Source organism: Azospirillum sp. VT-I1 (genome assembly GCF_055698305.1).
Map to the genome: position 1 here is coordinate 392501 of NZ_CP168803.1, position 187500 is coordinate 580000.

General features: G+C 68.9%; 150 protein-coding genes, 2 tRNA genes, 2 rRNA genes, 4 pseudogenes and 1 riboswitch (2 of these 159 only partly in view). Of the genes and pseudogenes, 93 read left to right on the top strand and 65 right to left on the bottom strand.

Translation table 11 applies throughout. From position 1 onward, the window contains the following. Both AB8P05_RS20405 and rrf read left to right on the top strand, forming a co-directional pair. Positions 1–1184, top strand: a 23S ribosomal RNA gene (locus AB8P05_RS20405); it begins 1562 nt to the left of the window's first position. Positions 1185–1315: 131 nt separating this feature from the next. Continuing rightward, positions 1316–1431 (top strand): 5S ribosomal RNA (gene rrf / locus AB8P05_RS20410). A 178-nt stretch (positions 1432–1609) separates the two neighbouring features. Here rrf and AB8P05_RS20415 read toward each other — a convergent pair. From AB8P05_RS20415 to AB8P05_RS20430, 4 genes are all read right to left on the bottom strand, one after another. Next, the gene (locus tag AB8P05_RS20415) at positions 1610–5743 is read right to left on the bottom strand and encodes an Eco57I restriction-modification methylase domain-containing protein (RefSeq protein ID WP_472760648.1); all 4134 of its coding nucleotides are present in this window, start codon (positions 5741–5743) and stop codon (positions 1610–1612) included. A 562-nt stretch (positions 5744–6305) separates the two neighbouring features. Then, positions 6306–8132 carry a glutamine--fructose-6-phosphate transaminase (isomerizing) gene (glmS, locus tag AB8P05_RS20420; protein WP_472760649.1) on the bottom strand — a complete coding sequence of 609 codons (1827 nt, stop codon included), beginning with the start codon at positions 8130–8132 and terminating at the stop codon, positions 6306–6308. A 52-nt stretch (positions 8133–8184) separates the two neighbouring features. Beyond that, positions 8185–9537 (bottom strand): bifunctional UDP-N-acetylglucosamine diphosphorylase/glucosamine-1-phosphate N-acetyltransferase GlmU, encoded by a 1353-nt coding sequence (gene glmU, locus AB8P05_RS20425; RefSeq protein WP_472760650.1) that lies wholly within the window; start codon positions 9535–9537, stop codon positions 8185–8187. An 854-nt stretch (positions 9538–10391) separates the two neighbouring features. Continuing rightward, entirely contained in the window at positions 10392–12062 is a 1671-nt protein-coding gene (locus AB8P05_RS20430; RefSeq protein ID WP_472760651.1) for a methyl-accepting chemotaxis protein, read from the bottom strand. A 142-nt stretch (positions 12063–12204) separates the two neighbouring features. Between AB8P05_RS20430 and AB8P05_RS20435 the strand changes: the two genes are divergently transcribed. Both AB8P05_RS20435 and AB8P05_RS20440 read left to right on the top strand, forming a co-directional pair. Then, positions 12205–12432, top strand: coding sequence for a hypothetical protein (locus AB8P05_RS20435; RefSeq protein ID WP_472760652.1), 228 nt, complete (start codon positions 12205–12207; stop codon positions 12430–12432). 376 nt (positions 12433–12808) lie between these two features. Further along, positions 12809–13054: a hypothetical protein gene (locus AB8P05_RS20440; RefSeq protein WP_472760653.1), complete on the top strand. Its 246-nt coding sequence runs from the start codon at positions 12809–12811 to the stop codon at positions 13052–13054. Here AB8P05_RS20440 and AB8P05_RS20445 read toward each other — a convergent pair. Both AB8P05_RS20445 and AB8P05_RS20450 read right to left on the bottom strand, forming a co-directional pair. Further along, positions 12999–13631 carry a DUF3108 domain-containing protein gene (locus AB8P05_RS20445; protein WP_472760680.1) on the bottom strand — a complete coding sequence of 211 codons (633 nt, stop codon included), beginning with the start codon at positions 13629–13631 and terminating at the stop codon, positions 12999–13001. The genes AB8P05_RS20440 and AB8P05_RS20445 overlap by 56 nt on opposite strands. Beyond that, the gene (locus AB8P05_RS20450) at positions 13523–13879 is read right to left on the bottom strand and encodes a hypothetical protein (protein ID WP_472760705.1); all 357 of its coding nucleotides are present in this window, start codon (positions 13877–13879) and stop codon (positions 13523–13525) included. Before AB8P05_RS20450 ends, AB8P05_RS20445 begins: the two co-directional genes overlap by 109 nt. Positions 13880–14067: 188 nt before the next feature. On the opposite strand from AB8P05_RS20450, the gene AB8P05_RS20455 reads away from it, so the two are divergent. The 4 genes from AB8P05_RS20455 to AB8P05_RS20470 all read left to right on the top strand — a co-directional run bounded on the left by AB8P05_RS20455 (position 14068) and on the right by AB8P05_RS20470 (position 16133). Beyond that, positions 14068–14142, top strand: a tRNA-Val gene (locus tag AB8P05_RS20455). Between the two features lie 235 nt (positions 14143–14377). Continuing rightward, positions 14378–14542, top strand: a complete 165-nt coding sequence (locus AB8P05_RS20460) for a sugar tyrosine-protein kinase (RefSeq protein WP_472760654.1) — start codon at positions 14378–14380, stop codon at positions 14540–14542. A 140-nt stretch (positions 14543–14682) separates the two neighbouring features. Beyond that, the gene (panC, locus tag AB8P05_RS20465; RefSeq protein ID WP_472760655.1) at positions 14683–15564 is read left to right on the top strand and encodes a pantoate--beta-alanine ligase; all 882 of its coding nucleotides are present in this window, start codon (positions 14683–14685) and stop codon (positions 15562–15564) included. A gap of 158 nt (positions 15565–15722) precedes the next feature. Beyond that, positions 15723–16133 (top strand): flagellar basal body-associated FliL family protein, encoded by a 411-nt coding sequence (locus AB8P05_RS20470; protein WP_472760656.1) that lies wholly within the window; start codon positions 15723–15725, stop codon positions 16131–16133. A 151-nt stretch (positions 16134–16284) separates the two neighbouring features. Here AB8P05_RS20470 and AB8P05_RS20475 read toward each other — a convergent pair whose 3' ends face one another. Further along, positions 16285–17676 (bottom strand): class II 3-deoxy-7-phosphoheptulonate synthase, encoded by a 1392-nt coding sequence (locus AB8P05_RS20475; RefSeq protein ID WP_455174508.1) that lies wholly within the window; start codon positions 17674–17676, stop codon positions 16285–16287. 292 nt (positions 17677–17968) lie between these two features. Here AB8P05_RS20475 and AB8P05_RS20480 point away from each other — a divergent pair, with 292 nt between their 5' ends. After that, positions 17969–19333 (top strand): AmpG family muropeptide MFS transporter, encoded by a 1365-nt coding sequence (locus AB8P05_RS20480; RefSeq protein WP_472760657.1) that lies wholly within the window; start codon positions 17969–17971, stop codon positions 19331–19333. Positions 19334–19360: 27 nt separating this feature from the next. On the opposite strand, the gene AB8P05_RS20485 is transcribed toward AB8P05_RS20480, so the two are convergent. The 3 genes from AB8P05_RS20485 to AB8P05_RS20495 all read right to left on the bottom strand — a co-directional run bounded on the left by AB8P05_RS20485 (position 19361) and on the right by AB8P05_RS20495 (position 22553). Then, positions 19361–20263: a manganese catalase family protein gene (locus tag AB8P05_RS20485; protein WP_472760658.1), complete on the bottom strand. Its 903-nt coding sequence runs from the start codon at positions 20261–20263 to the stop codon at positions 19361–19363. 287 nt (positions 20264–20550) lie between these two features. Next, positions 20551–21918, bottom strand: a complete 1368-nt coding sequence (gene gor / locus AB8P05_RS20490; protein ID WP_472760659.1) for a glutathione-disulfide reductase — start codon at positions 21916–21918, stop codon at positions 20551–20553. A gap of 134 nt (positions 21919–22052) precedes the next feature. Beyond that, entirely contained in the window at positions 22053–22553 is a 501-nt protein-coding gene (locus AB8P05_RS20495; RefSeq protein ID WP_472760660.1) for a flagellar basal body-associated FliL family protein, read from the bottom strand. A 384-nt stretch (positions 22554–22937) separates the two neighbouring features. Between AB8P05_RS20495 and AB8P05_RS20500 the strand changes: the two genes are divergently transcribed. After that, the gene (locus tag AB8P05_RS20500; RefSeq protein ID WP_472760661.1) at positions 22938–24131 is read left to right on the top strand and encodes a nicotinate phosphoribosyltransferase; all 1194 of its coding nucleotides are present in this window, start codon (positions 22938–22940) and stop codon (positions 24129–24131) included. 253 nt (positions 24132–24384) lie between these two features. Here the strand turns inward: AB8P05_RS20500 and deoA are convergent, their stop codons facing one another. The 6 genes from deoA to AB8P05_RS20530 form a co-directional block, all read right to left on the bottom strand. Continuing rightward, positions 24385–25704 carry a thymidine phosphorylase gene (gene deoA / locus AB8P05_RS20505; protein ID WP_472760662.1) on the bottom strand — a complete coding sequence of 440 codons (1320 nt, stop codon included), beginning with the start codon at positions 25702–25704 and terminating at the stop codon, positions 24385–24387. A 3-nt stretch (positions 25705–25707) separates the two neighbouring features. Then, positions 25708–26448, bottom strand: coding sequence for a deoxyribose-phosphate aldolase (gene deoC, locus AB8P05_RS20510; RefSeq protein ID WP_472760681.1), 741 nt, complete (start codon positions 26446–26448; stop codon positions 25708–25710). A gap of 83 nt (positions 26449–26531) precedes the next feature. Next, positions 26532–27365: a purine-nucleoside phosphorylase gene (locus AB8P05_RS20515; protein ID WP_472760663.1), complete on the bottom strand. Its 834-nt coding sequence runs from the start codon at positions 27363–27365 to the stop codon at positions 26532–26534. 15 nt (positions 27366–27380) lie between these two features. Beyond that, entirely contained in the window at positions 27381–27800 is a 420-nt protein-coding gene (cdd, locus tag AB8P05_RS20520) for a cytidine deaminase (protein ID WP_472760664.1), read from the bottom strand. 4 nt (positions 27801–27804) lie between these two features. Further along, positions 27805–28779 carry an ABC transporter permease gene (locus AB8P05_RS20525; protein WP_472760665.1) on the bottom strand — a complete coding sequence of 325 codons (975 nt, stop codon included), beginning with the start codon at positions 28777–28779 and terminating at the stop codon, positions 27805–27807. Positions 28780–28782: 3 nt separating this feature from the next. Further along, positions 28783–29922, bottom strand: coding sequence for an ABC transporter permease (locus AB8P05_RS20530; RefSeq protein ID WP_472760666.1), 1140 nt, complete (start codon positions 29920–29922; stop codon positions 28783–28785). Positions 29923–30107: 185 nt separating this feature from the next. Here AB8P05_RS20530 and AB8P05_RS20535 point away from each other — a divergent pair, with 185 nt between their 5' ends. The 8 genes from AB8P05_RS20535 (at position 30108) to AB8P05_RS20570 (ending at position 39800) form a co-directional block, all read left to right on the top strand. Then, on the top strand, positions 30108–30440 hold the full coding sequence (locus AB8P05_RS20535; protein WP_472760667.1) for a (2Fe-2S) ferredoxin domain-containing protein: 333 nt from the start codon (positions 30108–30110) through the stop codon (positions 30438–30440). Between the two features lie 271 nt (positions 30441–30711). Continuing rightward, positions 30712–31626 (top strand): DMT family transporter, encoded by a 915-nt coding sequence (locus tag AB8P05_RS20540; protein WP_472760668.1) that lies wholly within the window; start codon positions 30712–30714, stop codon positions 31624–31626. A gap of 33 nt (positions 31627–31659) precedes the next feature. Then, positions 31660–31774, top strand: a riboswitch (TPP riboswitch). Between the two features lie 72 nt (positions 31775–31846). After that, the gene (locus tag AB8P05_RS20545) at positions 31847–32983 is read left to right on the top strand and encodes an ABC transporter substrate-binding protein (protein ID WP_472760669.1); all 1137 of its coding nucleotides are present in this window, start codon (positions 31847–31849) and stop codon (positions 32981–32983) included. Between the two features lie 4 nt (positions 32984–32987). Further along, positions 32988–33860, top strand: coding sequence for a branched-chain amino acid ABC transporter permease (locus tag AB8P05_RS20550; RefSeq protein WP_472760670.1), 873 nt, complete (start codon positions 32988–32990; stop codon positions 33858–33860). A 136-nt stretch (positions 33861–33996) separates the two neighbouring features. Further along, positions 33997–35700 carry a branched-chain amino acid ABC transporter ATP-binding protein/permease gene (locus AB8P05_RS20555; protein WP_472760671.1) on the top strand — a complete coding sequence of 568 codons (1704 nt, stop codon included), beginning with the start codon at positions 33997–33999 and terminating at the stop codon, positions 35698–35700. Beyond that, complete coding sequence (locus AB8P05_RS20560; protein WP_472760672.1) at positions 35697–36413, top strand: ABC transporter ATP-binding protein; 717 nt, start codon at positions 35697–35699, stop codon at positions 36411–36413. Before AB8P05_RS20555 ends, AB8P05_RS20560 begins: the two co-directional genes overlap by 4 nt. Positions 36414–36655: 242 nt before the next feature. Next, complete coding sequence (locus tag AB8P05_RS20565; RefSeq protein WP_472760673.1) at positions 36656–37897, top strand: hypothetical protein; 1242 nt, start codon at positions 36656–36658, stop codon at positions 37895–37897. Between the two features lie 61 nt (positions 37898–37958). Continuing rightward, positions 37959–39800, top strand: coding sequence for a chloride channel protein (locus AB8P05_RS20570; protein WP_472760674.1), 1842 nt, complete (start codon positions 37959–37961; stop codon positions 39798–39800). Between the two features lie 36 nt (positions 39801–39836). Here the strand turns inward: AB8P05_RS20570 and AB8P05_RS20575 are convergent, their stop codons facing one another. Next, positions 39837–40256, bottom strand: coding sequence for a hypothetical protein (locus AB8P05_RS20575; RefSeq protein WP_472760675.1), 420 nt, complete (start codon positions 40254–40256; stop codon positions 39837–39839). A 186-nt stretch (positions 40257–40442) separates the two neighbouring features. Between AB8P05_RS20575 and AB8P05_RS20580 the strand changes: the two genes are divergently transcribed. Further along, positions 40443–41282 (top strand): tellurite resistance TerB family protein, encoded by an 840-nt coding sequence (locus AB8P05_RS20580; RefSeq protein WP_472760676.1) that lies wholly within the window; start codon positions 40443–40445, stop codon positions 41280–41282. A gap of 37 nt (positions 41283–41319) precedes the next feature. Here AB8P05_RS20580 and AB8P05_RS20585 read toward each other — a convergent pair whose 3' ends face one another. Both AB8P05_RS20585 and AB8P05_RS20590 read right to left on the bottom strand, forming a co-directional pair. Next, positions 41320–41775 (bottom strand): DUF1810 domain-containing protein, encoded by a 456-nt coding sequence (locus tag AB8P05_RS20585; RefSeq protein WP_472760677.1) that lies wholly within the window; start codon positions 41773–41775, stop codon positions 41320–41322. A 34-nt stretch (positions 41776–41809) separates the two neighbouring features. Next, positions 41810–42880: a serine hydrolase domain-containing protein gene (locus AB8P05_RS20590; RefSeq protein WP_472760678.1), complete on the bottom strand. Its 1071-nt coding sequence runs from the start codon at positions 42878–42880 to the stop codon at positions 41810–41812. A 343-nt stretch (positions 42881–43223) separates the two neighbouring features. On the opposite strand from AB8P05_RS20590, the gene AB8P05_RS20595 reads away from it, so the two are divergent. From AB8P05_RS20595 to AB8P05_RS20610, 4 genes and pseudogenes are all read left to right on the top strand, one after another. Further along, positions 43224–44825 carry a PfaD family polyunsaturated fatty acid/polyketide biosynthesis protein gene (locus AB8P05_RS20595; protein ID WP_472760682.1) on the top strand — a complete coding sequence of 534 codons (1602 nt, stop codon included), beginning with the start codon at positions 43224–43226 and terminating at the stop codon, positions 44823–44825. A gap of 54 nt (positions 44826–44879) precedes the next feature. After that, positions 44880–50249 carry an SDR family NAD(P)-dependent oxidoreductase gene (locus AB8P05_RS20600; RefSeq protein ID WP_472760679.1) on the top strand — a complete coding sequence of 1790 codons (5370 nt, stop codon included), beginning with the start codon at positions 44880–44882 and terminating at the stop codon, positions 50247–50249. Then, the gene (locus AB8P05_RS20605; protein WP_472760147.1) at positions 50246–54169 is read left to right on the top strand and encodes a beta-ketoacyl synthase N-terminal-like domain-containing protein; all 3924 of its coding nucleotides are present in this window, start codon (positions 50246–50248) and stop codon (positions 54167–54169) included. The genes AB8P05_RS20600 and AB8P05_RS20605 overlap by 4 nt, the downstream gene beginning before the upstream one ends. 267 nt (positions 54170–54436) lie before the next feature. Continuing rightward, positions 54437–58180: pseudogene (locus AB8P05_RS20610) on the top strand (beta-ketoacyl synthase); the annotation flags it as partial. A 454-nt stretch (positions 58181–58634) separates the two neighbouring features. On the opposite strand, the gene AB8P05_RS20615 reads toward AB8P05_RS20610, so the two are convergent. The 4 genes from AB8P05_RS20615 to AB8P05_RS20630 all read right to left on the bottom strand — a co-directional run bounded on the left by AB8P05_RS20615 (position 58635) and on the right by AB8P05_RS20630 (position 62482). Beyond that, positions 58635–59822: a cyclic nucleotide-binding domain-containing protein gene (locus AB8P05_RS20615; protein ID WP_472760148.1), complete on the bottom strand. Its 1188-nt coding sequence runs from the start codon at positions 59820–59822 to the stop codon at positions 58635–58637. 88 nt (positions 59823–59910) lie between these two features. After that, a complete protein-coding gene (locus tag AB8P05_RS20620; RefSeq protein WP_472760149.1) occupies positions 59911–60945 on the bottom strand; it encodes a LysR family transcriptional regulator in 1035 nt (344 codons plus the stop codon). 144 nt (positions 60946–61089) lie between these two features. After that, positions 61090–61443 (bottom strand): TIGR02588 family protein, encoded by a 354-nt coding sequence (locus AB8P05_RS20625; protein ID WP_472760150.1) that lies wholly within the window; start codon positions 61441–61443, stop codon positions 61090–61092. Positions 61444–61600: 157 nt separating this feature from the next. After that, positions 61601–62482 carry a TIGR02587 family membrane protein gene (locus AB8P05_RS20630; RefSeq protein WP_472760151.1) on the bottom strand — a complete coding sequence of 294 codons (882 nt, stop codon included), beginning with the start codon at positions 62480–62482 and terminating at the stop codon, positions 61601–61603. 209 nt (positions 62483–62691) lie between these two features. Between AB8P05_RS20630 and coxB the strand changes: the two genes are divergently transcribed. From coxB to AB8P05_RS20645, 3 genes and pseudogenes are all read left to right on the top strand, one after another. Beyond that, positions 62692–63696 carry a cytochrome c oxidase subunit II gene (gene coxB, locus AB8P05_RS20635; protein WP_472760152.1) on the top strand — a complete coding sequence of 335 codons (1005 nt, stop codon included), beginning with the start codon at positions 62692–62694 and terminating at the stop codon, positions 63694–63696. A gap of 85 nt (positions 63697–63781) precedes the next feature. Further along, positions 63782–66246: pseudogene (gene ctaD / locus AB8P05_RS20640) on the top strand (cytochrome c oxidase subunit I). An 11-nt stretch (positions 66247–66257) separates the two neighbouring features. Beyond that, positions 66258–66620: a hypothetical protein gene (locus AB8P05_RS20645; protein ID WP_472760153.1), complete on the top strand. Its 363-nt coding sequence runs from the start codon at positions 66258–66260 to the stop codon at positions 66618–66620. Positions 66621–66735: 115 nt separating this feature from the next. Here the strand turns inward: AB8P05_RS20645 and AB8P05_RS20650 are convergent, their stop codons facing one another. Continuing rightward, the gene (locus tag AB8P05_RS20650; protein ID WP_472760154.1) at positions 66736–67386 is read right to left on the bottom strand and encodes a peptidoglycan-binding domain-containing protein; all 651 of its coding nucleotides are present in this window, start codon (positions 67384–67386) and stop codon (positions 66736–66738) included. On the opposite strand from AB8P05_RS20650, the gene AB8P05_RS20655 reads away from it, so the two are divergent. Beyond that, entirely contained in the window at positions 67385–67522 is a 138-nt protein-coding gene (locus tag AB8P05_RS20655; protein ID WP_462620105.1) for a hypothetical protein, read from the top strand. The two genes, AB8P05_RS20650 and AB8P05_RS20655, sit on opposite strands and share 2 nt — an antisense overlap. Before the next feature lie 41 nt (positions 67523–67563). On the opposite strand, the gene AB8P05_RS20660 is transcribed toward AB8P05_RS20655, so the two are convergent. From AB8P05_RS20660 to AB8P05_RS20670, 3 genes are read right to left on the bottom strand one after another with little or no spacing between them, the layout of a single operon-like run. After that, complete coding sequence (locus AB8P05_RS20660; protein ID WP_472760155.1) at positions 67564–67677, bottom strand: c-type cytochrome; 114 nt, start codon at positions 67675–67677, stop codon at positions 67564–67566. After that, positions 67653–68729, bottom strand: coding sequence for a c-type cytochrome (locus tag AB8P05_RS20665; protein WP_472760156.1), 1077 nt, complete (start codon positions 68727–68729; stop codon positions 67653–67655). Before AB8P05_RS20665 ends, AB8P05_RS20660 begins: the two co-directional genes overlap by 25 nt. Before the next feature lie 4 nt (positions 68730–68733). After that, entirely contained in the window at positions 68734–69573 is an 840-nt protein-coding gene (locus AB8P05_RS20670; RefSeq protein ID WP_472760157.1) for a cytochrome c oxidase assembly protein, read from the bottom strand. 177 nt (positions 69574–69750) lie between these two features. Between AB8P05_RS20670 and AB8P05_RS20675 the strand changes: the two genes are divergently transcribed. From AB8P05_RS20675 to AB8P05_RS20685, 3 genes are all read left to right on the top strand, one after another. Further along, positions 69751–71022: an efflux RND transporter periplasmic adaptor subunit gene (locus AB8P05_RS20675; RefSeq protein WP_472760158.1), complete on the top strand. Its 1272-nt coding sequence runs from the start codon at positions 69751–69753 to the stop codon at positions 71020–71022. A gap of 4 nt (positions 71023–71026) precedes the next feature. After that, a complete protein-coding gene (locus tag AB8P05_RS20680; protein ID WP_472760159.1) occupies positions 71027–74179 on the top strand; it encodes an efflux RND transporter permease subunit in 3153 nt (1050 codons plus the stop codon). A 224-nt stretch (positions 74180–74403) separates the two neighbouring features. Further along, positions 74404–75357, top strand: coding sequence for an RNA polymerase factor sigma-32 (locus tag AB8P05_RS20685; protein ID WP_472760160.1), 954 nt, complete (start codon positions 74404–74406; stop codon positions 75355–75357). Here AB8P05_RS20685 and AB8P05_RS20690 read toward each other — a convergent pair. Beyond that, the gene (locus AB8P05_RS20690) at positions 75317–76540 is read right to left on the bottom strand and encodes a DUF2243 domain-containing protein (protein ID WP_472760161.1); all 1224 of its coding nucleotides are present in this window, start codon (positions 76538–76540) and stop codon (positions 75317–75319) included. The genes AB8P05_RS20685 and AB8P05_RS20690 overlap by 41 nt on opposite strands. Between AB8P05_RS20690 and AB8P05_RS20695 the strand changes: the two genes are divergently transcribed. Continuing rightward, a complete protein-coding gene (locus AB8P05_RS20695) occupies positions 76539–77711 on the top strand; it encodes an OpgC family protein (protein ID WP_472760162.1) in 1173 nt (390 codons plus the stop codon). The two genes, AB8P05_RS20690 and AB8P05_RS20695, sit on opposite strands and share 2 nt — an antisense overlap. 134 nt (positions 77712–77845) lie before the next feature. Further along, complete coding sequence (locus AB8P05_RS20700; protein WP_455174466.1) at positions 77846–78070, top strand: hypothetical protein; 225 nt, start codon at positions 77846–77848, stop codon at positions 78068–78070. A gap of 187 nt (positions 78071–78257) precedes the next feature. On the opposite strand, the gene AB8P05_RS20705 is transcribed toward AB8P05_RS20700, so the two are convergent. Further along, complete coding sequence (locus AB8P05_RS20705; protein WP_174471814.1) at positions 78258–78884, bottom strand: ATP-dependent Clp protease proteolytic subunit; 627 nt, start codon at positions 78882–78884, stop codon at positions 78258–78260. Positions 78885–79122: 238 nt separating this feature from the next. On the opposite strand from AB8P05_RS20705, the pseudogene AB8P05_RS20710 reads away from it, so the two are divergent. The 6 genes and pseudogenes from AB8P05_RS20710 to AB8P05_RS20735 form a co-directional block, all read left to right on the top strand. After that, positions 79123–79218: pseudogene (locus AB8P05_RS20710) on the top strand (hypothetical protein); the annotation flags it as partial. Positions 79219–79232: 14 nt separating this feature from the next. Then, positions 79233–80018, top strand: a complete 786-nt coding sequence (locus AB8P05_RS20715; protein ID WP_472760163.1) for a glycosyltransferase — start codon at positions 79233–79235, stop codon at positions 80016–80018. Positions 80019–80135: 117 nt separating this feature from the next. Beyond that, positions 80136–80483 (top strand): hypothetical protein, encoded by a 348-nt coding sequence (locus AB8P05_RS20720; protein ID WP_472760164.1) that lies wholly within the window; start codon positions 80136–80138, stop codon positions 80481–80483. 103 nt (positions 80484–80586) lie between these two features. After that, entirely contained in the window at positions 80587–81744 is a 1158-nt protein-coding gene (locus AB8P05_RS20725; protein ID WP_472760165.1) for an efflux RND transporter periplasmic adaptor subunit, read from the top strand. Positions 81745–81748: 4 nt separating this feature from the next. Then, positions 81749–84877 carry an efflux RND transporter permease subunit gene (locus tag AB8P05_RS20730; RefSeq protein ID WP_472760166.1) on the top strand — a complete coding sequence of 1043 codons (3129 nt, stop codon included), beginning with the start codon at positions 81749–81751 and terminating at the stop codon, positions 84875–84877. Between the two features lie 13 nt (positions 84878–84890). Continuing rightward, entirely contained in the window at positions 84891–85283 is a 393-nt protein-coding gene (locus AB8P05_RS20735; protein ID WP_455174461.1) for a response regulator, read from the top strand. 273 nt (positions 85284–85556) lie between these two features. Here the strand turns inward: AB8P05_RS20735 and AB8P05_RS20740 are convergent, their stop codons facing one another. The 3 genes from AB8P05_RS20740 to folK form a co-directional block, all read right to left on the bottom strand. After that, the gene (locus AB8P05_RS20740; protein WP_455174460.1) at positions 85557–85715 is read right to left on the bottom strand and encodes a hypothetical protein; all 159 of its coding nucleotides are present in this window, start codon (positions 85713–85715) and stop codon (positions 85557–85559) included. A 308-nt stretch (positions 85716–86023) separates the two neighbouring features. Continuing rightward, on the bottom strand, positions 86024–86431 hold the full coding sequence (locus AB8P05_RS20745) for a dihydroneopterin aldolase (RefSeq protein WP_472760167.1): 408 nt from the start codon (positions 86429–86431) through the stop codon (positions 86024–86026). Between the two features lie 118 nt (positions 86432–86549). Next, the gene (gene folK, locus AB8P05_RS20750) at positions 86550–87071 is read right to left on the bottom strand and encodes a 2-amino-4-hydroxy-6-hydroxymethyldihydropteridine diphosphokinase (protein WP_472760168.1); all 522 of its coding nucleotides are present in this window, start codon (positions 87069–87071) and stop codon (positions 86550–86552) included. Positions 87072–87292: 221 nt separating this feature from the next. Between folK and AB8P05_RS20755 the strand changes: the two genes are divergently transcribed. From AB8P05_RS20755 to AB8P05_RS20765, 3 genes are all read left to right on the top strand, one after another. Then, positions 87293–87751 carry a hypothetical protein gene (locus tag AB8P05_RS20755; protein ID WP_455174457.1) on the top strand — a complete coding sequence of 153 codons (459 nt, stop codon included), beginning with the start codon at positions 87293–87295 and terminating at the stop codon, positions 87749–87751. Between the two features lie 186 nt (positions 87752–87937). After that, complete coding sequence (locus tag AB8P05_RS20760; RefSeq protein ID WP_472760169.1) at positions 87938–88693, top strand: SRPBCC family protein; 756 nt, start codon at positions 87938–87940, stop codon at positions 88691–88693. A gap of 129 nt (positions 88694–88822) precedes the next feature. Beyond that, entirely contained in the window at positions 88823–89203 is a 381-nt protein-coding gene (locus tag AB8P05_RS20765; RefSeq protein ID WP_455174455.1) for a c-type cytochrome, read from the top strand. Positions 89204–89308: 105 nt separating this feature from the next. Here AB8P05_RS20765 and pepN read toward each other — a convergent pair whose 3' ends face one another. The 3 genes from pepN to AB8P05_RS20780 form a co-directional block, all read right to left on the bottom strand. After that, entirely contained in the window at positions 89309–91966 is a 2658-nt protein-coding gene (gene pepN / locus AB8P05_RS20770) for an aminopeptidase N (RefSeq protein WP_472760170.1), read from the bottom strand. 139 nt (positions 91967–92105) lie between these two features. Then, positions 92106–92723, bottom strand: a complete 618-nt coding sequence (locus AB8P05_RS20775; protein ID WP_472760171.1) for a hypothetical protein — start codon at positions 92721–92723, stop codon at positions 92106–92108. Between the two features lie 23 nt (positions 92724–92746). After that, the gene (locus AB8P05_RS20780) at positions 92747–93187 is read right to left on the bottom strand and encodes a hypothetical protein (protein ID WP_472760172.1); all 441 of its coding nucleotides are present in this window, start codon (positions 93185–93187) and stop codon (positions 92747–92749) included. An 807-nt stretch (positions 93188–93994) separates the two neighbouring features. On the opposite strand from AB8P05_RS20780, the gene AB8P05_RS20785 reads away from it, so the two are divergent. From AB8P05_RS20785 to AB8P05_RS20805, 5 genes are all read left to right on the top strand, one after another. After that, positions 93995–94708, top strand: a complete 714-nt coding sequence (locus AB8P05_RS20785; RefSeq protein ID WP_472760173.1) for a hypothetical protein — start codon at positions 93995–93997, stop codon at positions 94706–94708. A 28-nt stretch (positions 94709–94736) separates the two neighbouring features. Further along, a complete protein-coding gene (locus tag AB8P05_RS20790) occupies positions 94737–95582 on the top strand; it encodes a response regulator transcription factor (RefSeq protein ID WP_472760174.1) in 846 nt (281 codons plus the stop codon). Further along, positions 95563–97170: a sensor histidine kinase gene (locus AB8P05_RS20795; RefSeq protein WP_472760175.1), complete on the top strand. Its 1608-nt coding sequence runs from the start codon at positions 95563–95565 to the stop codon at positions 97168–97170. Before AB8P05_RS20790 ends, AB8P05_RS20795 begins: the two co-directional genes overlap by 20 nt. A gap of 139 nt (positions 97171–97309) precedes the next feature. Then, positions 97310–97804, top strand: coding sequence for a winged helix-turn-helix transcriptional regulator (locus tag AB8P05_RS20800; protein ID WP_472760176.1), 495 nt, complete (start codon positions 97310–97312; stop codon positions 97802–97804). A gap of 275 nt (positions 97805–98079) precedes the next feature. Then, positions 98080–101046, top strand: coding sequence for a methyl-accepting chemotaxis protein (locus tag AB8P05_RS20805; protein WP_472760177.1), 2967 nt, complete (start codon positions 98080–98082; stop codon positions 101044–101046). A gap of 6 nt (positions 101047–101052) precedes the next feature. Here the strand turns inward: AB8P05_RS20805 and AB8P05_RS20810 are convergent, their stop codons facing one another. The 3 genes from AB8P05_RS20810 to AB8P05_RS20820 all read right to left on the bottom strand — a co-directional run bounded on the left by AB8P05_RS20810 (position 101053) and on the right by AB8P05_RS20820 (position 104188). Next, the gene (locus AB8P05_RS20810) at positions 101053–101559 is read right to left on the bottom strand and encodes a hypothetical protein (RefSeq protein ID WP_472760178.1); all 507 of its coding nucleotides are present in this window, start codon (positions 101557–101559) and stop codon (positions 101053–101055) included. Positions 101560–101800: 241 nt separating this feature from the next. Further along, positions 101801–102370, bottom strand: a complete 570-nt coding sequence (locus AB8P05_RS20815; protein ID WP_472760179.1) for a TetR/AcrR family transcriptional regulator — start codon at positions 102368–102370, stop codon at positions 101801–101803. Positions 102371–102442: 72 nt separating this feature from the next. Next, positions 102443–104188: an AMP-binding protein gene (locus AB8P05_RS20820; protein ID WP_472760180.1), complete on the bottom strand. Its 1746-nt coding sequence runs from the start codon at positions 104186–104188 to the stop codon at positions 102443–102445. Between the two features lie 200 nt (positions 104189–104388). On the opposite strand from AB8P05_RS20820, the gene AB8P05_RS20825 reads away from it, so the two are divergent. From AB8P05_RS20825 to AB8P05_RS20860, 8 genes and pseudogenes are all read left to right on the top strand, one after another. Next, a complete protein-coding gene (locus AB8P05_RS20825) occupies positions 104389–105282 on the top strand; it encodes an ABC transporter ATP-binding protein (RefSeq protein WP_472760181.1) in 894 nt (297 codons plus the stop codon). After that, complete coding sequence (locus AB8P05_RS20830; protein WP_472760182.1) at positions 105282–107225, top strand: AMP-binding protein; 1944 nt, start codon at positions 105282–105284, stop codon at positions 107223–107225. Before AB8P05_RS20825 ends, AB8P05_RS20830 begins: the two co-directional genes overlap by 1 nt. 186 nt (positions 107226–107411) lie before the next feature. Continuing rightward, the gene (locus tag AB8P05_RS20835; RefSeq protein ID WP_455174441.1) at positions 107412–108299 is read left to right on the top strand and encodes a branched-chain amino acid ABC transporter permease; all 888 of its coding nucleotides are present in this window, start codon (positions 107412–107414) and stop codon (positions 108297–108299) included. A gap of 7 nt (positions 108300–108306) precedes the next feature. After that, positions 108307–109380 (top strand): branched-chain amino acid ABC transporter permease, encoded by a 1074-nt coding sequence (locus tag AB8P05_RS20840; protein WP_455174440.1) that lies wholly within the window; start codon positions 108307–108309, stop codon positions 109378–109380. 53 nt (positions 109381–109433) lie between these two features. Beyond that, on the top strand, positions 109434–110726 hold the full coding sequence (locus AB8P05_RS20845; protein ID WP_472760183.1) for an ABC transporter substrate-binding protein: 1293 nt from the start codon (positions 109434–109436) through the stop codon (positions 110724–110726). A gap of 72 nt (positions 110727–110798) precedes the next feature. Beyond that, positions 110799–111653: an ABC transporter ATP-binding protein gene (locus tag AB8P05_RS20850; RefSeq protein WP_455174438.1), complete on the top strand. Its 855-nt coding sequence runs from the start codon at positions 110799–110801 to the stop codon at positions 111651–111653. Between the two features lie 214 nt (positions 111654–111867). After that, complete coding sequence (locus AB8P05_RS20855; RefSeq protein ID WP_472760184.1) at positions 111868–113097, top strand: phenylacetate--CoA ligase family protein; 1230 nt, start codon at positions 111868–111870, stop codon at positions 113095–113097. Between the two features lie 110 nt (positions 113098–113207). Beyond that, positions 113208–113536: pseudogene (locus AB8P05_RS20860) on the top strand (helicase-related protein); the annotation flags it as partial. Here the strand turns inward: AB8P05_RS20860 and AB8P05_RS20865 are convergent. Together AB8P05_RS20865 and AB8P05_RS20870 are read right to left on the bottom strand one after the other, a co-directional pair. Then, positions 113455–115329, bottom strand: a complete 1875-nt coding sequence (locus tag AB8P05_RS20865) for an acyl-CoA dehydrogenase C-terminal domain-containing protein (RefSeq protein WP_472760185.1) — start codon at positions 115327–115329, stop codon at positions 113455–113457. The pseudogene AB8P05_RS20860 and the gene AB8P05_RS20865 overlap by 82 nt on opposite strands. Before the next feature lie 46 nt (positions 115330–115375). Beyond that, positions 115376–116920, bottom strand: coding sequence for a fatty acyl-CoA synthetase (locus AB8P05_RS20870; RefSeq protein ID WP_472760186.1), 1545 nt, complete (start codon positions 116918–116920; stop codon positions 115376–115378). Between the two features lie 237 nt (positions 116921–117157). On the opposite strand from AB8P05_RS20870, the gene AB8P05_RS20875 reads away from it, so the two are divergent. The 3 genes from AB8P05_RS20875 to AB8P05_RS20885 are packed head-to-tail and all read left to right on the top strand — an operon-like array spanning position 117158 to position 120062. Then, entirely contained in the window at positions 117158–117814 is a 657-nt protein-coding gene (locus AB8P05_RS20875) for a TetR/AcrR family transcriptional regulator (protein ID WP_472760187.1), read from the top strand. Between the two features lie 59 nt (positions 117815–117873). Next, the gene (gene kce / locus AB8P05_RS20880; protein WP_472760188.1) at positions 117874–118806 is read left to right on the top strand and encodes a 3,5-dioxohexanoate:acetyl-CoA acetone transferase; all 933 of its coding nucleotides are present in this window, start codon (positions 117874–117876) and stop codon (positions 118804–118806) included. Between the two features lie 38 nt (positions 118807–118844). Then, positions 118845–120062, top strand: a complete 1218-nt coding sequence (locus AB8P05_RS20885) for an ABC transporter substrate-binding protein (RefSeq protein ID WP_472760189.1) — start codon at positions 118845–118847, stop codon at positions 120060–120062. A 38-nt stretch (positions 120063–120100) separates the two neighbouring features. Here the strand turns inward: AB8P05_RS20885 and AB8P05_RS20890 are convergent, their stop codons facing one another. Beyond that, a complete protein-coding gene (locus AB8P05_RS20890) occupies positions 120101–120811 on the bottom strand; it encodes a TetR/AcrR family transcriptional regulator (RefSeq protein WP_472760190.1) in 711 nt (236 codons plus the stop codon). Between the two features lie 150 nt (positions 120812–120961). Here AB8P05_RS20890 and AB8P05_RS20895 point away from each other — a divergent pair, with 150 nt between their 5' ends. From AB8P05_RS20895 to AB8P05_RS20925, 7 genes are all read left to right on the top strand, one after another. Beyond that, positions 120962–121735, top strand: coding sequence for a glucose 1-dehydrogenase (locus AB8P05_RS20895; protein WP_472760191.1), 774 nt, complete (start codon positions 120962–120964; stop codon positions 121733–121735). Positions 121736–121760: 25 nt separating this feature from the next. Further along, the gene (locus tag AB8P05_RS20900; RefSeq protein WP_472760192.1) at positions 121761–122957 is read left to right on the top strand and encodes an acyl-CoA dehydrogenase family protein; all 1197 of its coding nucleotides are present in this window, start codon (positions 121761–121763) and stop codon (positions 122955–122957) included. Beyond that, the gene (locus AB8P05_RS20905; RefSeq protein ID WP_472760193.1) at positions 122954–124000 is read left to right on the top strand and encodes a phosphotransferase family protein; all 1047 of its coding nucleotides are present in this window, start codon (positions 122954–122956) and stop codon (positions 123998–124000) included. The genes AB8P05_RS20900 and AB8P05_RS20905 overlap by 4 nt, the downstream gene beginning before the upstream one ends. Then, complete coding sequence (locus AB8P05_RS20910) at positions 123997–124395, top strand: DUF6285 domain-containing protein (protein WP_455174427.1); 399 nt, start codon at positions 123997–123999, stop codon at positions 124393–124395. The genes AB8P05_RS20905 and AB8P05_RS20910 overlap by 4 nt, the downstream gene beginning before the upstream one ends. Next, positions 124392–125105 (top strand): histidine phosphatase family protein, encoded by a 714-nt coding sequence (locus AB8P05_RS20915; protein WP_472760194.1) that lies wholly within the window; start codon positions 124392–124394, stop codon positions 125103–125105. The genes AB8P05_RS20910 and AB8P05_RS20915 overlap by 4 nt, the downstream gene beginning before the upstream one ends. Positions 125106–125364: 259 nt before the next feature. Beyond that, entirely contained in the window at positions 125365–126954 is a 1590-nt protein-coding gene (locus AB8P05_RS20920; RefSeq protein ID WP_472760195.1) for a tetratricopeptide repeat-containing sulfotransferase family protein, read from the top strand. 8 nt (positions 126955–126962) lie between these two features. Then, complete coding sequence (locus AB8P05_RS20925) at positions 126963–128201, top strand: glycosyltransferase family 9 protein (protein ID WP_472760196.1); 1239 nt, start codon at positions 126963–126965, stop codon at positions 128199–128201. Here the strand turns inward: AB8P05_RS20925 and AB8P05_RS20930 are convergent. Together AB8P05_RS20930 and AB8P05_RS20935 are read right to left on the bottom strand one after the other, a co-directional pair. Then, entirely contained in the window at positions 128170–128700 is a 531-nt protein-coding gene (locus AB8P05_RS20930) for an invasion associated locus B family protein (RefSeq protein WP_472760197.1), read from the bottom strand. The two genes, AB8P05_RS20925 and AB8P05_RS20930, sit on opposite strands and share 32 nt — an antisense overlap. Continuing rightward, on the bottom strand, positions 128697–132560 hold the full coding sequence (locus tag AB8P05_RS20935) for an autotransporter domain-containing protein (protein WP_472760198.1): 3864 nt from the start codon (positions 132558–132560) through the stop codon (positions 128697–128699). The genes AB8P05_RS20930 and AB8P05_RS20935 overlap by 4 nt, the downstream gene beginning before the upstream one ends. A gap of 1315 nt (positions 132561–133875) precedes the next feature. Here AB8P05_RS20935 and AB8P05_RS20940 point away from each other — a divergent pair. Next, positions 133876–134997, top strand: coding sequence for a lipase family protein (locus AB8P05_RS20940; RefSeq protein WP_472760199.1), 1122 nt, complete (start codon positions 133876–133878; stop codon positions 134995–134997). Beyond that, positions 134994–135215, top strand: coding sequence for a hypothetical protein (locus tag AB8P05_RS20945; protein ID WP_472760200.1), 222 nt, complete (start codon positions 134994–134996; stop codon positions 135213–135215). The genes AB8P05_RS20940 and AB8P05_RS20945 overlap by 4 nt, the downstream gene beginning before the upstream one ends. Before the next feature lie 518 nt (positions 135216–135733). Here AB8P05_RS20945 and AB8P05_RS20950 read toward each other — a convergent pair. The 4 genes from AB8P05_RS20950 to erpA form a co-directional block, all read right to left on the bottom strand. Beyond that, positions 135734–135823: transfer RNA gene (locus AB8P05_RS20950), tRNA-Ser, on the bottom strand. A 71-nt stretch (positions 135824–135894) separates the two neighbouring features. Continuing rightward, positions 135895–136467 carry a hypothetical protein gene (locus AB8P05_RS20955; RefSeq protein WP_472760201.1) on the bottom strand — a complete coding sequence of 191 codons (573 nt, stop codon included), beginning with the start codon at positions 136465–136467 and terminating at the stop codon, positions 135895–135897. A 114-nt stretch (positions 136468–136581) separates the two neighbouring features. Beyond that, positions 136582–137355 carry an exodeoxyribonuclease III gene (locus AB8P05_RS20960; RefSeq protein ID WP_472760202.1) on the bottom strand — a complete coding sequence of 258 codons (774 nt, stop codon included), beginning with the start codon at positions 137353–137355 and terminating at the stop codon, positions 136582–136584. 65 nt (positions 137356–137420) lie between these two features. Further along, positions 137421–137777, bottom strand: a complete 357-nt coding sequence (gene erpA, locus AB8P05_RS20965; protein WP_455174419.1) for an iron-sulfur cluster insertion protein ErpA — start codon at positions 137775–137777, stop codon at positions 137421–137423. 192 nt (positions 137778–137969) lie between these two features. Between erpA and AB8P05_RS20970 the strand changes: the two genes are divergently transcribed. From AB8P05_RS20970 to AB8P05_RS21025, 12 genes are all read left to right on the top strand, one after another. Further along, positions 137970–139169 carry a deoxyguanosinetriphosphate triphosphohydrolase gene (locus AB8P05_RS20970; protein WP_472760203.1) on the top strand — a complete coding sequence of 400 codons (1200 nt, stop codon included), beginning with the start codon at positions 137970–137972 and terminating at the stop codon, positions 139167–139169. Positions 139170–139227: 58 nt separating this feature from the next. Further along, the gene (gene argS, locus AB8P05_RS20975; RefSeq protein ID WP_472760204.1) at positions 139228–140988 is read left to right on the top strand and encodes an arginine--tRNA ligase; all 1761 of its coding nucleotides are present in this window, start codon (positions 139228–139230) and stop codon (positions 140986–140988) included. After that, entirely contained in the window at positions 140985–142055 is a 1071-nt protein-coding gene (locus AB8P05_RS20980; RefSeq protein ID WP_472760205.1) for an SPOR domain-containing protein, read from the top strand. Before argS ends, AB8P05_RS20980 begins: the two co-directional genes overlap by 4 nt. A 34-nt stretch (positions 142056–142089) precedes the next feature. Next, entirely contained in the window at positions 142090–143154 is a 1065-nt protein-coding gene (nagZ, locus tag AB8P05_RS20985) for a beta-N-acetylhexosaminidase (RefSeq protein WP_472760206.1), read from the top strand. A gap of 16 nt (positions 143155–143170) precedes the next feature. Further along, entirely contained in the window at positions 143171–143848 is a 678-nt protein-coding gene (locus tag AB8P05_RS20990; protein WP_472760207.1) for a site-2 protease family protein, read from the top strand. Between the two features lie 10 nt (positions 143849–143858). Beyond that, complete coding sequence (locus AB8P05_RS20995; protein WP_472760208.1) at positions 143859–144674, top strand: segregation and condensation protein A; 816 nt, start codon at positions 143859–143861, stop codon at positions 144672–144674. Positions 144675–144679: 5 nt separating this feature from the next. After that, positions 144680–145312 (top strand): SMC-Scp complex subunit ScpB, encoded by a 633-nt coding sequence (scpB, locus tag AB8P05_RS21000; protein WP_472760209.1) that lies wholly within the window; start codon positions 144680–144682, stop codon positions 145310–145312. A gap of 153 nt (positions 145313–145465) precedes the next feature. Next, positions 145466–145717 carry a twin-arginine translocase TatA/TatE family subunit gene (locus tag AB8P05_RS21005; protein WP_455174411.1) on the top strand — a complete coding sequence of 84 codons (252 nt, stop codon included), beginning with the start codon at positions 145466–145468 and terminating at the stop codon, positions 145715–145717. A 78-nt stretch (positions 145718–145795) separates the two neighbouring features. After that, complete coding sequence (gene tatB, locus AB8P05_RS21010) at positions 145796–146323, top strand: Sec-independent protein translocase protein TatB (RefSeq protein WP_472760210.1); 528 nt, start codon at positions 145796–145798, stop codon at positions 146321–146323. 15 nt (positions 146324–146338) lie between these two features. Further along, positions 146339–147130, top strand: a complete 792-nt coding sequence (gene tatC / locus AB8P05_RS21015) for a twin-arginine translocase subunit TatC (protein WP_472760211.1) — start codon at positions 146339–146341, stop codon at positions 147128–147130. Positions 147131–147266: 136 nt separating this feature from the next. Further along, on the top strand, positions 147267–149936 hold the full coding sequence (gene alaS / locus AB8P05_RS21020; RefSeq protein ID WP_472760212.1) for an alanine--tRNA ligase: 2670 nt from the start codon (positions 147267–147269) through the stop codon (positions 149934–149936). Positions 149937–150011: 75 nt separating this feature from the next. After that, on the top strand, positions 150012–150344 hold the full coding sequence (locus AB8P05_RS21025; RefSeq protein WP_014188425.1) for a DHCW motif cupin fold protein: 333 nt from the start codon (positions 150012–150014) through the stop codon (positions 150342–150344). A gap of 15 nt (positions 150345–150359) precedes the next feature. On the opposite strand, the gene AB8P05_RS21030 is transcribed toward AB8P05_RS21025, so the two are convergent. Further along, a complete protein-coding gene (locus AB8P05_RS21030; protein WP_472760213.1) occupies positions 150360–151778 on the bottom strand; it encodes a methyl-accepting chemotaxis protein in 1419 nt (472 codons plus the stop codon). Between the two features lie 46 nt (positions 151779–151824). Here AB8P05_RS21030 and AB8P05_RS21035 point away from each other — a divergent pair, with 46 nt between their 5' ends. Beyond that, a complete protein-coding gene (locus AB8P05_RS21035; protein WP_472760214.1) occupies positions 151825–152091 on the top strand; it encodes a hypothetical protein in 267 nt (88 codons plus the stop codon). Positions 152092–152100: 9 nt separating this feature from the next. Beyond that, positions 152101–152943, top strand: coding sequence for an AAA family ATPase (locus AB8P05_RS21040; protein WP_472760215.1), 843 nt, complete (start codon positions 152101–152103; stop codon positions 152941–152943). A 32-nt stretch (positions 152944–152975) separates the two neighbouring features. Here AB8P05_RS21040 and AB8P05_RS21045 read toward each other — a convergent pair whose 3' ends face one another. Together AB8P05_RS21045 and AB8P05_RS21050 are read right to left on the bottom strand one after the other, a co-directional pair. Next, entirely contained in the window at positions 152976–153455 is a 480-nt protein-coding gene (locus tag AB8P05_RS21045; protein WP_472760216.1) for a GNAT family N-acetyltransferase, read from the bottom strand. A 33-nt stretch (positions 153456–153488) separates the two neighbouring features. Continuing rightward, positions 153489–154628, bottom strand: coding sequence for a PQQ-dependent sugar dehydrogenase (locus AB8P05_RS21050; protein WP_472760217.1), 1140 nt, complete (start codon positions 154626–154628; stop codon positions 153489–153491). A 198-nt stretch (positions 154629–154826) separates the two neighbouring features. Between AB8P05_RS21050 and AB8P05_RS21055 the strand changes: the two genes are divergently transcribed. Further along, positions 154827–155876, top strand: coding sequence for a sensor histidine kinase (locus tag AB8P05_RS21055; protein WP_472760218.1), 1050 nt, complete (start codon positions 154827–154829; stop codon positions 155874–155876). 108 nt (positions 155877–155984) lie between these two features. On the opposite strand, the gene groL is transcribed toward AB8P05_RS21055, so the two are convergent. Next, complete coding sequence (groL, locus tag AB8P05_RS21060; protein ID WP_472760219.1) at positions 155985–157610, bottom strand: chaperonin GroEL; 1626 nt, start codon at positions 157608–157610, stop codon at positions 155985–155987. Between the two features lie 19 nt (positions 157611–157629). Next, positions 157630–157947 carry a co-chaperone GroES gene (gene groES / locus AB8P05_RS21065; RefSeq protein WP_014188118.1) on the bottom strand — a complete coding sequence of 106 codons (318 nt, stop codon included), beginning with the start codon at positions 157945–157947 and terminating at the stop codon, positions 157630–157632. Positions 157948–158567: 620 nt separating this feature from the next. Here groES and AB8P05_RS21070 point away from each other — a divergent pair. Then, on the top strand, positions 158568–159641 hold the full coding sequence (locus AB8P05_RS21070) for an NAD(P)-dependent alcohol dehydrogenase (RefSeq protein ID WP_472760220.1): 1074 nt from the start codon (positions 158568–158570) through the stop codon (positions 159639–159641). Positions 159642–159743: 102 nt separating this feature from the next. On the opposite strand, the gene AB8P05_RS21075 is transcribed toward AB8P05_RS21070, so the two are convergent. Further along, the gene (locus AB8P05_RS21075; RefSeq protein ID WP_472760221.1) at positions 159744–161012 is read right to left on the bottom strand and encodes an ABC transporter substrate-binding protein; all 1269 of its coding nucleotides are present in this window, start codon (positions 161010–161012) and stop codon (positions 159744–159746) included. A 272-nt stretch (positions 161013–161284) separates the two neighbouring features. Between AB8P05_RS21075 and AB8P05_RS21080 the strand changes: the two genes are divergently transcribed. Next, positions 161285–162046: a response regulator gene (locus AB8P05_RS21080; RefSeq protein ID WP_455174401.1), complete on the top strand. Its 762-nt coding sequence runs from the start codon at positions 161285–161287 to the stop codon at positions 162044–162046. Then, positions 162036–163496: an ATP-binding protein gene (locus AB8P05_RS21085; RefSeq protein ID WP_472760222.1), complete on the top strand. Its 1461-nt coding sequence runs from the start codon at positions 162036–162038 to the stop codon at positions 163494–163496. Before AB8P05_RS21080 ends, AB8P05_RS21085 begins: the two co-directional genes overlap by 11 nt. Positions 163497–163557: 61 nt before the next feature. Here AB8P05_RS21085 and AB8P05_RS21090 read toward each other — a convergent pair whose 3' ends face one another. The 3 genes from AB8P05_RS21090 to metX all read right to left on the bottom strand — a co-directional run bounded on the left by AB8P05_RS21090 (position 163558) and on the right by metX (position 165672). Beyond that, positions 163558–163812 (bottom strand): DUF3072 domain-containing protein, encoded by a 255-nt coding sequence (locus AB8P05_RS21090; protein WP_455174399.1) that lies wholly within the window; start codon positions 163810–163812, stop codon positions 163558–163560. Between the two features lie 76 nt (positions 163813–163888). Continuing rightward, on the bottom strand, positions 163889–164500 hold the full coding sequence (metW, locus tag AB8P05_RS21095) for a methionine biosynthesis protein MetW (RefSeq protein WP_455174398.1): 612 nt from the start codon (positions 164498–164500) through the stop codon (positions 163889–163891). A gap of 20 nt (positions 164501–164520) precedes the next feature. Continuing rightward, complete coding sequence (metX, locus tag AB8P05_RS21100) at positions 164521–165672, bottom strand: homoserine O-acetyltransferase MetX (protein ID WP_472760223.1); 1152 nt, start codon at positions 165670–165672, stop codon at positions 164521–164523. A 274-nt stretch (positions 165673–165946) separates the two neighbouring features. On the opposite strand from metX, the gene AB8P05_RS21105 reads away from it, so the two are divergent. Then, entirely contained in the window at positions 165947–166843 is an 897-nt protein-coding gene (locus AB8P05_RS21105) for a chorismate mutase (RefSeq protein ID WP_455174396.1), read from the top strand. Positions 166844–166990: 147 nt separating this feature from the next. Then, on the top strand, positions 166991–168082 hold the full coding sequence (hisC, locus tag AB8P05_RS21110; RefSeq protein ID WP_472760224.1) for a histidinol-phosphate transaminase: 1092 nt from the start codon (positions 166991–166993) through the stop codon (positions 168080–168082). A gap of 63 nt (positions 168083–168145) precedes the next feature. Here the strand turns inward: hisC and AB8P05_RS21115 are convergent, their stop codons facing one another. From AB8P05_RS21115 to AB8P05_RS21145, 7 genes are all read right to left on the bottom strand, one after another. Continuing rightward, the gene (locus AB8P05_RS21115; protein WP_472760225.1) at positions 168146–169426 is read right to left on the bottom strand and encodes an amidohydrolase family protein; all 1281 of its coding nucleotides are present in this window, start codon (positions 169424–169426) and stop codon (positions 168146–168148) included. Continuing rightward, positions 169426–170349, bottom strand: a complete 924-nt coding sequence (locus AB8P05_RS21120; RefSeq protein ID WP_149200084.1) for an ABC transporter permease — start codon at positions 170347–170349, stop codon at positions 169426–169428. The genes AB8P05_RS21115 and AB8P05_RS21120 overlap by 1 nt, the downstream gene beginning before the upstream one ends. 6 nt (positions 170350–170355) lie before the next feature. Then, positions 170356–171405 carry an ABC transporter permease gene (locus AB8P05_RS21125; protein WP_472760226.1) on the bottom strand — a complete coding sequence of 350 codons (1050 nt, stop codon included), beginning with the start codon at positions 171403–171405 and terminating at the stop codon, positions 170356–170358. Further along, a complete protein-coding gene (locus tag AB8P05_RS21130; protein ID WP_472760227.1) occupies positions 171395–172963 on the bottom strand; it encodes an ABC transporter ATP-binding protein in 1569 nt (522 codons plus the stop codon). Before AB8P05_RS21130 ends, AB8P05_RS21125 begins: the two co-directional genes overlap by 11 nt. 17 nt (positions 172964–172980) lie before the next feature. Then, complete coding sequence (locus AB8P05_RS21135) at positions 172981–173976, bottom strand: BMP family protein (RefSeq protein WP_472760683.1); 996 nt, start codon at positions 173974–173976, stop codon at positions 172981–172983. A gap of 331 nt (positions 173977–174307) precedes the next feature. After that, positions 174308–174478 (bottom strand): DUF2256 domain-containing protein, encoded by a 171-nt coding sequence (locus AB8P05_RS21140; protein WP_472760228.1) that lies wholly within the window; start codon positions 174476–174478, stop codon positions 174308–174310. Positions 174479–174495: 17 nt separating this feature from the next. Continuing rightward, complete coding sequence (locus AB8P05_RS21145) at positions 174496–175353, bottom strand: IclR family transcriptional regulator (RefSeq protein WP_472760229.1); 858 nt, start codon at positions 175351–175353, stop codon at positions 174496–174498. 188 nt (positions 175354–175541) lie between these two features. Between AB8P05_RS21145 and AB8P05_RS21150 the strand changes: the two genes are divergently transcribed. The 7 genes from AB8P05_RS21150 to AB8P05_RS21180 all read left to right on the top strand — a co-directional run bounded on the left by AB8P05_RS21150 (position 175542) and on the right by AB8P05_RS21180 (position 182493). Further along, positions 175542–176633: an ABC transporter ATP-binding protein gene (locus AB8P05_RS21150; RefSeq protein ID WP_472760230.1), complete on the top strand. Its 1092-nt coding sequence runs from the start codon at positions 175542–175544 to the stop codon at positions 176631–176633. Continuing rightward, positions 176633–177547: an ABC transporter permease gene (locus tag AB8P05_RS21155; protein WP_472760231.1), complete on the top strand. Its 915-nt coding sequence runs from the start codon at positions 176633–176635 to the stop codon at positions 177545–177547. The genes AB8P05_RS21150 and AB8P05_RS21155 overlap by 1 nt, the downstream gene beginning before the upstream one ends. Positions 177548–177554: 7 nt before the next feature. After that, positions 177555–178349 carry an ABC transporter permease gene (locus AB8P05_RS21160; protein WP_149224577.1) on the top strand — a complete coding sequence of 265 codons (795 nt, stop codon included), beginning with the start codon at positions 177555–177557 and terminating at the stop codon, positions 178347–178349. A 42-nt stretch (positions 178350–178391) separates the two neighbouring features. Continuing rightward, positions 178392–178682 carry a (2Fe-2S)-binding protein gene (locus AB8P05_RS21165; protein ID WP_014188111.1) on the top strand — a complete coding sequence of 97 codons (291 nt, stop codon included), beginning with the start codon at positions 178392–178394 and terminating at the stop codon, positions 178680–178682. Continuing rightward, complete coding sequence (locus tag AB8P05_RS21170) at positions 178679–180097, top strand: FAD/NAD(P)-dependent oxidoreductase (protein ID WP_472760232.1); 1419 nt, start codon at positions 178679–178681, stop codon at positions 180095–180097. Before AB8P05_RS21165 ends, AB8P05_RS21170 begins: the two co-directional genes overlap by 4 nt. 184 nt (positions 180098–180281) lie before the next feature. Next, complete coding sequence (locus AB8P05_RS21175; protein ID WP_472760233.1) at positions 180282–181400, top strand: NAD(P)/FAD-dependent oxidoreductase; 1119 nt, start codon at positions 180282–180284, stop codon at positions 181398–181400. A 31-nt stretch (positions 181401–181431) separates the two neighbouring features. Continuing rightward, complete coding sequence (locus AB8P05_RS21180; protein ID WP_472760234.1) at positions 181432–182493, top strand: ABC transporter substrate-binding protein; 1062 nt, start codon at positions 181432–181434, stop codon at positions 182491–182493. A gap of 111 nt (positions 182494–182604) precedes the next feature. Here AB8P05_RS21180 and AB8P05_RS21185 read toward each other — a convergent pair whose 3' ends face one another. Together AB8P05_RS21185 and AB8P05_RS21190 are read right to left on the bottom strand one after the other, a co-directional pair. Further along, positions 182605–186366 carry an AAA family ATPase gene (locus tag AB8P05_RS21185; protein ID WP_472760235.1) on the bottom strand — a complete coding sequence of 1254 codons (3762 nt, stop codon included), beginning with the start codon at positions 186364–186366 and terminating at the stop codon, positions 182605–182607. After that, positions 186366–187500, bottom strand: the 3' portion of a protein-coding gene (locus AB8P05_RS21190; RefSeq protein WP_472760236.1) for an exonuclease SbcCD subunit D C-terminal domain-containing protein. 110 nt of this gene lie beyond the right edge of the window; only the last 1135 of its 1245 coding nucleotides appear in the window; its start codon lies off the right edge, out of view — the gene reads right to left on this strand; the stop codon is at positions 186366–186368. Before AB8P05_RS21190 ends, AB8P05_RS21185 begins: the two co-directional genes overlap by 1 nt.

Consider the following 187500-nt stretch of genomic DNA (forward strand, 5'->3'; position numbering starts at 1 on the left):
TGCCCTCGTAACTTCGGAAGAAGAGGGCCCCGTTGTGGCGCAAGCCATGGCGGGGGGCACAGACCAGGGGGTAGCGACTGTTTACTAAAAACACAGGGCTCTGCGAAGCCACACAAGGCGACGTATAGGGTCTGACGCCTGCCCGGTGCCGGAAGGTTAAGAGGAGAGGTGCAAGCCTTGAATTGAAGCCCCGGTAAACGGCGGCCGTAACTATAACGGTCCTAAGGTAGCGAAATTCCTTGTCGGGTAAGTTCCGACCTGCACGAATGGCGTAACGACTTCCCCGCTGTCTCCAACACCAACTCAGCGAAATTGAACTCTCCGTGAAGATGCGGAGTTCCCGCGGTCAGACGGAAAGACCCCGTGCACCTTTACTACAGCTTTGCAGTGGTGCTAGGGACTTCATGTGTAGGATAGGTGGGAGGCTTGGAAGCATGGGCGCCAGCTCGTGTGGAGCCATCCTTGAAATACCACCCTTGAAGTCTCTGGCATCTAACCGTGGCCCGTGATCCGGGTCCGGGACCCTGCATGGCGGGTAGTTTGACTGGGGCGGTCGCCTCCCAAAGTGTAACGGAGGCGCGCGATGGTGGGCTCAGAGCGGTCGGAAATCGCTCGTCGAGTGCAATGGCATAAGCCCGCCTGACTGCAAGACTGACAAGTCGAGCAGAGACGAAAGTCGGCCATAGTGATCCGGTGGCTCCACGTGGACGGGCCATCGCTCAACGGATAAAAGGTACGCCGGGGATAACAGGCTGATGACTCCCAAGAGTCCATATCGACGGAGTCGTTTGGCACCTCGATGTCGGCTCATCACATCCTGGGGCTGGAGCAGGTCCCAAGGGTTCGGCTGTTCGCCGATTAAAGTGGTACGTGAGCTGGGTTTAGAACGTCGTGAGACAGTTCGGTCCCTATCTGCCGTGGGTGTCGGAGTTTTGCGAGGATCTGTCCCTAGTACGAGAGGACCGGGATGGACATACCTCTGGTGCACCGGTTGTCACGCCAGTGGCATGGCCGGGTAGCTAAGTATGGACGGGATAACCGCTGAAAGCATCTAAGCGGGAAACCCACCTCTAAACCAGAGCTCCCTTGAGAGCCGTGACAGACCATCACGTCGATAGGAGGCATGTGGACGGGCAGCAATGTCTGAAGCTAAGCCTTACTAATCGCTCGATCGGCTTGATCTCGACCCCACACAACCGCGCCATGCGCAGCAGCAAGCCTGCTTGACGCACACACCGCAGTTCGATACATCCTCGACCTCACTTGCACTGAACAGCGATACGCTTCGGATAGCGTCGGTCTTGAGCCTTGGTGACCTGGTGGTCATGGCGAGGTGTCAAACACCCGATCCCATCCCGAACTCGGCCGTGAAAAGCCTCCGCGCCAATGGTACTGCGTCTTAAGACGTGGGAGAGTAGGTCGCCGCCAGGTCACTCAGGCTCAAGAGACGCTAAACTCGAAGCATAAACGCTGGCATCTTCCCACACATCAGAAACGCCCCGGTTCACATGAGCCGGGGCGTTTCACTTTCGGGTCCAGGAGGCAGATGTCGCCAATCTGTTTGCCGACATCCCCGTCGGCACAACCATCTTGGTGAAGCGCAGGACACCTACGCCAGAACCTCGTCCCGCGCGCGGATCCGGCGCAGTTCCGCCTGCGGGTCGAGGGGCATGCGGGGCGGAGCGCTTTCCCAGAGGAGGCGGATGTCGGCAGGAGTCAGGCCGTAAGCCGCGTTGACGGTGTCGGACAGGCGGCGTTCCAGGCGCAGCAACTCCGTCGCCGCATGGATGGCCGCGGTCAGTGTATCGGTGTGTTCGCGCTTCAGCCGGGCGATCTCGGCCGCCGACAGGGCGCGGCGTTTCGGCAGGGCGGCGCGCACTGCGGCGACGAAGCCCTCGCCGTCCAGCCTGTGCGGGAACTCCAGCGCGCGGCTCGGCTTGGTCAGGCCGAATTCGATACGCAGCCAGTCGGTGATCTGCTTGGTCGTTTCCTCGATCACGCGCCGCGCCGATGCGCATCCCTCAGCGATCTCCGCGCTTAAGCGCAAGGCGTCTTCGCTCGCACTGGGGATCGGGAAGTTGACCATCTTGACGGCGTCGTTGGACAGCGCTTCGTCTTTCATATGCAGCAGATGCCGCCACGAGAACCACCAGCTGACCGGCGCGTTCAGCACGCCCAGAAGCCACGGTGATTCACCGGGCAGTACATAGCATTTGTTGTTGATGAGGTTTGCAGATCGGTCCATGGCGTAGTTCGGGTAGAACTGGATAGCCTGCCAGACGATCTTCGGCCGCTCGAACACATCGTAGTAGGCGCAGGACCGCAGTTCCCACCAGAAGCGTCCGTGATCCTCGCGGTGGCGCAGCCCCTTGGGCCTGCCGTTCTCCGGGGGCATGGTCTCGAATTGCTTCATGTGGGCGTGCAGGCTGGGGTAGGTGCGGCGGAACAGCGCCTCGGCCTCCGTCTCCGTGGCTGCAGTCGCCCAGGGCCAGGGGTGATCGCCGCTGGATTTCAGCAGGATCATGTGCAGACCGCTGTCCGGCGCCCGCCAGCGTTCGACATCCTGGCCGCGCAGATAGGGCTTGATCAGCGCGGCACAGGGGGGATCGTCGCGGATCAGGGAATCACGGGTCGGGGTGTCGATCAGGAAGGCCTCGTTCAGGCCGGTCAGGATGCCCCGGTAGGGTTTCGCCCCGGCATAATCGGCCAGCGGCGCGCCGTTGCGGCGGATCCGGTCGAGCAGGGCCATCACCGCTGGCGGCTCCAGCGTCCAGCTTTCACGGGTGAAGACGGCGCGGGGCAGCGGATAGACGTTGCGTTCCACCGCCTCCGCCAGCCCCTTCGCCGGAACCTCCTCGCGTGGGATGACGCAGACGGCGGCGGTCTCGGGCGGGGCGGAGCCGTCCGGGCGGCGGACGACGAGGACGGAGGGAAAGACATCGGCGTCGGGAAAGAAATGCTTGGCATGGCCGAAATCGGCGACGAACTCGACCCAGGCGGCGTCGGCGAACAGGCCGCGCAGAGCCTCGCCATAGCCGGCCTTCAGCCATTTGTTGGTGACGACATAGCCCATCCGCCCGCCCGGCCGCAGCAACCGCAATCCCTGCTCGTAGAAATAGACGTAAAGATCGGCCATGCCGTCGAAGGCGGCGTAACCGGCCTGCGCCGCCAGGGTCGGCGGTCCGGCGTCCTTGTCGCGTGGCTTCAGAGCCGGCTTGATCGCGCTCAGCAGTTCCTGTCGCACATAGGGCGGATTGCCGATGACCGCGTCAAAACCGCCGACCGGCGCGTCCGCGGTCAGGTCGGTCCAGATGTTGGGAAAGGCGATTTCCCAATGCAGGAAGCGGTGATGGTCGGCCAAGCGGCGGGCCTCGTCCACCAGCTCGTCGGCCAGACGGCGCCGCCGGGCATCCGCGCGGTCGGTGCCGGGCGCGCCGTCGGGCGGCGCCACCCGCTCCTCCCCCAGTGCGATGCGCATCGGGTCGCCGAAGGTGCCGTCCAGCATCAGCCGCCACGCGGCGGCGCGTTCGAACGCGGCATGATCGGCCTCGGCCTTGGCGATCTGCTTGGCGGATTTGCCGGCTTTGCGCAGCACCGAGACCGAAGGCGGCGCCTTTTTCGGCGCATGGTCGAGCACGCCCAGGATGCGCTCCGCCGTCAGCAGCGAGAAGAATGCGGCGACCGGGGCGGTGTCGTCCTCCACCGTGCCGAAGGCGACCTCGGACCGCTTCACCGCGGCCAGATCGCTGTCGTTGGATTGCTCGACCTGCGCCATGCCGGCGGCGGCCTGCTCGACCCGGCGGATTGCCGCGCCGTTGAACAGGGCGCCGCGCCGCCGCACGTCGTCCAGCGTCGGGCGCACCCAGGCGCCGACCACGCTGTCGCCCCAGCGCAGATGATGGTTCAGGAAGGACAGCGGCGCCCCCACCGTGAAGCTGTGCAGCCATAGCGCCACCTTGGCCAGTTCCACCGCCATGCGGTTCTTGTCCACGCCGTGGATGACGCGTTTCAGGATCATGCGGCGGACGATGTGGCGGTCGTCGAGTTGCCCGTCGCGCACCGGCCAGCCGTGGGTTCGGGCATTGTCCTCGATCTCCTCGCGGATCTCGGCGATCTGTGCGGCAAGCGGCGAGACGTAACCGGCCCAATCGGCCAGCACCGATGCGTCCGCCATCGCCGTCAGCACGCGGTCGGCTAGCCAGTCGACCAGATTCACCAGGAAATGCCCGGACCCCATCGCCGGATCGCAGATCTTGAGATCGAGCAGCCGGCAAGCGGGATCCAGCGCCTGCAAGGCTTGCAAGCGCTCTTTCGTTGGACGTGGATCGCTGATGAGACTGTCGGCCGCGTCATGGAACGCTTTCAACCGGTCGGCGGCCAGTGGGCCGACGCTGCGGTCGATGATCAGCATGACGAGTTCGTCGGGTGTGTAATAGGAGCCGGAATCCTTGCGGGCCGACTCATCCTGCGCAACCTCGATCGTCCCGTCGGCGGATGGGCGCAAGCCGTGCTCCAGAATCCGTTCGTAGACACCGCCGAGATGCCTTACCGACAGGTCGCGGTAGTTGATGTAGGCGGGATCGCGCCCGGACTGCCGGCCCTCCTGGTGGGACAAGCGGAAGATGACGTCGGCCATGACCGCGTTGGATAGCTGCACGCGTTCCAGGATCGGTGCGGCTTCGGTCGCGAAGAGGCCGCCATTGTAGGGCGGGATGCCCAACTCGTCGTCCCCCTTGGCGATGGCGCCGAAGATACCCTTGAAGCGTGACCAGATGGTGGCCATGGCCGAGGATTGCGGATGGCCGGCGGCGCGCTTGGCGGCGATCTCGACGCGCAACGGCTTCAGGGCGAAATCCGCGTAAGGCGGGGTGTTGGCGGGCAGCAGATCGCGGTCCTCGGCATAGAGCACGAACAGCAACCGGTAGAGCAGCACGAGCACACCATGCTTCACCGTGTCGAGATAGACCGGGCCGAGGTCCGGATCGCGCTGGGGATCGGCCTTGACCAGGGCATCGGCCAATGTGGGAAAGACGTGATCGAACACGATGTTCGACAGGTCGCCGGTGACCTGCCGCACCCAATATTGCCCCTGGGCCAAGGCCAGTTGGTGAAAGCTGTGGCCGGCCACGTCGGCCAGGAAGGCGGAGCGGCCGAAGAACAGAACGAACAGCTTCAGCGCATGGGCGCGGGCGGCGGCATCATCGTCGGCGTCGAACGTCAACCGGTCGATGAAGTCCATCGGCTGCTCGCCCAGTGCCTTGGCGAGGTCGACCTCGAAGAAGCCTTCGGCAACCGACGCGGCACCTTGCCAATAAAGCCGCCACAGCCGGCCGTTGGTGAGAATGCCCCATCGCAGGGCGCCGCCGGCCAGATCCTCCACCCGGCGCAGATAGCGCAGCATCTGGGTCGACGGAACGCCGCCGTCCGTCCGGCTCCCCTTTTCCTCGCGGTCGAGCGGCCGTTCCCAGCGTTTGGATTCCACCACGCAGAGGCCCTGGCGGTAGCGCTGGTGATGGTGCAGCCGTGCAGCCGCCTCCAGGCTTGCCCTGTCGCGGAACAGCAGCATGTCGGGCACGTCGCTGCGGCCCTTGGCCGACAGGTTCTGCTGAAGCAGCGTGTCCTCCCAGCCCAGGATGCCCAGGACCGGCCGGATCACCTCAGCTTCGGTTTCCGCCTCCGTCGGTCTGCGGAATTTGGGGATGGCGGCGAGGACTTCGCACAGCCGTGCATGAAGTTCGGCCAAACGGTCTGTCGATAGGGAAACCCATGCTTCGGTTCCGATAATTCCTTCAATAAGGAAGCGCTTGGTTACCAGACCACCACGAATCATGACCGAACGCCTTTGGATTTTGCGGCGAGATCTTATGCGTGACTCTGCAAGCTAGATGCAAGTGAGAATCTTGACTCTAAGTGACTCAGGAATGCATGGATTTATTGAATCCAATGGTGTGTATTTTCTTATCAGGACTTTTGATTTTTTTGGGAAGAGGCATAGCTATGAGATGGGGCGCCTGGAAAGCACCCCGCTCAGGGCAATGGCGGCTGTCTTGCTCAAGCGCTTCCGATGACGCCTAGCGCGTCCGGATGAACCGCCTCAGCGGTTGAGGCGTGCAGTCTTCCTCAGGATGCCGGAAAAAGGCGGTCGTTCTCGCGGTCCGAATTCCAGGCGAAATCCCTGGTCTGACCGTTCACGGGGTCAGCCATCTTGATGCTCTGCGGAGCATGGCGTCGTGATTTGATAGATTGGTCTTGCAGATGTCCGATGGTGCGCTTCACGTCGTGAGACGCACCATCAGTACCGACATTTACTCCACAGTCACGCTCTTCGCCAGGTTCCGCGGCTGGTCCACGTCGGTGCCCTTCAGCACCGCCGTGTGATAGGCCAGCAGCTGCACCGGGATGGCATACAGCAGCGGGGCGACCAGCGGGTCGCAGGCCGGGAGTTCGACCGACCAGCGGACCTTGTCCTTCAGCTTGTCGATGCCCTTCCGGTCGGCCAGCAGCAGCACCTTGCCGGAGCGGGCGCAGACCTCCTGCACGTTCGACACCACCTTTTCGAACAGGGCGTCGGACGGCACCAGCACGATTACCGGCACATTGTCGTCGATCAGCGCGATAGGGCCGTGCTTCAGCTCGCCGGCGGCATAGCCCTCGGCGTGGATGTAGCTGATCTCCTTCAGCTTCAGCGCGCCTTCCAGGGCCAGCGGGTACATGGCGCCGCGGCCGAGATACAGCACGTCGCGGGCCTCCGACACCTCTTGCGCCAGTTCCTTCAGCCGCTCGTCATGAGCCAGCACGTCGGCGGCGCGGGCGGGGACCTCGCGCAGGGCATGGGCGATCTGCTGCATCCGCTCCTGGTCGATGGCGCCGCGGGCGCGGCCGACGGTGACGGCAAGGCAGGCCAGCGTCGTCAGCTGGGTGGTGAAGGCCTTGGTGGAGGCGACGCCGATCTCCGGACCGGCCATGGTGTAGAGCACCGCGTCGGATTCCCGCGCGATGGTGCTTTCCGGCGCGTTCACGATCGACAGGATCTTCTGGCCCTGGCGCTTGCAGTAGCGCAGTGCTTCCAGCGTATCCAGCGTCTCGCCCGACTGGGAGATGAACAGGGCGATACCGCCCGGCGGCAGCGGCGCCTCGCGGTAACGGAACTCCGACGCGATGTCGACCTCGACCGGGATGCGGGCCAGAGTCTCGAACCAGTATTTGGCGACGAAGCCGGCGTAATAGGCGGTGCCGCAGGCGACGATGGTCAGCTTGGAGGCGCCGGCCAGATCGAAGGGGAAGTCCGGCAGGGCGAAGGCGCCGGTTTCCGGGTTGATGTAGGCGTTCAGCGTGTCGCCGATGACCTGCGGCTGCTCGTAGATTTCCTTGAGCATGTAATGGCGGTAGCCGTCCTTGCCGATCAGGGCGCCGGACACCGCCGTGGTCTTCACCGGACGCTCCACCACCGCATCGGAGGCGTCGTGGACGATGGCGGCGGTGCGGCTGACCTCGACCCAGTCGCCGTCCTCCAGATAGCAGATGCGATTGGTCAGCGGCGCCAGCGCGAAGGCGTCGGAGGCCAGATACATCTCGCCGTCGCCATAGCCGACGGCCAGCGGCGTGCCGTGGCGGGCGCCGATCATCAGCTCATGCTCGCCGGCGAAGATCAGCACCAGGGCGAAGGCGCCGGTGAAGCGCTTGAAGGCGGCGGCCGACGCCTGGACCGGCGTCATGCCGTGCTGGTCCAGGTAATAGGTGACGAGGTGGACGATCACCTCGGTGTCGGTGGCGCTTTCGAAGACATAGCCGTGGCCGGTCAGCTCGTCCTTCAGCTCCTGGTAATTCTCGATGATGCCGTTGTGGACGACGGCGACGCGCTTGGTGGCGTGCGGGTGGGCGTTGTTCTCCGTCGGACCGCCATGGGTGGCCCAGCGGGTGTGGCCGATGCCAACGGTGCCGGACAGTGGCTGGTCGCGCAGCTTCATGTCCAGGTTGCTCAGCTTGCCCTCGGCGCGGCGGCGCTCGATATGGCCGTTCACCAGGGTGGCGACGCCCGCGCTGTCATAGCCGCGGTATTCGAGCCGGCGCAGGCCCTCCACCAGCCGGGGGGATGCGTCGTGAATGCCGTTGATGCCGATGATGCCGCACATGGACCTGATGCTCCTGAATAGATGCCGACCGGAGAGAAGACCCGAACCGACCTTACGCCTTTTTTGCTTTCTCGTTTCGCTTCCGTTCGCGGAAACGCTGTGCCCAGCCGGCGTAAGCCTTCTGGCTGCCGCGGGCGACCACCAGGGCGTCGGCCTCCACCGCCATCGTCACCACGCTGCCGGCGCCGACGATGGCGCCGTCGCCGATGACCACCGGGGCGACCAGCGCGCTGTTGGAGCCGATGAAGGCCCCGGCGCCGATCTCCGTCCGGCTCTTGCTGAAGCCGTCATAGTTGCAGGTGATGGTGCCGGCGCCGATGTTGGCCTTGGCCCCGACGCGGGCGTCGCCGATGTAGGTCAGGTGGTTGGCCTTGGCCCCGGCCTCGATCACCGCGTTCTTCACCTCGACGAAATTGCCGATGTGGGCGTCCGGGCCGATCTCCGCCCCCGGACGCAGCCGGGCATAGGGGCCGATGACGGCACCGCTGTCGATGCGCACGCCTTCCAGATGGCAGTAGGGCTTGATCTCCACCCGATCACCCACCGTCACGCCAGCGCCGAAGAAGCAGCCGGGACCGACCACCACGTCGCGGCCCAGCCGGGTGTCGACGCTGAGGAAGGTGCTGTCGGGGTCGATCAGGGTGGCGCCGTTGTCCATCGCGGCCTTGCGCAGGCGGCGCTGCAGCAGCTTCTCCACCTCCGCCAGTTCGGCGCGGGAGTTGACGCCGACCACCTCGGCCGGGGCGGCCTCCACCACGGCGCAGGCCATGCCGGCGCGGCGCGCGATCTGGACCACGTCGGTCAGGTAATATTCGGACTTGGCGTTGTCGTTGCCGACGCTGCCGATCAGGTCGAACATGCGGGCACCGTCGAACGCCATCAGGCCGGCGTTGCACAGGGTGACCGCGCGCTCCTCCTCGCTGGCGTCGAGATACTCGACGATCTTCTCCAGCCCGCCGCGGGCGTTCAGGATCAGGCGGCCATAGGCGCCGGGATCGTCGGGGCGCATGCCCAGCACCACCACCGCCGGGTCGGCGGCCTGCCGGCGCGCCTGCACCAGCGCGCGCAGCGTGTCCGACGTCACCAGCGGCGTGTCGCCGTACAGAACGATGACGTCGCCGGTGAAGCCCTCCAGCAGGCCGAAGGCGGCGCGCACGGCGTCGGCGGTGCCGCGCTGCTCATGCTGGACCGCGGTGGGGTAGGGGGCTACGGCGGCTGCCACGCTGTCCATGCCGGTGCCGACCACCACCACGACATGGTCCGGGTCGAGCGTCTTCACCGCGGCCAGCACATGCCCGACCATCGGCCGGCCGGCAACCCGGTGCAGCACCTTGGGCAGATCGGATTTCATGCGCGTGCCCTTGCCGGCGGCGAGGATCACGCAGGCGAGCGGACGATGGGCCATGGTGGTGTTCCTGGTCGGACCTTAGGTGTGGACGGGAGGGGGCGGAAGGAAACCGATCGAAGAAAGCGCCGTACTTGAACGGGGAAAGGTTAAGACATCACTGATCCTGTGGGCGACACATCTTCCGGAGTGCGCACCGCAGCATCGGGAAATCCGAGAGTGGTGTGCCACAGCACGCGGCGGAAGCCCAAGTCAACTTTTGTTTCAATCTGCAATAAACAAATCTTTCCAAAGGGTTGCCTGCCCAATTCTCCGACATTAGCCGTTGGTGGTTCTCCAGCGTCGCGATGGTGGCGTTCGCCCTTCGTCGGCGGTCCGCCTGCCATGTGTGGATTTCGAGATTTTTCAGTGACGTGCGGCGCCTATTGCCGCGATCTCCCATACCGGACAGCCTGCTTCCGCCAGCAGCGAGGCAGAGGCTTTCCGTCAGCCATTGAGTATGGAACCTTTCAGTTCAGGATGAACTTTGATTGCAAAACCTAGGGCGTTGGAAAATCCTATTCTGTCTCAAGGTCGTTCAGGAGCGGGGTTGACCAGTATTATCACGGAGGTAGCGTTTCTTTTCCTCTCCGTCAACTCTGCCTTTAGGTCCGTGCGGCACAGCACCCACAGCGAGGCACGGGTCCTTTTCTGGGTAACCTGGAGCGCGGAGCCGTCATAGTCATCCCGCCCTGTCCTGATGTGGTCCGATGACTTCCGGCCGGTGTAGAGCACCGCAACCAGGGTCCGGCGCATAGCCTCCTTGATATGGGTGAGGACGGGATCGGCCGCCCGGTCCGGCATATGGTGGAGTTGCAAAACGCGGCGATCAGGGGCTGATCGTGACGAGCTTCAAACCAAATCGCCGCATATCGCTAAGCCACACGCATGGCCCCGAGGAAGCGCTCGATATCACCGCGCAGAGTGGTGGTCCGCTGGTTGAGCTCATTCGCAGACGTCTGCACGGCGGTCGCGGCCGTCCCGGTTTCGTCCGCTGCCGTGTTCACCTGGGCGATGTTCGCGGAAACGGCGTTGGTGCCGCCGGCTGCCAGCTGCACGTTGTTGGCGATCTCGCGGGTCGCCGCCGCCTGCTCTTCCACCGCCGAGGCGATGTTGGTGGCGATCTCGTTCATCTGGCCGATGGTGGTGCCGATGTGCTTGATCGCGTCCACGGTCCGGCCGGTGGCACCCTGCATCGCAGCGATATGGCCGGAAATCTCCTCGGTCGCCCTGGCGGTCTGGTTGGCGAGGCTCTTGACCTCGGTGGCGACGACGGCAAAACCCTTGCCCGCCTCGCCGGCTCGTGCCGCCTCAATGGTGGCGTTCAGCGCCAGCAGGTTGGTTTGGGCGGCGATCGAGTTGATGAGGGTGACGACCTCGCTGACCCGCTGGGCAGAGTCGGCGAGCCCCTGCACGATCCTGTCGGTCGCCGAAGCCTCCTCCACGGCTTCGCCGGCAACGGACGTGGAGCGAGAAACCTGACGGCTGATCTCGTTGATCGAGGCGGACAACTCCTCGGTGGCGCTCGCCACCGCCTGGACGTTCGTAGTCGCCTCTTCGGCGGCGGACGCAACGATGTTGGCCTGACGGCTGGCATGGTCAGCGGTGTTCGACATGGCGTCAGCCGTTCCCGTCAGTCGCTGTGCCTCGCGTGTCAGCATCCCGAGCGCATCCTGCATCTGACCGTCGAACTGCGCGATCTGCCGATCGATCGTGATCCGCCGCTCCTTCTCCCGCTGATGCTCGGCCCGCTGCTCTTCCGTCATGCGGCGGTTCTCGATCGCGGACTGCTTGAACACCAGCAGCGAGCGAGCAAGCCGACCAACCTCGTCGGTACGCTGATCGCCCGTCACCTCGATGTCGAGATGCCCATCGGCCAATCGCTGCATCAGTACGGCGATACCGTTGATCGGCTGAATCACCTGCCGCAGCACCACGAACAGAGCGAAACCGATCGCCAGCAAGCCGACCGAAATCGCCACCAGCATGGCCACGCGGGATCGCGTGATGCCGGCATCGGTCTCGCGATAGGTTTTCTCGGCTTCGGCGATCTGAAGATCAACCAGCTTGGACACCGCCTCGGTGAACGGGTCGATAGCCGGATACATCTTTTCCTCGACGAAGCTGACCAGCGCCGCCTTGTCCTTGCCGCGCATCAGCGTGGCCAGTTGGCGCGAGGCTTCACTGGCCGCCTTGCGGCTCCGGTCGGCCAAATCCGCCAGCCGTTTCTCTTCGGCCTCCATGTAGGTCGCCATAAATGCTGCCCAGCGCCGGTCGCTCTCCGTAACTCCGCGCTCGACCGCTGCTGCGGCCTGATCGAGACCTATGCTGCCGGCGCGGGCTTTGTGGGCGGTGTCTACGATGGTGACCGCATAGAGGTCCGAGACCGCCTTCAAGTCACGCAGAGGAACCACGCGGTCGCTGTAGACTGTCTGCATACCGTCATTTGCCGCTCCCAGAGACAGCCATCCAATGGCCGCCAAAGCGAATACGACAAGGCTGGGAGACGCCAATGCAATTTGCAGGCGTGCCCGTATTGTCTTCATTGACCGCTCCCCTCTCACATGAAATGCGCTGCTCGGATTATGAAACTTTTGTTGCGCTCATTTTTAAGAGATGAGGCAGCAATCTGCGTGCCAGAAAATCCACTTCATCGTTGCCTTTTGTTCTTTCAAGCATACAGCGCTGATGCGCATTTTTTTCGTCGTGAGGCGACAAAGCGCAAAACGGCAAATTGCTCTCAAAGTGCAGTGCTCGCTGCAAAATGCGAATTTGGTGGGGGTGTTCTACGAGATCGGGATCGAGGACTGGAACGTTGGCATCCAGTCCGGACTGGTCGACGGCGTGGACGCGCTGCTGCGTCGCCATGGAACCGCTGACCGGGTGGACGGCGGTAGGCCGGTGCGCGGCCCATGAGTTTCCGGGTGACCGTACCGATCCGCGGCAACCGCTGGGGAAACGGAACGATGCATACGCTGATACTATCCTTTTGGACAGCTGCGGTATCCCTCAGGATCCGTCCGCCGGCGCGCAAAAGCCCCTACAGTAATGGGGTCGATCCGGGAGGGCGCGCCATGTTGCAGGACGATGCCGTGACGGCCGGTTCTCTGGCCATCTCCGCCATGCTCCTGCTCCTGACGCTGGCCGCATCCGGCAGGCAATACAAGCAATCAAGAACCTGCCGGGTGCGGACCGGGCGGCGGCGCGTCGTTCCGCCGCCAATCCCGCTCCGCGGCGATTCCCAACGAGAAGGAACTCCACCATGGTCTCTCGCATGGCTCGGATCGTCCATATGGGAAAACTGGGGGGCTATGCGGCGCTTCTTGACGGCGCGCTGCTGGAATTGGACGGCCGTCTTCTCTGGCCTTCGGCGGGGGCGCTGAGCGAAGCGGTGCGGCGCACAGGCGTCGAGCCGTCGGACCTGATCGTCGACACCCGCTCCCCCGCTGTCGGCAAGCCCGTTTCCGCAGGCGCATCCGCCGTCAGCGCAGCGGCGGTGGGGCAGTCCCGGTCCGGCGGTCTGCCGCTGGCGGCGTGACGCCGGTCAGGTGGACGACCACGCTGCCGAAATCGCTGTCCGTCTCCAGCCGCACCGGCAGGGGCGGATAGCCGGCGGCGAGCGGGGCCAGCCACAGATCCACCGGCGGCCTGTCCGCCGGGTTGCTCCGCTGCCAGAAGCGGCCGGTGGGGCCCGACTTGCCGTATCCCGCCACCGGGCGGTAGCTGACCCGGCATTGCTGGGCGACGCCGGAGAAGACCGAATAGCGCGACGGATCGACGATCCGCCGCCCGACCTCGGTGAACATCATGTCATAGCGGCGGCGCCCGTCGAACACCGGCAGCGACCGGTCGCAGCGCTCGCTCGCGCCCACGGCGATCAGCAGGTCCAGCACGGCGGACAGCGGGTCCAGCGTGCCGCGCTGCAGGGCGGGTGGCACCGGTTCGCGGTCGTCGGTTTCCGGCGGGGGCGTGACGGTGGCCGAAACGTCGCCCTGCGGCCCGTAGGTCAGGGTGACGTTGCGCGGCTCCCCCGGAACTGGCTGGACTGCCGGTGGCTCGCCGGCCTCAGGTCGTCGCCCTGGCGGCGGCCGTCGCTCTGCGATTCCGTCTTCCAGGTGAACAGGCGGCCGATGGTGCCGCCGGTTACCGCCGACACCGCGATGCGGTAGCGATCGCCGGTCACCTCCAGCGTCGCGTCCACGTCCAACGCGGTGACGCCGCCGACGAAGACGCGGTAGGTCGCCTTCAGCGGCTCCGCCTTCGCCGCTGGCGCGGCGAGCGGAAGCAGGGGGAGCGACAGGCCGGCGGCCAGCAGGGCCGTTCCGAAACGGTTGGGGAGGCGGAGAGGGCTGCGGTGGGGCACGGTCCGGGGCTCCTGCTGGCGGCGACATCTTTTTTAAGATGGTGATGAATCTGGTGCTTGACACCCGGCAGGGAAGGCCGTAGAAACCCGCCCACCGCAGCGGCGGGGCCGACGACAGACGGTCGCGACGCTCCCGGGAACGCCAGCCGGATCGGCCGGCGGAAACGGGGCAAAGAGTTTCAGGGTTCGGGCGCGTAGCTCAGCGGGAGAGCATTCGCTTCACACGCGAAGGGTCACAGGTTCAATCCCTGTCGCGCCCACCATCATAAAAAATGGCTTCGGACGAAAGTCCGGAGCCTTTTTTCATTTCCAGGCTTTTCGCTGGGAGCATGCCGTCGCAGGCGCGTGAGGCGCGGCGGAGCCACGCCGGAACCGTGCATCATATTGTTCTTATATGATCGGCGAGTCCGCGGTCGATTGACGCAGATCAGCCCCGTTTGCGTTGCAATACGGTAGATAGGGTCATTCCCTGTCACCCGTTTCGGAAAGCCTCACCTCATGGACGATACCCGCATCGCTCTGCTCTCTCTCGGCCTGCTCGTCGTGGTCCTCGCCATCATCATCGGCTCGGTGATCATCGTCCCGTCCTTTACCGCCCTGCTCGCCACGCTGCTGGCCTGGGCGAACCTGGCCTATCTGGTCGGCATCACCATCAAGCGCTGATTTTCCGGCATCGACGCGGCGGGAGAGGGGCTGCCTTCTCCGCCGTTTCGGCAACAGTCTGTCTTACGGAAAGCTCTTCTGGACAGGAACGGTCCGACGCGTTATCCAGCGCGCGAATTCGACGCGCAAGGACCGCCGCCATGACGCTGACCGCCGCCCAGACCTCCAGCGACCTGCCGATCCTGAGGACGGTCGGGGATTTGCGAGCGCAGGTCGCGGCCTGGCGCGGGGAGGGGCTGACCGTCGCCCTGGTGCCGACCATGGGGGCGCTGCATGACGGGCATCTGGGGCTCGTGCGGCGTGGGCGGGAGTTGGCCGACCGGGTGGTCGCCAGCGTCTTCGTCAACCCGACCCAGTTCGCCCCGCACGAGGATTTCGACCGCTATCCGCGCGACGAGGCCGGTGACGCCGCCAAGCTCGCCTCGGCGGGCTGCCATGCCCTGTACGCCCCCACCGTACGCGCCATGTATCCGGAAGGCTTCGCCACCGCCATTTCGGTCGGCGGCCCGGCGGAGGGGCTGTGCGGCGCCTTCCGCCCGCAGATGTTCGGCGGCGTCGCGCTGGTGGTGACCAAACTGTTCCTGCAGGCCCTGCCCGACGTGGCGGTGTTCGGCGAGAAGGACTACCAGCAGCTGATGGTGATCCGCCGTTTCACCCGCGACCTCGACATCCCCGTCCGCGTCGAAGGGCTGCCGACGGTGCGCGAGGCCGACGGGCTCGCCATGTCCTCCCGCAACGCCTATCTCAGCGCCGACGAGCGCGCCCGCGCCCCGGAACTGAACCGGGCGCTGACCGCGGCGGCCGAGGCGCTGGCCCGCGGGGGCGAGGCCGACGGCGCCCTGACCGCCATCCGCAGCCGCATCGCCGAGGCCGGGTTCGGCACCATCGACTATGTCGAGCTGCGCGACGCCGAAACGCTGGAGCCGGTGACCGCCGTCACCCGTCCCGCCCGTCTGCTGGCCGCTGCCTGGATGGGGAAGGCCCGGCTGATCGACAATGTGCCGGTGATCCCGGCCGGCTGATCCGGTGAATTGTTTGTTGCGCGGATCGATCGGTATTTGACCGGTCTTTGTTGCGCGCATAGCATCGGGGCGATGGGACGTGTGACCCCCGTGACGGGGGCGGAAAGGCGATCTTGCGGCTCGTCCGTCGCAACCGGCATGGGGAAACGGTATCCCTGATGCCGCTGGTTCTGACCGGCCTGCTGTTGCTGCTGGCGGTGCTCGGCGCCACCGGCGCCGTGGTGGCCAGCAAGAACCGTGCGCCCGCTTCCCAGGCTCAGCAGGGGCCGGACAAGAAGTACGCTTCCCTGCCGATGATGACCTTCAGCCTGGGCGGCGGCGATGCGCGGATGGTCGACGTCAAGGTTCTGCTGGAGATCGACCCGTCGGTGGACGGCAAGGTCGCCGATCCCTACGTTCCCCGCATCTCCGACCGCCTGTCCGACCGCATGCGCCAGATCGACCCGCAACAGCTGACTGGGGCGGACGGGGCGATGCTGATGAAAAGCACCATCGCCGGCGTGCTGGACCGCGAACTGCGCGGCGTGCGGGTGAGGGAGATCCTGCTGGACCGGATGGTGGTGCGGTAGGCTAGGGCGTCCGCACCTCCCACGTCTGCAAAGAGGCCAGGAAGTAGCCTTTTTCCCCTCACCCCAACCCGCGGGATCGGCAAAACGCCGTTGGCGTTTGGCCGATCCCGCCCCACAGGGGGAGAGGGGCTTTGCTCGACAAGAGCCCCCGTCACTCCGCCGCGACGGCGGCGCGGCGCTGGGCGTCGCGGGACTGGCGGCCTTCCTTCAGCTTTTCGGCCAGCAGGAACGCCAGTTCCAGCGACTGGCTGGCGTTCAGGCGCGGATCGCAGGCGGTGTGGTAGCGCAGAGCCAGATTGTGGTCGGTGATCGCCTGGGCGCCGCCGGTGCACTCCGTCACGTCCTGGCCGGTCAGCTCGAAATGCACGCCGCCGGCATGGGTGCCTTCTGCCTGATGCACCTCGAAGAAGCCTCTGGCCTCGGCCAGCACGCGCTCCACCGGACGGGTCTTGTAGCCGGTGGTGGACTTCACCGTGTTGCCGTGCATCGGGTCGCAGGACCACACCACCGTGCGGCCTTCGCGCTGGACCTTGCGCAGCAGCGGCGGGAACTTCTCAGCCACCTTGTCGGAGCCCATGCGCACGATCAGCGTCAGGCGCCCGGCCTCGTTGGTCGGGTTCAGGATGTCGATCAGGCGGATCAACTCGTCCGGATCGGTGGTCGGGCCGCATTTCAGGCCGATGGGGTTCTTCACCCCGCGCAGGAACTCGACATGGGCGCCATCGGGCTGGCGGGTGCGGTCGCCGATCCACAGCATGTGGGCCGACACGTCGTACCAGTCGCCGGTGGTGCTGTCGACGCGGGTCAGCGCCTGCTCGAACGGCAGCAGCAGAGCCTCGTGGCTGGTGAAGAAGTCGGTCTCGCGGATCTGCGGCGTCGTCTCCGCGGTGATGCCGCAGGCGGCCATGAAGGCCAGCGTCTCGTCCAGGCGGGTGGCCAGCTCCTGGAAATGCTCGCCGGCCGGCGACTTCTCGACGAAGCTCAGCGTCCACTGATGGACCTTGTGCAGGTCGGCGTAACCGCCCTGGGCGAAGGCGCGCAGCAGGTTCAGCGTCGCGGCGGCCTGGGTGTAGGCCTGCATCATGCGCTCCGGATCGGGAACGCGGGCGTCGCTGGTGAAGTCGAAGCCGTTGATGATGTCGCCGCGGTAGGACGGCAGCTCCACCCCGTCGATGGCCTCCATGTCGGCCGAGCGCGGCTTGGCGAACTGGCCGGCCATGCGGCCCACCTTAATGACCGGGATCGAGGCGCCGAAGGTCAGCACCACGGCCATCTGCAGCAGGACGCGGAAGGTGTCGCGGATGTTGTTGGGATGGAATTCGGCGAAGCTCTCGGCGCAGTCGCCGCCCTGCAGCAGGAAGGCCTGGCCGGCGGCGGCCTCGGCCAGCTTGGCCTTCAGCCGGCGGGCCTCGCCGGCGAAGACGAGCGGCGGATAGGAGGACAGGCGCTGTTCGACCGCCTCGACCTTGGACTGGTCGGGATAAGTCGGCAACTGCTTCGCCGGTTTCGTCCTCCAACTGGCGGGTGTCCAACGCTCGACCATGACGCGCCTGCTCTTCCTTGACGATTGCGGAACGGGGGCCGGGCGGGCGGCGAACGACCGGCGGCGAACCCCGTGGGGGGTACTCTATAGCGCGACTCGCGGTAACTTTTCCACAGTTTCGGCCTGCCTCCCGGCAATGCTGTGCCGCGGCACCCCGCACACTGCCACCGGGGGTGATTTCAGATGAAAGGAAGTTCGTGTCCACGCCGCTGGCGGCGGGACCCCGCGCCCTTTATACATCGGGGCAACCGACCGACCGCCCCCATCCATTGCCCGAGAGGAGCCCTTTTCGGTGAACGCGACATCCTGGCGGGCCAAACGCCTGTCCTCCTGGGGGCAGGCCCTGGCGGTCTACCGCGACCCGCGCGTGCTGGCGATCCTGTTCCTGGGCTTTGCCGAAGGGCTGCCGCTGGCGCTGACCGGCGCCACGCTGAATGTCTGGCTGACCGAGGAGGGCGTCAGCCGGACCAACATCGGCCTGTTCGCGCTGGTCACCATGCCCTATGCGCTGAAGTTCCTGTGGGCGCCGCTGATCGACCGTATGAGGCTGCCGGTGATGACGCGGCTGTTCGGGCGGCGGCGCGGCTGGGCGCTGACGGCGCAGGCGGCGCTGATCGCGGCCTTGCTGGGGCTGGGCACCACCGATCCCGGACAGGATCTGTGGTGGACGGCGCTGTGCGCTGTGCTGGTCGCCTTCTGTTCGGCCAGCCAGGATATCGTCGTCGACGCCTACCGCGTCGAGGTGTTGGAGGAGCATCAGCAGGCCGCCGGTGCCGCGGTGCTGGTTCTGGGCTATCGCTTCGGCCTGATGGCGGCGGGGGCGGGCGCCCTCTACATCGCCGAGTTCTATGGCTGGCGCACGGCCTACGAGGCGATGGCGGCGCTGGTGCTGGTGGGGATGGCGACCATCCTGCTGTGCCGCGAACCGAAGGAGCCGCCGCCCAGCGCCCGCGAAAAGCTGATCGCCGAATGGCTGGCGCGCCGGCCGCACCTGTCGGGCCGCAGCGCGGTGGCGCTCGCCTGGCTCTATGGCGCGGTGGTGGCGCCCTTCCTGCAGTTCATGGAGCGGCGGGCCTGGGTGGTGATCCTGGCCTTCATCGCCAGCTACAAGCTGGGGGAGGTGCTGGCCGGCCAGATGTCGTCCACCTTCTATATCAGCCTGGGCTTCACGAAGTCGGAGATCGCCACGGTCAGCAAGCTGTTCGGCCTGTGGGCGACCATCGCCGGCGGGCTGGTCGGCGGGCTTCTTGTCGGCAAGGTCGGGGTGCTGCGCGGCCTGATGATCGGCGGCATCCTGCAGATGGTCTCGAACCTGGGCTACGTCCTGCTGGCCTGGACCGGCCATGACGTGTCGATCCTGGCGGTGACGGTGGTGGTCGACAATGTCTGCGGCGGCATCGCCACCGCGGCCTTCGTCGCCTATCTGTCGGGCTTGTGCAACATCGCCTACACCGCGACCCAGTATGCGCTGCTGTCGAGCTTCTACAAGCTGGGCGGCGACCTGTTCGGCGCCTCGTCGGGCTGGCTGGCGGAACGGATGGACTGGATCAGCTTCTTCCTGCTGTCGATGGCCGGCGCCATTCCGGCGCTGTGCCTGCTGGTCTGGCTGATGGGGCTCCACCGCCGGGAACGGGAGAGCGCCGTCCCCGCGCAGTGACGGGGACGGCTTCGCCGGAGAGAGCTGTCAGCCCCCGGTGGTGGTCTTGGTCTTGCCGGCGCCCGGTCCGGCGCCCAGGTCGGCGCCGGTGGTCGGATCGGCGTCCGGCTTGGACATGGTGCGGGCGGCAACCGCGTTGACCGCCGCCATCTCCGACGCCGCCAGCTTGACCGTCGGGTTGCCGTCGCCGCCGTTGACCGGGCCGTCGCCCATCTTGACGTCGACGAACTCCCACTGGGCGCCCTGGTTCCAGGGGCCGCGCATGTCGCCTTCGCCCTGGCTCATGTTGTAGTACTTGTCGGTGTATTCCGGCTTGCCCGGCAGCTTGCCCGGCGGGAAGTTGTTGTCGATGGCGTACAGCGCCTTCTCGAAGCTCTTCTGGTGGGCGACCTCGCGGGTCATCAGGAAGCCCAGCGCATCCTTCACGCCCGGATCGTCGGTGACGTTGATGAGGCGCTCGTAGATGATCTTCGCACGGGATTCGGCGGCGATGTTGGAGCGCAGGTCGGCCGTCGGCTCGCCGATGCTGTCGATGTAGCCGCCGGTCCACAGCTGCCCGGCGGAGTTCACCAGGGCCGGGCCGCCGCCATACAGCAGCGACAGGGTGTGGCTGCCGTTGCCCTGGGTGATGTTGGCGTAGAGGTCGGCAGTCTCGTCCGCACCCTCGGCCAGCTTGCCCTTGGCGCCCTTGGTCAGCATGGCGACGATGGAACCGATCACCTCCAGGTGGCTCAGCTCCTCGGTCGCGATGTCGATCAGCATGTCCTTGCGGCCCGGATCCTCGTCGGCCAGACCCTGGGTGAAGTAGCGCATGGCCGCGGCGAGTTCACCCTGAGGGCCGCCGAACTGCTCCAGCATCAGGCTGGCGAGCACCGGGTTGGGCTCCGACACGCGGACCGTGTACATGAGCTTTTTGTTGTGCATGAACATGCGAGGGACTCCTCCTGCGTCTGGTGGCCCGCCTTGCAGGGGCCGAGGATCGGAGAAATCCGGACCGGCCCATCGCCGGGGATGCAGGGGAGACCAGCAGGACGTGCCGTTCCGGATCGCTCACCCGTCCTCAACCCACAATCTTTAGAAGCGTTCCAGGAAAAGTGCCCTGTGCTGGCGTGCTATGACTCCCGGTGCATGTCCCGGGGCCGGGTTCCACGAAAAATGGCGGCGCGAAGGGGTGTGTCCTCCGCGCCGCCATTCCGGTGGTGCCGCTTTTCAGGCCGTCAGATCTTCTTCTCCGGCTCCGCCTTCTCGCGCATCAGCACGAATTCCTCGGCGGTGGAGGGATGGAGCGCGATGGTGCGGTCGAAGTCGCGCTTGGTGGCGCCGCAGTTCAGCGCGATGGCCAGCGGCTGCATCATCTCCGGTGCGTCCATGCCCATCATGTGGCAGCCGAGCACGCGCTGGCTCTCGCCGTCGACCACCAACTTCATCAGCACCCGCTCGTCCCGGCCGGTCAGGGTGTGCTTCATCGGGCGGAAGCCGGCCTTGTAGATATCGACCTGCGGGTATCTGGCGCGGGCCTGCATCTCCGTCAGCCCGACGGTGCCGAGCGGCGGCAGCGAGAACACCGCGGTCGGGACATTGTCGTAGCCGATGTGCATGGGGTTGTCGTTGAACAGCGTCTCGGCCAGGGCGCGGCCCTCGGCGATGGCGATGGGGGTCAGCGCCATGCGGTCGGTGACGTCGCCGATGGCGTAGATGTTGTCCACGCCGGTGCGCGACCATTCGTCGACCGGGATCGCCCCGGCCTCGTTCAGGGTGATGCCGACCTCCTCCAGGCCGAGATTCTTCGTATTCGGGCGCCGGCCGGTGGCGGCCATCACCAACCCCGCCGAATGCTCGCGGCCCATATGGTCGGTCAGGGTGTAGCCGCCGGCGCCCTTTTCCAGCTTCACCGGCTTGCAGCGCGAGATGATGTTGATGCCGCGCTTGCGCATCTCCTGCGCCAGGGCGACGCGGATGTCGTCGTCGAAGCCGTTCAGCAGGTCGTCGCCGCGGATCATCAGCGTCACTTCCGCGCCCAGCCCGCGGAAGATGCTGGCGAATTCCACGGCGATGTAGCCGCCGCCGATGATAAGGACGGAATGGGGCAGCTTTTCGAGGTGGAGCGCCTCGTTGGAGGTCGCGGCATGCTCGATCCCCTCGATCGGCGGCAGCGACGGCCAGCCGCCGGTGGCGATCAGGATGTTGCGGGCGGTGTAGCGCTTGCCGTCGACCTCCACCGTGTGGCGGTCGACGATCCGGCCGAATCCCTCGTACAGGGTCACGCCGGAGTTCTTCAGCATGTTGATGTAGATGCCGTTCAGCCGGTCGATCTCGCGGTCCTTGTTCGCGATCAGCGTTTCCCAGTCGAAGGCCGGCGTGCTGGACTTCCAGCCATAGCCGCAGGAATCCTCGAAGCCGTCGCGGAACTGGGCGGCATAGACCAGCAGCTTCTTCGGCACGCAGCCGCGGATCACGCAGGTGCCGCCGACGCGGCTGCCCTCGCAGATCGCGACCTTGGCGCCGTAGGACGCGGCGCGCCGGCTAGCGGCGACGCCGCCGGACCCGGCCCCGATGGTGAACAGGTCGAAATCGAACTCGGCCACGGCCGTCTCCTTCCGCAACTGGACCCTTGCCATATGCACGAACCCCGCGACCGGCCGCGGGCGGGCCGGATATGGCTGGGCCGGATATGGTCGGGCAGGATATGGGGAGGCGAGGGGCCTTGGGAAGCGCGCCGTCAGCGCAGCAGCATATCCTGGATCAGCACTTGTCGAAGCTTCAGCGGCCGCATGGTCTTGTTGGCGACGTGGCGCAGCGCGTCCTTGACATAGGCCGACCCGTCGGCCCCGCGCAGTTCGGCCGGATCGGCTTCCAGCAGGCGCCGGCTGATGGCGTCGGCGATGCGCGGCAGATGGGGGGTGACCGTCTCCAGCGGTGTCGCCGGATCGAATTCCAGAACCGCGCGCAGCCGCAACTCCTGCAGGCGGCGGCCGTCGTTGAGGGTTAGGGTCAGGGTGGGCAGGGCGGCGTAGACCGCGGGGGCGGGTGCGGCGTCGATCCGGGGCGCGGCGAAGGCGCCCTGGGCGGGGGCCGGGCGCAGCAGCAGCGCCCCGCCGACCCCGGCGCCGGCGAAGGCGAGCATCAGGCCGATCAGCGCAAAGACGATCCGGTTCCCGGTTCCCTCGAAGGAGGGCAGGGGAGGCGGAGCCGTGTCGGCAGTCGCGGTCGTCTTCACCATTCCGTTCAGCCGCCTTGTTGCGATCATGCCTGCAGGACGACTTTAAAAGCGCGGAAGTGGTAGGTCAAATAACGGTATTTGATCTGGTTTTTCTCCGAATGCGGCAAGTCACGACTGCAATGACCGGGCGGTCATTTCACGAGCATTTGATCTGTTTGCCGGGATTCGGGGCCGGGAAATCCCACCGGAAAACGCAACGCAGCCATCCGTTCCCGGTTGGCAAGGTGGGAAGCCTCTTCCCCGCCCGCCCGGGGCGTATAATGCTGGGATTCCAACACAACCGGCCGGCTGCCCTGTCCGGCGGCCGGGCCATCCAGAACGAAGCATCGCGAAGCAATGCGCAGACACAGGCGCGGACAGGGGCGGAAGGCGAGGGTTACCGGTATGAGCAGCACCGACAACCGATCAGTTGGCAGCCGCGCAGCGGGAATCGGGACGGCCGGCCACGGGCCGACGGCCCTTCACCCGTCCTCCGCCGCGGTGCCCGACTGGACGGACACCTATTTCCGCCGCACCAAGGAAGCGGTGGGCAAGTTCGGCGATAAGACCGTCACCTACGCCATCTTCATGCGGCGCCCGGTGGTCTGCGCCCCGCGCCTTGCGGTGGACTGGCTGGAGGCGGTGGCGCGCGAGCGCAACACCAGCTTCCAGATCGAGCTGAACTACCCCGAGGGCAAATGGGTCGGCGCCGGCGAGCCGATCATGTATGTCACCGGCTCCTTCTATCATCTGGTCGATTGCGAGACGATCATCCTGCAGAAGCTGGGTCCGGCCAGCGTCGCCGCCTACAACGCCTTCACCATGTGCGCCGACCTGCCGAAGGTCGCCTTCCTCGCCATGGACGCCCGCCACTGCGCCGGGACGGAGATGGCGGAGATGATGGCCTATGCCGCCTCCGTCGGGTCCGACCGGGCCAAGCGCAAGGTCGGGGCCAAGGGCTTCATCGGCAACGCTACCGATGCCACCGCCTCCTATTTCGGGCAGGAGAAGGGCATGGGCACCATGCCGCACGCCCTGATCGGCTATGCCGGATCGACCGTGCGCGCGGCGGAGATGTTCCACGAGACCTTCCCCGACCTGTCCCTGACCGTGCTGGTCGATTATTTCGGCCGTGAGATCACCGACGGGCTGGAGGTCTGCCGCCGTTTCCCGCAATTGGCCGCCCAGGGCAAGCTGGCGCTGCGGCTCGACACCTCCGGCGGGCGCTTCGTCGAGGGGCTGGACCCGCCCGGCTCCTACGCCGTCCTGGAGCGTCATGCGCCGCACGCCATCCGTGGCTATCGCGACGAGACGCAGCTGCGCTACCTGATCGGCACCGGCGTGTCGGCGGCGGCGATCCATTACGTGCGCGAACGGCTGGACGATGCCGGCTTCCCGGCGGTGAAGATCGTCGCCAGCAGCGGCTTTGGCCCGGCCAAGTGCCGGCTGATGGCGGAGGCGAACGCCCCGGTGGACGTGATTGGCACCGGCAGCTACCTGCCCGAACGCTGGACCGAGACCTACGCCACCGCCGACATCATCGAGTATGATGGCGAACGCCGCGTGAAGGTCGGCCGCGAGTTCCTGTTCCGGCGGTAGGGTGCGGACAATCCTCCCTCTCCCGCCCCGGGAGAGGGCATGGAGCCGACGGCCGCAGGCCGGACGACCGCAACGCGGTCGTAGGTGGAATGCGGTCGCGAGACTTGCGAGCGACCTCGGGGCCCAAGCGGAGCTTGGGAAGGGTGAGGGTGATCCAAGGATCAAGGGATCCATGTCCGGATAGCCCCTCACCCTCCCAACGCCTTCGGCGCGGGTCCCCTCCCTCTCCCGGGGCGGGAGAGGGCGTTATCCATTACCCCAAACGCTTCGCAATCAACGGCCCCCGCGCGGGCGCCGTGTCCGTCACCGTGACCGACGCGCGCAGGCGGCGTTCCGCCTCGTCGGCCTGGGCCTCCGTGCGGGCGTGCAGGATCGCCAGCGGGCGGTCGCCCGGCCCCACCGCGTCGCCCAGCCCGGCCACCTCGTCGAAGCCGACGGCGAAGTCGATGGCGTCGGTCGTCTTGGTCCGGCCGCCGCCCAGCGCCACCACCGCCATGCCGACCCCACGGGTGTCTATGGCGCCGACAAAGCCCGCCCGCTCGGCGAAGATCGGGCGCACGATGGGCGCGCTTTCCAGATGGCGGTCCGGCTGCTCCAGCAGGTCGGCCGGCCCGCCCAGCGCCGCCACCATGCGTGCGAAGCGTTCCGCCGCGGCACCGCTGGCGATGGAGCGGTCGGCCATGGCGCGTCCCGCCGCGGCGTCCGGGGCCAGCCCGGCGAGCGCCAGCAGTTCCGCCGCCAGCGCCGCGGTGACTTCATAGAGCCGCGGTTCGGCCGGTTCGCCGCGCAGGATGGCGAGGCATTCGCGCATCTCCAGCGCGTTGCCGGCGCTGCGGCCCAGCACCTCGTTCATGTCGGTCAGCAGGGCGACCGCCGGCAGGCCGGCGCCCTTGGACACGGTGACGATGCTTTCCGCCAGCGCCTCCGCATCCGAGAGGCGCTGCATGAAGGCGCCGGTGCCGAACTTCACGTCCATCACCAGCGCGTCGAGCCCGGCGGCGAGCTTCTTCGACAGGATCGACGCGGTGATGAGGTCGAGCGATTCGACCGTCGCCGTCACGTCGCGGATGGCATAGAGCCGCTTGTCGGCCGGCGCGATGTCGTCGGTGGCGCCGATCACCGCACAGCCGACCTCCTTCACCACCCGGCGCAGCAACTCGTTGTCGGGCTTGGCACGGTAGCCGGGAATGCTCTCGAACTTGTCGAGCGTGCCGCCGGTGTGGCCGAGGCCCCGCCCCGACACCATCGGCACGAAACCGCCGCAGGCGGCCAGCATCGGCGCCAGGATCAGGCTGACCTTGTCGCCGACGCCGCCGGTGGAATGCTTGTCGATCACCGGGCCGGGCAGGTCCAGCGACCTCCATTCCATCACCGTGCCCGAATCGCGCATGGCCCGGGTCAGCGCCACCCGCTCGTCCAGGCTCATGCCGCGGAAGAAGACGGCCATGGCGAAGGCCGCGGCCTGGGACTCCGAGACGCGGCCGTCGGTGATGCCGCGGACGAAGTCCTGGATGGTGGCGGCGTCCAACGGCTGGCCGTCGCGCTTGGCGCGGACGATCTCCTGCGGAAGCATGTCTCAGTACCCTCCCGCCGGGGCCGCTTCGCGTTCGCCTTCCCGTTCGCCGTGGCCGGCAGCGGCCAGCAGCGCGTCGAGCAGGCTGGAGGCGCCGAAGCGGAAGGTCTGCGGCGTCGCCCAGCCTTCGCCCAGGATATGGTCGGCCAGCGCCAGATAGCGCGCCGCCTCCGCCGCGTCGCGGATGCCGCCGGATGCCTTGAAGCCGACCGTCTTCCCCGATTCATAGATGCTGTCGAGCATCACCGCCGCCGCCGGCAGGGTGGCGGCCGGCTGGGTCTTGCCGGTGGAGGTCTTGAGGAAATCGGCGCCGGCGGCGATGGCGTCGCGCGCCGCCCAGGCCAGCAGGTCGGCGTCGGGGAAGGCGCCCGATTCCAGGATCACCTTCATCAGGGCCTTGTCGGCGCAAGCCTCGCGGCAGGCCTTCAGCACATTGATCGGCTGGGTGCGGGCGCCGTCGATGAAGGCCTTGTAAGGCAGCACCACGTCGATCTCGTCGGCCCCATCGGCGATGGCGCGCCGGGTCTCCGCCGCCACCGATGATGCGTCGGCTTCGCCGGTGGGGAAGTTGACCACGGTGGCGACCTTCACCGTCGTGCCGTCCAGCGCCTTGCGGGCGGTGGGCACGAAGCGCGCCCAGACGCAGACCGCGGCGACCGGCCCGACGGGCGTGACGGCGCGGGCGCAGAGCGCCTCCACCACCCGGTCGCTGTCGTCGCCGTTCAGGCTGGTGAGGTCGAGCATGCCCACGGCACGGCGCGCCAGATCGGCGTCGGACGGGGCGTTGGCGCTGGCGTCGAGCGCGCTTTGCAGGTCGGCAGACAGTTTCATGACCGGGACCCGTCCTTTTCATGCAGGCGTTCGAGGAAACCGACCAGCAGGCGCTCCAGGTCGGCGGCTGCCGCCGATGCGGCGGTCAGGGTCTGGTGATGGTCGACCGGCCCGTCGCCGAGCCCGACGCCCAGGTTGGTGACGACGGCACAGCCGACGACCCGCAGGCCGCAATGGCGCGCGACGATGCATTCCGGCACCGTGGACATGCCGACCGCGTCGGCGCCCAGCAGCTTCATCATCCGCACCTCGGCCGGCGTCTCGAAGGACGGGCCGGGATAGGCGGCATAGACGCCCTCGGCCAGATCGATGGACAGGCCGGCCGCCACGTCCTTCATAAGGCCGCGCAGCTCCGGATCCCAGGCGTCGGTCATGCTGGGGAAGCGCTCGCCGAAGGCCTCGTCGTTCGGGCCGGTCAGCGGGTTGGCGCCCAGCAGGTTCAGATGGTCGCTGATCGCCATCAGCCGGCCGGGCCCGACCTCCAGCCGCAGCGATCCGACGGCGGCGGTCAGCACCAGCGTGTCGCAGCCGGCCAGCTTCAGCGCACGGATTGCGGTCTTCAGCGCGTCGAAGCCGTTGCCCTCATAGGCGTGGACGCGGCCCTGCATGCAGGCGACCTCCACCCCGCCGAGCTGGCCCACCACCAGCCGCCCGGCATGGCCGGACACGCTGGGAATGGGGAAGCCGGCAATGTCGGTGTAGGGGATGGCGACCCCATCGGCGATGCGGTCGGCGATGCCGCCCAGGCCGGAGCCCAGCACGATGCCGACCCGCGGCCGGTGGCCGGAGGCACGGTGAAGGATGTCCGCGGCGGCGCGGGCTGCGGTCATGTCGGGGAACTCCGCTCAGAAGGCTAAATTGGTGGGGCCGAAGGATTCCGGCAACAGGGTCTCCAGCGTAAAGGTCCGCCGCAGGCCGGCCGGGTCGCAGATGTGGATCGGCGTTTCCGGCGCCGCGAACTCGCGGATGCGCTGGCGGCAGCCGCCGCAGGGGGTGCAGATTTCCTCCGCCCCCGCCTCGCCGCCCATCACGACGATGGCGCGGATGCGGCGGTCGCCGGCGGTCACCATGGCGCCGATGGCGCTCGTTTCCGCGCATTGGCCCTGCGGATAGGCGGCGTTCTCCACATTGCAGCCGGCGAAGATGCGGCCCGAATCGCCGAGGATGGCCGCACCGACCTTGAACCTGGAATAGGGGGCGTGGGCGTTCTCGCGGGCGGCGCGCGCCGCTTCGATCAGGCGGTCAAGCTCGGGCGTGTCGGTCATGGCCTCAGCGCTCCTTGACATAGGGGATGCCGCTCGCCTTCGGGGCGATGGCCTTGCCGACGAAGCCGGCCAGCAGCAGCACGGTCAGCACATAGGGAAGCATCTGGATGAACTGCACCGGAATGACGCCGATGCCCGGCAGGACGACGCCCTGCAGGCGCACCTGCACCGCGTCGGTGAAGGCGAACAGCAGGCAGGCGAACAGGGTCGGCCCCGGCCGCCATTTGCCGAAGATCAGCGCCGCCAGCGCCAGATAGCCCTTGCCGGCGGTCATGTCGCGGACGAAGCCGGCGCCATGGGCGGTGGACAGATAGGCCCCTGCCATGCCGGTCAGCACGCCGGTGACGATCAGCGCCTGATAGCGCAGCGCCGCCACCGACAGGCCGGCGGTGTCGACCGCCGCCGGATTCTCGCCCACCGCCCGCAGCCGCAGCCCGAAGCGGGAGCGGTAGAGCACCCAGTGGGTGGCGATCACCAGGACCAGCGTCACCCAGATCAGGATGTTGTTGCCGTTGAACAGCTCGCGGTAGACCGGCCCCAGCACGGGGACGCCGGCCAGCGCCTCCACCCCCGGCAGCTCCACCGCGGGGATGCGCGCCTGGTTGGGCAGAAGCGGCGTCTGCCCGCCCTGCTGGAACCAGGCATAGGCCAGAGTCGGGGCCAGCCCGGCGACCAGGATGTTGATCGCCATGCCCGACACCACCTGATTGCCGTTGTGGGTGATGCAGGCGAAGCCATGGACCATCGCCAGCGCCACGCCCGCGGCAATGCCGGCCAGCAGCCCGAGCCACGGGTTCAGCGTGGCCGAGGCGACGGCGGCGGCGAAGAAGGCGCCGGCCAGCATCTTGCCTTCCAGCCCGATGTCGACCACGCCGGCCCGCTCGCAATACATGCCGGCGAAGGCGGCCAGCACCAGCGGCGTCGCCACGCGGACGGTGGCGCCAAGCAGCTGCAGCGCCAGAAGAAGCGCGTCCTCCATCGCTCAGCTCCTCCCCGTCTCGACGGCGGCGGCACCGCGGCGGCGGAACAGAGCCTCCACCTGCGGCTTGAACAGGTTTTCCATCGCACCGGCGAACAGGATGACCAGACCCTGGATGACCATCACCAGCTCGCGGTTGATCGTGGGGTATTCGAAGGACAGCTGACCGCCGCCCTGCGCCAGAACCCCGAACAGCAAGGCCGCCAGAATGATCCCGACCGGGTGGTTGCGCCCCATCAGCGCCACGGCGATGCCGACGAAGCCGACTCCGCCGGTGAAGTTCAGGATCACCCGGTGCTGCACGCCCAGGATCTCGTTCACGCCCACGAAGCCGGCCAGGGCGCCGGAGATCAGCATCGCGATGATGATGTTGCGGGCCGGCGAGATGCCGGCATAGACCGCCGCCCGCTCGTTCCGGCCCACCGTGCGCAGCTCGTAGCCCCAGCGGGTCCGGCGCAGGAACAGGTGGAACAGGACGCAGCAGGCCAGCGCCCACAGGAAGGACAGGTTCAGCGGCGAGGCCGGAATCGTGATGCCGAGCCAGCCCAGCGCCCGGTCCATCGACGGCAGCCAGACGCCGGGATCGAACTCGCGGGTTTCCGGCGACTGGCTGCCGGGGCGGATCAGCACGTCCACCAGCAGCCATGTCATGATCGACGCGGCGATGAAGTTGAACATGATCGTCGTGATGACGATGTGGCTGCCGCGCTTGGCCTGCAGCCAGGCCGGGATGAAGGCCCAGGCGGCGCCGAACAGGGCCGAGGCCAGGATCGCCAGCAGCGCCACCACCGGCCAGGGCCAGCCGGTCAGCGCCAGCGCCACCAGCCCGGCGCCGAGCCCGCCCAGATAGGCCTGCCCCTCACCGCCGATGTTGAACAGCCCGCAATGGAAGGCGATGGCCACCGCCAGCCCGGTGAAGATGTAGCTGGTGGTGTAGTAGAGGGTGTAGCCGATGGCCTCCGGATATCCCAGAGCCTCCGTCACCAGCAGCGACAGCACGTCCACCGGATTCTCGCCGATCACCAGGATCACCAGCCCCGACAGCACGAAGGCCGCGACGAGGTTGAGAACCGGCAGCAGCGCATACCCGACCCAGCCCGGCACGGCGCCCGGCTGACCCTTCCCCGACCCGCTCAGCAGCACCGGCGTCTCCTGGATTGCCCCTGCCGGGGATTCTTAACCGGCAACCCCGCCGCTGACCAAGCATTTCCTGAGGTGGGAAAGCCAGCGGGTGCCTGGACTTGGAAGCGTCATAAAAGTCTTGCCGCAGCGCAGCATTCTGGCATGCTTCTTATCCATATGAAAATTATGGTTATGGAGCATGCCCGATGCCGCTCGACCTGCCGCCGACCTTCCGCCACCACGTCTTCTGCTGCGCCCAGCAGCGCCCGCCCGGCCACCCGCGCGGCAGCTGCGCCGCCAAGGGCGCCCATCCGCTGTGGCAGCGGCTGGACCAGAAAATCCAGGGCAAGGGCCTGACGGATGTCGGGATGGCGCTGACGGGCTGCCTCGGCTTCTGTTCCGCCGGGCCGCTGATGGTGGTGTATCCGGAGGGCATCTGGTACCGGCCGGAAACGCCGGAGGACATCGACGAGATCGTGGAGTCGCATCTGGTCGGGGACACGCCGGTGGAGCGGCTGGTGATGGTGCTGACGCGGTGAGGGGTGGGGGAGTGCTGACGGCGATGCCCCCTCCCTAACCCTCCCCGCTGACGCGGGAGAGGGGACTGCCGCTGCTTCGGCATTGAAACCGCTCTAGACAAGCGTCCTGCCCCCTCTCCCGCGGAACGCGGGGAGGGATGGGGAGGGGGCATCCATCGCCTGAACCCCGCCAAACCCCACGCCTACCAGACCTGCGGTTGCGGCATTGGGACGCGGGCGGATTTGCCCATATTGTGGGCAACCTCCGCCATTGCCCGTCCGAACCGATCCCATGACCGACGCCGAGACCGCCGACCTGCTGCCTGCCGAGGCCGATTCGGTCCCCTATGCCGTGGGCTGCTTCCTGGGCGCGATCCTGCTGTTCGCGGCGATGGACACGCTCATCAAGTTCCTGACCGCCGACTACCCGGTGCCGCAGCTGATGTTCGTGCGCTCGCTGGTCGCCCTCCTGCTGGTGGGCGGCTACACCCTGTGGCGGGGCGGCGGGATCGCGGCGATGCGGACGCGACGGCCCTGGGGGCATGTCTGGCGGGCCTTCGCCGGGCTGATCTCCATGGGATGCTTCTTCTATGCGTTCCGCGAGTTGCCGTTGGCCGACGTCTATGTGCTGAGCTTCGCCGGGCCGCTGTTCATCACCGCGCTGTCCGCCCCGCTGCTGGGGGAACCCGTCGGCTGGCGCCGCTGGGTGGCGGTGGTGGTCGGCTTCGGCGGCGTGGTGGTGATGGCGCAGCCGTCCACCGGTGCGCCGCTGGTGCCGGTTCTGGTCGGGCTGTGCGCCGCCCTGTTCTATGCGCTGGCCGCCTTGGCCGTGCGCGGTCTGTCGCGGACGGAGACCAGCGCATCCATCGTGCTCTATCTGCTGTTGACGACGACGGTGGTCAGCGGGGCGCTGACGATCCCCGTCTGGACGGCGCCGACCGCCTATGCGCTGGGACTGATGGCGCTGGTCGGCGCGATCGGCGCCGGGGCGCAGGTGCTGCTGACCCAGGCCTTCCGCCGCGCGCCGCCGGCGGTGGTGGCACCCTTCGAATATACCAGCATGGTCTGGGCCAGCCTGTTCGGCTGGATGGTGTTCGGCGACCTGCCGACCGCACCGGTGCTGCTTGGCGCCATGGTCATCATCGGCAGCGGGCTCTACATCCTGCATCGTGAAACCGTGGTGGCGCGCCGCCGGCTGGGTTCTTGACAGGACGGGCCCGGCGGCGACACTCTCGCCGCCTGTTCACGGCTGGGGTGCCCGTGCGGATGCCGGATCGGCGGATGCGCGGGCTGAGACAACACCCATCGAACCTGATCCGGGTCATGCCGGCGAAGGGAGCCGACCGGAACCCGACGGATCGCCTGCAAAACGCCCCGTCTCCTCCGCGTCGCCCCGGTTGCCGGCGCGTGTTGAGGAGTTTTCGGTCATGCGGCGCGCGCTTCCCCTCCTGATCGGCCTGCTGGCCGCATCCTCCTGCCTGTCGTCCGCCGTCCGCGCCGACGACACGCTGTCCTTCCCGGTGCTGGTGCCGCTGACCGGCTTCCTGTCGCTGGAGGGCACCAGCCAGCGGAACGGTGCCGTCCTGGCGCTGAAGCAGACGCCGGCCGGCGTCGCCATCGCGTCGGAGGTCGTCGATACCGGCACCTCGCCCGAGGCGGCGGTGACGGCGCTGGAGCGCGCGGCCGGCCGCGGCACGGTCGGCGCGGTCGCCGCCAGCATGCTCGGCACCCAGATGCTGGCGATGCTGCCCTTGGCGCAGGAACTGAAGCTGCCGCTGGTCACCGTGTCGGGCACCGCGTCGATCACCGAGCAGGGCAACCCCTGGGTCTTCCGCTTCTTCCCCGGCGACGCCGTGACCAAGGCCGCCCACGCCCGCTATGTGGTGGAGGAGTTGGGCAAGCGTCAGCCCGCCGTCATCTACCAGACCACCGCCTATGGGCAGAGCGGCAAGACGCATCTCGACGCCGCCTTCAAGGCGCTGGGCGTCACGCCCGTCTTCGAGGAGGGGGTGGATCCCGCAGCCAAGGATCTGCTGCCGGTGCTGACCAAGGCGCTGGCCGCCAAGCCCGACGTGCTGGTGCTGCACCTGCATTCCGGCCCGACGGCGCTGCTGCTGCGGCAGGCGGCCTCCAGCGGGGTGGCGGTGCCCATCGTCGCCGGTTCCGCCATGCATCAGCCGAGCACTGCGGCCCTGCTGGAGCCGGCGGAGCTGAAGGGCGTCTGTGCCGAGACCGCGGCCTCGCCCATTTCCGGCGACACGCCGGAGGTGAAGGCCTTCACCGACGCCTACCGCGCCGCCTTCGGCAAGGAGCCGGACGCCTTCGCGCTCGGCCAGTATGACGGCATGACCATGGTGCTGGAAGCGGTGAAGGCCGGCGCCCGGACACCGGACGCCATCGCCAAGGCGCTGTCGGCGGAGAGCTTCAAGGGCCTCGCCATGACCTACAAGTCCGACGGCAAGGGCAACATGGCCCATTCCGCCGTCATCGTCTGCTATGACGGGACCAGCCGCGTGCCGGTGCTGGCGAAGCGGTACGACGACCCCGCGCTTGCGGCGAAGTGAGCGGATGGCGGCGCTTCAACTGCTGGTCAACGGGGTGGCGCTGGGCGCGGCCTATGCCTTGGTGGCGCTGGGCTTCGTGCTGGTGCTGAACGCCACCTCGGCGGTGAATTTCGCCCAGGGCGATCTGGTGATGGCCGGCGGGCTGCTGGCGGTGGCGCTGGCGCCGCTGATCCCGTTGCCGGGCATCGCCCTGCTGCCGGTGGTTCTGGCGCTGATGGCGGGGCTTGGGCTGCTGCTGGCGCTGGCGGCCTATCTTCCCTTGCGGCGGCGGCCGCCGGTGTCGGTCTTCATCAGCACCATCGCCATCGGCATCATCCTGCAGAACGGTGCGGCCATCCTGTTCGGGCCGGAACCGCGCGCCGCACCGCCGCTGTTCGGCGACGCCATTCTCTACATCGGCGGGCTGGCGGTTCCGGAGCAGTCGCTCGCCATCGTCGGGGTGGCGGCGCTGCTGATCGGGGCGCAGCAATGGGTGTTCGCCCGTACCCAGTTGGGCCGGCGGCTGCGCGCCACCGCGCAGGATCCGGAGATGGCGCGGGCCTGCGGCGTGCCGGTCACCGCGATGATCCTGGTGACCTTCGCCATCGGCGCCGCCTGCGCCGGGGCGGCGGGGCTGCTGCTGGCCAACCGCTATTTCGTGACGCCGACCGCGGGCGGGGATCTGATTTTGAAGGCCTACATCGCGGTGACCATCGGGGGCTGGGGCTCCGTGCCGGGGGCGGTGGTGGGAGCGCTGCTGATCGCGCTGTTCGAGGTGGGGGTGTCGTCGGTGCTGTCCTACCCGGTGGCATTGGGCGCGCTGTACCTGACGCTGCTGGCGATCCTGGTGCTGCGGCCGCAGGGGCTGTTCGGCGAAGCGGTGCGGCGCCGTGGTTGACCCGCTTTCCCCGGTGAAGATTCCCTCTCCCCCCGGGGAGAGGGTCAGGGTGAGGGGACGCGCGGCGACGGGCGTTCGGCCGGCGGAACCCCCTCACCCCAACCCTCTCCCCGGGGGGAGAGGGGGCTATGTCGGGGTGGAGAATGTCGCGCTGTTTGCCGGCGCCCTCGCTCTATTCGTCTACGCGCTCGTCTTCGCCTCTCCCTACGGCCTGCGCGTCCTGACCGTCGCCGGTGTCTATGCGCTGGCGACATTCGGGTTCCAGATCGTCTTCGGGCTCGGCGGCGCCTTGTCGCTCGCGCAGGGCGCCTTCTTCGGCGTCGGCGCCTATGTGACGGGCATCCTCGGCAGCCGTTATGGCCTCGGATTCGAAGCAACCTTCCCGCTGTCGATGCTGGTGCCGCTCCTGCTGGCGCTGCCGGTCGGGCTGGCGGTGCTGCGGCTGGAATCGCATTATTTCGCGCTGGCGACGCTGGGCATCGCGCAGGTCCTCCATCTGCTGGCGGTCAACCTGCCGGAGCTGACCGGCGGGTCCAACGGGCTGGGAGGGGTGCCGGGGGTGGTGCTGTTCGGCTGGGCGGTGCCGCGCGGCTTGCCGATGGCGGGGCTGGTCTGGGGGCTGGTGGCGCTGGGCGGTCTGGTCGGGTGGTGGCTGGCGCGCGGGCGGCTCGGGCGGTCGCTGACCATGCTCCGCGACGATCCGCTGGCGGCGGGGACGCTGGGGCTCGACGTCGGCCGGCTGCGGCTGGCCGCTTTCGGCATCAGCGCCCTGTTCGCCGGAGCGGCCGGGGCGCTGGCCGTCCACACCCAGCGCGTCGTCTCGCCGGAGGTGCTGGAGTTCCCGGTCATGGTCTCCATCCTCACCATTGCCATCGTCGGCGGGCGGGGGCGGATGGCCGGCGCGGTGCTGGGTGCCGTGCTGCTGCTGCATCTGCCGGAATGGTTCCGCTTCCTGGAGCGCGGCTATCTGGTCGTCTATGGCGCGGCGTTGCTGCTGACCGTGCTGCTGGCGCCCGACGGGCTGACCGGCCTGCTCGGCCGCGCCGCCGGCCGCCTGTTCGGCCGTCCCGCCCGTGCCCTGCCGGAAGCGCGCGAGCCGCCGCCGTCCGTTTCCGTGGACGGGCTGACGGTGGAGGGGCTGGCCAAGTCCTTCGGCGGCGTGCGGGCGGTGGACGGCGTGTCGCTGGAACTGCGGCCGGGGAGCATCACCGGGCTGATCGGCCCCAACGGGTCGGGCAAGACCACGGTCATCAACCTGCTGTCCGGGCTGGAGCGGCCGGATGCTGGGCGGGTGCGGCTGGGCGGGTGCGACGTCACCGCCGCCCGCGCCGACCGGCTGGCCCGTGCCGGGCTGGCCCGCAGCTTCCAGGCGGCGATCCTGCCGGAGGGTTCCGGCGTGCTGGAGGCGGTGGCCGCCGCCCGCCTCGCCGTCGATCCCGACGCCATGACGGCGGAGGCGCATGCCCGCTGGGCGCTCGACCGGCTGGGCGTCGGCGGCCTTGCCGGGCAGGGCTGCGACGGGTTGCCGGCGGCGCTGCGGCGGCGGGTGGAACTGGCGCGCGCCCTGGTCCGCCGGCCCGCGGTCCTGCTGCTGGACGAGCCCGCCGCCGGGCTGACCGACGGCGAGAAGGCGGAGCTGGCCGCCCTGCTGCGCGAACTGGCGGGGGAGGGGATGGCGGTCCTGCTGGTGGAGCATGACATGGGCTTCCTGCTGCCGCTGGCCGGGCGGGTGCTGTGCCTCGACCGCGGGCGGGTGATCTATGACGGGCCGGCCGACGGGGTGCGCCGGGATTCGGCGGTGGCGGCGGCCTATCTCGGCCGGGCGGGGGATGCCCAATGAGTGAAGTTCACTCAAGTGCGCTGCTGTCCGTCCGCGGCCTGACCGCCGGCTATGGCGGGGCGACGGCGCTCGACGGCGTGTCGCTGAGCGTCGCGGCGGGCGAGACGGTGGCGCTGCTCGGCGCCAACGGGGCGGGGAAGTCGACGCTGCTGAAGGCGCTGCTCGGCCTCGTGCCGGCGCGGGGGGAATTGCGTTTCGACGGCGGCGACCTCGGCCCGCTGGCGACGGAGGCGCGGGTCCGGCGCGGCATCGGCTATGTGCCGGAGGGGCGGCGGGTCTTTCCCGGCATGAGCGTGCGCGACAATCTGGAGGTCGCCGGCCTGGCCGCCGCCCGCGACCGCGCACAGGATGTCGAGCGCGTCTTCGCCCTGTTCCCCGATCTGGCGGCCAAGAGCCGGGACAGCGCCTGGCGCCTGTCCGGTGGCCAGCAGCAGATGCTGAGCCTCGGCCGTGCGCTGATGGGGCGGCCGCGCCTGCTGCTGCTGGACGAGCCATCGCTCGGCCTGTCGCCGAAGCTGGCCGACGAGGTCTTCGCCGCGGTCGGCCGCATCGCCGCCGCCGGCACCGCCGTACTGCTGGCTGAACAGAGTGCCGCGCGCGCCCTGAGCGTCGCCCCGCGCGCCGTCCTGCTGCGGCTGGGCCGGGTGGTGGGCGACGGGCCGGTGGCATCGCTGTCGGACGAGGCGCTGCGCGCGGCCTTCTTCGGCGGATAGCCGCATCCTCCCGTATTCCCTGCGTGTCCTGTGCAACAGGTGTCAGCCTCCTGCAACAGGATGGGCGGTTGGGCTTGCGGATGGGGGCGGGCGCGGATAGCTTCGCCGCCACAACCATCTATGGATTACCTCGTCATGACCGCCCGCCTCGCCGCTTCGCTGTCCGCGCTTCTCCTGCTGGGGGTGGCGTCGGCTCCGGCGGTGGCCGAGCTGGTGCCGGTCGAGCCGAGCGTCCCCCCGCCGTGTATTACGGCCTGCCGGTGCCGGAGGCCGAGATCGTGGTCCCCGGCGCGCCGGCGCAGGATGCCAGGCCCGGTGACAAGCCGGCCGAAAAGCAGGGCGACCGACAGGGCGCGGCCGCCCCGGCGAAGCCCGAGGGGCCGGGCGAGCTGATCGAAAGCTGGGACGGCGGTGCTGCCAAGAAGAAGGACGGCAGCTTCGCCTATTGCGTGGCGGAGGGGGAATTCACCTCCGGCCATGTGCTGATGTTCGCCCGCAGCCCCAAGGGGGAGATGAACATCGGCATCGGCATCCCCGGCGCCGACCTGCCCAAGGGCGGCGAATGGCCGGTCACCATCGAGGTGGACAAGAAGCTGAAGCGCGAACGGGTCGCCATCGCCTCGCAGCCGGACATGCTGGTGGTCTCCAACGGCAAGGACGAGGAACTGGTCAACGCCCTGATGGCCGGAAGTGAGCTGGTGGTGTTGTCGGCCACCGACCGCATCGCCTTCAAGCTGGCTGGCACCAAGAAGGTGCTGGGCGACCTGAAGACCTGCGTCGACAAGGGCGGCAACGTCCCGCCGATCAAGGTTGCGGCCGGCCGCCCGGCGGAGAAGAAGAACCGCCTGCCGGAAGGGCTGGACAGCCTGCTGACCGCGGCCGGCGTTCATGACGCCGAACTGGTGCCGATGGACAAGATCCCGCAGGAACGCCGCCCGGCCGACGTCGCCTGGCGCTTCGGCCCCATCGTCGGCGGCATCCGCGAGCGCGCGGTGGGCGAGGACGCGAAGATCGACGAGCTGTCGGGCGGTTTCGCCGACGCGATGAAGCAGCGGTGCGAAGGCACCCCGACGGTCAGCCTGAACCCGTCCGAGCAGGCCGGTTCGGTCTGGCTGCGCACGGGATCGGTCGAATGCGCCATGCCCCAGGGCAAGCTGTATGTCACGCTGAACTTCCTGCTGTCGCAGCGCCGCCTGTTCACCGTGATCTTCCACGAGGCGGCCGAACCCGACGTGGCGCTGGCCGACAAGGTGCGCGACAACCTCATCCATGTCCTGCGCCGCGCGGGCACCGCTCCGGCCCCGGCCGCTGCCCCGGCCCCGGCCCCGGCGGATGCGGCGCCCGCCGCCCCGCCTTCCGCACCTCCGGCTGCTCCTCCCGCGGCCCCTCAGGCGGTTGAGACGGCACCCCCCGCCGCCCCGCAGGCGGGATCGGCTCCGCCGACGGTGAAACCGCAGGCGAAACCGCAGCCCGGCAAATCCTGACGGAACACACGCCCGTCCGGCCCATTGTCCAAGGACGGACGGGCCATAAGTCAGCGTGATCATGCCGGACAATTCCGCCTCCATCGACGGCGTGGGCGAAAACGCCCGCGCCGGCAGCGACCCTTACGCGGCGCTCGACGCCTCCGCCGCGACCGCGATGTCCGACCGTTGGAGCGTGCGCGACAGCGCGCTGGCCGTCGTGGTGCTGGCCGGGCTGGTCGGCGGGGCGGTCGGGCTGGCGGTCGGGTCGCTGCACGAACTGGTCCTGCTTCTGCAGGCGCTGGCCTTCGACCTACCGGAGGGGGAGAAGCTGGGTCAGGGGGTGCCCGACCTGCTGCGGACGCTGGGCGTGCCGGTGGCGGGCGGGCTGCTGCTGGGCATCCTGTCCATGCTGGTGCGGCGCTGGCGGCCCAACGACATCGTCGATGCGGTGGAGGCGAACGCGCTGTATGGCGGCAAGATGTCGCTGATCGACAGCCTGCGCCTGACGGTGACGACCGCGCTGTCCAACGCGTCCGGCGCGTCGGTGGGCATGGAGGCGGCCTATACCCAGGCGGGCGCCGGCCTTGCCTCTTCCCTCGGGCAGCGGCTTCGGCTGCGCCGGGCCGATCTGCGCATGATGGTCGGCTGCGGGGCGGCGGCGGCCATCGCCGCGGCTTACCACGCGCCGCTGGCCGGCGCCTTCTATGCCTTCGAACTGGTGCTGGGCGGCTACACGCTGGCGGCGCTGGCCCCGGTGGGGGCGGCGGCGGCGTTGGGGGTGGCGGCATCGGCCCTGCTGACCGGCGGCGAGGCGCCGCTGGCGCTCGGCCGCCCGGTGGAGATCGCCGGCTGGGATTACGCCGCCTGCGGCGTCGTCGGCTTCCTGGCCGGCTGGCTCAGCATCCTCGCCATGCAGGCGGTGACGGTGGCGGAGCGCGGGTTCAAGCGCCTGCCGGTCCCGCGCTGGATGCGCCCGGCGGTCGGCGGGCTGGTGGTGGGCGGGCTGGCGCTGGCGGTGCCGGCGGTGATGGGCAGCGGCCCCGGCGCCGTGCCGCCGGAACTGGCGGGCGGCGCGCTGGCCCTGGCCCTGACACTGGTGGCGAAGATCCTGGCCTCGGCCGTGTCGCTGGGATCGGGCTTCCGCGGCGGCCTGTTCAGCGCCTCGCTCTTCATCGGCGGCCTGTTCGGCGGCCTGCTGAGCATCGCCACGGCCAGCTTCCTGCCGGGGCTGGGCATCGACGGCGGGCTTCTGCTGCTGGTGGGGATGGGGTCGGTCGCCGCCGGCGTCGTCGGCGCGCCGGTCACCATGGTGCTGCTGGTGCTGGAGACGACGCAGGATCTGTGGGCGGCGTCGGGCGTGCTGATCGGGGTGGTGCTGTCCACCACCGTGGTGCGGCAGGCCTTCGGCTATTCCTTCGCGACATGGCGTTTCCACCTGCGCGGCGTGCCGATCCGCGGTGCCTACGACATCGGCTGGCTGTCGGAGTTGACCGCCTTCCGGCTGATGCGGCGCGACGCCAAGACGGTGCCCGCCACCCTGACGGTGGAGGCGCTGCGCCGCCTCTATCCGCTGGGCTCGACCAAGACGGTGTTCGCCATCGACGAGTCCGGCAGATATGCCGGTCTCATCGACATGTCGCAGATCCACGATCCGGACCAGGACGCGGAGGCCACGGAGACCTGCGTCGGCACGCTCGCCAGCAAGGCGGATGCCGTGCTGATGCCCGGCGACGACGCCCGCACCGTGTTGAACCGCTTCGGCACCGCGGAGGTGGAGGCGCTGCCGGTCCTGTCCTCTCCCACCGACCGGCGGATCATCGGCTATGTGACGGAGTCCTTCGCGCTACGCCGCTATTCCCAGGCGCTGGAGCGCCAGCGTGTCGACGATCTGGGTGAACGCAGCTTGTGGGGCCGCGATTAGCGGCCCCGGTGCCGATCGGAGAATTCTGCCGGCCGCTCAGCCGCCGTGAAAGCCTTTCAGCCGCTCTTCCCCGCGGCCGATGTCGGGCTTGAAGTGTCCCTGCTTGGCGGCAGTCACGACATCGTCGATGAAGCTCCGGTATTCGTCGGCGGCCTCGCCCGGAGCGTTCGCCGTCGGCGCCGCCGAGCCGGCATAGGTGTTGCCGTCGGCGGCGGTGGAATCGTGAAGGCTGAAGGCGGGGACGAAGATGGTGTCCCCCTCCGGGTTCCCTTCCGCCACATGGTGGGAGGCACGGGAGATCTCGACCTGTCCGTCGGCATCGGGGGCGGAGAGGATTTTCACGCCATGGACGACCGTGGCCTTGCTGCGCGCATTCGACGCCGCGTCCTGTTCGAAGGTATGGCGGTCGTAGATGCGTTCGAAACTCGACCGGTCGTTGATGTTGGCCTTGGCCATGTCTGTCTCCCTGTTGTCGGACTGGGTAACGGGCCATCGTCGCATCCGCCCCCTTGCAACGCAGCATGGTAAAGCGAAAAGTTCGGAGTACGGAAATTTCGGTCTCCCAATCGCGGCCCGGCACCCGAACGGAAAGCGGTCCGTGCTGTTGACGGATCATCGACGGAATTGGAGTGGGAGAGCGAAATGGCCGATCTGCAACGTATCCTCGGCACCATGCTGGCGACCGGAATGGGAGGGCGCAGCCATGGCGGTATGAACGCCATGGGATCCGTGCTCGGCAACGGCGGGTTGGGGGGCGGCGTACCGGGCGGCGCCTTCGGTTCCGCGTCCGGCAGCCGCGGCATGGGCGTCGGGTCGATGGCCGGTCTGGGGGCGTTGGGGTATCTCGCCTTCAAGGCGTTCCAGGAGCGCCAACGCAATCAGGGCGCAGTGGGCCAGGGTGCGGCGGGCCAGGGCACGCAACCGGCCGGCAGGCCGGGAGGCAGCCCGTGGGGCGATCAGGCCGGCGGCATCCTGGGCAGCCTGTTCGGCGGCAGCGGCTCCACCGGCTCTGCCGGCACCGGCCAGGGAGGCGGCCAGAGAAGCGAGTCGCTGTCGGACCGCCTGTCGCAGGTCTTCCAGTCCCGCAGCGCCCCGCAGGCGGAAGAGCCCGACGACGGTGCCTACCCGGCCGTCGCCATGGAGGACCAGCAGGCGCTTCTGCTGATCCGCGCCATGATCGCCGCCGCCAATGCCGACGGGGAGATCACGCCGGACGAGCGCAGTCATATCCTGGGCACCCTGGACGAGGCCGGTGCCGGGCCGGAGGAACGCCGCATCGTCGAGCAGGAACTCGACCGGCCGCAGCCGCTGGACTCGCTGCTCCAGTCCGTGAAGGACCAGCAGACGGCCGAGCAGGTCTATCTGGCGTCGCGGATGGCGGTGAACGAACAGTCGGAAGCGGAACGCTCCTACCTGCAATATCTCGCCTCGCGGCTGAAGCTCGACCCGCAGCGCGTCCGGCAGATGAATCAGGCTGCCTGAAGCGACGCGGCTTGAGGCGCGGTTGCCGCCCCTTCCCTCATGCCTGTGGGGGAGGGGGCGGTTCCCCGATCAGCGCCAGGGTCGCCTCGTCCATCCGGCCGTCGCACCGGCTGGCCAGCGCCTCCCGGTAGGGCGAGTCCCCCTGTCCGGCGGCGAGCGCGAAGAGGGTCATGGAGGATCGGAACTTCATGTCGTCGGGCGAGCCGAAGATCTCGTGCAGGGTCCGACCCCGGACCGCCAGCACCGCGCGCGTCGCCTGTTCCAGCCGGCTCCCGAGCGTGGGGTGCGCCAGATATGCCCGCGCCTCGTCGAGGGAGGCGAGGCCGTAGAATTCGGCGGTGGGGGAGCGGCCGAGCCCGCGCAGCTGCGGGAAGACGAACCACATCCAATGGCTGCGCTTGCGCCCGTTCCGCAATTCCTCCAGCGCGGTCGCGAAGACCGGCTCCTGCGCGTCGAGGAAGCGTTGGAGGTCGAACGGGTCGTCGGTCCGCATGTCGCCGTTCCTTCTTCCCAGAGGCCGGTGCCGGTCAGGCCTGCTCCGCCGCCGGCATGATGTGGCCGGTCAGCAGGGCGCCCAGTTCGCCGACATAGCCGTCCGACCGCGCCGGCCGGCCGGGGTCGGAGGTGACGACGACGGTCAGCCCCAGCGACGGCACCAGATACAGCATCTGTCCGCCATAGCCGCGGGCATAGGCGATGCGATGGCCGTTCGATTCCGCCAGGAACCAGCCATAGCCGTACTCGTCGCCGGAATAGGGCGAGCGGGTCCGCGGCACCCAGGATTCCTGCGCCCAGGCGGCACTGACCACGGGACGCCCGTCCCAGACGCCGCCGCGGCTCCACATCTCGCCGAAGCGGAACAGGTCCAGCGGCGACAGCACCATGTTGTTGCCGCCCAGATAGAAGCCCTGCGGATCGCGCGTCCAGCCCGCGAATTCGATGCCGAGCGGGCGGCCCAGCCATTCCCGCGCCAGGGCCAGCAGGCTGCGCCCGGAAACGCGGGCCAGCACCGCCCCCAGAACGTGATAGCTGCCGGTCGAATAGATCATCCGCCCGCCCGGTTCGGCGACGAAGGGGCGGCCGAGCGCGTCGGCGACCCAGTTGCGGCTTTCGATCCAGCGGCCATAGCCTGGGCCGGAGGTCGGCTCCAGCCCGGCCTGCATGGTGAGAAGCTGCGCGACGGTGAGCCTGCCCACCCGCGGGTCGGCGCCCTTGGGGATCAGTTCCGGCGCCACCTCGCCCAACGGCGCATCGACGCCGCGCAACAGCCCGCGGTCGAGCGCGATGCCGGCCAGCGAGGCGACGATGGTCTTGGACACCGATTTGACGTTCACCGCGCGCCCGACCGGCGGCCCCCGGAAAGCCTCCGCGGCCAGCACGGCGCCGTGCCGCCCGATCACCAGCGCATGGAGCTGGTCCAGCCCCGCCGCCCGGTCGAGCGCGCGGCTCAGCAGCGCCTGGTTCAGCGACTTGCCGGCCGCCGGCATCCCGGCAGCCGCGGCGAGGACGGGGCGCGGCAGCAGAAAGCCGGCGGAGGCGGCAGCCGCGGCGGCGAGGATGCTGCGCCGGTCCGGCGCGGGTCGGGGTGTCGGCTGCATGCCCAGCCATATGGTTGTGGTGGTCCGCAATCCAAGCCTGTGCGGATCGGCTTTCCAAATACGCGCATAGCTTTGCCCGCCGTCCGGTCACCGCTGCGCGTCGATGGAATCGTTTAAAGCGGGTAAAGATATTTCCAGGGTGAAACAAACATTATCCCGCATGAAACCGAATTCATGCTTGCCACACCTCAAGAGTGGTAAGTAATAAAACTTCCGAAGGGGAGTTTTTTGATTAGGGCGCCCTAATGCCGTTCCGGGTGTGGGGATGGCGGCCGGGGGGCTGATGTTCGGATCTCCCGCCCTGGGGGATGGGTGAAGGCAATATTCGGGTGTCGATGTGGACATGAATTACCGGGAGACGGCGGTGCCGCCGCTGACATCGGCGACGGCAGGCTTCGATCCGTCCCTGATTCTGGAAATGGCCCAGAAATGCCGGGAGCCGCTTTACATCGTCAGGAACCGTGAAGGCCGTCTTGGGGCTTCGACACGTCCTCCGGATTTCATCGCGGAAGGGCTGGAGCCCGTCGCCACCCTGCCGCCGCTCTATCCGGAATGGCTGGGTGACCGCGGCTTTCAGGAAACCCACGGTTGCCGCTTCGCCTATGTGGCGGGGGAGATGGCGCGGGGCATCGCCACCCCGGCGATGGCGGTCGCCGCCGCCCGCGCCGGGCTGCTCGGCTTTTACGGCAGCGCCGGCCTGTCGCCGCAGCGGGTGGAGGAGGGCATCGAAGAGATCCGCGCGGCGCTCGGGCCGCAGGCGTCGGGCTGGGGCGCCAACCTGATCCACAGCCCCAACGACCCTGCGCTGGAAACGGCGGTTTGCCGGCTGTTCCTGCAGCAGGGGGTGCGGCGTGTCTCCGCCTCCGCCTTCATGGCGCTGACGCCGTCGGTGGTGGAGCTGGCCGCCAAGGGGTTGAGCCGCGATCCGGCCACCGGCGCGGTCCGCCGCCTGACCCACATCTTCGCCAAGGTCTCGCGCGCCGAGGTCGCCCACCAGTTCATGGCGCCGGCCCCGCAACGCATGCTGGCCGATCTGGTGACGCAGGGCGTGCTGACGGCCGAGGAGGCCGAACTTGCCGCCGCCATCCCGGTGGCCGAGGACATCACGGTGGAGGCCGATTCCGGCGGCCACACCGACAACCGCCCGCTCACCGTCCTGTTTCCGATCATCCAGCGCCTGCGCGACGAGATGGTCGCCGCCCATGGCTATGACCGCAACATCCGCGTCGGCGCCGCCGGCGGGCTGGGCACGCCCGCGGCGCTGGCCGGCGCCTTCGCCATGGGGGCGGCCTATGTCGTCATCGGGTCGGTGAACCAGTCGGCGGCGGAGTCCGGGCAGCCGCTGTCGGTCCGCCGCATGCTGGCCGACCTTGCCTGCACCGACGTCACCATGGCGCCCGCCGCCGACATGTTCGAGATGGGCGTGAAGGTCCAGGTGATGAAGCGGGGCACCATGTTCCCCTTCCGCGCCCAGCGCCTGTACGAGTTGTACTGCCGCCATTCCGGCATCGACGATTTGCCCGCCGCCGAGCGCGCGACGCTGGAACGGGACGTCTTCCAGGCCCCGCTGGAGGAAATCTGGCGCCAGACCCGCGGGCATTTCGCCGTGCGCGACCCGGCGGAGCTGGCCCGCGCCGAGGCCGATCCGCGCCACCGCATGGCGCTGGTCTTCCGCTGGTATCTGTTCAACGCCGCCCGCTGGCCGATGCTGGACGATGCCACCCGGCGCCATGACTTCCAGGTCTGGTGCGGCCCGGCGATGGGCGCCTTCAACGACTGGGTGAAGGGCAGCTTCCTGGAAGCGGCGGACAAGCGCACGGTCGAACAGATCGCCCGCAACCTGCTGGAGGGGGCCGCCGTGGTGACCCGCGCCCAGCAGATGCGCAGCGCGGGCTTGGCCGTACCGGCCGCCGCCTTCACCTGGGTGCCGCGCCGGCTCGCCTGATCCGGCCCGAGCGCGCTTCCGCCCCGATCCACCCCCCGAACATCCGAGACCGCCTTGAAGAACCGCCACCCCATCGCGATCGTCGGCATCGGCGCCATGTTTCCGGGTTCCGGCACCACGCACGGCTTCTGGCGCGACATCCTCGCCGGCCGGGACTGCATCGGCGACGTGCCCGCCACCCATTGGCTGGTGGAGGATTTCTACGATCCCGACCCGACGGCGCGGGACAAGACCTATTGCCGCCGCGGCGCCTTCCTGCCGCCGGCCACGCTGGACCCGCTGGAGTTCGGCATCCCGCCGCAGGCGCTGAGCGCCACCGACACCGCGCAGCTGCTGGCGCTGATCGTCGCCAAGGAAACGCTGGACGAGGCCTGCCGCACGCAGTTCCGCGACATCGACCGCAGCCGGACCAGCATCGTGCTGGGCGTGGCGTCCGCCACCGAACTGGTGGGCACCATGGGGGCGCGGCTGCAGCGGCCGGTCTGGGTCAAGGCCCTGCGCGAGGCCGGCCTGCCGGAGGAGGAGGTGACGGCCATCTGCGACCGCATCTCCTCCCAATATGTGGAATGGCAGGAGAGCAGCTTCCCCGGCGTACTCGGCAATGTGGTGGCGGGGCGGATCGCCAACCGGCTCGACCTCGGCGGGACCAACTGCGTGGTGGATGCCGCCTGCGCCAGTTCTCTGTCGGCACTGCTGATGGCGATGAACGAGCTGGAGCTTGGCCATTCCGACATGGTCATCAGCGGCGGCGTCGACGCCCTGAACGACATCTTCATGTACATGTGCTTCAGCAAGACGCCGGCCCTGTCGAAGAGCGGCGATTGCCGTCCCTTCTCCGACGCGTCGGACGGCACCATCGTCGGCGAGGGGCTGGGCCTGTTCGCCCTGCGTCGGCTGGAGGATGCCGAGCGCGACGGCAACCGCATCTATGCCGTCATCCGTGGGATCGGCTCCTCGTCGGACGGCCGCGCCACCAGCGTCTATGCGCCGCGGCCGGAGGGGCAGGCGGTGGCCCTGCGCCGTGCCTACGCCGATGCCGGATACGGGCCGCGCAGCGTCGAACTGGTCGAGGCCCATGGCACCGGCACCCGCGCCGGCGACCTCGCCGAATTCACCGCGCTGACCCAGGTGTTCCGGGAAGCCGACGCGGAAGCCGGCGCGTGGTGCGCCATCGGCTCGATCAAGTCGCAGATCGGCCACACCAAGGCCGCCGCCGGTTCCGCCGGGCTGCTGAAGGCGGCGCTGTCCCTGCATCAGAAGGTGCTGCCGCCCACCATCAAGGTCGAGCGGCCGGACAGCCGCCTGAAGCTGGAGAGCAGCCCCTTCTACCTGAACACCCGTGCCCGGCCCTGGGTGAAGGCGGACGGTCCCCGCCGCGCCTCCGTCAGCTCCTTCGGCTTCGGCGGCAGCAACTATCACGTCGCGCTGGAGGAATATGCCGGACCGCAAGCCGCGTCCCGCCTGTGGGCGGGCGGGGCGCTGCTGCTGGCGGCGGGCGCCGATGCGCGGTCCCTCGCCGACGCGGCGCGCGCCCTCGGCGCCCGCGTGGAAACGGAGGGGCTGGAGGCGGTCGCCCGCGACAGCCAGATCGCCTTCGATCCCGCATCCCGTTACCGCCTCGCCATCGTCGCCGCCGATGCCCGGCAGTTCGAGGAGCGTCTGGCGGTTGCGCTGAAGCAGACGGGAGCCTTCAGCGCGCCCGGCATCCATCTGGCGGTGGGTGGGGGTGGGGGCGGCAAGGTCGCTTTCCTGTTCCCCGGCCAGGGCAGCCAGTATGTGGCGATGGGCGCCGATCTGGCCGTAGCCTTCGACGAGGCCCGCGCCGTCTGGGACGGGCAGGCCGCCCTGCCGGCCGTGCCGGACCGGCCGCCGCTGCATCGCGTGGTCTTCCCGCCGCCCGCCTTCACCCGCGAGGAGGCGGAGGCGCAGGAGGCGTCCCTCACCCGCATGATCCACGCCCAGCCCGCCATCGGAACGGCGAGCCTCGCCCTGCTGGCCGTGCTGGAGCGTGCAGGAATCCGCGCCGATGCCGTGGCCGGCCATTCTTTCGGCGAGATCACCGCGCTGTGCGCCGCCGGCGCCATCGACCGTGACACCGCCCTGACCCTGGCGGCCGAGCGCGCCCGCTGCATGGAGGCTGCCGCGACCGGCAGCGACGGCGCCATGATCGCGGTGGCCGCCGGACGCGAGCGGGTAGAGCCGCTGCTGCAGGGCCTGGGCTTGGTGCTGGCCAACGACAACGGGCCGGAGCAGGTGGTCCTGTCCGGTGCCCGCGCGGCGGTCGAGAATGCCGCGGTGCGGCTGGAGGCCGAGGGGCTGCGGGTCGTCCGGCTGAAGGTCGCCAGCGCCTTCCACTCGCCGGTGGTCGCGCAGGCCGCCCAGACCTTCCGCAGCGTCCTCGACGGCATGGCGTTCGGGGCCTTCGCGGTCCCAGTCTATGCCAACCTCACCGCCGCGCCCTATGACGCCGCCGATGTCCGCGGCCTGCTGGCCGGGCAGATCGCCGGCACGGTGCGCTTCCGCGAAACGGTCGAGGCGCTTTATGCCGACGGCGTCCGCAGCTTCGTGGAGGTCGGGCCGGGTGCGGTGCTGACCGGGCTGGTGGCGCAATGCCTGGGCGACCGCCCGCATCTGGCGGTGGCGCTGGACCGGCGCGGCTCCAACGGCGTCGCCTGCCTGCTGGACGGCCTGGGCGCGCTGGCGGTGCATGGCGTGCGCGTGGATTTCGCGGCGCTGTGGACCGGCTTCGCCGAAGAACGCAAGCCGAAGCCGGCCTCGCCCGCCGCCGTCCGGATCAGCGGCGCCAATTTCGGCAAGATCTATCCGCCGCCGGACGGGGCCGCGGCATTGCCGAAGCCCAACCCGCCGCGCCCGGCCATTGCACCGCCGGTGCCGCCCGCGCCGGTTGCCTCCACTCCGGCTCCATCCATTCCGGTCCGTCCGGCGCCGGTCCGCCCCCATTCCATCGAAGAAGCTCCGATCATGGTCACGAACTCTCCCGCTCCGCAGCCGGCGCCCACCCCCGTCGCGACCGCGTCGGTTGAGACGATCTATCACCATGTCGCCGACGCCCATGCCGCTTTCCAGCGGGCCATCGCCGAGAGCCATCAAGCCTTCCTTGCGGTCGCCGGCCAAGCGATCCAGAGCCTCAGCGGCGTGCCGGCGCAACCGGTGGCGATGCCGGCGCCGGCCGCCCCGATGATGCCGGCCGCGCCCGCCATCGCCGCTCCGGTGATGCAGCCGGCCGCGCCGGTCATGCCGGTGCAAAGGCCGGCACCCGCCCCGGCGGCTCCGCAGCCAGCCGCCGCGGCCCGGCCCCAGCCGGCGGCGGTGCCCGCCGCGCCCAAGCCTGTTCCGGTTGCTGCACCCGCTCCCGTTGCCGCCGCACCAGCGGTCAATGCCCGGGACATCGTGCTGGCGGTGATCGCCGACAAGACCGGCTACCCGGTGGAGATGCTGACGGCGGAGATGGAGCTTGAGGCCGGACTGGGCATCGATTCCATCAAGCAGGTGGAGATCTTCTCGACCCTCCAGGAGCGCATCCCGGCGCTGGGCGGTGCCGACATGCGCGAACTGAACGCGCTGAAGACCATCGGCCAGATCCTCGCCATGGCCGACAGCCGCAGCGGCGCCACCCCCGCACCGGCCCCCGTGGCAGCCCCTATGGCGGACCCCATTCCGGCGGCCAAGCCGGTGACACCGTCCGTCGATGTCGGCGCGCTGTTCATGGGGCTGGTCGCCGAGAAGACCGGCTATCCCGTCGAGATGCTGAGCCCGGAGATGGAGCTTGAGGCCGGCCTCGGCATCGATTCCATCAAACAGGTGGAGATTTTCTCGGCTCTGGTCGAACGCCTGCCCGAACTGGCCTCGGTCGAGATGCGCGAGTTGACCGCGCTGAAGACCGTCGGCGCGGTGATCGCCCGCATCGAGGGCGACGCCCCGGCCGCCCAGCAGGCGCCGGCGCCGCAGACCCAGGCACTGCCCGCGTTATCGGCAGGCACCATCCGCACCTGTTCCGTCCTGGAGGAGCGGCAGGCGGGCGGTGCCGACATGCTGCGCGGCCTGACCAGCGTCGCCATCGTCCCGGATTCGTCCGGCGTCGCCGCCGAACTGGCGACTCTGCTGTCGGCCAAGGGCATCGCCGCCCGGATCGCCGAGCTGCCGGGCGGGCAGGACGACGCGGTTCTGTTCCTGGCCGGGCTGGACGGGGCCGATGCGGCTTCGGCCGCCGACCTGCACTGGCGCGCGCTTGCCGCGGCCAAGGCCGCCGATGCCCGCCTCGGCAAGACAGGCGGGGCCTTCGTCACCGTCGAGAAGGGTGGCGAGGCTTGGCTGGGGCTGGGCGGCCTCGTCCTGACGGCGGGGCACGAGTGGCCGGCGGCGCGGGTCAAGGCCATCGAGCTGGAGCCGGGAAGCCGCTCTGCCGCCGAACTCGCCCGCGCTCTCGCCGCCGAGATCGCCACCGGCGACGGCGATGCGGAGGTCCGGCTCGTCGCCGACGGCAAGCGTCTGGTGCGGACCCTGCGCCGGCATGAGGCGGCCGACGGTCCGCTGCCGCTGGAGCAGGGCGCGGTCATCGTCGTCTCCGGCGGTGCGCGCGGCGTGACCGCCGTGGCGCTGGAGCAGCTGTCCCGCCGCATCCGTCCCACCCTGGTCATCCTGGGCCGCAGCGACCCGAACGCCGCCCCGGTCCTGCCCGGCATTCCCGAGGATGCCGATGAGGCCAGTGTCCGCCGGGCGGTGATCGTCGGCCCCGGCGCCGGCCGGCAGCCGCGCGAGATCGAGGCGATGGTCAAGGCCATCCTGTCCGCCAACGAGGCCCGCGCCACCATCCGCCGGCTGGAGGCAGCGGGCGCCCGCGTCCGCTACCGCCGCGCCGACGTGCGCGATGCAGCGTCGGTCGCGCAAGCGCTGGCGGCGGTCCGTGCCGAGGCCGGGCCGATCTCCGGCATCGTCCATGGCGCCGGCGTGCTGGCCGACAAGCGCATCGCCGACAAGACGCGCGACCAGTTCGACGCCGTCTTCGGCACCAAGGTGGACGGCATCGCCAATCTGCTGGCCGCCACCCGCGAGGATCCGCTGCGCGTCATCTGCCTGTTCTCCTCCGTCGCGTCGCTGCACGGCAATGCCGGGCAATGCGACTACGCCATGGCCAACGGCGTGCTGAACGCCGTGGCGCGGGCCGAGGCGGCGCGCCGGCCGGACTGCACGGTCAAGGCCATCGCCTGGGGTCCGTGGGACGGCGGCATGGTCGGACCGGCGCTGAAGCAGCATTTCCGCCGCATGTCGGTCGAGCTGATCGCGCCGGCGGACGGCGCCGACTTCATGCTGCGCGAACTGGCGCAGCCGCCGGCCGGCGATGCCGTCGTCTCCTGCATCGGGCGTTCGGCCGCCGCGGGTGCTGCCGTCGGACGGGCGGCATGACCCGGTTCCCGCCCATCGCCATCGTCGGTCATGGCTGCGTGCTGCCCGGCGCCCTCGGCCCGGCGGAGCTTTGGCGGGCCGTCGTCGAGGGGCGGGATTTGCTGCGCCCGGTGCCGCCGGGCGTCTGGCGCGTCGATACCGCGAAGGCGTTGTCGCCCGAGGCGCCCGAGCGCTCCGCGACCGACCGCGGCGGCTATGTGCAGGGCTTCGACGCCGTGTTCGACCCCGGCGGCTTCGCCTGCCCGGCGGAGGAGTTGGCCGGGCTCGACCCGCTGGTGCTCTGGCTGGTCCACAGCGGGCGCGAGGCGCTGCGCGAGGCCGGGCTGGACGTCACACCGCGCGGGCGCTGCGGCCTGATCGCCGGCAATCTGTCCTATCCCACCGCCAGCCTCAGCGCCTTCGCCGAGGCGGTCTGGCTGGACCGGGATGGGCCGAAGCCCGCCAACCGCTTCTCGTCGGGCCTGCCGGCACAGCTGGCCGCCCGCGCGCTGGGGCTGAGTGGGCCGGCCTTCTGCCTGGATGCCGCCTGCGCCTCCTCGCTCTATGCCGTCAAGCTGGCCTGCGACCAGCTGCATGACGGAAGCGCCGACCTGATGATCGCGGCGGGCGTCAACCGCGGCGACGACCTGTTCCTGCATATGGGCTTCACCGCGCTGAACGCGCTCAGCCCCACCGGCCGCAGCCGGCCGTTCCACCGCGAGGCTGACGGGCTGATCCCCGCCGAAGGGGCGGCCTGCGTGGTGCTGAAGCGGCTGGACGACGCCGTGCGCGACGGCGACCGCATCCTTGGCGTCATCCGCGGTATCGGCCTGTCCAACGATGGGCGCAGCCGCGGCTTCCTGGTTCCCGATGCCGGGGGACAGGAGCGCGCCATGGCCGGTGCCTATGCCCAGGCGGGTTTCGGGCCGGGGGCGGTGTCGCTGCTGGAATGCCACGCCACCGGGACGGCGCTTGGCGACGCCACCGAGATCGCCAGCATGGGCCGCGTCTTCGCCGGCTTGCAGGATGTGCCGATCGGGTCGCTGAAGTCCAACCTGGGCCACCTGATCGCCGCCGCCGGTCTGGCCGGCATGGTCAAGGTGATCCAGGCGATGGCGGCCGGCATCCGCCCGCCGACCCTGCATGCCGATGCCGCACCGCTGGACGGCATCGGCGCCTCGCCCTTCCGCCTGCTCCACCAAGCGGAGCCGTGGGAGGGAGCGGGACCGCGCCGCGCCGGTATCAGCGCCTTCGGCTTCGGCGGCAACAACGCGCATCTGCTGCTGGAGGAGTGGCGGCCCGCCGCCGTCTCCGTCCCGGTCGCCGTTGCCCCGCCGCCCTTGCGCGTGGCCGTCGTCGGCCTTTCCGTCGTCACCGCCGCCGATGACTTCGCAGCGGCGCTCGCCGCACCGCCGCCGTTGGGAGACGCACCGCGCGCGCTGGACCGCATCACGCTGGACCTCGCCGCCACCCGCTTCCCGCCCGCCGACCTGCAGCATGCCCTGCCGCAGCAACTGCTGGCGATGAAGGCGGTGGCGCGGGCGGTCGCGGAGGCGCCGGTTCTGCCCGCCGCGGCCACCGGCGTGCTGATGGGCATGGGCTGCGACGCCGAGGTGGCGCGGCGCGGCCTGGGCGTGCGGCTTGCCGACCTGTGCGGCCCCGACGCCAGTGTCGATCTCGGCCCGCCGCTGAACGCGGCCGGGGTCATCGGCACCATGCCCAACATCGTCGCCAACCGCTTCAACGCCCAGTTCGACTGGCGCGGCCCCAGCTATTCGGTGTCGGCGGAGGAGCTGTCGGGCATCGCCTCGCTGCGCATCGCCGCCCGCGCCCTGGTGACGGGCGAGCTGGACGCGGCGGTCGTCGGCGCGGTCGACCTGTCCTGCGAGCCGGTGCATCGCAGCGCGCTGGCCGCCCTGCGCCCCGACCTCGACATGCCCGGCGACGCCGCCGTCGTCCTGGTGCTGCGCCGGGTGGAGTGCGCCGAGGCCGCCGGCGAGCCGATCCACGCCATCCTCGACCTGTCCTCTGCACCCGACGCCGGCACCGAAGCCGGGTTCACCATCGCCGGACCGCAAGGTGCGAGCCCCGTCACCCGCCGCTTCGGCCATGCCCATGCGGCATCCGGCCTGCTGCATGTGGCCGCCGCCATCGTCGCCTGCCGCGGGCGGATGAAGCCCGGAGAGGGCGCTGCCCACCCCTGGCTGGATGGCGTCCGCCTGCGCGCCCGCGTGAGCGTGGAGGCTTTGGGCGGCGCGACCGACGGGCTGTTGGTCGAGGGCGGAAGCATCGTCGAGCCGGCGGTGCCGCCGCCGGCCACGCGCCTGCGCTGGTTCGCCGCCGCGGACCGGGCCGGGCTGTGTGCGCGCATCCGGCGCGGCGAGGATGGCGGGCAGGGGCCGGTGCGTCTCGCCTTCGCCTGTCCGGCCGGCAAGGAGGCCGACGCCCTGGCCCGCGCGCTGGCCATTGCCGAGGGGCGCGAGGCTGCCGCCGACGGCATCCATTTCCGCGAGCGTCCGCTCGGCGGCGGGCTGGCCCTGGTCTTCACCGGGGCCGCGGCGGCTTATGAGGGGATGGGGCGCGAGCTTTTCCTGTCGATGCCCGATGTCGGCCGGGCCGTGACCGCGCGCTTCCCCATCCTCGCCCATGCGGCGGAGCGGCTGTACGGATCGGCCGGGCCGCTCGACGCCATGGCGCAGCTGCAGACCTGCGCGCTGATCTGCCAGACCCATGCGGAGGTGAGCCGGGGCGTGCTCGGCCTGCGGCCCGAGGCGGTGATGGGGCTGTCCTCCGGCGAGACCAACGCGCTGTTCGCCGCGGGGGTGTGGTCGGACATGGGCGCCATGTTCGCGGAGATCGACGCGTCGGGCATCTATGGCCGCCACCTGACCGGCGACTGCCTTGCGGCCTCGCAATCCTGGGGGCAGGCGCATGCCGCCGACTGGCGCAACTGGCGCCTGCTGGCCCCCGTCGGGGAGGTGGAGGCGGCGCTGGAGGGCCTGCCCCGCGTCTCCATCACCATCGTCAACGCGCCGCAGGACTGCGTGATCGGCGGCGATGCCGAATCCTGCCGTCAGGCGATCGCGCGCATCGGGGGAAGCCGTGCCCTGCCGCTCGGCCAGGACATGGTGGTGCATTGCGCCGAGATGGAGCCCTGCGCCCCGGTCTGGCGCCGCATCCACAGCCGCGCGACCACGTCGCCCGAGCGCATTGCCGTCTATGCCAACGCCTTCGGCGAAGCCTACCGGCCGTCGGTGGAGCTGTGTGCCGAGGCGCTGACCCGTCAGGCGATGGAACGGGTGGACTTCCCCCGCACCATCCGCCGCGCCCATGACGACGGGCTGCGGATCTTCGTCGAGCATGGCCCGCGCAACGCCCTGACCCGCTCCATCGCCGCCACGCTGGCCGGCCGCGAGCATCTGGCGGTCAGCCTGGACCATCCCGGCCGCGCGCCGCTGGAGCAGCTGGCCCATGTGGCGGCCGAGCTGTTCGCCGCCGGGCAGGACCCCGCCATGGCCGAGGTCGCCCGCCGCCTGGACCGCCGGACCGCCGCGCCGCCGGCCCAGCCCCTGACCTTCGCCGCCCATGCCGCACCCGTCGTGGTCATTCTCGGACAGCCGATGCCCCCCGCGCCACCCCTGCCGCCGGTCGCCGCCCTGCCGCCGCCCGATCTCGCCGCCCGCCGTCCCCTGGACGAGGTGGCGGAGCCGGTGGTGGTGATCGCCGACCTGCCGCCTCCTGCGATGCCCAGCACGCCTGCGCCAGCGCCGATCCCGGTGGCCGACAGCCCAATCGCCCGCATCCTCGCCCGCACGGCAGAGCTTCACACCGGCTACCTGAAGACCGCGTCGGAGTTGCACCGGAGCTACCTGCAAGGCTTCGGCGTGCCGACGCTGTCCGCTCTCCCTCTTCCCCCACTCCTCCTCTCCCCGTCGGGGTGAGGGGGGTGCATGGGGTGGATTCTCGGGATACGGCCGCCGCGCTTCCCCCTCACCCTAACCCTCTCCCCGGGGGGAGAGGGGATCGTCACCCCGGACCGTCCGCTCTGGGACCGCGCCCAGCTGGAAATCCTGGCATCCGGCAAGGTGTCCGACATCTTCGGCCCGCTGTTCGCGCAGCAGGACGGCTACGCGCGGCAGGTCCGCATGCCGGAGCCGCCGCTGCTGCTGGTGGACCGCGTCATGTCCATCACCGGCGAGCCGGGCGGCATGGGGCTGGGCTCCATCGTCACCGAGACGGACGTCACGCCCGACAGCTGGTATCTGCACAACGACCGCATGCCCATTGGGCTCGCCATCGAATCCGGGCAGGCCGATTTGCTGCTGATCTCCTGGCTGGGCGCCGATTTCCGCAACAGGGGCGAGCGCGTCTATCGCCTGCTGGGCTGCGAGATGACCTACCACGAGGGCGGCCTGCCGAAAGTCGGCGACACGCTGCGCTACGACATCCACATCGACGGCCATGCCCGCATGGGCGAGGTCGGGCTGTTCTTCTTCCATTACGACTGCCGCATCGGCGACCGGCTGGTGCTGTCGGTCCGCAACGGGCAGGCCGGCTTCTTCACCGACCATGAGCTTGCCAACTCCGGCGGCGTGCTGTGGAGCGCCGAGGAGGACCGGCCGAAGGAGGGCGCGCGCCTGGATCCGCTGCCCTGTCCGTCGCGCCACCGGTCCTTCACCGCCGAGCAGCTTGACCTCTGGACCGCCGGCCGGGCCTTTGCCTGTTTCGGCGAGGGGTTCGAGCTGGCCGGCAGCCACCAGCGCACGCCGGCGATCCCGCAGGGGCGCATGCGCCTGATCGACAGCGTGAGCGTCTTCGAACCGCAGGGCGGCCCATGGGGCCGGGGCCATCTGCGGGCGGAAAGCCATGTCCCGGCCGACGCCTGGTTCTATGCCGGCCACTTCAAGAACGATCCCTGCATGCCCGGCACGCTGATGGCCGAGGGTGCGGTGCAGGCGGTGGCGACCTTCATGGCGGCCGGCGGCTTCACCATCGGGCGCGATTCCTGGCGGTTCGAGCCGGTGCCGGACGAGCCCGCCCGCTTCGTCTGCCGCGGGCAGGTGATCCCCGACGCCGCCCATCATCTGGTCTACGAGGTCTTCGTCGAGGAGATCGAGGACGGGCCGACGCCCATCGTCCGCGCCGCCCTGCTGTGCAGCGCCGACGGCTTCAAGGTCTTCCACTGCCGCGCCTTCGCCGTGCGGATGGTGCCGGACTGGCCGCTCGGCCAAGGGCGCCACGCCCTGCCGGCGCTGGCGGAGGCGCCGCGCATCGTCGGCACCCGCGGCGACGTGCGCGGCGATTACGAGGCGCTGCTGGCCTGCGCCTGGGGGGCGCCGTCCCTGGCCTTCGGCAGCATGTATGCCCGCTTCGACGCCGGGCGGGTGCCGCGGCTGCCGGGGCTGCCCTATCACTTCATGACCAGCGTGGTCTCGGTGGATTGCCCGGCCGGGGAGCCGACCGTCGGCGGCACGCTTCTCGTCGATTACGCGGTGGAACCGGAGGCGTGGTACTTCGCCCGCAACGCGGCGCCGGTCATGCCCTTCTGCGTGCTGATGGAGGTGCTGCTGCAGCCCTGCGGCTGGCTGGCCTCCTACATGGGCTTCGCGCTCGCCTCCACCGAGGATCTGGCGATCCGCAACCTGGACGGCGACGCCGCCCGGGTGATGGCCGAGGTGACGCCGGCCGACGCCCGGGTCCGCACCGAGGCGACGCTGACCCGCTTCTCCCGCGCCGGCGGCATCACCCTGATCGCCTTCAAGGTCCGGGCCTGGGTCGACGACCGGCCGCTGATGGAGCTGGAGACCTCCTTCGGCTTCTTCGCGTCCGCCGCACTGGCGAAGCAGAACGGCCTGCCGCCGCTGCCGGCCGACGAGGCGCGGGGGATCCCTCCCGCCACGCCCGTGGTGGAGCCGCGCGGTGCCAAGCTGGCGGACGGCATGCTGCGCATGGTGGACGAGGTCACCGGCTGGTGGCCGCAGGGCGGGGCCGGCGGGCTGGGGTTGATTCGCGGCCGGCAGACGGTCGATCCTGAGTCCTGGTACTTCAAGGCCCACTTCTTCCAGGACCCGGTCCAGCCCGGCTCGCTGGGGGTCGAGGCGCTGCTGCAGTTGCTGGAGCGCGCCATGGTTCTGGCGGGGCTGGACGCCGAGCTGCCATCGCCGCGCTTCGAAGGGGCCGCCCTGGACGTGGCGCTGCGCTGGAAGTATCGCGGTCAGGTCGTCCCCACCAACCGGACCGTCACCACCGAAATCGAGATCTTGCGGATCGAGCGCGACGAGCGCGGCATCCTGGCCGTCGCCCGCGGCAGCCTGTGGGCCGACGATCTGCGCATCTACGAGGTGGACGGGCTGGCGGCGCGCCTGGTGCCCGGCGATGGCGGCGGCAACGGCGGCATCCGCCTGGATTTGGACAATGCCCCCTGGCTGGGCGACCATCGCCCCACCCATACCGCGGCCGCGGTCCCGCTGACCTGCCTCGCCGACATCATGGCGGCGGCTCATAGGGGATGCGTCACCGCCCTGGAGGATGTCAGGGTGCAGCGCTGGGCGACGGTGCCGGTGACGCTGGTTCCGGCGGTGGAGCCCGGCGGGCGCGTCACCCTGCGGGATGAGGGCGGCATCCTGGCGACCGGCCGGGTGATCCGGGCCGACGCATGGCCGGCTCCGCCGCAGCCCTTCGAGCCGCTGGAGGACGCCCGGCCCTCGCCATGCCCCTATGCCGCGGCGGAATTGTTCCACGGCCCGGCCTTCCAGATTCTGAGCGGGCTGCAGGTCGGCTCCCGCGGCGCGTCGGCCGATCTGGATGCGGCGAAGGCGGCGCGGGTGCCGGGGATGCTCGGTCCGGCGCTGCTGGATGCCGGTCTCCACGCCACGCCGCGGCATGCCCCCGAACTCTGGTGGGGGGACGGGGCGGCGGGGATGCTCGCCTATCCCAGCGCCATCGAGCGGCTGCGCTTCTTCGGTTCGACGCCGCGCGACGGCATGGTCCGCATCGAGGTGCGCGCCCTTCCCCTGGACGGGCAGGGGCGTGCCCGGTCGCGCCTGCAATGGATCGCCGGCGGCCGGGTCTGGGCCGAGATGGAGCTGGCCGACGTGCTGTTCCCCAAGGGCGCGCTCGGCAACGCGCCCGCCCTGGCGCGGCAGGCCTTCCTGCGCGACCGCAAGGCGGCGCCCGGCGTGCGCCTGTCGCGGGCGGAGAACGGCGCCAGTCGGCTCAGCGCCCGCGAGGTGGCGGCGAGCAACTGGCTGCCGGGAACGCTGGAGAGCCTCTATGGCGTGTCGGGCAACCCGTCCGACATGGCCCGCGCCATCGCGGGGAAGGAGCATGCGGCGGCACAGCTCGGCGTCCATCCTGGGGTGGTGACGGTCGAGGGCGATGTCGCCCGCTGCGCAGCCGCGCCGCTCAACCCGCTTCCGCTGTCGGCCGCGCGCGACGGGGCCGACTGGGTGGTGACGGGAGAGATGCCGGCCGCACCGGACATCACGCCGCTGAAGACCTTCTGGCGTGCCCATCTCGGGACCGGCGACTGGCCGGTGGAGGATCTGTTCGCGGCCCTGGCCGGCGAGTTCGTCGGTCAGGTGCGCGTGGCGGAGCCGGACGGGCTCGCCCGCATCCGCGACTGCGGCGCGCTGTTCCTCGGCAACCATCAGGTGGCGGTGGAATCGCTGACCTTCACGCTGGTGGCCGCCGCCCTGACCGGCCGGCCGATCCTGACCGTCGCCAAGGCGGAACATCGCAACACGTGGCTGGGCAGCCTGCTGGCCTTGTCCGGGAGCGCTCCGGATTTGCACCTGCCTCAGATGATGCTGCTGTTCGACCGCGAGGACCCGGCGGCCATGCTGGGGCTGATGGAGCAGGCGCAGGACGCGGTGAAGCAGCACGGCATGTCGATCATGGTCCATGCGGAGGGCACGCGGTCGCTGTCCTGCCGGACGCCGGTGTCCCGCCTGTCCGGGGTGTTCCTGGATCTGGCGGCGAGGCTGGATGTTCCCATCCTGCCGGTCCGCTTCGCCGGCGCGCTTCCGGTGGAACCCGCGCCGGAACGGCTGGAGTTCCCGCTGGGCTTCGCCCGCCAGGACATCCATATCGGCCACCCGCTGTGGCCGGAGGACTTGGCAAGCCTGCCGTTGGCGGAGCGCAAGAGGGCCGTCCTGGACGCCATCAACGGCACCGGCCCCGCCCCGGACGGCGAACATCCCAACGAACCGCGTCCGGAATTTGAAGCGGCGGCCGGGACGATGGCCGCCACGCAAGGGCTCGGCCTGCCCCGCGCGGCGACCCTGCAGGCGGTGTTGAACGCGATCCCGGCGGATCGTCCGCTCGCCCGTCTCGCCCGCCGCATCGCGGCGGGGAGGGGGAGGAGGCCGACCCGTGGCTGTCCGCCCTGGCCGGCTGGTTCCGGGCTCAGTAGATGGGGATGCCGACGACCATCAGCCCGAAGACGCCCAGGATGGCATGGGACACGCTGCTGCCGACCAGCGATCCCTGCCGGGCGAAGATCCAGCCCCAATAGAGGCCGATGGGGAACACCGCCAGCGCCAGCGCGATGGACACATGCAGGTGGGTAGCGCTGAACAGCATGTTCGACAGGACGATGGCCTCCACCGTCTTGTATTTGCTGGTCAGGAACAGCTGGAAGGATGCCTGGGTGCCGCGGGCGATGGTTTCCTGGATCGGCGTGAAGGCGCAGTAGGCGCTGCCGTACAGCAGGATCTCGCCCAGCGACAGGCCGGTGGAGCGGGCGAGGTCGAACACCGGCTGCCCTTGCAGCGACGGGATCATCGTCACGCCGATCCATTTCAGTGTGACGATCAGCAGCGCGATGGGGATGGACAGCACCACGCCTTCCAACGCATTGCGCCGCCAGTTCTTCAGGGTGAAGCCATAGGCGCTGGGCGGCCAGGGGCTGGTCTTGACGGTGCGGTACACGCCGAAGGCGAAGGCGGTCAGGATCGGCAGGCTGATGAGGGAGGTGTCGGGAACCACCTTGCTGAGCGCCGTGGTGACGCCCAAGGCGAACATGTAGAAGCAGAGGCCGACCAGCAGGCGGAAGATGAACTTGCTCATCTCCACGCGGTTTTCCGCCTCGTTCAGCTGGCGGCGCAGGGTCTGGACCGTCACCTCGTTGGTGCGGCGCAGGCGCGCGGCCAGTTGATAAGCCATATTGATCTTGAGACGGCTGTCCACGCCGAGTTGGCGGTCGGGATGTTCGCGCAGGCGGGCGAGCGGGACGGCGATGACCTCGCTGTCCTCGGCGGCGCGGACGGCGCCGGAGCGCGGGCCGCTGTCGAGCAGCGACACCTCGCCGATGGACTGGCCCGCCGTCAGCAGGGCGAGGCGGTGGCGGACGTCGCTGCCCTCCTCGCGCTTCAGCACCTCGAAGCTGCCGGAGAGGATGAAGAAGAGGGCGTCGCCGGGATCGCCCTCCTCGAACAGAAGCTGGCCCTGGGGGATCTTGCGCGGGCCGTCCATGATGGCGGCCAGTTGCCGGATGTTCTCGTCGGAGAAGCCTTCCAGAAGAGGCGCGCTCCTCAGACGCTCGTCGATTTCCAGATGCCGCGCATCCGACGGCGCGCCACCAACAACGTCCATCTCCATCCCCCTCGCCCGATAAGCGCGGGCACCTTAACGCATGGGGAAAGGGGTTTGAAGTGACATGAGAAATCGGGACGGGCCCGGCTCAGACGACGCAGAGGCAGGCGCCCTCCTGGTCCATGGCGACGGAATCGACGGCGACCGGCAGCTTCTGCGCCTTCTCCGGCATCTTGGGCCGGTGGGCCTCGCCGCGGCAGGCGTCGATCGGCAGATCCTCCCCCTGCATCAGCGGGCAGCGCTCGAAAATCTCCGCCACCCAGTCGACGAAGACCCGCACCTTGGGCGACAAATGGCGGTTCTGCGGATAGAGGGCGGAGATCGGCATCAGCGCCGGGCGCCAGTCCGGCAAGATCTCCACCAGGGCACCGCTACGCAGGTGGGGCAGGGCCATGAAGCGGGCAGGCTGGATGATGCCGAGCCCCTCCACCCCGCAGGTGACGTAGGCGTCGGCATCGTTGACCGAGACGGTGCCGGCCATCTTCACCTCGCGCTCAACCCCGTCGCGCTCGAAGCTCGGTTCATGGACCTTGCCGGTCCGGGTGAAATACTTGACGGCGACATGGCTCTGCAGCTCGTCCAGCGTCTTCGGCATGCCGTGGGCGGCGAGATAGGCAGGGCTGGCGCAGGTCACCGAACGGAAGGCGCCGACCCGCCGGGCGATGAGGCTGGAATCCTGAAGCTCGCCGACGCGCAGCACGCAGTCCACCCCCTCCTGGATCAGGTCGATGGGCCGGTCGCTGAGACCCAGCATCAGTTCGATGTCGGGATAAGCGCTGTGGAATTCATGAATCGCCGGGATGATGACCAGCCGGCCGATGGAGCCCGGCATGTCCACCCGCAGCCGGCCGCGCGGCGTCTTGCGCGCGCTGGTGAAGGAGGATTCGACCTCCTCCAGCTCCTGCAGGATGCGGGTGGCGCCCTCCAGATAGGCGGCGCCGTCCAGCGTCAGGCTCAGCTTGCGGGTCGTCCGCTGGAGAAGCCGGACGCCCAGCGATGCCTCCAGGTTCTGGATGGTGGTGGTGACCGAGGCGCGCGGCAGCCCCAGCGTGTCGGCCGCCTTGGTGAAGCTGTTGACCTCCACAACCCGAACGAAGACGCGCATCGCGTGAAGCTTGTCCATGGCCGTCCTGCCCCGCCCTGCGTCGGCACCGCGCCCGGTATGGGCGGCGCCGCTGGTTGAATAGGCGCTATTTAACCATGACGGGCGGCGCTGTCGATCATTCGGACGGACATGGCTGGGTCGATGCTGCCGATCCGGGGGTCGCTACGGCTCGCTGTAGCCGGTCGGGGCGATGCGCAGGTCGAAGCGGGCGGGGTCCTGCTGGAAGACCAGGCCGCCGAAGCGTTCGGAGTAGGGCGGGAGATAGTCGAACTCGGCCTCCGCCGCCTCGACCACGCGGTCGCCGGACCGCAGCTCCCCGCGCACGCGCAGGGTGGCCGCGGTGGCGGTTGTGCGGTTGACGATCTTGAAGCGCACCGTGTGGCCATGGCCGCTGACCTGGGTCTCCACCACGGCGATGTCGATCCTGCCGGGCACCTCGCCGTGCTCCCGAAGGCCGTACTGCACCATGTAGACGATCATGGCGGCGATCAGCAGGGCGCCGATGCCCGCCGCCACCCATTCCAGGGGGAGGTCGGCGGCGCCCGTTCGGCATCCGTCCTGGCCCTTTCCCGGTCGGCGGGCCGGGGCGTAGGCCGGGTGCGCTCCGTCGCCGCGTCGGTCCGCCGGGGTGCCGGGCCGCCTTTCGTGGTCATCGGGGTGTCCTCCCTTCCGGTCACAGGATCAGGCGGGCGGCCGCCGCGCCGATGGCGCAGGGAAAGCCCAGGACGACGGTGGCGCTGATGATCTCCGCCAGCCCGGTGCCGTCGGTCCGGCCGAAGGTCCACAGCAGGTAAAGGCAGATCGCCAGCACGATGACGTAGCCGACGACGGTGAAGCGCAGGAACAGGCTCCAGAACCCGACGCCGCCGGGCGGCTTCGACCCGCCGGGCAGCTCCACCGCATAGACGAAGGCGTGCATCAGCATCAGCGACAGCAGCATGAGCGCGATCTCCCGCCACGGGTCCATCATGTAGGACAGCAGGACCATCTCCTCCGTCGGGGCGACGTTGAGGCCGAGGAAGAGCGCGCCGACCCCCATCAGGAACAGCTCCTGCCCGTAGGTCATGGAGTCCTGGCGCTGCATGCTCTCTGCCGTCTTCTCGCCCAGCTGGTCGCGGGCCAGCATGGCGCCGATGGCGGCGGGGAAGCTCTGCAGCGCGATCTTGCCGATCAACTCGCGTGCGGGCATGTCGAAGGACAGCACCTTGAAGATGCCGAGGATGACGGCCGACATCACCACCGCCACCGCGATGGCGACGAAGGCGTCGGCGATGTCGTCGCGCAGGCTGGCGTTGGACTTGAAGCCGCTGACCACCGACAGCCCGATCAGCAGCGGGATCAGCAGGACCAGCAGCAGCACCAGCCGCCAGGGCGACATGGTGAAGCCGATCCACCACATCTCCATCGTCATCAGCATCGGCAGCGAGAAGATCAGCGCCCCGGCGAAGGCGCGCGCCAGCCCGACCAGGAAGGACCGGTTGTCCTCATAGACGGGCCTGTCCGGTTTGGCGGCATCCGGTCTGGCGGCTTCGTACGGGCCGGTATCGGCGGTCATCCATCGTCTCCCCAACCCGGCCGCAGGGTCGTCGCGGCCCGCATTCCAGTGTGAACGCTCACGGCCACGCACAGGTTTCCGCGCCGTGCGAAGGAAGATGAGGGTACCGAGGAAACCGCCGAGCCTCTGCTGTGTTGACCCTGGTGGGACCATGGGTGGGGAAATGGGGCGCGGGGCGATGAGCCTCCCCGTTGACGGGAGGAGGGGGCATGGACTGGCCGGGCCGGCGAACGGCGAGACATTCTCTGCGGCCGCCCCTGCCGGCAGCGGTCCTGGCGCTTGCCGGGTGCGAGGGACGGCAGTCGGCGCTGGACGCGGCCGGCGTCAGCGCACAGGAAATCCTGGTCACCAGCTGGATTCTGTTCATCGGCGGGGCCGTAATCTTCGTGGTCGTGATGGCGCTGGCGCTCTACGCCGCCTTCGTCCGGCCGGAACGCTTTCCCGGCCGCCGCGCCTGGGTGATCGGCGGCGGCATCCTGTTCCCGGTCGTCACGCTGACCGCGCTTCAGATTCATGAATTCGCGCTGGCACGCCGTCTGGCGACGCTGGCGCCGGAACCGGCCTTCGTGGTGGAGGTCACCGGGCTGATGTGGTGGTGGGACGTCCGCTACCTCGTGCCGGGGCAGGAGCCGCTGCGCGCCGCCAACGAGATCGTGCTGCCGGCTGGCCGGCCGGTGGAGCTGCGGGTCGCCAGCGCCGACGTCATCCACAGCTTCTGGGTTCCCAGCCTCGCCGGCAAGATCGACATGATCCCCGGCCATGTGAACCGCCTGCCGCTGGTGGCGCAGCGGCCGGGGCTCTACCGCGGCCAATGCGCCGAATATTGCGGGGCGCAGCACGCCCTGATGGCCTTCGACGTCCGGGTGTTGCCGGCCGACGAGTTCGACGCCTGGATGGCGGCGCAGCGCCGTCCGGTGCCGGAGCCGGCGACGCCCGAACTGGCGCGCGGGCGGGACGCCTTCTTCGCGCTCGGCTGCCAGTCCTGCCACGCGGTGCGCGGCACCGAGGCGGCCGGGCTGGCCGGGCCGGACCTCAGCCGCATCGGCGCGCGCGCCTCGCTCGCCGCCGGGACGCTGCCGGTGCGGGTGGAGAGCATCGCCGCCTGGATCGCCGGCGCCCAGCACATCAAGCCCGAGAACCGCATGCCGTCCTTCGACGTGACCGACGGCGAGACCCTGCACGCCATGGCCGCCTGGCTGGAGAGCCTGAAATGACCCTGCGCACCGACGAGCCCCGCGACGAGTTCCCCGGCGGCGGGCCGACTCCCAGCCCGACCCCCGGCCGGCGGGGGAGGAGGAGGTGCTGCGCCGCGTCTGGCGGCTGCCGGCCGGGATCGCGCGCCTGACGGCGGTGAACAACACCAAGGTCGGCGTCTGGTACATCGGCACCGCGCTGCTGTTCTTCCTGATCGCCGGGGTGCTGGCGCTGGTGATGCGGCTGCAACTGGCCGTTCCCGGAAACGACCTGCTCGACCACGGCACCTACAACCAGTTCTTCACCGTCCACGGCACCGGGATGATGTTCCTGTTCGCCGTGCCCATCGTCGAGGCCATCGGCGTCTTCCTGCTTCCCTCCATGCTGGCGGCGCGCGACCTGCCCTTTCCGCGGCTGTCGGCCTTCGCCTTCTGGGCCTATTTCTTCGGCGGAATCTCCTTCTTCTGCTCGCTGATCTTCGACGCCGCACCCGACGGCGGCTGGTTCATGTACCCGCCGCTGACCAGCTACGAGCATTCACCCGGCATCAATGCCGATTTCTGGCTGCTCGGCATCGGCTTCATCGAGATCTCGGCCATCGCCGGCGCCATTGAGATCGTCGTCGGCATCCTGCGCACCCGCCCGCCCGGCATGACGCTGGACAAGCTGCCGATCTATGCCTGGTCGATGCTCGTCATGGCTGGGATGATCATCTTCGCCTTTCCCGCCGTCATCGTCGCCACCGCCCTGCTGGAGATCGAGCGCGCCTTCCACTGGCCCTTCTTCATCGCCGAGAGGGGCGGCGACCCGCTGCTGTGGCAGCATCTGTTCTGGTTCTTCGGCCATCCGGAGGTCTACATCATCTTCCTGCCGGCGGCCGGTCTGGTGTCGATGATGGTGCCGGCGCTGGCCCGCCGGCCGCTGGTGGGGCATGACTGGGTGGTTCTGGCGCTGGTCGGCACCGGATTCTTCAGCTTCGGGCTGTGGGTCCACCACATGTTCGCCACCGGCATCCCGTCGCTGTCGCTCAGCTTCTTTTCCGCCGCCAGCATGGCGGTGGCGGTGCCCAGCGGCATCCAGGTGTTCGCCTGGATCGCCACGCTGGGGGCGGGGAGGTGCAATGGACCGTCGCCACCCATTTCCTGTTCGGCTTCCTGTTCATCTTCGTGCTGGGCGGGCTGACCGGCGTGATGGTGGCGGTCGTGCCCTTCGACTGGCAGGCCCATGACAGCTACTTCATCGTCGCGCACCTGCATTACGTGCTGATCGGCGGCATGGTGTTCCCCGTCTTCGCCGGGCTGTACCACTGGTGGCCGACGCTGAACGGCCGCCTGTTGTCGGAGCGGCTGGGGCGCTGGGCCTTCTGGATGATGTTCATCGGCTTCAACGTCGCCTTCTTCCCCATGCACATCAGCGGTCTGCTGGGCATGCCGCGCCGGGTCTACACCTATCCCGGCGACCTCGGCTGGAACCTGCTGAACATGATCTCGACGGTCGGTGCCTTCGTGCTGGCCTTCGGCGTGCTGCTGGTGCTGATCGACATGGCGCGCAGCGCCTTCGGCGGCGGGCGGAAGGCGTCCGACAACCCGTGGAACGCCGGCACGCTGGAATGGCTGCCGAACGAGCTTTACGCCACCCGCAGCATCCCGCACGTCACCAGCCTCTATCCCCTGTGGGACAAGCCGGACCTGCCGCGCGAGGTGCGCGAGGGCGCGCATTTTCTGCCCGGCGCCCCGACCGGCCGGCGCGAGACCATCGTCACCAGCCCGATCGAGGCCAAGCCGCAATACCTGATGCCGCTGCCGGGGCCGCATTGGGGGCCGTTCCTGGCCGGGCTGTTCACCGCGGCGCATTTCCTGTGCCTGACCGTGCAGTGGTATTATCCGTCGCTGGTCCCGGCGGTGCTGGCCATCGCCATGGTGATCTGGTGGCTGTGGGGCCTCGACACCGGTGCCGACCATCCGCCGCAGGATGTCGGCGGCGGCTGGCGCGTGCCGGTCTACATCCAGGGGCCGAAGAACCATTCCTGGTGGGGCATGGTGGTCCTGCTGCTGGTGGACGGCACCGCCTTCGCCTGCCTGATCTTCACCTACCTGTTCCTGTGGACGGTCAGCCCCGATGTCTGGCCCACGGGCGGAGACCGGCTGCCGGGTCTGCCCTGGCTGGCCGGCGGGCTGGCGCTGTGGGGGCTGTCGGCGCTCGCCATCGGCTGGGCGCGCAAGTCCGTCGACCATAACCGCCATGGCCGCGTCCGCATCGGCCTGATCGTCGCCTGGGCGGCGATGGTCGGCGGCATCCTGCTGGACGCCAACGCCCAGATCGGCACCGGCCTCGTCGGTGCGGCCAGCGCCTATGGCGCCATCACCTACATGCTGGTGGCGTGGCAGGGCTTCCATGTGGCGGTGATGACGCTGATGCTGGGCTACACGCTGGCCCGCTCGGCCGCCGGCCTCCTGCATGCGGAGCGGCGGGTGACCTTCGACAACACCATGCTGATGGGCTGGTACAGCGCGGCGCAGGGGGCGACCGCCCTTCTGCTGCTGCACCTGTTCCCCCGTCTGGCGATCTGAGAGGGGGCGTCATGTCGGGCCGCAGCTTTCCCGTCACCTTCGGCGCCATGCTGGCGCCCTTCCTGATCTGGGCCGGGCATTTCGGTCTGGTCTATGCCATCAACGGCGCGGTCTGCGCGCGGGCGCCGGAGGGGGCGATGCTGTTCGGCTATCCGATGTCGGCGGCGCTGGTCGCCGTCGCGACGGTGCTCGCGATGGGCTGGGTCGCGGTCCTGCTGGCGCTGGCGCTGCGTGGGGCCGGGCCGGCCGGCCATGTCGCCTCCGCCGATCCGCGCCGTTTCGCCCGCTGGTTCGTGGTTGCCGGGGCGGGCTCGGCCCTGGTCGCCATCCTGTGGGTCGGCCTGCCGGCGCTGCTGGTGCCGGCCTGCGGGTGACGCTACCCCCTAAAGCACTTCGCCGGTTCCGAGGCACCGGCGGCGGCCGGAGTGGCCGCCGCGGATGACCCGAAACCGGCGATGCGGTTTCCGGAGAGCCGGATTACTGCCCAGATTACTGCTGGGTGCCGGTCTGGCCCATCGAGCCCTGCGGGGTGCTCTGGTTTTGCGGGGTGTCGCTCGGCACGGTGCCGGTGGTGCCCGTCGTGCCGGTGCCCGTATTGCCGGTCGTGCCCGTGCTGCCGGCGGTGCCGGTGTTGTTGGTGGTGCCGGAGGTGCCGCTCAGGTTCAGCGCGGCCATGGTCTGCTCGTCGGCGCGGCCGGTGGCGCGCAGGCCGTTCTCGCGCTGGAACTGCATCAGGGCGCGGCGGGTGTTGGCGCCCCAGACGCCGTCCACGGCGACGTCGCGGCCGTCGGTGCGGTCGTTCAGCGCCTGCTGGATTTCGCGCACCTGCTCGCTGCTGAGGTTGCTGGAGGTCATGTTGCCGGAGCGGCGGGCCGAGTTGCGGTTGGAGCCGCTGCCCGACGTCTCTTCCCGGACCTCCGCGGTCGCGCGGTCGGTCACGCGGTCGGTCTTCTTGCTCAGGCTTTCGTCCATGCTGTTGCCGGCCACGGCGCCGCCGACGCCGCCGACCACCGCACCGACCGGGCCGCCGACGACGGCACCGGCCACGGCACCGCTGCCGGCACCGGTGGCCGTCCGCGAGGTCTCCGTGCTGCCGCAGGCGCTGAGCGCGAACAGGGCGCCGGCGGCCGTGGCGGTCATGACGATCTTCGAAATCCTCTTCGAATTCCCAAGCATGGTTGCCATCCTTCTCGATTACGCTTCGATGTTGGCGACCCGCCGCCCGGTGCGGCCTGTACTGTCCTGCCGCACGGCAAGCGACAGCTGGGTCATGTGATGAACAATCAGCAGCGGGCCTTCTTGTTCCCTGGCGTCGTCTCAGGATTTTCCGTCATCGCCCTTCACCATGGCGTCACCGTGGGCGCGGCGGGAGTAATACTCGGCGACGGCGTCGATCTGTTCGTCGGTCAGTCGGCGGACCGCCGCCTCCATGATGCGGGACAGCGCCGTGTTGCCGCGCGCCTCGTCGCGCCACAGCCGCAGCTGGCCGGCGATGTAGGAGGCATGCAGGCCGTCCAGCGTGGGATAGCGCGGGTCGCGGGCATGGCGGCTGTCGTCCCCCTTTCATGGCAGCCCGCACAGGCGGCGACGCCGCGCCCGGGATCGCCGGCCTCCGCGATGCGCCGGCCCAGCTCCAGCAGCTCAGGGGCGGGCTCCGCGGCTGCGAAGCTTGGCATTGCAGGCTTCTGGGCGGCGTAATGGTCGGCCAGGGCGCGAATGGCCTCGTCGTCCAGGCCGGCGGCGACCGGCTGCATGATGCCGCTGAAGCGGTTGCCCTCGGCATAGGCGCGCAAGGTCTCGTACAGGTAATCCGCCGACTGCCCGGCCAGCCGCGGGAAGGCGCCGTCGGCGCCGCCGTTGCCGTCCCGGCCGTGACAGCGGGCGCAGTCCTGCAGGGTCTCGCCCAGCCGGCCGGTTTCCGGGCCGCTGACGGGGCCGGTCAGGTCGGCCACGCGGGGACGCCCTTCCGGCTGGGTCCCGCCGAAAGCGAGGCTGCGGTATTCTTCCGCGCTCATCCCTTTGAGCCGCAGGAGAAAGGCGGTAACCGCCCAGGGTTCGTCCTTGCGCTGCTGCGCCGGCCAGGCCGGCATGCCGGCGTACTTGATGCCGTTCAGGGTGATCCAATACAGCTCCCGCGGCTTCCAGTCCGCCAGCTGGTTCGGCAGATAGGGCGGCTCCGGCATCATGTGGCGGGAGATCGGGTTGCGCGGCGCGTCGGGCGCGCCGTGGCAGGGGGCGCAGCCGTCCTCGTAATGGCCGGCGCCGCGGCGGATCAGCGCCGGGTCGTCCAGGTCGGGCGGTTCCTCGACGAAGGCGGCGTGCGTCTCGACCGAGCTGCGCATCGCCATCTCGAAGAACATCTCGACGGGCGTCCAATGCTCCTTGGTCGCCGCGACGCTGTAGAGGCCGGACCAGGCGAACAGCAGCCCGCCGATGCCGGCCGCCACCGCCGCCAGGGCGAGGGTCGTCAGGGTGCGCCGCATGCCCTCACCCGGCCTTTCCGCCGGAGAACCGGCCGTCATCGATGCGGTCGTCAGCACTCTGCCGCAGCCAGCGCGCCGCACCGGCCAGCACCAGCGCCACATAGGCCAGCGATCCAACCACCCCCATGATGAGCCCGCCGAGCTGCTGGTCGGCCAGCGGCGACAGGCCCCAGGCGGCGGTGGTGGTCAGGTGGTAGGGGAACAGCGGCGTCCCGGCGAAGATCAGCAGGCCGGCCAGCATCGCCAGATGGACCGAGGTGCCGAAGGCCGCCAGCAGCCCGCGCAGGCGCATGGCGTTGTCGGCGGGCGCCAGCACGCTCCGCCACGCCGCCACCGCCCCGGCGAGCAGCGTGCCGTGCATCGACCACAGCACCGCGTCGTTCGCCAGCGCCGCCATGTAGGGACCCGGCAGGTGCCAGACCCACAGCGTGATGCCGAACAGGCCCCAGGCCAGCTCCGGCCGTTCCAGCGGCCTCACCGCCGTCCGGAGCCAGCCCGGCCAGTTCACCGCCCCGGCCGGCCCGCCGAGCACGAACAGCGGGGCCGCGACCTGCACGGTCAGCAGATGCTGGGCGACGCGGGCGGAGAACAGGGCGGAGGTCAGATTGCACAGCGGGGAGACGAAGGCGATGCCCAGGACCAGCCAGCCGGCTGCGAGGCACCAGGGCCGGTGGCCGGAAGCGCCGCCCGAAAGCCGTGCCCGGCGGGTCGCCGCCGCCAGCCCGGCCGCCGCCAGGACGAAGGCGGCGAGCAGCCATGGGTCGCTGTTCCAGGCCGTTTCCAGCCTCCCCGGCACCGGCGGCGCGCCGCAGTAGGGGACGAAGGGAAAGGCGTCTGTCGGCATGGCGTGGCCTCGCGGGATCCGGGGTCTTTCCGTTCAGTCCAATGACCGGGGCGCCGGGATGTTCCCGGCAAAGCGACGTTTCAGCCGGATGTGCAGGGAGCAGAACGCCCGCCGGGGTGTTGTTCGCGCATGGCCGGATCGGATACGGGCCAATCGGAAACGTCGCCGGAGACCGTCATGCCCGCCGCCCATCCCTGCTGCGCCCGCGCCCTTCCCGTCCTCTGCGCGGCGATGCTCGCAGGGCTGTTCGCCGCCGGACCCGCGAGGGGGCAGGGGCAGCCGGGTGCCGGCGGGAACGCGCCGCCGCCCGCGGTGACCACCGCGCCGGTGCAGAACCGCGACGTGGCCCCGGCAACGGAGTTCATCGGCCGGATCGAGGCGATCCGCTCCTTCGACGCGCGACCGCGGATCGAAGGCACCGTGGAGCAGGTCGCCTTCCAGGAGGGGCAGGACGTCCATGAGGGCGACCTGCTCTATGTGATCGAGCCGGCGCCCTATCAGGCGGCGCTGGACAGCGCCAAGGCGCAGCTCGCCAGCGCTGAGGCCAAGCTGCGCGAGGCGGAGCGCGCCTATGCCCGCGCCGACGAGCTGCGGCAGCGCGGCAACGTCTCGCAGGCGCAGCTGGATCAGGCGCTGGCCGACCGCGACGCCGCCCAGGCGGATGTGATGATGAACCAGGCGCAGGTCCGCACCGCGGAGATCAATCTCGGCTACACCCGCATCGCCAGCCCGGTGGACGGCCGCATCGGCGCCACGGCGGTGACCCAGGGCAACCTCGTCAACCCCTCCACCGGCGTGCTGGCGACGGTGGTGCAGCTCGACCCCATCCGTGTCGTCTTCTCGGTCGCCGACCGCGACATGCTGGCCTTCCAGCGCCGGTTCGAGGTCCGCCAGCCGGCCCAGGCGGCGGAGAAATACGTGCCGACGCTGGTCCTCCCCGACGGCAGCGACTATGCCGAACAGGGCCAGATCGAGTTCGCCAACAACCGCGTCGATCCGCAGACCGGCACCGTCAGCATCCGCGCCACCTTCGCCAACCCGCAGCGCCTTCTGCTGCCCGGCCAGTATGTGACGGTGCAGATCCGCCGCGACCAGCCGGAACAGCGCCCGGTGGTGCCCGTCGCCTCGGTCCAGCAGGACCAGCAGGGCAGCTACGTGCTGGTGCTCGACGACCAGAACCGGGTGCAGCGCCGCCCGGTGGAAACCGGGGCGCAGGTCGATCAGTCGCTGGTGGTGGAGAAGGGCCTGACCGCCGGCGAGACCGTGGTGGTCGGCGGCGTGCAGAAGGTGCGGCCGGGCATGGTGGTGCAGCCCACCCCGGCGGAACGGATGGCCGACCGCACGCAGGCGGGCGCCGCGCCGTCTTCCACGCCGTCTGCCGCGGGGACGGCCGGCAGCGGCGCCGCCGCCCCGGCGAGCGGTGCCGGCTCCGGCACGGCGAAGGAGTGAGGCGATGTTCTCCGCGCTCTTCATCCGCCGCCCGAACCTCGCCATCGTCATCGCGGTCGTCACGGTGATCGCCGGCTTCCTGGCGCTGACCGCCATCCCGGTGGCCCAGTATCCGTCGATCACCCCGCCGACCGTCCAGGTCTCTGCCACATATCCCGGCGCCAACGCCCAGGTGGTGGCCGACAGCGTCGCCGCGCCCATCGAATCGCAGGTGAACGGCGTGGAAGGCATGCTCTACATGTCCTCCACCAGCACCGACACCGGCAGCTATTCGCTGACCATCACCTTCGCCCCCGGCACCGATCCCGACATCGCCGCGGTGAACGTGCAGAACCGCATGTCGCTCGCCACCGCAAGCCTGCCGTCGGAGGTGACGCGCCAGGGCGTCACCGTGCGCCGGCAGTCGCCCAACATGCTGATGGCGGTGAACGTCTATTCGCCCGGCGGCACCTTCGACCCGATCTTCATCTCCAATTACGCCAGCCTGAACCTGCGCGATTCCATTGCCCGCGTTCCCGGCGTCGGCGAGGCGCAGGTGCTGGGCGCGCTCGACTACAGCATGCGCATCTGGATGAACCCGGACCGCATGACGGCGCTGGGCATCACCGCGACGGACGTGGTCGGCGCCATCCAGCGGCAGAATGTCCAGGCCCCCGCCGGCCAGATCGGCGCCCCGCCCATCGGCGGCGACCAGCAGCAACAGCTGACCATCATCGCCCGCGGCCGGCTGAGCGACCCGCAGGAATTCGCCAACATCATCATCCGCAGCAACGAGAATGGCGGCATCGTCCGCGTCGGCGACGTGGCGCGGGTGGAGTTGGGGGCACAGTCCTACACCTCCTCCTCCAAGCTGAACGGCGCGCCGGCGGCGACGCTGGTCGTCTACCAGTCGCCGGGCGCCAACGCGCTGGACGTCGCCAATTCGGTCCAGGCGGAGCTGCAGCGCCTGTCGCAGCGCTTCCCCGAAGGGCTGGAATACGCGGTCGTCTTCAACACCACCAACTTCGTCACCGCCACCATCGAGGAGATCGTGCTGACGCTGGGCATCACCTTCCTGCTGGTGGTGGCCGTCATCTACGTCTTCCTGCAGGACTGGCGGGCGACGCTGATCCCGACCCTGGCGATCCCGGTGTCGATCGTCGGCGTCTTCGCCGTGCTGCTGGTCCTGGGCTACAGCGCCAACACCATCACGCTGTTCGCGCTGATCCTCGCCATCGGTCTCGTCGTCGACGACGCCATCGTGGTGGTGGAGAATGTCCGCCGCGTGATGGAGGAGCATCCCGAACTGTCCGCCAAGGAGGCGTCGGCCAAAGCGATGGGGCAGGTCACCGGCGCCATCGTCGCCTCCACCCTGGTGCTGGCGGCGGTGTTCGTGCCGGTGGCCTTCCTGCCGGGCATCACCGGTCAGCTCTACCGCCAGTTCGCCGTCACCATCGCTGCGTCCTTCATCATCTCCGGCATCAATTCGCTGACGCTCAGCCCGGCGCTGTGCGGCCTGCTGCTGCGTCCGCCGACGGCCCCCTGGCGTCTGCTGGCGGCCTTCAACCGCGGGCTGGACCGGGTGCGCGATGGCTATGGCCGGCTGGTGCATGGGCTGGGGCGGCGGCTGGTGGTCGGGCTCGTGCTGTTCGTGGCGATCACCGCCGGCGCCTTCGCCCTGCTGCGCGCCCTGCCCACCGGCTTCCTGCCGGCAGAGGACCAGGGTTACTTCTTCGTCAACGTCCAGCTGCCCAGCGCCGCGTCGGTCACCCGCACCCAGACCGTGATGGACGACATCAGCGAGACCATCAGGCAGGAACCGGGTGTGGCCGACGTCATCGCCATCTCCGGCTTCAGCATCCTCAGCGGCCAGGGCTCCAACGTCGGGCTGGTCATCGTGGCGCTGAAGCCCTGGGCGGAGCGGGGGAGCGACCAGACCGTCGACGCCATCCTGGGCAGCCTGCGCCCGCGCTTCGGCGCGATGCCGCAGGCGACGGTGACCGCCTTCAACCCGCCCTCCATCCCCGGGCTGGGCGCCACCGGCGGTTTCGACCTGCGCGTGCTCGCCACCGGCGGCCAGACCCCGCAGGAGTTGGGCGCGGTGCTGCGCGGCCTGCTGGTCGCCGCCAACCAGGACCCGAACCTGCAGGCGGTGTTCAGCACCTACAGCGCGGAGGTGCCGCACCTGTATCTGGACGTTGACCGCACCCGCGCCTCCCTGCTGGGGGTGTCGCCGGCCGACATCTTCACCACGCTGCAGGCGCATCTCGGCGCCAGCTACGTCAACGACTTCAACCTGTACGGCCGCGTCTTCCAGGTGAAGGTGCAGGATGCCGCCGTCTATCGCGACCAGGTGAAGCAGATCGACCAGCTCTATGTCCGCAGCCAGACCGGCGACATGGTGCCGCTGCGCAGCCTGGTGTCGGTGCGCACCACGCTCGCCCCCGACAGCATCACCCGCTACAACCAGTTCATGTCCGCCTCGGTCAACGGCCAGCCGGCCGCCGGGATCAGCACCGGACAGGCGCTGACCGGGATGCAGGCGGTGGCGCAGAACACCCTGCCGCAGGGTTACGCCACCGAATGGACCGGCCTGTCCTATCAGGAGAGCCAGGTGGGCAACCAGAGCCTGATCGTGTTCGGGCTGGCCCTGCTGTTCGGCTACCTGTTCCTGGTGGCGCAGTACGAGGACTGGCTGGTGCCGCTGGCCGTGCTGCTGTCGGTGGCGGTGGCTGTGCTGGGGGCCGGCGTCGGGCTGTGGGTTGCCGGGATCCCGAACGACATCTATGCGCAGATCGGTCTGGTCCTGCTGGTCGGTCTGGCGGCGAAGAACGCCATCCTGATCGTGGAGTTCGCGCGGGAACAGCGGGCCGACGGCCGGTCCATCGTCGATGCCGCGGTGGCCGGCGCCCGCCAGCGCTTCCGCGCCGTGCTGATGACGGCGCTGGCCTTCATCCTTGGCACGGTTCCGCTGCTGGTCGCCACCGGCGCCGGTGGGGCCAGCCGGCGGTCGATCGGCACCACCGTGTTCGGCGGCATGGTGGCGGCGACGGTGATCGGCATCATCTTCGTGCCCGTGCTGTTCGTCGCCTTCCAGCGCCTGACCGAACGGCTGCGCCGCCGCCCGGCCGAGGCCCGCGCCCGCCCGGCAACGGAGGGGAGCATGGGCGACGATTGACCCGCGGGGACCTTGATTCGCATGCATAAGATCCCACATCAGCGTGGTCCCCGACATCCTTGAATTTGGCGTCCTCGATGCGACGCTTCCCCGCGCATTCGGCGCGACGGCGGCCGGCTCCGGGCCAGACGCCGACCGACCCGAACCCTGTCCGGTCTGCGGCTGACCGGAAGGGCGGGCGGCGGCCTTGCAGAGCGATGGGCGGTCGGGGCAGGGAGTCTTCCATGCCGAACAGGAACCAACCGCAACCCGAAACCCGGTCGGCCGAACCGCTGACCCTTTTCCTGAAGGATATGCGCCGTTACGAGATCCTCTCCGCCGAGGAGGAGCGGGAACTTGCCCGCCGTTGGCGCGACCATGACGATGCCGGGGCGCTGGACCGGCTGATCGGCGGACATCTGCGTCTGGTGGTCGGCGTCGCCAAGCGTTTCCGGCGCTTTGGCCTGCCGCTGGCCGATCTGGTGGCGGAGGGCAACATCGGGCTGATGCGCGCCGCGCGGAAGTTCGATCCCGACAAGGGCTTCCGCTTCTCAACCTACGCCCACTGGTGGATTCGCGCGGCGATCCAGGACCATGTCCTGCAGAACTGGTCGCTGGTGAAGATCGGCTCCACCACCGCCCACCGCACCCTGTTCTTCGGCCTGCGCCACCTGAAGGCCAAGCTGAAGGAGCTGGAGAGCGGCGACCTGTCGCCGGAAGCGGCGGCGGCCATCGCCACCGAGCTGGACATGCCGGAACGCGAGGTGGTGGAGATGAACCGCCGGCTCGTCACCGACCGCTCGCTGAACGCCACGGTGGGCGAGGAGGGCGAGATGGAGTGGCAGGACCTGCTGGCCGACGACCGCGCCGACCAGGAGACCGCGTTGGCGGAGACCGAGGAGCGCATCCAGCACAAGCGCCTGATCGCGCTGGGGCTGGAGAAGCTGACCGAGCGCGACCGTCAGATCCTGATCGCGCGCCGCCTGCTGGACGAACCGGTGACCGCCGACGAACTCAGCCGGCGCTTCAACCTGTCGCGCCAGCGCATCGGCCAGATCGAGGCGGCGGCGATGCAGACCGTCCGCAAGGCGGTGCTGGCCGGACGGGCCGCGCAGGCGACGCAGCGGCCTGCCAAGCGGCCCGCTCCCCGCAAACCGGTCAGAGCGCGGCCGAGCCGGACTGGCGGGATGCCGGCCTGAACCAGTCCAGGCACCCGGCGGGAACCACCCCGTTGCTGACCAGCAGCGCGCCTTGGCGATAGAGGCCGAGCGCGCTGCCGCCCTCCGGCAGGTCGATGGCCCAGAGCCGCCCGCTGGGATCGCTCCATACGGTGCGGCCGTCCACGGCGGCCAGGGCGGTCAGCGCGTCCGCCGGGGCGGTGCCGGGGCGGAACAGCACCAGCGTGGCGGTGCCCCCCGGCGGCGGCAGGGCGGCGACCACCCCGGCGATGCCGGCCGCCAGCGCCAGCAGCAGCGGTGCCGCCGCGCGCCGCATGCCTCCGCCGCCGGCATGTCCGGCACGGCCCCGTGTCAGCCACAGGCCGGCGGCCACCGCGGCGACGCCGAAGGCGAAGAACCACAGCAGGTCCCAGAACAGCATGTTGTCCACGTCCATGCGGACGCGGTGCAGGCCCAGCAGCCAGTGCGACATCAACCCGTCGACGATGTGCCAGACCCCGAAGCCGACCAGCGCCCATCCCATCAGCCGGCGCCCGCCTACCTCGGCAAGGCCGCGGCGCCCGCGCCACAGCAGCCACAGCCCCGCCGCGGCGATCACGTACATCAGGGCGTGGAACAGCCCGTCCGCCAGGATCTGGACCCCGATGTCGGCATAGGCCGGGTCGGCGAGGCCGGAGAGCAGATGGTGCCACTGCAGGATCTGGTGCAGCAGGATCCCGTCGAAGAATCCCCCAGCGCGAAACCCAGGCCGAAGCCGCCCATCAGCAGGGTCCGGCCGGGGCCGCGCCGAAGGTCCGACATCGGCATCGGGTGGGGCAGCGGATCGCTCGGATCGCTCGGTTCGGCAGTCATGCTTGGTCCTCGCTCGGGCCGGAACGGCCCTGCAGTCCCAACAAGGCCGTCCGCAGCGGGTTCCGGTCCGCAGGAGCCGCCCGATTCCGGGTTGGTTTCCACAGCCGTCATGAGAAGGGCGTAACGCTTTTCCCCTTCCGTGCCGCGATGGAAGGATCCCCCCATCGCGTTGGACACCCGGCCGGGGAAAATGGCCATGGTGAGCTACGTCCCCCGCGGCGATTGCGGACCGGTGGTGGTTCCGCATCGCCGACATTCGTGCGCCCTTGCCGAAAGTGGTGAGCGGCCAGACCCGCCCGGCCCGTTCCGCCCGGCGGGAAGCCCCGCGACAGCAGGAGAGGCACCGCCGCATGCAGCAACGTCAGGCTCGTGACGTCCGGCTCGATCTGTTCAAGGGCATCGCCCTTCTCATCATCTTCATCAACCATGTGGGCGGAAACCCGCTGGCGAAGGTGACGCCCGGACGGTTCGGTCCATCGGATTCGGCGGAGATCTTCGTCTTCATCTCCGGTTACGCCATAGCCCTGGCCTATGGCCCGGTGCTGGCGGAGCGCGGGTTCGCCGCCTGCCAGCGCAAGGCGCTCGGCCGCTGCCGGCAGCTGTGGGCGGCCAACATCGCCACCATGCTGGTCAGCGCCCTGGTGGTGGCGCTGGCGGTTTATGTCGGCGACCTGCCGATGGAGGCGTCGAACCGGCTGGAGAGCTTCGCGCCGCTGTTCGACAGCCCGGCCGTGGCGATGGCCTGGCATCTGGTGCTGATGTACCTGCCCTTCGCGCTCGACATCCTGGCGCTCTACATCCTGCTGGTGGCGGCGGCACCGCTGTTCCTGTGGTCCTACGCCCGCTTCGGCATGGCGGCGGTGGGGGCGTCGCTGGCGCTCTATCTGCTCGCCCAGGCGGCGCCGTGGCTGATGCCGCCCAACCTGTGGGACGGAAGCTGGAACTTCAGCCCGCTGGCGTGGCAGTGCGTCTTCTTCCTCGGCACCAGCCTGGCGCTGGTGGTGCGCAGCGGCAAAGTGACGCTGCCGCGCTCGCCCTGGCTGCTGGCGGCGGCGCTGGCGGTGGTGGTTGGGATGGCGCTGTGGAAGGGCGCGGCCTCCGACCTCGGCCGGGCGCTGGTTCCCGCTGGGCTGCATGGCTGGCTGCCGGAACAGACGATCCCCTGGGCGGACAAGGACACGCTGGGCCCGATGCGGCTGCTGCATTTCCTGGCGCTCGCCTGTGCGGCGGCACTGCTGGTGCCGCGGGATGCGGCATGGCTGCGCTCGGCGCCCGCAAGGCTGCTGACCGCCTGCGGACGGCATTCGCTGCCGGTCTTCTGCGTCGGCGTGGTGCTGTCCATCACCGGGACGGCGATGCTGATGGCGGGCAAGGGCGCGGCGATGGTGCTGGCGGTCAATCTGGGCGGCGTCGCCCTGCTTCTCCTGCTGGCGCTGGTGCTGGAGCGGCGGCGGACCCGGCGGCTGCCGGCGAAGGAGACGGCGGTTCCGCCATCGGCGACTGTCGTGACCGATATGCCCTGACGCCGGGGGAAGCTGCGGCTGGGCTTCTTGAATCCTATGCCGGGTGAGCGCATATTTCTTATATGCAAATCAACCCGGCCATACCGTCTTACCAGACGCAGAAGCCAACACCGCAGCTGACGCCCGCGATGCAAATGGCGATGTCTCCGGCGGTGCAGGCGGCGCAGCAGACGGCCCCGGCGGTTCGCACGCAGACCGTCGTCGCTCCGCAGGCGACCGGTAAGGCCGACCAGACGCGCGAGACGCGCACCGCCACCCAGGGCAACCAGTCGGTGGACACCATCGCCAACGCGCTGACCGCCCAGGTGAACGGGCAGGGCTACCGCAAGCGCGGATCGCTGCTGGACGTTTCCGTGTGAAGGCGCTTTCAGACGCGAGATTCTGCTTCTGATGCCCCCACCCTAACCCTCCCCCGCTTTCGGCCGGCCGAAGGCCGGTCCGATCGCGGGGGAGGGAATCAAGTGTCGATTGTGCGCATAGCTGAAGAAAAAGGGGCTTTCCTCCCGCCGGAGAAAAGCCCCTTTTCAGTATCTGCCGAACCGGCCGTTACTTCAGCTCGTCCATCGTATCGATGACGTGGCTGACGATGCCGTATTCCTTGGCCTCGTCGGCGAGCATCCAGTAATTGCGGTCAGTGTCCTTGGCGACCTTTTCGAAGGGCTGCCCGGTCTCACGCGCGATGATCTTGTTCAGACGCTCGCGCATGCGGATGATTTCCTTCGCCTCGATGGCGATGTCCGTCGCCCGGCCGCCCGTTCCGCCCAGCGGCTGGTGGATCAGGAAGCGGGTGTTCGGCAGGCAGAACCGGTCTTCCTTCTTCGCCGCCAGATAGATGTGGCAGCCGGCGCTGGCAACCCAGCCCGTGCCCAGCATCTTCACCCGCGGCTTGATGAAGCGGATCATGTCGTGGATGGTGTCGCCCGCCTCGACGTGGCCGCCCGGCGAGTTGACCACGACGGTGATGTCGTCGTCGCTCTCATGGGCGAGCGCCAGCAGCTGGGCCGAGACGACCTGCGCCAGCTTCATGTCGATCTGACCGAAGATCAGGACCGTGCGCGCCTTGAACAGGCTCTGCTGCACGGCGGCGAACTGCGGCTGGGCGCTTTCCTTCGACTTCTCGTCCGGTTCCTTTTCGGGTTCGTCGTCGAACCGGGTGTATCCGACCTGCGCCATTGATGTTCTTCTCCCTGGTATCGGAAGCGGGGTATCGGGACCGGGATGCGCTGCCGGAGGGGTGCCCCGACTGCTGTCCCGCTGCCGCATGCGCCTTGCCTGTTCACCACATAGCCCGTCCGGGCTTCATGTTCAACGTCCGGCGGGCCAAAATCGATGGTGCCGGTTGCGCGCCGGGGACGGGACGGCCACACTTCAACCGCGCAAGGCGGCGCCGGCGGACGGGGAGTGCGGCGGAATGTCTGAAAGCGGTGCGGACCGGGGCGTTTCGGTGATCATCGCGGCCTTTCGCGCCCACGACACCATCGTGCGCGCGGTGCAAAGCCTGCTGGATCAGGACTGGACGGAATGGGAGGCGGTGATCGTCAGCGACGACGGCACCGATTACCGCCCGACCCTGCAGGCCGCCGGGATCGACGATCCGCGGCTGGTCTTCACCGGCACCGGGCGATCGGCGCCGGCGCCCCGGCGGCGCGCAACGCCGGGCTGGCGGCGGCCCGACTGGCGCTGGTGGCGCCGCTGGATGCCGACGACCGCTTCCGTGCCGGGCGCCTCTCCGCCCTGGCGCCGCTGGCGCTTGCCCATGGTGCCGCCTTCGACAATGTGGCGGTGGTGCGGGACGAGGACGATTCGCCCCTGCTGCGCCTGTATGGGGAGGGGAGGGCGCCGGCCCTGTTGGACGGCGGCGCCTTCCTGGCGACCTCGGTGCCGATGTTCCCGGTGGCGCGGCGCGATCTGGTTCCGGGCTGGGACGAGGACGTGAATTTCTGCGACGACGTTGTGTTCAATGTCCGGCTGCTTGATGCCGCCGGCCCGGTGCCGCTGGTGGCGACGCCCTTCTACGAATACCGCCAGCGCGCCGGCTCCATCACCTTCTCCGCCGACAGCGGGGAGCGGGCGGAGCGCTGCTACCGCCATGTGCTGGACCGGCTGGCCGGCGACGGCTTCGGCATCCGCCACGCCGGCCTGCGCCGCAGCTTCACGCAGGCCATCGCCGCCAAGCGCGCCCGCAACGCCGCATTCCAGGCCGCCTTCAAGGCCGGGCGCTGCGCCAATTTCCAGGAATTCCTGGCGATGGAGGAGGAGTCCCGGCATAGGCGATCTGCCGGAAATTTGAGGACTTCGCGGGAATGACGGCCGGGAAAATTCAGTTTCGGGATCGGAACGGCCACGCTCCCGCTGGTTTTGCTTTACCATTTTGTGTCAGCCTTGCTGCGTCGCACACCGCCGGACCGGACACGGGTAAATCCCATGAGCGCCCCGACCTGCTGCCTCGCCCGCATTCCCGCCAATGGCAAGTTCTGGCTGAAGTCCGCGCGGGTCCAAGACGGCCTCCGCGATATCCGGATCGAGAATGGCCGCGTCCGCGCCCTGGTGCCGGCCGGCGAGTCGCCCTGCTGCGCGCCTGGACTCGACCTCGACGGCGGGGAGGTGCGCCGGATGGAGGATGGCGGCCCGGTCACGCCCGGCGATCCGGCGGACCTGTGGGTGACCCTGTGCGGCGGGCGGACGGTCGCGATGCGGGCCGGCAGGCTTGAGACCGCCGGGGGCCAGCAGGCGGCGGCCACAAACGGCCCGACGGACGGTTCGGATCGTTGAACCTTCTCGACATCGGATGTGAACTGAACGATATAGTTCAGTTTGCCCGGCGCGCTTTCCGGTTGCGCTGCAGCAAGGTGAAACCCGTCCGGATCCCGGTCCCATGCGCCATACGCTTCGCATCGCTGCTCTCCTCGTCCTGGCGGCTCTCGCCGGTGGGGCCTACTGGTATTTCGTGAAGCAGGGCGGGACCGTCGCCGGGCTGACCGCGATGGTGAACGGCGCGGTGTCCGGCGCTGCGCCGGCCCCCGGCGGTGCATCGGGTGGAGGCAAGCCGCCGGGCGGCGCCCCGCCGATGCCGGTGGAGGCGGTTTCCGTCCGCATCGGCACGGTGGAGCGGACCGTCACCGCGGTCGGGTCGCTGCTGTCCAACGAATCCGTGGTGATCCGGCCGGAGGTCGCCGGTCGCATCAGCGAGATCGCCTTCAAGGAGGGGCAGCGCGTCGCCAAGGGCAGCGTGCTGGTCCGGCTGGACGACGCCATCGCCCGCGCCACCTTGGCCCAGGCCCAGGCGAGCATCGCCTTCTCCCGCGCCGAACTGTCGCGCGCCGACCAGCTGGTCCGCCAGAACACCGGCCCCTTGCGCAACCGCGAACAGGCCTCGGCCAAGCTGCTGGCCGACGAGGCGGCGGTGCAGCTGGCCAAGGCGCAGCTGGAGAAGCAGGTCATCACAGCACCCTTCGACGGGGTGCTGGGCCTGCGCAAGGTGTCGGTCGGCGACTTCGTCCAGGCCGGCAAGGACATCGTGAACCTGGAGGACATCGACACGCTGAAGCTGGACTTCCGCGTGCCGGAGATGTTCCTGCCGGCGGTGAAGGTCGGCCAGACGGTGAAGGTCGCGGTGGATGCCTTCGGCGGGCGCGGCTTCGACGGCACGGTCTACGCCATCGACCCGCTGGTGGACGTGAACGGCCGCGCGCTGGCGATCCGCGCCCGCGTGCCGAACCCCGACGGCTCGCTGCGCCCCGGCCTGTTTGCCCGCGTGTCGCTGACGCTGACCACCGTGCCGGACGCGGTGCTGATCCCCGAGCAGGCCATCGTCGCCTTCGGCAAGGACCAGTTCGTCTTCAAGGTGGTGGACGGCAAGGCGGCGCAGACAAGGGTCGTCCTGGGCGAGCGTCGCAATGCGGAGGTGGAGATTTCCAAGGGGCTCGCCCCCGGCGACATGGTGGTGACCGCCGGCCAGCTGAAGATCCGCGACGGCGCGCCGGTCGCCGTGCTGCCGGCCAAGCCGGCCGCCAACAAGTCGACGGGGAGCTGAGGCGATGGTCCTCTCCGACATCTCGATCCGCCGCCCGGTGCTGGCGACGGTGATGAGCCTCGCCCTGATGCTGATCGGCATCGTGTCGTACCAGCGCCTGTCGGTGCGCGAATATCCCAAGATCGACGAGCCGGTCGTCACGGTGGAGACGACCTACAAGGGCGCCTCGGCCCAGATCATCGAAAGCCAGGTGACCCAGACGCTGGAGGACAGCCTCGCCGGCATCGAGGGCATCGACGTGATGTCCTCGATCAGCCGGGCGGAGAAGTCGCAGATCACCCTGCGCTTCCGGCTGGACCGCAATGTCGACGTCGCCGCCAGCGACGTGCGTGACCGGGTGGGCCGTGTCCGCGCCGCGTTGCCGTCGGAAATCGACGAGCCGGTGATCGCCAAGGTGGAGGCCGACGCCCAGCCGATCATCTATCTGGCCTTTTCCTCCGACCGGCATTCGCCGCTGGAGGTGACGGACTTCGCCGACCGCTACGTCAAGGACCGGCTGCAGAACCTGCCCGGCGTCGCACAGGTCCGCATCTTCGGCGAGCGCCGCTTCGCCATGCGCCTGTGGCTCGACCCGCAGCGGATGGCCGCCTACCGGGTGACTCCGCAGGATGTCGAGAACGCGCTGCGTCGGCAGAATGTGGAGATCCCGGCCGGGCGCGTCGAAAGCGTGGCCCGCGAGTTCACCGTGGTGTCGGAAACCGACCTGCGCAGCCCGGCCGAGTTCGAGAACATCATCCTGCGCGACGATTCCGGCTATCTGGTCCGCCTGCGCGATGTCGGCCGGGCGGAGCTGGGAGCGCTGGACGAGCGGGTCAGCGCGCGCTTCAACGGCCGCGGCGCCGTCGCCATCGGCGTGGTGAAGCAGTCCACCGCCAACCCGCTGGACGTGTCGAAGGCGGTCAACGACGCGCTGCCGAAGATCCGCGCGGCGCTGCCCGACGGCATGGGGGTGGATGTCGGCTACGACAGTTCCGTCTTCATCGCCAAGTCGATCGACGCGGTGTTCCACACCATCTTCGAAGCGATCATCCTGGTCGTTCTGGTCATCTTCTTCTTCCTGCGCTCGCTGCGGGCGACGCTGGTGCCGCTGGTGACCATCCCGGTGTCGCTGATCGGCGGCTTCGCCCTGATGTACGCCTTCGGCTTCTCCATCAACACGCTGACGCTGCTGTCGATGGTGCTGGCCATCGGCCTCGTGGTCGACGACGCCATCGTCATGCTGGAGAACATCTTCCGCTATGTGGAGGAGGGGATGCACCCCTTCCAGGCGGCGCTGAAGGGATCGCGCGAGATCGGCTTTGCCGTCATCGCCATGACCATCACGCTGGCGGCGGTCTATGCCCCCATCGGCTTCATGACCGGGCGCACCGGGCGGCTGTTCACCGAATTCGCGCTGACGCTGGCCGGTGCGGTCATCGTGTCGGGTTTCGTCGCGCTGACGCTGTCGCCGATGATGTGCTCCAAGCTTTTGAAGCACGAGACCAAGCACGGCATCCTTTACCGCGCCATCGAACGTTTTCTGGAGGGGATGACCAACGGCTATCGCAGTTTGCTGCGCCTGTCGCTGCGGGCGCGGCCGCTGGTGCTGCTGATCGGCTTCACCGTCGCCGCCGCGAGCTATGTGCTGTTCAACGGCCTGAAGTCGGAACTGGCGCCGGTGGAGGACCGCGGCACCATCGTCGGCATCGCCATCGCGCCGGAAGGTTCCACGCTGGACTACACCATGGGCTATGCCCAGCAGATGGAGGCTCTGTTCCGCCAGATCCCGGTGCTGGAGAAGTTCTTCGTCGTCGTCGGTTTCCCGGTGGTCAACCAGGGCATCGCCTTCGTCCGCCTGATCGACTGGGACCTGCGCGAGGTGAAGCAGCAGGCGGTCACCGCCCAGCTGTTTCCGAAGATGTTCGGCATCCCCGGCATCCTGGGTTTCGTCACCAACCCGCCGTCGCTGGGCCAGAGCCCGACCGAGAAGCCGGTGAACTTCGTCATCCAGACCTCGCTGCCGTTCGAGGAGCTGCAGGCGATGGTCAACGCCATGATGGCGGAGGCCCGCAACTTCCCCGGCCTGGTCAATCTCGACACCGACCTGAAGCTGAACAAGCCGGAACTGAAGGTGTCGCTGGACCGCGACAAGGCGGCCGACCTGGGGGTGGACGTCGACACCGTCGGCCGGACGCTGGAAACCCTGCTGGGCGGCCGGCAGGTGACGCGCTTCAAGAAGGACGGCAAGCAGTATGACGTGATCGTCCAGGTCGCCAACATCGACCGCCGCAACCCGGACGATATCGCCAGCATCTATGTGCGCGGCGGCACCAGCGCGACCGGTGGAGCGGGTCAGATGATCTCGCTCGCCAATCTGGTGAAGGTCGAGGAGCGGGTGGCGCCGAAGGAGCTGAACCACTTCAACAAGCTGCGCTCCGCCACCATCACCGCGACGCTGGCGCCGGGCACCTCGCTGGGCGAGGCGCTGGCGGTCATGCAGGCGGCGGCGAACAAGGTGCTGCCGGCCACCGCCCAGACCGACTATGCCGGGCAGAGCCGCGAGTTCCGCGAATCCGCCACCGGGCTTTATTTCGTCTTCGTGCTGGCGCTGGCCTTCATCTATCTGGTGCTGGCCGCGCAGTTCGAAAGCTTCATCGACCCCTTCGTCATCATGCTGACGGTGCCGCTGTCGATGACCGGCGCGCTGGCGGCATTGCAGTTCAGCGGCGGGACGATGAACGTCTACAGCCAGATCGGCCTCGTCACCCTGGTCGGCCTCATCACCAAGCACGGCATCCTGATCGTGGAGTTCGCCAACCAGCTCCAGCGCGCCGGGACCGACATCCGCAAGGCGGTGGAAGAGGCGGCCGTGCTGCGCCTGCGCCCGATCCTGATGACCACCGGCGCCATGGTGCTGGGCGCGGTGCCGCTGGCCTACGCCCAGGGCGCCGGTGCGGAAAGCCGGCAGGCCATCGGTGCCGTTATCGTCGGCGGCATGACGCTGGGCACGCTGCTGACGCTGTTCGTGGTGCCGACGGTCTACAGCTATCTTGCCCGCAAGAGGCCGATGCAGGATGAATCGGAAGGGACGGGCGCGGCGCATGGTGCCGCCCATCCGCCCGCCCATCCTGCCCCCGCCCATCCTGCCGAGTGAGGAGCCTTGCGCCATGGCGAGCGTGCTGATCATCGATGACGACGACGTGGCGCGGGCGGTGCTTCTGCGCACGCTGACGATGGCCGGCCACGAGGCGATCGGTGCCCGCGACGGGTTGGAGGGGATGGCGCGGTTCCGCGACCATTGCTCCGGCAGTTCCCCCGACCGGCCTATAGACCTCGTCATCACCGACATCTTCATGCCGAACCAGGAAGGGCTGGCGACGATCATGGAGCTTCGCCGCGAGTCACCGTCGCTGAAGATCGTCGCGATCTCCGGCGGCGGCGCCCGCGCCTCGCTGGACGTGCTGCCGGTGGCGGAGGCGCTGGGCGCGCACCGCACCCTGCGCAAGCCCTTCACCCCCGCCGAGGTGATGGAGACCGTACGCGCCGTTCTGGAAGGCTGAGGGGGCCGATCGACATCCCATAACGCAGAAGCGCGAAGCGCCGCCGGACCGGAGTTCATGCCGGTTCGGCGGCGCTTCGCGTTTCGGGTGACCCCTGCCGGGGAAGGACCTGTCGGATGGCCGTACTTGTTGGGAAAGGGAAACCAGCCGACATGTTCCGGCCGGGCGGCCAGTGATCGCTTCCATCCGACGGGCGGGAAGGCTGCCTTGCCCGTTACCTGCTTGCCTTGGGCCTGCGGGATCGTCAGGCGGTCGGGTCAGGGGGCGGCAGGGTCAGGCGGCGAGCCGCTGTTCCTGTACTCGCCGGCTCCGGCGAAGGCGCTCGAACAGCTGCTGGATGCTGTCGGGGCTGATCCCGTCGCGCGTCATGACGGCGATCACGATCGGATCCGCAAGCAATTCGGAAAGGGTCGGCGTCGTGTTCCGGTCCATGCGTCCCTCCCTTCTGGTCCGGCTTCCGTAAACCGTGCCGTCCCGGAAGGGGGATCGGCGGACGGTCGAAGCCGGCAATGGCGATTGGCCTAATCCCTGCTGCGCGCTCGTCTCGGCTTTCGGCATCCGGATGGCCGCCGGGGATATAGCCCCTTTGATCCGGATTGTGCGTTGAAAATACAATATGGTGACCATAGCGCAGCCGGAGTGGTATTGTCACCCGTCCTTTTGTCAATAAGCGCTATATCTTTCCGTGATCCAGTAATGGTCAGGGCCGACACCGGTCGGCGGCCCCACCGCGTTACTGGTCACCCTTGTCCCGGACGGGTGCGCGTCAGGCTCGCCCCGGCGGAGGGGCCGCCGGAGTCGGCTGCGGGAATCGTAACGTCCGCCTGGACCCGGCGCACTTTTTCGTGGGACAGGCAGAGGTCCGCGGCGCGGTCGGCCAGATAGTCGGGACCGGGTACATCGGATTCGGCACAAAGACGACGCAAGTCTTCGACGATGTCCTCATAGGACATGACGGCGGCGATGTCGTCGGGGAATCCCGGGCCGGGATGGGTGACGGTCAGCGTCAGGTCGAATGTTACCCGCGGCCGGTCGGCGCGGCCGGCGATGGCGACCGGGGCGGCGAAGCCCCGCACCAGGATGGTGTAGGTGAGCGGCGCACCGCCCGGCTGGACCATGACGGCCCGTTTCGCGCTATCGTCCGACAACACAGTCTCCCGGCCGGCGGCCCGCCACCGGCATTGCATTCAGCCCGGCACTATAGGCGGTGCCGCCGCCGCATGCCACCGCACTCGCTCGGCGGCGGACGGTCGGATTTCCCCAGGGTCAGAGCGCTTCAGCGATCCGCATCACGGTCTCGCGGCCCGGAACCTCGTCGGCCAGCGCGCCGATGCGGCGGTTCAGCACCGGATGCTGCAGGTCGGCGGCGATGTCCGCCAGCGGGCAGAGGACGAAGGCGCGCTCCGCCATGCGGGGGTGGGGGATCTCCAGGTCCGGTTCGGCCAGCACCCGGTCGGCATAGAGCAGGATGTCGATGTCGATGGGACGCGGACCGAAGCGCAGCCCGCCCAGATCGCGGCCCAGCGTCGATTCGATCCCCTTGATGAAGCGCAGCAGCGCCTGCGGGTCCAGGCGGGTGGTGCCGCGCACCGCCATGTTGAGGAAGGCCGGCTGGTCCGTCACATACATCGGCGCCGTCTCGTAGAGCGCCGACTGCGCGTCGATCTCCACCGCCTCGCCCAGCCGGCGGATCGCCTCGGCCAGATTGGCGGCGCGGTCGCCCATGTTGCCGCCCAGCGCCAGATGGACGGTGACGAGAGAGGAGGGGGTAGGCGTAAGCTCTGCCATGGCGTCGGCGGTCCTGATGTGCTGGGATGGACGGATGGCGGAACTCCTAGCAAATCTCCGCCCGCCCGTCATGTCGCCCGTCGTGCCGCCATCATGCCGCGGCCATGCCGGGACCGGTCCGCCCCTTCGGGGAACGGACGGGCGGCGGCGGGGTTTCAGCACTATATCAACCGGTTGAGATGAACCCGGAAATGACACGATATCCTGGTGGAGGACGAGACATGGGCCGCGTACGGAGCCTGCGCGCTGCGGTGATCCTTCTCGGCGGCACGGCCGCCCTTCTTGCGGGCTGCGCCACCGGCCCCGATCCCGAGGTGGCCCGGCGCGCCCAGACCGCCATGGTGGGCATGCCCAAGGCCGACCTGCTGGCCTGCGCCGGCGTGCCGGACCGGCAGGCGATGGCGTCGGGGCGGGAGTATTACACCTACGTGGCGCGCCCGACGGCCGCCTACAGCCCCGGCAGCAGCATCGGCATCGGCGCCGGCAGCTTCGGCGGCAGCGGCGGGGTGGGCCTCGGCCTCGGCTTCGGCGTGCCGGTCGGTGGCGGCACCACGGCCGGGTGCGAGGCGACGGTGGTGGTCGGCCCGCGCGGGACGGTGGAACAGGTCACCTACCCGGCGGGCGCCTCGCTGTCGGCCTGCACGCCGATCGTCAGCAACTGCATGGCGCCGCGCGGCTGAGGACGCCCGCCGACGGGGGCCGCGCCCATAAGACTTAGAGATGAGGCGGTCGGGGCTGTCGCGGCGCCGGTCGATCCCGTATTCTCGGAGTTGAACCCCGGCCCCGGACCTCCGGCCATGGCCGGGGCACCGACGCCCGCAAAGGGCCGCATCAGGGTTGGCATAGGGTTGGAGGAAACACGAACCATGGACATGAGCGGAAGCCACCGGATCGAGGCCAGCCGCGAGGCGGTGTGGGCGGCGCTGAACGATCCGGACATCCTGCGCCAATGCATCCCCGGCTGCGAGGAGGTGGTCCGGCAGTCCGACACCGAGATGACGGCCAAGGTCGTCGCCAAGGTCGGCCCGGTCAGCGCCAAATTCGCCGGCAAGGTCACGCTGTCGGACCTCGACCCGCCCAACGGCTACACCATCACCGGCGAGGGTTCCGGCGGGGCCGCCGGCTTCGGCAAGGGCGGTGCCACCGTGACGCTGGCCGACGACGGTGGCGCCACCCTGCTGACCTACACCGCCAAGGCGCAGGTCGGCGGCAAGCTGGCGCAGATCGGATCGCGGCTGGTTGACGCCACCGCCCGCAAGATGGCGGAGGAGTTCTTCGCCCGCTTCACCCAGATCGTCGGCCCGGCACCCGCCGAGGCGGCGCCCGAACAGGTTGCGGCGGGGACGACCGCCGTTGCGGACGAACCGGCCGGTGCCAGACCGGCTGTCCGGCCCGCCGTCTATTCCGACACCACGACGGCCCCGGCCGCTGCCTCCGCCCCTGCGCCCAAGCCCGCGACGCGCATGGCGGAGCCGCCGCCGGAGATTCCGCTGCCGCTGCCGGTCGGCCGCGCCGGCGGGATCGGGGGCATGATCGGAGGTGGAAGCGGCGGTTTCTATGTTCCCTGGGCTGCGCTTCTCCTGGTTGTGGTGCTGCTCGCGTCGCTTGCTTTGATTCACTAGCGTGACAGATTGTTCATTGGTCGTACGGCCATATCAAAGGGGTTTGACGCACCCCCGGAATGTGTATGCTGCCGCGCGATTCCGGTCGGCGCCGTCGGCCGGTCGATCCATCGGAAGGGAAGCCGAAGTATGAAGAAGCTGTTGATGGGCGTTGCCACCCTGGCCGCGATCGTGACGGGTGCCGGTGCCGCGCAGGCCGCCGATGCCGCCGCCGGCAAGGATGTCTTCAAGGTTTGCATGGCCTGCCACACCACCGAGCAGGGCAAGAACAAGGTCGGTCCGTCGCTGCACGGCGTCGTCGGCCGCCAGGCCGCCGCGGTCGATGGCTTCAAGTATTCGGGCCCGATGAAGGAAAAGGCCGCCGGCGGCCTGACCTGGACCCCGGAGAACCTGGACGCCTACATCAAGGCTCCGAAGGAAATCGTCCCGGGCGGCACCATGGCCTTCGCCGGCCTGAAGGACGACGCCAAGCGCGCCGACCTGATCGCCTTCCTGGCCGAGCAGAAGTAAGACCGCGCAAGGCCCCGGCCCGGTCGGGGAGCGCGGACGGCGAAAAGGGCCGGAGGCGATGCCTCCGGCCCTTTGCATATGCACCCGGTCCTTTGGTGCCGAGTCTCAGCCGGCGGCCGCCAGACTCTTGCTCGCAACCTCGTAGACGTCCGGAGACAGGCCCGGAGTGGCGACGATCCGCTCCAATTCGGCCTTCATCAGGCCCTGACGAGCCGCGTCATAGCGCCGCAGGCGAGAGAAGGGGCCCATCAGGCGGGCCGCAACCTGCGGATTCATCGGGTCGAGGCGGAGCACCTGATCGGCGAGGAAGCGGTATCCGGCTCCACTCCGGTCGTGGAAGCGGACCGGGTTGCCGTTGGCGAAACCGCCGATCAGCGCATAGACCTTATTGGGGTTCCGGATCTCGAAGGCGGGGTGGCCGAGCAGGGCGGTCACCCGGTCCAGCGTGTCGGCGCGGTGCGACATCGCCTGAACGCTGAACCACTTGTCGACCACCAGAGCCTCGCCCTTCCAGCGCTCGTAGAAGTCGGCCAGCGCCTTGTCGCCTTCCGGCGAGGCGGCGTTGGACAGGAACTGCAGCGCCGCGATCTCGTCGGTCATGCCCTTGGCGCCGCGGTACTGGGTCAGGCACAGCTCCAGCGCCTCATCGTCCTCCAGCGCCATCAGGTAGGCGAGGCAGAGGTTCTTCAGCGCCCGCTTGCCAATGGCGTCGGCATCGACGGAGAAGGGCTCCTGGCTGCTGTTGCGGCGGTAGAGGTCGAGGAACTGCGCAAGCAGGCGCCCGGCCAGCGTCTTGCGCGCGAACTCCCGCGCCGCATGGATGGCGTCGGGATCGACCACCGCCATCTGGGTGCCGAGATAGGCTTCCGTCGGCAGCACCAGCGCCTGGGCGGCGAAGGCCGGGTCGCGGTCGGCATCTGCCAGGATGCGGGCGAAGGCGTCGGCATAGCCGTCGGGCAGCACCAGATCGCGGCCGGCCTGCTGGTCGGCGACGAGGGCCAGCAGGATGCGCGTACCCAGGATCTGCCCGGCCTCCCACCGGTTGAAGGCGTCGCTGTCATGCGCCATCAGGAAGGTCAGGTCGTCGTCGGTCAGGTCGGCCTTCAGCTTCACCGGGGCGGAGAAGCCGCGCAGCAGCGACGGCACCGGACGGGCCGGGATGTCGCGGAAGGTGAAGCTCTGGCTTTCCGCCGTGACGTGCAGGATGCGGCTGGTGCCGTCGGCCTTCTCCTCGCCGTCCAGGCGCAGCGGCAGGTCCTGCCCGTCGGGGCCGAGCAGGCCGACCACCAGCGGGATGTGCATCGGCTGCTTGGTCGGCTGGCCCGGGGTCGGCGGCACCGTCTGCTTCACCGTCAGGGTGAAGGTCTTCGCCGCCGCGTCATGGCTGCCGGTGACCTCCAGCTCCGGCGTGCCGGCCTGGCGATACCACAGCTGGAACTGGGTCAGGTCGACGCCGCTGGCGTCCGCCATGGCGGCGACGAAGTCGTCGCAGGTCACCGCCTGCCCGTCATGGCGCTTGAAATAGAGGTCGGTGCCCTTGCGGTAGTTTTCCGGCCCCAGCAGGGTGTGGATCATGCGGATGACTTCCGCACCCTTGTTGTAGACGGTGGGGGTGTAGAAGTTGTTGATCTCGACATAGCTGTCCGGGCGCACCGGATGGGCCATGGCGCCGGCATCCTCCTGGAACTGCACGGTGCGCAGCCCCTGGACGTCGGCGATGCGCTTCACCGCGCGGGAATGCATGTCGGACGAGAATTCCTGGTCGCGGAAGACGGTCAGCCCTTCCTTCAGCGACAGCTGGAACCAGTCGCGGCAGGTGACGCGGTTGCCGGTCCAGTTGTGGAAATACTCGTGCGCGACCACCGCCTCGATGTTGAGGAAATCGGTGTCGGTCGCGGTCTCCGGCTTCGCCAGGATGTATTTGGTGTTGAAGACGTTGAGCGACTTGTTTTCCATCGCCCCCATGTTGAAGTCGCCGACCGCGACGATGTTGAAGATGTCCAGGTCGTATTCCAGCCCGTAGACCTCTTCATCCCAGCGCATCGACTTGATGAGCGAGCGCATGGCGTGGTCGATCTTGTCCTCGTTCCCCGGCTCCACATAGATGCGCAGCGTCACGTCGCGGCCCGACGCGGTGCGGAAGCGGTCCTCGCCATGGACGAGGCTGCCGGCGACCAGCGCGAACAGGTAGCAGGGCTTGGGGAAGGGGTCCTCCCAGCGCGCCCAGTGGCGCCCGCCCTCCAGATCTCCCGAGGCGGCGAGGTTGCCGTTCGACAGCAGCACCGGGTAGCGCGCCTTGTCGGCGGTGATGGTGGTGCTGTAGCGCGCCATCACGTCCGGCCGGTCGATGAAGTAGGTGATCTTGCGGAATCCCTCCGCCTCGCACTGGGTGCAGAAGTTGCCGGAGGACTTGTAGAGCCCCTCCAGCGCCGTGTTCTCCTGCGGTTTGATGCGGACGACGGTCTCCAGCGTATAGCTGTCCGGCACCTCCAGCACGATCAGGTGATCGGGGGTGACGGTGTATTCGTCCGGCCCCAGCGTCCGGCCGTCCAGCGCCACCGACACCAGCTCCAGCCTCTGGCCGTCGAGCGACAGCGGCTCCGTCGCCGCCTCCGGACGGTCGGGATTGCGGCGGATCGCCAGCACCGTGCGGACGGTGGTGACATCCTCGCCCAGGTCGACGAACAGGTCGACCGTGTCGATCAGATGCGCCGGCGGGCGATAGTCCTGAAGCCGGATGGCCTTCGGCGTGCCTTTGTCCATGTGCCTTGTCTCTGGTCTGTGTCTGTCTTGCGGATCAAGCCGTTCGGGACAGGTCCGAGGAACAGGGACTGTAGCAAGGCGGAACCGGGCTGTCTTGAGTGGGAATGGGGGTGGGCGGGGGGATGGAGCGGCGCGGCCGCTATCTGGTGACCTGCGCCACCTTCAGCAGGGTGAAGGCGCCCATCTGGTCGATGTATTGCTGATAGAAGAAGCGCCATTTCTTGCCGTTGCGCACGCCGACCAGCGTGACCTTCACCGCGTCGGTGCCCGGCACGTTCATGTATTGCGACTTGTGCAGGGTGGTGGCGTGCATGCGCATGCCCTGCCGCAGCCCGGCCTCGTCGATCCGCCCCTGCGCGGTCTGGAGATTGCCGTGCGAGGCGGAGTAGGTGCCGCCGCCATGGTCGCTGAAGCCGAACGAGCAGCCGTCCATCGTCGGCGTGAACATCACGTCGGCCTCGTCCTCCAGCACGACCAGATGCTTGAAATCCTGGTCGTAGGGCAGCCAATAGGCTTTCCAGCCGTCCGGATGGTTGCCCTGATCGCAGCGCACCGACCAGACTGCGGCATTCTTGGTCTTGAACTGCGAGATGATGCCGGTGCCCTTGCGGGTGCAGGTCATGCCGTCATTGTCGAGGCTGAAATTCTTCACTCCGCCCACGCGGTAGTTGGGCTGGTAGGACTGGTACTGGATATAGATCAGGTTGTTCTTGAGGAAGCTTTCCGGGTTCGCGACCAGATCGGCGATGTTCGGCATGCGGCGTTCTCCTGCGCGGGGGATCAGACGATGCCGAAGACGGGCCGCTTGAACCCGGCCTCCGTCTCGTTGCCGGCCAGGAACCAGTAGGGCTTCATCACCGCGAACTGCTGGTTGTCGTCGCGCAGCAGCACATAGGCGCAATAGACGGTCCCGTCGTCCGGCCGCAGGAAAGCCGCGATCCACGGATTTTGCCGCGTGCCGATATGGCGGGCGTGCCCCAGCTTGCGCGTGATGTCGTTGCGGTAGCCGACCAGCGTCGCCGCATGTCCCTGACGGAAGGGAAGGGCGGCAAGCTCCTGATAATTCTGAAGAATGCGCGGGTTGCCGTCGCCTTCCTCGGCGTACCACTGCGCCACTTCCATATAGTCGTTGGCGCGCGCGTTGGCGCGGTCATAGCGCGCCTGCTTCTGGCGGTCGGTATGGCCGGCGGCGGTCTTCTTCAGAAAGCTGATCAGTCCCATCGTTCGCTTCTCCCGCTGTCCCGGACGGGACGCTAGCAGAGCAATCGGTGAGGCGCAAAAGGGTGGGGGTCATATGATGGTATGCGGTTTGGCTGCCGTTCTCATTGGTCTCCGCGCCGACCAGATAGCGGCTCTACCAAATTGTACGTGATACGAACTTGACCATGCCGCCCGTTCGGCGCATCATGGTCGCCGTGATGGATGGTGCCGAAAATGCATTGTTCCCACGACGCCGACCGGCCTGACGGCCGGCCGGAACCACGGCTGGAGTTCCAGAGGCAACGCCTTGCGGCCGCTTCCCGCGCGCCGCTACCTCATTGTTGCCCGTCCGGCTGAGCGGCGGCGGAGCCATACCCGGGTGGCTCCGCCGCCGATTGTTTTTTGGGCGCCGGTTGATTTTTGGGCATTGTCCCTCGACGGCCTCATTCCCGTCCGATCCCGGCCATCCTTCTGCCTCATTCCTGTCACGTCCTGTCGCCCTTCGGCAACGAGCGGTCGACGTGCAGTGGATTTACCCGAAATACGTACCACTTTCGAGAAAACCGCCCGAGCGGTCCCGCCGGATTCCCTCGAAAATCAAACGAAACATCGCAAAATATTGGTAGGTTTTCGCAAAATGGGGGTATCTGCTGTGGCTTTAACGCGCCATTAACCAGGATGGATTGAGTTTAGGGGCATCAGACGCGGCCAACTCCAACTCAGACGCGAAGTAGTCTTTGCCGATAGATGGAATTGTCCGGTCCCCTGTTTATCCCGCTACAGCCGACCTTCCCGTTCGTCCCTCCAGTGTTTGAAAGGCTCGCCCCCATGACCGTGCCGGCAGTCCTCCGCGATGTGGCGCAGTTCGGCGCCTACGCCGCCGGCCGGGGCCGACATGCGGGCCTGCTGGTCGCGGTCCTGCTGCTGGCCGGCTGCCCGGCCAACACCACCGGACCGGGATGGGGCGGACCCGACGTGACGGCCGCCAACCCGAACGGACGCCCGGCCTCCCCGCCGGTGCCCAGGCAGAAGCCGGTCCGCAAGGTTCCCGACGCCGCTGCGCTGGCGCCGACCCTGCCGATGCCGCAGCCCGGCCCGCCGGTGACCAACAGCGACGTGGCCGCGGCCGGCACGGCTTCCAACACGGCCACCACCCAGTTGGCGGCCATCGATCCCCGGACGGCGAACGCTTCGGCCATGCAGGCCGTGGGGCCGGCCATGGGAATGACGCCCACCCCTCCCGCAACCGCCAACGCCGACCCCGACAGCCTTGTCGGGCTGGACGAAGTCCAGACTCTCAACCTCCTGGGGTCCCCTGTTGCAAGGGAAGAGGCGCCGCCCGCCAAGATCTGGCGGTATTCCAAGGGTGACTGCACCCTCAAGGTCTTCTTCTTCATGGATATGACCTCGTCCCAGGACTTCCGCGCCCTCTCCTACGATATGAAGAGCAGCCAAAATGTCCCTGACGCCGACCACCGATGCTTCGCCCAACTCCTCGCTCACGCTGACTCAGGGCGCCCTGTCCGCCCCGGGGTTCAGTAAGGCGGAGTCGAACAAGGGAATGTCCGCAATGACCGAACCGACCATTGCCCGCATCGCTCTGGTGGACGACGACGATCTGTTCCGTGAGTCGCTCAGCCTCAACCTCGGCGACGAGGGGTACGAGGTCATCACCTTCGACCGCGGCGAGCCGGCGCTCGATTTCTTCGCCGGCGGCGGGTCGGTCGACATCGTCCTGCTGGACTGGCGCATGCCCAAGCTGGACGGCATCGACGTCCTGCGCCAGATGCGCGCCCGCGGCATCGCCACCCCAGTGATCTTCCTGACCGTGCTGTCCGACCAGATCTATGAAGAGGCGGCGCTGGCCGGCGGTGCCCTGGACTTCGTGGAGAAGTCGCGCAGCCTGTCGATCCTGCTGAAGCGCATGCGCCTGATCCTGGACGGCACCAAGGGTGCGACGGAGGAGGCGGAGGCCGGCGGCAACAGCACCATGCACCGTCTGGGCGAGCTGGAGCTGCGCCTGGACAACAGCCGCGCCTTCTGGAAGGGCAAGCGCATCGACCTGACGCTGACCGAGTTCAACATCGTCAAGCTGATGTCGACCCGCCCGGAAGAGGACGTGTCCTACCGCGAGATCTACGACCTCGTCCATGGCAAAGGCTTCGTCGCCGGCTACGGCCCGTCGGGCTACCGCGCCAACGTCCGCGCCTTCATCAAGCGCATCCGCCAGAAGTTCCGTTCGGTCGACGCCAACTTCGCCTGCATCGAGAATTATCCGGGCTTCGGCTACCGCTGGGGCAAGGGTGAGAACCCGGCCCAGGGTGGCGACGAGGACGGCCTGGACAACGACCAGCGCGGCGGCCAGCGCAATGGTATGAGCGAGGACATGCTGATCAATGGCGCTGCTGCCGAGTGAACTCGCGATGCGGGCGCCCAGACAAGCGTCCGCCCGCCTGCTTTGGCTGTGGCGGTCGATGGCGAGCCGCCTCGTGCTGCTCACCGTCGTCTTCGTCGCCGTGCCGGTCCTGCTCTATGACCAGTTCCAGCGCGCCGACGAGGCTTCGCAGCAGCTCCTGCTGAAAAGCGCCCAGCGCCAGGGCGAGCTGATCGCCCGCGCGCTGGAACCGGAACTTCTGGGCGTGGACCGCACCGCCCTTCCCAGCCTCAGCAACGCGCTCGCCCGCTACGGCGACGACCGCACGCGGCTGAAGCTGCTGGTGCGGCCGCGGGTGGCGGCCGGCGGGGCGGCGACGGTCAGGACCGGGCCCGAACCCTTCTTCTACGTCGCGGCGGCGCCCAGCCTGTCGACCGCCGACATCGACGCCGAGCGGCGCCTGCTGCTCGAACAGGGCGTGCTGGACCGGCTGGGGTCGAGCTGCGCCGGCAACTCCACGCTGGCGATGCGCGTTCCCCACGCCGAAGGCGGGGAGGAGGTGCTGTCCTCCATCACCCCGATCAAGACCAGCTTCGGCTGCTGGGCGCTGGTGACCAGCCACGCGACCGAAGCCTACATCTCCTCCTCCATCGGCCGTCCCTACTGGAGCACGCCGGCGGTCCAGGCCGCCGCGGCGATCTATCTGGCGATGGCGGCCCTGGTGCTGGCCGTGCTCGCCGGCATCTGGCGCAACCTGAACCGCTTCGGCGACCTTGCCCGCCGCATCGTCGGCGGCGAGGACATCCCCGACCAGCATGGCCGCAGCGCCTCCTTCGCCGCGCGCAACACCGTGCCGGAACTGGGCGGGGTGGCGGAGGATTTCGACCGGCTTGTCGCCACCCTGCGCGACAGCGCCCAGTCGCTGCGCCGCGCAGCGGAGGACAACGCCCACGCCTTCAAGACGCCGATCGCCGTCATCCGCCAGTCGGTGGAGCCGCTGCGCCGCGCCCTGCCGGCGGAGAACGCCCGCAGCCAGCGCGCGCTGACGATGATCGAGAAGTCGCTGGACAAGCTGGACGGGCTCGTTTCCTTCGCCCGCCGCATGGACGAGGCGGCGGCCGACCTGCTGGCGCCTGCGCGCCGCCGGGTCGACCTGTCGGCGCTGGTGGAGCGGATGGCCGGCGGATACACCGGCCTGCTGGCCGAACGGCGCCTGCACATGCGCTCGCGCATCGACGCCGGGCTGGTGGTGCGCGCCAGCGAGGAGACGCTGGAGACCATCGTCGAGAATCTGGTGGAGAACGCCGTCAGCTTCTCGCCGCCCGATTCCGCCGTCAGCGTCCGTCTGACCCGCAACGGCCGCTGGGCCGAGCTGCTGGTGGACGACGAGGGGCCGGGCGTCGATCCCGCCAACCTGGAACGCATCTTCGAGCGTTATTTCTCGCACCGCGAACCCGGCCGCGGCATGCCGGAGGACGAGGCGGCCGCCCATCAGGCCGGAGCCGCGCATTTCGGGATCGGGCTGTGGATCGTCCGCCGCAACATCGAGGCCTTCGGTGGCCGCGTCAGCGCCGAGAACCGCCCGACCGGCGGGTTGCGGATGACGGTGATGCTGCCGCTGGCCGGCTGACGAACCACAGGCCGCGTCGCCGGCAAACAGGCTTCGGAGTGGCGCGGCCGTCGCCGTTCCTGCTATGGTCGGTTCCCGGCCGCCCCCGTTCTTTGCCCGAAGAAGGAGGCGGCCGGCCGAACAGCATTCCGAGCCGCCGATGGACCGCAGCCTCGATTCCACCGACATCAAGATCCTGCGCGAACTGCAGGAGGACGGGCGCCTCAGCAATGTGGAGCTGGCCCGGCGCATCAATCTCAGCCCGGCCGCCTGCCTGGAGCGGGTGAAGCGGCTGCAGGCGGACGGCATCATCCAGCGCTATGTCGCGCTGCTCGATCCGCACCGTCTTGAAGCGGGGATGCTGGTCTTCGTCGAGGTGGTTCTGGACCGCACCACGCCCGACAATTTCGACGACTTCAAGGCCACCGTGCTGCGCATGCCGCAGATCATGGAATGCCACATGGTCGCCGGCGGCTTCGACTATCTGGTCAAGGCGCGGGTGCGCGACATGAACGAATACCGCCTGTTCCTGGGCGAACTGCTGTCCACCGCGCGGGGCGTGCGGGAGACCCATACCTATGCGGTGATGGAAGAGGTCAAGAGCGTCACCGCCATCCCGCTGGACGGACTGTCCACGGGCTCGTTGCGCAGCTAAACAGTTAGACTGTATATCTTTTTTCAGTTTGCATTGTACGTTGCGCCCGCCATTCTTTCCCGGACGCATTTTGCGACGGATTCCGCGGGTGGATATCCCGGCGGCGTTATGTTTCGCCATGCAGGTTGTTCGATTGCAAACAAAATCGCGCGGCATGCCGCTTGCAGCGTAACGTCCGGTCCGGGGGTGCGACCGATGAGATCGTCCGGCGCTGCCGAGCGCGCCTGCACGCCCGACCGTTTCCTGCAAGACTTTGGCGAGAGCGGAACCGCGTCATGCGCGTCAACACCCCGATCACCGACCGCGAGGTCCATCTGACCGAAGGCGTCCCCCTGGTGTCGCGCACCGACACCGGCGGCCGGATCACCTTCGCGAACCAGGCTTTCGTCGAGATCAGCGGTTTCGACGAACATGAGCTGATCGGCGCTCCGCACAACCTCGTCCGCCATCCCCACATGCCCAAGGAGGCGTTCGCCGACCTGTGGGCGACCGTGAAGACGGGGCGGCCCTGGGAGGGGCTGGTGAAGAACCGGACCAAGTCCGGCGATTTCTATTGGGTGCGCGCCAACGTCACCCCGGTGATCGAGAACGGCGCCGTCACCGGCTACATCTCCATCCGCTCCAAGCCGTCGCGCGACGAGATCGCGGCGGCCGAAACGCTGTATGCGGCCATGCGCGACGGACGGGCCGCGGTGGCGCTGGAGCAGGGGGCGCTCGTCCGCCGCAGCCGCGCGGGCCGGGCCGCCGCCACGGCCTGGTCCAGCCTGTCCGGGCGTCTGGCCGGCGTGATGGTGCTGCTGATCCTGGCGATGCTGCTGGCCGGCTGGCTCGGGCTGGACGGCATGGATGCCTCCAACCGCTCGCTCCGCACCGTGTATGAGGACCGGACGGTCCCCGCCTATCAGATCGGCGAGATCGAGAACCTTGCCCGCGACAGCCGGCAGCACCTGACTGATTTCGCCGCCGATCTTCATGAGAACAAGGACGCCGGCGACCTCGCCGCCCTCGAGACCGCCGTCGCCGACAACAGCGCCGCCATGCGGCGGCTGCTGACCGCCTATCTCGCCACCTACCTGACGCCGGAGGAGGCGGTCCTCGCCGGGCGGTTCGAGCCGCTGGTCGTCTCCTACCTGCAATCCGGCGTCGACCCGGCCCTGGCGCTGGCGCGGGAGAGGAAGGGCGCAGCACTGGACTCCCATCTGCGCGGCACCGTCCGTCCCGCCTTCGCCGAGCTGCGCCGCGTGTCGGACTCGTTGCTGGAACTCCAGATCCGGGTCGCGCGCGAGGAGTTCGACAGGGCCGAAGCCGACCATGGGCGGCGCATCGCGGTGGTCTCCGCGGCGGTCCTGCTGAGCTGCCTGCTCGCCGCCCTGTTCGGCTGGCTGATCCTGCGCACGGTGCGCCGGCCAATGGCGGTCCTGGAACAGACGTTCGAACGCATCGCCCGCGGCGCCTTCACCGATCCGATGACGCCCATCGCCGTGCCGGAATTCGCCCGCGTCGCGTCCGAAGTGAACGCGATGAAGGCGAAGCTGGCCTATGCCGCCCATGAGAAGCACGAGACCGAACTGCGCCAGAAGGCGCTGACCCGCCAAGCCCTGCTGGAGACCTGCAAGTCGATCGAAGGCGACCTGGACTCCACCTGGATAGGGGTGGAACTGACCAGCAAGCGCGCCGGCGACGGCATCCAGGATCTGATGCAGGCGCTCGGCGTGGTGCGCGAGAACACGATGGTGGTGTCGGCGGCCTCGGAACAGGCCAGCGCCAACGCCCAGTCGGTCGCCGCCGCGACGGAGGAGCTGAACAGCGCCGGGCACGAGATCGCCCGGCAGGCGGCGCGGTCCAGCGAGGTGGCCCGGCGCGCGGTGGACAGTGCCCGCGGCTCCGCCTCCGCCATCGGCCAGATGGAGGTGGCGACGGAGGAGATCGCCAAGGTCGCCAACCTGATCAACGACATCGCCGGCCAGACCAACCTGCTGGCGCTGAACGCCACCATCGAGGCCGCCCGCGCGGGCGAGGCCGGCAAGGGCTTCGCCGTCGTGGCAAGCGAGGTGAAGCAGCTGGCCAACCAGACGGCGCGGGCGACGGAAGACATCGCCCGCCAGATCGACCAGCTGAAGCAGGCGGTCGGCGGCAGCGTCACCGCGATCCAGACCGTCATTTCCGTGATCGAGGAGATCGACGAGGCCGCCGCCGCCACCGCCGCCGCGGTGGAGGAACAATCCGCCGCCAATGCGGAGATCGGGCGCAGCGCCACCAACTCGGCCGGCGGCGCCTCCCAGGTGTCGGTCAGCGTCCTGCGCATCCGCGACCAGGCGGACGGCATCACCGGCATCGCCACCGACGTGACGCGCCGGATGGCCGACACCCAGACCGCGGTCGCCGACCTGAAGCGCCGTCTGGTCATCGCCCTGCGCCAGTCGGTGGCCGGCGACCGCCGCATGTCCGACCGCATCCCCTGCGAGGAGCCCGTCACGCTGCTCCTGGCCGGCGACCGCCGCAACGCCACCATGCTGGACCTGTCCCTGGAAGGGATGCTGGTGGAGGCCAAGGATCTTCCCCGGCTCGCCGAACAGATGCGGCTGACGGTGTCGCTGCGCGACGTCGGCGAGCTGCCGGCCGTCGTGGCGGGGATCAGCGACCTCGGCCTGCATCTGGCCTTCGACGACCTGTCGGACGGTCAGGCCGACCGGCTGGGCCGTGCCTATCGCGCCATGGTGGAGGCGGATTCCGACGTCATCCGCACCGCGCAGGACACCGCCGCGGCCCTGTCCAAGGCGCTGGAGACCGCTCTTTCCAACGGCAGCATCGGCGAGGAGGCGCTGTTCTCCACCGATCTCGCCCCCATCGCCGGCAGCGAGCCCGAACAGGCGCTGGCACCCTTCACCGAACTGGCCGACCGCCTGTTCCCCGCGATCCAGGAGCCGGTCCTGGCCTCCAACCCCCGCTTCCAGTTCTGCGTGGCGGCCAACAGCGTCGGTTACGTCCCGACCCACAACAGCCGCTATTCGGAGCCGCAGCGGCCGGGCGACGTCGTCTGGAACACCGCCCATTGCCGCAACCGGCGCGTTTTCGCCGACCGCTCCGGCCTTGCCGCGGCGCGCAACACCCGGCCCTTCCTGCTGCAGGCCTATCGCCGCGACATGGGCGGCGGCCGGATGGTGCGGCTGAAGGAGGTCGACGCGCCGATCACCGTGCGCGGCCGCCACTGGGGCAATGTGCGGCTGGCCTACACCGCCTGACGGGCCTCACCCGTTCCGGGTCAGCAGGGCTTCGTAACGCCGGACGGTCTCGCGCATCTCCTCCAGCAGTAGACGCTGCTCGTCGGCCGCCGCGCGCGCCCGTTCGGCATCGATCCGCGCCTGCTCGGCATAGGATCGGGCCTCCTCGGCGGACAGGCGGGCTTGCTCCTGGAGCCGCCGTGCCCGCTCTTCGGCCTGGCGGCTCTCTTCCGCCGCGCATCTTGCCTCTTCCCTGGATCGGCGATGCTCCTCGTCGTCGATCCGCCAGTCTTCGGCTTCGCGCCGTTGCGCCTCGCCCGTGATCCGTCCTTCCTCGGCCATCAGGCGGGCATCTTCGGCCTCCATATGGCGTTCGAATGCCGCGTTTCTTTCCCCTTCGGCCTTCTCGCGCCGCCGTTCCGCATCGTTGCGGGCCTGTTCGGCCATGTCGCGGCGTGTCTCGCCATGCCGCCAATCCTCGGCATCGCTGTTCCGGTCATGGGTGCTGTCGGTGGGGTGGGGTATCTGGGGCATGGCGCTTCCCCTTCATCGGGCAGTGAAGAGCGTTCAAGGACCGGCCGGAAGGTCGCAGGCGCAGGTCCATCCGGCTCGGAAGGCGCCGCCTCCGTTCCGGCCTGTTGCGGATCATCGCCTGCAACGCCCCGGGTGCGATCCAGCATTCCATTCCACCGTCAACAGGCCGTTCTGGCAATCTGCCATATCAGCATAGTTGCGGTGCGAGCTTCGGCCAACCGGCGCCGCAGCCGGGCGCGCGTCAGGCGTGCGTCTGCGCGTCCGGCACCAGCACGTCGGCGCAGATTGCCCGCACCACCTCGGCCCGGTCGGCGGCGGCGCCGGGGGCGAGCAGGCCCTGGCCGAAGGCAAAGGCATAGAACAGGTAGGCGCGGGCGAAGGCCTGGTCGGGGGGCAGGCCCAGCGCCACGAACAGCCCGGCAACGCTGTGCAGGCGCTCTCGGTCGACCTCGGCGATGACGCTTTCCGCCTCGGGATCGCGTCGGGCCCAGTCGCGCACCGCCAGCTCGATCGCCATGCCGCGCGGCTTGCTGCCGCCATAGAGCGCCAGCAGGTCGCGCAGCTGCTGCGCCGGCTCGCGCCCGTCCAGCCGGGTCTGCTCCTTGATGGCGGCGATGCGGCCCAGCTTCCAGCTGTCGAGCAGGGCGTTCATCAGGTCGGTGCGGTCGCGGAAATGCCAATAGAAGCTGCCCTTGGTGACCTTCAGGGCCTTCGCCAGCACCTCCACCCGCACCTTGTCGGCGCCGCCTTCGGCCAGCGCCGCGAAGGCGGCGGCCAGCCAGGATTCGCGGTTCTTCGTCTTGGATTCCATACCCGTCCTTCGCGCATTATCCGGCTGCCGCATCTCCGGAGGCGATCTATACCCGAAAAGGGCGGTCCATGACTATTCGCCCTGCTGCATCTGGATCGCGTCGGATGCCCGGCCGCGATAGTGGATGTTGCCGTCGCGGTCCATGAAGGCGCGGTCGCCGGTCAGGTAATAGCGCCGGCCGTGCCGGAAGCGCTGGGCGGTGCGTTCCGGGTTGTTGGCGTAGGATTCGAACCAGAACAGCGGCGAGTGGTCGACGTCGATGGCGATCTCGCCGGCGCCGCCCACCGGCGCCTCCCGCCCGTCGGGGTCGAGGATAACGACGCGGAAGCCCGGCATCGGCCGGCCGAGCGATCCGCTGGGCGGCTGCGCGGCCTCGCCTCCGTCGCCCGCTTCGGAGTCGGAACGGCCGATCCCGTCGGGGTCGTAGCGGTTCACGATGAAGATGCCGGTCTCGCGCTGGCCATACTGGTCGAGCAGGGGGACCTTCACCGTCCGGTTGGCCCAGGCGATCAGGTCGGGGGGCAGCGGTTCGCCCACCACCGACAGGATGCGCAGCGCGAACTGGTGCGACACGCCGGGATCGGCGCCGTGCCACGCCCGGATCTGCGATGGGGCGGCGGTCAGGTTGGTGACGCCGAACTTGGTCAGCATGCGGTAGCCCTGCCGCACGTCGTAGGGGCCGTCGCAGAAGATCGTCGTCCGTCCCAGCAGCAGCGGCCCGACCAGCCCGTAATAGGCGCCATAGGCCCAGCCGGGATCGGCCATGTTCCAGTAGATGTCGTCGTCGCGCAGGTCCAGGCCGATGCGCATGTACTGTTCGATCCCCGACAGCGCCTTGACCGGCAGCGAGACGCCCAGCGGCGTCGGTTCGGATTCCGAGGTGTAGATCAGGGCGAAGGCGTCGCCTTCGCGGTAGCGCGCCACCTCCGCCAGCGGGGCGGCCTCGTGCAGCGACGACCAGAACGGCACCGCATCGGGGCCGAAGGCCTCGTCGCCCTCCACCGTCACCACCGGCCGAGTGTTGTCGCGCGGCACCTTGCGGCGCAGGAAACCGTTGGTGACGATGGCGCGCGCGTCGCTGTCGGCCAGCCGGTAGGCCACGGACGATGCGGTGTAGGTGGTGAAGAGCGGCATGTAGACGCCGCCCAGCCGCCAGATCGCCAGCGCGGTGATGAGCAGCTCCGGTCCCTTGGGCAGCAGCACCGCGACCCGGTCGCCCTGGCCCACCCCCATGCCGGCCAGCACCGCGGCGAAGCGCGCCGAATCGCGGGCCAGCCGGGCGAAGCTCAGCTCCGTCGTCTGCCCCGCCACGCTTTCATGCAGCAGCGCCGCCCGCGCGCCGTCGGCGGCGCGGACATGGCGGTCGCACAGCAACGTCGCCAGCGCGATGGACTCGCCGCGATATTCCGGCCGCAGGAAGGCCGACGGCCGAACCATCAGGGCCGGCGGCATCCCGATGACGGGCGGCGCCGCCGCCTCATGCGGATGGGGCAGGGCAGGGGCGGCGGCGGGGGCGGCGGGAGCCGGCCGGTGCCGCAGCGCCGCCAGATCGCCCAGCGCCACCAGATCCGGCCCCAGGTGATAGCGCTTGCTGCGCCCGTCCTGTTCCACCAGCCCTTCGCGGGCCAGCGCCATCAGCAGCCGGTGGGCGGTCGCCTTCGACAGCCCGACCCCCGCCATCAGGTCGGCCAGCCGCGCGCCCTCGGTGCCGGCGTCGGCGACCGCGCGCAGCAGGGCGATGGCGCGCTCCAGGCTCTGGGTGCCGCCCGCCCCGCTCGGAGCGGCAGGAGGAGCGGCGATGTCGGCGTGACTGCTCATGAGGTCCATCATATGGACCACACGGCGACTTGTCGCGTCAAAAAACATGCACAGGCGGAATGTCAGTGTTGAAAACAGACGGGAACCCGGTATATAGTGCGGAAGTTGCTCATGAAACGGTCCACAATATGGACCTCGCCGGCCACCAAAGAGCCGGGTCGTGACCCCGAGAAGCGGTACCAACAGCAACGGAGGAGGAAATGTCCGGCGCGCCCGTCGCACCACACCCCGGCCCTGGCCAAAATTCCCTTGGCCAGAATTCGCCCACCACCCAGGCGGAGACCATCTTCGAGGCTCGGGGCGTCAATCTGCGCTTCGGGGGCGTCCATGCGCTGACCGACGTCAGTTTCGGCATCCGTAAGGGCGAGTTGTTCTCGATCATCGGCCCGAACGGGGCCGGCAAGACCTCGATGGTCAACTGCATCTCCGGCCGCTACCGGCCGACCGACGGCAAGGTCTATTTCAAGGGCCGCGACGTGACGGGGATGACCCCGAACCATCGCGCCTCGCTCGGCATCGGCCGCACCTTCCAGAATCTGGCGCTGTTCGGTCACATGACCGTGCTCGACAACATCATGGTCGGCCGCCACCACCTGCTGAAGAACAACTTCCTGACCGGGTCGCTCTACTGGCTGACCGGCGCCAGGAAGGAGGAGCTGTCCCACCGCCGCGAGGTGGAGGAGATCATCGACTTCCTCGAAATCCAGCATGTGCGCAAGGCGACCGCCGGCACCCTGTCCTACGGCCTGCGCAAGCGGGTGGAGCTGGCCCGCGCCATGGCGCTGAAGCCGGACCTGATCCTGCTGGACGAGCCGATGGCCGGCATGAACCTGGAAGAGAAGGAGGACATGGCCCGCTACATCGTCGACCTGAACGAGGAGTTCGGCATGACCGTGGTCATGATCGAGCACGACATGGGCGTGGTCATGGACATCTCGCACCGGGTGATGGTGCTGGAATTCGGCAAGAAGATCGCCGAAGGCAGGCCGGAGGAGGTCCTGGCCGATCCCCGCGTGCGCCGCGCCTATCTGGGTGAGGACGACGAGGAAGAGGCGCCCGCCGCCGTTCCGCCCGTCCGGAAGGAGGTCGCGTGATGTCGAACCTCAATCTTCCCGATCTGGCCGTCCACGACACCCTGCCGAAGCTGGTTGCCCTGCATGCCCGCGAGCATGGCGGCGACATCGCCATGCGCGAGAAGGATTTCGGCATCTGGCGGACCTTCACTTGGGGGCAGGTGCATGCCCGTGTGCGTGCCTTCGCGCTGGGTATGACCAAGCTCGGCGTCGTGCCGGGCGAGGTCGTCGGGCTTCTCGGCGACAACCGTCCCGACTGGGTGATGGGCGAGGTCGCGACCCATGCGGTCCGCGGCTACAGCCTGGGCATCTATCGCGACGCGCTGGACGAGGAGGTCGCCTACCTCATCACCTATGCCGACGTGAAGGTGGTGTTCGCGGAGGACGAGGAGCAGGTCGACAAGCTGCTGAACCTCGCCGACCGGCTGCCGACGCTGCAGCACATCATCTATTCCGACCCGCGCGGCATGCGCAAATACCACGATCCCCGCCTGATGCCGGTCACCGATCTGGTGGCCATGGGCGAGGAACTGCTGGCGCAGCAGCCGGACCTCTACGACCGCATGGTGGCGCAGACCAAGGGCGAGGACGTCGCCATCCTCTGCACCACCTCGGGCACCACCTCGAACCCGAAGATGGCGATGCTGCCGGCCGGGCGCCTGATCCGCCATGTCGCCAGCTACCTGTCCGCCGATCCCAAGGGGCCGGAGGATGAATATGTCTCCGTCCTGCCGCTGTCCTGGATCATGGAGCAGGTCTATGCCGTCGGCATGGGCATGGTGTCGCGGATGCGCGTGAACTTCGTCGAGGAAGCCGAGACGATGATGCACGACTTCCGCGAGATCGGGCCGACCTTCGTCCTGTTCGCGCCGCGCCTGTGGGAGGCCATCGCCGCCGACGTGCGCGCCCGGATGATGGACGCCTCGCCCTTCAAGCAGAAGATGTACGATCTCGGCATGAAGCTGGGGCTGGAGGCGCTGGCGAAGGGGCAGCGGTCGGCGATGGCCGACGCGATCCTGTTCAAGGCGCTGCGCGACCGGCTGGGCTTCACCAACCTGAAATCGGCGGCGACCGGCGGTGCCGCGCTCGGCCCCGACACCTTCAAGTTCTTCCAGGCGCTGGGCGTGCCGCTGCGCCAGATCTACGGCCAGACCGAGACGATGGGCGCCTACACCGTCCATCGCGGCAACGACGTGGATTTCGACACGGTCGGCGTGCCCTTCGACGACGGCATCGAAGTGAAGGTGATCGACGCCGACCACAACGGCGTCGGCGAGATCGTCACCCGCCACCCCAACATGTTCGCCGGCTATTACCGGAACGAGAAGGCGACCGTCGCCGACATGCGCGACGGCTGGATGCACACCGGCGATGCCGGCTTCTTCGACAAGAAGGGGCATCTGGTCATCATCGACCGCATCAAGGACATTGCCACCACCGCCAAGGGCGACCGCTTCAGCCCGCAATACATCGAGAACAAGCTGAAATTCTCGCCCTATGTGGCCGAGGCGGTGATCCTGGGCGACAAGCGCGACTATCTGTCGGCCATCGTCTGCATCCGCTTCTCCATCGTATCGAAGTGGGCGGAGAAGAACCGCATCGCCTTCACCACATACTCCGACCTGTCGTCGAAGCAGGAGGTCTACGACCTGCTGCGGGCGGAGGTGGAGCGGGTGAACCAGACGCTTCCCGAATACCAGCGCATCTCCAAGTTCCTGCTGCTCTACAAGGAGCTGGACGCCGACGACGGCGAACTGACCCGCACCCGCAAGGTGCGCCGCGGCGTCGTCGCCGAGAAGTACGGCACCATCATCGACAGCATCTATGCCGGCCAGCCGAAGATCGACGTCGACACGACCATCGCCTTCCAGGACGGCACCAAGCAGCGCATCCGCACGACCCTGACCGTCATCGACCTGGCTCCGGCCGCTGAGGTGAAGAAGCCGCAGCCGGTTGCGGCGTGAGGAGACTGCGATGCACACCGCCAATCACACCCTCTCCCGCCCCGGGAGAGGGAAGGGGCCCATGCGCAGCATGGGAAGGGTGAGGGGGCCGGCAAGAAACGCGCGCCCTGATCCTTGCAGCACCCTCACCCGGCCCTTCGGGCCACCCTCTCCCGGGGCGGGAGAGGGACAGAACGAGGCCACGCCATGACCCTTCTGTTTCAGCTTCTCGTCAACGGCCTGATCGTCGGCGCGCTGTATGGCGTGGTCGCCATGTCCTTCGTGCTGATCTACAAGGCCAGCCGCATCGTCAACTTCGCCCAGGGCGAATTCCTGCTGATCGGCGCCTGGACCTGCTGGTGGCTTCTGACCAGCTGGCAGCTGCCCTTCTGGATCGGCTTCCCGATCACGCTGGCCTTCATGCTGGCATTCGGCGTCATCCTGCAGATCGTCGTGCTACGGCCGATGATCGGCGAGCCGATCATCTCCGTCATCATGGTGACGATCGGCCTGTCCATCGTCTTCCAGGCGGCGATGAAGTGGATGTTCGGCGTCTTCGCCAAGCCCTTCCCGCCGATCTTCGCCAGCCCCACCGTCAACCTGTTCGGGCTGGAGGTGCAGACCGTCTACGTGATGTCGCTGCTGATCTCGATCCTGATCATGGCGGGCTTCGGCTGGTTCTTCAAATATTCGCGGACCGGTCTCGCCATGCGGGCCACCGCCTTCGACCAGCAGGTGGCGCAGTCGCTCGGCATCTCCGTCCGCCACATGTTCGCGATGAGCTGGGCGATCTCCGCCATGGTGTCGGCGGTGGCCGGCGTCACGGTGGGCGTGGTCAACGGCGTGTCGTCGGCCTTGTCCTTCTTCGGCATCAAGGTGTTCCCGGCGGTGATCCTCGGCGGTCTCGACAGCGTCATCGGTGCTGTGGTCGGCGGCCTGATCGTCGGCGTGCTGGAGAATGTGGCGCACTACCTGGACAGCCAGTGGCTGAACTGGGGCAACATGTACGAGATCGCGCCCTTCTACGTCCTGATCGCCATCCTGATGATCAAGCCCTACGGCCTGTTCGGCACCAAAGACATCGAGCGCGTGTGAGGCCCAAATGGCGAACGTCAGCATCATTCCGAGTGGTGATTTCAAGACGTCCTACGGGACCGACACCACCATCTTCCCGACCAAAACCAGCCGCAACTTCGCGATCCTGGGCGTGGTCCTCCTGCTGGCCTGCCCGGCCTTCATGGACCGCTACTGGCTCAGCCTGTTGATCCAGATCGGCTATCTCGGCATCGCAGCGCTCGGCCTGAACATCCTGGTCGGCTTCACCGGCCAGATCTCCATCGGCCATTCCGCCTTCTTCGGTTTCGGCGCCTTCGCCTCGGCCTGGCTGAACAACAGCCTGGGAGTTCCGGTGGCGCTGGCCATCCCGCTGGCCGGCCTCGTCACCACCATGGTCGGGCTGCTGTTCGGCATGCCGGCGGCACGGCTGAAGGGCCTGTACCTCGCCATCGCCACGCTGGCGGCGCAGTACATCCTGCAGGACTTCTTCGCCCGCGCCGACTGGTTCACCGGCGGCACCGCCGGCACCATCGCCGAGCCGCTGACCCTGTTCGGCTTCGCCTTCGACACCGACGAGAGCTACTTCTACGTCGTGCTGGTGGCGATGGTCGTGATGTACATCCTGGCCACCAACCTGATGCGGACCCGCGACGGCCGCGCCCTGGTGGCGGTGCGCGACCATTACCTGTCCGCCGAGATCATGGGCATCAACCTGACGAAGTACCGGACGATGTCCTTCGGCATCTCCGCCTTCTATGCAGGCATCGGCGGCGCCCTCTACGCCCACTACCTGCAGTTCGTGTCGGTCGAGGGCTTCACCATCCTCTTCTCGATCCAGTTCCTGGGCATGATCATCATCGGCGGGCTGGGCTCGATTATGGGCACGCTGATGGGAACCGCCTTCATGGTCTTCCTGCCGGAGGCGATGCAGGCGCTCACCAAGCTGGTCAGCGGCACCGCCATCGACGCCGCGCTGAACCTGAAGGACAACATCGCCTTCCTGCGCGAGATGTCGATCGGCCTCGTCATCATCCTGTTCCTGGTGTTCGAGCCCGACGGGCTGGCCCACCGCTGGAAGCAGATCAAGGCCTACTGGAAGCTCTATCCCTTCTCGCACTGAGTTTCGACGCTTTGCCGGTCAACAAACAGAACAGAATGGGGAGTCAACGCACCATGTCGATCAAGACCGCGCTTTTCGCCACCACTGCCGTTACTGGCGCGCTCCTGCTGGCGACCACCGCCACCGCTTACGCCGACATCCCGGTCGGCCATCTGGCGGACCAGTCCGGCGCCACCTCCGACGTCGGCGTGCCCTATGCGCAGGGCGTGGCGGACGCGCTCGCCTACATCAACTCCAAGGGCGGCATCAACGGCACCAAGCTGGCCGTGGACACCGTCGACTACGGCTACCAGGCGCCGCGCGCCATCAGCCAGTACAAGAAGTGGTCGTCGGGCAGCGACAAGATCGCGGCCCTGCAGGGCTGGGGCACCGCCGATACCGAGGCGCTGACCGGCTTCGTCGGCAAGGACGAGATCCCGGCCTATTCGGGCTCCTACTCCGGCCACCTGACCGATCCGACCGGCAAGGGCCCGCACGGCTCCAAGCCGGCCCCCTACAACTTCTTCTACGGTCCGTCCTATTCCGACGCGCTGCGCGGCATGCTGATGTGGGCGGCCGAGGACTGGAAGAAGCAGGGCGGCCAGGGCAAGCCGAAATACGTCCACATGGGCGCCAACCACCCCTATCCCAACGCGCCCAAGGATGCCGGCGAGCAGCTGGCCAAGGAGCTGGGCTTCGACGTCCTGCCGGCCGTGCAGTTCGCACTGACCCCCGGCGACTACACCGCCCAGTGCCTGACCCTGAAGCAGGCCGGCGCCAACTACGCCTATCTCGGCAACACCGCCGGCTCCAACATCTCGGTGCTGAAGGCCTGCCAGACGGTCGGCGCCAAGGTGCAGTTCATGGGCAATGTCTGGGGCATGGACGAGAACGCCGCCAAGGCCGCCGGTGCCGCCGCCGACGGCGTGGTGTTCCCGATGCGCACCGCGGTGACCTGGAACGCCGAGGTGCCGGGCATGAAGACGCTGAAGGACATTTCCAAGATGTCCGACGCGTCCGGCAATGCCTACCGTCCGGTGCACTACATGGCCGGCGTCTGCACCGCCTTCATCATGAAGGAGGCGATGGACTGGGCGTCGAAGAACGGCGGCGTCACCGGCCCGAACATCCGCAAGGCCATGTACCAGAAGAAGGACTGGGTCCCGGCCGGGCTTGAGGGCGTCTGCGTCCCCTCGACCTGGACCGAGAACGACCACCGCGGCATGACGGCGGTCAACATCTACCGCGCCAAGGTCGGCGGCGACACCGGCGCCGGCGTGGACGAGCTGGTCAAGGCCGGCACGATCAAGCTGGAGAAGCTGACCACCGTCGACGTCCCGCGCAAGCCGGAATGGCTGGGCTGGTAAGTCGATAAGCACGCGGCGCCTCCGCTTCTCCAGGCGGGGGCGCCCCCTTCTTCCGAACAGTTCAGGTGCCGCATGCAGACCACCGCCACGGCCGCTTCGACCAACGCTCCAGTTGTGCCGCCCGTCACGGCTGCGAAGCGGATGATGCTGTCCGTCAACAACATCGAGGTCGTCTACAACGACGTGATCCTCGTGCTCCGCGGCCTCAGCCTGGAGGTGCCGGAGGGCGAGATCGTCGCCCTGCTGGGCGCCAACGGCGCCGGCAAGTCGACGACGCTGAAGGCGATCTCCGGCCTGCTGAAGACCGAGGACGGCGAGGTCACCCGCGGCGACATCACCTTCGCCGGCGAGCGCATCAACGGCATCGACCCCGACCAGATCGTCCGCAAGGGCATCTTCCAGGTGATGGAGGGCCGGCGCATCATCGCCGACATGACCTGCCTGGAGAACCTGCGCCTGGGCGCCTACACCCGCCGCGACAATGGGGTTAAGGACGACCTGGACATGGTCTTCAGCTATTTCCCCCGGCTGAAGGAGCGCACCGGCCTTGCCGGCTATCTCTCCGGCGGCGAGCAGCAGATGCTGGCGATCGGCCGCGCGATGATGGCCCGGCCGAAGCTGATCCTGATGGACGAGCCCAGCATGGGCCTGTCGCCGCTGATGGTGAAGGAGGTGTTCAGCATCGTCCAGCAGATCAACAAGGACCTCGGCGTCACCATCCTCCTGGTGGAGCAGAACGCCCGCATGGCGCTGCAGGCGGCAACCCGCGGCTACATCATGGAGAACGGCAAGGTCGTGCTGGACGGCACCGCCGAGGAGCTGCGCAACAACGAGGACGTGAAGGAATTCTACCTCGGCGGCGGCAACGAAGAGCGCAAGAGCTTCAAGAACCTCAAGAGCTTCAAGCGGCGCAAGCGCTGGATTTGAGTGGGGAGGCGGGGTGCCGGCTTCGATGCCCCCTCCCTAACCCTCCCCGCTCTCGGCCGGCCGAAGGCCGGTCCGATCGCGGGAGAGGGAACTGCCGCCGCTCCTTTGCAAAACTCCCGCAAAGCTCCTGCCCCCTCTCCCGCGGAGCGGGGAGGGATGGGGAGGGGGCAATCCCCCACGTCACCTCGGCCGACCCCTGAACGGACGAACGACCATGACCGACTTCTACGACGACCTCGAAACCCGTTCCTCCGACCGGCGCGAGGCCGAGCAGTTCGCGGCGCTGCCTGCCCATCTGCACCACGCCAAGGATGCCGCCCCCTATTTCCGCCGGCTGCTGGCCGATGTGGACCCGGCGTCGATCCACGACCGGGCGTCGCTCGCCACCCTGCCGGTGACGCGCAAGGCCGAACTGATCGCGCTGCAGCAGGAAAACCCGCCCTTCGGCGGTCTGGCAGCGGTGGAGATCGGCCGGTTGGCCCGCGTCTTCGCTTCGCCCGGCCCGATCCACGATCCGGAGCCGCATGGCACCGATCCCTGGCGCAGCGCCCGCGCGCTGTTCGCCGCCGGCTTCCGCGCCGGCGACCTCGCCCACAACTGCTTCGCCTATCACCTGACCCCGGCGGGTTCGATGTTCGAGACGGGCGCGCACGCCATCGGCTGCGCCGTCATCCCCGCCGGTACCGGCAATACCGAGATGCAGGCGCAGGTCGTCGCCAGCCTGAAGCCGCGCGGCTATATCGGCACGCCCGACTTCCTGAAGATCATCCTGGAGAAGGGCGACGCGCTGGGGCTCGACGTCTCGTCGATCCGCATCGCCGCCGTGTCGGGCGGGCCCTATCTGCCCGACGCCCGCGCCTTCTACGAGGCGCGCGGGCTGGAGGTCTACCAGAGCTACGGCACCGCCGACCTCGGCATCGTCGCCTACGAGACCGCCGCCCGCTCGGGTCTGGTGGTGAACGAAGGCTGCATCGTCGAGATCGTCCGGCCCGGCACCGGCGACCCGGTTCCCGACGGCGAGGTGGGCGAGGTGGTGGTGACCATCTTCAACCCGGCCTATCCGCTGATCCGCTTCGCCACCGGCGACCTGTCCGCAGTCCTGCCGGGCACCAGCCCCTGCGGCCGGACCAACATGCGGCTGAAGGGCTGGATGGGGCGCGCCGACCAGACCACCAAGGTCAAGGGTATGTTCGTTCATCCCGGTCAGGTTGCCGAGGTGCTGCGCCGCCATCCCCAGCTTTCCCGCGGCCGCCTCGTCGTCGGCCGTCAGGACGCCAGCGACACCATGACGCTGCGCTGCGAAGCGGAGGAGACCGGCGAAGCCCTGGCCGCCGCCATCCGTGAGACGCTGGCGTCGGTGACCAAGCTGAAAGGGTCGGTGGAGTTCGTCGCGCCGGGCAGCCTGCCCAACGACGGCAAGGTGATCGACGACACCCGGGGCTGAGCCATCGCCTGTTCCGCACGCCCATCGAAAAGCATGGCGACGCCGAGCGGCAGCGGGTGCTGGCCCGCCGCGTCCGTCCCTTCCTGCTGCGCCGGACCAAGGAGGAGGTGGCGGCGGAGCTGCCGCTATTCCTCATCAGCCTGAAGGCCGGCGGCACCGGGCTGAACCAGACCGCCGCCGACACGGTGATCCATTACGACCCCTGTGGAATCCGGCCGTCGAGGACCAGGCGACCGACCGCGCCCACCGAATCGGTCAGGACAAGCCGGTCTTCGTCTACAAGCTGGTCACCACCGGCACGGTGGAGGAACGCATGGTCCAGCTGCAGGAGCGCAAGCGCCGGCTGGGCGAGGCGGTCTACGACCCGGACCGGACGGCGGAGGATCTGCTGACCGCCGACGATCTCGACTTCCTGCTGGCGCCCATCGACGGGGAGTGATCCCCGTCACCCCCGATGGCGTCCAGCTCGGCCGGCAGGCCGGGGTCGTACAGGCTGTCGTGGCCGTTGCGGATGCGCTGGTCCAGCGCCGCGGCCTCGGGCAGGAGACGCTGCGCGAAGATGCGGGCGAGGGCGATCCGTCCGTCCAGATAGGCCCGGTCGTACCCCTGCGGCCGGCGCGCCGCCGCGGCCGCCGTCAGCCCCCACATCCAGCCATAGGTCACCAGCGCCATCAGCCGCAGCGTGTCGGTCGCCGCCGCCGCCGGGGCGAGCGGACTCTGCGCACCCGCCTCCGCCAGCCAGGACACCACCCCGCGCAGCCGCTCCGCCGCGTCGCGCAGCGGGCCGGCGATGTCGCGGGTGAGCGGTTCGGCCTCCAGGTCGCTGGCCGCCGCGTCGATGGCCGCGAACAGGCGGGCGACCGGCCGGCCGCCATGCAGGGTCAGCTTGCGCTGCACGAGGTCGAGCGCCTGGACCCCGTTCGTCCCCTCATAGATCTGCGTAGCCCGCACGTCGCGGACCAGCTGCTCCACCCCGTTGTCGCGGATATAGCCGTGGCCGCCCATGACCTGCTGCGCCAGCACCGCCGCCTCGAAGCCGAAATCGGTGCCGGCCGCCTTGATGACGGGGGTCAGCAGGGCCGCCCAGTCCTCCGCCTCTTCCCTCACGGCGGGATCGATGGAGCGGTCGGCACGGTCCATCCACAGGGCGGTCCAGGCGGCCAGGGTCCGGCCGGCATCGGTCAGCGCGCGGGCGGTCAGCACCATCCGCCGCACATCCGGCAGGTGGATGATCGCATCGGCCGGCCGGCCGGGATTGCGCGGCCCGTCGGGCGCCCGGCCCTGCTCGCGCTCGCGCGCATAGGCCAGGGCGGATTGCGCGGCGCATTCGCCGACGCCGATGCCCTGGATGCCGACGAACAGCCGCTCGTGGTTCATCATGGTGAACATGGCCGGCAGGCCGCGGTGCGGCTGCCCCACCATCCAACCCACCGCCCCCTCGTAGGACACCACGCAGGTGGGCGAGGCGTGCAGGCCCATCTTCTGTTCCGACGACAGCACCGACCAGCCGTTGCGGGACCCGTCCGGCAGCCGCTTCGGCACCAGGAACAGGCTGATTCCCCGCGTGCCCGGCGGCGCGTCGGGCAGGCGCGCCAGCACCAGATGCACGAGGTTGTCGGTCAAATCGTGGTCGGCCGAGGAGATGAACATCTTCTGGCCGGTGATACGATGGCTGCCGTCCGCCGTCGGTTCCGCCCGCGTGCGCAGCAGGCCGAGGTCGGTGCCGGCATGCGGCTCGGTCAGAGCCATGGCGCCGGTCCAGTCGCCGGAGATCATCCGCGGCAGATAGGCGTCCTTCAGCGCGTCGTCGGCATGGGCGGCGATGGCGCGGATGGCGCCCTGGGTCAGGCCGGGCACGATGCTGAAGGCGAGGTTGGCGCCGCACACCATCTCCGTCACCAGCGTGTCGAGCAGCGCCGGCATGCCCTGCCCGCCATAGGCGGGGTCGCCGGCCAGCCCGTTCCAGCCGCCCTCCCGCCACGCGCGATAGGCGTCGGCGAAACCGGCGGGCATGCGCACGCCGTCGGCCTCGACCCGCACCCCCTCCTCGTCGCCGGAGCGGTTCAGGGGGAGCAGCACCTCCGCGGCGATGCGGCCGGCCTGGGCCAGCACGTCGTCAAACAGGTCGGCCGACATATCCTCCCACCCCGCCTCCGCCAGCACGGCGGGCGCATGGAGCACCTCATGGACCAGGAAGCGCATGGACTGGAGCGGCGGCTGATACACGGACATGGTTGTGCTCCTCAGTTCCGCAGCCTTGAGTACGGCCAAAAACCGCTCAGGCGCTGTTGGACTTGCGCAGTTCGCGTTTCAGCAGCTTGCCGGCGGTGTTGCGGGGCAGGGCGTCGAGGAACTCGATCCGCTTGGGCACCTTGAAATGGGCCAGATGCTGGCGGACATGGGCGACCAGCTCCTCCTCCGTCGCGGTCTGGCCGTCGCGCAGCACGACGAAGGCGCTGATCGCCTCGATCCATTTCGGGTCGGGCAGGGCGACCACTGCCACCTCCGCCACCGCGGGATGGGTGTAGATCGCTTCCTCCACCTCGCGGCTGGCGACCAGGACGCCGCCGGTGTTGATGACGTCCTTGATGCGGTCGACGATGTAGAGATAGCCCTCCTCGTCGAAATAGCCGACATCGCCGGAATGGAACCAGCCGCCGGCGAACGCCTCCGCCGTTTCCTGCTCCTTGCCCCAATAGCCGACCATCAGCTGGGGGGAACGGTGGACGATCTCGCCATGGGTGCCCGGCGGCACATCCTTCATGTCGGGATCGACCACCCGCGTCTCGACATTCAGCACCGGACGCCCCGCCGACGCGGGGCGCGCCTCATGCTCCTCCGGCCGCAGGACGGTGGCGAGCGGTCCGATCTCGCTCTGGCCATAGCAGTTGAAGGCCTGGGCGTTGGGCAGGCGCTGGCGCAGCTCCTGCAGAACCGGCACCGGCATGATCGAAGCGCCGTAATAGAGCTTGCGCAGCGACGTCAGGTCGTGCGCGTCGAAATCGGCATGGCGCAGCAGCCCGACCCACACCGTCGGCGGCGCGAAGAAGGAGGTGATGCCGTGGCGCTCGATCAGCTCCAGGCAGCGTTTCAGCGCCGGGGCCTGGATCAGTCGCGTCGTCGCCCCGATCAGCAGCTGCGGCATGACGAACACATGCATCTGCGCCGAATGGTAGAGCGGCAGGGCGGCCAGGGAGCGGTCGTCCTGGTCCAGGCGGCAGCTGTAGATGCAGCTCTGATACTCCGCCAGCAGCGCGCCGTGCGTCATCATCGCCCCCTTCGGCGCCGCCGTGGTGCCGGAGGTGTAGAGAAGCTGCGCCACGTCGTCGGCACGCACCGCCGCATCGACCTCCGCCGGGGCCGTCTCGTCGAGCGCCACCGCCAGGATGTCCAGGCCGCCGGCATCACCGCCCGTCAGCGTGCCGAACCGCTCCACCCGGCCGGCGGCGCGCACGCCCTCCAGGTTGGCGGCGAGGTCGGGGTCGTGCAGCACCATGCGGGCGCCCGACTGCTCGACGATGTAGGACAGCTCCTCTCCGGTCAGGGCGTAGTTGATCGGCACATGGATGAAGCCGCCGACCGCGCAGCCGAGCCACGCGATGACATAGGCGTCGGAATTGCGGCCATAGGCCGCCACCCGGTCGCCGGGGCGCATGCCGAGATCGCCCAGCCGCCGCGCCACCCGCAGTGCCGCCCGGTGCAGGCCGGAAAAGCTCCAGTCCCGCTCCTCGTAGGTCAGGGCGGTCCGCGTCGCGTTGCGCCGGGCGCTGCGGGCGAGTGCCGCGCCGATGCTGTCGGTCCGGGCGATGGCGATGCTGTCCATGCGTTCCTCCTCCCCACTGTTTGTGCCATCAACATACTTGTTGGAAGGCATGTTACTTGAGAGTAGGATGAGGCAGATCGATGCGGTGGTCAACAGTATGTGTGGCGATCAATCGGCCATTACCGCCGCGGCCGCCGCTGCGGCCTTCGGGGCGATGGACAGAAGCGGAGGGGAATGCAAAGGCTGGAGGATGACCGCGTGCCGGAACGGAGTGATGACGCGATGCAGGAAGCCCCGATGCAGGAAACTTTGGACAGCGGTTCGCCGTGGAAGGCGTCGGCCGACCGGCAGTCGGAACGGGAGGCGAAGCGCGTCGCCGTTCTGCGGACGGCGGCGCGGGCCTTCAACGAGATGGGCTACCACAACACCTCGCTGGACGACATCGCGCGGCGCCTGAACGTCACCAAGCCGACCATCTACTATTACGTCAGGAACAAGGAGGAGATCCTCTTTGAATGCGTGCGCATCGGGCTGGAGATGCTCGACGAGGCTTCCAACGACGTGATCGGCCATGACGGCAGCGCCTATGAGGAGCTGATCGCGGTGATGCGCAAATATGCGGAGATCGTCACCATGGACTTCGGCATGTGCGTGATCCGCGTCGGCGAGGAACCGCTGACGGAGGAAAGCCGCCGCACCCTACGGTCCCTGAAGCGCAACATCGACCGCAAGTTCCGCCGCCTGATCGAACGCGGCATCGAGGAGGGCAGCATCGCCCCCTGCGATCCCAAGATCGCCGCCTTCACCGTGGCGGGGGCGCTGAGCTGGATTGCCCGCTGGTACCGGCCGAACGGCGGCCTCAGCCCGAACGACATCGCCGCCCAATGCATCGACCTGCTGATGAACGGTCTGGGCAAGGGCGGAGCGTCCGGGGCCGTGCGCCCGCCGCCCTGACGCGGCCGACCTGATGCCGGCTGGCCCCGACATCACCAAAAAAGAGGGAGGAGACACCCATGAAACGTGCCGACAAGGTCATCATCACCTGCGCGGTGACCGGTTCCATCCACACGCCGACCATGTCGCCCCATCTGCCGGTCACGCCGGACGAGATCGCCCGCGACGCCGTGGCGGCGGCGGAGGCCGGGGCGGCGATGCTCCACCTGCACGCCCGCGATCCGGACACCGGCAAGCCCTCGCCCTCGCCGGACCTGTTCATGGAGTTCCTGCCGCGCATCAAGCAGCAGACCGCCGCCATCCTGAACATCACCACCGGCGGCGGGCTGGGCATGACGCTGGACGAGCGGCTGGCCGCGGCGAAGCGGGCGCAGCCGGAAGTGGCGTCGATGAACATGGGGTCGATGAACTTCAACATCTCCGGCGCCGCGTCGAAGTTCGGCAGCTTCAAGCACGACTGGGAGAAGCCCTATCTGGAGTCGACCACCGACTTCATCCTGTCCAACACCTTCGCCCAGATCGAGCGCGGCATGCGTGAACTGGGCGACGTCGGCACCCGGTTCGAGTTCGAGTGCTACGACGTCGGCCATCTCTACACCCTCGCGCATTTCGCCGACCGCGGCATCGTCAAGCCGCCCTTCTTCACGCAATGCATCTTCGGCATCCTCGGCGGCATCGGTCCGGATCCGGAAAACCTGATGCACATGAAGGCCACGGCCGACCGGCTGTTCGGCAACGACTATTACCTGTCGGTGCTGGCCGCCGGGCGCCACCAGATGTCCTTCGTCACGCTGAGCGCCATCCTCGGCGGCAACGTCCGCGTCGGGCTGGAGGACAGCCTCTATGCCGGCAGGGGCAAGCTGGCGACCTCCAACGCCGAGCAGGTCGCCAAGATCCGCCGCATCCTGGAGGAGTTGAGCCTGGAGATCGCCACGCCGGAGGAAGCGCGCGCGATGCTGCAGACCAAGGGCGGCGACAACGTCGCCTTCTGACCGTCCGAAAAAACAAACCAACAGGGAGGAAACACTCAATGAAACGCTGGATTCTGGCCGCCGGTGTCTGCTCGGCCGCGCTGATCGCCGGGGCGGCTCAAGCCTCCGCCCAAGCCCAAATCTCCGATGGCAAGGTCAAGATCGCCGTCCTCAACGACATGACCGGCGTCTATGCCGACCCGACCGGCATGGGCTCGGTCGAGGCGGTGCGGATGGCGGTGGAGGAGATGGGCGGCAAGGTCGCCGGCAAGCCGGTCGAGGTGGTCTTCGCCGACCACCAGAACAAGCCGGACATCGGCGCGTCGCTGGTGAACAAGTGGATCGACACCGAGCAGGTCGACGTCATCGTCGATGTCCCGACCTCCTCGGTCGCGCTGGCGGTGCAGGACATCACCAAGCGCAAGAACCGCGTCTTCCTGATCTCCGGCGGCGGTGCCGCCCAGCTGACCGGGGAGGCCTGTTCGCCGACCACCGCGCACTGGACCTACGACACTTACGCGCTGGCCCAGGGCATGGGCAAGGCGGGTGCGAAGATCCTGGGCGACAGCTGGCACTTCCTGACCGTCGACTACGCCTTCGGCCATGCGCTGGAGCAGTCGTTGACCGAGGTGCTGAAGGCCAACGGCGCCAAGGTCACCGGCTCCGTCCGCCACCCGCTGAACACCGCCGACTTCTCCTCCTACCTGCTGCAGGCGCAGGGGTCGGGGGCGAAGGTCATCGCGCTCGCCAATGCCGGCGGCGACACCGCCAACTCGATCAAGCAGGCGCAGGAGTTCGGCCTGCCGCAGGGCGGCCAGACCCTGGCGAGCCTGCTGATGTTCCCGACCGACGTGCATTCCCTCGGGCTGCAGGCGGCGCAGGGGCTGGTGCTGATGGATGGCTGGAACGCCGATCGCGATGACGATGCCCGCGCCTTCGCCAAGGCCTATATGGCGAAGACCGGCAAGATGCCCAGCATGATCCAGACCGGCAGCTATTCGGCCGTGCGCCATTACCTGAAGGCCATCGAGGCCGCCGGCACCGACGAGGCCAAGGCGGTGATGGCGAAGATGCGCGAGACGCCGGTGAACGACGCCTTCGCCAAGGGCGGCACGCTGCGTGCCGACGGCCGCATGGTCCACGACATGTACCTGATGCAGGTGAAGAGCCCGGCCGAATCCAAGGGGCCGTGGGACTATTACAAGGTGCTGACCACCATCCCCGGCAACGAGGCCTACCGCCCGATGGACAAGGGCGGCTGTCCACTGGTGAAGTAACCCGGCAGTCCGGACGGCAAGGCGCTTTCCCCTGCGGATCAGCGCCTCGCCGCCTGGACCATCCTCAGTCCCACCGCCGCCTCGACGAAGGCGATCAGCTGCTCGGCATAGAGGTCGGGGGTGACGTCGCGGCGGCGGTGCTTGGCGCGCTTCACGTACCAGTCCTGCAGCATCGGCTTGATGAGAACCGCGGCCATCGTCACGTCCGGCACCGCGAACAGCCCGCGCGCGACGCCGTCGGCCAGCGCGTCGGCGATCATCGATTCCGTCATCATCTCGCTGCTGACTGCCAGCTCGCGCCCTTCCTTCGAAAAGGCTTTCGCCTCCATGTAGGCGAAGACGAACCAGGGGTGCATCGCCTCGGTCAGATACAGGTGCGTCTCCAGAAGCCAGCGCAGCCGGCCGGCGGGATCCTTTGCAAGCGCCTCCGGCGGCCGGCCCAGCACCTCCTCCACCACGCCGACGACCTGGCCCAGGATCATCATCAGCAGCGTGTCCTTGCTGTCGAAATAGGCGTAGAGCGCGCCCATGCTCAGCCCCGACTGTTCGGTCAGGTCGCGCAGGCTCATGGAATGGAAGCCCTTGCGGTTCGCCAGCGTCAGCGTCGTTTCCACGATGCGCGCGAGGTTGGCGATGGCGACCGCCGGCTTCTTCACCCGGATGGTCGCGGCATGGCGTTCCAGGATGCGGGCGCACAGCGCCTCCATCGACAGATCGTGCCGGGCCTGGAACTCCTGAAAGCTGCTCATGCGGTCGGGTCCTATCGTTCGTGACGCCAATCGTTCTTGCACAACACGGCCGTCAGGGATATAAAGCGAGCGCTCGCTCGTTTTTTTCAAGAGCGCTGTTCGGAGCGCCCGCGGCACCGCCCACCAAAAATCCCAACCAGGGGAGGAAGCATGAGCTTCACCATCGACCTGACCGGCAGGACGGCGCTGGTCACCGGCGCGTCGAGCGGCCTGGGCCGCCATTTCGCCGGGGTCCTGGCAAAGGCGGGCGCCCGCGTGGCGCTGGCCGCCCGGCGCACCGACGCACTTGCCGAGACGAAGGCCGCCATCGAGGCCGCCGGCGGCACCGCCCTGGTCGTCGCGATGGACGTCACCGATCCCGCCTCCGTCGCCGCGGCGGTGGCGCAGGCCTGGGACGGGCTCGGCCGCATCGACATCCTGGTCAACAATGCCGGCGTGACCGCCACGAGCCCCTTCCTCGACATGAGCGAGGAGGAGTGGGATCGGGTGATCGACACCAACCTGACCGGCTGCGCCCGGGTCGCCCGCGAGGTGGCGCGGCGCATGCGCGATGAGGGAGACGGGCAGGGCGGTTCCATCGTCAACATCGCCTCCATCCTCGGCATGCGGGTGGCCGGCCATGTGTCGTCCTACATCGCCGCCAAGGGCGGTCTGGTGCATCTGACCAAGGCGATGGCGCTGGAACTGGCCCGCCACGGCATCCGCGTCAACGCGCTCTGCCCCGGCTATGTCGAGACCGAGCTGAACGCCGATTTCTTCGCCAGCGACGCCGGCAAGGCGCTGGTCAAGCGCATCCCGCAGCGCCGGCTGGGCCGGCTGGCCGATCTGGACGGGCCGCTGCTGCTGCTGGCGTCGGATGCCGGCGCCTACATGACCGGATCGATCCTCGCCGCCGACGGTGGCCATCTGGTGTCCTCCCTATAAAGCCTGTAAAGAACGGAGCCGTTCCATGGACTTCACCCTTCCCGCGGGGCTGGAAGACACCCGCCGCCGCGTGCGCGCTTTCGTCGAGGAGGAGATTCTTCCGGTCGAGGCCGACCGCGCCAATTGGGACGAGCACGAAAACATCGCCGAAGCCCCGCTTGCGACCTTGCGCGCCAAGGCGAAGGCCGCCGGCCTGTGGACGCTTCAGCTGCCGAAGGAGGTCGGCGGGCAGGGCCTGCCGATGGTCGGCGTCGCCGCCTGCTACGAGGAGATGAACCGGTCGATCTTCGGCCCCGTCTGCTTCAACGCCGCCGCCCCCGACGACGGCAACATGCGGCTCTTGAGCATGGTCGGCACCCCGGCCCAGAAGGAGCGCTGGCTCGCCCCCATCGTCGAGGGCCGGGTGCGCAGCGCCTTCGCCATGACCGAACCGCATCCCGGCGGCGGCTCCGACCCGTCGATGATGAAGACCAGGGCGGAGCGCAAGGGCGACCGCTGGGTCGTCACGGGCCGCAAATGGTTCATCACCGGGGCCGACGCGGCGCAGCATTTCATCCTGATGGCACGCACCTCCGACGATCCGCGCAAGGGGCTGACCGCCTTCCTGTTCGACAAGGACCAGCCCGGCTGGCGCATCGAACGCCGCATCCCGATCATGGGTCCGGAGGAGCATGGCGGCCATTGCGAACTGATCTTCGACGGTCTGGAGATCCCGGACGAGAATGTGCTGATGAAGGTCGGCGACGGGCTGAAGGCGACGCAGATCCGGCTGGGTCCGGCGCGCCTGACCCACTGCATGCGCTGGACCGGCCTTGCCAAGCGCTGCCTGGAGATCGCCGCCGCTTACGTGAAGGAGCGCGAGAGCTTCGGCATGCCGCTGGCCGAGCATGAGGGCGTGCAGTGGATGCTGGGCGAGACGGCGATGCAGATCGAAATCGGCCGGCTGCTGACCATGAAGGCCGCCCACGCGCTGGACAGCGGCAGCTATGCCCGCAAGGAGGTGTCGATGGCCAAGGTCCAGGTCGCCGACACGCTGTTCAAGGCGGCGGACACGGCGATCCAGCTCTGCGGCGCGCGCGGCTATTCCAAGGACACGGTGCTGGAATGGATCTACCGCTACGCCCGGCAGGCCAAGCTGGTCGACGGCGCGTCGGAGGTCCACAAGATGGTGCTGAGCCGCAGCTATCTCGCCGAGGGCGACGATTTCTGGGGCTGGCGATGAGCGGCGGCGACACCCATCTGACCGCCGACCGCAAGGCCGTGCTGGAATCCTGGCTGGTCGGGCAGGCCGGCGCCAAGTCCGTGACGGTGATGGAGGAGGGGCGGCTCAGCGGCGGCGCCATCTCCCTCAATCTGGCGGTGACGTTGGAGATCGACGGCGGGCCGCTGTCCGGCCGCCACCCTTGCGTGCTGCGCACCGGATCGGCGTCCGGCGTCTCGGCCAGCCTGGGCAAGGCGGAGGAGGCCGCGGTCCTGCGCGCCGTCTTCGCCGCCGGCGCCACGGTGCCTGAGCCGCTGTTCGTCGGATCGGACCCGGCGATGCTGGGCGCGCCCTTCTACATCATGCGGCGGGCGGCGGGCGTCGCTGCCGGCTTCCGCATCGTCAGGAACGACGCGCCGCAGCGCGAACTGGCGCGCGAACTCGGCCGGCAGCTCGGCCTGATCCACCGCGTGCGGCCGGGAACGGCGGGGCTGGAGTTCCTGGCCCGTCCCGAACCGACGGCGGCGCTGCAGGCCGTGGCCGACTTCCGCCGCTGGGCCGGGCGCTATGCCGGGACCGATCCGGTGCTGGCCTATGGCCTGCGCTGGCTGGAGCGGAACGCGCCTCCCGCGGGCGACCTCGTGCTGTGCCACCGCGATTACCGCACCGGCAACTACATGGTCGAGGGCGGGCGACTGTCCGCCATCATCGATTGGGAGTTCGCGGGCTGGTCCGACCCGATGGAGGATCTGGGCTGGTTCTGTGCCGCCTGCTGGCGCTTCGGCCGCAACGACCGCGAGGCCGGCGGCATCGCCGACCGCGCCGACTTCTATGCCGGCTACGAGGAAACCGCCGGCCGCAGCGTGGACCCGCAGGCCGTCGCCTATTGGGAGGCGGCGGCCTGCATGCGCTGGGCGGTCATCGCGATCCAGCAGGCCGACCGCCACATCTCCGGCACCGAACCGTCGCTGGAGCTGGCGCTGACCGGGCGGATGCTGCCGGAGATCGAAATGGACCTGCTGCTGCACCTGGACGCCGTTGCGGCGCGCGGAGGATTCCAATGATCAACGACGATCCCAAGGCCGGCGACCTCGTCGCCATCGCGCTGCGCAGCTTCCGCGAGACGATCCTGCCGGTGATCCCCGCCGACCAACGCTTCACCGCCCTGATGATCGCCAACGCGCTCGGCATGGCGGAACGGGAACTGGCGGCCGGCAACAAGGCCGAAGCGGCGCTTGCCGACGCGGTCGGCGGTCTTCTGGACGCCAAGGGCGATCTGCCGGCGCTGCTGCCCCGGCTGTGCACCGACATCGACACCGGCCGCTTCGACTTCCCCGAACGACAGGCTGCCCTGCGGGCGGTGCTGAAGGACATCACGCGGGCGAGGCTGGCGGTGAGCAACCCGAAGCGGTTGGCGGCGGAAGCGCCGAAACCCGAAACGTCGGGATCGGTGAGATGAGCCTGTTCGCCCCGCTGGCCGGCACCGTTGCGCGGCGTCGCCTGTACCTGCTCCGCCACGGGCATGTCGCGTACTACGACGCCGACGGCAAGCCGCTGAACCCGAAGCTGGCCGCCCTGACCGACCGTGGCCGCGAGGAAGCGGGTGCGGCCGGCCGCCTGCTCTCCGCCGTGCCGCTCGACCGCGTGCTCTGTTCCGGCCTCGCCCGGACGCGGCAGACGGCGGAGCTGGTCGCCGAACCGCATGGCTTGGCGGTTGAGGATCACCCGGCCTTCCTGGAAATCCGCGCCGGGCGGCTGGCCGGCGTGCCAAAGGAGAAGCGCGAGGCCGCCTATGTCTACGGCTTCGACGCCGCCACCGAGGATGGCAGCTTCGCCGGCGGCGACGGCTTCGCGGCGGTCCGCGACCGGGTGGTGTCGGCCATCGAGGCGCTGGTGCGCGAACCCGGCTGGACCCATCTGGCGCTGGCCGCCCATGACGGGGTGAACCGCATGCTGCTGTCCTGGGCCTGCGGGGCGGGGCTGTCCGCCCTGTCGGCGTTCGAGCAGGATTACGGCTGCATCAACATCATCGATGTCGATGTGGCGGACGGCCGTGTGCTGCGCCGCCTGATCCGCGCCGTGAACCTGACCCCCGGAAACCCGGCAAAGCTCGGCCTGCACCGCACCAGTTTGGAGGAGGCCTTCGGCCCGCTGCTGAATCTGGACTGAAGGTGTCGGGCCGAACCGCCCCGAAGGATTCGGACGTTACACTGCTTCGCCAGGAGGCATGTCGCCTCGCTGCCGAGATACAGGCCCGGCCGGTCGCTGGCGCTGCTGGACGAGATCGCCCGGAGCGCGCCAGGAGTCCAGCCGATGACCCATCTTGAGATAGTTGATCGGCCAAGGATTGCCGTCGTTCAGGCTCTTCACTATCCTCCGCAGAACCAAGCCCCATGCGGGCGTCCAACCCTCCTGGCGCCCGCCCCTCATGCCGACAATACCCATCGACCGTCCGAGCGCCACCCCCGACGCCGCGGTGCTGGAGCGGCGGTTGCGGGCCGCACCGGACGACGTTGCGGCGACGCAGGAGCTTGCAGGACTTCTGTTCCGAACGGGCCGGGCAACGGAGGCCGAGCCTCACGCCCGAAATGCGGTTCGGCTGGCCCCGGAGAGCGCGCGCTCCCATCTGCTGATGGCGTTGGTGCTGTCCGATACCCGCCGGCCGCAGGCCGCCGAGTTTCATTACCGCCGTGCGCTGGCCCTGGCGCCGCCGGACGCCGCGACCCTGGCGAATCTCGCCTGGAGCCTGACGCAGCAGGGCCGACCGGATGAAGCCCGGCGGACCTATCGGCTGGCCGTGGCGCTGCACCCGTCCATCGCCCTGACATGGCACGGCTGGGCACAGACCGAGGACGCGGCCCGCGATCTTCCCGCCGCGCTACGCTTCGTCGAGCGCGCCCGACGTCTCGATCCCGGCCATCGTGGCGCCGACACCTTCGCGGCGGCCCTGCTGGCCCGGCGCGGCGACCCGGAGCAGGCGCTGGCGGTGCTCGACACCGCGGCGGCACGGCACGGCGCCGACCCCGACGCGCTGCTGGAGAAGGGACGCGTTCTTGACCGGATTGGCCGCCACGACGAGGCGTTCGCCGCTTTCGCCGCCGGCAAGGCTCTGCTCCGGCAGGCCGGGCGTCGTTACGGCGAGGAACCGGCGGTGGACCTGATCGCGCGCCTCGCCACCTTCTTCGTCGCGCCGCGCCTGCGCCTGATGCCGCGACCGGACACGCCCACAGGCGGGGTCGCCACCGGGACGCAGCCGGTTTTCATCGTGGGCGCCCCGCGCTCCGGCACCACGCTGGTCGAGCAAATCCTGTCCTGCCATCCCGCCGTCGCCGCAGGGGACGAACTGCCGTCCCTCGGGGCGGTGGTCCAGGCACTGCCGCAGATTCTGGGCAGCCCGCTGGCTTATCCCGAAGCGTTGTCGGAGCTGTGGATGGGCGACCAGCGCGACGGGCTGGAGCAACTGCGCGACGCCTATCTGCGCCATGCCCGCAAGCTGGTCCCGGTCAAGCCCGGCCACACGCTGTTCACCGACAAGATGCCCTTCAACGAAACGCATCTCGGCCTGATCGCGCTGATGTTTCCCGCCGCCCCGGTCGTTCATGTGCTACGCCATCCGCTGGACGTGGTGCTGTCGATGATGGGGACCAACCTGACCCACGGCTTCCATTGCGCCAACGATCCGGAGACGGCGGCCCGCCACGTCCTGCGGGTGTTCGATCTGGTGGAGCATTACCGGCGCGAGATGCCAATGCGCTACCTGCCGCTGCGCTATGAGGATCTGGTACGCGAGCCGGAACCGGCGGTGCGGCGGTTGCTGGGCTTCCTCGGGCTGGGCTTCGACCGACGCTGCCTGCGCTTCGAGGAGAACCGGCGCTATGCCCGCACGCCCAGCCACGCCCAGGTCGCGGAGAAGCTCCACAACCGATCCATCGATCGTCACCGCGCCTATATGACCCATCTGAAGCCGGTGATCCCGATCCTGGAGCCGGTCATTCATGGGCTGGGCTACAGCCTGTAGCCGCCGCCATGCCGTTCGCGCCATCCCACAGCAACCTGTGCGAAATCCACCGCCGCGAGGGCCGGCTGGACGAGGCCGCCGCCCATGGCCGCCGTGCCGTGGCACTCGATCCCGGCGACGCGGCAGGCTGGTACAATCTGGGCGTCGCGCTCTATGACCGGCTGGAGATCGAGGCGTCGATCACCTGCGAGCGGCGGGCCGTCCGGCTTCGCCCGGATTGGCCGGAACCGCATTTCGAACTGGCCGAGGGGCTCCTGATCTCCGGACGGCTGGAGGAGGGCTGGCGGGAGTATGAATGGCGCTGGCGCCTTCCCGGCGTGCCTCCGCCGGTTCCGTCCGCGATCCAAATGCGATACCGGCACGCCGCGAAGCCCTGGGACGGGCGCCCCATGCCCGGCGGCACCCTGCTGCTGGTTGCCGATCAGGGCTTCGGCGACAGCATACAGTTCGCTCGCTACCTGCCGATGGCGGCGGCGCTCTGTTCAGGTCTGGCGGTCGCCTGCAGCCCGGACATGCTGCCGGTGATCCGCTCCCTTCCCGGCGGGCAGCGGGCCTTCACCGCCTGGGAAGAGGCGCCGCCGTTCGACGCCTGGGCGGCGCTGTCCAGCCTGCCGGGGCTGTTCGGCACGGTGCTGGGGACGATCCCGGCCGCGGTTCCGTATCTGCGGGCCGAGCCGGAGCGGGTGGAGCGCTGGAAGGTGCGTCTGGACGGGTTGCTGCCCCGCGGCTACCGCCGCGTCGGGCTGGTCTGGGCCGGGCGCCAGACCCACGGGAACGACCGCAACCGCTCGATGCCGCTGGCGCGGCTGTCGCCGCTCCTGGCACTGGAGAGGACGGTTCTGGTGTCGCTACAGAAGGGGCCGGCGCAGGCCGAGTCCGCACGCGTCTATGGCACGGCGCCGCTGGTCAATCTGGGGCCGGAGTTGGAGAGCTTCGCGGACACCATGGCGGTGCTGGCGCAGCTCGACCATGTGGTCTGCGTGGATACGGCCATCGCCCATCTGGCCGGGGCGATGGGGTGTCCGACCGCGGTCCTGCTGCCCTACGCACCGGACTGGCGCTGGCTGCTGGGGCGCGGCGGCACGCCCTGGTACCCCACCGTCACCCTGCACCGGCAGCCGGCGCCCGGGTGCTGGGAGGAGGCCGTCCGCAGCGCCGTAGCCGCGGTGACCGGCAGCCCGCCCAGTGGGGTTTCTGGGCACAGCGCTTCAGGGATTAGGGCTTCAGGGCGGCCAGCCCGTCGGTGACCCCCTTGGTCGAGATCGGAAAAGCAACGCTCTGCGCGCCGCCATAGGGACGGACCGTGATCTGGGCTCCCTTGGACCGGCGCAGCGCGGTCAAGGCTGTCTCGTCCATCGGGGCGTTGGCGAGGCAGCCGTCCTGAAGGCACTGCTGGTAGGTGAGGGGCAGCGGCTTGCCGTCGTCGATGGACAGCGCCGCCCCGGCGCGCAGATCGACGCCCAGCGGCAGGATGACGACCGTCACGCCCTTGCCGTCCGGTGCGAAATAGCCGACCGACACCTTGAGGATGCGGGTCGCCTGCTTCGACTCCTTGTTCTCCACCACGCGGGTCTGCGACAGGAAGCAACGCGGTTTCCCGTCGGCAGGCGTCTCGCATTCGGTCTGCCAGTCGCCGAAGGACCTGCCCGGCTCCACAGCCCAGGCGGGCGCTACGCCCGCGAGGAGCGGAAGCGCGCCCAGCATGCCCATGAAGACGATTCCGCGCACCGCCGTCAGATCCTTCATAGCTTCCATTTCAGGCTGGCGGTGGCCGACAGGCTGTTCTCACGGGCGCGGATCGCGTCCTGGACGTCGATGGTGGCGCTCATCCGGTCGGTCAGGGCCACACCCAGACCGGCGCCGACCACAAGGGCGTCGCGACCCGGCTTGCTAGCGTCGGCGGCGAAGGCCGCACCGCCCAGCCGGTTGGTGGTGGTGGCCGTCGCGTCCGCGAAGTCATGCTGCCACGCCAGGGCGGCGTTCGGCGACAGGCGCCAGCCGCCGATCGTGATGCCGGTGCCGGCACGCACGCCAACCGCACTGCGAAGGCTGCTCCAGCCCGCCGCCTCGACGTCCAGCGCCACGCCGCCGCCCGATTCGCGGAACGCCTCGCGGGTGATGCGGTCGAACCGCAGGCTGGCCCGCGGCTCGATCCAGACGCTGTCCGACCCGGCGAAACCCATGCGGTGTCCGGCGGCGATCTCGACGGAAAAATCATGGCCGTCCGCCGTTGCGCCGGCGCCCTGCGCCAGACCGCCGAAGGCGATGGCGCGCGACGCGTCATAGCGGGCGTAACCGTAGCCGATGGCGCCCTCCACAAAGGGGCTGTCCGCCGAACCGCGCAGGTTCCAGGAGCCGTAGAGCGTCGCCTGATAGCTGTCCACATCCGCCTTGCCCAGCCCGTCGCGGGAGGTGACGCGGTTGCGCAGGTAGCCGAGCGCCACGCCGCCGGTCATGCCGTTCTCGTAGCTGCGGTCCAGGCCCAGCAGGAAGCCGCCGATCCGCTCGGTGGTGCCGGCGGCGTTGCCGTCCGAACCGGTCCGGCCGTAGGCCGCCAGCGGCTGACCCCAGACGCCGCCGGAACCCTCTGTCCCGCCGGTCTCGCCGACGGCGACCGTGCCGTTGCTGCCACCGGCCAGCCGGACGGACGCCGTCGCCTCCCCGCTGCGCAGCGCCGACAGGCGGCTCTCCACCGCGCTGCCGAACAGGCGGCGGCTGGTTCGGTCGGCGGCCAACGTGTCTGCGTGCAGCTTGCCGGAGAGTTGGTCGAGCGCCCCGGCGATGCCGCTGCCCGACAGGCCATAGAGGCCGCCGAACAGCGGGGCGGCGACACCATCCAGGGCGCCGTCCAGCCGAGCCCCGGCGGCGGGGCGCAGCGCGTCGACCGCCGCACCGGCGGCCCGCTGGTTGGACGTGCCGCCGCGGACCGCGTAGCTGGTCGGGGTGACCACCAGCCGGACGGCGGTGGCGTCGTACAGCGTGTCGAAGCGGGTGCCGGCTTCCAGCCCCGCCGCCGGCTGCGTCACAGCGGCGAAACTGCCGGACACGCCGCCATCCGCCTGGACGATGGTGAAGCTCTGCCCCAGCGTCGCGGTGTAGCTGTTGGTGGCGTCGCCGCTGATGCCGCGCAGCACGGGGGTCAGCGTGCCGGCTGCGGTGAAGGACGCCCCCTGTACCCGGATCTGGTCGTGCCGACCGGCGCCGAAGCCGGCGGTCGGTCCGTCGATTTCGGCGCGCAGCATGCTGGTGCGGGTCAGCGTCACCGCCGACTGGAAGGTCAGCACACCGGGCGAGTTGCCTGGAGACAGGGTGCCGGACAGCGTCGCCGGGCCACGGACCGTGCCGCCGCCGCTGAAAGTCGAACCGGCGCTGGTGGTAAGGGAGCCGGCAACCACGCCGTTGACGGAGACCGCCCCGCCGTCCCCCACGGTGACCGCGCCGGTGCTGCCGGTGGCGGCCACGGTGACGGTGCCCTCGCCGACAGTGACCGGGGCCATGACGGCACCGGCCAGGGTGGCGCTGCCGCCGGAGGTCACGGTAACCGCACCGTTGACCGCGCCGTAGGGGGCGACGGTCAGGGTTCCGCCCTCGACCGTCAGCGTGCCGCCGACGCCGCCGCCCTCGGCCACGGTGACGCTGCCGCTACGGGCGACCGTCACCGGCACCGCGACGATGCCGCCGACCGTGGCGCTGCCGCCGTTGTTCACCGCGAGCGTGCCGCCGGCGACCACGCCGTTCTGCGCGACGGTCAGGGCCGCGCCGTTGCTGACGGACAGGCCGCCCGCGTTGGCGAGCTGGCCGGAGACGACCAGAGCGCCGGGACCGGACGCGGCCAGCGCACCGCTGCCGCCCACGGCGCCCGCGAGCGTGACGGTGCTGCCGTTGGGCGTGATGGTGCCACCCTGATCGGTCACGGTGACCGACTGGCCGACCGTCAGCGGCGAGGTCGGGCGCAGCGTGCCGCCGTCGAAGGTGACCGTGCTGCCCCGGACCGCGCTGTCGCTGTCGGTGAAGCTGGGGCGGCTGGTGTCGATCACGCCGGTTGTCGGTGGCGTGGGGGGCGGAGGAGGGGGCGGCGGCGGAGATGTCGGACTGGGATCGGGGGTAGGCGTGGGTGTGGGTGTGGGAGCCGGATCAGGGGTGGGAGGAGGGGGAGGAGGGGGAGGAGGCGGCGGAGGCGGCGGTGGTGGAGGGGGAGGCGGCGGGGATGTCACCTTGGTCAGGGTGAGCTTGATCTCCTTGTTCGCCGTGTCGAAGGTGGCCGTCGGGGTCAGCGTCGCGTCGCTGTTGGTGACGGAGGTGAAGGCGCCGGACAGAGCACCCGTCGTGGTCAGGATGGTATAGGTCGTGCTGGAACCGTACCCGCTGCCGGTGGAGGTCACGGACAGCGCGCCGCCCATGGTGGCGGTGCCGGTGACGGCCAGCTTGCTGGCGGTGGACGAGGTCGTCCGGATCGCCAGCGTGCTGCCGCTGTCCTGCGTATAGTTGCCGGTGACCGTCAGCGTGCCGGGCGTGCTGGAGCCGCCGGGCGACAGGGTGGTTCCGGACGGGGTGGTCAGGTTTCCGACGACGGTTCCAGTGCCGGCGAGCATCGTGCCGCTGCTGAGCTGCAGCCCGGTGGTGAGCGAGCCGTTGACGCGCAGCGTTCCGGCCTGGAGGTTCGTGGTGGTGGCCGAACTCGCACCGCCGAGCGTCCAGTCGGTGCCGTTCATGGTCAGGGTGGTCAGGCCGGCCACCGGTCCGGACAGGGTGCCGCTGCCTTCGAGCTGAAGAACCTGATTGGCGCCCCCGGCCTGGATGCCGCCGACCACGACGCTGCCGTCTTTCAGGGTGATGAGGCTGCCGGCCCCGCTCCCGAACGTCTTGATCGCGCTGTAGCCGTTCCCCGAGGCGATCGTCCCATAATTGACGATGGTCGAGACGCCGGTGACGGAAAGCGCGTCGGTGGTGCCGATGATCGTGCCGTAGTTGGTGACGGAGGAGGGCGTGGTCAGCCCGGCGACCATGACCGCGGCGTAATCCGTCTGCATGAAAGCCGTCGCCGACCGGACGTTCCTGATCACCGCCGCTCCGTTGGACGCCGACCCGTTGGTGAGGCTGAGCGCGTGGGCGGATTCGATGCCGGCCCAATTGCCGATGATCGTCCCGGTGTTCTCGACGACCGACCTCAGCGACGGCGACGAATTGGCGAACAGGATGCCATCGTAGGTCTTCTGAACGTCGATCAGTCCGGAATTGATGACGGTGCCGTAGGTCTGACCGTAGATGCCGTCGGCCTGATAGAAGTTCGTGTCGACCGAAATCTTGATCGTGCCCTGGTTGGTCAGGGTCCAGCCACCGGACGACTTGACCCACACGCCGGTGGGCAAATCAGTGTTCTGGTTGCCGGTGCCACTATCGACCACGCCGCCGGTGCTGGTGATCAGGATGCTGCTTCCAGTCGGGTAGAAGGTCTGGTTCTGGACCGTCGACAGCGTTTCGGCTGACGCGGCGCTGCCGGCCAACGACACGCCGAGTGCGATGGGTGCCGCGACCACGGCCGGAAGGCGGCCGCCCGACATCAAGCTCTGGCGGATCGACTCCAGGGGGGACGGCGACGGCGGCATGGGCGTTTCACCTTGCAATCGGGGCGTGAGCGTTACGACCAATGGGTCACACCGCCCAATCATAGAATCCGTTCCGCTTTGTGGCTAAGACAAAACACGGAAAAAAAATCAACGAAATGGTGCAATTGCGGTTAGGCAGCCAATTAAATCAATGTATAATCACTGAACGAATCAGCATATTTTCGTTTTTATAAAGGGGATAAAGCTCTATTTTTGGAACTAAATGTGATAATATCAGTGTTGACTTAGTGTATAATCGAGATCTTGCGCCATTTTTGATGAGAAACTGTTTCGTCATACTCTATGGGTGCTTTGCGGCCAAACCTGAGTGATTTGTATAGCGTCGAATAGACCGAGAGTTGGGGCGCGATGGAAAACTAAGCTAAGAAAATTATGATATTACGCTCTTATTTGCCAATAATTTTGCGGTTCTGCTGCTTAAATTAAAATGATTCGGCCAGTTTTTTCGATTGAACCTCGAAAAGAACGTAATAAACGATGATCTTTTCGCTCTATATTTTTCACTTAGAAAAACCATCAAGCTATTCCGACATATATTCCTCTTGTTAATCAATTCCGCCCTCTGGCATGCCTAACTGAATTTCTGGGGCGACCTTCTGGCCGCTGCGTTCGGCTTGAAAGCTCGGTGCCCCTCAGCACCGACCGGCAAGGTCCTTGGCCACCTCCTGCAGCCACATTCCCGCGTGGACCGGACCATGGTTAACGTCCGAGTCGGTGGCTAGGTCATACAGCTTGTCCTCCGCGAAGTTCCATTCATCAATGTAGCGGGCGGGGTAGATCGCCAGTGCCTTGGGCCTGTACGGTGCGACATCGGACACAATAGCCGGGCGCTTCCCGCCAGCGCGTTCTGTGATGTCGTCTAGCGTCCGACTCCTGCCGGATCATCGCGACAGGTTTGCGTTATTGCGCCTACATCCCCGATCACGCCGAAACGCACCGTCGGCGCACCCTGAGGGCGGCCTTGCACCGCCGCTGTAGGGCGCTTCGGGGCGCGCTGCCGATGCGTGGTTGGGGTGCGGTGGATCCGCTGCGCCCCTGTGGCGGTTTCGCGGTGGCGGTGCGTGGTCTTGTCATCCCTTCAATACATACGGCGCGGGTCGCGCTTTGCACTTTTTCCGTCTGCATGGCGAGGTGATACAACTAATAAGATTAAATAGAGCTAGTTTTCAATTTCATAACGAGCGAAACATCGTCGCGAAACAATCAACGCCTATAAGGGAGCCGCGGCGATCACCCACGGGTGCGCGAGACGTCTTCGACCCCGAAACGGATTTGCGGAAGGAACGACACGGCCATGACCACCATCCCGACGATCCCCAACGTCAACGCCGGCGGCAGCCTCGACATCATCCAGACCACCTTCAAGCTGTCGGCGATCTCCAATGCCGCCACCTGGAACAACGGCAACGCGACGCAGCTCCAGTCCGACCTGCTGGCGCTGGTCGAGGAAAATCTCGGTGCGAACTCGCCGCTGAAGTCCTACATCGGTTCCTGGGATCTCGTCTGGGGCCCCTGCGTCTTCCAGAACGTCGGCTCTACGGACGCCGATAACGCCATGTACGTCGCCTACAACGCCGACATCGACTATTACGTTGTCGCCATCGCCGCCACCAACATCCAGTCGCTGTACGATTGGGAGACCGAGGACTTCAACGTCGGGCTGGCCAACCGCGTCGCGTTCCCGAACGGCATCTCGGCGCCGAACTGCGTCAATCCCAGCAGCGCGACCAACGTCGGACTCGTGTCGCTGGGCACCGCCACCGGCGTGACCCATCTGCTGAGCATGAGCCCGCCGAGCGAGAACGTCCCCGGCTACGGCCAGAATCTCCAGCAGTTTCTGAAGAGCAAGGAGTCCACCAGCGCCACTCTGGTCTTCACCGGCCACAGCCTAGGCGGCGCGCTGTCCCCCACCCTGGCCTTCTGGCTCTACCCGCAGGGCAGCAACAACGGGCAGCCCTGGGCCAACGTGTTCGTTCTGCCGACCGCCGGAGCGACGCCGGGTGACCTCGACTTCGCCACCGCCTTCAACACGGCCTTCCCGCAGACCGCCGTCACCGGCACCAACGCGACCACCTACGACTACGCGTATTGGAACACGGTGATCTGGAACCAGTACGACACCGTGCCCCACGCCTGGTGCAACCTGAGCTGGGCCTCGCCGGGCCAGGCGCCGGGGAACGTGATTTGGGATCTGGTGCTCGGGACTACGATCCTAAACACGACCTACGTTAAGAGCTGTACCTGCCTGTACGGCCCGCTGTCCGGGCTGGCGCTCCAGGAAATCCCGTTCCTGATCGGCAAGGCGAACCAGGCCGCCGGCAACGTCATCACCAACGACTTGGTGAGCAGTTCCTACGCCCATCTGCAGAACCAGATGCTCCCGGCCCCCAGCCCTCCCCACCTCCCGGCGGAGTGAGCACGATCCAACAGTTCCTCAACTATCTGGGCCAGCAGCACATGACCGAATACGCCACGCTGTTCGACGTGCCGCCGGACCCGTTCAACGCCAACGTCAATTGGGGCGAGGCGCTGTGGAACGTGCTGGGCACGCTGATCGAGGATCTGCTGAAGGACCTGACGGTCGCCATCGATACGGTGCCCGCCGCCGGGGCTCCGGCCCCGACCGACGTCTGACACCAATCCCGGAAAGTTCCGACCTTTGGTCGGACTTTCCGGGTCTTCATACCGCATCCGGAAACATTATGACTCGTGTGTCCTTGAAGGGGAGCTAGGGCGCAGCTGCGGTGTGATTCGCCGATGTCGTCAGATGAAGAAGGGTTGGCGATGCCAGCGATAGCGATAGCGATGCGGCAGGCCGGCTGGGTGCGGTCGAGGTGCGGCGGTGCCACTGCGGTTTGGCGGCGGGCATACAGCGAACGAAGCCCACCATGGCACCCCTGCGGGTCGCCGGCGCGTCTCCAGGGGTATCCTGACGTTCTGGCGTCTGCGGCAGGAGTACCGCGATGATCGCTTTGAAGTGGCCGCCGAGCGCCTGTGATGCCGTTGGTTTGCAGGGGGCGCTTGGCTCTGCCAGAAACCCGCATCAGCCGTGATGGTTCGCTGGGGATCGTAGCCAGCCGAAACTGAATGTGGGGATAGCGAAAGGGACAAGGCCGATTTCGCATTCAAATGAACGCGCCAGCCCAACAGGGTGGCGGATGGGGTGGGATTCGAACCCACGGTAGGCTTGCACCTACGCCAGTTTTCAAGACTGGAGCCTTAAACCACTCGGCCACCCATCCTTCGGCCCACGGGAGTAGCGAATGGATCGCGGTGGGTCAAGCGTTGCGCGTGGAGGACCGCATTTTGCCCGTCAGTTGCGGATCGGGCGGCCAAGCGTGCGCAGGCGGCGGGTCGGTTTGGGTGGGCTGGGGCTGTCGGAGAAGTCGGGCAGGCTGGGGGCGCGGGCGATGGTTTTGCGGATCAGCTCCGCCGTGGCGTCCAGATCGTCCAGAACCTCCGGCGCTACGCGGTCGGCATAGCGGGGGCTCAGCAGGCGGGTGCGGGTCTGGTCGATGCTGCGCAGCTCCGGCTCGAACAGCTCGCGGGCGCCGATGGGGAGAACCTGATCCTGGCGCATGCCGGAGAAATAGTTGCGCATTGCCCGCACCAGCATGCGGGTCAGCAGAAGGTCCATCCGTTCGAACTCGGCGCGGAGGTCGCTCAGCCGCGACTCGTCGACGCCCTGCAGGCGCTCTTCGGTCAAGGCGAAGAGGGCGCGGATCTCCTCCACCTTGCGCCGGAAATCGAGGAAGGAGGCGAAGCGGTCGTCGCCCATGTCGCGCTGGGCCCGGTCGGCAAGCCGCGACGCCTCGGTCGCCTGACGTTCAAGCGCCGCCAGCAGCCGCTTTACCTCTTCCCGGCCGTTGTCGCGCCCCCACGCCATGCCGCCCTTCGCTCCCCGTCACCGTGGTGGCCGGTTGTCGGTCCGGCCCCGCAGTCATCCTAGAAGCGAAAGTTTTAACAAAATGCTTTTGTTACGCCGATTCCACGGCGCCGCTCACGCGTCGCGCAACTCCAGCACCACCGGGGTGTGGTCGGACGCCTTTTCCAAACCGCGGGGCCCGCGGTCGATGGTGCAGCCGGCCAGACGGTCGGCGGCCTGCGGCGACAGCAGGAAATGGTCGATGCGCAGGCCGTTGTCGCGCGGCCAGCTGCCCGCCTGATAATCCCAGAAGGTGTAGGCGCGGTCGTCGTCATGCAGGGCGCGGTAGGCCTCGGTCAGGCCGAGATTCAGCAGGGCGCGGAACTTGGCCCGCGATTCCGGGCGGAACAGCGCGTCGCCGGCGAAGGCCTGCGGCGAGAAGACATCGCGCGCCTCGGGAATGATGTTGTAGTCGCCGCCCAGCACCACCGGGATTTCCTGCGCCAGCAGGGTCCGGGCATGGTCGTACAGCCGGTCCATCCAGCGCAGCTTATAGGCGAACTTCTCGCCCGGCACCGGATTGCCGTTGGGCAGGTAGAGCGAGGCGATGCGCACGCCCGACACGGTGGCCTCGACATAGCGGGCCTGCTCGTCCTCCGGCTCGCCGGGCAGGCGGGTCAGCACATCCTCCGCCGGGGACTTCGACAGCAATGCCACGCCGTTGTACGCCTTCTGCCCGACGGCGTTGACGTGGTAGCCGAGTTCCTCGAACGCCGCGGCGGGGAAGGCGGCGGTCTCGCATTTGATTTCCTGGAAGAGCACGACGTCCGGGGACGCCGCGCGCAGCCAGTCGGTGATCAGCGGAAGGCGGGCCTTCGCCGAGTTGACGTTCCAGGTGGCGATCTTCACGAAAAAGGCCTGCCTTCTTTTCTTGGTCTTGTGAGGTCAGATTCTTATGAGGTCAGGGGGCGGCCTCAGACCGCGAATGAGTTGCCGCAGCCGCAGGACGCGGTGGCGTTCGGGTTCTTGATCTGGAAGGCGGCGCCCATCAGATCCTCGACATAATCGAGCGTGGCGCCGGCCAGCAGGTCGAGCGAGGCGTCGTCGGTGACCACCTTCGTGCCGTCCTTCTCGAAGACATGGTCCTCGTCGGTCGCGGTCTCGTCGAAGGTGAAGCCGTACTGGAAGCCGGAGCAGCCGCCGCCGGACACGGTCAGGCGCAGCATCAGGTTGGGATTGCCCTCCTGCTCGATCAGGAAGGCGACGCGCTTGGCCGCACTCTCGCTGACGGCGAGGACGCGGGCTTCGGTGGGGAGTGCGGTATCGGGCATGGGGTGGCCCCTTTGGTGCGATGCGGGAGTTGCCACAAATGTAAGGGGGAACGCAGCCTTCGTCAAAGTATGGGCACCGATGCGCCGAACCGTTGCGCTTCTGGCACGCTCGTTTGGGCGCTGGCCCCGGGGCCGGGGCATAGCACGCCTTCGCCGTTGCACCCGCGTCCCCCCGCCGGTAGTGTCCGCCCCATGACGGCGGACTGTTTTCACGATCGGCTGGCTCCCTATGCCTGCAACCCGGCGGACACGCGCGGGCGGCTGGTGGCGGAGCCGGAAAGCCCGACGCGCTCGTGCTTCCAGCGCGACCGCGACCGCATCGTGCATTCCGGGGCCTTCCGCCGGCTGAAGCACAAGACGCAGGTCTTCGTCTATCACGAGGGCGACTATTACCGCACCCGGCTGACCCACAGCCTGGAGGTGGCGCAGATCGCCCGGTCGATCAGCCGCACGCTGTCCCTGAACGAGGATCTGGCGGAGGCGGTGGCCCTGGCCCACGACCTTGGCCACACCCCCTTCGGCCATGCCGGCGAGGACGCGCTGAACGCCTGCATGGAGCCGTTCGGCGGCTTCGCCCACAATGACCAGACCCTGCGCATCCTGACGCGGCTGGAACGGCGCTATGCCGAGTTCGACGGGCTGAACCTGACCTGGGAAGCGCTGGAAGGGGTGGTCAAGCACAACGGCCCGCTGCTGCCGCTGCTGCCCGGTCACCGCCTGCCGACCACCATCGCCGCCTTCCAGGGCGACTGGGATCTGGAACTGCACACCAATCCCGGCGCCGAGGCGCAGGTGGCGGCGCTGGCCGACGACATCGCCTACAACAACCACGACATCGACGACGGCCTGCGCGCCGGCCTGTTCACGGTCGAGGAGGTGGCGGAACTGCCGCTGGTCGGCCCGATCATCCGCGAGGTCTGCGACCGCTATCCGGGGCTGGAGCGCTCCCGCCTGATCCACGAGACGGTGCGGCGGATGATCAACGCCATGGTGGTCGATCTGGTGACGGAGACGCGGCGGCGGCTGGCGGAGCACAGGCCGGGCAGTGCTGCCGAGTTGCGCGCCCTGCCGGTGGCGATGGTCAGCTTCTCCGACGCGATGCTGGAAGCGCAGCGGCCCTTGCGCGCCTTCCTGCGCCAGCGCATGTACCGGCACTATCGCGTGAACCGCGAGATGAGCAAGTGCAAGCGCGTGGTGCGCGCCCTGTTCCAGCTGTTCATGGACGAGCCCAACACCCTGCCGACCGAATGGCAGCGCGACATTGCCAAGGCCGGCGGCGACGCCGATCTTGCGGTGCGCGCCCGCCATGTGGCCGATTACATCGCCGGCATGACCGACCGCTATGCGTTGGCCGAACATGACCGGCTGTTCGACCTGCATGTTAAGACCTGACGCGTGAAGACCTGAGCCGCGAGGCTCCTGTGACCTCCTGAAAAGACGACCTGAGACGATGAATATTTTCAAGGCCTTCGAGACCGATATTCGCAAGCTGCTGGAAGAACTGGCCGCCGAGGGTGCGATCCCCGCCGGGCTGGACGGCAGCCGTCTGACGGTCGAGCCGCCGCGCGAGGCCTCGCATGGCGACCTGTCCACCAACGCCGCGATGATCCTGGCGAAGCCGGCGAAGATGGCGCCGCGCGCCCTGGCGGAACTGCTGGTGGCCAAGCTGAAGGGCCGCGCCGACGTGGCGTCGGTGGAGATCGCAGGTCCGGGCTTCGTCAACCTGCGCCTGACCCCGGATGTCTGGCGCGACCGCATCCGCGACGTGCTGAACGCCGGCACCGCCTATGGCGACAGCGAGCTCGGCGGCCGGACGCCGGTCAATGTGGAGTATGTGTCGGCCAACCCGACCGGCCCGCTGCATGCCGCCCATGGCCGCGGCGCCGTGTTCGGCGACGCGCTGGCCTCCCTGCTGGAGAAGGCCGGCTACGCCGTCACCCGCGAGTACTACATCAACGATGCCGGCGCCCAGGTCGACGTGCTGGGGCGGTCCACCTTCATCCGCTACCGCGAGGCGCTGGGCGAGGAGGTGGGTGAGATCCCGGCCGGCCTCTATCCCGGCGAGTATCTGAAGGAGGTCGGTCAGGCCCTGGCCGAGCGTGACGGCAACCGCTGGGTCGGCACCGACGAGTCCGAATGGCTGCCGGCCTGCCGCGACTTCGCGATTTCCATGATCATGGGCTGGATCAAGGAGGATCTGGGCGTCCTCGGCGTCACCATGGACGTCTACAGCAGCGAGCGCGCGCTGGTCACCGCCGGTGCGGTCGACAAGGCGCTGGCGGCGCTGGAGGAGCGCGGCCTGATCTACACCGGCGTGCTGGAGCCGCCGAAGGGCAAGAAGCCCGACGATTGGGAGCCGCGCCCGCAGACCTTGTTCAAGTCCACCGATTTCGGCGACGACGTCGACCGGCCGCTGAAGAAGTCGGACGGGTCCTTCACCTATTTCTCGAACGACATCGCCTATCACTTCGACAAGTACAAGCGCGGCTTCGGCAGCCTGATCGACGTGTGGGGCGCCGACCATGGCGGCTACGTCAAGCGCATGCAGTCGGCGACCACCGCGGTGACCGAGGGCAAGGCGTCGCTGGACGTGAAGCTCTGCCAGCTGGTCCACCTGATGCAGAACGGCCAGCCGGTGAAGATGTCCAAGCGCGCCGGCACCTTCGTGACGCTGCGCGACGTGATCGACCAGGTCGGCCGGGACGTGGTCCGCTTCATCATGCTGACCCGCCGCAACGACCAGACGCTGGACTTCGACTTCGCCAAGGTGACGGAGCAGTCGAAGGACAACCCGGTCTTCTACGTGCAGTACGCCCACGCCCGCTGCCGCTCGGTCCTGCGCCATGCCGCGACGGCGCTGCCGCAGCTGGACCAGTCGCCGGCCTCGCTCGCCGCGGCGGCCAACCTCGCCCGCCTGGACAGCGAGGAGGAGATGGCGCTGGCCAAGCGTATGGCGACCTGGCCGCGCGTGGTCGAGGCGGCGGCGGAAGCGCATGAGCCGCATCGCATCGCCTTCTTCCTCTACGATCTCGCCAGCGATTTCCACGCGCTGTGGAACCGGGGCCGCGACGACGCCTCGCTGCGCTTCCTGATCGAGGGCGATGCGGAACTGACGACGGCCCGTCTGGCGCTGATCGCCGCGGTGGCGACGGTCATCGCCTCGGGCCTCAAGGTGATGGGTGTCGAACCGGTGGAGGAACTGCGTTCATGAGGTACGACGGCGACGTCAACTACGCGGCCAATCCCTATGGGATGCCGCCCCGTCAGTCCGCGAACAAGCGCGGGCTGCTGGCGCTGGGCTTTGCCGTGGTCGGCGTCGTCGCGTTCGCCGGTGCGGCGGTCGTCGGCCTGCGCGGGCCGTCGCGGCTGGCGGGCGACGGTCCGCCGCTGCTGACCGCCGATCCCGGTCCGGTCAAGGCGCGCCCTGACCAGCCCGGCGGGCTGGAGGTGCCGCATCAGGACATCCTGGCCTATGAGCGGCTGCGCGACCATGACGCGGGACGCGGTCAGGCGGTCGAGCGGCTGCTGCCGCCGCCGGAGGTGCCGCTGCCGCGTCCGGTGGTGACGCCGCAGATGCCGGCCGTGGTGCCCTTGCCGTCGGTGCCGTCGGTGGCCCAGCTTCCGCCGGGTGCCACCGCCACCGTGCCGCGCGACAGCGTTGCCGCTGCGGTGGCTGCCGTCGCCCCGCTGGCGGCGCCCGAGCCGGTGCCGGGCCTGCCCGCCCTGCCGGCCGGCACTCCGCAGGCGCAGGTGCCCGCCACCCAGATGCCGCCCGCCGCGGTCGCCGCCAAGCCGCAGCAGCCCGCCGCCACTCCGGCCAAGCCCGCGGCCGCTCCGCAGCAGCAGGTCGCCGCGGTCAAGCTGCCGGCCGCTCCGCCGCCCCAGCAACAGCAGCAGCAGGCGCAGCAGAACGCGGCCCCCTCGATGGGCCAGCTGATCGCCAAGCTGGAGGCAGCGTCGCTGCCCGCCGCCGCCCCGGCCAAGGCGGCGCCCCAGCCGGCGAAGGCCGCCCCCGCCGTCACGGGCGGCAGCGGTGCCTGGCGCATCCAGCTCGCCTCCGTGCGCAGCGAGGGCGAGGCCGCCGCCGAATGGCGCCGCATCGCCGGTCGCTACCCGGATGCCTTGGGCGGCATGTCGATGCAGGTTGCCAAGGTCGATCTGGGCGACAAGGGCGTGTTCTACCGGGTGCAGGGCACCGGCGCCGACGAGGCGCGGGCCAAGTCGGTCTGCGCCCAGCTGCGCGCACAGAATGTGGGGTGTGTGGTTGTCCGTCCCTGATTTTTCCGGCCCTGAATCCGTGGGCCGTGGTTCGATGAGTTCCACCCCGGTTGCCCACCCGCGCGCGGTCGTCTTCGGCTGCGCCGGGCTGGAGGTGACGCCCGACGAGGCCGCCTTCTTCCGCGATGCCGATCCGCTCGGCTTCATCCTGTTCCGCCGCAACTGCGAAAGCCGCGACCAGATGCGCCGGCTGGTGGATGATCTGCGCGCCAGCGTCGGCCGGCCGGACGCCCCGGTCCTGATCGACCAGGAAGGCGGCCGGGTCGCGCGCATGCGCCCGCCGCACTGGCCCGCCCACCCGCCGATGGGCGTGTTCGGCGCGCTGGCCGGGCGCGCTGCCGGCGCCGGGCGAGAGGCCGCCCGAGAGGCCGCCCGAGAGGCTGCTTGGATCAACGGCCGGCTGCTCGCCCATATGCTGACGGAGGTCGGCATCACGGTGGACTGTGCACCCGTCTGCGACGTGCCGGTGGAGGGTGCGCACGACATCATCGGCGACCGCGCCTTCTCGCGCGATCCCGCCCTGGTCATTGCGCTGGCCCGCGCCACCGCCGAGGGGCTGCTGGCCGGCGGGGTGCTGCCGGTGGTCAAGCACATCCCCGGCCATGGCCGCGCCTTCGCCGACAGCCATGCCGAGCTTCCGGTGGTGGAGGCCGACCGCGCGACGCTGGAGGCGACCGACTTCGCCCCCTTCCGCGCGCTGGCCGACCTGCCGCTGGCAATGGTGGCGCATGTGGTGCTGAAGGCCATCGACCCGACCGCACCGGCCAGTACGTCGGCCATCGTGGTGCGCGAGGTGGTGCGGGGGCCGTCCATCGGCTTCGGTGGCTTGCTGTTCAGCGACGACCTGTCGATGAACGCGCTGCAGGGCAATCCCCGCGAGCGGGCCGAAGCGGTGCTGGCGGCGGGCATGGATGTCGTGCTCCACTGCAACGGCGATCTGGATGAGATGCGGTCCGTGCTGGGCGCCGTCCCGCTGCTGAGCGGTGCTGCGGCGGAGCGCTGGGCGCGGGCGGAGGCGATGCGCCATGCGCCGGACCCCGCGGACATCGCGGCATTGACCAACCGGCTGGCCGAGCTGCTCGGCCCGGCCCAGGCCTGACGGACGGGAGCGGACGATGGAGGAATGGATCTTCCAGGTGACGGCCGTGGCCCTGCCGGCCATCATCGCCATCACCCTGCACGAGGCGGCGCATGGCTTCGTCGCCTGGAGGCTGGGCGACGACACCGCCTACCGGCTGGGGCGGGTCACCTTCAACCCGATCCGCCACATCGACCCGTTCGGGACGGTGCTGCTGCCGGCACTGATGTATTTCACCACCGGCTTCGTCTTCGGCTGGGCCAAGCCGGTGCCGGTGAACTTCGCCCGGCTGGATCATCCGCGCCGCGACATGGTGTGGGTGGCGCTCGCCGGCCCGGGGACCAATTTCCTGCTGGCGGTGGCGTCGGCGGTGATCTGGCGGCTGGTCAATCCGGAGAACAGCCTGGTCGAGCTGTGGATCCGCTCCGCCGCCGAGGTCTCGGTTCTGGTCAACGTCATCCTGATGGTCTTCAACCTGATCCCGCTGCCGCCGCTGGACGGCGGGCGGGTGGCGGTCGGCGTTCTGCCCGACGTGCTGGCCGTGCCGCTGGCCCGGCTGGAGCGGTTCGGCCTGCTGATCCTGATGGCGGCCTTCTTCCTGCTGCCGATGCTGGGGCGCCAGATCGGCATGGACCTCAGCGTCATGCATTGGGTCCTGGGGCCGCCGGTGGATGCGGTGATCGACTTCATCCGCATCCTGACCGGCAACGACTGAAGGTCTTCGAATGGCCGATGTGCTGGCCGAGCTTACGGCCGATACCGCCGCGTCCGCGGAGGCGTCGCCGTCCGAACAGCTGCTGCTGGTTCTGGACGGGTTCGAGGGACCGCTCGACATGCTGCTGGCGCTGGGGCGCGACCAGAAGGTCGACCTGACGCGCATCTCCATCCTGGAACTGGCCGACCAGTACCTCGCCTTCGTGGCGGAGGCGCGCAAGGTGCGGCTGGAGCTGGCGGCCGACTATCTGGTGATGGCGGCGTGGCTGGCCTACCTGAAGTCGCGCCTGCTGCTGCCCGAACCGGAGGGGGAGGAGCCGTCCGGCGAGGACATGGCCGCGGCGCTGGCCTTCCAGCTCCAGCGGCTGGAGGCGATGAAGGGCGTCGCGGCCAAGCTGTTTGCCCGCCCCCGGCTGGGCATCGACGTCCACCCCCGCGGTGCGCCGGAGGATTTGGACCTGCGCCGCAAGTCGGTCTATGAGGTCACGCTGTTCGACCTGCTGCGCGCCTATGGCCAGCAGCGTGCCCGCAAGGAGGCCGGCGTCCTGCACATCGCCCCGGTCCGCCTCTATTCCATGGAGGAGGCGGTGCAGCGCCTGTCCTCCCTGCTGGGCCGCATGCCGGACTGGACCACGCTGGCCAGCTTCCTGCCGGGCGGGGAGGGCGGCGGGCTGCTGACCCGCTCGGCACTCGCCGCCCATTTCGCGGCGACGCTGGAACTGGCGAAGGCCGGCCGGGTGGAACTGCGCCAGGAGGGCGCCTTCGCCCCGCTCTATGTCCGCGGACGCCAAGCCGGCGACGCCCCCGCGGACCCATCGGATTCTTGAGGACCATGATCAAGGAAGTCACCGACGCCCAGGAGGCGGAGGCCCGCATCGGCCGGCTGCGCCTGCTGGAGGCGCTGCTGTTCGCCTCCGCCGAACCGCTGGACGAGGAGACGCTGGCCGGCCGCGTCGGGCCGGAGGTCGGGCTGCTGCTGGAGGAACTGCGCGCCCATTACGCCCCGCGCGGCGTCAATCTGGTGCGCACCGGCGGCGGCTGGGCCTTCCGCACCGCGGTCGACCTGGCGCCGGAACTGCGCCGGGAGGAGGAGGTGTCGCGCAAGCTGTCGCGCGCGGCCATCGAAACCCTGGCGATCATCGCCTATCACCAGCCGGTGACCAGGGGAGAGATCGAATCCACCCGCGGCGTGGCGACCAGCAAGGGCACGCTGGACCTGCTGATGGAACATGGCTGGGTCCGGCCGGGCAAGCGGCGGGAGACGCCGGGCCGGCCGCTGACCTGGATAACCACCGATCATTTCCTGGATCATTTCGGGCTGGAAAGCCTGCGCGACCTGCCAAGCGTCGACGACCTGCGCGCGGCCGGGCTGCTGGACAGCCGCCCGGTGCTCCTGGGGCTCGGGACGCCGGGGGACGACGGCGGCTTGGCCGTGCCCGGCGAGGATGGCGACGGGGAGCCGTGAAACGGGCGGCGAAATTCGGGCGGGTCCGCGCGAATTCCCGTGAAACCTCAATGACAACCGGTTAAGGATGGTGGGGCGAACGTTGCGGCCCAATGGCCTTTCTGCCATAGTGCCGGCCCGCCGCAAAGGCCGTTCAAACGTGATAGGCGCGCCATGGGTTCTTTCAGCATCTGGCACTGGATCATCGTTCTACTGATCGTTCTTCTCCTGTTCGGCGCTGGAAAGTTGCCGAAGGTGATGGGTGATCTCGCGAAGGGTGTGAAGTCCTTCAAGGCGGGCCTGCAGGACGACAGCGACGACGCCCAGGGCGGCAACGCCGCCGGCGCCAATGCCAAGGTCATCCCGAACCAGCCGGCCAACACGGCCGAAACCGCGGCCAAGAAGGACGAGGCGGCGCGCAGCTGACCGGCAGGCGGGCGGGGGCCTTCCGTGGAACCCGTTCGCGCGCCGTCCTGCCCACCGCATTCGTGAAGCCGGAAGAACATGTTCGACATCGCTTGGTCCGAACTGATGGTGATCGCCGTCATCGCCCTTGTGGTCATCGGGCCCAAGGACCTGCCCAAGGCGATCTACACGCTCGGCAAATGGGTGCGTAAGGCCAGGGGCGTCGCGCGCGAATTCCAGACCCACATCGACGACATGATGCGGGAGACCGAGTTGGACGAGCTTCGCAAGGAAGCCCTGAAGACCCGCGACCTGAACATCAAGAAGATGATGGAGGACACCATCGACCCGAAGGGGGAGATGGGGAAGGCTTTCGACCCCAAGGGCTTCGATGTGGGGCTGAACGGCCATGCCGGCAGCACCCCGGAACCGGAGCTGCCCCAGGCGCCGGTGCCGGCGGCCCCGGCGGCCCCTCCGGCCCCGACGGCCCCTCCGGCTGTCGCCGACAGCGTGGCGCCGTCCGCCGCGCCGTCGCCGATCACCACGCAGCCGCCGCAACCGGCGCCGCAACCGGCGCCGCAGACAGCCGAAGCGGCTTCCGCCCAGTCCACCGACAAGCAGACCTAAGGCCGAAGACCGACCATGACCGGCGACACGCATCAGGACGAACTTGAAGACAGCAAGATGCCGCTGATCGATCACCTGATCGAGCTGCGGAACCGGCTGATGTGGTCGGTCGGCGCCATCCTGATCGCCTTTCTGCTGTGCTATGCCGTGTCGGACCGGATCTACAATTTCCTGGTCCAGCCGCTGGCCGACCTGCTGGCGGGGCAGGGGCGGCGGATGATCTACACCGGCCTGACGGAAGCCTTCTTCACCTATGTGAAGGTTGCCTTCTGGGCCGGCTGCTTCGTCTCCTTCCCGATCATCGCCAGCCAGATCTGGATGTTCGTGGCGCCCGGCCTGTACAAGCACGAGCGCAAGGCGTTCCTGCCCTTCCTGGTCGCGACTCCGGTGATGTTCCTGACCGGTGCTGCCATCGTCTATTACTTCATCTTCCCGATGGCCTGGCGCTTCTTCCTGGGCTTCGAGTTCCATCCCGGCGGCGACGCCAACGCCCTGCCCATCGAGTTCGAGGCGCGCGTCGGCGAATACCTGCATCTGGTGATGTCGCTGATCTTCGCCTTCGGCATCGCCTTCCAGCTGCCGGTGCTGCTGACGCTGCTGGTCCGCGTCGGCATCATCAGCACCGACGCACTGGCCTCCAAGCGGCGCTATGCCATCGTCGGCGCCTTCGTCGCCGCGGCGATCCTGACCCCGCCGGACGTCATCAGCCAGGTCAGCCTCGCTGTTCCGCTGATCGGGCTGTACGAGGTCGCGATCATCATCGGCCGCCGGATCGAGAAGGCGCGCGCCGCGGCAGAGGCCGAGTAAGCCGGCTCCGCAGGCCGCCCGCAGGGCAAATGCCGCAGGGTAATAATCCGTCCGTCGTGGACACGTCGCCATTCTCGCGCTAAAAGCACGGTTCGGCCAATGGAAGGCCGCGCCGCGCACCCGGAGCCTTGACCGTATGCAGACCGCCAACGACATCCGTCGCACGTTCCTGGATTTCTTCGCCAAGCAGGGCCATCAGATCGTCGATTCGTCGCCGCTCGTGCCGCGCAACGACCCGACGCTGATGTTCACCAACGCCGGCATGGTCCAATTCAAGAACGTCTTCACCGGTGCCGAGACGCGGCCTTACAAGCGCGCCGTCACTTCGCAGAAGTGCGTACGCGCCGGCGGCAAGCACAACGACCTCGACAATGTCGGCTACACCGCGCGGCACCACACCTTCTTCGAGATGCTGGGGAACTTCTCCTTCGGCGATTACTTCAAGGACGACGCCATCGCGTTCGCCTGGAACCTGATCACCAAGGAATACGGTCTGCCGGCCGACAAGCTGCTGGTGACGGTCCACACCTCCGACGAGGACGCGGCGGGCATCTGGCGCAAGGTCGCCGGCCTGTCGGACGACCGCATCATCCGCATCCCGACCGACGACAATTTCTGGCGCATGGGCGACACCGGCCCCTGCGGCCCCTGCTCCGAGATCTTCTTCGACCACGGCCCGTCCATCGCCGGCGGCCCGCCGGGCAGCGCCGACCAGGACGGCGACCGCTTCATCGAGATCTGGAACCTCGTGTTCATGCAGTATGAACAGCTGGGTCCGGACAATCTGGTGCCGCTGCCCAAGCCGTCGATCGACACCGGCATGGGGCTGGAGCGTCTGGCCGCCGTCCTGCAGGGCAAGCACGACAACTACGACATCGACCTGATGCGGGCGCTGATCATGGCGTCGGCCGAGGCGACCAAGACCTCGCCGGACGGCGCGCATGCCGTGTCGCACCGCGTCATCGCCGACCATCTGCGCTCCACCTCCTTCCTGATCGCCGACGGCGTGCTGCCCTCGAACGAGGGCCGCGGCTATGTGCTGCGCCGCATCATGCGCCGCGCCATGCGCCACGCCCACATGATCGGCGCGCGCGAGCCGCTGATGCACCGTCTGGTCCCGGCGCTGATCCAGCAGATGGGCGACGCCTATCCGGAGCTGAACCGCGCCCGCGCCCTGATCGTCGAGACGCTGAAGCTGGAGGAGACCCGCTTCAAGCAGACGCTGGAGCGCGGCCTGCGCCTGCTGGAGGACGAGGTCGGCCATCTGGGCGAAGGCCAGCCGCTGGCCGGCGACGTCGCCTTCAAGCTGTACGACACCTACGGCTTCCCGCTCGACCTGACGCAGGACGTGCTGCGCGGCCAGGGCCGCGGCGTCGACGAGGCCGGTTTCAAGGCGGCGATGGACGAGCAGCGCCGCAAGGCCCGCGAATCCTGGGCCGGCTCGGGCGAGGTCGGCACCGAGAAGCTGTGGTACGAGATCAAGGACGAGCTGGGCGCCACCGAGTTCTTCGGCTACGACACCGAAGTGGCCGAGGGCAAGGTGACCGCCATCGTCAAGGGCGACGCCCGCGTCGATGCGGCCAACATCGGCGATCAGGTGCTGGTCGTCGTCAACCAGACGCCCTTCTACGGCGAATCGGGCGGTCAGGTCGGCGATGCCGGCGTGATCTTCTCCGCCGGCGGGGCCGAGGTCGCGGTTTCCGACACGCTGAAGAAGCTGGGTGCGGTGTGGGCCCATGTCGGCACCGTCACCAAGGGCACGCTCAAGGTCGGCGACGTGGTCGAGCTGCGCGTGGACAGCGAGCGCCGCTCCGCCATCCGCGCCAACCATTCCGCCACCCACCTGCTGCACGAGGCGCTGCGCCATCGCCTGGGCGACCATGTCACCCAGAAGGGCTCGCTGGTGGCGCCGGAGCGTCTGCGCTTCGACATCAGCCAGCCGACCGGCCTGACCGCCGCCGACATCGCCGCCGTCGAGGACGAGGTGAACCGCCGCGTGCTGGGCAACAGCGAGGTCATCACCCGCCTGATGTCCCCGGACGAGGCCCGCGCCCAGGGCGCCATGGCGCTGTTCGGCGAGAAGTACGGCGACGAGGTCCGCGTGGTCTCCATGGGCGGCCCGCATGGCGAGCTGGACCGCGACTATTCCATCGAGCTGTGCGGCGGCACCCATGTCCGCCGCACCGGCGACATCGGCGTCTTCAAGATCGTCTCCGAGGGTGCCGTCGCAGCCGGCGTCCGCCGCATCGAGGCGCTGACCGGCACCGGCGCCAAGGCGTGGCTGTCCGAGCGCGACCATCTGCTGACCGAGGCGGCCGGTGTCCTGAAGGTGAAGCCCGACGAGGTCCCGGCCCGCGTCGCCGCCCTGGTCGAGGAGCGCCGCAAGATGGAACGCGAGCTGGCCGACCTGCGCCGGCAGGTCGCCATGGGTGGTGGCGCCAAGGCCGACGGCGGCAACGAGGCCAAGGACGTCGCCGGCGTCAAGGTGGCGTCCCGCGTGGTCGATGGCCTGCCGGCCAAGGACCTGAAGCCGATGGCCGACGAGCTGAAGAAGCAGGTCGGCTCCGGCGTCGTGGTGCTGATCGCGTCGAATGAGGGCAAGGCGTCCATCGTCATCGGCGTGACCGACGACCTGACCGGCACCTTGAGCGCCGTTGATCTGGTCCGCGTCGGTGCCGAGGCGCTGGGCGGCAAGGGTGGCGGCGGCCGGCCGGACATGGCCCAGGCCGGCGGTCCCGACGCCTCGCTGGCCCCTGCGGCGATCGAGGCCATCGAAAAGGCCATCGCGGCCAAGAAGGCTTCCTGATCCCATCGACACCCGGCCCCCGGTTCACTCCGGGGGCCGTTTTCCTGTTCGTGCCCTTTCCTCCAAGGTCCGGCGATGGAACTCCCGACTCTTCCCTTCACCGTGACCGACTGGGCCGCCGTTCCCGTCACCGAACATCCGGGCGAAACCGGCAAGGCGCTCTGGCGCACCTTCCGCGCCGGGGAATTGCGGGTGCGGATGGTCGAATACACGCCGGGCTATCTGGCCGACCATTGGTGCGACCGCGGCCATGTGCTGTTCGTGGTCAGCGGCGAACTGATCACCGAACTGAAGGACGGCCGGCGTTTCGTCCTGACCGCCGGCATGAGCTATCAGGTGTCCGATTTCGGCGATCATCCGCATCGCTCATCGACCGAAATCGGCGCCACCCTGTTCATCGTCGATTGATCGTCCGGGGAAGCTTCAGGTCGATTTCAGGAACTCCTTCAGGTCGCCCTGCAGGGAGTCCGCAAGCTCCGCCACCGACGATGCAATGTCGCGGACCGAGCGTGCCGCGATGTCGGTGCTGCGCGTCGCATCGGTGACGCCGGACACGCTGCCGGCGACCTCGTCGGTGGCCTCCTGCTGTCGTCTCATCGAATGCCCCACCTCCTGGGCGATGCCGTGGACATCGCGGATCGCCGACCCGATCCGGTCGAAGGCGGTGATCGTGTCGGCGGTCGATTGCTGGATTTCCGCGACGCGTGCGGCGATTTCATCGGTGGCCTTCGCGGTCTGGCCGGCCAGCGTCTTGACCTCGTTCGCGACCACGGCGAACCCTCTGCCGGCCTCTCCGGCACGTGCGGCCTCGATGGTGGCGTTCAGGGCCAGCAGATTGGTCTGTCCGGCGATCGACGCGATGATCTGAACGATCTGGCCGATGGCGCGGGCGCTTTGCGACAGGCTGGCGGCCAGCTTGTCCGACTGCTCGGCCTCCTTCACCGCGGCGATGGCGGTCTCCGAGACGGTCGTCATCTGGCGCATGATATCGCCGACGGCGGTGCGGATTTCCTTGATCGCGCCGGAGGCGTCGGCGGCCAGCGTGCTGGCGTCCCCGCCGGCGGCGACGAGTTGTTCCGCCGCCTCGCTCATCCGGGCGGCGGATTCGACCAGCGAACCCACCGCTTTCGACACATTGTCGGCCATGCGGTGATTGTTGGTGACCACCGACCAGGACAGCATCGCCGCCTGATAGCGCCCTTCCCGGTCGTGCAGGGCGGTGACCCGCAGATTCAGCACCTCCGGCCCGACGCGGATGTTGGCGTTGAAGGGAAGGCGGGCGGGATCGCCGATGATCCGGCGCTGGTGGGCCGGATTCTTGTGAAAGATGTCCACCGACTGGCCGACGATCTTGTCGATCGTCGTCGGCAGATAGGGTTCGAGCGGCTTCAATGTCCTGCGGCTGGTCTCGTTGATGTAGGTGATCCGGAAATCGTCGTTGGGATCGCACATCATGACGGCGGTCGGCATCTCGTCCAGCATGCGCAGCAGCCGGTTCACTTCGGCGTCGGCGCGGACCTTTTCGGTGATCACGTTCCAGGTCAGCAGGGCGGCGACATAGCGCCCGCGGTCATAGACCGGCGTCACATGCAGGTTCAGCGTTTCGTCGCCAAGCCGGATCTGGGTCTCGAAAGGCAGATTCTTGGGATCGGACAGGAGCTTGCGCTGATGTTCGGGGTGGCGGTGGAAGATATCGATGCTCGAACCCACCACCTTGTCCGGGGCGATCTTCAGCAAATGGCCGATGCGGCGCAGGAGTTCCAGCGACTTCGGGTTGGCATAGACAATCTGAAAACTGGGAATTTGGCAGAGCATCACGGCGGTCGGAATCTGGTCGATCAAAGCGCTCGCCTCAATCCCGAGCAATTCGCTTGGATAAGGGCTTCGGATGAACGCGGCCAGCATTGGCGAACTCCGGCTGAAGGAAAATGAGAAAGTACAAACCGCTATGGCAATGATTATGCCAATTCCAAACTGTCGGTGTGCCTACGTAATCGGCCAAAAGACCAAGCAGTTTGGTTGGATTTGTGACCGGACCGGTGGCTTCGCCTCTCAGAATGAGAGGCAATCCGGAGGGGCTTTGCAGCTTGCGCAGCCCTGGGGGCTTGCCAGCATCGGCGGGAATGGCAACACTGTCGCCGGACCGACGGGATGAAGGATCGCCATGCGTTTCACCGGAACCGACCGCTATGTCGCCACCGACGACCTGATGGTGGCGGTCAATGCCGCCATCACGCTGGAGCGGCCGCTCCTGGTGAAGGGGGAACCCGGAACCGGGAAGACCGTGCTGGCGGTGGAGATCGCCCGCGCGCTGAACAAGCCGCTGCTGTCCTGGCATGTGAAGTCCACCACCAAGGCGCAGCAGGGCCTGTATGAGTATGATGCGGTCAGCCGCCTGCGCGACAGCCAGCTGGGCGAGGCGAAGGTCCACGACATCGCCAACTACATCGTCCGCGGCAAGCTGTGGGAGGCATTCGAGGCGCCGGTGCCGCCGGTCCTGCTGATCGACGAGATCGACAAGGCCGACATCGAGTTCCCCAACGACCTGCTGCTGGAACTCGACCGCATGGAATTCCATGTGTATGAAACCCGCCAGACGATCAAGGCGGCCAAGCGCCCCATCGTCATCATCACCTCCAACAACGAGAAGGAGCTGCCGGACGCCTTCCTGCGCCGCTGCTTCTTCCACTACATCCGCTTCCCCGAGCGCGAGACGATGGAACGCATCGTCGAGGTCCATTACCCCGGCCTGAAGGCCGCCTTGCTGCGCGAGGCGCTGAACCTGTTCTATGACCTGCGCGAGGTTCCCGGCCTGAAGAAGAAGCCCTCCACCTCCGAACTGCTGGACTGGATCAAGCTGCTGATGGTGGAGGACGTCGATCCGGAGACCCTGCGCGCCAAGGACGCCCGCACCCTGATCCCGCCGCTGTGCGGGGCGCTCCTGAAGAACGAGCAGGACGTGCACACGCTGGAACGGCTGGCCTTCCTGGCCAAGCGGGGGCGGTGATCGGGGGCCGACGGGGCGCCCGGCTCAGCCCGTCAGCCGTCCTTCTTCAGCCACTTCTCCATCGCATAGTTGTGGATCGGCACGTCGCCGATCCGGAGATCTCGCCGCGCCAGAAGCGTGAAGCCGCGGCGCAGCAGGAAGGGGCGGGCGGCCTCGCTCGCCTCCACATGCAGGCGGGGGTAGCCCAGCGCCGCCGCGCGTTCCTCCAGCAGGTCGACCAGCGCCGACATGGTGCCGCGGCCTGCCGCCTCCGGGGCGCAGTAGAGGAAGTTGATGTGGCCGTCCGGCTCCACGTCGCTGAAGGCGACCGGCCGGTCGTCGTCGTCCACCGCGACCAGGGCGACGCGGCCGTCGCCATAGGCCTCCCGCACCCGTTCCACCGTGGGCGCCTTAGCCGCCCAGGCCTCCACCTGCTCAGGATTGTAGAAGCGCGGGCCGATGCCACGGACGGAGCGGGCGTAGATCTGCGTCAGCACCGGGGCGTCTGACGGTCGGTAATCGCGGATCCTCATCGGCCCCTGTCCTTCGTTCCCCGTCGCCGGGGGCTATTTCGCCGGTGCCAACCGCAAGACCGCGCCGTCGGCGGCATCGGTGATGACATAGAGGGCGTCGTCCGGACCCTGTGCCACATCGCGGATGCGCGCGTCGAGCGGAATGCGCTCCGCCTCCTTCGCGCCGGTGCCGTCGATGGCGACCCGGACCAGCGCCCTGGCGCTGAGGCCGCCGATCAGGGCGCTGCCCTGCCAGCCCGGGAACAGGCCGCCCTGGTAGAAGGCCATGCCGGACGGCGAGATCACCGGCGTCCAGTGGATTACCGCGTCGGTGAATTCCTTGCGGGTCGGCGGGTCGGGGATGTCGCGGCCGTCGTAATGATTGCCCCAGCTGACCAGCGGCCAGCCGTAATTCTTGCCGGCCTCCGGCCGGTTCAGCTCGTCGCCGCCCGCCGGTCCCATCTCCGCGATCCAGAGCGCGCCGGTGCGCGGGTCGATGGCGGCCGCTTCGATGTTGCGGTGGCCGTAGGACCAGACGGTGGCCGCCACCTTGCCTTCGGCGGCGAAAGGGTTGTCCTTGGGCGGCGAGCCGTCGCGGTTCAGCCGCACCACCTTGCCCAGCGTGGCGTTGCGGTCCTGCGCCGGGGTCATTTTGTTGCGTTCGCCCAGCGTCAGGAAGATATGGCCGTCCGGCGAGAAGACGATGCGGGTGCCGTAATGGTGGCCGCCATCCATCTTGGGCGACTGCCGGAAGATCACCTGGAAACTCTCGATGCCGCGGTCGGTCAGCGTGCCGCGCCCCAGCGCCGTCCCGGACAGGCCGTTGTCGCCGGCCTCGGCATAGGCGAGATAGATGGTCCGGTTCTGCGCGAATTGCGGATCGACCGCCACGTCCATCATGCCGCCCTGGCCCTGGACCAGGACCTTCGGCGTGCCGCCGAGCGGGGCGGAAAGGGTGCCGTCGCGCGCCACGATGCGCAGCCGCCCCGGCTTCTCCGTCACCAGCGCCCGTCCGTCCGGCAGGAAATCGATGCCCCAGGGCCGCTCCAGCCCATCGGCGAACCGCGTCACCGCCACCGGCCCGGCGCTGGTCTGGACGGTCTTGACCACCTGTCCGGTGCCCGACTGGGCCAGGGCGGGGGTGGCGGCGAGGGCGCCAAGAAGGGCGGCCGACAGGGTCAGGGTGCTGCGCATCAAGATCCTCCGGTGAGCGGTCTTGCCTCTCAGATGGGAGTATCGGCGGGGCGGCCAAGATCCGTTCGCCGAAAGAATCCCTCCGGCGGAGTGCCCGGCTCATCATTCAGGGTGTCACCCCAATCCGTGCGTGGACGCAAGCCGTATGAAGAGTTCGGCTGTTATGGGTTCGACCCCGCTCTACGGAGACCTGTCGTCGTGATTCATGCGCGCGGTATGGAAAAGGTTTTGCACCGGCTGTCCTCCAGCTTGCCGCACTCATCCTGGGCACGCTACGGGATTACATTTGTGCTGGTCGGGCTGACGGCGCTGGTGCGCTACATGCTCGATCCGCTCCTCTTCAAGTATCCGTTTCTCGTCTTTATCCCCACGATCTTCCTTGTTTCAATTCTGTTCGACCGCGGTTCGGGGTTCGTGGCCACGATCCTGTCAGGGGTGTGTTCGGCCTGGTTCTTCATGAAACCGGAAGGCTTGTTGTGGATCGCGGATTCGGGCGACCGGCTGGCCTTCCTGATCTACATGGCGTTGGGATTCGGCATCGCGGCGGTCGCGGATGCCCTGCATCGGGCGAACGACCAGCTCCGCCGGTCCTGGGACCAGCTGTCCGCGGTCAACGAGGAAAAGGAACTGATGCTGCACGAGATCCACCATCGGATCCGCAACGATCTGCAGCAGATCAGTGCCCAGCTGATGCTGGCGGCCCACCGGTCGGAGAAGCCGCAGGACATCGTCGCCGGCACCATCGAGCGCATCGGCGTGCTGGCGCGGGTTTATGTCCGCCTGCGCCGGGTGGAGGGCGTCACCGTCGTGAATTCCAAGGAGTTCCTGGAAAGCCTGGTGGAAGACCTCCAGCTCGGCGTGGTCGGGGTGCATCCGGTGGCGGTCAATGCCGAGGTGGAGGACGTCGTCCTGGACATGGGCGTCGCCATCGCGGTCGGCACCATCGCCAACGAGCTGGTCACCAACGCGCTGAAATACGCCTTTCCCGACGGCCGATCCGGCCGCATCGACCTCAGCTTCCGCAGGGAGGGGGCGGATTGCGTGCTGCGCGTCTGCGACGACGGGGTCGGCATTCTGTCGAACCATCCGCAGGGGACCGGGCTGGGCGGCAAGATCATGCAGCAGCTCGCTCAACAGCTGCGCGGCAGCCTGAGCATAGAGCGGCAGCCGGACGATGGGGTCAGGGCGTGCCTGCGCTTTCCCCTGCCGGAACTGGGCCGGCCGGCCGGCCATCGAGGGGTGGAATGAAAAAAGGGGCCGCGCCGGTGCGGCGCGACCCCGTCCAGGGAACATCCAGGCCGAAAGCGTTAAGCCGGCCCAATCGGTTCAGGAATTGCCGGCTCGGAAGTTGCCGGCTCAGAAGTCCATATCGGCGCCGGGGGCCGGCACGGCGGGCTTCTTTTCCGGCAGCTGGGCGACCATCGCTTCGGTGGTGATCAGCAGGCCGGCGACGGAGGCCGCGTCCTGCAGCGCGGTGCGCACCACCTTGGCCGGGTCGATGATGCCGGCCTTGACCAGATCGCACCACTCGCCCTTGGCCGCGTCATAGCCGACGCTGTACTCCTTGCTGTCGTTCAGCTTGCCGACGATGATCGAGCCGTCGACGCCGGCGTTGGTGGCGATCTGGCGCACCGGGGCGGTCAGCGCCCGGCGCACGATCTCCACGCCGACGCGCTGGTCGTCGTTGGCCGGCTTGACGTTCTCCAGAACCGAAACCGCACGGGCCAGCGCCACGCCGCCGCCGGGCAGGATGCCTTCCTCCACCGCGGCACGGGTGGCGTGCATGGCGTCGTCGACGCGGTCCTTGCGCTCCTTCACCTCGACCTCGGTGGCGCCGCCGACGCGGATCACCGCGACGCCGCCGGCCAGCTTGGCCAGCCGTTCCTGCAGCTTCTCGCGGTCGTAGTCGGAGGTCGTCTCCTCGATCTGCTGGCGGATCTGGCCGCAGCGGGCCTTGATGTCGTCCTTCGACCCGACGCCGTTGACGATGGTGGTGTTGTCCTTGGTGATGACCACCTTGCCGGCGCGGCCCAGCATGTCGATGGTGACGCCGTCCAGCTTGATGCCCAGCTCCTCGCTGATGACCTGGCCGCCGGTGAGGATGGCGATGTCCTCCAGCATGGCCTTGCGGCGGTCGCCGAAGCCGGGAGCCTTCACCGCAGCGACCTTCAGGCCGCCGCGCAGGCGGTTGACCACCAGGGTCGCCAGCGCCTCGCCCTCCACGTCCTCGGCGATGATCAGCAGCGGCTTGCCCGACTGGACGACCTTCTCCAGCACCGGGATGATCGCCTGGATGCCGGACAGTTTCTTGTCGTGGATCAGGATGTACGGGTCATCCAGCTCCACCTGCATCTTCTCGGCGTTGGTGACGAAGTAGGGCGAGGTGTAGCCGCGGTCGAACTGCATGCCCTCCACGACATCCAGCTCGGTCTCCAGGCTCTTGGCCTCCTCGACGGTGATGACGCCCTCGTTGCCGACCTTCTCCATCGCGCGGGCCAGCATGTCGCCGATCTCGCGGTCGCCGTTGGCGGAGATGGTGCCGACCTGGGCGATCTCCTCGTTGGTGGTCACCTTCTTGGAGCGGGCCTTCAGCTCCGTCACCACGGTGTCGACCGCCATGTCGATGCCGCGCTTCAGGTCCATCGGGTTGATGCCGGCGGCAACCGACTTCGCACCCTCGCGCACGATGGCCTGGGCCAGCACGGTGGCGGTGGTGGTGCCGTCGCCGGCCAGATCGGCGGTCTTCGACGCCACCTCGCGCAGCATCTGCGCGCCCATGTTCTCGAACTTGTCGGCCAGCTCGATTTCCTTGGCGACCGACACGCCGTCCTTGGTGATGCGCGGGGCGCCGAACGACTTCTCGATCACCACGTTGCGGCCCTTCGGGCCCAGCGTGACCTTCACGGCATCGGCCAGGATGTCCACGCCGCGCAGCATCTTGTCGCGGGCGGTGGAGCCGAACTTCACGTCCTTCGCAGCCATGGTCCTGTTCCTCCCCTGCTTAAGCGGCCTTCTTGGCGGGTTCGGCGGCAGCCTCGATCACGCCGAGGATGTCGCTCTCCTTCATGATGAGGAGATCCTCGCCGTCGATCTTCACCTCGGTGCCGGACCATTTGCCGAACAGCACGCGGTCGCCGGGCTTCACGTCGAGGGCCACCAGCTTGCCGGCCTCGTCCCGCGCGCCCGGGCCGACGGCGATCACCTCGCCTTCCTGCGGCTTTTCCTTGGCGGTGTCGGGGATGATGATGCCGCCCTTCGTCTTGGTGTCGGATTCGACGCGGCGGACCAGAACGCGGTCGTGAAGCGGTTTGAACTTCATGGTGTGACACTCCTTGAGTCTAAGCGAATGTCTTGGGTTCTCAAGCACTCCCGAATGGGCCGTGCTTTCGGTCGGGAAATTTACTCAGGCTGTTTTTGTCGTCAAGAGTATTTTTTAACAAGAAAGGAGGAGTTTTGTTTATGAATCACGTCAGCGCAAAATGCCCGTGGCCGCCATCGCAGACACAGGCAGAGGTTTGTTCTTGGGATTTATCGAAGTCGCGTGTGCCGGAGCTTGTCGGTTATCTCAGGCGTTCGCAGGATCCGGTCCGGCCGGGTGGGGCGCGCAAGGGTCTGGTCGTCGGCATCGCACACATCCTCCGCAGAGCAACATGCATGACACGGTCTTCGCACATACCGGGGTCCTGCAGTTCGAGGCACCCCGGCACGTGCGAAATCTAATCAAGCGCGAGCGGGCGTCAAGATGGGCGGCGACGCTCGGAAATCGCCCTCTCCCGGGGCGGGAGAGAGCGATTTCCGTGACCGATTAATTTGCATCAACGCGTCCTTCTCCCCGCCGTGCCAGACTGGCGGCGTTAAGCACAGCGCCGGCCGCGGGCCGTTTGCGATGTTTGCGCGACGCAGCCCCTCGACCGGCAGCCACCATCACGGGAGGACGCCATGGTCATGATGAAAGCGGCGGTGTTCGTCGAGCCGGGCCGCATCGTGCTGGACGACAAGCCGATCCCCGACGTCGGACCGCTCGACGCGCTGATCCGCATCACCACGACGACGATCTGCGGCACCGACATCCACATCCTGAAGGGCGAGTACCCGGTCGCCCGCGGACTGACCATCGGGCACGAGCCGGTCGGCATCATCGAGAAGCTGGGCTCCGCCGTCACCGGCTACCGCGAGGGGCAACGCGTGATCGCCGGGGCCATCACCCCCAGCGGCCACAGCAACGCCTGCCTGTGCGGCTGCCATTCCCAGGACGGCGCCGGCACCGCCCATGGCTGGAAGCCGCTGGGCGGCTGGCGCTTCGGCAACAGCATCGACGGCTCCCAGGCCGAATACCTGCTGGTGCCCGACGCGATGACCAACCTCGCCCCCGTCCCCGACGAGCTGACGGACGAGGAGGTGCTGATGTGCCCCGACATCATGTCCACCGGCTTCGCCGGGGCGGAGCGCGGCAACATCGGCATCGGCGACACGGTGGCGGTGTTCGCGCAAGGCCCGATCGGCCTCTGCGCCACCGCCGGCGCCAAGTTGAAGGGCGCCACCACCATCATCGGCGTCGACACCGTGCCGGAACGGCTGGAGATGGCGCGGCGGATGGGCGCCGACCATGTGGTCGATTTCCGCCGGACCGATCCGGTCGAGGAGATCATGCGGCTGACCGGCGGCCGCGGCGTCGACGTCGCCATCGAGGCGCTGGGCACCCAGGCGACCTTCGAGGCGGCGCTGCGCGTGCTGCGGCCGGGCGGGACGCTGTCCAGCCTGGGCGTCTATTCCGGCGACCTGCACCTGCCGCTCGGCCCCTTCGCCGCCGGGCTGGGCGACCACACCATCGTCACCTCGCTCTGCCCCGGCGGCAAGGAGCGGATGCGCCGGCTGATGGCGGTCGTCGCCTCCCGCCGGGTGGACCTGAAGCCGCTGGTCACCCACCGCTTCCCGCTGGAGCGGATCGAGGAGGCTTACGAGCTGTTCGGCCACCAACGCGACGGCGTGCTGAAGGTGGCGATCACGCCGTGAAGCCCGAATGAAAGGAAGCCCCTCTCCCGGAAGGAAGAGGGGCTTTTCAAGGTCACGCGCAACACCAGGGAAGGAGCGACGGCACGCGGGCGACGCGGAGGCTTACTTCGCCAGATCCACAGCCTCGGCCAGACGCTTCACCGCCTCCTGCGAGGTCATGGTAGAGTTGAAGTGGGCGGTGACGACGTCCAGGAAGGCGCCGCGGACGGCGCCGGGAACCGCCATCTCGTGGGCCATGGACGGCACGGCGCTGTTGGTGTCGATGGCGGTCTTCAGGTCGTCCATCGACTTCACGGCGCATTCGTCGAAGCTGTCGCGCGCCATGTCCTGGCGGGCGGGGATGGAGCCCTTCACCACGTTGAAGGTCTCCTGGAACTTCTTGCCCAGGATCAGCTTGGCCAGCAGCTTCTGCCCGGCGGCGCGGTCGGCGTCGGCCGAGGTGAACATGACGAAGCTGTCGGAATTGACGATGTAGCCGAACTGTCCCGGCACATGGGCGCAGACGAAATCCTTGCCCGGCACCTTGCCGGCGGCGGTCAGCTCGCCCTTCGCCCAGTCGCCCATGATCTGCATGGCGGCCTGACCGTTCATCATCATGCCGGCGGCGAGGTTCCATTCGCGGCCGGGGAAGCCGTCGTCGACATAGCCGCGCAGCTTGCGCATCTGGTCGAACACCTTGACCATGGTGTCGCCGGTCAGCGCCTTTGCGTCCAGCTCCACCAGCGCCTTGCGGTAGAAGTCGGGACCGCCGAGGCCGAGGACGACATCCTCGAACAGCGCACCCTCCTGCCAGGGCTGGCCGCCATGGGCGAGCGGGATGATGCCGGCGGCCTTCAGCTTGTCGGCGGCGGCGTTGAACTCGTCCCAGGTCTTCGGGATGGCGACGCCGGCCTTCTGCATGGCCTGCGGGTTCACCCACATCCAGTTGACGCGGTGGATGTTCACCGGAACGGCGTAATAGTGGCCCTTGTGGGTCACCACGTCGCGGATCTGCGGCGGCAGGATGGCGTCCCAGTTCTCGGCCTTGGCGACGTCGTCCAGCGGGGCGAGCTTGCCCTGCGCCGCCCACTCCTTGATGTTCGGTCCCTTCAGCTGCACGGCGTTCGGCGGGTCGCCGGCCAGCACGCGGGAGCGCAGGACGGTGCTGGCCGCGTCGCCGCCGCCGCCCGCGACGGGCGCGTCGATCCACTTGCCGCCGGCCGCCTCGAAGTCCTGGCGCAGCGCGCCCGCGGCCTTCGATTCGCCGCCGGAGGTCCAGTAATGCAGAACCTCCACCGCCGGCCCGGCCTGCGCCGGAGCGGCCATGAGGGCGCCGACCATCACGGTCGCGATGGCGGTCATGCCGAGGATGGATGTGCGCAGAGACGCCATGTTGGACATTTCCCCCTGTTCCCTTCTTCGTTCGGTCTGCCTGTCGGGCCCGGTTGCCGGCGGTTCGGCGCTGGGGGAACTCTATCCCGCACGCAATCCGGCGCCCGGATTATTTGGTAACAACGCCTTTTCACGGCCGCGCCGCTGTTACGCAACCGTTACAAACCGGCCCCGGCGGCGGGCTGTACCCGGACCGGCCGGGGAGGCTACACTCGCGTCCAACAAAGAAGAAGGCCCCGGCGGGCATAGGAATGGAACAGGGAAGGGAAGCCATGGAGCGCGCGCGCCATCTCCTGGTCGTGGACGACGATCCCGAGATCCGGGACATGCTGCATGATTTCCTGGTGAAGAGCGGCTTCCGCGTCTCCACCGCCGGCGACGGGCGCGAGATGGCGCGGGTGCTGGCGCAATGGCCGGTCGATCTCATCGTCCTCGACGTCATGCTGCCGGGGGAGGACGGGACCAGCCTGTGCCGCTCGCTGCGCGCCAAGTCGGAGACGCCCGTCATCATGCTGACCGCCATGGGCAGCGAGGTGGACCGCATCGTCGGGCTGGAGGTCGGGGCCGACGATTATCTGGTGAAGCCCTTCAGCGCGCGCGAGCTGCTGGCCCGCATCCGCGCCATCCTGCGCCGTTGCGGCGGGCCGGAGCCGGTGCGCGAACGGCCGCGGGTGCTGGGCTTCGCCGGCTGGTCGCTCGACCAGGGCCGGCGGGAGCTGCGCACGCCGGACCGGGTGGTGGTTCATCTCAGCCAGGGCGAGTACGCGCTGCTCGGCACGCTGCTGGAACGCGCGCCGCAGGTGGTGGAGCGGACCGAACTGCTGGAGAAGCACCGCGGCGACACCTCCATCCCCTTCGACCGCAGCATCGACATCCAGATCAGCCGTCTGCGCCGCAAGCTGGAGGAGGGGCCGGGCGGCTCGGCGCTGATCAAGACGGTGCGCGGCATCGGCTATCAGTTCACCGCGACGGTGGTGGACCAGGGCGACTCCGTCTCCTCCGGGACAGGCTCCGGGACTGGCCGTGGCGCTTGAACGCCTGTTGCCAGCCCGGCTGCGCGCCGCCCGGCTGCGCCACCGCATCCTGGCGGCGATGGTGCTGCTGCTGGCCCTGACCCATGGCGGCGCGCTGGTCGGCATGCAGCTGGTGGACGACCGCGCGCGGGAGCTGCTGAGTGCCCACCGGCTGGGACCGGCGATGGCCGCGGCGGTGGAGGCGGCGGACCGCGCGCTGCTGGACGGCGTCGCGGCCGGGCCGGCGCTGGCGCTCGGCGGGCTGCCCGACCTGTCGGTGTCCTGGCAGGCGCCCGGCACGCCCGCCGTTCCCGCAGGCTGGCTGCTGGACGGCGTCGCCGACGCGCCGCGCCCGGTGTTCGTCGCCGCCCCGCGCGCGCTGTCGTCGCTCCAGTCCGCCCGCGCCCGGACGCTCGCCGAATCGCTGTCCCTGGTGGCGGAGCACACGGCGGCCCAGCTGCGCGAGGCCCGCGTCTATGTCCAGCTCGCCGACGGCGGCTGGCTGGAGTTCGCCAGCCCGCGCTTCTGGCGGCCGCGGACCACGCCGTTCGAGATGGTGCTGGCCGGGGTGGCGGCCTTCGGGCTGGCGCTGGCGCTGCTGCTCTGGCTGCCCGGCCGGCTGGTCCGTCCGCTGGAATCCCTGGCGGAGCAGGCGACCCGCCCCCACGACCGCCTCCACCCCCGCCCGCTGCCGGAGGATGGGCCGGAGGAGGTCGCCTCGCTCGCCCGCGCCTTCAACCAGGCGCGCAACGCCCTGCGGGACCTGATGGAGGGGCGCACCCATCTGCTGGCGGCGATCAGCCACGATCTGCGCACCCCGGCGACGCGGCTGCGGCTGCGCGCCGAATATGTCGAAGACGACGCGCTGCGCGCCAAGATGATGGCCGACATCGACGAGATGGCGGCGATGGTCAGCGCGACACTGGAGTTCCTCGGCGACGACGTGCTGCGCGAGGAGGTGGAGGTGGTCGCCTTCGCCAGCCTGCTGCAGAGCCTGTGCGACGACTATGCCGACACCGGCGCCCCGGTGACCTATCACGAGCCGCCGCCGCTTCAGTTCGCCGCCGTCCGCACCATCTTCGGCGGCGGGGGCGAGCGCAGCGACCGCTTCGACCAGCCGCGCCAGCTCCGCCTCGCCGGCCGCCCGTCCAGCCTGCGCCGTGCCTTCGCCAACCTGATCGACAACGCCATCAAGTACGGCGAGCGCGCCACCGTCTCCGTCGATGCCGACGCCGCCGAGATCGTGGTGGATGTCTGCGACGAGGGGCCGGGCATCCCGGAGGCGGAGATCGCCAACGTCTTCAAGCCCTTCGTCCGGCTGGAGGGCTCCCGCAACCGCAAGACCGGCGGCAGCGGGCTGGGCCTGTCCATCGTGAAGTCGATCGTCGAGGCCCACCAGGGCCGGATCGAGCTGGGCAACCGCGCCGGCGGCGGGCTGCGGGTGCGGGTGACGCTGCCGCGGATGCTGTGAGGGGGCTTCGGCGGGCGGCGGAAATCCCCTCTCCCGCGGAGCGAAGCCTCCGGCTCCGGCGCTATTTCCCGCGCCCGGTCTTGTCCTGCAGCGCGTCGATCCGCTTGGACGCCTCCGCCTTGGTCAGGCCGTCGTCGAAGGACTCGCCGGCCTCCTCGCTCAGCGTCTTCAGATAGGAGGCCTGGGCGCCGGTCATCGGTTCGTCGCCGGTGGTCCAGTCGTCGGGGTTCTTGTCCCGGTTGGACGTGTCGGCGCCGGTCTTCGGATTCTCGTTGTGGGACTGGTCGTGCCGGTCGGCGGTGTGCTTGGCGGTCATGGTCCGTACCTCTCCAAAAAGGAACGTATCATGAACAGCTGCGCAGGCGGGAGGTTCCCGCCCGCCGGCCGGAAATTTACCCGCCGTTGCGTTTCAGCAGGAAGACACCCTGTTCGCCCAGCAGGTTGGCGAGGCCGGAATGGGCGTGGCTGGTGACCCGGCCGGCATGGTCGAGAATGCGGGTCTGTTCGATGGTGATGCCCATCTCCTCCGTCAGCACGACGAAGTCGCGGAGCGTGCAGAAATGGATGTTGGGCGTTTCCCACCACTGGTAGCCCAGCTTCTCCGTCACCGGCATGCGGCCGGTCAGCAAAAGCTGCAGCCGCACCCGCCAATAGCCGAAATTGGGAACCGACACGATGGCGCGGCGGCCGATGCGGCACATCATCTGCAGCACGTCGCGCGGCTGGCGCATCGCCTGCAGCGTCTGGCCCAGGATGACATAGTCGAAGGCGTCGGCCGGATAGTCCTTCAGGTCGGTCTCGGCATCGCCCTGGATCACCGACAGGCCGTGCGCCACGCATTGCCGCACGCCGTCCATGCTGAGTTCGATGCCGCGCCCGTCGACGTTCTTGGCGTGGGACAGGTAATCCAGCAGGGCGCCGTCGCCGCAGCCGACGTCCAGCACGCGGCTGTTCGGCTCCACCATCTCGGCGATCAGCTTCAGGTCGTCGCGAATGTCCACCATGGTCGGTCGTCTTGCCCCAGTCAGCGCGCGCGGCGGCGGACGGACAGGCCGCGATGCTCGGCGCAGCCCTCCAGGAAGCCGTGGATGACCTGATGGAACTCCGGCTCGTCCAGCAGGAAGGCGTCGTGGCCCTTGTCGGTCTCGATCTCAACGAAGCTGACATTCGCGGCGACGGCGTTCAGCGCATGCACGATGGCCCGCGATTCCGAGGTCGGGAACAGCCAGTCGCTGGAGAAGCTGGCAAGGCAGAAGCGCACCGGCGTGGTCTTGCCCCCCGGACGGAAGGCGTTCGCCAGCGTGCCCCCGGCATCGGCGGCGAGGTCGAAGTAGTCCATCGCCCGCGTGATGTAGAGGTAGGAGTTGGCGTCGAACCGCTCGACGAAGGCCGCGCCCTGGTAGCGCAGGTAGCTCTCCACCTGGAAGTCGGCGTCGAAGCCGTAGGTGACCGCCTTGCGGTCCTGCAGGTTGCGGCCAAACTTGCGGTGAAGGGCGGCTTCCGACAGGTAGGTGATGTGGGCGGCCATGCGGGCGACGGCCAGGCCGGCTTCCGGCTTGGTGCCTTCCAGCAGGTAGTTGCCGCCGCGCCAGTTCGGGTCGGCCATGATCGCCTGGCGCCCGACCTCGTGGAAGGCGATGTTCTGCGCCGAATGGCGGGCGGCGGTGGCGATGGGAACCGCGGCGAACACCGATTCGGGATAGGCGACCGCCCATTGCAGCACCTGCATGCCGCCCATGGAGCCGCCGATGACGCAGAACAGCTTCTCGATGCCGAGATGCTCGACCAGCAGCTTCTGCGCCCGCACCATGTCGCCGATGGTGACGACCGGGAAGGACAGGCCATAGGGCTGGCCGGTGGCGGGATCGATGTCCTTCGGCCCGGTGCTGCCCAGGCAGCCGCCCAGCACGTTGGAGCAGATGACGAAATAGCGGTCGGTGTCCACCGGCTTGCCGGGGCCGACCAGCATCTCCCACCAGCCGGGCTTGCCGGTGACGGGGTGCTTCTCCACCACGAAATGGTCGCCGGTCAGGGCGTGGCAGATGAAGATCGCGTTGGATTTGTCGGCGTTCAGCGTGCCGTAGGTCTGGTAGGCGATCTGGAAGCCGCCGATCTCCACCCCGCTGTCCAGCCGCATCGGCCGGTCCACCGCCAGACGCACGCGCTTGCCCGGCATGACTTGGTCATTGGAGGCCGGGCCGTCGGCGACCGCGGGGGTGACCAGGGGGGCTGCGGCGCGGTGGGGGGCGCGGACATGTCGCTTCGTGCCTTGAGAAGCGGTTCCGGCATTCGGAAGCCTTGGGGCGCCTTGGCGGGAACCGTCGGTGAGCTGTGGCGGAACGGGAGGGTATAGCTACGAAGCCGGGCTTAAGAGTGTCAATGTTTTCTTTGATTTCGGGACGCATGCGGACTACTACTAACCGGCTTTGCATTCGATGGTTTCGTGACCCATGGCCCCCGCCCGGACCCCGCTCGACGATTTGCGCCGCGAGATCGACCAGATCGACGACGCGATCCATGACCTGCTGATGCGCCGCGCCGCCGTGGTGGAACGCATCGGGGCGGCGAAGGGCAATGGCGCGGCGGAAAACGGCACGCAGCCGATCATCCTGCGCCCGGCGCGGGAGGCGACGATCCTGCGGCGCCTGATGGCCCGCCATGCCGGCACCTTCCCGGCCCAGGTGGTCGTCCGCATCTGGCGGGAGATGATCACCGCCTTCACCCGCATGCAGGGCCCCTTCGCCGTCGCCGTCTACGCGCCGGAGGACCGCCGCGGCTTCTGGGACGTCGCCCGCGACCATTTCGGCGGATTCGTGCCGATGACCGCCGTCAACACCCCGGCCGCCGCGCTCCGCGCCGTGTCGGAGGGGACGGCGACCGTCGCCGTGGTGCCCTATCCGGCCGACGACGATTCGGATCCCTGGTGGCGCTTCCTGGTGTCGGCGGACGCCGGCCGTCCGCAGGTGGTGGCGCGTCTGCCCTTCGGCGGGCGCGGCAATGCCCGCGGCGAGAACCGCGACGCGCTGGCCATCGCCGCCGTGCCGCACGAGCCGACCGGCGACGACCGCACGCTGCTGAGCATCGAGATCGGCGGCGACCTCAGCCGCGGCCGGCTGAAGGACATGCTGGAGGCCTGCGGCCTGCCGCCGGTCAGCTTCTGCACCTGGCATCCGGCCGGCCACGCCATCGGGATGAGCGGCGGCGGACCGTCGGTCCATCTGGTCGAGGTGTCGGACTTCGTCGGTCAGGCCGATCCCCGCCTTGCCATGCTGCTGGAACGGTCGGGCGACATCCCGGTGCGGGTCAACGTCGTCGGCGGCTATGCCGTGCCGCTCGCTCTGGGCTGATGCGCGCGAAAGGGGCGAGCCGCCGGGGCGGCTCCTGCCTTATCCTGCAACCGCAGTCCTGGAACTGAACAGTGGCGCCGGGACTGTTCCATAGCGTTCCAAACGTTCCACAAACACCCATCCCACTTGTCGGAAGGTAAGCAGACCATGACCCAGCCGAACGGCCCGCAGCCGCGTCCGGGGATTCTCGACATCGCCGCCTATGTCGGCGGCGAGCATCAGGGTCATATCCGCCTCGCCTCCAACGAAGGGGCGCTGGGGCCGAGCCCGAAGGCGATGGACGCCTATGCTGCGGCGGCTGGGACCCTGCACCGTTATCCGGACGGCGGCTCGGCGGCGCTGCGCGGCGCCATCGCCAAGCGCTTCAACCTGGATGCCGACCGCATCGTCTGCGGCGCCGGCTCGGACGAGATCATCAGCCTGCTGATCCGCTCCTATGCTGGGCCGGGCGACGAGGTGCTGTATTCGCAGTACGGCTTCCTGATGTACCCGATCGGCGCCAAGTCGGTCGGCGCCACCCCGGTGACCGCGCCGGAGGACGGGCTGACCGCCAGCGTCGACAACCTGCTGGCCCGCGTCACCCCGCGCACCCGCCTGGTCTTCCTCGCCAACCCGAACAACCCGACCGGCACCTACCTGCCGGCGTCGGAGGTGGCGCGGCTGCATGCCGGCCTGCCGCCCGACGTCATCCTGGTCATCGACGCGGCCTATGCCGAATACATGAACAAGGACGACTACACCGCCGGCGAGGAGCTGGTGGAGAAGTTCCCCAACGTGGTGATGACCCGCACCTTCTCGAAGATCTTCGCGCTGGGCTCGCTGCGCATCGGCTGGTGCTATGGCCCGGCCGGGATCGTCGACGTGCTGAACCGGGTGCGCGGTCCCTTCAACGTGTCGAATGCCGCCCATGTCGCCGGCATCGCCGCGGTGGAGGACGCCGAGTTCCTCGACCGTTCCCGCCGCCACAACGAGCAGTGGCGTGAGTGGTTCTCCGCCACCGTGCGGGAGCTAGGCCTGACCGTCCACCCCAGCGTGACCAACTTCGTGCTGGTCGATTTCAAGGGCCAGCCCGCCGGCAAGGACGACGCCGAGGCAGCCCGCCAGTTCCTGAAGGCCCGCGGCATCCTGGTCCGCCAGATGCCGTCCTACGGCCTGCCGAGCTGCCTGCGCGTCACCATCGGCACCGAGCAGGAAATGCGCGCGGTGGCCGACGCACTGCGGGACTTTTTGAAGGGGTAACGGCTTTCCGACACAGAAAAGCCCGCCGGAACGGCCGTTCCGGCGGGCTTTTTCATGTTTGCCTTACCCCCGGTTCAGCAGGAAATCGACGGTCTCCGGCCGGCCCGGCAGGTCGAGCCTGGCCTGCACCGGTTCGCAGCGGCTGACGATCCGGCCGCGGCGCAGAACGAACAGGCGGGCGGCGCGGGTGCGGATCGCCTCCACCGGGCTGCCGGCCTGGAGCACCACCAGATCGGCGTTGCAGCCGGGCTCCAGCCCGTAGCCGTCCAGATGCAGCAGCTTGGCCGGGTTGACCGTCACCGCGTCGAAGGCGGCCTTCATGCCGTCCTGGCCGGTCATCTGGCCGACATGCAGGCCCATATGCGCCACCTCCAGCATGTCGCCGGACCCCAGCGGATACCAGGGGTCCATCACGCAGTCATGGCCGAAGGCGACGGTCAGCCCGGCGGCCATCAGCTCCGGCACGCGGGTCATGCCGCGGCGCTTGGGGTAGGTGTCGTGGCGGCCCTGGAGGACGATGTTGATCAGCGGGTTGGCGATCACCCCCAGCCGCGCCTCCGCCATCAGCGGGATCAGCTTGGAGACGTAGTAGTTGTCCATGGAATGCATGGAGGTCAGGTGCGATCCCGTCACCCGGCCGTGCAGCCCCAGTCGCTGCGTCTCGTAGGCCAGCGTCTCGACATGGCGGGACAGCGGGTCGTCGGTCTCGTCGCAATGCATGTCGACCAGCAGCCCGCGCTCCGCCGCGATCTCGCAGAGCAGGCGGACCGACGCGGCCCCGTCGGCCATGGTGCGCTCGAAATGCGGGATGCCGCCGACCACATCGACACCCATGTCCAACGCGCGCCGCAGCAGCTCCTCGGTTCCCGGCGAGCGAAGAACGCCGTCCTGCGGGAAGGCGACCAACTGCAGGTCGAGATAGGGAGCAACGCGCTTCTTGACGTCCAGCAGCGCTTCCACCGCCAGCAGGCGCGGATCGCAGACGTCGACATGGCTGCGCACCGCCAGCAGGCCGCGACCGACCGCCCAGTCGCAGTAGGCGAGCGCCCGCTCGACGATGGCGTCCTGCACCAGCTGCGGCTTCAACTCGCCCCACAGCGCGATGCCTTCCAGCAGCGTGCCGCTCTGGTTGACGCGCGGCAGGCCGTAGCTCAGCGTGCTGTCCATGTGGAAATGGGCATCAACGAAGGGCGGCGTGACCAGCCGGCCGGTGGCGTCGATCTCCGACGCGGCCTCGCCGGCCAGATTGGCTTCGACCGCGGCGATGCGGCCGTCACGGATGCCGATGTCGATGCCGGTGCGGCCATCCGGCAGGGTGGCGCGGCGCAGGATCAGGTCGAACATCAGCGTTCTCCTTTGCGGTACGGGATCATCAGGGCGCGCGGGTAGGAGGCCCGGCGGGCCACCAGCACCAGCGCCAGGATGCTCAACAGATAGGGCATCATCAGGAACAGCTGGTAGGGCAGGACGCCGCCGCTGGCCTGCTGCAGCCGCAGCTGCAGCGCGTCGAACACCGCGAACAGTAGGGCGCCCAGCATCGCCTTGCCCGGCCGCCAGGAGGCGAAGACCACCAGCGCGATGCAGATCCAGCCGCGGCCGTTGACCATGTTGAAGAAGAAGGCGTTGAAGGCCGACAGGGTCAGGAAGGCGCCGGCCAGCGCCATCAGTGCGCTGCCCGCCATCACCGCGCCGATGCGGATGGCGGTGACGTTCAGCCCCTGGGCCTCGGCGGCGGCCGGGTTCTCGCCGACCATCCGCACCGCCAGCCCGACCGGGGTGCGGTACAGCACATAGGCGACCACCGCGACCAGCAGGAAGGCGAGGTAGGTCAGCGGCGTCTGGGCCAGGGCGCCCGGGAGGGCCAGCGGCTGGAACGGCTCGATGGTCGGCGGGGTGCTGGCCTGCGGCAGGACGAGGCGGTAGACGAAATAGGACAGGCTGGTGCCCAGCAGCGTCACGCCGATGCCGGTCACATGCTGCGACAGGCCGAGCGGCACGGTCAGCGCGGCATGCAGCAGGCCGAGCAGCGCGCCGCAGGATGCCGCCACCAGCACGCCGGTCCACAGGTCGGCCCCCTGATAGACCGCCATCCAGCCGGCCATGGCGCCAAGCGTCATGATGCCCTCGATGCCCAGGTTCAGCACGCCGGCCCGCTCGCACAGCAACTCGCCCAAAGTGCCCAGCACATAGGGGGTAGCGATGCGCAACACCGCGGTCCAGAAGGCGGCCGACAGCAGGATGTCGAGGATGATCGACAGGAAATCCATGACCCCTTACCCCCGCCGCAGCCGGTAGCGCGCCAGCAGTCCGGCGACCAGCATGCACAGCAGGCTGGCGGCGACCAGGACGTCGGCGATGTAGTTGGGAACCGGCATGGCGCGGCTCATGGCGTCGGCACCGACGAAGATGCCGGCGATGAACAGCGCCGCGCCCACCACGCCGATGGGATGCAACTGCGCCAGCATGGCGACGACGATGCCGCTGTAGCCGAAGCCTGGCGACAGGTCGAGCGTCAGGTAGCCCTTCAAGCCGCAGACCTCCGCCGCCCCGGCCAGCCCGGCGAGCCCGCCCGACAGCAGGGCGGTGCGCAGCATGATCCGCGTCACCGGCATTCCGGCGAAGGCGGCGGCGCGCGGGTTGGCGCCGACCGCCCGGTTCTCGTAGCCCCAGATGGTGCGGGTATCGACCAGCCACAGCAGCACCGACAGGCCGAGCGCGATGGCCAGCCCGGCATGCAGGCGGGTGCGCTCCACCAGCTTGGGCAGTTCCGCCGCCTCGGCAACGGGGGCCGACTGCGGCCAGCCCATGCCCATCGGGTCCTTCAAGGCGCCTTCCAGCAGCATCGACACCAGCAGCAGAACGACGAAGTTCAGCAGCAGGGTCGTCACCACCTCGTCGACGCCGAAGCGGACCTTCAGCACGGCGGGACCGAGCAGGGTGACGCCGCCCGCCACCATGCCGGCGATCATCACCACCGGGATCAGCGCCCAGGTCGGCAGGTCGAGCATGCCGCCGCCGACCACCACGGCGGCCAGCGCGCCCATGTAGAGCTGACCCTCAGCCCCGATGTTCCACAGCTTGGCGCGGAAGGCGACGGCGGCGGCGAGGCCGGTGAGGATCAGCGGGGTGGCGCGGGTCAGCGTCTCCGTCAATGCGAAGCGGGAGCCGACGGCACCCTCGAACAGCAGGCCGTAGGCGCGCAGCACCGGGGCGCCGGTCCAGGCGACCAGCAGGGCGCAGAGCGCCAGCGCCGCAACCACGGCGCCCACCGGCGCCAGAAGCCGCAGGGCGAGCGGGGTATCGGTGCGCGGTTCAAGCCGCATCGACTGTCTCCGGCAGGATGTCGCGCAGGATGTCCCAATGCCCGGCCATCAGCAGGCCGAGCTGGCTGACCGACACCCGGTCATGCGGCAGAAGCGGGGTGAGGCGCCCGTGATAGGCGACGGTGACGCAATCGGCCAGCGCCAGGATCTCGTCCAGATCCTCGGAGATCAGCAGGACGCCGGCCCCGGCGGCACGGGCGTCGAGCAGGCGGCTGTGCACATAGGACACCGCGCCGATGTCGAGCCCGCGCGTCGGCTGGCTCGCCAGGATCAGGTCCGGGCCATGGGCCAGCGTGCGGCCCAGGATCAGCTTCTGCATGTTGCCGCCCGACAGCAGCTGCGTGCGGGCGTCGGGACCGGGGCAGCGGACGTCGAACTCCTCGATCACCTTCCGGGCATAGCTCCGCGCCGCACCCCGTCGCAGCACGCCGAAGCGGGAGAAGGCGGAGTCGTGGTAGCGCTCGGCGATCAGGTTCTCCCACACCGCCATGGCGCCGACCAGACCGGCGCTGTGGCGGTCCTCCGGGATGCGGGCGACGCCGCGCCGGACCATGTCGGCCGGGTCGCCATGTTCCACCACGCTGCCCTTCAGCGACAGACGGCCGGAGTCGGGGCGGATCAGGCCGCTGACCAGTTCGGCCAGCGCGGTCTGGCCGTTGCCGGACACGCCGGCGATGCCGACCACCTGATGGCGCCGCACCGTCAGATCGACGCCGTCCAGCAGCGGACGGCCATGGTCCGAGGCGATGGTGACGCCCGCCAGTTCCAGCACCGGTTCGCCGGGGCTGAGCGGGGCGGGGGCCGGCGGCTTGACGCTGCGACCGACCATCAGCTCAGCCAGCTTGGCCCGGTCGGTGGAGGCGGTGGCGTGGGTGGCGACCAGCTTGCCGGCGCGCAGAACGGCGACGGTGTCGCTGGCGGCGAAGACCTCGTTCATCTTGTGGCTGATGAAGACGACGGCCAGCCCGTCGGCGGTCAGCTTGCGCAGAGTCTCGAACAGCCCGGCCGATTCCTGCGGCGTCAGCACCGCGGTCGGCTCGTCCAGGATCAGGATGCGGGCGTCGCGGTAGAGTGCCTTCAGGATCTCCACCCGCTGGCGCTCGCCGACCGACAGGTCGCCGACCAGCGCGTCCGGCCGCACCTCCAGCCCGAAGCGCTGCGACAGGTCGAGCAGCCGGCGGCGGGCGGCGCTCCGGTCGGAGCGCCAGCGCCACAGCGATTCGGTCCCCACCGCGATGTTGTCCAGCACCGACAGGTTGTCCGCCAGGGTGAAATGCTGGTGGACCATGCCGATGCCGGCCTCCAGCGCCGCGCGGGGCGACCCCGGCGGCAGGGGGCGGCCGAACGCCTCGATGGTGCCCTCGTCGGCGACGTAATGGCCGAAGAGGATGTTCATCAGGGTGGTCTTGCCGGCGCCGTTCTCGCCAAGCAGAGCCAGCACCTCGCCGGCGCGCAGCGTCAGCGAGATGTCGTCGTTGGCGAGCAGCGGACCGAACCGCTTGGAAATGCCGGCGAGCCGGAGGACGACCTCCGGCCCGCCTTTCACGGGTGATGACATTGCAGATACGCCGGTCGTCACATCGTCGACTTCGGCTCGGCGTCGTTGACCTTCACGGTGAACTTGCCGTCGCGGATCTGCTGCTCGCGCTCCTTCACCTTCGCCTTGATGGCGTCGGGAACCTTCGACTCGAAGGTGCCGAGCGGCGCCAGGCTGGAGCCCTTGTGCGCCATCATGCTGTAGGGGCCGTAATCCTCGGCCTTGTAGCTGCCGGCCTTCACCGCGGCGATGGCGCGCTCCACCGACGGCTCCATGTGCCACAGGGCGCTGGCGACGACGGTGTCCGGATATTGCGGCTGGGTGTCGATGACGTTGCCGATGGCGAGCACCTTGCGCTCCTTGGCCGCGTCGGAGACGCCGAAGCGCTCGGCGTACATCACGTCGGCACCGCGGTCGATCATGGCGAAGGCGGCTTCCTTGGCCTTCGGCGGGTCGAACCAGGAGCCGATGAAGCTGACCGAGAACTTGACCTGCGGGTTGACCTCCTTGGCGCCCTCCATGAAGGCGTTCATCAGGCGGTTCACCTCGGGGATCGGATAGCCGCCGACCATGCCGATGACGTTCGACTTGGTCATTCCGCCGGCGACCATGCCGGACAGATAGGCCGGCTCCTGGATGTAGTTGTCGAAGACCGAGAAGTTCGGCTCCTGCGGCTTGAAGCTGGAGCCCATGACGAAGGCGGTCTTCGGATAGTCCTTGGCGACGGCGCGCGCTGCGCGCTCCACCCCGAACACCTCGCCGAACACCAGCTGCTGGCCGGCCTCGGCATACTGGCGCATCACGCGCTCATAGTCGGTGTTGGCGACCGACTCGGCCCAGACATACTCGATGTCGCCGCGGTCGGCGGCGGCCTTCAGCGCGACATGGATGCGGCTGACCCACTGCTGCTCGATCGGAACGGTGTAGATGCCGGCGACCTTCAGCTTGCCTTGCGCGAACGCCGGCAGGGAGCCGCCGGCTGCCGCCGCGAAGGCGACCGCGGCGACGCCGCACAGCACCGCGCGGCGCGTCATTCCGAATACACCCATGCCCAGATTCCCCATCCCCCGAACCGACATCGTGAATCCCCTTCGTCGCAGAGTCTCGTTGGCCGCGTATCGTCGGCAGCCCATGCTTGGCAGCAGGGCGGCAGGCTCGCCGACCCCCATGATTACCCGGGAATGTTACCCCGATCCATGGGAGCGTGCGTGCCGGACATGCAAATGCAACGGAAATGCCATCGGCGCAACTGTGGCCAATCAGGTGATCTCGGTCATCTGACCGGCCGGAATGCGGGCATGTGGCTAAAACAAGGGCACCCGTTCCTGGCGCTTTGGTCAAGATTCCGGCGGGCGGTCCGGGGTGTCACGGCGTACCGTCCGATGGCTCCGCACGCTTTCCTGCATTTCCCCGGCAGCGGTCGGAGCAGTATTTCACCTGCTCCCACACCCGCTCCCATTTTTTCCGCCAGGTGAAAGGGCGGTTGCAGACCGGACAGGTCTTGGTGGGAAGGTCGGCCTTCTTGACGCCCTTCATCGCGCACCCCTCCGCCGCTATGCCGACCCGCTGCCCAGCACCGCCGCCGGACGGCGCAGCACCGGGTCGAAGGGGTTCAGCTGGCGGCTGATCGCTGCGGATTCGCGCTTCAGGATGTCGACCACCACCGGCAGCCGTTCCTCGTTCAGCCGCTCACTGATGGTGCCGACGCTGAGCGCCGCCACCGCGTGCCCGTCGCGGTCCAGCACCGGAACGGCCACGCCGGACATGCCCGGCAGCAGGCCGGTGGAGCGGCTGGCATAGCCCAGATCGCGCACGCGTGCGATTTCCGTGCGCAGATAGACCTCGTCGATGATGCCAACCCCCTGCATGCGCGGCAGGTTGAAGCGGATCACCTCCTCCCGCTCCTCCGCATGCAGGTAGGCGAGGATGGCGAGGCTGCCCTGGCCGACGCCCAAGGTCACTCGCCCGCCGATGTCGCCGGTGAAGGAGCGGATGGGGAAGGGCCCCTCGCTGCGGTCCAGGCACACCGCGTCGAACCCGCTGCGCACCAGCAGGAAGATGGTATCGCGCAGGGTCGCCGACAGGCGCAGCAGGATCGGCCGGCAGATGTCGCGCAGGTTGTTGGGGTTGCCGGCCTGCGCCGCCAGACCGAACAGGTCGATGCCCAGGCGGTAGCGCTTGGTCGCCCGGTCCGGCTCCACCATCCCTTCCTCCGCCAGGATCTTCAGCAGGCGGTGCACGGTCGGCGGCGTGAGGTCCAGCGCGCGGGCGATGTCGGTCAGCCGCGCCCCCGTCTCGTTCGACGAGGCCAGCAGGCGCAGGATCGCCAGCCCGCGCTGCAGGCTGGATTTCGCGCCCGTCTCGTCGCTGCCAGCACTCTCGTTCGCCTTGCCGCGGGTGTCGGCGCTCATGCTCCGGCTCCGTGTGAAAATCGGTGATGTTCGCTGCACCATCTATTCCGTATATCGGAAGCTTTTGCAAAATCTTTTCTGCTGACGGAAAAAGCGGATTGACGCAAACGGTCGTCAGGCTGAACCATCGGGGCATACAGGTGAGGCCCGAAAGACAGAGGCCGGTCAGCAAGAGGGAGAATTCCCCCGTGTCGTTCCTCGAATTGAAAAACATCACCAAGCGTTACGGCCCGCTGACCGCGGTCGGCGACGTGTCGCTGTCGGTGGAAAAGGGGGAGTTCGTCTCTCTGCTCGGCCCCTCGGGCTGCGGCAAGACCACGACCCTGCAGATGATCGCCGGTTTCGTCGAACCGTCGGCCGGCACCATCCGGCTTGACGGACGCGACATCACGCGGGCCAAGGCGAACAGCCGCGGGCTGGGCATCGTGTTCCAGAGCTACGCGCTGTTCCCGCACATGACCGTCTTCGACAATGTCAGCTTCGGCCTGGAGATGCAGCGCGTGCCCAAGGGCGAGCGCAAGCCCCGGGTGGAGGAGGCGCTGTCGCTGGTCCACCTTTCCCCCTACGCCAAGCGCTACCCGCGCGAACTGTCGGGCGGCCAGCGGCAGCGCGTGGCGCTGGCGCGCGCCCTGGTGATCCGCCCGCCGGTGCTGCTGCTGGACGAGCCGCTGTCCAACCTGGACGCCAAGCTGCGCGAGGCGATGCAGTACGAACTGCGCGAGATCCAGCGCAAGGTCGGCACCACCACCGTCATGGTCACCCATGACCAGGCGGAAGCCTTCTCCATCAGCGACCGCGTCGTGGTGATGGAGGCCGGGCGCATCACCCAGATCGACCAGCCCTATCGCATCTACGAGCATCCGGAGACGGAGTTCATCTCCCGCTTCGTCGGCAAGACCAACCTGCTGCCGGGCAAGGTCGCCAGTGCGACCGGCGCCGGCGCCACGGTCTCGCTGGCCGGCATCGCCGTGCCGGTCGAAATGCCGGGCCTGTCGGTGGGCGAGACGGTGACGCTGTGCATCCGGCCGGAGAAGATGCGGCTGACCGCGCCGTCGAACGGGCTGCTGACCGGCCGGGTCGCCGACCGCTTCTTCCTGGGCAGCCAGTGGCTCTATCACATCGACGGGCCGCTCGGCACGGTGATGGTGGTGACGCCGAACGACGGCTCCGCCCCGGCCGAGCAGGGGGCGCCGGTGGGGCTGGAATGGACGCCGTCCGTGGTGCGCGTCCATCGCGGCGCCATGGCGGAGGCGCCCGACGTCGCGCTCGAGGTGACCTGATGAGCGCCGCCGCTCCCGATACCGCGCCGGCCGCCCCCGCAGCCGGCGGCGACGAGGCGCCGGCACGCCGCGTCCGCTCCGCTCCCCTGATCCTGTCCGCGCCGGCCGCCCTGCTGTTCGCAGCACTGGTGCTGACGCCGCTGTTCCTGACGGCGCTGCTGTCCTTCAACGAGTTCGACTATGCGACCGGGCGCACCGGCGGCTTCACGCTGGAGCATTACCTGTCGGTCCTGACCGACGAGTATTACCTGGAGATCTTCTTCCGCACCTTCCGGATCTCGGCGCTGGCGACCGCCATCTGCGTGCTGATCGGCGTGCCGGAGGCCTACATCCTCAGCCGCATGGGCAATCCCTGGCGCTCGGTCTTCCTGCTGGTGATCCTGGCGCCGCTGCTGGTCTCCGTCGTCGTGCGCGCCTTTGGCTGGAGCATGCTGCTGGGGCCGGAGGGGCCGGTGAACGCGGCGCTGATCGCGCTCGGCATCGGCAGGATGAAGCTGCTCTACACCGAAGGCACGGTCGTCGTGGCGCTGGTCCACGTCATGCTGCCCTTCATGGTCATCCCGGTCTGGACCTCGCTGCAGAAGCTGGATCCGGCGGTGGAGCAGGCGGCGCTGTCCTTCGGCGCCTCGCGCGGGACGGCCATCGTCCGGGTGGTGGCGCCGCAGATCCTGCCCGGCATCCTGTCGGGAAGCCTGATCGTCTTCGGCCTCAGCGCCAGCGCCTTCGCCATCCCCGGCCTGCTCGGCGGGCGGCGGCTGAAGATGGTCGCGACCATCGTCTACGACCAGTATCTGAGCGACCTGAACTGGCCCATGGGCGCCGCCGTCGCCGTGATCCTGCTGGCCGCCAACCTGATCATCATGCTGACCTACCACCGCGTGGTGGAAGGCCATTACCGCCGCCGGCTGGGGTGAGGACGCCATGACCCGCAACGGACCCGTCGCCCTGATCTTCCACGCCCTGGTCGTCATCTTCATGCTGGCGCCGCTGGTGATCGTCTGCCTCGTCGCCTTCACGCCGGAGAACACGCTGTCTCTGCCGACCCGCGGCCTTTCGCTGCGCTGGTTCGAGGCGGTGTTCCACCACCCCGACTTCGTGCAGTCCTTCTGGAACAGCCTGTGGCTGGCCTTCCTGGCGGCGACGCTGGCGGTGGCGCTGGCGGTGCCGGCTTCGCTCGCCATCACGCGCTGGGAGTTCCCCGGCCGCGGCTTCCTCAACGCGCTGTTCCTGTCGCCGCTGATCATCCCGCATCTGGTGCTGGGTGTGGCCATGCTGCGGCTCTTCGCCGTCATCGGCGCCACGGGCAGCTTCGGCTGGCTGGTCGCCGCCCACATCGTGATCGTCACGCCCTATGTGATGCGCCTGCTGATCGCCGCCATCTCCGGCTTCGACCGCAGCGTGGAGCAGGCCGCCTTCTCCCTGGGCGCCAGCGAGGCGACGGTGTTCCGCCGCGTCACCCTGCCGATGATCCTGCCCGGCGTCACCGGCGGCTGGCTGATCGCCTTCATCAACAGCTTCGACGAGCTGACCATGTCCATCTTCATCACCTCGCCGTCCACGGTGACGCTGCCGGTGCGGATGTACATGTACGCCACCGAATCCATCGACCCGATGATGGCGGCGGTGTCGGCTCTCATCATCGGCATCACCGCGGTCGCCGTGCTTCTGCTCGACCGCGTCTATGGGTTGGACCGCATCCTGGTCGGCCAGCACTGAGCATCCGCTCCGGCCGACCTCTCTCCTCGGAGACCAGTCATCATGGCTTTGCTGCAGCGTGTGGCCGAACAGGGCCGGCGCGTGGTCCGCTTCACCCTCGACGGGCGCCCGGTTGAAGCGCTGGAGGGCGACACCGTCATGACCGCCATGCTCACCAACGGGGAGCGGCTGCGCCGGACGGAGTTCGCCGATGCCCCACGCGCCGGCTTCTGCATGATGGGCGCCTGCCAGGATTGCTGGGTGCGGACGGAGGAGGGCGAGCGCCTGCGCGCCTGCGGCACCTTCATCGCCGACGGCATGCGCCTGCTGAGCAACGGGGAGTGGACGTCGTGACGGCCTCCCATTCTTCGGCGGTTCTCCCTCCCGTCATCGTCGGCGCCGGTCCGGCCGGCATCCGCGCGGCGGAGCGGCTGGTCGCCGCCGGCCTGCGACCGGTGGTGGTGGACGAGGCGGCGCGCTGGGGTGGGCAGATCTACCGCCAGCCTCCAGATGGTGGCTTCACCCGGCCGAAGAGGGCGCTGTACGGCTTCGAGGCGGGCAAGGCCGACGCGGTCCACCGCGCCATGGCGGCGATCCGCGACCGCGTGGACTACCGGCCGCGCACGCTGGTGTGGAACTGCAGATCCGGGGCGCTCGACCTGCTGTGCGACGGGGCGAGCGAGACCTTGCCCTTCAGCCATCTAATTCTGGCGACGGGCGCCACCGACCGCGTGCTGCCCTTCCCCGGCTGGACGCTGCCCGGCGTCTTCTCGCTGGGGGGGTCGCAGGTGGCGCTGAAGTTCCAGGGCTGCGCCGTCGGCCGGCGGGTTGCCTTCCTCGGCACCGGGCCGCTGCTCTATCTGGTGGCCTACCAGTATCTCAAGGCCGGGGTCGAGGTGGCGGGCGTGTTCGACACCACGCCCTTCGCCGCCCAGGCCCGTGCCACCGCCGGCATGCTGCGGGATCCCGCGACGCTGGCGAAGGGACTGCTGTTCGTCGGCTGGCTGCGCGCCCATGGCGTGCCGATCCACAACTGCGTCCGCCCCGTGCGAGCCGAGGGGGCGGAGCGGGTCGGCGCGCTGGTCTGGCGCGATGCCCGCGGGCGCGAGTGGCGCACCTCCTGCGACGCCGTTGCCTTCGGTCTCGGCCTGCGGTCGGAGACCCAACTCGCCGACCTCGCCGGCTGCCGCTTCCGCTTCGACGAGGCCGACCGGGCATGGCTGCCCGAGCGGGACGGGGCAGGGCGCAGCTCGGTCCCCGGCGTCTATCTGGCCGGCGACGGCAGCGGCATTGCCGGTGCCGATGCGGCGGAACTGGCGGGGGAGCGCGCGGCGCTGGCCCTGCTGGAGGATCGCGGGCTGCCGGTGGACGGCGCGCGGGTGCGGGAGCTGGACGGCCGGCTCGCCCGCATCGCCGCCTTCCGCCGGGTGCTGAACGCCGCTTTCCCGTTCCCGGCGGATTGGGCCGATTCCATCGCCGACGACACGATGATCTGCCGCTGCGAGGGCGTGACGGCCGGCGCCCTGCGCGAGGTCGCCCGCAGCGGACAGGCCCGCGAGATGAACCGCGCCAAGGCGCTGACCCGTGCAGGTATGGGCCGCTGCCAGGGGCGCATGTGCAGTGCCACCACGGCGGAACTGCTGTCCCGCACGCTCGGCACCGGCCCCGACGGGGTGGGGCGTTTGCGGGCACAGCCCCCGATCAAGCCGTTGCCCATCGCGACGATCATCCCCTCTCCCCCGCTCACGCGCAAACGAAGTTTGCGCTGACGCGACAGGCGGACCAGAGGTCCGCCGAAAGCGGGGAGAGGGTCAGGGTGAGGGGAAGCATTGCGAGGATCCAGCCGGGTATCCGCGACGCTCCATCCCGCCACAAGCGCTCCGCCACGCATCCCCCTCACCCAACCCTCTCCCCGGGGGGAGAGGGCACTGACACCGGGCGGGAGGTGGCGTGATGCGGGAACGGATCGAGTGCGACGTCGCCGTCGTCGGCGGCGGGATCGTCGGCGGATCGGCGGCGCTGTTCCTGCGGCAGGCCGGCCTGTCGGTGACGCTGCTGGAGCGCGACTGGTGCGGCGCCAAGGCGAGCGGCGTCAATTTCGGCGGCGTGCGCCGGCAGGGCCGCCCGCTGGAGCAGCTGCCGCTGTCCCAGCGCGCCCACGCCATCTGGGGCCGGCTGCCGGAACTGCTGGGCACCGACGCCGAATACCTGCGCTCCGGCCATCTGAAGCTGGCGCGCAGCGAGCCGGACCTTGCCTCCCTGATCGACTACCGCGAGCGCAGCCAGGGCTTCGGCCTGGGGCTGGAGATCATCACGGGCGAGGAGTTCCGCCGCCGTTGGCCGGCGCTGGGCGACCGGGCCATCGGCGGGTCGCTCTGCCCGGAGGACGGCCACGCCAACCCGCGCCTCGTCTCCCCCGCCTTCGCCCGAGCCGCCGCCGGGCTGGGCGCTGTGGTGCGTGAACAGACGCCGGTCGACCGGGTCGAGAAGGACGGCGACCGCTTCGTCCTGTTGAGCGGCGACAGCCTCGAGGTCCGCGCCCGCTTCCTGCTGAACACCGCCGGCGCCTGGTCCTGGCGGGTGGCGGAAGCCTTCGGCGAGCCGGTGCCGCTGGAATCGCTCCACCCCAACATGGCGGTGACGGAGCCGCTGCCCCGCTTCCTCGACGTCAACATCGGGGTGGAGGGTGGCGGGGTCTATGGCCGGCAGGTGCCGCGCGGCAACATGGTGGTGGGCGGCGGGCGCGGCTTCGCGCTGGACGCCGACCGCGCCCGGCCGCAGCGGGACGCCGTGCTGACGCTGATGCGCGACGCGGCCGAGCTGTTCCCGCAGCTGCGCCACGCCCACGTCATCCGCTGCTGGACCGGGGTGGAGGGCTACACGCCCGACCGCAACCCGATCATCGGCCCCAGCCGCACCACCCCAGGCCTGTTCCACGCCTTCGGCTTTTCCGGCGCCGGATTCCAGATCGGCCCCGGCGTCGGCGAGACGCTGGCCGAACTTGTCACGACCGGCGAGACCGCGATGCCGCTGGACCCTTTCCGCATCGACCGTTTTCAACCGACCGCTTAAGACCTCACCCCTTGGCCCATTGGAGGACTGCATGCCCAGCTTGCGTACCCTGTCGCTCACCGGTCTCGCCACGGTTGCCCTCACGGCGGCCGCAGCCCTCTCTACCCCGGCAGCCGCCCAGACCAAGACGGTCTATATCGGCATGAACGGCGGCACGATGGAGAAGACCTACACCGAGCATGTCTTCCCCGCCTTCGAGAAGGCGACCGGCATCAAGGTGGTCGTCGTCCCCGGCACCTCGTCGGACATCCTGGCCAAGCTGCAGGCGCAGAAGGACAATCCGCAGATGCATGTCGTCTTCCTGGACGACGGGCTGATGTACCGCGCCATCGGCATGGGCCTGTGCCAGAAGATGGAACCGTCGCCGGTGCTGGATCAGGTCTATCCGTCGGCCCGCCTGAAGGGCGACATGGCGGTCGGCGTGAACATGGGCATGACGGGCCTCGCCTATAACAAGGCGATGTTCGAGGAGAAGGGCTGGGCGCCGCCGACCAGCTGGATGGATCTGGCCGACGCCAAGTACAAGGGCAAGATCGTCGTCCAGTCGGCCGCCAGCAGCTCCTTCGGCCTGCATGCCTTCCTGATGTACAACCGCATCAAGGGCGGCAGCGAGACCAACGTCGATCCGGGCTTCACCACCTGGCGCAAGACCATCGGCCCGAACGTGCTGGAATACATCCCCAGCTCCGCCAAGATCGCGGAGATGGTGCAGACCGGCGAGGCGGCCATCTTCCCGCTGACCCCGACCGGCGTCGGCACGCTGAAGGCCAAGGGCATCCCGGTGGAGTATGTCCAGCCCAAGGAAGGCTCGGTCGTCCTGATGGTCGGCGAATGCGTCGTCGCCAAGAACCCCGACAACGAGGCCGCCCAGAAGCTCGCCGCCTATCTGCTGAGCCCCGAGGCGCAGCTGGCCGCCCTGCAGTACGGCGCGCAGATCCCGTCGAACACCACGGTCAAGGCCCCGGCCGACGTCGCCGACGACATGACCAAGTTCCAGGGCTACATGAAGACCGCCGTCACGGTGGACTGGGACGTCATCAACGAGAAGCGCCCGGACTGGAACCAGCGCTGGAACAAGGAAATCGAACGGTAAGGGGATGCCTTCGGGGGTGAGGCCGCCACGGCCTCACCCCCATCCCGGCTCCGCAGGGACAACGGAAGTCCTCATCATGGGACACCGGCTCCCGGATGCGAGTGCCACGCCTCAAACCCCCTCCACCTCCTCCATCGCCACCCCCAGCGCCGTTCCGGCCACCGACTGCACCGTCACCCGGCTGCGCCCGCCGCCCAGCGGCATCACGCGGATCTGCGTGCCGATCCGCTCGACCATCGCCGGTACATGGCTGATGACGCCGACCTGACGCCCGCCGGCCTGCAGCGCCTCCAGGCATGACAGCGCCACATCCAGGCTGTCGGGATCAAGCGTGCCGAAGCCCTCGTCGATGAACAGCGTGCCGATCCCGCCGGAGGTCCCGGCCGCCATCGCCGACAGCCCGAGCGCCAGGGCCAGCGACACCAGGAACAATTCGCCGCCCGACAGGCTGTGCACGCCGCGCCGCTCGTCGCCCATCTCGCGGTCGACCACCTGGATCTCCAGATCGGCCCCAGCCACCCGCTCCAGCCGATAGCGGCGGGCAAGGTCTTCCAGATGCCGGTTGGCGTGGGTCAGCAGCAGGTCCAGGCTCAGGCTCTGGGCGAAGTTGCGCATCTTCTGCCCGTTCGCCGAGCCGATCAGCTGCGCCATCTTGCCCCACAACGCACAGCGCGCCTGCTGCGCCTCGATCGCCGCGGTCAGCCCGGCCAGCCGTTGCCGGTTGGCATCGTCGGCCTCCAGCCGCCCGCGCGCCGAGCCAAGCCGGTCGCGATCCCGTTCCAACGCCTCCCGGGTGCTCGCCGCCGCCGCCGTCGCCTCCTCGACGCCGAGTGCCGGGCGACCCGCGTCATGATGGTCGGCGCGCTGCCGCCGCCGTTCGGCCACCACCAGCGCCGCATCGCCACGCGCCCGTTCCAGCACCGCCAGCGCCAGCTCTTCCGCCTCAAGGTCGCTTTCGGGGGCCGCCAGCAGCCGGCGGACCTCGGCAAGCCCGACGCCGCGTTCGGCCACCGCCCGCTCCAGCCGTTCGGCCGCCGCCCTGGCCTTGTCGGCGCAGAGTCGCGCGGCCTCGCCGCGGGTCTCGCGTTCCCGTTCCGCCGCCGACAGGCGGGCGACGGCATCCTGCCGTGCGAAGGTGGCCTTCTCCAGCAGGGCTTCGGCCTCGTGCCGCTCCCCGGCCAGCGCCTTGCGCACCTCCGAGACCGTACGCCCGCCCAGCAGCGCACCGCGCGCCGTACGCGCTTCCGCCAGCCGTCCGGCCAGACCGTCCGCCCGCGTGCGTGCCTCCTCCTCCGCCCGCAGCGCCGCCTCCAGCTCGGCGGTCTGCACCGCCCGCTCGCTGGTCGCGCGTTCCACCTCACGGGCGGCGCGGGCCAGCGCGTCGCTCTTCTCCCGGTACTCCGACACCCGTGCCGCCAGTCCGGCGCGGAAGGACTCCGCCTCCCCGTCCAGCCGCGACCGCCACCCGGCCTCTCCCGCAAGCCCTTCGGCAAGCTCCGCCAGAGCGGCATCCCGGTCGGCCACCGCCCGCTCCAGCGCCGCCGCCGCCAGCGCCAGGGCCTGCCGCCCCTCCGCCAACCTCTGCCGGGTCGCTTCGCACTCGGTCGCCAGGGCGCTCGCCGCGGCTTCCAGGCGCCGATGCTCCTGCTGGGCTGCATCCACCCGCCGCCGGTGGTCGAGTGCCCGTTCCTCGTCGGCGGCGATTGCCGTCAGCCGCCGCTCCACCGCGCCGATGTCCTGCCGGATGTCGGCCAGCGTTCCTCCTTCGACATTCCGGCCGACCGCCGCCGCCTGCTCCACCCAACGGAGCTGGAGGGCGTCGTCCTCCCGCGCCAGAGCCGCTAGCCGCGCCGTCAGCCCTTCGGCCTCCTTGCGCGCCGCCCGCTCCGCCGCTTCCAGCGCCGCGTGGCGGGCGACCGTCCCGGCCAGAGCCTCGCGCAATCCGGCAAGGTGCGTTTCCTGATCCCGCGTCACCCGGCCGAGCGGCGTCGCCCCGGCGCCCGCCCAGGGGTGGTCGGCCGACCCGCAGACCGGACAGGGTTCCCCCTCCGCCAGACGCCCGCGCAGGCTTTCCACATCCTCCCTCTGCGCCAGCAGCAGTCGTTGCAGGGTCCGCTCCGCCTCATCGACCGCCGCGCGCTGTCCGGCACGGCTTTCGGCAAGCTCCCGCGCCGCCGTGCCGTCGCGTTCGGCCTCGCCCAGCCGCCGCAGCCGCTCCGCCTCCGCCGCCTCGCGCTCCGTCGCCAGCCGCTGGCGCGCCTCACCGGTGGCGAGCAGAGCCAGCAGCCCGTCCCGGCGCCGTCCGGCCTCGCCCCGCGCCTGCCGCGCCTCGTCGAGCGACGGCACCGCTTCGCTTCGCAAAGCCTCCAGCGCCTGTTCGGCCTTGCGGCAGTGCTCGCGGGCCTCGGTCAACCGGCATTCCACCGCTTCGGCCGCGGCTTCCGTCGACGCAAGCTCCCGCTCCAGCCGCCCGCGCTCCCGGGCGGCGGTCTCCCGGGTCCGTCCGTCGGCGATGGCGCGTCCCAGCAGCCGGTCCCAGCGTTCCCACTGCGTCGCCACCGCGGCGAAGCCCGCCTGTTCGCGCAGCCACAGCTCCAGCCGTGCCGACTCGTTGCGGGCCGCCGACAGGATGGTGTCGATGTCCTGCACCGCTTTGCGTGCCGCGCCGCTGCGCTGCGCCGCCGCCTTTGCGGCCGTCTCGGCGGTTCCGCGCTCGCCGGTCAGCGTCGCGATCCGCCCGTCCAGGTCGGCCGCGCGTTCAAGGTCGGGCTCCGCCCCGGCCTGTGCCGCACATGCGGCCTCGAAGCGCCGCCGGGCCTCGCCGTGGCGGACGGTCGCCTCATTCACCGCCAGCCGTGCCGCGGCCAAAGCCGCCTCCACCCGCTCCACCGCCGCGGCAGCCTCTACCGCCTCGCCGTCCGCCCGGTCGGCATCGGCCAGCACCGGCCGCAACGGCTGCAGCCCCCGCAGCCGGATGGCCGCACCGCGCCGTTCCTCTGCCCCGACCCAGTCGCGCTCCGCCGCTTCGGCGGCTTCGACCGCCTTGCCCTCCGCCGCCGCCAGTTGCCCGTCGCGCTCATGCCAAGCCAGCGCGGCCTGGGCGAGCGCCAGCGCCTGCTCGCCACGCCGCACCGCCTCCGCCGCCTCACCGGCCTCGGTCTGCACGGCCGCGCGGTCGTCGTCGTTCAGCACCCCGATGCCGCCGCCCTGCGCCACCAGCGTGTCGAGAGTCTGCTTCTCCGCCGCCGCCCGCTCATGCGCCGCGATGGACAGCCGGGAATAGATCTCCGTTCCCGTCAGCAATTCCAGCAGGGCGGAACGCTCGCGTGGCGGTGCCTTCAGGAAGGTGGCGAAATCGCCCTGGGCCAGCAGGACCGCCCGCCGGAACTGCTCGAACGTCAGGCCGAGCCGCCGCTCGATCTCCTCCAGCACGCTCTTCTTGCCGTCGCCGAAGCGCCGCTCGCCGTCCAGGCTGCTCAGCGACATGCTTTGCTGCTGCAAGGCGCCCTGCGCCTTCTGCCGTGCCCGCCGCAGCTCCCAGCGCGCCCGATAGGCGTCGCCGTCGATCCCGACGAAATCCACCTCCGCCCAGCCGAAGCCGGCGCCCCGTCGCAGCACCGTGCGCACGTCGTTGGTGCGGATGCTGTTGGGGTCGCCCTCCGGCCCCAGCATCTCGCCGCGCCCGGCGGGCAGCCGCGGCATGCTGTCGAACAGAGCGAGGCACAGGGCATCGAGGATCGTGCTCTTCCCGGCGCCGGTCGGGCCGGTGATGGCGAACAGCCCGGCCCGCCGCAGCGGCTCCCGGTCGAAATCGATGGCGAAGGGTCCGTCCAGGCTGGTCAGGTTGGCGCCGCGCACCGCGAGAATCCGCATCACATCGTCTCCTGCACGCCGGTCAGCAACTCGTGGAAGGCGGCCATCAGGCCGGGGTCGGGATCGCCCTCGTGGCTGCGGCGGTAGAGCCGCCTGAACACCTCCTCCGGCTCCAGCGAGGCCAGATCGACCGGCGGCGCGCTGTCGGCCAGAGTCTGCCCGCTGCCGGTCAGCCGCACCCCCAGCTTCAGCAGCCGCACCGGCCGGCCGGCCAGCACCGCCTCGACCTCGTCGCGCAGGGCAGGGCGCGGTTCCGGCAGCGCGACCGTCACCTCCAGGAAGGGCCAGGCATCGCGGGGCAGGGCGCCGTCCAGTTCCAGCCGCTTCAACTGTTCCAGCGCCGCTTCCGGGCTCGCCGCGGCGACGCGGTGGATCGCCACATGGCGCGGCACCCGCAAGGGCTGATGCCCGACCAGCCGGCCGGCCGCGAACTCGACCAGCACCACCTGATGGGGATAGGGCTCCTCGTCGAGGGCGAGGGGTATGGGGGATCCGCTGTAGCGTACCTCCCCGCGCCCGCCCACCGCCTGCGCCCGATGCAGATGACCCAGCGCCACGTAGGCGGCGTCCTCCGGGAAGATATCGACCGGCAGGGCATGCAGGTTGCCGCCCAGGATCTTGCGCTCGCTCAACTCCGACAGCGCGCCTCCGCGCATATAGCAGTGACCGGTGAGGATCAGCGCCTCGTCCGGGCGGCACCGGTCGCGGCCGCCGGTCCAGGCCTGCATATAGAGTCGCCGAACGCCTTCGATCAGCGGATCGACGTCTTCCGCCTCCTCGACCGCGGGCAGGTCGGCCGGCCGCAGATAGGGCATGGCGACGCAACGGGCCGCGACCGCTCCATCGGCATCGCGCAACGGCACGATCAATGGCGACGGGTCGAACATCCCTTCGGCGGAGGAGGGCAGGGTGCCGACCACGCGCACGCCCATTTCCGTCATCAGCGGCGACGGGGCCTCCAGCCGGCTGGCGCTGTCGTGGTTGCCGGCGACCACCACGATGTCCAGCCGCGGATGCAGCGCCTTCGCCCGCGCGACGAAGCGATAGAACAGCGCGAGCGCCGGGATCGGCGGGTTCTGCCCATCGAACACATCACCGGCGATCACCAGTGCGTCCACCCGATGCTCACCGATG

Bases quoted from the DNA above. Each gene is read 5' to 3' on its own strand.
- glmS (WP_472760649.1), bottom strand. From the start codon at position 8,132: ATGTGCGGCATCATCGGCATCAACGGCATTCACGACGCATCCCCCCGG.
- glmU (WP_472760650.1), bottom strand. From the start codon at position 9,537: ATGGCCCATCGTCCGCTCGCCTGCGTGATCCTCGCCGCCGGCAAGGGC.
- AB8P05_RS20430 (WP_472760651.1), bottom strand. From the start codon at position 12,062: ATGAAGACAATACGGGCACGCCTGCAAATTGCATTGGCGTCTCCCAGC.
- AB8P05_RS20435 (WP_472760652.1), top strand. From the start codon at position 12,205: ATGCGCATTTTTTTCGTCGTGAGGCGACAAAGCGCAAAACGGCAAATT.
- AB8P05_RS20440 (WP_472760653.1), top strand. From the start codon at position 12,809: ATGGGAAAACTGGGGGGCTATGCGGCGCTTCTTGACGGCGCGCTGCTG.
- AB8P05_RS20460 (WP_472760654.1), top strand. From the start codon at position 14,378: ATGGACGATACCCGCATCGCTCTGCTCTCTCTCGGCCTGCTCGTCGTG.
- panC (WP_472760655.1), top strand. From the start codon at position 14,683: ATGACGCTGACCGCCGCCCAGACCTCCAGCGACCTGCCGATCCTGAGG.
- AB8P05_RS20470 (WP_472760656.1), top strand. From the start codon at position 15,723: ATGCCGCTGGTTCTGACCGGCCTGCTGTTGCTGCTGGCGGTGCTCGGC.
- AB8P05_RS20475 (WP_455174508.1), bottom strand. From the start codon at position 17,676: ATGGTCGAGCGTTGGACACCCGCCAGTTGGAGGACGAAACCGGCGAAG.
- AB8P05_RS20485 (WP_472760658.1), bottom strand. From the start codon at position 20,263: ATGTTCATGCACAACAAAAAGCTCATGTACACGGTCCGCGTGTCGGAG.
- AB8P05_RS20495 (WP_472760660.1), bottom strand. From the start codon at position 22,553: ATGGTGAAGACGACCGCGACTGCCGACACGGCTCCGCCTCCCCTGCCC.
- AB8P05_RS20500 (WP_472760661.1), top strand. From the start codon at position 22,938: ATGAGCAGCACCGACAACCGATCAGTTGGCAGCCGCGCAGCGGGAATC.
- deoA (WP_472760662.1), bottom strand. From the start codon at position 25,704: ATGCTTCCGCAGGAGATCGTCCGCGCCAAGCGCGACGGCCAGCCGTTG.
- deoC (WP_472760681.1), bottom strand. From the start codon at position 26,448: ATGCTCGACCTCACCAGCCTGAACGGCGACGACAGCGACCGGGTGGTG.
- AB8P05_RS20515 (WP_472760663.1), bottom strand. From the start codon at position 27,365: ATGACCGCAGCCCGCGCCGCCGCGGACATCCTTCACCGTGCCTCCGGC.
- cdd (WP_472760664.1), bottom strand. From the start codon at position 27,800: ATGACCGACACGCCCGAGCTTGACCGCCTGATCGAAGCGGCGCGCGCC.
- AB8P05_RS20525 (WP_472760665.1), bottom strand. From the start codon at position 28,779: ATGGAGGACGCGCTTCTTCTGGCGCTGCAGCTGCTTGGCGCCACCGTC.
- AB8P05_RS20535 (WP_472760667.1), top strand. From the start codon at position 30,108: ATGCCGCTCGACCTGCCGCCGACCTTCCGCCACCACGTCTTCTGCTGC.
- AB8P05_RS20540 (WP_472760668.1), top strand. From the start codon at position 30,712: ATGACCGACGCCGAGACCGCCGACCTGCTGCCTGCCGAGGCCGATTCG.
- AB8P05_RS20545 (WP_472760669.1), top strand. From the start codon at position 31,847: ATGCGGCGCGCGCTTCCCCTCCTGATCGGCCTGCTGGCCGCATCCTCC.
- AB8P05_RS20550 (WP_472760670.1), top strand. From the start codon at position 32,988: ATGGCGGCGCTTCAACTGCTGGTCAACGGGGTGGCGCTGGGCGCGGCC.
- AB8P05_RS20560 (WP_472760672.1), top strand. From the start codon at position 35,697: ATGAGTGAAGTTCACTCAAGTGCGCTGCTGTCCGTCCGCGGCCTGACC.
- AB8P05_RS20570 (WP_472760674.1), top strand. From the start codon at position 37,959: ATGCCGGACAATTCCGCCTCCATCGACGGCGTGGGCGAAAACGCCCGC.
- AB8P05_RS20575 (WP_472760675.1), bottom strand. From the start codon at position 40,256: ATGGCCAAGGCCAACATCAACGACCGGTCGAGTTTCGAACGCATCTAC.
- AB8P05_RS20580 (WP_472760676.1), top strand. From the start codon at position 40,443: ATGGCCGATCTGCAACGTATCCTCGGCACCATGCTGGCGACCGGAATG.
- AB8P05_RS20585 (WP_472760677.1), bottom strand. From the start codon at position 41,775: ATGCGGACCGACGACCCGTTCGACCTCCAACGCTTCCTCGACGCGCAG.
- AB8P05_RS20590 (WP_472760678.1), bottom strand. From the start codon at position 42,880: ATGCAGCCGACACCCCGACCCGCGCCGGACCGGCGCAGCATCCTCGCC.
- AB8P05_RS20595 (WP_472760682.1), top strand. From the start codon at position 43,224: ATGAATTACCGGGAGACGGCGGTGCCGCCGCTGACATCGGCGACGGCA.
- AB8P05_RS20605 (WP_472760147.1), top strand. From the start codon at position 50,246: ATGACCCGGTTCCCGCCCATCGCCATCGTCGGTCATGGCTGCGTGCTG.
- AB8P05_RS20615 (WP_472760148.1), bottom strand. From the start codon at position 59,822: ATGGACGTTGTTGGTGGCGCGCCGTCGGATGCGCGGCATCTGGAAATC.
- AB8P05_RS20620 (WP_472760149.1), bottom strand. From the start codon at position 60,945: ATGGACAAGCTTCACGCGATGCGCGTCTTCGTTCGGGTTGTGGAGGTC.
- AB8P05_RS20630 (WP_472760151.1), bottom strand. From the start codon at position 62,482: ATGACCGCCGATACCGGCCCGTACGAAGCCGCCAGACCGGATGCCGCC.
- coxB (WP_472760152.1), top strand. From the start codon at position 62,692: ATGGACTGGCCGGGCCGGCGAACGGCGAGACATTCTCTGCGGCCGCCC.
- AB8P05_RS20645 (WP_472760153.1), top strand. From the start codon at position 66,258: ATGTCGGGCCGCAGCTTTCCCGTCACCTTCGGCGCCATGCTGGCGCCC.
- AB8P05_RS20655 (WP_462620105.1), top strand. From the start codon at position 67,385: ATGACGATCTTCGAAATCCTCTTCGAATTCCCAAGCATGGTTGCCATC.
- AB8P05_RS20650 (WP_472760154.1), bottom strand. From the start codon at position 67,386: ATGACCGCCACGGCCGCCGGCGCCCTGTTCGCGCTCAGCGCCTGCGGC.
- AB8P05_RS20660 (WP_472760155.1), bottom strand. From the start codon at position 67,677: ATGGAGGCGGCGGTCCGCCGACTGACCGACGAACAGATCGACGCCGTC.
- AB8P05_RS20665 (WP_472760156.1), bottom strand. From the start codon at position 68,729: ATGCGGCGCACCCTGACGACCCTCGCCCTGGCGGCGGTGGCGGCCGGC.
- AB8P05_RS20670 (WP_472760157.1), bottom strand. From the start codon at position 69,573: ATGCCGACAGACGCCTTTCCCTTCGTCCCCTACTGCGGCGCGCCGCCG.
- AB8P05_RS20675 (WP_472760158.1), top strand. From the start codon at position 69,751: ATGCCCGCCGCCCATCCCTGCTGCGCCCGCGCCCTTCCCGTCCTCTGC.
- AB8P05_RS20680 (WP_472760159.1), top strand. From the start codon at position 71,027: ATGTTCTCCGCGCTCTTCATCCGCCGCCCGAACCTCGCCATCGTCATC.
- AB8P05_RS20685 (WP_472760160.1), top strand. From the start codon at position 74,404: ATGCCGAACAGGAACCAACCGCAACCCGAAACCCGGTCGGCCGAACCG.
- AB8P05_RS20695 (WP_472760162.1), top strand. From the start codon at position 76,539: ATGCAGCAACGTCAGGCTCGTGACGTCCGGCTCGATCTGTTCAAGGGC.
- AB8P05_RS20690 (WP_472760161.1), bottom strand. From the start codon at position 76,540: ATGCGGCGGTGCCTCTCCTGCTGTCGCGGGGCTTCCCGCCGGGCGGAA.
- AB8P05_RS20700 (WP_455174466.1), top strand. From the start codon at position 77,846: ATGGCGATGTCTCCGGCGGTGCAGGCGGCGCAGCAGACGGCCCCGGCG.
- AB8P05_RS20705 (WP_174471814.1), bottom strand. From the start codon at position 78,884: ATGGCGCAGGTCGGATACACCCGGTTCGACGACGAACCCGAAAAGGAA.
- AB8P05_RS20715 (WP_472760163.1), top strand. From the start codon at position 79,233: ATGGGAGGCGGTGATCGTCAGCGACGACGGCACCGATTACCGCCCGAC.
- AB8P05_RS20720 (WP_472760164.1), top strand. From the start codon at position 80,136: ATGAGCGCCCCGACCTGCTGCCTCGCCCGCATTCCCGCCAATGGCAAG.
- AB8P05_RS20725 (WP_472760165.1), top strand. From the start codon at position 80,587: ATGCGCCATACGCTTCGCATCGCTGCTCTCCTCGTCCTGGCGGCTCTC.
- AB8P05_RS20730 (WP_472760166.1), top strand. From the start codon at position 81,749: ATGGTCCTCTCCGACATCTCGATCCGCCGCCCGGTGCTGGCGACGGTG.
- AB8P05_RS20735 (WP_455174461.1), top strand. From the start codon at position 84,891: ATGGCGAGCGTGCTGATCATCGATGACGACGACGTGGCGCGGGCGGTG.
- AB8P05_RS20740 (WP_455174460.1), bottom strand. From the start codon at position 85,715: ATGGACCGGAACACGACGCCGACCCTTTCCGAATTGCTTGCGGATCCG.
- folK (WP_472760168.1), bottom strand. From the start codon at position 87,071: ATGGCAGAGCTTACGCCTACCCCCTCCTCTCTCGTCACCGTCCATCTG.
- AB8P05_RS20755 (WP_455174457.1), top strand. From the start codon at position 87,293: ATGGGCCGCGTACGGAGCCTGCGCGCTGCGGTGATCCTTCTCGGCGGC.
- AB8P05_RS20760 (WP_472760169.1), top strand. From the start codon at position 87,938: ATGGACATGAGCGGAAGCCACCGGATCGAGGCCAGCCGCGAGGCGGTG.
- AB8P05_RS20765 (WP_455174455.1), top strand. From the start codon at position 88,823: ATGAAGAAGCTGTTGATGGGCGTTGCCACCCTGGCCGCGATCGTGACG.
- pepN (WP_472760170.1), bottom strand. From the start codon at position 91,966: ATGGACAAAGGCACGCCGAAGGCCATCCGGCTTCAGGACTATCGCCCG.
- AB8P05_RS20775 (WP_472760171.1), bottom strand. From the start codon at position 92,723: ATGCCGAACATCGCCGATCTGGTCGCGAACCCGGAAAGCTTCCTCAAG.
- AB8P05_RS20780 (WP_472760172.1), bottom strand. From the start codon at position 93,187: ATGGGACTGATCAGCTTTCTGAAGAAGACCGCCGCCGGCCATACCGAC.
- AB8P05_RS20785 (WP_472760173.1), top strand. From the start codon at position 93,995: ATGACCGTGCCGGCAGTCCTCCGCGATGTGGCGCAGTTCGGCGCCTAC.
- AB8P05_RS20790 (WP_472760174.1), top strand. From the start codon at position 94,737: ATGACCGAACCGACCATTGCCCGCATCGCTCTGGTGGACGACGACGAT.
- AB8P05_RS20795 (WP_472760175.1), top strand. From the start codon at position 95,563: ATGGCGCTGCTGCCGAGTGAACTCGCGATGCGGGCGCCCAGACAAGCG.
- AB8P05_RS20800 (WP_472760176.1), top strand. From the start codon at position 97,310: ATGGACCGCAGCCTCGATTCCACCGACATCAAGATCCTGCGCGAACTG.
- AB8P05_RS20805 (WP_472760177.1), top strand. From the start codon at position 98,080: ATGCGCGTCAACACCCCGATCACCGACCGCGAGGTCCATCTGACCGAA.
- AB8P05_RS20810 (WP_472760178.1), bottom strand. From the start codon at position 101,559: ATGCCCCAGATACCCCACCCCACCGACAGCACCCATGACCGGAACAGC.
- AB8P05_RS20815 (WP_472760179.1), bottom strand. From the start codon at position 102,370: ATGGAATCCAAGACGAAGAACCGCGAATCCTGGCTGGCCGCCGCCTTC.
- AB8P05_RS20820 (WP_472760180.1), bottom strand. From the start codon at position 104,188: ATGAGCAGTCACGCCGACATCGCCGCTCCTCCTGCCGCTCCGAGCGGG.
- AB8P05_RS20825 (WP_472760181.1), top strand. From the start codon at position 104,389: ATGTCCGGCGCGCCCGTCGCACCACACCCCGGCCCTGGCCAAAATTCC.
- AB8P05_RS20830 (WP_472760182.1), top strand. From the start codon at position 105,282: ATGTCGAACCTCAATCTTCCCGATCTGGCCGTCCACGACACCCTGCCG.
- AB8P05_RS20835 (WP_455174441.1), top strand. From the start codon at position 107,412: ATGACCCTTCTGTTTCAGCTTCTCGTCAACGGCCTGATCGTCGGCGCG.
- AB8P05_RS20840 (WP_455174440.1), top strand. From the start codon at position 108,307: ATGGCGAACGTCAGCATCATTCCGAGTGGTGATTTCAAGACGTCCTAC.
- AB8P05_RS20845 (WP_472760183.1), top strand. From the start codon at position 109,434: ATGTCGATCAAGACCGCGCTTTTCGCCACCACTGCCGTTACTGGCGCG.
- AB8P05_RS20850 (WP_455174438.1), top strand. From the start codon at position 110,799: ATGCAGACCACCGCCACGGCCGCTTCGACCAACGCTCCAGTTGTGCCG.
- AB8P05_RS20855 (WP_472760184.1), top strand. From the start codon at position 111,868: ATGACCGACTTCTACGACGACCTCGAAACCCGTTCCTCCGACCGGCGC.
- AB8P05_RS20865 (WP_472760185.1), bottom strand. From the start codon at position 115,329: ATGTCCGTGTATCAGCCGCCGCTCCAGTCCATGCGCTTCCTGGTCCAT.
- AB8P05_RS20870 (WP_472760186.1), bottom strand. From the start codon at position 116,920: ATGGACAGCATCGCCATCGCCCGGACCGACAGCATCGGCGCGGCACTC.
- AB8P05_RS20875 (WP_472760187.1), top strand. From the start codon at position 117,158: ATGCAGGAAACTTTGGACAGCGGTTCGCCGTGGAAGGCGTCGGCCGAC.
- kce (WP_472760188.1), top strand. From the start codon at position 117,874: ATGAAACGTGCCGACAAGGTCATCATCACCTGCGCGGTGACCGGTTCC.
- AB8P05_RS20885 (WP_472760189.1), top strand. From the start codon at position 118,845: ATGAAACGCTGGATTCTGGCCGCCGGTGTCTGCTCGGCCGCGCTGATC.
- AB8P05_RS20890 (WP_472760190.1), bottom strand. From the start codon at position 120,811: ATGAGCAGCTTTCAGGAGTTCCAGGCCCGGCACGATCTGTCGATGGAG.
- AB8P05_RS20895 (WP_472760191.1), top strand. From the start codon at position 120,962: ATGAGCTTCACCATCGACCTGACCGGCAGGACGGCGCTGGTCACCGGC.
- AB8P05_RS20900 (WP_472760192.1), top strand. From the start codon at position 121,761: ATGGACTTCACCCTTCCCGCGGGGCTGGAAGACACCCGCCGCCGCGTG.
- AB8P05_RS20905 (WP_472760193.1), top strand. From the start codon at position 122,954: ATGAGCGGCGGCGACACCCATCTGACCGCCGACCGCAAGGCCGTGCTG.
- AB8P05_RS20910 (WP_455174427.1), top strand. From the start codon at position 123,997: ATGATCAACGACGATCCCAAGGCCGGCGACCTCGTCGCCATCGCGCTG.
- AB8P05_RS20915 (WP_472760194.1), top strand. From the start codon at position 124,392: ATGAGCCTGTTCGCCCCGCTGGCCGGCACCGTTGCGCGGCGTCGCCTG.
- AB8P05_RS20920 (WP_472760195.1), top strand. From the start codon at position 125,365: ATGCCGACAATACCCATCGACCGTCCGAGCGCCACCCCCGACGCCGCG.
- AB8P05_RS20925 (WP_472760196.1), top strand. From the start codon at position 126,963: ATGCCGTTCGCGCCATCCCACAGCAACCTGTGCGAAATCCACCGCCGC.
- AB8P05_RS20930 (WP_472760197.1), bottom strand. From the start codon at position 128,700: ATGAAGGATCTGACGGCGGTGCGCGGAATCGTCTTCATGGGCATGCTG.
- AB8P05_RS20935 (WP_472760198.1), bottom strand. From the start codon at position 132,560: ATGCCGCCGTCGCCGTCCCCCCTGGAGTCGATCCGCCAGAGCTTGATG.
- AB8P05_RS20940 (WP_472760199.1), top strand. From the start codon at position 133,876: ATGACCACCATCCCGACGATCCCCAACGTCAACGCCGGCGGCAGCCTC.
- AB8P05_RS20955 (WP_472760201.1), bottom strand. From the start codon at position 136,467: ATGGCGTGGGGGCGCGACAACGGCCGGGAAGAGGTAAAGCGGCTGCTG.
- erpA (WP_455174419.1), bottom strand. From the start codon at position 137,777: ATGCCCGATACCGCACTCCCCACCGAAGCCCGCGTCCTCGCCGTCAGC.
- AB8P05_RS20970 (WP_472760203.1), top strand. From the start codon at position 137,970: ATGACGGCGGACTGTTTTCACGATCGGCTGGCTCCCTATGCCTGCAAC.
- argS (WP_472760204.1), top strand. From the start codon at position 139,228: ATGAATATTTTCAAGGCCTTCGAGACCGATATTCGCAAGCTGCTGGAA.
- AB8P05_RS20980 (WP_472760205.1), top strand. From the start codon at position 140,985: ATGAGGTACGACGGCGACGTCAACTACGCGGCCAATCCCTATGGGATG.
- nagZ (WP_472760206.1), top strand. From the start codon at position 142,090: ATGAGTTCCACCCCGGTTGCCCACCCGCGCGCGGTCGTCTTCGGCTGC.
- AB8P05_RS20990 (WP_472760207.1), top strand. From the start codon at position 143,171: ATGGAGGAATGGATCTTCCAGGTGACGGCCGTGGCCCTGCCGGCCATC.
- AB8P05_RS20995 (WP_472760208.1), top strand. From the start codon at position 143,859: ATGGCCGATGTGCTGGCCGAGCTTACGGCCGATACCGCCGCGTCCGCG.
- scpB (WP_472760209.1), top strand. From the start codon at position 144,680: ATGATCAAGGAAGTCACCGACGCCCAGGAGGCGGAGGCCCGCATCGGC.
- AB8P05_RS21005 (WP_455174411.1), top strand. From the start codon at position 145,466: ATGGGTTCTTTCAGCATCTGGCACTGGATCATCGTTCTACTGATCGTT.
- tatB (WP_472760210.1), top strand. From the start codon at position 145,796: ATGTTCGACATCGCTTGGTCCGAACTGATGGTGATCGCCGTCATCGCC.
- tatC (WP_472760211.1), top strand. From the start codon at position 146,339: ATGACCGGCGACACGCATCAGGACGAACTTGAAGACAGCAAGATGCCG.
- alaS (WP_472760212.1), top strand. From the start codon at position 147,267: ATGCAGACCGCCAACGACATCCGTCGCACGTTCCTGGATTTCTTCGCC.
- AB8P05_RS21025 (WP_014188425.1), top strand. From the start codon at position 150,012: ATGGAACTCCCGACTCTTCCCTTCACCGTGACCGACTGGGCCGCCGTT.
- AB8P05_RS21035 (WP_472760214.1), top strand. From the start codon at position 151,825: ATGAACGCGGCCAGCATTGGCGAACTCCGGCTGAAGGAAAATGAGAAA.
- AB8P05_RS21040 (WP_472760215.1), top strand. From the start codon at position 152,101: ATGCGTTTCACCGGAACCGACCGCTATGTCGCCACCGACGACCTGATG.
- AB8P05_RS21045 (WP_472760216.1), bottom strand. From the start codon at position 153,455: ATGAGGATCCGCGATTACCGACCGTCAGACGCCCCGGTGCTGACGCAG.
- AB8P05_RS21050 (WP_472760217.1), bottom strand. From the start codon at position 154,628: ATGCGCAGCACCCTGACCCTGTCGGCCGCCCTTCTTGGCGCCCTCGCC.
- groL (WP_472760219.1), bottom strand. From the start codon at position 157,610: ATGGCTGCGAAGGACGTGAAGTTCGGCTCCACCGCCCGCGACAAGATG.
- groES (WP_014188118.1), bottom strand. From the start codon at position 157,947: ATGAAGTTCAAACCGCTTCACGACCGCGTTCTGGTCCGCCGCGTCGAA.
- AB8P05_RS21070 (WP_472760220.1), top strand. From the start codon at position 158,568: ATGGTCATGATGAAAGCGGCGGTGTTCGTCGAGCCGGGCCGCATCGTG.
- AB8P05_RS21075 (WP_472760221.1), bottom strand. From the start codon at position 161,012: ATGGCGTCTCTGCGCACATCCATCCTCGGCATGACCGCCATCGCGACC.
- AB8P05_RS21080 (WP_455174401.1), top strand. From the start codon at position 161,285: ATGGAGCGCGCGCGCCATCTCCTGGTCGTGGACGACGATCCCGAGATC.
- AB8P05_RS21090 (WP_455174399.1), bottom strand. From the start codon at position 163,812: ATGACCGCCAAGCACACCGCCGACCGGCACGACCAGTCCCACAACGAG.
- metW (WP_455174398.1), bottom strand. From the start codon at position 164,500: ATGGTGGACATTCGCGACGACCTGAAGCTGATCGCCGAGATGGTGGAG.
- metX (WP_472760223.1), bottom strand. From the start codon at position 165,672: ATGCCGGGCAAGCGCGTGCGTCTGGCGGTGGACCGGCCGATGCGGCTG.
- AB8P05_RS21105 (WP_455174396.1), top strand. From the start codon at position 165,947: ATGGCCCCCGCCCGGACCCCGCTCGACGATTTGCGCCGCGAGATCGAC.
- hisC (WP_472760224.1), top strand. From the start codon at position 166,991: ATGACCCAGCCGAACGGCCCGCAGCCGCGTCCGGGGATTCTCGACATC.
- AB8P05_RS21115 (WP_472760225.1), bottom strand. From the start codon at position 169,426: ATGTTCGACCTGATCCTGCGCCGCGCCACCCTGCCGGATGGCCGCACC.
- AB8P05_RS21120 (WP_149200084.1), bottom strand. From the start codon at position 170,349: ATGGATTTCCTGTCGATCATCCTCGACATCCTGCTGTCGGCCGCCTTC.
- AB8P05_RS21125 (WP_472760226.1), bottom strand. From the start codon at position 171,405: ATGCGGCTTGAACCGCGCACCGATACCCCGCTCGCCCTGCGGCTTCTG.
- AB8P05_RS21130 (WP_472760227.1), bottom strand. From the start codon at position 172,963: ATGTCATCACCCGTGAAAGGCGGGCCGGAGGTCGTCCTCCGGCTCGCC.
- AB8P05_RS21135 (WP_472760683.1), bottom strand. From the start codon at position 173,976: ATGACGCGCCGCGCGGTGCTGTGCGGCGTCGCCGCGGTCGCCTTCGCG.
- AB8P05_RS21140 (WP_472760228.1), bottom strand. From the start codon at position 174,478: ATGAAGGGCGTCAAGAAGGCCGACCTTCCCACCAAGACCTGTCCGGTC.
- AB8P05_RS21145 (WP_472760229.1), bottom strand. From the start codon at position 175,353: ATGAGCGCCGACACCCGCGGCAAGGCGAACGAGAGTGCTGGCAGCGAC.
- AB8P05_RS21155 (WP_472760231.1), top strand. From the start codon at position 176,633: ATGAGCGCCGCCGCTCCCGATACCGCGCCGGCCGCCCCCGCAGCCGGC.
- AB8P05_RS21160 (WP_149224577.1), top strand. From the start codon at position 177,555: ATGACCCGCAACGGACCCGTCGCCCTGATCTTCCACGCCCTGGTCGTC.
- AB8P05_RS21165 (WP_014188111.1), top strand. From the start codon at position 178,392: ATGGCTTTGCTGCAGCGTGTGGCCGAACAGGGCCGGCGCGTGGTCCGC.
- AB8P05_RS21175 (WP_472760233.1), top strand. From the start codon at position 180,282: ATGCGGGAACGGATCGAGTGCGACGTCGCCGTCGTCGGCGGCGGGATC.
- AB8P05_RS21180 (WP_472760234.1), top strand. From the start codon at position 181,432: ATGCCCAGCTTGCGTACCCTGTCGCTCACCGGTCTCGCCACGGTTGCC.
- AB8P05_RS21185 (WP_472760235.1), bottom strand. From the start codon at position 186,366: ATGCGGATTCTCGCGGTGCGCGGCGCCAACCTGACCAGCCTGGACGGA.